193 protein-coding genes, 7 pseudogenes and 1 riboswitch (1 of these 201 running past the window's edge) are annotated in these 230686 nt (G+C 71.9%); of the genes and pseudogenes, 72 read left to right on the top strand and 128 right to left on the bottom strand.

From position 1 onward, the window contains the following. A protein-coding gene (locus ACZ56L_RS02920; protein WP_471060846.1) for a DNRLRE domain-containing protein crosses the window boundary here: on the top strand, positions 1-2652 show its 3' portion. Its footprint begins 5976 nt before the window's first position; 2652 of the gene's 8628 nt are visible here — the last part of the coding sequence; its start codon lies beyond the left edge, outside the window; it ends in the stop codon at positions 2650-2652. On the opposite strand, the gene ACZ56L_RS02915 is transcribed toward ACZ56L_RS02920, so the two are convergent. The 3 genes and pseudogenes from ACZ56L_RS02915 to ACZ56L_RS02905 all read right to left on the bottom strand — a co-directional run bounded on the left by ACZ56L_RS02915 (position 2642) and on the right by ACZ56L_RS02905 (position 5984). Next, a complete protein-coding gene (locus tag ACZ56L_RS02915) occupies positions 2642-2902 on the bottom strand; it encodes a hypothetical protein (protein WP_471060844.1) in 261 nt (86 codons plus the stop codon). The two genes, ACZ56L_RS02920 and ACZ56L_RS02915, sit on opposite strands and share 11 nt — an antisense overlap. Before the next feature lie 368 nt (positions 2903-3270). Beyond that, on the bottom strand, positions 3271-4956 hold the full coding sequence (locus ACZ56L_RS02910; RefSeq protein WP_471060842.1) for an ISAzo13 family transposase: 1686 nt from the start codon (positions 4954-4956) through the stop codon (positions 3271-3273). Positions 4957-5068: 112 nt separating this feature from the next. Then, positions 5069-5984 (bottom strand): annotated as a pseudogene (locus ACZ56L_RS02905) (transposase). A 463-nt stretch (positions 5985-6447) separates the two neighbouring features. Here ACZ56L_RS02905 and ACZ56L_RS02900 point away from each other — a divergent pair. After that, the gene (locus ACZ56L_RS02900; RefSeq protein WP_471060839.1) at positions 6448-7119 is read left to right on the top strand and encodes a hypothetical protein; all 672 of its coding nucleotides are present in this window, start codon (positions 6448-6450) and stop codon (positions 7117-7119) included. A 249-nt stretch (positions 7120-7368) separates the two neighbouring features. Here the strand turns inward: ACZ56L_RS02900 and ACZ56L_RS02895 are convergent. Further along, positions 7369-7783, bottom strand: a pseudogene (locus tag ACZ56L_RS02895) (transposase family protein); the annotation flags it as partial. A gap of 6 nt (positions 7784-7789) precedes the next feature. On the opposite strand from ACZ56L_RS02895, the pseudogene ACZ56L_RS02890 reads away from it, so the two are divergent. Next, positions 7790-8080 (top strand): annotated as a pseudogene (locus tag ACZ56L_RS02890) (lipoate--protein ligase family protein); the annotation flags it as partial. A 106-nt stretch (positions 8081-8186) separates the two neighbouring features. On the opposite strand, the gene ACZ56L_RS02885 reads toward ACZ56L_RS02890, so the two are convergent. Beyond that, on the bottom strand, positions 8187-8984 hold the full coding sequence (locus ACZ56L_RS02885; protein ID WP_471061671.1) for a nucleotidyltransferase domain-containing protein: 798 nt from the start codon (positions 8982-8984) through the stop codon (positions 8187-8189). Between the two features lie 102 nt (positions 8985-9086). Between ACZ56L_RS02885 and ACZ56L_RS02880 the strand changes: the two genes are divergently transcribed. Then, the gene (locus tag ACZ56L_RS02880) at positions 9087-10502 is read left to right on the top strand and encodes a phytoene desaturase family protein (RefSeq protein ID WP_471060836.1); all 1416 of its coding nucleotides are present in this window, start codon (positions 9087-9089) and stop codon (positions 10500-10502) included. Between the two features lie 97 nt (positions 10503-10599). Here the strand turns inward: ACZ56L_RS02880 and ACZ56L_RS02875 are convergent, their stop codons facing one another. The 7 genes and pseudogenes from ACZ56L_RS02875 to ACZ56L_RS02845 all read right to left on the bottom strand — a co-directional run. Further along, entirely contained in the window at positions 10600-12384 is a 1785-nt protein-coding gene (locus ACZ56L_RS02875) for an ABC transporter ATP-binding protein (RefSeq protein ID WP_471060833.1), read from the bottom strand. After that, positions 12381-14126, bottom strand: a complete 1746-nt coding sequence (locus tag ACZ56L_RS02870) for an ABC transporter ATP-binding protein (RefSeq protein WP_471060830.1) — start codon at positions 14124-14126, stop codon at positions 12381-12383. The genes ACZ56L_RS02875 and ACZ56L_RS02870 overlap by 4 nt, the downstream gene beginning before the upstream one ends. 34 nt (positions 14127-14160) lie before the next feature. After that, the gene (locus ACZ56L_RS02865) at positions 14161-15732 is read right to left on the bottom strand and encodes an NCS1 family nucleobase:cation symporter-1 (RefSeq protein WP_471060827.1); all 1572 of its coding nucleotides are present in this window, start codon (positions 15730-15732) and stop codon (positions 14161-14163) included. Between the two features lie 101 nt (positions 15733-15833). Then, positions 15834-16838 (bottom strand): TIGR03842 family LLM class F420-dependent oxidoreductase, encoded by a 1005-nt coding sequence (locus ACZ56L_RS02860; RefSeq protein ID WP_345219054.1) that lies wholly within the window; start codon positions 16836-16838, stop codon positions 15834-15836. A gap of 243 nt (positions 16839-17081) precedes the next feature. Then, on the bottom strand, positions 17082-19094 hold the full coding sequence (locus ACZ56L_RS02855) for a bifunctional metallophosphatase/5'-nucleotidase (RefSeq protein WP_471060825.1): 2013 nt from the start codon (positions 19092-19094) through the stop codon (positions 17082-17084). Positions 19095-19216: 122 nt separating this feature from the next. Next, positions 19217-20968, bottom strand: a complete 1752-nt coding sequence (locus ACZ56L_RS02850; RefSeq protein ID WP_471060823.1) for a choice-of-anchor A family protein — start codon at positions 20966-20968, stop codon at positions 19217-19219. A 289-nt stretch (positions 20969-21257) separates the two neighbouring features. Beyond that, positions 21258-21734: pseudogene (locus ACZ56L_RS02845) on the bottom strand (hypothetical protein); the annotation flags it as partial. Positions 21735-22212: 478 nt separating this feature from the next. On the opposite strand from ACZ56L_RS02845, the gene ACZ56L_RS02840 reads away from it, so the two are divergent. From ACZ56L_RS02840 to ACZ56L_RS02825, 4 genes and pseudogenes are all read left to right on the top strand, one after another. Next, positions 22213-22674: a hypothetical protein gene (locus tag ACZ56L_RS02840; protein ID WP_471060821.1), complete on the top strand. Its 462-nt coding sequence runs from the start codon at positions 22213-22215 to the stop codon at positions 22672-22674. A gap of 369 nt (positions 22675-23043) precedes the next feature. After that, positions 23044-23217, top strand: a pseudogene (locus ACZ56L_RS02835) (IS5/IS1182 family transposase); the annotation flags it as partial. Between the two features lie 148 nt (positions 23218-23365). Beyond that, entirely contained in the window at positions 23366-25837 is a 2472-nt protein-coding gene (locus ACZ56L_RS02830; RefSeq protein ID WP_471060818.1) for an AAA family ATPase, read from the top strand. Between the two features lie 134 nt (positions 25838-25971). Further along, positions 25972-27198 (top strand): McrC family protein, encoded by a 1227-nt coding sequence (locus tag ACZ56L_RS02825; protein ID WP_471060815.1) that lies wholly within the window; start codon positions 25972-25974, stop codon positions 27196-27198. A 705-nt stretch (positions 27199-27903) separates the two neighbouring features. Here ACZ56L_RS02825 and hydA read toward each other — a convergent pair. From hydA to ACZ56L_RS02800, 5 genes are all read right to left on the bottom strand, one after another. After that, complete coding sequence (gene hydA, locus ACZ56L_RS02820; RefSeq protein ID WP_471060812.1) at positions 27904-29295, bottom strand: dihydropyrimidinase; 1392 nt, start codon at positions 29293-29295, stop codon at positions 27904-27906. A gap of 166 nt (positions 29296-29461) precedes the next feature. Next, positions 29462-30745 (bottom strand): aspartate aminotransferase family protein, encoded by a 1284-nt coding sequence (locus tag ACZ56L_RS02815; protein ID WP_345218256.1) that lies wholly within the window; start codon positions 30743-30745, stop codon positions 29462-29464. Positions 30746-30785: 40 nt separating this feature from the next. After that, positions 30786-31628 carry a nitrilase-related carbon-nitrogen hydrolase gene (locus tag ACZ56L_RS02810; protein ID WP_401758971.1) on the bottom strand — a complete coding sequence of 281 codons (843 nt, stop codon included), beginning with the start codon at positions 31626-31628 and terminating at the stop codon, positions 30786-30788. 260 nt (positions 31629-31888) lie between these two features. Continuing rightward, complete coding sequence (locus ACZ56L_RS02805) at positions 31889-32278, bottom strand: PPOX class F420-dependent oxidoreductase (RefSeq protein WP_471060809.1); 390 nt, start codon at positions 32276-32278, stop codon at positions 31889-31891. A 48-nt stretch (positions 32279-32326) separates the two neighbouring features. Then, positions 32327-32596 carry a helix-turn-helix domain-containing protein gene (locus ACZ56L_RS02800; protein ID WP_345218251.1) on the bottom strand — a complete coding sequence of 90 codons (270 nt, stop codon included), beginning with the start codon at positions 32594-32596 and terminating at the stop codon, positions 32327-32329. 41 nt (positions 32597-32637) lie between these two features. Between ACZ56L_RS02800 and map the strand changes: the two genes are divergently transcribed. Further along, a complete protein-coding gene (gene map, locus ACZ56L_RS02795) occupies positions 32638-33408 on the top strand; it encodes a type I methionyl aminopeptidase (protein ID WP_468688676.1) in 771 nt (256 codons plus the stop codon). 593 nt (positions 33409-34001) lie between these two features. Here the strand turns inward: map and ggt are convergent. The 3 genes from ggt to ACZ56L_RS02780 form a co-directional block, all read right to left on the bottom strand. Beyond that, positions 34002-35831, bottom strand: a complete 1830-nt coding sequence (ggt, locus tag ACZ56L_RS02790) for a gamma-glutamyltransferase (RefSeq protein WP_471060804.1) — start codon at positions 35829-35831, stop codon at positions 34002-34004. A 174-nt stretch (positions 35832-36005) separates the two neighbouring features. Then, positions 36006-37268: a cytochrome P450 gene (locus ACZ56L_RS02785; protein ID WP_471060801.1), complete on the bottom strand. Its 1263-nt coding sequence runs from the start codon at positions 37266-37268 to the stop codon at positions 36006-36008. Continuing rightward, on the bottom strand, positions 37265-38059 hold the full coding sequence (locus ACZ56L_RS02780) for an alpha/beta fold hydrolase (protein WP_401758957.1): 795 nt from the start codon (positions 38057-38059) through the stop codon (positions 37265-37267). Before ACZ56L_RS02780 ends, ACZ56L_RS02785 begins: the two co-directional genes overlap by 4 nt. Before the next feature lie 973 nt (positions 38060-39032). Here ACZ56L_RS02780 and ACZ56L_RS02775 point away from each other — a divergent pair. Next, positions 39033-39872: an SAM-dependent methyltransferase gene (locus tag ACZ56L_RS02775; protein WP_471060798.1), complete on the top strand. Its 840-nt coding sequence runs from the start codon at positions 39033-39035 to the stop codon at positions 39870-39872. A 19-nt stretch (positions 39873-39891) separates the two neighbouring features. Here ACZ56L_RS02775 and ACZ56L_RS02770 read toward each other — a convergent pair whose 3' ends face one another. The 3 genes from ACZ56L_RS02770 to ACZ56L_RS02760 all read right to left on the bottom strand — a co-directional run bounded on the left by ACZ56L_RS02770 (position 39892) and on the right by ACZ56L_RS02760 (position 42083). Continuing rightward, the gene (locus tag ACZ56L_RS02770) at positions 39892-40872 is read right to left on the bottom strand and encodes a helix-turn-helix domain-containing protein (protein ID WP_471060795.1); all 981 of its coding nucleotides are present in this window, start codon (positions 40870-40872) and stop codon (positions 39892-39894) included. A gap of 137 nt (positions 40873-41009) precedes the next feature. After that, entirely contained in the window at positions 41010-41240 is a 231-nt protein-coding gene (locus tag ACZ56L_RS02765) for a DUF397 domain-containing protein (RefSeq protein WP_345218237.1), read from the bottom strand. Positions 41241-41450: 210 nt separating this feature from the next. Next, the gene (locus ACZ56L_RS02760; RefSeq protein ID WP_401758948.1) at positions 41451-42083 is read right to left on the bottom strand and encodes a PH domain-containing protein; all 633 of its coding nucleotides are present in this window, start codon (positions 42081-42083) and stop codon (positions 41451-41453) included. Between the two features lie 414 nt (positions 42084-42497). Here ACZ56L_RS02760 and ACZ56L_RS02755 point away from each other — a divergent pair, with 414 nt between their 5' ends. Beyond that, positions 42498-43697, top strand: coding sequence for a L,D-transpeptidase (locus ACZ56L_RS02755; protein WP_401758945.1), 1200 nt, complete (start codon positions 42498-42500; stop codon positions 43695-43697). Positions 43698-43856: 159 nt separating this feature from the next. On the opposite strand, the gene ACZ56L_RS02750 is transcribed toward ACZ56L_RS02755, so the two are convergent. From ACZ56L_RS02750 to pcaDC, 8 genes are all read right to left on the bottom strand, one after another. Further along, positions 43857-44729 (bottom strand): amino acid ABC transporter permease, encoded by an 873-nt coding sequence (locus tag ACZ56L_RS02750; RefSeq protein WP_345218231.1) that lies wholly within the window; start codon positions 44727-44729, stop codon positions 43857-43859. Then, positions 44726-45370 carry an amino acid ABC transporter permease gene (locus tag ACZ56L_RS02745; protein WP_345218230.1) on the bottom strand — a complete coding sequence of 215 codons (645 nt, stop codon included), beginning with the start codon at positions 45368-45370 and terminating at the stop codon, positions 44726-44728. Before ACZ56L_RS02745 ends, ACZ56L_RS02750 begins: the two co-directional genes overlap by 4 nt. Positions 45371-45384: 14 nt before the next feature. Next, positions 45385-46290 carry a glutamate ABC transporter substrate-binding protein gene (locus ACZ56L_RS02740; protein ID WP_468688661.1) on the bottom strand — a complete coding sequence of 302 codons (906 nt, stop codon included), beginning with the start codon at positions 46288-46290 and terminating at the stop codon, positions 45385-45387. A 14-nt stretch (positions 46291-46304) separates the two neighbouring features. Then, complete coding sequence (locus ACZ56L_RS02735; protein WP_345218226.1) at positions 46305-47048, bottom strand: amino acid ABC transporter ATP-binding protein; 744 nt, start codon at positions 47046-47048, stop codon at positions 46305-46307. 184 nt (positions 47049-47232) lie between these two features. Next, the gene (locus tag ACZ56L_RS02730; RefSeq protein WP_471060788.1) at positions 47233-47685 is read right to left on the bottom strand and encodes a DUF6278 family protein; all 453 of its coding nucleotides are present in this window, start codon (positions 47683-47685) and stop codon (positions 47233-47235) included. 112 nt (positions 47686-47797) lie between these two features. Next, positions 47798-48577: an exodeoxyribonuclease III gene (locus ACZ56L_RS02725; protein ID WP_345218221.1), complete on the bottom strand. Its 780-nt coding sequence runs from the start codon at positions 48575-48577 to the stop codon at positions 47798-47800. A gap of 58 nt (positions 48578-48635) precedes the next feature. Continuing rightward, positions 48636-49289 carry an MBL fold metallo-hydrolase gene (locus tag ACZ56L_RS02720; RefSeq protein ID WP_345218219.1) on the bottom strand — a complete coding sequence of 218 codons (654 nt, stop codon included), beginning with the start codon at positions 49287-49289 and terminating at the stop codon, positions 48636-48638. A gap of 13 nt (positions 49290-49302) precedes the next feature. Continuing rightward, positions 49303-50571: a bifunctional 3-oxoadipate enol-lactonase/4-carboxymuconolactone decarboxylase PcaDC gene (gene pcaDC, locus ACZ56L_RS02715; RefSeq protein ID WP_468688653.1), complete on the bottom strand. Its 1269-nt coding sequence runs from the start codon at positions 50569-50571 to the stop codon at positions 49303-49305. A gap of 539 nt (positions 50572-51110) precedes the next feature. Between pcaDC and ACZ56L_RS02710 the strand changes: the two genes are divergently transcribed. Then, the gene (locus ACZ56L_RS02710) at positions 51111-51203 is read left to right on the top strand and encodes a putative leader peptide (protein ID WP_368861140.1); all 93 of its coding nucleotides are present in this window, start codon (positions 51111-51113) and stop codon (positions 51201-51203) included. A gap of 83 nt (positions 51204-51286) precedes the next feature. Beyond that, positions 51287-52687 carry a sulfatase-like hydrolase/transferase gene (locus ACZ56L_RS02705; RefSeq protein WP_471060781.1) on the top strand — a complete coding sequence of 467 codons (1401 nt, stop codon included), beginning with the start codon at positions 51287-51289 and terminating at the stop codon, positions 52685-52687. Between the two features lie 172 nt (positions 52688-52859). Here the strand turns inward: ACZ56L_RS02705 and ACZ56L_RS02700 are convergent, their stop codons facing one another. From ACZ56L_RS02700 to ACZ56L_RS02680, 5 genes and pseudogenes are all read right to left on the bottom strand, one after another. Continuing rightward, positions 52860-53744, bottom strand: coding sequence for an META domain-containing protein (locus ACZ56L_RS02700; protein WP_471060778.1), 885 nt, complete (start codon positions 53742-53744; stop codon positions 52860-52862). Between the two features lie 61 nt (positions 53745-53805). Beyond that, complete coding sequence (locus ACZ56L_RS02695) at positions 53806-54042, bottom strand: sterol carrier family protein (RefSeq protein ID WP_468688789.1); 237 nt, start codon at positions 54040-54042, stop codon at positions 53806-53808. A gap of 40 nt (positions 54043-54082) precedes the next feature. Further along, a pseudogene (locus tag ACZ56L_RS02690) lies at positions 54083-54361 on the bottom strand (maleylpyruvate isomerase N-terminal domain-containing protein); the annotation flags it as partial. Between the two features lie 39 nt (positions 54362-54400). Beyond that, positions 54401-55795, bottom strand: coding sequence for a hypothetical protein (locus ACZ56L_RS02685; protein WP_471060775.1), 1395 nt, complete (start codon positions 55793-55795; stop codon positions 54401-54403). A 63-nt stretch (positions 55796-55858) separates the two neighbouring features. Beyond that, positions 55859-57568: a hypothetical protein gene (locus ACZ56L_RS02680; protein ID WP_471060772.1), complete on the bottom strand. Its 1710-nt coding sequence runs from the start codon at positions 57566-57568 to the stop codon at positions 55859-55861. A gap of 781 nt (positions 57569-58349) precedes the next feature. On the opposite strand from ACZ56L_RS02680, the gene ACZ56L_RS02675 reads away from it, so the two are divergent. From ACZ56L_RS02675 to ACZ56L_RS02615, 13 genes are all read left to right on the top strand, one after another. Next, positions 58350-59465: a SagB/ThcOx family dehydrogenase gene (locus tag ACZ56L_RS02675; protein ID WP_471060769.1), complete on the top strand. Its 1116-nt coding sequence runs from the start codon at positions 58350-58352 to the stop codon at positions 59463-59465. A 509-nt stretch (positions 59466-59974) separates the two neighbouring features. After that, a complete protein-coding gene (locus ACZ56L_RS02670) occupies positions 59975-60544 on the top strand; it encodes a sugar O-acetyltransferase (RefSeq protein ID WP_401766121.1) in 570 nt (189 codons plus the stop codon). 45 nt (positions 60545-60589) lie between these two features. Beyond that, complete coding sequence (locus ACZ56L_RS02665; RefSeq protein WP_471060766.1) at positions 60590-62275, top strand: glycoside hydrolase family 13 protein; 1686 nt, start codon at positions 60590-60592, stop codon at positions 62273-62275. Positions 62276-62301: 26 nt separating this feature from the next. Next, on the top strand, positions 62302-63555 hold the full coding sequence (locus ACZ56L_RS02660) for an ATP-grasp domain-containing protein (RefSeq protein WP_471060763.1): 1254 nt from the start codon (positions 62302-62304) through the stop codon (positions 63553-63555). Beyond that, positions 63552-64616: a phosphotransferase gene (locus ACZ56L_RS02655; protein ID WP_471060761.1), complete on the top strand. Its 1065-nt coding sequence runs from the start codon at positions 63552-63554 to the stop codon at positions 64614-64616. Before ACZ56L_RS02660 ends, ACZ56L_RS02655 begins: the two co-directional genes overlap by 4 nt. Positions 64617-64675: 59 nt before the next feature. Next, a complete protein-coding gene (locus ACZ56L_RS02650; RefSeq protein WP_471060758.1) occupies positions 64676-65992 on the top strand; it encodes an aminotransferase family protein in 1317 nt (438 codons plus the stop codon). After that, positions 65989-67758 carry a 1-deoxy-D-xylulose-5-phosphate synthase N-terminal domain-containing protein gene (locus ACZ56L_RS02645; protein ID WP_471060755.1) on the top strand — a complete coding sequence of 590 codons (1770 nt, stop codon included), beginning with the start codon at positions 65989-65991 and terminating at the stop codon, positions 67756-67758. The genes ACZ56L_RS02650 and ACZ56L_RS02645 overlap by 4 nt, the downstream gene beginning before the upstream one ends. Beyond that, a complete protein-coding gene (locus ACZ56L_RS02640; protein ID WP_471060752.1) occupies positions 67739-69154 on the top strand; it encodes a glycosyltransferase in 1416 nt (471 codons plus the stop codon). The genes ACZ56L_RS02645 and ACZ56L_RS02640 overlap by 20 nt, the downstream gene beginning before the upstream one ends. 112 nt (positions 69155-69266) lie before the next feature. After that, positions 69267-70100 (top strand): SDR family oxidoreductase, encoded by an 834-nt coding sequence (locus ACZ56L_RS02635; protein ID WP_345218195.1) that lies wholly within the window; start codon positions 69267-69269, stop codon positions 70098-70100. After that, positions 70097-70696, top strand: coding sequence for a DUF1349 domain-containing protein (locus ACZ56L_RS02630; RefSeq protein ID WP_471060747.1), 600 nt, complete (start codon positions 70097-70099; stop codon positions 70694-70696). The genes ACZ56L_RS02635 and ACZ56L_RS02630 overlap by 4 nt, the downstream gene beginning before the upstream one ends. 89 nt (positions 70697-70785) lie before the next feature. Then, on the top strand, positions 70786-71763 hold the full coding sequence (locus ACZ56L_RS02625) for a methyltransferase (RefSeq protein WP_471061665.1): 978 nt from the start codon (positions 70786-70788) through the stop codon (positions 71761-71763). Beyond that, on the top strand, positions 71760-72617 hold the full coding sequence (locus ACZ56L_RS02620) for an endonuclease/exonuclease/phosphatase family protein (protein ID WP_471060744.1): 858 nt from the start codon (positions 71760-71762) through the stop codon (positions 72615-72617). Before ACZ56L_RS02625 ends, ACZ56L_RS02620 begins: the two co-directional genes overlap by 4 nt. 23 nt (positions 72618-72640) lie before the next feature. Beyond that, entirely contained in the window at positions 72641-73339 is a 699-nt protein-coding gene (locus tag ACZ56L_RS02615) for an HAD family hydrolase (RefSeq protein ID WP_471060741.1), read from the top strand. A 150-nt stretch (positions 73340-73489) separates the two neighbouring features. On the opposite strand, the gene ACZ56L_RS02610 is transcribed toward ACZ56L_RS02615, so the two are convergent. Both ACZ56L_RS02610 and ACZ56L_RS02605 read right to left on the bottom strand, forming a co-directional pair. After that, positions 73490-73705, bottom strand: a complete 216-nt coding sequence (locus ACZ56L_RS02610; protein ID WP_345218186.1) for a response regulator transcription factor — start codon at positions 73703-73705, stop codon at positions 73490-73492. A 55-nt stretch (positions 73706-73760) separates the two neighbouring features. Beyond that, positions 73761-73946 (bottom strand): hypothetical protein, encoded by a 186-nt coding sequence (locus ACZ56L_RS02605; RefSeq protein ID WP_345218184.1) that lies wholly within the window; start codon positions 73944-73946, stop codon positions 73761-73763. Positions 73947-74130: 184 nt separating this feature from the next. Here ACZ56L_RS02605 and ACZ56L_RS02600 point away from each other — a divergent pair, with 184 nt between their 5' ends. Both ACZ56L_RS02600 and ACZ56L_RS02595 read left to right on the top strand, forming a co-directional pair. After that, positions 74131-75150: a LuxR C-terminal-related transcriptional regulator gene (locus ACZ56L_RS02600; protein WP_471060737.1), complete on the top strand. Its 1020-nt coding sequence runs from the start codon at positions 74131-74133 to the stop codon at positions 75148-75150. A gap of 182 nt (positions 75151-75332) precedes the next feature. After that, positions 75333-75734 carry a hypothetical protein gene (locus tag ACZ56L_RS02595; RefSeq protein WP_471060734.1) on the top strand — a complete coding sequence of 134 codons (402 nt, stop codon included), beginning with the start codon at positions 75333-75335 and terminating at the stop codon, positions 75732-75734. 650 nt (positions 75735-76384) lie between these two features. Here the strand turns inward: ACZ56L_RS02595 and ACZ56L_RS02590 are convergent. Then, complete coding sequence (locus tag ACZ56L_RS02590; RefSeq protein ID WP_345219050.1) at positions 76385-76984, bottom strand: flavodoxin family protein; 600 nt, start codon at positions 76982-76984, stop codon at positions 76385-76387. A 1002-nt stretch (positions 76985-77986) separates the two neighbouring features. Here ACZ56L_RS02590 and ACZ56L_RS02585 point away from each other — a divergent pair. Continuing rightward, positions 77987-80797 (top strand): helix-turn-helix transcriptional regulator, encoded by a 2811-nt coding sequence (locus ACZ56L_RS02585; RefSeq protein WP_471061662.1) that lies wholly within the window; start codon positions 77987-77989, stop codon positions 80795-80797. 85 nt (positions 80798-80882) lie between these two features. Here ACZ56L_RS02585 and ACZ56L_RS02580 read toward each other — a convergent pair whose 3' ends face one another. After that, positions 80883-81203, bottom strand: coding sequence for a hypothetical protein (locus ACZ56L_RS02580; protein WP_471060731.1), 321 nt, complete (start codon positions 81201-81203; stop codon positions 80883-80885). Positions 81204-82531: 1328 nt separating this feature from the next. On the opposite strand from ACZ56L_RS02580, the gene ACZ56L_RS02575 reads away from it, so the two are divergent. The 3 genes from ACZ56L_RS02575 to ACZ56L_RS02565 all read left to right on the top strand — a co-directional run bounded on the left by ACZ56L_RS02575 (position 82532) and on the right by ACZ56L_RS02565 (position 86717). Then, the gene (locus ACZ56L_RS02575) at positions 82532-83734 is read left to right on the top strand and encodes a S1 family peptidase (RefSeq protein WP_471060728.1); all 1203 of its coding nucleotides are present in this window, start codon (positions 82532-82534) and stop codon (positions 83732-83734) included. A gap of 138 nt (positions 83735-83872) precedes the next feature. Further along, entirely contained in the window at positions 83873-84784 is a 912-nt protein-coding gene (locus ACZ56L_RS02570; protein ID WP_471060725.1) for a hypothetical protein, read from the top strand. Between the two features lie 769 nt (positions 84785-85553). Next, on the top strand, positions 85554-86717 hold the full coding sequence (locus ACZ56L_RS02565) for an esterase-like activity of phytase family protein (RefSeq protein WP_471060723.1): 1164 nt from the start codon (positions 85554-85556) through the stop codon (positions 86715-86717). 742 nt (positions 86718-87459) lie between these two features. Here ACZ56L_RS02565 and ACZ56L_RS02560 read toward each other — a convergent pair. Beyond that, positions 87460-89340: an AfsR/SARP family transcriptional regulator gene (locus ACZ56L_RS02560; RefSeq protein WP_471060719.1), complete on the bottom strand. Its 1881-nt coding sequence runs from the start codon at positions 89338-89340 to the stop codon at positions 87460-87462. A gap of 208 nt (positions 89341-89548) precedes the next feature. Here ACZ56L_RS02560 and ACZ56L_RS02555 point away from each other — a divergent pair, with 208 nt between their 5' ends. The 3 genes from ACZ56L_RS02555 (at position 89549) to ACZ56L_RS02545 (ending at position 92493) form a co-directional block, all read left to right on the top strand. After that, positions 89549-90526: a UbiA family prenyltransferase gene (locus tag ACZ56L_RS02555; protein WP_471060716.1), complete on the top strand. Its 978-nt coding sequence runs from the start codon at positions 89549-89551 to the stop codon at positions 90524-90526. Positions 90527-90684: 158 nt separating this feature from the next. Continuing rightward, positions 90685-91851: a sensor histidine kinase gene (locus tag ACZ56L_RS02550; RefSeq protein WP_471060713.1), complete on the top strand. Its 1167-nt coding sequence runs from the start codon at positions 90685-90687 to the stop codon at positions 91849-91851. Positions 91852-91854: 3 nt separating this feature from the next. Then, a complete protein-coding gene (locus ACZ56L_RS02545) occupies positions 91855-92493 on the top strand; it encodes a response regulator transcription factor (RefSeq protein ID WP_345218165.1) in 639 nt (212 codons plus the stop codon). A gap of 4 nt (positions 92494-92497) precedes the next feature. Here the strand turns inward: ACZ56L_RS02545 and ACZ56L_RS02540 are convergent, their stop codons facing one another. From ACZ56L_RS02540 to ACZ56L_RS02455, 18 genes are all read right to left on the bottom strand, one after another. Next, the gene (locus ACZ56L_RS02540; protein WP_471060710.1) at positions 92498-93982 is read right to left on the bottom strand and encodes an MDR family MFS transporter; all 1485 of its coding nucleotides are present in this window, start codon (positions 93980-93982) and stop codon (positions 92498-92500) included. Positions 93983-94047: 65 nt separating this feature from the next. Continuing rightward, positions 94048-95256, bottom strand: coding sequence for a hypothetical protein (locus ACZ56L_RS02535; protein WP_345218161.1), 1209 nt, complete (start codon positions 95254-95256; stop codon positions 94048-94050). After that, complete coding sequence (locus ACZ56L_RS02530; RefSeq protein WP_345218159.1) at positions 95253-96017, bottom strand: 4'-phosphopantetheinyl transferase family protein; 765 nt, start codon at positions 96015-96017, stop codon at positions 95253-95255. Before ACZ56L_RS02530 ends, ACZ56L_RS02535 begins: the two co-directional genes overlap by 4 nt. Next, positions 96017-98371 carry a beta-ketoacyl synthase N-terminal-like domain-containing protein gene (locus tag ACZ56L_RS02525; protein ID WP_471060706.1) on the bottom strand — a complete coding sequence of 785 codons (2355 nt, stop codon included), beginning with the start codon at positions 98369-98371 and terminating at the stop codon, positions 96017-96019. Before ACZ56L_RS02525 ends, ACZ56L_RS02530 begins: the two co-directional genes overlap by 1 nt. A gap of 71 nt (positions 98372-98442) precedes the next feature. Continuing rightward, positions 98443-99486, bottom strand: coding sequence for an aminomethyl transferase family protein (locus ACZ56L_RS02520; protein ID WP_471060703.1), 1044 nt, complete (start codon positions 99484-99486; stop codon positions 98443-98445). A 122-nt stretch (positions 99487-99608) separates the two neighbouring features. Continuing rightward, positions 99609-101696 carry a GNAT family N-acetyltransferase gene (locus ACZ56L_RS02515; protein WP_471060700.1) on the bottom strand — a complete coding sequence of 696 codons (2088 nt, stop codon included), beginning with the start codon at positions 101694-101696 and terminating at the stop codon, positions 99609-99611. 41 nt (positions 101697-101737) lie between these two features. Next, positions 101738-102271 (bottom strand): 3-hydroxyacyl-ACP dehydratase FabZ, encoded by a 534-nt coding sequence (gene fabZ / locus ACZ56L_RS02510; protein WP_345218153.1) that lies wholly within the window; start codon positions 102269-102271, stop codon positions 101738-101740. Beyond that, positions 102268-102564 carry an acyl carrier protein gene (locus ACZ56L_RS02505; RefSeq protein ID WP_345218151.1) on the bottom strand — a complete coding sequence of 99 codons (297 nt, stop codon included), beginning with the start codon at positions 102562-102564 and terminating at the stop codon, positions 102268-102270. The genes fabZ and ACZ56L_RS02505 overlap by 4 nt, the downstream gene beginning before the upstream one ends. 66 nt (positions 102565-102630) lie before the next feature. Beyond that, positions 102631-103437 (bottom strand): 3-oxoacyl-ACP reductase FabG, encoded by an 807-nt coding sequence (gene fabG, locus ACZ56L_RS02500; protein WP_471060695.1) that lies wholly within the window; start codon positions 103435-103437, stop codon positions 102631-102633. Further along, on the bottom strand, positions 103434-104477 hold the full coding sequence (sbnB, locus tag ACZ56L_RS02495) for a 2,3-diaminopropionate biosynthesis protein SbnB (protein ID WP_471060692.1): 1044 nt from the start codon (positions 104475-104477) through the stop codon (positions 103434-103436). Before sbnB ends, fabG begins: the two co-directional genes overlap by 4 nt. Beyond that, positions 104474-105580: a 2,3-diaminopropionate biosynthesis protein SbnA gene (gene sbnA / locus ACZ56L_RS02490; protein WP_471060689.1), complete on the bottom strand. Its 1107-nt coding sequence runs from the start codon at positions 105578-105580 to the stop codon at positions 104474-104476. Before sbnA ends, sbnB begins: the two co-directional genes overlap by 4 nt. Continuing rightward, on the bottom strand, positions 105580-107886 hold the full coding sequence (locus ACZ56L_RS02485) for a lantibiotic dehydratase (protein ID WP_471060686.1): 2307 nt from the start codon (positions 107884-107886) through the stop codon (positions 105580-105582). The genes sbnA and ACZ56L_RS02485 overlap by 1 nt, the downstream gene beginning before the upstream one ends. Next, on the bottom strand, positions 107883-109061 hold the full coding sequence (locus tag ACZ56L_RS02480; protein WP_345218141.1) for an aminotransferase-like domain-containing protein: 1179 nt from the start codon (positions 109059-109061) through the stop codon (positions 107883-107885). The genes ACZ56L_RS02485 and ACZ56L_RS02480 overlap by 4 nt, the downstream gene beginning before the upstream one ends. Before the next feature lie 5 nt (positions 109062-109066). Then, the gene (locus ACZ56L_RS02475) at positions 109067-109321 is read right to left on the bottom strand and encodes an acyl carrier protein (protein ID WP_345218140.1); all 255 of its coding nucleotides are present in this window, start codon (positions 109319-109321) and stop codon (positions 109067-109069) included. Beyond that, the gene (locus tag ACZ56L_RS02470; protein ID WP_471060681.1) at positions 109302-110858 is read right to left on the bottom strand and encodes a class I adenylate-forming enzyme family protein; all 1557 of its coding nucleotides are present in this window, start codon (positions 110856-110858) and stop codon (positions 109302-109304) included. The genes ACZ56L_RS02475 and ACZ56L_RS02470 overlap by 20 nt, the downstream gene beginning before the upstream one ends. Continuing rightward, positions 110845-111831, bottom strand: coding sequence for an ACP S-malonyltransferase (locus tag ACZ56L_RS02465; protein WP_471060678.1), 987 nt, complete (start codon positions 111829-111831; stop codon positions 110845-110847). Before ACZ56L_RS02465 ends, ACZ56L_RS02470 begins: the two co-directional genes overlap by 14 nt. Before the next feature lie 130 nt (positions 111832-111961). Further along, the gene (locus ACZ56L_RS02460) at positions 111962-112783 is read right to left on the bottom strand and encodes an ABC transporter permease (RefSeq protein ID WP_471060675.1); all 822 of its coding nucleotides are present in this window, start codon (positions 112781-112783) and stop codon (positions 111962-111964) included. Next, positions 112780-113724, bottom strand: coding sequence for an ABC transporter ATP-binding protein (locus ACZ56L_RS02455; protein ID WP_471060672.1), 945 nt, complete (start codon positions 113722-113724; stop codon positions 112780-112782). The genes ACZ56L_RS02460 and ACZ56L_RS02455 overlap by 4 nt, the downstream gene beginning before the upstream one ends. Before the next feature lie 451 nt (positions 113725-114175). On the opposite strand from ACZ56L_RS02455, the gene ACZ56L_RS02450 reads away from it, so the two are divergent. Beyond that, positions 114176-115153 carry an ATP-grasp domain-containing protein gene (locus ACZ56L_RS02450; protein WP_471060669.1) on the top strand — a complete coding sequence of 326 codons (978 nt, stop codon included), beginning with the start codon at positions 114176-114178 and terminating at the stop codon, positions 115151-115153. Next, a complete protein-coding gene (locus ACZ56L_RS02445) occupies positions 115150-116391 on the top strand; it encodes an MFS transporter (RefSeq protein WP_471060666.1) in 1242 nt (413 codons plus the stop codon). Before ACZ56L_RS02450 ends, ACZ56L_RS02445 begins: the two co-directional genes overlap by 4 nt. 68 nt (positions 116392-116459) lie before the next feature. Here ACZ56L_RS02445 and ACZ56L_RS02440 read toward each other — a convergent pair whose 3' ends face one another. Then, positions 116460-117470, bottom strand: coding sequence for a LuxR C-terminal-related transcriptional regulator (locus ACZ56L_RS02440; RefSeq protein WP_345218127.1), 1011 nt, complete (start codon positions 117468-117470; stop codon positions 116460-116462). A gap of 180 nt (positions 117471-117650) precedes the next feature. Here ACZ56L_RS02440 and ACZ56L_RS02435 point away from each other — a divergent pair, with 180 nt between their 5' ends. The 9 genes from ACZ56L_RS02435 (at position 117651) to ACZ56L_RS02395 (ending at position 129127) form a co-directional block, all read left to right on the top strand. Continuing rightward, positions 117651-117833, top strand: coding sequence for a hypothetical protein (locus ACZ56L_RS02435; protein ID WP_471060663.1), 183 nt, complete (start codon positions 117651-117653; stop codon positions 117831-117833). Beyond that, positions 117830-118660, top strand: a complete 831-nt coding sequence (locus ACZ56L_RS02430; RefSeq protein ID WP_471060660.1) for an enoyl-CoA hydratase/isomerase family protein — start codon at positions 117830-117832, stop codon at positions 118658-118660. The genes ACZ56L_RS02435 and ACZ56L_RS02430 overlap by 4 nt, the downstream gene beginning before the upstream one ends. A gap of 104 nt (positions 118661-118764) precedes the next feature. Next, on the top strand, positions 118765-120039 hold the full coding sequence (locus ACZ56L_RS02425; protein WP_471060657.1) for a phenylacetate--CoA ligase family protein: 1275 nt from the start codon (positions 118765-118767) through the stop codon (positions 120037-120039). Positions 120040-120089: 50 nt separating this feature from the next. Further along, entirely contained in the window at positions 120090-121334 is a 1245-nt protein-coding gene (locus ACZ56L_RS02420; RefSeq protein WP_401766032.1) for an aminotransferase class I/II-fold pyridoxal phosphate-dependent enzyme, read from the top strand. A 44-nt stretch (positions 121335-121378) separates the two neighbouring features. Beyond that, positions 121379-122470: a 3,5-dihydroxyphenylacetyl-CoA synthase DpgA gene (gene dpgA, locus ACZ56L_RS02415; protein WP_471061659.1), complete on the top strand. Its 1092-nt coding sequence runs from the start codon at positions 121379-121381 to the stop codon at positions 122468-122470. Positions 122471-122499: 29 nt separating this feature from the next. Further along, positions 122500-123225: an enoyl-CoA-hydratase DpgB gene (gene dpgB, locus ACZ56L_RS02410; RefSeq protein ID WP_471060654.1), complete on the top strand. Its 726-nt coding sequence runs from the start codon at positions 122500-122502 to the stop codon at positions 123223-123225. Between the two features lie 16 nt (positions 123226-123241). Next, a complete protein-coding gene (gene dpgC, locus ACZ56L_RS02405; RefSeq protein WP_471060651.1) occupies positions 123242-124624 on the top strand; it encodes a (3,5-dihydroxyphenyl)acetyl-CoA 1,2-dioxygenase DpgC in 1383 nt (460 codons plus the stop codon). Then, complete coding sequence (locus tag ACZ56L_RS02400; RefSeq protein ID WP_471060647.1) at positions 124621-125934, top strand: aminotransferase-like domain-containing protein; 1314 nt, start codon at positions 124621-124623, stop codon at positions 125932-125934. Before dpgC ends, ACZ56L_RS02400 begins: the two co-directional genes overlap by 4 nt. A gap of 127 nt (positions 125935-126061) precedes the next feature. Then, on the top strand, positions 126062-129127 hold the full coding sequence (locus tag ACZ56L_RS02395; protein ID WP_471060644.1) for an amidohydrolase family protein: 3066 nt from the start codon (positions 126062-126064) through the stop codon (positions 129125-129127). Positions 129128-129329: 202 nt separating this feature from the next. Here ACZ56L_RS02395 and ACZ56L_RS02390 read toward each other — a convergent pair whose 3' ends face one another. The 21 genes from ACZ56L_RS02390 to ACZ56L_RS02290 all read right to left on the bottom strand — a co-directional run bounded on the left by ACZ56L_RS02390 (position 129330) and on the right by ACZ56L_RS02290 (position 153493). Beyond that, complete coding sequence (locus tag ACZ56L_RS02390) at positions 129330-130043, bottom strand: alpha/beta fold hydrolase (RefSeq protein ID WP_471060641.1); 714 nt, start codon at positions 130041-130043, stop codon at positions 129330-129332. Positions 130044-130221: 178 nt separating this feature from the next. Continuing rightward, positions 130222-131121, bottom strand: a complete 900-nt coding sequence (locus ACZ56L_RS02385; RefSeq protein WP_471060638.1) for a helix-turn-helix domain-containing protein — start codon at positions 131119-131121, stop codon at positions 130222-130224. 46 nt (positions 131122-131167) lie between these two features. Then, positions 131168-132019 (bottom strand): alpha/beta fold hydrolase, encoded by an 852-nt coding sequence (locus ACZ56L_RS02380; protein ID WP_468688588.1) that lies wholly within the window; start codon positions 132017-132019, stop codon positions 131168-131170. 168 nt (positions 132020-132187) lie between these two features. Further along, entirely contained in the window at positions 132188-133450 is a 1263-nt protein-coding gene (locus ACZ56L_RS02375; protein ID WP_468688586.1) for a PucR family transcriptional regulator, read from the bottom strand. Positions 133451-133586: 136 nt separating this feature from the next. Continuing rightward, on the bottom strand, positions 133587-136427 hold the full coding sequence (locus ACZ56L_RS02370; protein ID WP_471060635.1) for an AAA family ATPase: 2841 nt from the start codon (positions 136425-136427) through the stop codon (positions 133587-133589). Between the two features lie 60 nt (positions 136428-136487). Beyond that, a complete protein-coding gene (locus ACZ56L_RS02365; protein WP_468688582.1) occupies positions 136488-137102 on the bottom strand; it encodes an FMN reductase in 615 nt (204 codons plus the stop codon). Next, entirely contained in the window at positions 137099-138184 is a 1086-nt protein-coding gene (locus tag ACZ56L_RS02360) for an LLM class flavin-dependent oxidoreductase (RefSeq protein WP_345218092.1), read from the bottom strand. Before ACZ56L_RS02360 ends, ACZ56L_RS02365 begins: the two co-directional genes overlap by 4 nt. Positions 138185-138285: 101 nt before the next feature. Next, positions 138286-139122, bottom strand: coding sequence for an alpha/beta fold hydrolase (locus ACZ56L_RS02355; RefSeq protein WP_471060631.1), 837 nt, complete (start codon positions 139120-139122; stop codon positions 138286-138288). 130 nt (positions 139123-139252) lie between these two features. Then, positions 139253-142024 (bottom strand): helix-turn-helix transcriptional regulator, encoded by a 2772-nt coding sequence (locus ACZ56L_RS02350; protein WP_471060628.1) that lies wholly within the window; start codon positions 142022-142024, stop codon positions 139253-139255. Continuing rightward, positions 142021-142908 (bottom strand): carbohydrate ABC transporter permease, encoded by an 888-nt coding sequence (locus ACZ56L_RS02345; protein ID WP_471060625.1) that lies wholly within the window; start codon positions 142906-142908, stop codon positions 142021-142023. Before ACZ56L_RS02345 ends, ACZ56L_RS02350 begins: the two co-directional genes overlap by 4 nt. After that, positions 142905-143870: a carbohydrate ABC transporter permease gene (locus ACZ56L_RS02340; RefSeq protein ID WP_471060622.1), complete on the bottom strand. Its 966-nt coding sequence runs from the start codon at positions 143868-143870 to the stop codon at positions 142905-142907. Before ACZ56L_RS02340 ends, ACZ56L_RS02345 begins: the two co-directional genes overlap by 4 nt. Beyond that, positions 143870-145201, bottom strand: coding sequence for an ABC transporter substrate-binding protein (locus tag ACZ56L_RS02335; protein ID WP_471060619.1), 1332 nt, complete (start codon positions 145199-145201; stop codon positions 143870-143872). The genes ACZ56L_RS02340 and ACZ56L_RS02335 overlap by 1 nt, the downstream gene beginning before the upstream one ends. A gap of 104 nt (positions 145202-145305) precedes the next feature. Continuing rightward, positions 145306-146031, bottom strand: a complete 726-nt coding sequence (locus ACZ56L_RS02330) for an alpha/beta fold hydrolase (RefSeq protein ID WP_471060617.1) — start codon at positions 146029-146031, stop codon at positions 145306-145308. 67 nt (positions 146032-146098) lie between these two features. Beyond that, the gene (locus ACZ56L_RS02325; RefSeq protein WP_471060614.1) at positions 146099-146413 is read right to left on the bottom strand and encodes a GNAT family N-acetyltransferase; all 315 of its coding nucleotides are present in this window, start codon (positions 146411-146413) and stop codon (positions 146099-146101) included. Positions 146414-146455: 42 nt separating this feature from the next. After that, complete coding sequence (locus tag ACZ56L_RS02320) at positions 146456-147193, bottom strand: GPR1/FUN34/YaaH family transporter (protein ID WP_401766069.1); 738 nt, start codon at positions 147191-147193, stop codon at positions 146456-146458. A gap of 149 nt (positions 147194-147342) precedes the next feature. After that, a complete protein-coding gene (locus ACZ56L_RS02315; protein WP_471060611.1) occupies positions 147343-149229 on the bottom strand; it encodes an amidohydrolase in 1887 nt (628 codons plus the stop codon). Beyond that, positions 149226-150179: an alpha/beta hydrolase gene (locus ACZ56L_RS02310; RefSeq protein ID WP_471060607.1), complete on the bottom strand. Its 954-nt coding sequence runs from the start codon at positions 150177-150179 to the stop codon at positions 149226-149228. Before ACZ56L_RS02310 ends, ACZ56L_RS02315 begins: the two co-directional genes overlap by 4 nt. A 216-nt stretch (positions 150180-150395) precedes the next feature. Then, positions 150396-150974: a Dps family protein gene (locus ACZ56L_RS02305; RefSeq protein WP_471060604.1), complete on the bottom strand. Its 579-nt coding sequence runs from the start codon at positions 150972-150974 to the stop codon at positions 150396-150398. 92 nt (positions 150975-151066) lie between these two features. Next, positions 151067-151573, bottom strand: a complete 507-nt coding sequence (locus ACZ56L_RS02300) for a DoxX family membrane protein (protein ID WP_471060601.1) — start codon at positions 151571-151573, stop codon at positions 151067-151069. A gap of 5 nt (positions 151574-151578) precedes the next feature. Continuing rightward, positions 151579-152241 carry a hydrolase gene (locus tag ACZ56L_RS02295; RefSeq protein ID WP_471060598.1) on the bottom strand — a complete coding sequence of 221 codons (663 nt, stop codon included), beginning with the start codon at positions 152239-152241 and terminating at the stop codon, positions 151579-151581. Between the two features lie 466 nt (positions 152242-152707). After that, positions 152708-153493, bottom strand: coding sequence for a hypothetical protein (locus ACZ56L_RS02290; RefSeq protein ID WP_471060595.1), 786 nt, complete (start codon positions 153491-153493; stop codon positions 152708-152710). Positions 153494-154737: 1244 nt separating this feature from the next. Here ACZ56L_RS02290 and ACZ56L_RS02285 point away from each other — a divergent pair. Beyond that, complete coding sequence (locus ACZ56L_RS02285) at positions 154738-155367, top strand: class I SAM-dependent methyltransferase (RefSeq protein ID WP_471060592.1); 630 nt, start codon at positions 154738-154740, stop codon at positions 155365-155367. A 116-nt stretch (positions 155368-155483) separates the two neighbouring features. Here ACZ56L_RS02285 and ACZ56L_RS02280 read toward each other — a convergent pair whose 3' ends face one another. Continuing rightward, entirely contained in the window at positions 155484-156086 is a 603-nt protein-coding gene (locus ACZ56L_RS02280) for an integrase (protein ID WP_471060589.1), read from the bottom strand. Between ACZ56L_RS02280 and ACZ56L_RS02275 the strand changes: the two genes are divergently transcribed. Both ACZ56L_RS02275 and ACZ56L_RS02270 read left to right on the top strand, forming a co-directional pair. Beyond that, positions 156046-157776 carry a DNRLRE domain-containing protein gene (locus ACZ56L_RS02275; protein ID WP_471060586.1) on the top strand — a complete coding sequence of 577 codons (1731 nt, stop codon included), beginning with the start codon at positions 156046-156048 and terminating at the stop codon, positions 157774-157776. The two genes, ACZ56L_RS02280 and ACZ56L_RS02275, sit on opposite strands and share 41 nt — an antisense overlap. A 12-nt stretch (positions 157777-157788) precedes the next feature. After that, positions 157789-158133, top strand: coding sequence for a hypothetical protein (locus ACZ56L_RS02270; RefSeq protein WP_468688549.1), 345 nt, complete (start codon positions 157789-157791; stop codon positions 158131-158133). A 252-nt stretch (positions 158134-158385) separates the two neighbouring features. Here the strand turns inward: ACZ56L_RS02270 and ACZ56L_RS02265 are convergent, their stop codons facing one another. From ACZ56L_RS02265 to ACZ56L_RS02225, 9 genes are all read right to left on the bottom strand, one after another. Further along, entirely contained in the window at positions 158386-159243 is an 858-nt protein-coding gene (locus tag ACZ56L_RS02265; RefSeq protein WP_471060582.1) for an energy-coupling factor ABC transporter ATP-binding protein, read from the bottom strand. After that, complete coding sequence (gene cbiQ, locus ACZ56L_RS02260; protein ID WP_471060579.1) at positions 159240-159989, bottom strand: cobalt ECF transporter T component CbiQ; 750 nt, start codon at positions 159987-159989, stop codon at positions 159240-159242. Before cbiQ ends, ACZ56L_RS02265 begins: the two co-directional genes overlap by 4 nt. 6 nt (positions 159990-159995) lie before the next feature. After that, on the bottom strand, positions 159996-160370 hold the full coding sequence (locus tag ACZ56L_RS02255) for an energy-coupling factor ABC transporter substrate-binding protein (RefSeq protein WP_471060576.1): 375 nt from the start codon (positions 160368-160370) through the stop codon (positions 159996-159998). Then, entirely contained in the window at positions 160367-161068 is a 702-nt protein-coding gene (locus tag ACZ56L_RS02250; RefSeq protein WP_345218035.1) for an energy-coupling factor ABC transporter permease, read from the bottom strand. Before ACZ56L_RS02250 ends, ACZ56L_RS02255 begins: the two co-directional genes overlap by 4 nt. 29 nt (positions 161069-161097) lie before the next feature. Further along, a riboswitch (cobalamin riboswitch) is annotated at positions 161098-161282 on the bottom strand. 255 nt (positions 161283-161537) lie between these two features. Continuing rightward, entirely contained in the window at positions 161538-162416 is an 879-nt protein-coding gene (locus ACZ56L_RS02245; RefSeq protein ID WP_345218033.1) for an SDR family oxidoreductase, read from the bottom strand. 130 nt (positions 162417-162546) lie between these two features. Next, on the bottom strand, positions 162547-163383 hold the full coding sequence (locus tag ACZ56L_RS02240) for a glycosyltransferase family 2 protein (protein WP_471060571.1): 837 nt from the start codon (positions 163381-163383) through the stop codon (positions 162547-162549). Beyond that, complete coding sequence (locus ACZ56L_RS02235; protein ID WP_471060567.1) at positions 163368-164402, bottom strand: glycosyltransferase; 1035 nt, start codon at positions 164400-164402, stop codon at positions 163368-163370. Before ACZ56L_RS02235 ends, ACZ56L_RS02240 begins: the two co-directional genes overlap by 16 nt. Further along, positions 164399-165469 (bottom strand): glycosyltransferase, encoded by a 1071-nt coding sequence (locus ACZ56L_RS02230; protein ID WP_471060564.1) that lies wholly within the window; start codon positions 165467-165469, stop codon positions 164399-164401. Before ACZ56L_RS02230 ends, ACZ56L_RS02235 begins: the two co-directional genes overlap by 4 nt. Then, complete coding sequence (locus ACZ56L_RS02225; protein ID WP_471060562.1) at positions 165466-166575, bottom strand: glycosyltransferase family protein; 1110 nt, start codon at positions 166573-166575, stop codon at positions 165466-165468. The genes ACZ56L_RS02230 and ACZ56L_RS02225 overlap by 4 nt, the downstream gene beginning before the upstream one ends. 417 nt (positions 166576-166992) lie before the next feature. Here ACZ56L_RS02225 and ACZ56L_RS02220 point away from each other — a divergent pair, with 417 nt between their 5' ends. From ACZ56L_RS02220 to ACZ56L_RS02210, 3 genes are all read left to right on the top strand, one after another. Then, positions 166993-169260, top strand: coding sequence for a catalase (locus ACZ56L_RS02220; protein WP_471060559.1), 2268 nt, complete (start codon positions 166993-166995; stop codon positions 169258-169260). A gap of 154 nt (positions 169261-169414) precedes the next feature. Then, complete coding sequence (locus tag ACZ56L_RS02215) at positions 169415-170176, top strand: ZIP family metal transporter (protein ID WP_471060556.1); 762 nt, start codon at positions 169415-169417, stop codon at positions 170174-170176. Between the two features lie 153 nt (positions 170177-170329). After that, positions 170330-171208 (top strand): SigB/SigF/SigG family RNA polymerase sigma factor, encoded by an 879-nt coding sequence (locus tag ACZ56L_RS02210; protein WP_471060553.1) that lies wholly within the window; start codon positions 170330-170332, stop codon positions 171206-171208. Positions 171209-171330: 122 nt separating this feature from the next. Here the strand turns inward: ACZ56L_RS02210 and ACZ56L_RS02205 are convergent, their stop codons facing one another. Continuing rightward, the gene (locus ACZ56L_RS02205; RefSeq protein WP_401758805.1) at positions 171331-171705 is read right to left on the bottom strand and encodes a hypothetical protein; all 375 of its coding nucleotides are present in this window, start codon (positions 171703-171705) and stop codon (positions 171331-171333) included. 233 nt (positions 171706-171938) lie between these two features. Between ACZ56L_RS02205 and ACZ56L_RS02200 the strand changes: the two genes are divergently transcribed. Further along, positions 171939-172847, top strand: a complete 909-nt coding sequence (locus tag ACZ56L_RS02200) for an endonuclease/exonuclease/phosphatase family protein (RefSeq protein ID WP_345218016.1) — start codon at positions 171939-171941, stop codon at positions 172845-172847. Between the two features lie 65 nt (positions 172848-172912). Here ACZ56L_RS02200 and ACZ56L_RS02195 read toward each other — a convergent pair whose 3' ends face one another. From ACZ56L_RS02195 to ACZ56L_RS02160, 8 genes and pseudogenes are all read right to left on the bottom strand, one after another. Continuing rightward, complete coding sequence (locus ACZ56L_RS02195) at positions 172913-173170, bottom strand: DUF5133 domain-containing protein (protein ID WP_345218013.1); 258 nt, start codon at positions 173168-173170, stop codon at positions 172913-172915. A 184-nt stretch (positions 173171-173354) separates the two neighbouring features. Beyond that, positions 173355-173969, bottom strand: coding sequence for a sugar kinase (locus tag ACZ56L_RS02190; protein WP_345218011.1), 615 nt, complete (start codon positions 173967-173969; stop codon positions 173355-173357). Positions 173970-174085: 116 nt separating this feature from the next. Then, a pseudogene (locus ACZ56L_RS02185) lies at positions 174086-175246 on the bottom strand (ROK family glucokinase); the annotation flags it as partial. A gap of 245 nt (positions 175247-175491) precedes the next feature. After that, positions 175492-176352, bottom strand: a complete 861-nt coding sequence (locus ACZ56L_RS02180) for an ATP-binding cassette domain-containing protein (protein WP_471060548.1) — start codon at positions 176350-176352, stop codon at positions 175492-175494. Next, entirely contained in the window at positions 176349-177392 is a 1044-nt protein-coding gene (locus tag ACZ56L_RS02175; protein WP_468683002.1) for an ABC transporter permease, read from the bottom strand. The genes ACZ56L_RS02180 and ACZ56L_RS02175 overlap by 4 nt, the downstream gene beginning before the upstream one ends. After that, complete coding sequence (locus tag ACZ56L_RS02170; protein WP_468683004.1) at positions 177389-178402, bottom strand: sugar ABC transporter substrate-binding protein; 1014 nt, start codon at positions 178400-178402, stop codon at positions 177389-177391. The genes ACZ56L_RS02175 and ACZ56L_RS02170 overlap by 4 nt, the downstream gene beginning before the upstream one ends. A 110-nt stretch (positions 178403-178512) precedes the next feature. Then, complete coding sequence (locus ACZ56L_RS02165; protein WP_471060544.1) at positions 178513-179541, bottom strand: substrate-binding domain-containing protein; 1029 nt, start codon at positions 179539-179541, stop codon at positions 178513-178515. 108 nt (positions 179542-179649) lie between these two features. Then, the gene (locus ACZ56L_RS02160) at positions 179650-180369 is read right to left on the bottom strand and encodes a GntR family transcriptional regulator (RefSeq protein ID WP_345219046.1); all 720 of its coding nucleotides are present in this window, start codon (positions 180367-180369) and stop codon (positions 179650-179652) included. A gap of 217 nt (positions 180370-180586) precedes the next feature. Here ACZ56L_RS02160 and ACZ56L_RS02155 point away from each other — a divergent pair, with 217 nt between their 5' ends. After that, positions 180587-181585: a Gfo/Idh/MocA family protein gene (locus ACZ56L_RS02155; protein ID WP_471060541.1), complete on the top strand. Its 999-nt coding sequence runs from the start codon at positions 180587-180589 to the stop codon at positions 181583-181585. A 16-nt stretch (positions 181586-181601) separates the two neighbouring features. Here ACZ56L_RS02155 and ACZ56L_RS02150 read toward each other — a convergent pair whose 3' ends face one another. Next, a complete protein-coding gene (locus ACZ56L_RS02150; protein WP_468683010.1) occupies positions 181602-182261 on the bottom strand; it encodes an NAD(P)-dependent oxidoreductase in 660 nt (219 codons plus the stop codon). Between the two features lie 122 nt (positions 182262-182383). On the opposite strand from ACZ56L_RS02150, the gene ACZ56L_RS02145 reads away from it, so the two are divergent. Next, positions 182384-183409, top strand: coding sequence for a helix-turn-helix domain-containing protein (locus ACZ56L_RS02145; RefSeq protein WP_471060538.1), 1026 nt, complete (start codon positions 182384-182386; stop codon positions 183407-183409). On the opposite strand, the gene ACZ56L_RS02140 is transcribed toward ACZ56L_RS02145, so the two are convergent. The 4 genes from ACZ56L_RS02140 to ACZ56L_RS02125 form a co-directional block, all read right to left on the bottom strand. Continuing rightward, entirely contained in the window at positions 183393-183788 is a 396-nt protein-coding gene (locus tag ACZ56L_RS02140) for a PaaI family thioesterase (RefSeq protein WP_345217989.1), read from the bottom strand. The two genes, ACZ56L_RS02145 and ACZ56L_RS02140, sit on opposite strands and share 17 nt — an antisense overlap. Positions 183789-183815: 27 nt before the next feature. Beyond that, a complete protein-coding gene (locus ACZ56L_RS02135; protein ID WP_401758789.1) occupies positions 183816-185009 on the bottom strand; it encodes a cytochrome P450 family protein in 1194 nt (397 codons plus the stop codon). Between the two features lie 101 nt (positions 185010-185110). Then, positions 185111-185797 carry a response regulator gene (locus ACZ56L_RS02130; protein WP_471060535.1) on the bottom strand — a complete coding sequence of 229 codons (687 nt, stop codon included), beginning with the start codon at positions 185795-185797 and terminating at the stop codon, positions 185111-185113. A gap of 49 nt (positions 185798-185846) precedes the next feature. Then, a complete protein-coding gene (locus ACZ56L_RS02125) occupies positions 185847-187091 on the bottom strand; it encodes a sensor histidine kinase (protein ID WP_471060532.1) in 1245 nt (414 codons plus the stop codon). Between the two features lie 157 nt (positions 187092-187248). Here ACZ56L_RS02125 and ACZ56L_RS02120 point away from each other — a divergent pair, with 157 nt between their 5' ends. Continuing rightward, complete coding sequence (locus tag ACZ56L_RS02120) at positions 187249-187521, top strand: hypothetical protein (protein ID WP_471060529.1); 273 nt, start codon at positions 187249-187251, stop codon at positions 187519-187521. Positions 187522-187545: 24 nt separating this feature from the next. Here ACZ56L_RS02120 and ACZ56L_RS02115 read toward each other — a convergent pair whose 3' ends face one another. Then, positions 187546-188478, bottom strand: coding sequence for a DMT family transporter (locus tag ACZ56L_RS02115; RefSeq protein ID WP_471060526.1), 933 nt, complete (start codon positions 188476-188478; stop codon positions 187546-187548). A gap of 332 nt (positions 188479-188810) precedes the next feature. Here ACZ56L_RS02115 and ACZ56L_RS02110 point away from each other — a divergent pair, with 332 nt between their 5' ends. Further along, complete coding sequence (locus tag ACZ56L_RS02110) at positions 188811-189551, top strand: SDR family NAD(P)-dependent oxidoreductase (protein ID WP_468683022.1); 741 nt, start codon at positions 188811-188813, stop codon at positions 189549-189551. Positions 189552-189565: 14 nt separating this feature from the next. On the opposite strand, the gene ACZ56L_RS02105 is transcribed toward ACZ56L_RS02110, so the two are convergent. The 3 genes from ACZ56L_RS02105 to ACZ56L_RS02095 form a co-directional block, all read right to left on the bottom strand. Beyond that, positions 189566-189967, bottom strand: a complete 402-nt coding sequence (locus tag ACZ56L_RS02105) for an STAS domain-containing protein (protein WP_471060522.1) — start codon at positions 189965-189967, stop codon at positions 189566-189568. Between the two features lie 468 nt (positions 189968-190435). Then, on the bottom strand, positions 190436-192100 hold the full coding sequence (locus tag ACZ56L_RS02100) for a PP2C family protein-serine/threonine phosphatase (protein WP_471060519.1): 1665 nt from the start codon (positions 192098-192100) through the stop codon (positions 190436-190438). Between the two features lie 393 nt (positions 192101-192493). Then, a complete protein-coding gene (locus tag ACZ56L_RS02095) occupies positions 192494-192970 on the bottom strand; it encodes a MarR family winged helix-turn-helix transcriptional regulator (protein ID WP_380836637.1) in 477 nt (158 codons plus the stop codon). Between the two features lie 185 nt (positions 192971-193155). On the opposite strand from ACZ56L_RS02095, the gene ACZ56L_RS02090 reads away from it, so the two are divergent. Next, positions 193156-194361, top strand: a complete 1206-nt coding sequence (locus ACZ56L_RS02090) for a PP2C family protein-serine/threonine phosphatase (protein ID WP_471060517.1) — start codon at positions 193156-193158, stop codon at positions 194359-194361. A 69-nt stretch (positions 194362-194430) separates the two neighbouring features. Here the strand turns inward: ACZ56L_RS02090 and alc are convergent, their stop codons facing one another. Together alc and allB are read right to left on the bottom strand one after the other, a co-directional pair. Beyond that, positions 194431-195558, bottom strand: a complete 1128-nt coding sequence (gene alc, locus ACZ56L_RS02085) for an allantoicase (protein WP_471060513.1) — start codon at positions 195556-195558, stop codon at positions 194431-194433. A 3-nt stretch (positions 195559-195561) separates the two neighbouring features. Then, positions 195562-196938 (bottom strand): allantoinase AllB, encoded by a 1377-nt coding sequence (gene allB / locus ACZ56L_RS02080; protein WP_471060510.1) that lies wholly within the window; start codon positions 196936-196938, stop codon positions 195562-195564. Positions 196939-197174: 236 nt separating this feature from the next. Between allB and ACZ56L_RS02075 the strand changes: the two genes are divergently transcribed. Continuing rightward, the gene (locus tag ACZ56L_RS02075) at positions 197175-197981 is read left to right on the top strand and encodes an IclR family transcriptional regulator (RefSeq protein WP_345217963.1); all 807 of its coding nucleotides are present in this window, start codon (positions 197175-197177) and stop codon (positions 197979-197981) included. Positions 197982-198031: 50 nt separating this feature from the next. Here the strand turns inward: ACZ56L_RS02075 and ACZ56L_RS02070 are convergent, their stop codons facing one another. The 3 genes from ACZ56L_RS02070 to ACZ56L_RS02060 are packed head-to-tail and all read right to left on the bottom strand — an operon-like array spanning position 198032 to position 200297. Next, a complete protein-coding gene (locus ACZ56L_RS02070; RefSeq protein ID WP_471060506.1) occupies positions 198032-198382 on the bottom strand; it encodes a hypothetical protein in 351 nt (116 codons plus the stop codon). 20 nt (positions 198383-198402) lie between these two features. Further along, positions 198403-199044: a response regulator gene (locus ACZ56L_RS02065; RefSeq protein WP_471060503.1), complete on the bottom strand. Its 642-nt coding sequence runs from the start codon at positions 199042-199044 to the stop codon at positions 198403-198405. Continuing rightward, positions 199041-200297, bottom strand: a complete 1257-nt coding sequence (locus ACZ56L_RS02060; protein WP_471060500.1) for a sensor histidine kinase — start codon at positions 200295-200297, stop codon at positions 199041-199043. The genes ACZ56L_RS02065 and ACZ56L_RS02060 overlap by 4 nt, the downstream gene beginning before the upstream one ends. Positions 200298-200409: 112 nt before the next feature. Here ACZ56L_RS02060 and ACZ56L_RS02055 point away from each other — a divergent pair, with 112 nt between their 5' ends. Both ACZ56L_RS02055 and ACZ56L_RS02050 read left to right on the top strand, forming a co-directional pair. Next, entirely contained in the window at positions 200410-201486 is a 1077-nt protein-coding gene (locus ACZ56L_RS02055) for an ABC transporter permease (RefSeq protein WP_471060498.1), read from the top strand. Then, the gene (locus ACZ56L_RS02050) at positions 201483-202172 is read left to right on the top strand and encodes an ABC transporter ATP-binding protein (protein WP_471060495.1); all 690 of its coding nucleotides are present in this window, start codon (positions 201483-201485) and stop codon (positions 202170-202172) included. Before ACZ56L_RS02055 ends, ACZ56L_RS02050 begins: the two co-directional genes overlap by 4 nt. A 78-nt stretch (positions 202173-202250) precedes the next feature. Here ACZ56L_RS02050 and ACZ56L_RS02045 read toward each other — a convergent pair whose 3' ends face one another. Then, positions 202251-202598 carry a DUF5955 family protein gene (locus ACZ56L_RS02045; protein ID WP_345217950.1) on the bottom strand — a complete coding sequence of 116 codons (348 nt, stop codon included), beginning with the start codon at positions 202596-202598 and terminating at the stop codon, positions 202251-202253. A gap of 275 nt (positions 202599-202873) precedes the next feature. On the opposite strand from ACZ56L_RS02045, the gene ACZ56L_RS02040 reads away from it, so the two are divergent. The 5 genes from ACZ56L_RS02040 (at position 202874) to ACZ56L_RS02020 (ending at position 207553) form a co-directional block, all read left to right on the top strand. After that, the gene (locus ACZ56L_RS02040; protein ID WP_345217949.1) at positions 202874-203059 is read left to right on the top strand and encodes a hypothetical protein; all 186 of its coding nucleotides are present in this window, start codon (positions 202874-202876) and stop codon (positions 203057-203059) included. A 22-nt stretch (positions 203060-203081) separates the two neighbouring features. Further along, the gene (locus tag ACZ56L_RS02035; protein WP_471060492.1) at positions 203082-203693 is read left to right on the top strand and encodes a nucleotidyltransferase family protein; all 612 of its coding nucleotides are present in this window, start codon (positions 203082-203084) and stop codon (positions 203691-203693) included. A 241-nt stretch (positions 203694-203934) separates the two neighbouring features. Continuing rightward, on the top strand, positions 203935-205560 hold the full coding sequence (gene aceB, locus ACZ56L_RS02030; protein WP_471060489.1) for a malate synthase A: 1626 nt from the start codon (positions 203935-203937) through the stop codon (positions 205558-205560). 167 nt (positions 205561-205727) lie between these two features. Beyond that, positions 205728-206915: an FAD-dependent monooxygenase gene (locus ACZ56L_RS02025; RefSeq protein ID WP_471060486.1), complete on the top strand. Its 1188-nt coding sequence runs from the start codon at positions 205728-205730 to the stop codon at positions 206913-206915. A 77-nt stretch (positions 206916-206992) separates the two neighbouring features. Next, positions 206993-207553 carry a hypothetical protein gene (locus ACZ56L_RS02020; protein ID WP_345217936.1) on the top strand — a complete coding sequence of 187 codons (561 nt, stop codon included), beginning with the start codon at positions 206993-206995 and terminating at the stop codon, positions 207551-207553. Between the two features lie 213 nt (positions 207554-207766). Here the strand turns inward: ACZ56L_RS02020 and ACZ56L_RS02015 are convergent, their stop codons facing one another. From ACZ56L_RS02015 to ACZ56L_RS02005, 3 genes are all read right to left on the bottom strand, one after another. Further along, positions 207767-210964: a DEAD/DEAH box helicase gene (locus tag ACZ56L_RS02015; protein WP_471060482.1), complete on the bottom strand. Its 3198-nt coding sequence runs from the start codon at positions 210962-210964 to the stop codon at positions 207767-207769. A gap of 75 nt (positions 210965-211039) precedes the next feature. After that, a complete protein-coding gene (locus ACZ56L_RS02010) occupies positions 211040-211987 on the bottom strand; it encodes a fibronectin type III domain-containing protein (protein ID WP_471061654.1) in 948 nt (315 codons plus the stop codon). A gap of 116 nt (positions 211988-212103) precedes the next feature. Next, positions 212104-213636, bottom strand: coding sequence for a YfcC family protein (locus ACZ56L_RS02005; RefSeq protein WP_471060480.1), 1533 nt, complete (start codon positions 213634-213636; stop codon positions 212104-212106). Between the two features lie 274 nt (positions 213637-213910). Here ACZ56L_RS02005 and ACZ56L_RS02000 point away from each other — a divergent pair, with 274 nt between their 5' ends. Beyond that, positions 213911-214111 (top strand): DUF5708 family protein, encoded by a 201-nt coding sequence (locus tag ACZ56L_RS02000; RefSeq protein ID WP_345217933.1) that lies wholly within the window; start codon positions 213911-213913, stop codon positions 214109-214111. A gap of 76 nt (positions 214112-214187) precedes the next feature. Here the strand turns inward: ACZ56L_RS02000 and ACZ56L_RS01995 are convergent, their stop codons facing one another. After that, complete coding sequence (locus ACZ56L_RS01995) at positions 214188-214868, bottom strand: alpha/beta fold hydrolase (RefSeq protein ID WP_345217932.1); 681 nt, start codon at positions 214866-214868, stop codon at positions 214188-214190. Between the two features lie 91 nt (positions 214869-214959). On the opposite strand from ACZ56L_RS01995, the gene ACZ56L_RS01990 reads away from it, so the two are divergent. Together ACZ56L_RS01990 and ACZ56L_RS01985 are read left to right on the top strand one after the other, a co-directional pair. After that, the gene (locus tag ACZ56L_RS01990) at positions 214960-215808 is read left to right on the top strand and encodes a chitosanase (RefSeq protein WP_471061651.1); all 849 of its coding nucleotides are present in this window, start codon (positions 214960-214962) and stop codon (positions 215806-215808) included. An 85-nt stretch (positions 215809-215893) separates the two neighbouring features. Beyond that, a complete protein-coding gene (locus ACZ56L_RS01985) occupies positions 215894-216700 on the top strand; it encodes a chitosanase (RefSeq protein ID WP_401758744.1) in 807 nt (268 codons plus the stop codon). Positions 216701-216797: 97 nt separating this feature from the next. On the opposite strand, the gene ACZ56L_RS01980 is transcribed toward ACZ56L_RS01985, so the two are convergent. The 8 genes from ACZ56L_RS01980 to ACZ56L_RS01945 form a co-directional block, all read right to left on the bottom strand. Further along, the gene (locus tag ACZ56L_RS01980) at positions 216798-218159 is read right to left on the bottom strand and encodes a nucleobase:cation symporter-2 family protein (RefSeq protein WP_345219041.1); all 1362 of its coding nucleotides are present in this window, start codon (positions 218157-218159) and stop codon (positions 216798-216800) included. 387 nt (positions 218160-218546) lie between these two features. Next, complete coding sequence (locus tag ACZ56L_RS01975; RefSeq protein ID WP_345217928.1) at positions 218547-219962, bottom strand: 8-oxoguanine deaminase; 1416 nt, start codon at positions 219960-219962, stop codon at positions 218547-218549. 45 nt (positions 219963-220007) lie between these two features. Then, a complete protein-coding gene (locus tag ACZ56L_RS01970; protein WP_345217926.1) occupies positions 220008-221489 on the bottom strand; it encodes a nucleobase:cation symporter-2 family protein in 1482 nt (493 codons plus the stop codon). Between the two features lie 103 nt (positions 221490-221592). After that, the gene (gene pucL, locus ACZ56L_RS01965) at positions 221593-222516 is read right to left on the bottom strand and encodes a factor-independent urate hydroxylase (protein WP_345217924.1); all 924 of its coding nucleotides are present in this window, start codon (positions 222514-222516) and stop codon (positions 221593-221595) included. A 5-nt stretch (positions 222517-222521) separates the two neighbouring features. Then, positions 222522-222929, bottom strand: a complete 408-nt coding sequence (gene uraH / locus ACZ56L_RS01960) for a hydroxyisourate hydrolase (RefSeq protein WP_345217922.1) — start codon at positions 222927-222929, stop codon at positions 222522-222524. A 1-nt stretch (position 222930) separates the two neighbouring features. Further along, positions 222931-223458 carry a 2-oxo-4-hydroxy-4-carboxy-5-ureidoimidazoline decarboxylase gene (gene uraD / locus ACZ56L_RS01955; protein WP_345217919.1) on the bottom strand — a complete coding sequence of 176 codons (528 nt, stop codon included), beginning with the start codon at positions 223456-223458 and terminating at the stop codon, positions 222931-222933. A 209-nt stretch (positions 223459-223667) separates the two neighbouring features. Continuing rightward, positions 223668-223988 carry a helix-turn-helix domain-containing protein gene (locus ACZ56L_RS01950; RefSeq protein ID WP_345219040.1) on the bottom strand — a complete coding sequence of 107 codons (321 nt, stop codon included), beginning with the start codon at positions 223986-223988 and terminating at the stop codon, positions 223668-223670. A gap of 71 nt (positions 223989-224059) precedes the next feature. After that, positions 224060-224389, bottom strand: a complete 330-nt coding sequence (locus tag ACZ56L_RS01945) for a hypothetical protein (RefSeq protein WP_468683065.1) — start codon at positions 224387-224389, stop codon at positions 224060-224062. 125 nt (positions 224390-224514) lie between these two features. On the opposite strand from ACZ56L_RS01945, the gene ACZ56L_RS01940 reads away from it, so the two are divergent. The 3 genes from ACZ56L_RS01940 (at position 224515) to ACZ56L_RS01930 (ending at position 227999) form a co-directional block, all read left to right on the top strand. Then, positions 224515-225363: a TIM barrel protein gene (locus ACZ56L_RS01940; RefSeq protein WP_468683066.1), complete on the top strand. Its 849-nt coding sequence runs from the start codon at positions 224515-224517 to the stop codon at positions 225361-225363. A gap of 57 nt (positions 225364-225420) precedes the next feature. Then, positions 225421-226311 carry a 2-hydroxy-3-oxopropionate reductase gene (locus ACZ56L_RS01935; protein WP_345217915.1) on the top strand — a complete coding sequence of 297 codons (891 nt, stop codon included), beginning with the start codon at positions 225421-225423 and terminating at the stop codon, positions 226309-226311. Positions 226312-226538: 227 nt separating this feature from the next. Continuing rightward, the gene (locus ACZ56L_RS01930) at positions 226539-227999 is read left to right on the top strand and encodes a catalase (protein ID WP_345217912.1); all 1461 of its coding nucleotides are present in this window, start codon (positions 226539-226541) and stop codon (positions 227997-227999) included. Between the two features lie 813 nt (positions 228000-228812). Here the strand turns inward: ACZ56L_RS01930 and gcl are convergent. Then, positions 228813-230597, bottom strand: coding sequence for a glyoxylate carboligase (gene gcl, locus ACZ56L_RS01925; RefSeq protein ID WP_345217910.1), 1785 nt, complete (start codon positions 230595-230597; stop codon positions 228813-228815). Positions 230598-230686: the final 89 nt, after the last annotated feature.

Here is a 230686-nt window from a genome sequence, read left to right as displayed (position 1 = left end):
ATCCCGGTCGGCCAGTCGGTCGTCATGGTCAACAGCACCGACCAGCAGAACGTGGCCGCCACCGGCGGCGCCGACTGGAAGCGCACGCTCACCCGCGACTACGTCCACGCACCGGGCACCGGCACGGACGCGTTCCACTGGACGCTGGACATCCCCAAGGACGGCCGGTACGCGGCGTACGTCAAGTACCCGAAGGTCGCCGGTGCCTCCCCGGCCGCGACGTACTCGCTCTCCCACGCCAAGGGTGAGACGAACGTCAAGGTGGACCAGCGCACGAACACCGACGGCTGGGTCAAGATCGGCGACTACGACTTCAAGGAGGGCCAGCAGGCCAACCTGAAGCTCGCCGAATCCGGCGCGGGAACGGTCGCCGCGGACAGCGTCAAGCTCGTCCGCGACAACACGGCCGACGTCGACCAGGAACAGAAGAACTTCACCTACGCCTACGACCTCAACGGCAACCTGACCTCGGTCGACGACCTTTCCACCGGCCGCCGCGTCGACGCGTACACGGTCACCTACAACGGCCAGAACCAGGTCCAGACGGTCACCGAAGGCCTCGCCGGCCAGGAGGTCAAGAAGACCGCCTACACCTACGACGCGAACGGCCAGCCGGAGACCCAGACCCACCCCGACCAGTACTCCAAGTACACCTACGACCTGCGCGAGCTGGTCAAGACGGCGACAGTCGGCAAGTCCCCCACGGACCCGGCGGCGAAGGTCTCCACCTACGACTACACCGACCGGGGCCAGAAGAAGCAGGAGGTCAAGGGCAACAAGAACGTCGTCGACTACGGCTACTACCTCGACGGGGCGCTGAAGTCCCAGACCGAGAAGAAGCCCGACGGCACCCTCATCTCCAGCCACGCCTACGCCTACGACCCCAACGGCAACAAGGCGGAGGACGTCGCCCAGAAGCGCAACGCGGACGACGCGACGAAGCTCCTCTCCTCCACCACCAAGTACACCTACGACCCGGCCGACCGCCTCGCCAAGGCGGACAAGACCGGCAACGGCGCAGGCGTCGAGACGTACGTCCACGACGACAACGCCAACGTCATCTCCCAAACGGTCAAGGGCAAGACGACCACCTTCGGCTACGACCGCAACCGCCTGCTGAAGACCACCGTCGGCACGGCAGTCGCGGACCACATCTACGACCCCTTCGGCCGCCAGGACTCCGTCAAGGCCGGCACCAAGGTCATCGAGAAGAACACCTACGACGGCTTCGATCACGTCGTCAAACACGACAAGGCCGACGCCACCGGTGTTCTGAAGTCCACCACGTACGTCTTCGACCCCCTCGACCGCACCACCTCCAAGACCGAGGCCGGCAAGACGACTCAGTACAACTACCTGGGCATGTCCAGCGAGGTCCTCACCGAGGAAGTCGCCGCCAAGCTCACGGCGTCGTACCAGTACAGCCCGTGGGGCGAACGCCTGTCGCAGATCAAGCATGCGGCGGACGGCAAGACTGACGAGTCGTTCTACGGCTACAACAGCCACACCGACGTCGAAACGCTGACCGGTACGGACGGCAACGCAAAGGCAACGTACGGCTACACCGCGTACGGCTCCGACGACACCGCCGACTTCACCGGCATTGACAAGCCCTCGGCGACCAACCCGACCAAGGACGCGTACAACCCCTACCGCTTCAACTCCAAGCGGTGGGACGCCGCCTCGGGCACCTACGACATGGGCTTCCGGAACTACAGCCCCGGCCTGAATAGATTCACCAGCCGGGACATGTACAACGGTGCACTGGACGACATGGGAATCAGCCGCGACGGACTCACCGGAAACCGGTACGCATTCGCCGGTGGCAACCCCACGAGCTTTGCGGAACTCGATGGTCACAAGCCCATCACCTGTCTTGAGGCCGGCGTCAGGTGCCAGTTGACGGAGACTGGTTGGGACGAAAGGTCGACTCCCACCTCCGGGGGCGCGGACAGCACGCCCGTGAACCTCACCCCCGACTGCTCAAAGTATGCCTACCAAGTGAAGGACGCCTGCGGCGCCTCCGGTGTCATGGAGATGACGCAGGAGCACGTGAATCTGAACAAGACGGGCGGTGGATTCGACACTGCCGGACGTACGTCATGGTCGGACTGGGATGCTGCCCTCTACCTGGTCAAGCAGAAAGATGTATTCGCCTACAAGCGGGAATTCGTCGGCCAGTACAGCGACGTGATCAAGTCGGCAGCGAAAATGTACGATCTCCCTGCCTACCTGGTCGCTGGCACCGTGTATAACGAGGTCGGCGGAGACCCGCCCTCCATAGACGACGGAAAGAACATTCTGACCAATGACCCCAATACGTCCTTCGGTGAAGTGAGCATGCAGGTTGACACGGCAGGAGACCTGCTCGGTTACGGCTCGGGCAATCTGACGAGCTTCCAAAAGGGCAAGGTGATCGAATCGCTCAAGAACCCGGCAGAGAACATATTCCTCGCCGCCCGCTATCTTTCTGTGGCCCGCGACCAAATCGCAGGCACCAAGAGCGGAAACAAGCTGACAGCGCCCGACGTGAAGAACCTGGGCGCCTTCTATAACGGCGGGCCGGGCTACTACGCCACCGATCCTGGTGCTCGTAGTTACGGAAAGGTCATACTGGACAATCGAGGTATGCTGGAGGGGCTCATCCAATGAGCGAACGGCGCTCAACTTCCCTGATGAAGAACTGCGGGGCCGGGTTGCTGTACATTGCAGCAGCATTTCTGCTGTTGTTCAGTTTTGCGGCGACAGTGGAGCTAGATAATCCTTCAGTTTTTCCAGGTAGAAAGGATAACGACGGCGCATACGGCGCACTAATCTGTGTGGCCTTGGCCGGAGTATCCGCAGGAATCGCTTTTGGGGCACTCTCTCGAAGCATCATCTCGAAGGCGGTGTTTGTACTCATCAGCGCATTCTGCATCTACCGGGCCGTCAGCGCCTTGTTCCTCATGTAGGAACGTCCCGGAAGACATCATCGGTCGGGCTGGCCCGAGTCCCACTGTCAGGGACGGCCCAACGCTGAAGCAAGGCTGCAGTGGTTACCCGTCGGGGACTGGCGGATAACCACTGCAGCGGCATTTCGGTATTTCATGCCACCTGGCGGCGCGGCTAGGTTTTCGCGGACAGTGGCAGGTGCCAGATACCAGTCCCCCCACGCGGCAGTCGCCACCCTGCCAGCACACGCTGGAGCACCGAGGAAGGCCCACTGTGACGGCACGACGCAGCCCTGGGGTGGGTGGGGCAAGCCGGAGCCTCCTTAGGGCTCGCAGAGAATCAACATGTTGGTTTGATCTTCGTGGGGCTGCTGTTGGCGAGGAATGCGGTGACATCAGCCGGTGTGCGGAATCTGGCTGTCGAGGGTGGGATGGTGCAGCCGTGCTCGGCCAGAAGTGGCTGGACTTGGTGAACGGCCCTGGTGAGGGTGCTGGTGTTGACTCCGAAGAGCTGGGCGAGGAGGTCGCGGGTGCCGAGTTTGCGCAGGTAGAGCACGGTGGCCAGGGCTCTGTCGGCAGTGGTCAGCTTGTCCTTGGCTCCAGTGCCCCGAGCACGGATGCGTTCGCCTCTTCGCCGCCGGAGCCGTCCCTGCTCACGTAACTCGTGCATTTTTGGGGTCAGTTGGCCGATAAGTTCGTCCAGCGTCAGTTCGGGCATGCCGGTCAGCTCCGGGTTGCGCAGGCACCCGGGGCAGGGCTGCGGAGTGGGGCCGCCAGCCTGCTGTGGGGTCGTGGCTGCGCTGGTGGTGTCGCGAGGCTGGGGATGGAGGGTGTAGTTCCAGTCGCCGTGGAAACGGTGCCGGTGCATGGGCAGGGCGTCGATATCGCTGTCGGTGACCTTGATGCCGGTGTCATAGGTGCCCGGGTCGAGTTCTGCGTAGACCTTCAGGCCGGTGCGGGTGGTGGTCGCCGCGATGCTGTTCACGATGACGTCGTGGCTGGTCAGCGGGCGACCGCGCCAGTTCATGGAGATGTGGGAGAACAGCCGGTGCTCGACCTTGTTCCACTTCGAGGTGCCCGGCGGCATGTGGCAGACCGTGATGCCCAAGCCCGTCTCGGCGGCCAGGGCGGCGAGTTCGGTCTTCCAGGCGCGGGTGCGGTAGCCATTGGACCCGCCCGCGTCCGCGGTGATCAGCAGACGGGTGGCGGCCGGGTAGTCGTGCCGGCCCCGGGCCTGCCACCAGCGGCGGATGGAGGCGACGGCGAACGCGGCGGTGTCGTGATCAGTGCCGACACTGACCCAGCCGGTATTCGCGGCGATGTCATAGATTCCGTAAGGGATGGCCTTGCCCGGCCCCTGCCGGTCCAGGAAGTCGTGCGTCTTGACCAGGACCGGCTCACCGGCCGGCCGCCACTGGCGGCCGGCGTTCTTGTAGTCGCCGACCAGTTCCTTCTTCTTCGTGTCCACGCTGATCACCGGCTGGCCGGCACCCATGTGCCCCTTGGCCCGCTCGTTGATGTAGCGGAACTGGGCATCGCGGTCCGGGTGCTGCCTGCCCTCGAGGGTCTTGGCGCCGGCCTGCAGGCTGAAGCCCTCCCCCCGCAGCAGGTCACCGACCGTGTCCGCGCTCACCCGGTGCCCCTGACCGGTGAGCTCGGCCGCGAGGCTTCTGGTCGACTTCACCGTCCAGCGCAGCGGCGACATCGGATCGCCCCGTTCGTCAGGTTCTACCAGTGCCAGCAGCGCGGGCCGCAGGCCCGGATCAAGATCTGCGGACTTTTTCCGGCCACCGCCCGGCCTGCGTACCCGGCCCAGGGGTTCCTCGCCGGCCTCCAGCTCGTCCACGCCCCTGCGGACCGTTGTCTCGCTGACCTGGGCCGCCCGCGCGACCGCCCGGATACCACCGTGGCCCAGGATCCGGGCCTCGGCTCCCATCATCAGCCGCCGCTGCCGTTCGTCGAGGTGTGGGAACAACACCTGGAACTTCACAGTGAGTTGACTGCGAACCTCGCCGGAGACGCTCATACCACGACAACGAGCCGAACCGCAGGAAGCAACACCTTGATTCTCTGCGAGCCCTTACGAGTTGGTGCGTGATAGCGGGTGAGGCGTGCTGGCCCGTTGGCAGATTGCTGGTTCAGGCTTGAGCAGTGCGGTCGGAGACGAGACCGGCGATGGCGCGGTAGGTATCGGCCAGGCGGTCGCGGCGATGGGTCCAGCGCGTCAGTTGTTTCCAGCGTTGGTGACCGGCGAGGGCGTGTTCGACGGTGATGCGGTCAGAGGAGTGCCCGTGGCGGTCGCGTTCCCACTGTTCGACTCTGCCGGGCAGTGCTCCCGGGCGGGGTTTTCTAAGCGGTGTGATCGCTTGCTCCCGGTGGTCGCGGCTCAGGCCGAGGTAGCCGTCGTCGAGGAGGACCTCGACGTCGGGGAAGTGCTGGAAGCAGACAGCGATGCCTTCCTTGCGGGCGGCCGTGGCGTCGTGCATGCGTCCAGGCCGCAGAGCATCAGTCCGCCATGTGCGGCCCCGCCAGTCGGCGATCACGGTGACTTGCATCGTGTTCTGCTTCTTCTTGCCCGAGACGAACGCACGGCGTCCGTCACGGTTGGCCGGCGGCCTGCGGACCTGGATCCCGGTGGCGTCGAGCCGCAGTTCGACGCCTTCGGCCTGGGCGTAGGCACATACGTCCGTCAGTGTTCGAAGACGCAGACCAGGGCGGTCGGGGGCAGCGCACCCCCGCTCGGCAAGGAGCGCGCGAATCTCTGCGATCGCACGGGTGAGGGTGGAGCGGTCGACGCCGAACAGCAGGCTCAGCACCGAATGTGGCAGGTCGTGCCGCAGATGGATCAGCGTGGCCACCAGCGGGTCGACGAACACCAGCTGGTGGCGGGCGTCGGCACCCGCGGCCCGCTTCCGGGCCCCTCCTCGTGCAGCATGGCGTCGGCCCTTCGAGGCCGGTATGCCACGGCAGAGCCAACACCTCAACCAGGCACGCCAGATGCCGCCGAGAGATTCCCGTGACATGCCGATGCGACAGCACCGTCCGATCGACCACGATCGCCACACCCGGATCATGCCATCCGTCAGGCCCGACGCCTCACCCGCTATCACGCACCAATTCGTAAGCCCCCGCTCTCGGGTCCTCTGGCCAGCACCGAAGACCGGGTGTACGGCAAAGAGAAACCCATTGCCCGTGACCGGGAGGCCCAGGGGCAGATGCACCGGGTGAAGGTCGGCCCATGGATGAAGAACTGGGACAATGCCTACGATCTGCCGTCCCACTGGCTCGGAAACTCCGGCAAATCGCACAGAGTCGACCCAATGAGTATGTTCCGCGATTCAGGGAAGACGTAGCAAAGCAACTGGAAAGGGTCGAGATTGGTAGAAAAGCCGTTTTCGGCTCAGGTTGGCAAAAAACTCGGGCCGGCAAGAGGGACGGGAAATTGAGCCTGGATTGACATTACGCCCTGAACAACTTCCAGTACAGGGGAAGCGGAACCAATTTGCGGAAGCAGGGGATGACCTGCACCGTCCAGGTGCGCAAGCGGTACGACTGGGGCATCCCGAGTGAGAAGCGTAACGACCTGAAACAGAGCTTCTTCTGGGTCGACGTCAATGTACGGCTCGGCAACAATGAAGGGCGGCATGCAGTGACCACACAGTCAGGGCGCCGCGTCGGCCTTGCTGCAGGGCTGACTGCGGCGCTGATGATCTTGACGGCTGGGTGCGGGACCCAAAATGCTCCGGCGGGTGCCAGCTCAGGCGTGACGGGCGATGGCTCCACCGCCCGAGTGAAGACAACCACCATCTCTCCGGAACGTGTCGGAACCCCATCAGCTGCTCTCCTTCGGAAGTACGGCCTATCGCTGCCTGGGGGTGTACATGACTGTCACTACCGCGAGGTCCTTCCTCGAAGTGGTGGCACTCTCTACGTGCGCATGCGCGTTCCTGACTCTGCCGTCCGTCCGTGGCTGACCGCACTAGGCGGCTTCAGTGCGGACCTGACGAAGGGATGGAATCCGATCATTTCCCACGAGATGCGGGAATCAGGTTGGAAAATCCCAACCTCAGGCGCCTTGTTCGGTGCCACGATTCCCATTCCGAAGGATGGTCCAGAAACCAGTAAGAAGGTCGCGGCGGCGGAAAGCGCTGGCGACATCGCTCAGATCTTCTTGGTGGTGAATCTCTAGAGATCCCATGAAAGTGCTACTACACGCCCGGTTGGAACACGTCGGCTGGTAGTGCGGGAGGGCCAGTCACATCAGAGTCTGGTGTGGCGACGGATTATGCAAATGGTCGACTCGCAAGGACCGACAGTGAGACAGACTAGAAGCAAGGGACAACCCTCCTCGTAAATCAGTCGAATTTTCGTAAGGGGTGTTGCACACGACTGTGGGAGGGCGCAGGTAGAACCCATACCAACGGTCTTCTGGTCGTGATGCGAGCGCGAGGTTGTGCATGTGGGCAACGGCTTGGACGGCGTGGTGGAGGCTGTTGCCGTACTGTCGGCAGTCACGGAGGATCTTGTAGTTCTTCGTCCGACCGAACACATGATCCACCTGGGCCCGGACCTGGCGGTGGGCGGCGTTATCCCATCAGCAGGGGTCGACACGGGCGTTTGCGGTGGGGCACGGCCATGTCGCAGTTGAGGTAGGCGCTGTCGCCCAGCACGGTCACGCCCCGGCAGAACCCGACCAGCGCGGAGGCCCGCCATGCGTGCGCGTCCGCAGTGGTACCCGGCACCGGTCGGGTCGCGGCGATGACCAACCGCGTCTCGACATCTACGACGACCTGCACGTTTACCGAGAACCGGTAGTTCCACGAGGAGGCCGCGACACGCCGGTCACGAACCGGGGAGGGCACCACGTGACGATGGCGTACGACATCGACGCGGACAAGATGATGGAAGTGCTGCGGATCGGCAAGGAGAAGCTGTCCGACAAGGGCACCAGGAGCGCCAAGAAGCGGGTGGACCCGCTGCGGCGGCAGACCGGGCTGGCGCGGGAGGCGGTCATCGAGCGGATGATCGCCTCGTTCCGGGGGCGGTACGGGCTGGAGACGGGCGCGGTGTCGGCGCAGGAGATGGCGCGTGCGCAGGAGCTCGCGAAGTCGAAGTTCGGCACGCAGGAGTGGACGGCACGGGTGCCGTAGCAGGTCGCCTGGACCAGCGGCGGGTGAGGCCATGCCCGGGTTCACGGGGACGGGCAACGAACGCCGCGGAGCATGACGGCGTCCGTATGGAGCCCGCCCCCGGCCCTCACCCCTCCAACTTCGCCCGCACCTCCCGCACCAGCTCCGCCGCGTCCCGTACCCCGTCCTCGTCCGGCCGCCGCAGCGCCTCCGCCACCCGTGCCTCCATGTCCCGTGGCGCGCAGGGGAGCTGCGCCGCCGTGCGCAGCGCGCCCTTCTCGTTCACGCACCACACCCGCCCGTGCGCCAGCATCGCCTGCGCCAGCACTCCGAACGCCCTCGACAGGCACAGCGACACGTGCAGCGCGTCGCCGCCCCGTGCCGACTTCCGGGCGTTCGCCACCGAGAAGTCGGCCTCCCAGGCCGCCCCGATCAGCGCCGAGCGCAGCGCCCGCGGGTACTCCGCCGTCGCCGCCCGCAACGTCCCCAGCTCCCCCGAGGGGTCCGCCAGCACCCGGCACAGCGCGACCTCTCCCGCGTACGCCGGCGACCAGAAGCCCAGCGGGTGGCCCGCCTGCACGCCCACCTCGTAGCGGCCCCCGCGGCAGTCCTGCCAGACCCGCTCGACCCGGTCCAGGTCCCGCAGCACCCAGTCGACGGACACGCCGTCCACCTCCAGCCAGGCCCCGCCGTTCACCCACGGACCCCAGCCGCCGGGCCCGGCCACCTCCACGGGCCGGCCCGTGTGATCAGCGGCGAGTCCGGCCAGGCGGGGCACGTCCACCGAGCCCCGGTAGTACACGCCCAAGTCCCAGTCGGAGTCCGGGCGGTGGGCCCCCCGGGCACGGCTTCCACCGAGCGCGACGGCCACGACACCCGGGGTTCCCACGAGCCGTTCCGCCATCTCTGCGACGATCTTGTCCATCCTGTTCACGGGCCGGAACCCTACCCCCGCCGGAGTTGTCGGTGCGCGGGAATACCCTGGGGCCCTGAAGCACAGTGGCGTGAGGAGTCCGAGGTGTCGCCGATGCTTGACGCAGTCGTCGTGGGGGCGGGCCCCAACGGGCTGACCGCCGCAGTGGAGCTGGCCCGCCGCGGCTTCTCGGTGGAGGTGTTCGAGGCCAAGGACACCGTCGGCGGCGGCGCCCGCACCGAGGAGCTGACACTGCCGGGCTTCCGCCACGACCCGTGCTCGGCCGTGCATCCGCTGGGTGTGGGGTCGCCCGCCTTCCGGGCGCTGCCGCTGGAGCGGTACGGACTGGAGTGGCTGCACCCCGAGCTGCCCATGGTGCATCCCTGGGACGACGGGACGGCGGCCGTGCTGTCGCGCTCGGTCGCGGAGACGGCGGCCTCCTTGGGGGTGCGGGACGCCGGTGCGTACCGCCGCCTGGTCGCTCCGTACCTCGGGAAGTGGGACGGTCTCGCGCAGGACTTCATGTCGCTGCCGCTGACCGCGCTCCCCCGGCACCCGTTGCGGCTCGCGCACTTCGGGATCGACGGCCTGCCGCCGTCCACCTGGCTGATGCGCCGCTTCCGCGACGAGAAGGCCAAGGCGCTGATCGCCGGGCTCGTGGCGCATGTCATCGCCCCGCTCGACGGCCTGGCGACGAGTGCGATCGGCCTCCTGTTCGCGCTGGCCGCGCACGAGAACGGCTGGCCGGTCCCGCGCGGCGGCTCCCAGGCCATCCCGGACGCCCTGACCGCGTACCTCCGTGATCTCGGCGGGGCCGTCCACACCGGTTACGAGGTCAAGCGCCTGGACGACCTGCCGCCGGCCCGTGCGTACGTCTTCGACACCTCGCCGACCGCGCTCGCCCGGATCGCCCGTCTGGGCAACGCGTACGAGAACTACCGGTACGGCGCGAGCGTCTTCAAGATCGATTACGCGCTGGACGGGCCGGTCCCGTGGACCGCCGAGGAGGCCCGCCGGGCCGGGACGGTGCAGCTCGGCCCCACCCGGGGGGAGATCGGCAAGGCCCTGCGCCAGGTCGCGGGCGGCACGCCCCCCGAGACCCCCTTCCTGATCACGGCCCAGCCGAGCGTCGTCGACCCGACCCGCGCCCCCGAGGGCAAGCAGGTGTTCTGGGTGTACGGACACGCCCCGCACGCCTGGCAGGGCGACCTGACGGACGCGATCGAACGCCAACTCGAACGCTTCGCCCCCGGCTTCCGCGACCTCGTCCTGGCCCGCGCCACGGCCGGCCCCCCGGAGCTTGCCGCGCACAACGCGAACTACGTGGGAGGGGACATCGCCTGCGGCGCCTTCGCGGGCCTCCAGGCGCTGCTGCGCCCGAAGCCGTCCCTCTTCCCGTACGCCACGAAGCACCCGGCGGTCTTCCTGTGCTCCGCGGCGACTCCGCCGGGCCCCGGCGTGCACGGCATGTCGGGCCACAACGCGGCGAAGGCGGTCTGGCGGCACCTGCGGGCCGTCGACCGGGGCTGAGCGCTCCGGGCCCCTGGTCCCCGGCCCGGCAGGTCGCCCGCCGTCCGGCCCCGCCCACCATGGCCGTCATGGACCCGCTCGGCCCCGGACGGCGGGCCTACGACCGCCGCTCCCCGTGCCACGACCTCCACAGCGTCGCGTACGCCCCTCCGGAGGCCACGAGGGCGTCGTGGGAGCCGAGTTCGGTGATGCGGCCGCCGTCCATCACCGCGATCCGGTCGGCGTCGTGCGCCGTGTGCAGCCGGTGCGCGACGGCGATGACCGTACGTCCCGTGAGCACGACGGCGAGCGCGCGCTCGGTGTGGCGTGCCGTGCCGGGGTCCAGGAGCGCGGTGGCCTCGTCCAGGATCAGCGTGTGCGGGTCCGCCAGCACCACGCGTGCCAGCGCCAGTTGCTGGGCCTGTGAACCGTCGAGCCGGTGGCCGCCCGCGCCCAGGACGGTGTCCAGCCCGTCGGGCAGCTCGTCCGCCCACTCCGCGCCGACGGCGGCCAGCGCGGCGCGCAGGTCGGTGTCGGTGGCGGCCCGGCCCGCGATCAGCAGGTTGTCGCGGACCGTGCCGAGGAAGACGTGGTGCTCCTGCGTGATCAGGACCACCTGACGGCGCAACACCTCCGGACCGAGGTCGCGGACCGGGACGCCGCCGACCGTGACCGCGCCGGTGCGGGGCGCGTCGATGCCCGCGAGGAGTCTGCCCAGCGTCGACTTGCCCGCGCCGGACGGGCCGACGACCGCGAGCCGTTCGCCCGCGCGCACACTCAGGTCGATGCCGTGCAGCACATCGGGCCCGCCGTCGTACGCGTGGTGCACGCCCGTGACCTCGATGCGGTCGTCGGCGGGGGTGCGGGTGGTCCCGGCGGGTGCGGGGGGAAGCTGCCCGAGGCCCTCGACCCGGGCGAAGGAGGCGCTGGCGCTCTGGAGCTGTTCGAGGCGCTGGAGGATGGTGTCCAGCGGGGCGGACAGCTGGCGCAGGTACGCCGCGCAGGCGACCACCGCGCCCAGGCTCACCGTGTCGTGCGCGAGCAGTACGCCGCCGAGGGCCAGGACGCCGACGACGGGGACGGCGTACGAGACGTCCACGGACGGCAGGAGCACGGTCCGCAGGTACAGGGTGCGCAGGCGGGTGCGGCGGCACTCCTCGATCGCCGCCCCGCAGGCGTCGACGCGCCGCTGCTGGAGTCCGTACGCCTCGACCGTCCGCGCGGCCGAGGCGGTGGCCGAGAGGAGTTCGGCGAGAGCGGAGTTGGCGGCGCCCTCGGCGAGGTAGGCGCTGCGGGCCCGGCGCACGTACCAGCGGACGGGGAGGCAGATGCCGCTCAGGCCCACGACGGCGCACAGGCCGAGCAGCGGGTCGATGACGAAGACCGCGCCGAGGACGAGGAGCGCCTGCACGGCGGCGATCAGCACGTCGGGGCCGATGTCGCGCAGGGTGACGGCGACGGACGCGACGTCGTTGCTGCCCCGGTGGGTGACGTCGCCGGTTCCGGCGCGCTCGACGACGGAGGACGGGAGCGCGAGCACCCGGTCGACGAACCGTTCCCGCACCCGGGCCGAGGTCCGCTCGCCGAAGCGGTCGCCCGCCAGCCGGGCGTACCGCGTGAGCAGCAGTTGGGCGAGCGCGCATCCGGCCATGGCGAGGGCGGGCACGTCCACGGCCGACGCCCCGGCGCCCGCGCTGACGGCGTCGACGATCCTGCCGAGCAGCCAGGGCCCGGCGAGTCCGGCGACGACCGCCAGCGCGTTGAGGGCGATCAGCGCGGTGAAGGCGCCTCGGTCGAGGCGGATCAGCTCGCGTGCCGCGCGGCGCAGATGCGCGCCGTCGGCGACGGGCAGTTGCCCGTTCGTCGTGTCCGGGGACCCGGTGACCGGGGTGGGGGCGGTCATCGGGCCGCCTCCCGGGTCTGCCGGGGGTTGCCGTTTCCGGTGTCCGCCTCGCCCCGTGCGACCAGCCGCCGGTAGTCCGGGCTGCGGCGCAGGAGTTCGCGGTGGCTTCCGGTGGCGACGGCCCGCCCGTCGACCAGGAGGCACACGGTGTCCGCCCGGTCCAGCAGGACCGGTGACGTGGTGGTGACGACGGTGGTGCGTCCCTCGCGCGCGGTCCGCAGTCCGGCCGCGACGGCCGCCTCGGTGTGTGCGTCCAGTGCCGACGTCGGCTCCACCGCCAGCAGCACCTCGGGGTCGGCGAGCAGCGCCCGTACCAGCCGGACGCGTTGCCGCTGGCCGCCGGAGAGGCTGCGGCCCTGGGCGTCGACGGGTGTGTCGAGCCCGTCGCGCAGGCCGCGCACGACATCGTCCGCGACGGCCGCGTCGAACGCGCGGACGAGGTCCTCCTCGCTCCGGTCGCGGCGGCCGGCGACCACCGCGCGCAGTGGCCCGGCGAAGAGGTCGGCCTCGTTGTCGGCGACCAGGACGCGTGCGCGGACCTGCTCCGGGGCGATGGCGTCGAGCCGGGTCCCGCCCCAGGTCACCGCGGAGGCGGTGAACATGCCGAGGCGTTCGACCACCTCGGCGGTCTCCGACGGCCTGGCACCGACCAGCGCGGTCAGCTCACCGGGGTTCACCGACACGCCCGAGGCCGGATCGTGCAGCACCGACGGCCGTACGGGTGCGTCCACGCCGGCCGAGGGGTCCGCGGTGTCGGGCTCCAGGTCCAGGAAGCGCAGCAGCCGCCGTGCGGCGACCAGCCCGCGGCTGAGGTCGGAGCCGCCCTCGATGAAGAAGGACACCGGGATCGCCAGCACCGCCACGTATCCGTACACGGCGACCAGCTCCCCCACCGTCAGCGTCCCTTCCGCCGCCATCCGGGCCGCGAGCCAGGTGACCACGGCGAGGAACAGCATCGGCAGGCCGGCTCCGAGGGCGCCGATCCAACTGGTGACGGCGGCGACCCGGTAGCCCTGGTCCTGGAGCACCCGCGAGTCGCGCCGGTAGCGTTCGGCGTACACCTCTTTGCCGCCGAGCCCGGCCAGCACGCGCAGACCCCCGACGATGTCCCCGAACCGGGCCGCGAGAACGCCTTGTTGTTCCCGGTACGGCTCCTGCGCCCGCTGCACACGCCCCAGCAGCGGTCCGAGCGCAAGGGCGATCAGGGGCACGCCGACCAGCACGACCACCGCGAGCTGCCAGGAGACGGAGAACAGGAACCCGGCCACCACCACGCAGGCGACCGCCGCGCCGACCCCGGGCCCGGTGATGGTCAGCACGCTCGCCATCGCGGCCGCGTCGCCGAACCCGATGGTGACCACTTCCCCGGCCCCCGTCCGCCGGGGCAGCGCGGCCCCCAGCCGCACCGTGTGGGCGACCACGATCCGCGCCGTACGGAAGACGGCGTCCATCCTGATCCGGGTCATGGTGCGGTGCCGCAGGATGGCCAGGCAGGCGTTCAGCACCCCGACTCCGAGCAACACCGCGCACCACAGGGCCAGTTGGCGGCCGTTCCCCGGGGCCAGGCCGTCGTCCACCGCGCGGGAGAGCACATAGGGCGGCAGGGTCAGGCCGACCATCCAGGCACTGCCCCACGCCGCTCCCGCGGCGCACCGGCCTCGCTGGCGGAGGACCAGCCACCACAGGTACCGCCCCGGCCCGCGCCGGTCCGGACCCCCCCGGCCCGTGGGTGCATCGATCATCCACCGACCCTACGGGAGGGCCCGCGGGCGCCCGTCACCGGCTGCGGCCGCCCCGTACCGGAGCCATCAGCAGCACGTACAGCACCAGCGCCGCCGCGAACCCGACCGCCCAGCCGTAGTCGGCCAGCGGCCGCAGGAAGGGGATCAGGCCGTCCTCGGGGAAGGGCCCCTTGCCGGGAGCGGAGTGCGAGCCGCCGACGGCGAGAATCCCGCCGGCCAGGAAGACGGCCACGGCACGCAGGTTCCAGCCGCCGGTGTACCAGTAGCGCCCCTCGGGCCGGTACAGGTCGGCCAGTTCCAGGACGGTCCTGCGGATGATCCAGTAGTCGGCGATCAGGATTCCCGCGACCGTGCCGAGCAGTCCGCCGACCACGCCGAGCCAGGTGAAGATGTACAGCTCGGGAGTGGCCGTGAGCTTCCACGGCATGATGAGGACGCCGACGACTCCCGTGATGAGCGCGCCCGTTCGGAAGTCGATGAGCTTCGGCGCCAAGTTGGCGAGGTCGTACGCGGGCGAGACGACGTTCGCCGCCAGGTTGACCGAGACCGTCGCGACCAGCACCGTCACCAGCGCGAAGAGCAGCCCGAAGACGTTGTCGGTCTTCGCGGCGAGCGCGACCGGGTCCCAGACCGGAGCCCCGTACACCGCCTGCGAGCCGGAGGTGACGAAGACGGAGAGCAGCGCGAAGAGCGTCATGGTCGTCGGCAGTCCCAGCGACTGCCCCCATACCTGGGCGCGTTGGCCGGCGGCGAAGCGCGTGAAGTCGGGGATGTTGAGGCTGAGCGTGGACCAGAAGGCGATCATCCCCATCAGGGCGGGGAAGAACACCGGCCAGAAGTCGGCGCCCCAGCCCAGCGTGGAGGGCTGGTCCAGAAGCGGTCCCACTCCCCCGGCCTTGACGGTGATCCACACCAGCAGCACCAGCGCGCCGACGATGACGAAGGGCGCGGCCCAGTTCTCGAAGCGGCGCAGCGTCTCCATCCCCCGGTGGATGATGGCGAGTTCGAGCGCCCAGAAGAGCACGAAGCACAGCCAGAGCGTCCACGGCTGGCCGCCGATCCGTGACGCCTCCGCCCAGCCGCCGAAGACCTTACCCAGCAGGACGAAGACGCCCTGTCCGCCGATCCAGGTCTGGATGCCGAACCAGGCGCACGCCACCCCGGCCCGGATCAGGGCCGGCAGGTTCGCCCCGCGCAGCCCGAAGGAGGAGCGCGCCAGCACCGGGAAGGGGATGCCGTACTTGGGTCCTGCGTGCCCGGTGAGCAGCATCGGGGCGAGCACGATCACATTGGCCAGCGCGATGGTGACGACCGCCTGCACCCAGTCCATGCCGAGGGCGACGAGCCCCGACGCGAGCAGCCAGGAGGGGATGTTGTGCGCCATGCCGACCCAGAGGGCGGCGAAGTTGTACGTCGTCCAGCGCCGCCGGTCCACCGGCACGGGGAGCAAGTCGCCGTTGACGTAACGGGATGCGGGCGGGACCGCACCGGTGGGCAGCTCCACGCGGCCCCCTCGCGCGGGGTCGGGCACCGGGCTGCCGGGAGGGCTGCCGGGCGCGCCGGACGGCGGGCTTCCTGACGGGCTTCCTGGACCGGTGGCGGTCATGGGCCGACCCCTTCTTCGGAGAGTGCGGAGTGCCGGGCCTTTCGTCGGGGGCGCCTTGCCTGTCGTACGCGCGGACCGCCCGCACGTGGGTGGGAGGGGTTTCAGGAGGAGGCGAGCGCGGGGATGACGGACGCCCCGTACGCGTCGATGGTCCGCTCCCGGGCGTCGTGCATGTCGTAGAGGGCGAACTGGTCGACGCCCAGGCCGCGCAGGACGCGCAGCTTCTCGATGTGCGCCTCGACCGGCCCCAGCAGGCAGAACCGGTCGACGATGTCGTCGGGCACGAAGTCGGTGTCGGGGTTCCCGGCGCGCCCGTGGTGTGCGTAGTCGTACCCCCGCCGGGCCTCGATGTACGCGGTGAGCGCCGCCGGCACGAGGTCGGAGTCCGTGCCGTACTTGGCCACCAGGTCGGCGACGTGGTTGCCGACCATGCCGCCGAACCAGCGGCACTGGTCGCGGGCGTGCCCGAGGTCGTCGCCGACGTAGGCGGGGGCGGCGACGCAGATCGTGACCTCCGAGGGGTCGCGGCCGGCGTCGGACGCGGCGTCGCGCACGGCCCTGATCATCCACTCGGTGAGGACCGGGTCGGCGAGCTGGAGGATGAACCCGTCGGCCTTCGCCCCGGCGAGCGCGAGCGCCTTGGGCCCGTACGCGGCCATCCACACCGGCAGCCTCCCGTCCCGCACCCAGGGAATCCGTACCGACTGGCCGTCCACCTCGGCCTCGCGGCCCTCGGCGAGGTCGCGGATGACCTCCATGGCCTCGCCGAGCCGGGCCAGCGTGTTGGGTCTGCGTCCGGCGACGCGCATGGCGGAGTCGCCGCGGCCGATGCCGCAGACGGTGCGGTTGCCGTACATGTCGTTGAGGGTGGCGAAGGTGGAGGCGGTGACCTCCCAGGTGCGGGTGGAGGGGTTGGTGACCATGGGGCCGACGGTCAGCCGTTCGGTGTGCTCCAGGATCCGGCTGTAGATGACGAACGGCTCCTGCCACAGCACGGCGGAGTCGAAGGTCCAGCCGTGGGTGAAGCCGTTGCGTTCGGCTCGGCGCATCAGGCCGACGACCTCGGATGCGGGGGGATCGGTCTGCAGGACGAGTCCGAAGTCCATCGGCATGTGGGGCGTACCTCCCGGCTCAGGTACTGACGGCGCGTCGGCCGGTCAACTGCCGTGCGCACAGTGCGATTTCAGCCGCGGCGGCGCCACGCCGCCGGGGCCGTGAAGGGGTCAATCGTGGACCCCGCCGGGGACCTTGGCAAGAGGGACACCACGCGCGTCCACGTGCGGCGTCGCCGGGTTCGCCCGTACGGGGGAAGAACCGCCGCGGCTCCTCCCCCGCCTCGGCGGCGGCCGTCAGCAGGGTGGCCGGTGTCCGCCGTGCCGCAGGGCGCGCGGTCCGCCGGCGGTGAGGATCGCGGCGACCGAGGGCGGCAGCGGGCTGCCGTCCTCGCGCACCGGCACGGGCGGGTCGACGACCACGCCGACGCCGGGGCCGCGCAGGGCCGCGTCCTTCACCCGCACCCGGTCCAGCGGGGACGGGGTGAGCTCCTTCCGCTCGCGCACGAAGGCGATGAAGCTCTCGAAGTCCCGCTGGTGCCGGTAGGGCTCGCGGTAGGCGGTGAGCGCCGGGTAGCCGTCCATGCCGAGGAGGGTGTACGAGGAGGTGGCAAGCCGGTAGTCGCGGTCGACCCGCAGCGGGGCGCCGTCGATGCGGACGTCGGCGGGGTCGACCCGGTCGCCGACCGCGCCGGACGTGTCGAAGGCGTACCGGACGTTCCCGGAGACGGCCAGCGGCGCGAAGCGCAGCGTCCCGTCCGGTCCGGTGGACCACTGCTGCTCCAGGGCGTCGTGGATCTGCTGCCCGCTGACCCGCACGCACACCGTGGGACTGCCGTACCCGACCGCCCGCCAGGCCTGCCCGAAGGCGACCGCGCCGTCGGCCCCCGGCGTCAGGTCGCCCCGTACGAGCGACTGCCCGACGGTCGGCGCGAGCGGCACCAGGGCGAGCTGCGCGGGAACGAAACGATGGACATTCGAATCGTCGTACGACGGTACGGGCCTGCGCGCGGCCCACAGCGCCCAGTCGGCGGCGAGGTCGCCCATGGTCGACTGGCCCACGGTGTTGCGGGAGCGGGTGAAGGGGCCGCGCTGGACGGCGACGCGGCTGCGCTCACGGGTGGCGGCCTGCCCGGCCCAGTAGTCGGCAATGGCCTTGAGCCCGGGGTGCGGGGTGACGTCGCGGGTGTTGGGGTGGCTGGTGGAGACGGTGAGCTCGCGGACGACCCTGCCGGTGCGCGGGTCGAGGCGGAGGTTGATCTCGTTGACGACCTGTCCGTGGAACCCGGCCTCGACGAAGGGCCGCGGCACCCCGGCCGGGTCGGGGAGCATCATGTTGAACCGGGTGTGCCAGTGCCCGCAGACGATCGCGTCGATGTCGGGCGAGACCCTGAGCGCCAGCTCGTAGGCGGGCCCGGACGGATCGCTGCCGCTGTTGAAGTCGCCGCCGGCCACCGCGCCGTCGTGCATGCTGAGCACGATCGCGTGCACGCCGCGCCGCTTGAGTTCCCGGGCGCACCGGTCGGCGGTGGCGGCCTGGTCGAGGGTCCTGAGCCCCGGGTGGAAGGAGTTCGGGAACAACTCGCTGCCGAACACGGTGAGATGGATGAACCCGACCGGGATGCGCCGCCCGTCCGGGCCCCGTACGTACTCCACGTGATACGGCGGCAGGACGGTCCGGCCGGTGCGCGTCCGCACCACGTTGGCGCTGTAGTAACGGAAGTCGGCGCCGCGGAACCGTCTCCCGGTGGAGTCGCGGAAGCCGGTGTCACGGCCGACGACGGGGTGGGCGCGCCCGTCCTGCATGTGCTCCGTGAGGTGGGCGGGCGACTTGTCGAACTCGTGGTTCCCGGCGGTCGCGAAGTCGAGGCCCAGGGCATTGAGGGCCTCGATCGTCGGCTCGTCGGAGAAGGCGGCGGCGTCGAACTCCCAGCCGGAGAAGAGGTCGCCGGGCGCGAAGAAGAGCGAATTCGCCCGCCCGGCGCGCAGCCGCTCCAGGTGCGTCCCCAGGGCGGCCACTCCGCCCACGGTGTACGTCTTGCCGCCGTTGCCCCGCACGACGGCGTCGCTGCCGACGGGGCCCTGCAGGTACCCGTGCAGATCGCAGATGTTGAGGAGTTGCAGGTCGACGTACTCGTCGGCGGTGGCGGCGTCGCGGGCCGCGTCGGAGGCGTGGGCGGGAACGCCGAGGGCGGTGGTGGTGGCGAGGGCGCCGAACGCGGTGAGGAAGGAGCGGCGGCCCGTGTCGTATGACGAACGCTGTTGTCCCATGAGGAAGTTGACCGGTCCACTGGTGCGTGTCTGAGTCACCCGGCGATGGTGCGAATACGGAGGTGAAGCGGGCGGGTCGACGGGGCGTCAGCCGCGTGGCGGGGCCACGGCAGCCCCGTGAACCGCTCGGGTGCCGCCGTGCCTCCGTCCGTCCTGTGCTGCTACTTCTTGGGCTTGACCGGTCCCGCCTCGTTCGTCATCCGTACGACGACGCCCCGGTCGGCGTTGGCCCGGGTCAGGGCGTGCGGGCCCGAGACCGGGTTCCGCGGCAGGCGGTATCCTTCGGGGGCGACGGTCTCGCGGACGTAGTACGAGCCGAGCTTCAGATCCCCGAAGTCGCAGCGTCCCCGCGCGTCGGTGGCGCAGCCGCTGCCGATGCGGGTGTCGGTGCGGCCGGTGGTCTGGAGGCCGGGGACGCCGTTGGTCTCACGCCACAGCTCCACGACGGCGCGGGGCAGGCCGCGCCCGGTGCGCGAGTCGACCTTGTGGACGTGCAGGCTGCCCTTGACCTCGGGGACCACCGGTGTCCTCTTGTTGCGTACGGTCACGCTGACGCCCTCGCGGGCCTTGGCCTCGGTCAGGACCAGCGGGCCGACGACGCCGGGTTCCGGCAGGTCGTACCCGGCCGGGGCCTGGGTCTCCTGCCAGTAGTAGGAGTTGCCGGCCCGGACCGTGGCGCGGCAGACGCCCTGCGCGTCCGTGGTGCACGGCGCGCCGTGCCGGCGGTCGGGGTGCGCGCCGGAGGTCTGGAGACCGGAGACGCCGTTGGCCTCGTGCCAGAGCTGGAAGACCGCGCCGGGCAGCGGGGCCCCGGTGGCGTCGTCCACCTTGACGACCTTGACCTCGCCCTCCGACGGCAGCGGTGTGCCGCAGGTGGGCAGGTCGCCGTCGAAGGGGTAGGCGTGGAACTCCTGACCGCCACCGCCGGTGGGGAGGCTCCGGTGGGTGACGGAGCCGGTGGTGAAGAAGCGGCCGTTGACGCCGGGCAGGGTCACGTCGGTCTCGGATGCCTGGTTGCCGATCAGCACGCTGCCCTGGAACTGGCCGGTGCCCTTCAGCTCGACGGCGGAGGCGTCGGGGAAGTTCCACAGGAGGCGGTTGCGGAGCTTGTTGAAGGAGTCGCTGTCGTCGAAGGTGCCGCTGTAGGTGTTGACGGTGCGCCGGGCGCCGAGGACGTTGACCAGGACGGTCGCCCCGGCGGGGATGCCGCGGAACTCGATGCCCTGCTGGCCGCCGCCCCGTGCGACGAGGTCGAAGTCGGCGTTGAAGACCTGGAGCTTCGAGGAGCCGTCCCCGGTGAAGAGGGTCCGGCCGCCCTCGTTGACGGAGGTGCCGGTGGCCGGACGCGGCCCGGAGCCGGTGTCGGCGTAGCACTGGCTGGCGTCGGAGAGCTGCTGGCGCAGGCCCAGGTACGGGGTGGCGGCGCCCGCGTCGAGGGTGCTGGTGCCGACGATGGTGCCGGTGGCGGGGCCCGCGTGGCGCACCACGCCGTCCTCGGCGAGGAGCCGCTGGCCGGTGGCGATGGTGACGGCGCCGCCGGTGACGAGGTAGTCGGAGCCGACGGGCGGCGGGACCCGGGAGCCGACGCCCGCGACGCCGACGTTGTAGACCTGGCTGCCGTCCGGGGACTTGTTCATGTCGAACGAGCCGAGAACGACGACCCGCCCCTCGGCCTCGGCCGCCTTCCCGCGGACCCGGAAGTCACCGCCCGCGAAGACGTTGATGCCGTTGTCGTACCCGGCGATGCCCCCGTTGCCGACGGGCGGGAAGGGGTCGGGGCAGGAGCCGGGAACGCAGGGCCCGAGACCGCCGGGGAGGGGGTCGGCCGCTGCGGCTGTCTTCGCAGGCGCGGTGCTCGCCTGCGCCACCACGGGAAGCAGAACGGCCCCGGCCGCCAACCAGGCGACTGTCACCGCCCTCAACCCTCGGGATCCGCGTCCACCAGGTACTGTGCGCATTTCTCACTGCCCTCAGTCACGCCCCCTGACCCGTGCAGGGGTTCTCGGGATCACCCGCCCTGCGGGGCGGGCGCGCGGAGATCCTGCCAGCGTTCGCGCCCGGAAATTTGCTGACGCGCCGTCATGTGGAGTTGTTCATCTGGATGCCGATGAGGGCTCCGGCCGACACACCGGGCCCCGCCGCGCCTCTCGACACCGTCCGCACCGCCGACCGCCCCACCGGGCCCCGGCCCGACCAGGACGGCTACCCGAGGTACTGGGAGGTGGCACGCGCCAGATACAGGCCGTGGCCGGGCCGCCCGTGAAAACGGCCCCGCTCGATGACGACCTCCGCCCGGTTCATGTGGTGCGTGGCCGCCGACACCACCTGCTCAGCCACCGGGTCGTAGATCACCATGTCGGCGTACACACACGGTGCGACGGTTGCCTTCTGCCCGTACGGCCCGAACATCGGGGCCGGGGGCAGGTCTCGCCGAAGACCGGGAGGCCCTGGTGGGAGCCGCGATTTCGTTGCGGGCCTCCTGGCCGACACATGGAGCACGTACACCGGAGCACCGGCCGCCTGCGCCAGCTTGATCACCCGGTGGGTGGCCTCCGCCCCCAGGAGGGCCTTGCGTACTTCGCCGTGGTGGCGGGGATCGGTCTCACCGCGGACCGGGGCCTGCTCGGCGAGGACGTCGACGGCGAGGCCGTTCTCCGCATGCTTCATGGTGGCTGGACCCCGCAGTCCAGGCTCTTCACCCAGGACGCCGACGTCCGCAGTCTCACCGTCGTGGACACGCACACGTACTGTGCGCTGGCGCGGGCTACGCCGGTCCTGGTTCTCAACTGTGGTGGATCGCACCCCGGACGCTCCGAACTCTGCAGGTGCCAACCGGACAAACCTCGCAGCGAGGTTGCCCTGGATGCGGACTCGTTCGAATCGGCCAGAAACAAGGCCTTGGACACCGTGGGACTCATCGACACCGGTTCATAGCAGCGTCGGCAGGGGACGACGCGGTCTGCGGTCGACACCTTCGGCAGGGACACTGGATTCACCGCGGCCAGCGGTGGGGAATACAGGTCGTTCCGCCTGGATTCCGACGAGCGGATCGGCCCGCGCATCAATGTAATGACGGGTGAGGGTGCGTCGGTTCGAAAATGGGCGACAAGGCTTCTTGGGGAAGCAGGGGTGTTTCGACGTGGTTGAGGCGGAATGCATGACCAACGGTGGTTCTTATGGAAGTCATCCGGAATATCTTCCGGGCTTCCTGAACGACCCCCGTGACGATAACGGTCGGCAGGTGATGAAGCTGGATCTCGCCGAGAACCGCGTACTGGCGGCGGCGACGCTGAACAGATTCCCAGCTGCTACCGGTGACGTGATCGACTTCGAATCCACTCCCTTCGAAGACCGCCTCTGGTGGGACGACGAGGAGCACTGGACGAGGATGGCGGCGGAGCTGCTCTCCCCGTACGCACGGCGGAATGAGCGAATTGCCGTTGCCTGGGGCAACTATCTGATGCCGGCCGTGGCCATGCCTGCGGATGTCGCGGTGCGACATGCACGGGACATCCTGGACGCCGGACCGCACTTCTGGATCCACCCGTTAGGCAGCTCGGTGCTCATCGAATGCCTGATGGATGGACAGGTGACGGTCGTGACGATTCCGTCAAGCTAAGTACAGAACCAGCGAGAACGCCCCGCCGGAAATTCGGCGAGGCGTTCTCGCTGGCCTCGCATCATTGTTCGCAGCCAAGCACCCAGATTCGTTGTTGCCTGCGCAGTTGTCTCGCGTGGCAATGTTCGCGACCTTCTTGTAGCAGGTCAGGGCGGCTGCGCGGTCGAGGAGGGTGAGGGTGGTGTTCCCCCTTGCGTTCGTATCGGACGGTGGGACGGCGACAGCCGAAGAGCCGGGCGATGATGCGCTCAATGAGCTTTTTCAGAGTGGCCACTGATCGGGAGTCACCGGCGGGGCGCGCAACGCACGAGACTCCTGTGCCGTTGAGGAAGGTGTTCGAAGTCTCAACTCATCTGCTCAAAAGCCTCGTTGGTTCCGTACCCTGCCGCACTCGACCTGCCTCATGTGCTGGTCGGGTGGGTCACCATGTTCATCGTCACCCGTAAGGGCGACCGCCGCTGCAAGCTTCCTCCGCACCAGCGCGCGCCGGTCGGCCTGTACGGCTCCAGGATCTTCCCCGGGTCCCACGATTCGGCGTGCAGGCCGTACCTCCACGTGCTGGGATGAGACGCGATCGCGACTGCCCAGGGAGGGCTCAGTGCCGGACTTTCCGCTGAACAAATCCGTGGCCTCACCACTCACCGAGGAACTTCCGGCAGGGGCGGCCGCGGAATCGGAGGAGTCGCGGGTCGTGGTCCATCGGGGGCAGGTGTACCGCCTCATCCCCTCTCCGGGCACGGTCATCTGCTCGGTTTCCGGGGTTGCCCTGCATCACCGAGAGACCTGTCCGCATCTCACCGCCGCCGATCGCCCCCGTTGGGGTGTCTACCCCGACCCGGACGGCCTGACCTGGCAGCGACTCCTGGACGCCGGGGCGGACGGGGACGGAGCCGGCCGGTCCGCCTTCTCGCAGCGCCACGGACTGCTCAATGGCTCCGGTCAGCCGGTCACGCATCCCTGTACCAGCTGTGCGCTCGCGCCGCTCAACCTCGCCGACCCCCGTATCCGGGCCTCGCTGACGCTCAGTGAGGCGCTGACCGTGGTGGACCGGAGCCAGTGGATGTCCGATGTGGCCGCGGCGCACGAAGAGGCCAAGGACATCCTGACGGCGTTCCCTCTGGAGTCCTGGGCGGACCTCCCGTTGGAGCGCTACGCACTGGGCCACGAGCAGTACTACGGCTCCTTCTGCCACCTGGCCGAGTTCCAGACCCCGCACCTCGGCAGCATCTCGGGAGGCAGTGCGGGCAAGCACATCATCTACTTCGGCAGCGACGACGCCTGGCACTTCGATCCCCGCTACGAAGACGTCCAGGAGGCATGGACCGCTCTCCGTGCCGCGTTCCGGGCAGCCGTCGCCGCGGCGGGTGAGGGACGGGTCGTCGACATCGACGAGATCGAGCCGCTGCGCTCCGGCCCGGCCCTCGTCGCCAAGACCGTCTTCCTCTACCACCCGGACCGGACCCTGCCGATCTACAGCCGTGATCACGTCCGGCACTTCATCACCTGCCTGACCGGTGAGACGCCACCCCGCATGGAGGCGTTCGCGGCTCACGTCCGCCTCAAGGCGATCGTCGACCGTGAGCCGCGCTTCGCCGGCTGGGACCCGGTCGAGGTGATGCGCTTCCTGTACTGGTGGGCTCATCCGAATCCGTCCCGGTCCATCGTGAAGATCGCTCCGGGGGAAGGGGCGAAGTACTGGCAGGAATGCCTGGACGGCGGGTTCATCTGCGTCGGCTGGGACGCCATCGGCGACGCGGCCCGGTATCCCGACGAGAAGGAACTGATCGCCGCCTTCCACCTGGCGTATTCCGAGGAGTACCGCGGGCACAAGCCCACCCTCACCACCAAGGCTCGTGAGGTGTGGAGGATGAGCCGGCTGCAGCCCGGTGACCTCGTCGTCGCCAATCGCGGCACCAGTGAGGTCCTGGCCGTCGGCACGGTGACCGGCTCCGGTTACGTCTGGAGGCCCGACCGCGAGGAGCATCGGCACACCGTCACCGTCGACTGGGACGCCAGCTTTGCCCGGCACCTGCCCGATCCGGAGAAGCGCTGGGGGGTGGTGACCGTCGCCGACGTACCGCACCGGCTGTGGAGGGTGATCTCCGGCCGGGGCGGCTCCAGTACTCCGGCATCGGAGCCCGACTCCGTTCGGTCCGAGGCTGCGGCAACGACTCCGGCTCCCGCCGATCCCCTGCTGCTCCAGCTCTCCGACGCCCTGGAGCGCAAGGGTCAGGTGATCCTGTTCGGCCCGCCCGGTACCGGCAAGACCTACACCGCCCTGCGCTTCGCCCTGTGGTGGCTGGCCGGCCGTCTGCCGCACCTGCGTCTCGACCCGCAGGCCGACTACGGGTCCGCTGCCTTCCGCGAAGCCATCAACACTCTCTCCACCCCTTCCTCCGACGACGGCCCGGCCGCCCACCTCACCCAGCTCACCTTCCACCCCTCCTACGGATACGAAGACTTCATCGAAGGGTTCCGCCCCCGCCAAGGTGCCTCGGGCCTGGACCTGACCATGACCGCAGGAGCCTTCAAGAAGGTCTGCCAGGCTGCCGCGGACGATCCGGACCGCCCGTATCTCTTGCTCATCGACGAGATCAACCGCGGGGACCTGCCCAAGATCCTCGGCGAACTGATCACACTCCTCGAACGCGACAAGCGCGGGCTGACCGTCCGCCTTCCACAGAGCGGCGAGCCCTTCTCCGTCCCGCCCAACGTCGCCGTCCTGGGCACCATGAACACCGCGGACCGCAGCATCCGCCTCCTCGACTCCGCCCTGCGCCGGCGCTTCGCGTTCCTCGAACTCATGCCGGACGCAACCGTCCTGGAGGGATACCACGTGGGCGAGCTCCACCTCGCCGACCTCCTCAGGGGCCTCAACGAGCGCATCCGTACGGCAGTCGGCCGTGAACAGCAGATCGGTCACGCCTTCTTCCTCGACACGGGCACCCCTCTGGACACCGAGGCACACCTCGCCACGGTCGTCCGCAACGACCTGATGCCACTCCTCCAGGAGTACTCCTACGACGACTACGGAGTCCTGGCCGGCTTCCTCGGGACCACTGTCGTCGACGCCGAACGCCACACCCTTCACGACCTCGACGACGCCGAACTCGTCGCCGCCCTCTACGCGGAGCTGCAGATCGGCTTGGGCGACCAGCCGTGAACCCGCCGACTCCCCCACTCCGCCGACGCGTCGTCGAACTCCGCGAGTACGAAACCCGCGTCGTTCACAACGTCCCCCTCACCGCAGACGACCTCCGCGTCCTTGACGTCCCGGCCGTCGCTTCCTGCCTCCAAGTGCGTGCACTGGACCAGAGCCGCCTGGAAATCCGCGCCGACGCCCACATCGGTGTCCTCTCGCTCGACGCCCTCGACATCCACGTCGCCCCCAAGCTCATCGGCACGAACCTGGATGTCCTGCGTATGGCCGCCTACGCCGCCGACACCACGGCGTTCCACCACCTCGACGCTGCCCGCACCATGGCGACCGGCGGGCCCCACCTGCGCGACCTGATCTGCCGCCTCCTGACCCTCACCAGCGCTCGGCTCCTCCACGGCGGCTTGCGCCATGACTACCTCACCCGCACCCAAGCGCTCCCCGCCCTGCGCGGCCGGCTCCTCGCCGACCGCCAACTCCTCCTCCGCCACGGTCGCCTGGACCTCCTGGAGTGCCGCTACGACGAGCACTCCACCAACATCCCCGACAACCAGATCTGCGCCGCAGCCCTCGCTCTGGCGGCCCGCACCGCGTCCGACCCAGCGCTCCGGGCCACGGCCCGCCGCCTGGCCACCGACTTCGCCGCGCAGTGCGATCCCGCTGCCCTGTCCTCCGACGCCCTCACCACACCGCCCGCCTACGGCCGTCACAACTCCCACTACCGCCCCGCCCACCACTGGGCCCGGCTCCTCCTCACCGGCACCGCGATCCGTGACCTCTACTCACCAGGGACTGCAAGTTCCCGGTCCTTCTTCCTGGACATGAACGTCCTCTTCGAGGACTTCGTCAGCCGCCTCGTCGGCCAGGCGCTCGCCCCGCACGGCATCACCGTGCACTCCCAGCGCCGCCACCGGGGCATCCTCGTCCACGAGCACACCGCCGCCACCCATACCGAGGTCGTCCCCGATCTCCTGCTCACCACAGGCCACGGCCCGGCCGCCACCCGCCACCCCGTGGACGCCAAGTACAAGCTCTATGCCGACCGAAAACTCTCTTCCTCGGACCTCTACCAGGCATTCCTCTACGCCCACTCCCTGGCCGCCGAGCCAGATCCCCTGACCCCGCCCCAGTGCACGATCCTCTACCCGGGGCCCCCGAACACCCCGCCTCGCACCGTCGTCGTCCGGACCTCCGCCGGCCGCCCCGCCGCCCGCATCACCGCACTCGCCTTGGACGTCCCCGGCACCCTCGGTCACCTCGCCGACGGCCACGACCAAGCCGCCTTCGAGCCCCTCACCGAGTGGTTCACCGTGCCGGGACAGAGACACCCGCGCCTCTGGAGGAACAGTGTGGAAACCATCCGCTGACGGCCCGTCACAGGCAGGGCGGTCACCGTGAATTCCACCGCACCGTCATTTCTAGCGGTATCTCAGAAGCTGCTGTCTTTCCGGCCCTGAGGGCGTCGTTCTCCCTGGTGGGGAGCGTTACGCATACCTCCGACGCCCATCAGCCCGGCACTGCGTAGGTCTTCGAGGGCCGGGGGCACGACGCCGTGCCGGATCATCCTGCAGGCCAAGGGGACCAGGCAATTGACCGACGAGCCGTTCCTTGACGTGCTGCTCGATGAAGAGATGGTCCGCGCTGCCGGTCTCTTCCGACACCCTGTGGCACGACGTGCTGTTGCCGGAGCGGTCCGGGTGACGGGCGAAGTGGCAGAGCTTCGTCTCGTACCGCTTCGTCATCAACTTCTCACCGCAGCCGCCGAGTGCCGCACCAAAAGTTGTCCAGCCCGAATCGCCGGCGGAACTCATCCAGGTTGTGCGCCTCCTCGGGAAGGATCACGGGGCGGTGTCCGCCACGAGCGACCGCCCGATTGGCACTCGTACAGTCGAGTCGCCCGTACAGAAGCTGGGACCGATTGCCGCCGAGAGCGTCGGGAAGTCCGGAGAGGTATGACCCCGCCGGTCGACACCGAGGAGGGTGTAAGCCCGGGTGAAATCGTCATTGGTCATGCGCACATCGTGGAGCGGCCGACGAAGGCAGTGATCACCGGGGTCGGCAGAACAACCCTGTCAGTTGAGGTACTGAGTAGCAGCTCGGGCGAGGTACGTGCCGTGTCCGGCCCGCCCCTTGAACTCCCCTCGCTCCATGACCACTTCGCCGCGCGACAGCACGGTTTCCACCCGCCCGGAGACGCGCCGGCCCTCGTACGCCGAGTAGTCGACGTTCATGTGGTGCGTGGCCGCCGAGATGACCTGCTCGGCGGCCGGGTCGTAGACGACGATGTCCGCGTCCGCGCCCGGCGCGATCGTCCCCTTCCTCCCGTACAGGCCGAACATCCTGGCCGGTGTGGCGCACGCGATCTCGATCCAGCGGCGGCGGGTGAGGTGGCCGTCGACGACGGCCTGGTGGAGGAGGTCCATGCGGTTCTCGACGCCCGGGAGCCCGTTGGGGATCTTGGAGAAGTCGCCGCGGCCCCGTTCCTTCTGGCCGGTGAAGCAGAAGGGGCAGTGGTCGGTGGAGACGACCTGGAGGTCATTGGTGCGCAGGCCGCGCCAAAGGGCCGCCTGGTGTTCCCGGGGGCGCAGGGGGGTCGAGCAGACGTACTTCGCGCCCTCGAAGTCGGGCTCGGCGAGGTTGTCGGTGGAGAGGAAGAGGTACTGGGGGCAGGTCTCGCCGAAGACCGGGAGGCCCTTGTGGCGGGCCGTCGCGATTTCGTTGAGGGCTTCCTCGGCCGACACGTGGACCACGTAGACCGGAGCGCCGGCGACCTGCGCGAGCTTGATGACGCGGTGTGTGGCCTCCGCCTCCAACAAAGCCTTGCGGACCTCGCCGTGGTACCGGGGGTCGGTCTCGCCGCGGGCCAGGGCCTGTTCGACCAGGACGTCGATGGCGAGGCCGTTCTCCGCGTGCATCATGATCAGGCCGCCGTTGGACGCGGCCTTCTGCATCGCGCGCAGGATGTCGCCGTCGTCGCTGAAGAAGACCCCGGGGTAGGCGGTGAAGAGTTTGAACGAGGAGACTCCTTCGGCGACCAGGCCGTCCATCTCCTTGAGGGACGACTCGTTCACGTCCGACATGATCATGTGGAAGCCGTAGTCGATCGCGCACTTGCCGTCGGCCTTCGCGTGCCACGCGTCGAGGCCCGCGCGGAGGCTCTGGCCCGGGGACTGGATGGCGAAGTCGATGATCGTGGTGGTGCCGCCCCACGCCGCCGCCCGCGTGCCGGACTCGAAGGTGTCGGAAGCGAAGGTTCCGCCGAACGGCATCTCCATGTGGGTGTGCGCGTCCACGCCGCCCGGGATCACGTACTTGCCCGTGGCGTCGATCGTGCGGTCCGCCGTCCAGCTCTGGGTGCCGGGGGCGGCCAGAGCCACCACCCGGCCGCTCTCGATCAGGACGTCGGCGTGCGTCTCCTCGGCAGCGGTGATCACGAGACCGCCGGTGATCTGCGTGCGTGTCATGGCTGTGCTCTCCTTCGCTGCGGCCCGTCTGCCGGCTCGCTCCCACGGCGCGTCCGCCGCCGGGCTTCGCGTGCCGCGCGTCCGCCCTCGATCCGTGCGTCGGCGTGGTCTTCGTTGGGGGGCGGCCCACCGCGCGGAGGGCCGCCCCCGGGAGGGACGAGCTGGACTACACGCTCCGCAGGGCGCGTTCCAGGACGGCCGCGCCCTCCTCCGCCTCCGCCACCGTCAGCGAGAGCGGCGGGGCGATGCGCAGCACGCTGGTGTTGTGGCCGCCGCCCTTGCCCAGCAGGAGGCCGCCCTCGCGGGCCGCTTCCTGGACCTGGCCGGCCGCCTGCGGCCAGGCCTGGTCGGTGCCGGGGCGGACGATCTCGATGCCCGCCATCAGGCCCCGGCCGCGTACCTCCCGTACGCAGGGAGTCGCCGCGCCGATCGCGCGCAGGCGTTCCAGGAGGAGGCCGCCGACGCGGCGGGAGTTGCCCTGGAGGTCGTGCTCCAGGAGGTACGAGAGGTTGGCGAGGCCGGCGGCCATGGTGATCGGCGAGCCGCCGAAGGTGGAGATGGAACCGGAGTCGATGCAGTTCATGACCTCGGAGCGGGCGACGACACCGCCGATGGACATGCCGTTGCCGATGCCCTTGGCGAAGGTCATGATGTCCGGCGGGCCGTTCTCGGCGTGTGCCTGCCAGCCCCAGAAGTGGTCGCCGGTGCGGCCCCAGCCGGTCTGCACCTCGTCGGCGATCCACAGGATGCCCTCGCGGGTGAGCACCTCGCGGAAGGCCGCGTAGAGGCCGTCGGGCGGGGAGGTGAATCCGCCGACGCCCTGGATCGGCTCGGCGATGAGTGCGGCGACCTGGCCGCGGGTCTGGCCGAGCACGTCCTCCAGGTCGGCGACGCACGCCTCGATGAACTGGGCGTCCGAGAGGTGCGCGAAGGGGCCCCGGTAGCGGACGCCCCCGTGGACGTACAGCGTCTGGAGCGGGGAGAGGCTGGTCGGCGACCAGTTGCGGTTGCCGGTGAGGCCCACGGTGGAGAAGGAACGGCCGTGGTAGCTGTTGCGCATCGCCAGGAGCTGGTTGGAGCGGCGGTACGTCGTCGCCAGCATCAGCGCCGTGTCGTTGGCCTCGGTGCCCGAGGTGGTGAAGAAGACGCGGGCGTCGGGGATGCCGGAGAGGTGGGCGACCCGTTCCGCGAGGTCGATCATGGGTCGGTTGAGGTAGAGGGTGGAGGAGTGGATGAGGCGGGACGCCTGTTCCGTGACCGCCTTGGTGACCTCGGGGAGGGCGTGCGCGGTCATCGTGGTGAGGATGCCGCCGAAGAAGTCGAGGTACTTGCGGCCCTCGGCGTCCCAGACGTGGCGGCCCTCGCCGTGGGTGAGCTCGATCGGGTTCTGGTAGTAGAGGGCGAGCCACTCGGGCAGGACGGCCTGGTGGCGGGAGTGCAGGTCGGTCATGGCTGGGCCAGTCCTTCGTGGGGTGCGGACGCGTCGGAGTTCAGGGCTTGACCAGTCCTTCGTACGCGTCGGGGCGGCGGTCGCGGTAGAACGCCCACTGCTGGCGCACGTCCTCGATGAGGTCGAAGTCGAGGTCGCGGACCACCAGTTCCTCGCTCTTGTCGGACGCCGGCTCGCCGACGAACTGGCCGCGCGGGTCCACGAAGTAACTGGTGCCGTAGAAGTCGTTGTCGCCGTACTCCTCCTGGCCGACGCGGTTGATCGCGGCGACGAAGTACTCGTTGGCGACGGCGGCGGCCGGCTGCTCGAGCTGCCACAGGTGGGCGGAGAGCCCGCGCGAGGTGGCGGAGGGGTTGTAGACGAGCTGGGCGCCTTCGAGGCCCAGTTGCCGCCAGCCTTCCGGGAAGTGGCGGTCGTAGCAGATGTAGACGCCGACGCGGCCGACGGCGGTGTCGAAGACCGGCCAGCCCAGGTTGCCGGGCTTGAAGTAGTACTTCTCCCAGAAGCCCTTGACCTGGGGGATGTGGTGCTTGCGGTACTTGCCGAGGTAGCTGCCGTCGGCGTCGATGACGGCGGCGGTGTTGTAGTAGAAGCCGGAGGACTCGCGCTCGAAGACCGGGACCACGATCACCATGCCGGTCTCACGGGCCAGGTCCTGCATGCGGCGGGTGGTCGGCCCCTCGGGGACGGCCTCGGCCCAGCGGTAGTGCTCGGCCTCCTGGACCTGGCAGAAGTAGGGGGCGTTGAACACCTCCTGGAAGCCGATGACCTTCGCTCCCTGCCGGGCGGCCTCCCGGGCGTGCTCCTCGTGCTTGGCGATCATGGATTCGGTGTCGCCGGTCCAGGTGGCCTGGACCAGAGCGGCGCGTACGACGTGGGCCATGACTCGACTCCGTTCAACCCGTTCAACCCGTACGGCTCGCACGACCCGCACGGCCGGACGCCCCGGACGTCCGACGGGACGTCAGAGACCCTCTACGCCCGTAGAGTTGGGACGTGGATGCTTGAACGTAAGCCGCGGCGCGGGGCGGGGCAAGACCATCGCCGCGAACCGGCGGAGTCGATCATGTTTCACACCCGCAGGGGTGAAGCCCCCCGCTCCGCGCCTTGACCGCAGGGCCCCTCGGCGAGCCGCCCGAAGCCTCAGGGCGCGAGCTCGATCCGGATGCCCACGTGCGGCCGCCGGCCCCGGCGCACGAGCCGCGCGGGCAGGTCCGTCATCCAGTACTGCCAGGTGTACTTGCGCGCGATCATCCCGCGCACCTCGCGCAGCCCCTCCGCGTCGAGCACGGCCGCCCGGCCCTCGACGGTCGGGGCGCCGGGAGTGAGCCTGCCGCGCAGGTCGCAGGCGGTGACGGTGACCCGGCCGTCGCGCCGGATCCGCTTCACCTTCCAGGACTCCTCGTTGGTCCACACGTACAGCGCCTCGCCGTCGCCCGCGACCCAGACGGGAGTGGCGACCGGGGTGCCGTCCTTGCGGAAGGTGGTGAGGCTGATGTAGCGGGTGCGGGAGAAGGCGCTCAGGAGGTCCATGCGCCGACCCTACGCGCGGCCCCCCGCCGCGCGGAGTCCGCTTCCCGTTTACGCCGTGCCCACGACCGGCATCAGTTCGCACTGCACCAGCAGCCCGTCCAGGGACAGGCCGAGCGTGCCGGCGAGCGCGGCGACCGTGAAGAAGGCCGGAGTCGGGGCGCGGCCGGTCTCGATCTTCCGCAGCGTCTCCGCGGAGAGCCCCGCGGCGGCGGCGACCTCGACGATCGTGCGGCCGCTCGCGGTGCGGGCTTCGCGCAGCAGCCGGCCGAGGCGTTCGCCGCGCTCGTGCTCTTCGGGGGTGAGGGGTGTTCGAACCATGGCGTTATTCTAATACCTCTCCGACCGGTATAGTAATTGGCATGGTGGAGATCAAGACAGACGCGTCCGTGGACGCGATGCGTGAAGCGGGCCGCGTGGTGGCCCGGGCCCTGGCGGCGGTCGAGAAGACGGCGGCGGTGGGGGTGTCCCTGCGGGAACTGGACGAGGTGGCGCGGGAAGTGCTGCGGGAGGCGGGGGCGGGCTCGCCGTTCCTCGACTACCACCCGGACTGGGCGCCGGTCCCCTTCCCCGCGGTCATCTGCGCCTCCGTGAACGACGCGATCGTGCACGGCATCCCGACGGACTACCGGCTGCGGGACGGCGACCTGGTGAGCATCGACTGCGGGGCGAGCCTGGACGGCTGGGTCGGCGACTCGGCGATCAGCTTCACGGTGGGCCGGGCACGGGAGGCCGACGTGCGCCTGATCGAGACGGCCCGGGCGGCCCTGGAGGCGGGGATCGCGGCCGCGGTCGTCGGCAACCGCACGGGCGACATCGCCCATGCGGTCGGCACGGTGTGCCGGGCGGCGGGCTACGGCATCCCGCAGGGCTTCGGGGGCCACGGGGTGGGCCGCACCATGCACGAGGGCCCGGAGGTCCCGAACGAGGGGCGCCGGGGGCGGGGCATGAAGCTCCGGCACGGGATGGTGATCGCGATCGAGCCGATGCTGATCGGGGGCGGCGGGGACGGGTATGGCTCGGCGCCCGACGGCTGGACCCTGTGCACGACGGACGGCAGCCGCGCGGCGCACGTGGAGCACACGGTGGCGGTACGGGAAGGGGGGCGGGCCCGGGTCCTGACGGCGCTCTGAGAAGCACCCCGAACCGGCCGGGCGGCGTGCCCCTTCAGGGGCGCGGGGAACTGCGCGAGCAACCACGACGCGCCCGCACGTTTCCCACCCGGGGGTGGTGCCCCTTCAGGGGCGCGAGGAATTGCGCGACCAGCCACGACGGACCCGCACGGGAACCGTTCTCCTTGGCCGCGCGGCGAGCGCTTTAGGTGGAGGGGCGGGTCCGGGGCCTCTCTGCCCGAGCCGGGCAGGGCTGAGGCGTCCGGCACCGGGGCTGGTATCCCGGCCTCGGCGGAGGAGCGTGCCCCGCACAGGCGCTCACGCAGGGGGCGGCACCCGGGCGGGCCGGGAGCGGAAGGGGCCGCCCCCTTGCCCGCCCTCCCCCAAGCTCTCGGCTTCGCTCGAGCAGGGGGCACCCCCCTCGCCCCCTCGGGGCGGCCCCGTCACCTAAGGGGGCGGGGGCCGGTGGAAGGGGAGGGAACGGGAGCAAAGGGGGCCACTCAGCCGGGGCACGGACCCAGCACCGGCCCGTGCAGCTCCGCCCGGCTCGGGTAGGGAGGCCCGAGGAGCCGTCCCACGGCCAGGCAGGCCGTACCGGACGGCCCCGGCGAGCCCTACGGCCGGACCACCATCGCCGAACCACCCCCCCGCCGCACCCTCTCCGCCGCCGCCAGCCACCGGCCGTCGCCCAGCCGCTGCACCCCCGTCGCCGCCCCGATCTCCGGGTTCAGCTTGAAGACGTGCCCGAGCCGCTCCAGCTCGCCCCGCACCGCGCTGTCCCACAGCCCCGGCTCCAGCTCGGTCGCGGCGGCGTTCCGCTGGCTGGCCCGCGGCGCGGCGATCGCGTCGACCAGCGGCAGGCCCCGGTCCACGTGCCCGATCAGACTCTGCAGCACGGTCGTGATGATCGTCGCCCCGCCCGGCGAACCGAGCGCCAGCACGGGCCGGTCGTGCCTGTCGAGGACGATCGTCGGCGAGATCGACGACCTCGGCCGCTTGCCCGGACCGGGCAGGTTCGGGTCGTGCACCGCCGGACTGGCCGGGGCGAAGGAGAAGTCCGTCAGCTCGTTGTTGAGCAGGAAACCCCGCCCGGGCACGGTGATCCCGCTGCCGCCGGTCGACTCGATGGTCAGCGTGTACGCGACGACGTTCCCCCACTTGTCCGCCGCCGTGAGGTGCGTGGTGTTCTCGCCCTCGTACGTCGTCGGCGCGGCCTTGCCCGAACTTCCGCACGTCCGCGACGGGTTGCGCGGGTCGCCCGGCGGCAGCGGGCTCACCAGCGCCTTGTCGTCCTTGATCAGGCACTCCCGCGAGTCCGCGTACTTCTGCGACAGCAGCCCCCGCGTCGGCACGTTCTCGAAGGCCGGGTCGCCGACCCACCGCCCCCGGTCCGCGAACGCGATCCGGCTGGCCTCGATGAACCGGTGCAGGTACTTCGCCTGGGACGCCTTGCGCAGGTCGGTCCGCTCCAGGATGTTGAGCGCCTCGCCGACGCTCGTGCCGCCCGACGACGACGGCGCCATCCCGTACACGTCGAGCCCCCGGTAGGAGACCTTCGTCGGGGCCCGCCGCTCGGTCTCGTACGCGCGCAGGTCCCTCTCCCGCAGGTCGCCGGCGCGCACCGTGCGGGTGGCCTTCGGGTCGACGGGCGGCTTCTGGACCGTACGGACGATGTCGCGTGCGAGGTCGCCGCGGTACAGCGCCCCGACTCCGTCCCTGCCCAGTTTCTGGTACGTCCGCGCCAGATCGGGGTTCTTGAACGTCGAGCCGACGACCGGCAGCCGCCCTCCCGGCAGGAAGAGCTTCGCGGAGTCCGGGAAGTCCCGGAAGCGGGCCTCGTTGCCCTGCGTCTGCGAGCGGAACGTCGCGTCGACGGTGAAGCCGTCCCGCGCCAGCTTCTCGGCGGGCTTCAGCAGGGTGCGCAGCGGCTTGGAGCCCCACGCGTCCAACGCCCTGTCCCAGGTGGCCGGCGTGCCGGGGGTGCCGACGCTGCGCCCGCTGGTCATGGCCTCCTCGAACGGGATCGGCTTCCCGTTCTCGACGAAGAGGTTCTTGTCGGCGCTCTTCGGCGCGGTCTCGCGCCCGTCGATGGTGCGCACCGTGCGGGACTCGGCGTCGTAGTAGACGAAGTAGCCTCCGCCGCCGATGCCCGCCGAGTACGGCTCGGTGACGCCGAGCGCGGCGGCCGTGGCGACGGCGGCGTCCACGGCGTTGCCGCCGTTCCGCAGCACCTCGATGCCCGCCGCCGACGCGTCCGCGTCCACGCTGGCCACCGCCCCGCCGTATCCGACGGCGACCGGCACCTTGGCGGGCGCGGCGTCGGCCTGCGGCGGACTCGCGGCGCCCGGCGGGGCCGCCCCGCCGACCGTGACGACGACGGCTGTCGCCGCCAGCAGGGTCAGCGCCCGAAATGCGGGCCGGGTGGACCGGGTGGGTCGGCGCATGCGTACCTCCAGGCGTGAGACGTCCGCGCAGCGTAGCCCCGGCGCCAGGCCCCCGCCAGGTGCCACGTGGTACGTCTCGCCCCTCGGGCCGGAACGTCATCCGTACGCAACAAGCCCGCCGGACCCGGCTGCCGCCACGACGCCTCCCGCCCGCCTCGCACCGGGGGCCGCCGCCTAACCCACCTCCAGTTCCAGGGACTTGACCCCGTTGATGAAGTGGGAGACGAGTCGCCGCGGCGGCCCGGCCGTCCGGTAGCGCGGCAGCACCCGCAGCGCCTCCTCGTGCAGGACGCGCAGTTGGAGGCGGGCGAAGTGCGCTCCGAGGCAGACGTGCGGGCCGTCGCCGAAGGACACGTGCGGGTTGGGCGAACGGGTGAGGTCGAGGCGGTGCGGGTCGGCGAAGACCCGCTCGTCGTGGTTGGCGGAGGCGTGGAAGACCACGACCTTGTCGCCCGTACGGAGCTTCCTTCCGGCGAGTTCGGTGTCCTCGGCGACGGTCCGCCGGAAACTGAGCACGGGCGGATGCCACCGCAACAGCTCCTCCACGGCCCGCCCCGTCTCCACGTCCCGCATGGCCTCTTGAGCCACCGGGTTCTCGGCGAGTGCCAGGAAGCCACCGGGTGCGGCACTGCGGACGGTGTCGTTGCCCGCGACGGTGAGCAGGAAGAAGAACATCTCCAGCTCGGCGTCGCCCAGCCGGGCCCCCTCCCCCGCCGTCCGCGCCGTCGCCAGCGCCGTCATCAGGTCCTCGCCGGGCCGCTCGCGCTTGTACGCCGCCAGCTCGCGGGCGTACGCGAACATCTCGCCCAGCATCGCGGGCGAGCGCGGGTTCACCGGCCGCCCGTCGGGCCCGCGCACCAGCCGGTCGGCCTCTTCGGGGTCCTGGTAGGCGATGACGCGTTCGGTCCAGTCCAGGAGCAGGCCGCGGTCGGCCGCCGGGACGCCGAGCAGGTCGGTGAGGTTGAGCAGCGCGTACTCGTCGGTGACGGCGGCGACCAGGTCGAAGACGCCGTCCTCGGCGTCCCGTACCGCCGCTTCCAGCAGCGTACGGGCCCGTTCCCGCACCCGGGCCTCGAACCGGTCGACGCGTCCCGGCGTGAAGGCCCGGCTGACGATCCGCCGCAACCGCCCGTGCTGCGGCGGGTCCTGATTGAGCATCATGCGCCGCACGAAGGGCAGGTCGGCCGGATCGGGGTCGCGGATCTGGGTGGCCCCGAGACAGGACGAGAAGACCCGGGCGTCCTTGAGGACCCGTACGACGTCGGCGTGCCGGGTCACCGCCCAGAAGCCGGGCCCGGCGGGCCAGCCGAGCACCTCGTACTCGTCCTGCCAGGCGACCGGCGCCACGTCCCTCAGCCACCGGTAGTCCTCGTGCGGGACGCCCCGTGCGTACCGGCGCGGGTCGTACACGTCAGGAACGTCCCGCACGTCCTTCACTCCGCCCCGGCCCCGGCCTCGTCCCCGTCCGCGCGCAGGAAGTCCTCGACCGTCCGCACGAGTTCGAGGGGCGTCTCGTCCATGGCGTAGTGCCCGGCGCCGCCGATCTCGGCCAGTTCGGCCCGCGCGTACCAGCGCATCCAGGTCTCCCGCGTCAGGGCGGCCCCCAGTGCCGGGTCGAGCGCGCCGACGACCGCGAGCGCGGGCACGGGCGACCCCATGACGTCCTCGTGGAAGTCCTCCCCGGCCCACGAGTCCAGCCACGCCCGGAACGCCTTGGCGTCGCTGCGGCCCACCGACTGCTGGACCATCCGGTCGAGCCAGGCGGACGGCCGGTTGCCGCCGGTGGTGAGGTCGAGGATGACCCGCCGGTTCTCGGGCCGGTCGGCCGCTTCCGCGAAGAGTTCCCACTGCTCGGGGGGCATCGGCAGCCCGCTCGCCGGCACCGGCGACACCCCCACCAGCCGCCGCACCCGCTCCGGAGCCGCGGCCACGACCCGCTGGACGACGCTGCCGCCCATGGAGTGCCCGACCAGCGAGAACCGCTCCCAGCCGAGGTGATCGGCGACGGCGAGCACATCGGCGGCGCCCTCGCGGGTGGTGAAGGACCCGCCCGTGTTCAGCGACTCCCCGTACCCCCTCAGGTCGACGAGGGCGTACCGGAAGGTCTCCAGATCGAGGTCGGGCAGGATCGCGGCGTAGGCGCTGCGGTCGGCGAACCACCCGTGCACGGCGAGCACGTGGTGCGAGCCCTCGCCGACGAGGGTGTGGGGCAGGACGTGAGGGGCCATCGGGTCTCCGATCGGACACTGCCGAGCACCCGGCTCGGCGGGCCTCCACGGTGGCCCGGCGGGGCCGGGGGGACAAGACCGCGTCGCAGCGGAACGGTTCCTGGTCGGCAGCCGAATCGGAGTTGCAGCGTCCGTTTGCTTGCATGGGCAGTTGCACGCCAGAGATGTTCCATGATTTTTTTCTGGGCCCGCCGCCCGGCTCGGCAAACGCATCGCCGAAGTGCTTCTGGCATATTCGGCCCCATCGGCTCTCTCTGGACGGTTTCTGACCGAAATCCGTCCTCACGCGCCATGGAACGAGCTCGACGAGTTCCCTTTCTGAACGCTTCACCTTTCCGTCTGCCGCACGTCCGTGCGAATTCTCCGAGTGCATCGCGGACGCAAAGAATTCCCACCGTTTGCAGGAGAGGAAAAGCCCAGGGGAGAGGAAGCCAAGGGGGTTTCGGGCGGGCTAGGGTGACGGAAATAGGGCCTTGAGGCATGCACCGCCTCAAGGCCCACTCCGGAACTGCACCGACAACCAAGGAAGAGCCATGTCCAATTCCGACAGCACGGACCCGTTACCCGAAGACCCGGCCTCCGGTGAAAATACCACTCACCCTCCACCGGCAACCCCGCCCCGTCGACGGAATCCGAACCTTTTCGAACGGTTCGGAAGCCCCGCCCTCTCTCTCGCCTGCGCGGCGTGGTCGGCGTTTCACCACGCGGGACCCGACCTTGCCGACCTCGCGAGCCTGCTGCCCCCTCTGTTCCAGATCACGAGGGGGCTCTTGTCCCGCAGGCGCGACTCCGACGCCTAGGCGGCAACGGGCGGCCGGCCCGGCCGCCCGCCCCTCGTGGGTCTCGGTCTCGCACACGTCGTCAACCCCACTGCGACATCGCCCGATTGTGGTCTGTCCCACCGCTCGACCTGTCCCTAGCATGAGGCCACACCCGCGGCCGTGCCGGAACGGCCGCGGACCCTGGGAGACACATGAATCAACAGAAGACGGTCGGCCCGCACGCGATCGACGTCGACACACCGAGCGTGGCCCGCATGTACGACTGGCTGCTCGGCGGCATCGAGAACTACCAGTCCGACCGCGACGCCTGCGTGGAACTGCTCACCATCGCGCCCAGCACGAAGGAACTCGCCCTCAACAACCGCAACTTCCTTCGCCGGGTGGTGCGTGTCCTCGCCGAGGACTACGGAATCCGGCAGTTCGTCGACCACGGCTCCGGCCTGCCGACCCAGGACAACGTGCACCAGATCGCCCAGCGCGTCGATCCCGCGTCACACGTGGTCTACATCGACAACGACCCCATCGTCCTGGCCCACGGCCGCACGACGCTGGAGGAGAACGAACAGACCGCCATCATCAAGGCGGACATGCGCGACCAGGACTACATCACCGGGCACGCCGAGTACCGGCGGCTCATCGATCCCACCAAGCCCACGGCTGCCCTGTTCGTATCGGTCCTGCACTGTGTCCCCGACGAGGACGCGCGCACCCTCGTCGACACCGTGCGCGCCCACCTCAAGCCCGGCGACTTCATGGTGATCTGCCAACTGGCCAGCGAGCAGGCCGACGTTCGCGAGCGGGTGACCCGGCTGATGGACGTCAGCACGGGCGGCCACTGGGGCAGGGTGCGGAAGCCCGAGGAGGTGGAGGCCTACTTCGAAGGGCTCCGCATCCTCGACCCCGGATTCGGGAAGGGCGACGGCAAGGCGCCGCTCTGCGATGTCACCGACTGGCGGGCGGACTCCCAGGTGGTGCCCCGGCAGAAGAGCCAGGAGTGGATCGAGTGGGGCGGCGTCGGCGAGGTGCTGTAGCCGTCGGACGCGGTGGCCGTCAGGCACGTTCCTCGTCGGCCGCCGCGCGCTGCGCCGCCCCGAGGCGGGCCTGCTGCCGCGCGATCGCCTCATCGAGCATGTCCGCGCTGTCCCGTCGTGACGCCGCGACGTAGCTCAGCTCGTTGAGCACATGCCGGTACAGGTCCACCTGCGGCGGCTTGCTCAGGTAGAGCGCGCTGTCGATGAGCTCGACGTACACCAGCTCGGCCGGACCGCCGTCATGGAACTTCAGATGGGTGATCGGATAACTCGGCGCGATGCTCGCGCTGACGTCAGTGTCCTCGAAACGCACGATGCGGACGTGGATGCCGCCGCCGTTCGCCACTCTCTTCAGGTGCAGCAACTGCTCCAGCATGACCCGGGGGCCGCCCACCGGGCGCAGCAGGACACTTTCGTCCAGCAGCGCCACCATCATGGGCGACTGGGCCCCCCGCAGAATGCGCTGCCGGCGAAGGCGCAGCTCGACGCGTCTCTCGATCTCCAGCACTGTCGCGCCGGGCACGGCGGCGCCGACCACCGCCCGCGCGTAGTCCGGCGTCTGGAGGAGCCCCGGAACTATGTGGTTCTCGTACGTGTAGATGCGTTCCGCCGCACCCTCCAGCCCGATCAGCCGACGCAAGTACCCGGGAGTCACATCGGCGTACTGGCTCCACCAGTGGCTCTCCTGCGTGTGCCGCAGCAGGCTCTCGATCTCGAACGTCTCCATCGGGCTCAACCGGTAGTACTTCATCAGGTCCCGGACGTCCCGCTCCTTGGGAGGGCTCTCGCCCCGCTCCAGGCGGCTGACCTTCGAGACCGACCCCCTGATCACCGGGGCGACGTCCTTGAGCCCGAGCCGGCGCTCCTGGCGCAGTTGGCGCAGATGCTCGCCGAGCACCCGGGCGGCGGCCTCCGACTTCCCCCGGAACGCCCCGTCCCGTGCGGCTCCCCGGCCGATCCGCTCCTCCGGCACGTCGTCTCGGAAGCGATCGGCAGGCATGCACACTCCAGGGGAAGGCGACACGAAGGGCCAGCGTCCCAGACTGGGGCTGCCGCACCCGCCGGGACAACCTTTGCCCAAAGCTGTGCGGGGGCCGGTGTCCCGGCCCCCGCACAATCCCCTTCACCGGGACGGAGTCAGTTCCCGAATCCGTCGAACTCCCCGGCCTTCGCTCCGGCCACGAAGGCTTCGAGTTCCGCCCCGGTGTAGATCAGGGCCGGCCCCTCCGGGTCGCGGGAATTGCGCATCGCGACCGATCCCCCGGGAATCGCCGCCAGTTCGACGCAGTTGCCGCCCGCGCTGGCGCTGCTCTTGACCCACGTGACGCCCGGGATGCTGCTCGCGGCAACACCGTTGCACATCTGCATTCGGCCACCTCTCTCGAGTGCGAAGACCCTCGTGAAATCCCATATGCAATTGCACGGGCGAGGGATACGAGGAGCGTAGACCCGCGTGCCGCAGGCACGTAGTCCCCAAAAGAGTGTGGTTGAGCGGGAATTGACCCCGCGATGCGCTGCCTCGTTCGAGGAATCGTCACTGCCGGGCCGCATACGCACGGCGCCCCGCGCCGCCCGGCTTCAGCGCCGCAGGTCCTCCACGTACAGGGTGGGCGGCGCGTACGCGCGCAGCATGCGCAGCGCGTCGTCCAGGGCGAAGGCGAAGACGTACGTCTCGAAGCACAGGCCCTGCTTCACGCGCGGCGCGCTGCCCGTCATCAGGGAGAACCTGCGGTACGCGGCCCGCGGGCGCGAGACGTACGGCAGCGCGCCCGCCGAGGACGCGCGGGCCTCCACGATCAGGAACTGGCCGGCCCGCACACCCGCCACCCGCACCGCCAGGACGTCGTCCCAGGGGATCGTGCGCTCGGCGAGGAGGGGCAGCCGCACCGAGACCCCGTCCCGGTCCGCCCCCAGGGTCAGCGGGCGGACCAGGTAGCCGCAGTAGGTCACGGTGACGAACAGGAGCAGCAGGCCGAGGAAGGACATCAGCGCACCGGAGAGCGCGGCGTTGTTGCCGCCCCGGACGACCGCGAAGACGGTGTAGCCCCACATCACGGTGACGACCACCGCCGCGATGGGCATCGCCCTGACGACCCCGCGCAGCGGCAGCTCCATTCTGGTGTCCCCCGCCGGGACCGCGTCCTGCGGATCCTGGGGGCCCTGCGCCTCCGACGGGTACGGCGGGTCCTGCGGGTCCTGTGCATGCGTCATGGTCAGAGCTTCGGCGCTGTGCGGTCCCGGCACCAGTACCCGACGGTGATCGGCCCGGTCCGTCCACCGGACCGCCGCGGTCCCGGCCCGTGACCGCCTGCTGCGGCGTCCGGCCGGCGAACCTGCCCGGCAGTGGCCGACGACGGGGGTGATCATGATCCTCCCCGTGGTGATCCGCCGCTGGAAGTCCGGCACACACCACGGAACCCTCCACGAGGACACGGTTCCTTCGCCGTCGCAAGGGGCCGCAGGTCCCGCTGTCCAGGGACTTTCGTCCGCGGCCGCTGCGGGACTTGTCACAAACCCCCTCCCCCGTTTGGTGCAACCGGGGCCTTCCGGATTACCTCCTACAGAGAGGACGAACGACAGGCAGACGCACCCGCACGACCACGCACCGCCACGGAGGTTTTCCAGTTGACCCGCATACGCCGCCCGCACGCCCGGCTCCGTACCGTCACGCTCGCCGGTACCGCCGTGCTCGCCGCAGCCGCGCTCACCGCCTGCAACGGCGACGGTGGCAGTGCGGCCGCCGCGGCCGCCAAGGAGACGCCGCAGACCAAGGTGTCGGTGAGTGCCTCCGGCAAGCAGGCCAAGGCGGGCGAGCCGGTCAAGGTGACCCTCACCGGGGGCGGCAAGCTGGACTCGGTCACCGTCAAGGACACCAAGGGCGGCACGCTGACCGGCCAGATATCCGCCGACGGCACGTCCTGGACCTCCGCGCGCACCACCTCCCCCGGCACCAGCTACACCGTCGAGGCGAAGGCCGCCGGCGCCACCGCGACCAAGGCGGACTTCACCACGCAGGCCGCCGACAAGGTCAACAAGCTGACCATCGCCCCCGGCAAGAACACCACCATCGGCATCGCGCATCCGGTGTCGATCGTGTTCGACAACCCGGTCAAGAACAAGGCCGACGTCGAGAAGCACCTCAAGCTCACCACCTCGAACAACACCGAGGGCTCCTGGGGCTGGATGACCGACTACTCCGGCAAGGACCGCGTCGACTGGCGCCCCAAGGACTACTGGAAGTCCGGCACCAAGATCACCCTGAACGCCGACCTGAACGGCGTGGACTCGGGCAGGGGCGGCGGCTGGTTCGTCCGCGACTACACGACGAACTTCACGGTCGGCAAGAACCAGATCGTCAAGGTCGACCTCGACAACCACCGCCTGAAGCTGATCCGCGACGGCGAGACCGTCAAGGACGCCCCGATGTCGGCGGGCACCCCGGGCGGCGACAAGGCGTCCTGGCGCGGCAAGACGGTGCTGATGTCGAAGGAGGGCACCATCAACATGCGCTCCGAGACGGTGGGCCTGACCGGCAGCGACAGCTACGACAAGATGGTCGACTACTCGATGCGGCTGACCTGGTCGGGCATGTACGCGCACGCGGCCCCGTGGAACAGGGCCTACTTCGGCAACACCAACCACAGCTCGGGCTGCATCGGCATGAGCGACTCCGACGCCAAGGCCGTCTACGACGCCGTGCAGATCGGCGACCCCTTCGAGGTCACCGGCTCCGGCTCCAAGGGCACCCAGGCCCTCAACAACGGCTACGGCAACTGGAACGTCTCCTGGGCCGACTGGCAGGCCAAGAGCGCCCTGAAGAGCTGACGGCGGCACGGCCCTGATCCCCCGGCCCTCGGCGGGCACCACCCGTCCGGCACGCAGCTGACCTTCTCGTCCCCGCGGCCGACGCGCGTGACGCGTCGGTTCCGCTTCGGCACGAGTGATCCCCGGCTGCTGCCGGACAGGCGTGCTCCCGCCATCGGGCTACTGCCTGCTGGGCAGCAGCGTTCCCGCCTCGGCCGGTCCGATGTCCACGGCCTCCGTCTTGGGATTGCGTCGCTGACGCCTGGCCACCCAGTTGGCGAACCAGGAGAGCAGCATGCACATCCCGATGTAGATCGGCGAGATCACCAGAACTACGGGGATGAAAGGCAGATCGTAGTCGAGGTTGGACGCGATGAGCTTTCCGGCATGGAGGAACTCCTCATAAGTGATCAGGTATCCGAGGGAGGTGTCCTTCAGCGCGACCACCAACTGGCTGATGATGGTCGGCAGCATCGCCCGGACCGCCTGCGGCACCAGTACATGCGTCATGACCTGCGTCTTGCGCATGCCGAGCGCGTAGGCGGCCTCCCGCTGGCCGCGGTCCACGGAGGCGACCCCGGTACGGAACACCTCCGCGAGCACCGAGCCGTTGTAGAGCGTCAGCCCGGCCACCAGCGCGGGCAGCGGCTGGACCTGCAACGCCACGAAGATGAAGAAGATCATCACCAGTACGGGCATGGCGCGGAAGAACTCCACGCACAGCCCGGCGAGCCGGCGCAGCGGGCGGTGCTCGGACAGACGCCCCACCGCGAGCAGCGCGCCCAGTGCGAGCGAGAGCACCGCCGCGTACGCGAACGCCTTCAGCGTGTTGGCGAGTCCGTGGAGCAGCAGCTCCTGGATGCCCTTGTACTGGAACGGGGTCCATTTGGCCGCCGTGAACTGGTCGGTGTCGAACAGGAGATGCACGATCCAGGCAAGCAGCGCGAGTAGCAGGACCGTGGAGGCGATCCCGTACATCAGGTGCCGTCGCCGGGTCCTGGGGCCCGGGATGTCGTAGAGGGCGGTGGAACGGGTGGACAGGGCGCGGCTCATCGGGCGACTCCCCAGCGCTTCTCCAGCGCGTGGAAGAGCGCGCTGATGGTGAGGGTGACGATCAGGTATCCGAGCGCGATCCAGACGAAGGACCAGATGACGCTGTAACCCAGCTCGTTGAGGGTCTTGTACGTGCCGAGCAGCTCGGTGACGGAGAACGCGCCGGCGATCGCCGAGTTCTTGGCGAGCGCGATCAGCGTGGACCCGACGGGCGGGATCACCGACCGGAACGCCTGTGGCAGCACCACGGTCGACAGCGTCTGCCCGAAGGTCATGCCGAGGCTGCGGGCGGCCTCGCCCTGTCCGAGCGGCACGGTGTTGATGCCCGAGCGCAGCACCTCGCAGATGAACGCCGAGGTGTAGCAGCCCAGTGCGAGGACCGCGAACAGCTGGAAGGGCAGTACCAGTCCGAACCGCGGCAGCCCGAGCAGCACGGCGAAGAACAGCAGCGTGAGCGGGGTGTTGCGCAGCACCGTCACCCAGGCCGTGCCGAGCGCCCGGAAGGAGCCGACCGGGGAGACCCGGCAGGCGGCCATGGCGAAGCCGAGCACGAGGGCCAGCAGGGAGGCGTAGACGGTCAGCTCGACCGTGCCGAGGAATCCTCTGCCGTACAGGGCGAAATTGTCGGTGAGTACGTTCATCGCGGGTGCCTCCCTCAGTTCGCCGGGTAGCGGTCGATGGGGGGTGCCGGGGTGGCTTTTCGGCCCGAGAGACCGAGCGTGACGTCGTAGGCCCTCTGCCAGTCGCCGTTCTTCTGGCGCGCGGCGAGGGCGTCGTCGACGGCGAACCTGAGCGCGTTGTCGGGGCGGGGGACGCCGATGCCGTAGGGCTCCTCGGAGAACGGCTCGCCGACGACCTTCATCTCCTCGGGGACCTTGGCCGCGTACCCCATCAGGATCGTGTCGTCGGTGGTGACGGCGTCGACCTGGTAGGTGAGCAGGTTGTCGACGCAGACCGAGTAGGTGTCGTAGGCGACGAGGTCCGCCTCGGGGTGTTCCGCGTCGATGCGCTGGTACGGGGTGGAGCCCGCGGCGGAGCACACCCGCTTGCCCGCGAGGTCGTCGGGGCCGTTGATGTCCTTCTCGTCGGTGCGCACCAGGAGGGACTGGCCGGCCAGGTAGTAGGGGCCGGCGAAGCCGACGAGCTTCTTGCGCTTGTCGTTGATGGTGTAGGTGCCGACGTAGTAGTCGATCTGCCCGTTCTGCAGGGCGGTCTCGCGGTTCGCGGAGGCGATCGTGCGGAACTGGACGGACGCCGGGTCGAAGCCCAGGGACGCCGAGATCATCTTGGCGATCTCGATGTCGAATCCGGAGTAGCGGCCGCTCGCCGGGTCCTTCTCGCCCATGTACGGCTGGTCCTCCTTGGCTCCGACGACGAGGTGGCCGCGGCGTTTGGCCTTCTGCCAGGTGGCCGACTCGGGCAGGGAGAAGCCCGGGACGACCCGGTAGCGCGGGAGCTGGTCGGGACGCGGGCCCTTGACGGGCGGGCTGCCCTCCTTGCCGCAGGCGACGGCGAGGAGCGCGAGGCACAGGACGGCGAGGAGCTTTCGAGTGTGCGACATGTCTCCGGGCCCCCTCAGTGCTTGAGGATCTTGGAGAGGAAGTCCTTGGCGCGGTCGCTCTCCGGGGCGGTGAAGAAGGCCTCGGGGGTGCGGTCCTCGACGATGCGGCCGTCCGCCATGAACACCACGCGGTTGGCGGCGGAGCGGGCGAAGCCCATCTCGTGGGTGACCACGACCATGGTCATGCCCTCGCGGGCGAGCTGCCGCATGACCTCCAGGACCTCGTTGATCATCTCCGGGTCGAGGGCCGAGGTGGGCTCGTCGAACAGGAGGGCCTTGGGGTCCATGGCGAGCGCGCGGGCGATGGCCACGCGCTGCTGCTGGCCGCCGGACATCTGCGCGGGGAACTTGTCGGCGTGCGCGGCGAGCCCGACGCGCTCCAGGAGTTCCCGGGAGCGCCGGTCGGCCTCCTCCTTCTTCCGGCCGCGCACCTTGATCTGGGCGAGCGAGACGTTCGCCAGGACGGTCTTGTGCGCGAAGAGGTTGAAGGACTGGAAGACCATGCCGACCTCGGCGCGCAGCTTCGCGAGCGCCCTGCCCTCCTCGGGGAGGGGGCTGCCGTCGATGAGGATGCTGCCCGACTGCGTCGTCTCCAGCCGGTTCATCGTCCGGCAGAGCGTTGACTTGCCCGAGCCGGACGGGCCGATGACCACCACCACCTCCCCGCGGCCGACGGTGAGGTCGATGTCTTGAAGGACGTGCAACTGTCCGTAGAACTTGTTGACGCCACGCAGCTCGATCAACGGATCGACGGCCATACGCTGCCCTACCCACTCTCAGCTGTGTCGAGGTCAGCGCAAACTATCCAGCCCGGAAAGGGACTTCACGCCCGACACGCACAAGTGGGACCAATCACCGATAACCGTATTTACGCGGTTGACGCGGGGGTTGGCGGCGCCGCGCCCGGGAGGACCGCCGTCGCCGCCACAGGCGTCGCACGGGTCACAACTCGGAGGCCTCCGCGTATACCTGTGACAACTCGGGGGCTCCGGTGGCCACCCAGTCGTGACCCGCCTTGACGACATCGAGGTCGCGCCCGGAGGCCAGCACCACCATGGGCTGCCCGTTCGGCCACAGGTGCCAGTGGGCGCCGGGCACGGTGCGCACGACGACGGTGCCGAGATAGAGGCCGGCGTCGTTGCCCAGCCAGGGCAGTTCCTCCCTGCCCTCCAGGTCGTCCGGGTCGTCGCGCCAGCGCGGCGGGAGCTGGTCGAGGGCCTCCAACGAGGCCGGGCTGTCGTCCAGTTCGAGGCCGTACTGCTTGACGCGGGCACGCAGGAGCTCGCACTCGGAGAGCAGCTCCGCGATGCCCTCTTGGTCGGCGCCGTCGGCCGCGTACACCGCGAACCCGCGTGCCGTACCGTGGCGCTTGCGCCAGGTGTCCAGGAAATTCATACCGCTCAGGTTCGCACCCACATGGCTCTGCACACCACAGGCGCGCGGGGTTTGACGCGCGCCCGGGGGCCCTCCCGGGGCCCGGCCGGGGCTCCGGGAGGGTACTGCGGCCTCAGAGGTTCAGGTCGACCACCACGGGGGCGTGGTCGGACGCGCCCTTGCCCTTGCGCTCGTCCCGGTCGACATAGGAGTCGGTGACCGCCTCGGTGAACGGCTTGTTGCCGTATACGAGGTCGATGCGCATGCCCTTGTTCTTGGGGAAGCCGAGCTCGCGGTAGTCCCAGAAGGTGAAGGGGTGGTCGTACTTCAGCGGACGCGGCACCACGTCGGACAGGCCCGTCTCGCGCAGGGCCGCCAGGGCGGCGCGCTCGGCGGGCGTGACGTGCGTGCCTCCTTCGAACAGGGCCGGGTTCCAGACGTCCGCGTCGGTCGGGGCGACGTTGAAATCACCCAGAACGGCGAAGGGCCGTGCGCCCGCCGCGTCGTCGGCGACGGCGGCCTTCAGCGCCTCGAACCAGGCCAGTTTGTACGTGTAGTGGTCGTGCGTGACCTCGCGGCCGTTGGGCACGTAAACCGACCACAGGCGCAGCGGGCCGCAGGTCGCGGAGACGGCGCGGGACTCCTGCGCTCCCCCGTACTCCGGGCCGCCGGGCAGGCCCTGCACGACGTCCTCCAGGCCGACCCTGGAGACCAGGGCCACGCCGTTCCACCGGCCGTCGGCGACGACGGCGGACTCGTAGCCGAGTTCGCGCAACTGGGCGGCGGGGAACTGCTCGGCGGTCGACTTGGTCTCCTGGATGCACAGCACGTCCGTGCCGGTGTTCTCCAGCCAGGCCAGCAGCCGCGGCAGTCGGGCGGTGATCGAGTTGACGTTCCAGGTGGCGATGCGCATGGGTCCCAACCTACTCGTCGGGTCTGACAGTCGGCGTGCGTGTCGGTGTCCGAGCAGCTCAGAGCCTTGTGGAAGCGCCCGGTGCGAGGTGGTGGTGGTTCGTGGCGCCGAGGTTGCCGATGTGCTGGCCGTACAGGGGCAGGGCGAGGTCGGTCAGGAGCGCGTCGTGGATGTCGTACGCGTGGCGCGGTTTCACCTCCCGCACGTAGTCGATGACCTCGGAGACCTTGTTCCACGGCGCCATGACCGGCACGAGGAGGGTCTCGACGGGCTGGTCGGGGACGGTGAGCGCGTCGCCCGGGTGGAAGACCGCCCCGTCCAGCAGGAAGCCGACGTTCGTGATGCGGGGCAGGTCCGGATGGATGACGGCGTGCAGCTCGCCGTGCACCTGGACGTCGAATCCGGCGGCGCTGAAGGTGTCGCCGTGCCCGACGGTGTGCACCCGGCCGGGGAACGCGGCGGAGAGCTGCTCGGCGACGCTGCGCAGCGTCCAGATCTCGGCGGCCGGGTTCGCCTCCAGGGCGGCCCGCAGGTGCGGCTCGCTGAAGTGGTCGGGGTGCTCGTGCGTGACGAGGACCGCGTCCGCCCCGAGCGCCGCGTCGTCCTCGCTGAACGCGCCGGGGTCCAGCACCAGGGTGCGCCCGTCCTTCTCCAGACGGACGCAGGCGTGGGACTTCTTCGTCAGTTCGATGCTGCTGTGGGTGTCGCTCATGGCTTCCATCCTGCTACGGCTGCGGCGTGGTCTCCTGCCGGACCACCTCGCGGGCGGTCTCGAAGGCGGCCTGCGCCGCCGGGACACCGCAATAGACGGCGCTCTGGAGCAGCACCTCGCGGATCTCGGCGGGGGTGAGCCCGTTGCGCAGGGCGGCCCGTACGTGGGTGGCCAGCGAGGCCTGGTGCCCGCCCGCGACGAGCGCGGTGAGGGCGACGACACTGCGGGTGCGCCGGTCGAGTCCCTCCCGGGTCCAGACCTCGCCCCAGGCGTACCGGGTCAGCAGCTCCTGGAAGTCGCCGGTCATCTCGTCCGCGCCGGCCAGCACCCCGTCGACGTACGCCTCACCGAGCACCTCGCGGCGCACCTTCATTCCGGCGTCGTACGGGTCGGGCCGCCCGGCGGCCGCCGCCTCGGGCGGGCCCTCGGGGGCGGCGGGCGCGGCTTCGGGGGCTTCCTCGGGGGCGGGCGGCACCGGGGCGAGCAGGGTCGTGCTGCCGTCCTCCCAGTCCGAGGAGAAGTGCCGTACGAGCAGGTCGGTGACGGCGGCGGGCTGCTCGACGGGCGTCAGGTGGGCGGCTCCGGGCACCAGCGCGAGGCGGGCGTCGGGAATGCCCGCGACCAGGGTGCGGGCGTCCCCGGGCCCGGTGACCTGGTCCTGCTCGCCGACCACCACGAGAGTGGGCACGGCGATCCGCCCCAGCTCGGGCCGTACGTCGAAGGCGGCCAGCGCCTCGCAGGCGGCGATGTAGCACCCGGGGTCGGTGGTGCGCACCATCTGCACGGCCCACTCGACTATGGCGGGCTGCGCCGCGGCGAAGGCCGGCGTGAACCAGCGCGCGGGGGCGGCGGCGGCCATGGGCTCCATGCCGTTGGTCCGCACGATGACGCCGCGCTGGCGGAACTCGTCGGCGGTGCCGAACCGGGGCGACGCCGACACCAGCGCCAGGGACGCCACCCGGTGCGGGTGCCGCAGTGCCAGCTCGGCTCCGACCGCGCCGCCGATCGAGCAGCCCGCGTACCCGAACCGCTGCACGCCCAGCCCGTCCAGAACGGCGAGCAGCCGAGCGGTCAGCTCCCCCACGGACGCCACGGGCCCGGCGGGGGCGCCGCCGTGCCCGGGCAGGTCGTAGCGGAAGACCCGCCAGGTGCGGGTGAGCTCGGGTATCTGGCGGTCCCACATGTGCCAGGTGGTGCCGAGGGAGGGGCCCAGGACGAGGACCGGAGCGTGTTCTGGTCCGTCGAAGCGGTGCTGCAGGGTTTCTGCCGTCGTCTGAGTCACCCGTCCAGGCTGCCATCTCCCGCCTCCAGTCCTACCGGCAGGGGCAGAAGGCGTGGGGGGGGAGGGCCCGGACCCGGAGCGCGGAGGCCGCAGGCGGCCGGGGCACGGCGGACCGACACGGCGCAGCGGACGGCGGGGCCCGGGTGGTCACGGCGGAGCGCACGGTGGGCGGGTCGGGGGCGGCCCGTACAGGCGGGCTGCGCGCGGGCGGCGCAGCGACGCGGTGGTGGCAGCGGCCCGGCGACGCGGTGGTGGCGGACGGCGGGGGCGGTGGCCGGGGCGCGGCGGCTCAGCGGCGGGGCGGCCGGAGCGCGGCGGGAGTCGCACGGTCGAGAGCTCGAACCCGCCGGAGCCGCGGCCCCGGCGGCGAGCAGGCCAGGCCGCGGACCGAGGGGAGGCTCGGCTGCCGGGGCGCAGGTCAGGGAGTTCCGGGAGGAGGTCCTGACGTGGAGGTCCGGGGACCGGGGTGTCCAGGGTGGTGTCCACGGGGCGAGACGATTGTTGACACGGGGACGCGGGAGCCGCCAGAGTCACGGGCCATGCAGCCCTCCGGTGACCGCTCGGTCCCGCTCGTCGCGCGCCGACACGTAGACCTGGTCCGTGTCGCCAGCGCCATCTGTCGCTGCGCCTAGTCACTTCGCAAGCCCCCTTTCTCACAGGTCGCCGAACTCTGTCCGGGTTCGGGCGACTTGGCCTGACTTCTTCCGGAGAAGCCGTGACTTCGCGCACCCCCCTGTCCCGCCGCACCCTCGTCGGTGCCGCCGCAGCCGCCGGGCTGACCGCCGCCGCCACCTCGCCCGCCGGGGCGAGCACCCCCGAGGAACGGCCCTTCCGCGCCGCCGGTCGCCGCAGGTCCAGGCGGCCCAACATCCTGTTCATCCTGGGCGACGACCTCGGCTGGGCCGACCTGTCCTCGTACGGCTCGCCCCACATCCGTACGCCGAACCTCGACCGCCTCGCCGGGCAGGGGGTGCGGTTCACGGACGCCTACTCCGGGTCCGCGACCTGCTCCCCGACCCGCTTCAGCCTCTACACCGGCCGCTTCCCGGGCCGTACGAAGGGAGGGCTGGCCGAGCCGATAGCCGACAGGGGCGTCGGGCTGGAACCCACCCACCCGACCCTCGCCTCGCTGCTGAGGGGGGCCGGGTACGCCACCGCCCTCATCGGCAAGTGGCACTGCGGCTTCCTGCCCGACTACAGCCCCACCCGGTCCGGCTGGGACGAGTTCTTCGGGAACTTCGGCGGGGCGCTGGAGTACTACTCGAAGCTGAGCGGCGACGGCGAGTACGACCTCTACGAGGGCGACGCCACGTACAAGGACCTGCGGTACTACACGCGGATCCTCACCGAGCGGGCGAGCGACTTCGTACGGAGGGACCACGGCGACACGCCCTGGCTGCTCAACCTCAACTTCACCACCCCGCACTGGCCGTGGATCGCCGACGGCGACGAGGAGGCGAGCGCCGAAGTCGTACGGCGGATCAAGGCCGGGGACAGACGCGCGCTGTGGCACCAGGACGGCGGTTCGGTGGAGAAGTACGCGCAGATGGTCGAGGACCTCGACCGGTCGGTCGGCGAGGTGCTGAAGGCGCTGAAGAAGTCGGGGCAGGAGGAGGACACACTCGTCTTCTTCGCCAGCGACAACGGCGGTGAACGCTTCTCGTACAACTGGCCGTTGAGCGGTCACAAGGGTTCCCTTCAGGAGGGCGGCATCCGGGTGCCGACCGTCGTGCGCTGGCCCGCGCGGATCGACGGCCGGCAGGTCAGCCGCGTACCCGTGTTCACGCCGGACTGGACGGCGACGCTGCTGGAGATCGCGGGCGCGCGCCCCGACCGGGCGCACCCGCTTGACGGCACCTCGCTCGCCGGATACCTGCTGCGGGGCGAGCGCGTGCCGGAGCGGGACCTCTTCTGGCGGGTGCGGGGCGAGCGGGCGCTGCGGCGCGGGGAGTGGAAGTACTACCGGGGGAAGGCCGGGAAGGACCAGCTCTTCCGGCTGACCGCCGACGCACGGGAGCAGGCGGACCTGGCGGCGGCCGAACCCGCGCGGCTGGCCGCGCTGAAGGCCGCATGGGAGAAGACGGACGCGGGACTGCTGCCGTATCCGGGGGTGTGAGGCGGGGTGAGCCGGGTGAGCCGGGGTGGCGTCCGCGCCGTGAGGGCCGGGGCCGTCGCCCCCACGGCATCACCCCGGCTTCGGACCCGGTCCCCTGGTCCGGGCCCCGGCGGCGGCGTCGGCGGCGGTCGAGCTGCGCCGTCGTCGTGCCCGCCTTCCTCTCGTACGGGACCTACTGGGCGGCCGTCGCCTCAAGCCCCACCCCCGCCGGCCCCGTGAGGGACAGGCTGCGGCCGTCCACCGTGTACGTGACCTTGCCGGTCAGCACCTTCAGCATCTTCTTCTCGACCTCGCCCGCACCGCCCTGGCACATCATCCGCGTGGTCACGACGCGGCCGACGTCGAGGTTGCCGCGGCTCTCCTCGGCGGTGCCGTTGAGGGAGTTGCAGCCCGTGCGACCGCGCAGCGAACCGTCCTCGCCGAAGGTCAGGTACGCCTTCCCGGCGGTGTCCTTCGGCACGGTCGAGGCGGTGGCGTCGCCGCCCACGGTCTTGCGGTCGGTGAAGGAGGTCACCGTCCACTTGGTCCCGGTGAGCGGGGCGGCCGCCTCCTTCTTCGGGGCGGAGGTCAGGGCGAGGGTGTCGCCCTTCGCCGTGGTCAGGGTGAGCCGGTCGCCGTCCACCTCCGCCTTCAGCGGCTCCTTGAAGGTCTTGCGCATGGCCAGCTCGAAGTCCTGGACGTCGCAGACCATCTGGGTGGACATGAGCTTGTCGAGGTTCACGGCGTCGCCCTTGACCTTCGCCCTGCCGGTGAAGGTGTTGCAGCCGTAGTTGCCCTTGACCGCGCCCGTGTCGTCGATCTGCACGAAGGTGTCCTTGGGCGCGGCGGCCTTCTTCCCGCCCACCGTCGAGCTCTCGACCGTCCAGCGCACTCCGGTCAGCGCGAGGTCCGTCTGCACGGTGCCCTGCCCCGCTTCCTGCCCGGTGCCCTTTCTGCCGCCGTCCGTCTTGGCGCCCGGGGTCGTCTCCGTACCGCAGGCACTCAGTGCGAGGAGGGCCGCGGCGGTGACGGGCACTGCCAGCAATTTCAGCGGCGTGAGCTTCGGCGTCTTCTGCATGCCGGTGTGACGGAACGGGTGGCGACTCCGGTTCCACTTCCCTCGCGGCGGGCGTTCCCATTCATCCCGGAATCGGCAGCACCTCCACCAGATCAGCACGCTCGCCACTGGCTTTGACCTGCGCGTTCTCGACCGCGGCGGCCCATTGTGCACGTCCTGTGGCCAGGCGCACCCAGGTCAGCGGGTCGCTCTCCACCACGTTCGGCGGGGTGCCCCGGGTGTGCCTCGGGTCCTCGATGCACCGCACCACCGCGAACGGCGGAATCCGCACTTCCGTGGAGGCTCCGAGGGCCTCCACGGCGAGCGCGTCGGCGAGGAGGCGGGTGCGGGCGGCGAGGACCTGCCGGTCGAACGGCACCTCGGCCCTCGTCGCCCGCGCCGGACGACGGCTCCCCCAGGCTCCGTACGACCGAACCGACCGCCGTCGACACGTGCGCGGCCGGCTCGCGCACCGACCACTCCCCCAGCCCGCTCGGGCGCGCGGGCTGCTCGTCGGAGAGCCCCCCGACGACCTCCCGGACCAGCCCGAACCGGGTGAGCACGGCGGCACGGGTCTTCACCGGGTCGTGCGCGCGGGGCTTCTTGCGGCCGGTCGCGGAACGCGGGTTCTGTGCCATGTCCTTGAGGTTGGAGGAGGCCGCCGACAACGGCATGTGTCAGCGGAGGCCATCGGCGACGGCCGCCGCAGGGTTCGCCCCCTCCCGGCTGTCGCTCCCGCCCACCGTCATGGCGACGACCAGCGCGTTCTCACCGACGGCGGTGTCCGCCGTGTCGCCGGGGGGCAGCGGGTTCAGGAGGGACAGCAACGGCAGGCACGACTGGAGGACGGCGATCTCGGCGCCCTCGGCCAGGACGCCGTGGACGACCGCCTCCCCGCACCAGGCGGGGTGCTCGCCGTGGTCCTCCTCCTCGTTCTCCGCCCCCTCCTCCCCCTCCTCGTCGGGCCCCTCCTCGGGCTCCCCGAGCACCCACACCACCTCGCCGTACGCGAGCGCCGCGCAGTCGACCGCCGCGCCCGTCAGCTCCCTGTCGGTGACCGCGTGCAGCCGCTGCCACATGAAGTGCCCCGCCGCGAACACCCTCAGCACCGGCTGCTCGCCCCTGCGCAGTGCCCGCCGCGCCAGGTGCAGTTGGAGACCCTTGGCCAGCAGGAGAACGCCGGTGACCAGGAAGGGCAGCGCGCTCAGCTGCTGGCCGACGGCGTCGTACCGTTCGACGGCCAGGCGCGGCGGGCCCTCGTCGCTCAGCACGGTCACCCGCGAACCCACAGGGTGGTCCAGCGGATACAGCGAGGTCAGGGTCTGCTCCCCGCCGGCCGCCTTCCGTACGCGTACCGTTCCTCCGTCGCCCTCGTCCAGGTCGACCGCTTCGAGGACGGTCGCGACCGTACGGATGGCCTTCGCGTCCCGTGCGTCGGACGCCGACGTGACGATCGCACCCCAGGCCAGAAGTCCACCGGCCACTGCCAGCAGTACGGCTCCTGCGCACAGCCTGCGGACCGCCCTCCCGTCGCGGCCGAACCCCTGGGGCAGCGGCGCGGTACGCCCCTGCGTCGCCTTCAGGAACAGCGCACGCCGGCGGCGTCGCGCCCGCAGGCGCACGACCACCGCGACGAGGGCGAGCAGCGGGGCGGCCACCATCAGCCACGTGCCGACCAGGTCGGCGGGCGCGTCCGGCATGTCGGCGTCGAACACCCCCGTCAGCGCCAGCGCCGAGGCCACGGGAAGCGTCCAGACGGCGACTCCGGGCAGCCTGAGGCACCAGTACGGCAACGCCACGAAGAAGGCCACCACCGCATAACCGACCCACTCGGTCCCGCACGGGGCCGTCTCCGTGCACACGGGCCCGCTGTCCGCCGCGACAAGAGCGAGGATCAGACACACCAGCAGGACGAGCGTCATCCCCCACGCCACCACGCGCGGCCGCGCCCAGCGCGGCGCGCCCGCGGCACGCCAGGTCTCGGCGTCCTCACTGCTCCAGGGCGCGGCGTCGGGAGCCTGCGCCCCCGGGGGCAGGAAGGAACACGGAGGTATCGGGGCAGGGGTGGGCATGGACGAAGTATCGGCGTGTCGGCCCTCTCCTGTCGCCCGAGTTGATCACCCCGCAGTCACCCCTCAGAACAGCCAGTACACACACGCCCCCCACAGCAGCAGCCCCACCACCAGCACCGGCCCCAACGGCATCCCCTGCTCCGCCGTGGTGCTCTCCCGCGCGGGCCGCAGTTCCGGATCGGCGAGCATGGCGCGCACCGCCTCCGCCGCGTGCCCGGCCGTGTGCCCGGCGGCGGTGCGGTGGTCCAGCCGGGTCCATCCGGTGGGCCGCAGCGCGACGGCTTCGCCCTCACTCCCGCGCAGCACGAAGCTGTCGTTGGCGGTGTCGACCTTCTCGATCTCCTGCCAGCGCACCTGCTTCACCCGCCAGGCCCCGGCCGCCCAGACCCCCGAACGGTCGGCGGTGACGCGCCAGTTGAACGCCGTCGCGGACGCCGTCAGCCAGAACGGCAGCGAGGCCACCGCCATCCACCACGACCAGGTCATCTCCCCGGTCACCAGGTTGAACACCGCCCCCGCCGCCATGGCCAGGAAGAAAGCGCCCAACCCCCGCCCGACCGTCCCGGCGCCCCACTGCCGGGGCCCGGTGGCGACGGCCTCCGTCGGGTGCTCGATGTTCTCCACAGTGCTTCCGTCCCTCTCCGTGCTTCTCGTACGAGTCGTACGCTCCGGCCTCGCCGGAACCGCCGTCCCCCGCTCCACCGAGACCCGTCCCTCGGGCCCGTCGACCGCCCCGACACACACCAACTCCGCGCCGGGCGCGGGGACTCCGTACAGCACGGCCTCCCGCATCGGACGCGGCCCGAGGTCCTGGGAGCGCGAGACCGCCTCGCCCTCGTACCCGCCCCGGCCCCGGAACCCGAGGAGCGGCTCGGCCTCCGCCGCGTCGTCGGCGGCGTACACCAGGGTCCTGCCGTCCACATCCTCCCGGACCAGGACCCGCAGGACGGGCTGAGGGTGCCTGCGCAAACGGGCGGCACTGCGCCACTCGGCCACGGCGTGGACCAGCAGGGCGGTGCCGAGGGTGCCGGAGACCAGGAACACCCCCTTCGACTCCGCCCGCCAGTCGGCCAGGCAGACGTACGCCGCCGCCGCGAGCAGGACCGCGCCCGCGCCCGGCACCAGCAACGGCCGGCCGCGCACCGGCACGGCGGGCACCGGGTGGCGCCCCGGACCGGCGGCCTCGACCGCCGACGTCCGCTGCCGCGCCCGTGCTTGAACCCGGTGCAACAGGTGGAGCCCCACCAGCACGGCCGCCATCCCCGCCGTGATCCGCGCGGCCGGCGCCGTGTCCGCGATGCCCTCGTCGAGGAGCAGCGCGGCGGCGGTCAGCGGGGCGAGCACGGCCAGCGCGAGGGCGGGACGACGCCGGATCCAGTACGCCTCCAGGAGCACGAACCCCTGGAAGACCGTGGGCGGCAGCCATGCCCAGAGGGCCCCCACGGGCCAGGAACCTCCCCCGGAGAATTCCTCGGCGTAGTACGAGGTGTCCACCTGTGACTCCACCGTCAGGACGATGGCCCCGCGCGAGACCGCGCTGTCCGGCGCCGTCCCGAACACCGCGGTGATGTCCGGTTCCGACGCCGCTGTGGGCAGCAGCCACACCGCCGCCCCCGCCAGCCCCAGCACCACCAGCGCCCACACCGGACGCGCCCACCACCGCACGGGCACCGCCGTCGACCGGAGCCGCGCTTCGGTCGACCGCCACAGGGCCGCGCCTTCGGGTATGCGCCCACCTGGAAGCCGTACGGGGGACGGAATTCGATCGTTCACCCGCGCATTATGACCACGAGCCCACGCCAGCCGAGGAGTACGGTCCGGAGCCCGCCCGCGCTCACGCCCGGCTCCTGGCGCGCGCCTGCCGTTCGGGAAGGCGCCGGGACGCACACGACCTGAGCACCGCAGCCACCGCACACGGATGCGGCCCCGCCCCGGCCTCCCCGGGGTGTTCCCAAGAGGAGCTGACCAGTGGGGTGACGGGTTGGTGCTCCACAATCAGCGGTCGTACAGAGCCGCCGACCGTGGCAGCCGCCGGGTGGGTACAGAGGGACATTCACCAGTGTCCAGGGACGCGGATGGACGCTACGGAACTCGGCGGGGTGTTGTTGGTGCGGATCCGGGCGGACAGAGGCCGAGCACGATGTCGAGTCCCAGGGTGCCCACCTCGTTGAGCAGGCGAGCAGCCAGGACATTGCTTCCCGGGCCGTTTTCACTGCCGAAGCCGAGGTACAGCTCAAGCTCGCAGTCGGCGGACAGGGCCATAAGTTCCATACGCCGCCCGACCCGTCCAGTTCCTCACTGCATTTCGGTACCGGACTTCCGTGACTTGGCCCTTGGCTCACTGAAGGGCAGAGTAATCACCAGGCCGCAACGGTCGAACCCAAGGGCACTGAACAGTGTCCACCACCAGGAAAAGGAGTGCGCAATGAAGAAGATTGAGCTTGCCGCCAAGACGGTCGAGACCCGTTCGATCAAGATCCACTACCAGCGCTGATCGATCGCGAATACTGATCGGGGGCCGGTGTTCCCGGCCCCCGATCGCCAAGGAGAAGCCATGCTTTTGCGGCGCGCGCACAACCTTGTCTGTTATTGGCGTGACGGGTCCTTCGTCATCCAGAACTACCTGGCCGGTCCGGAAGTCTCCCTCGCGCCGGTGGCTGCCGAAATCCTCGCAGCGTTCAGCGAATGGGCATCCGTCGACGACGTCGCGGCGAGCTTCCCGGACAGTGACCCGGACTCCTTCCGGGCAGCCGCAGGGGAACTGCACAAGTACGGATTCCTGGTGTCCGCCGAGGACGGCGACCGGGACGCCGAGTTGGCCGAGACATGGCAGACGTGGTCGCCGGAGGCCACAGCCCTCCACTTTTCGAGCAAGGACGCCGACTACACCGAGTCCGCCGAGGTCAACGAGGACTTCAGGGCCGGACGTCGTACCGCCCTGTTCAAAAACTATCCCGATGCGGACCGCATACTCCTGCCCCGGTCACCGATCGACCTGGACGCATCCTTCGTCCGCACGCTCTACCAGAGGCGCACCCACCGCAGTTTCAAGCAGGTGGATCTTCCGCTGCCGACTCTGTCCGGGCTCCTCTCGATGGTGTTCGGCCCCAGCGAGTTCCTGGACGGGCAGGATTTCGGCGCCCTCATGAAACGCACCAGTGCGTCCGGTGGCGCGCGTCAAGAACTGGAGGCCTACGTCGGCGTCTTCGCCGTCGACGGCATTGCTCCGGGGCTTTACCACTACAACTGCCTCGAACACTCGCTGGAACTGCTGGACGCCGAGTTCACCCGCGAGCAGGCGGCGCACCTGTCCTTCGATCAGGCCGCGGTCGGCGAAGCAGCGATAACGGTTTTCGTGACTGCCGTTGTCGAACGCATGAGCAGCAAGTACCGCGCGCCGCGCGCTTACCGGGTGATGTTGATGAACGCGGGCCACCTTGGGCAGACCTTCGCCCTCACGGCCACCGCGTTGGGACTGGGGCCGTTCCAGACACTGGCCTTCCGGGACAGCGAACTGGAGGACGCCCTCGGCGTGGACGGAATCCGCGAGACAGCCCTTTACGTATTGGCCGCCGGCCTTCCCGACGGCCGTGGCGAGCCCCACTACACTGCGGGGCTCGCCGCGTTCCAAAAGGCGGAACTCTACCCGTCGAAGGAACAGCGCCGCTGATCGGGATTGCCTTGGTGACTTGACCTGCCCCCAGGCCAGTCTGCTCCTGCTGCCCCCTCTGCCCCTCTTCTGTCCTCCTTCTGCGAACCTTTTGATCTGCGGATTGGCCGAAAAAGCCCAGGCTTCGACCGGAAACCCCGGTCGAAGCCTGGGCTTTTTCGGTTCTGTCTTTCCTGTGCAATGAAGACGCGCTTTGCGGTGACGGGCACAACACTCTCCCTTTCCGTCCCGGAATCCCGTGACTTGGCCGGGGAATTCAAAAGAGGCAGAGTAATCACCAGGCCGCAACGGTCGAACCCAAGGGCACTGAACAGTGTCCGCCACCAGGAAAAGGAGTGCGCAATGAAGAAGATTGAGCTTGCCGCCAAGACGGTCGAGACCCGTTCGATCAAGATCCACTACCAGCGCTGACGCATCACGCATGCCGATCGGGGGCCGGGCGTGCCGGCCCCCGATCGCCGAAAGCCCCCGAACCGCTGCGGCGGAGATGGTGATTGAGTGCTGTGGGACTGGACGAGGTAAAGGCCCGCATGGCGGCCGGGCAGCCGTACCTGGCCAATGATCCGCTGCTGCGGCCCCACCGCAAGCGATGCGAGAACCTTCTGGACCGGTTCAACGCGACTGCCCTCGGCGACCAGCGGGAAAGATCCGTGATCCTTCAGGAGTTGCTGGGGTCCGTGGGGACAGGCGTACGTGTGATGCCTCGGTTCCTCTGCGAATTCGGGTTCTTCATCGAGATCGGCGAACGGTCCCGGATCAATTTCGATGCGGTGTTCCTCGACTGTGCGCCGATCACGATCGGCGCAGATGTCCGGATGGGGCCACGCTGCCAGCTGTACACCGCGAATCACCCCGACTCCGCGGCTCTGCGGCACGGGATGTGGGAGAACGCGAAGCCCGTCGTGGTGGAGGACGGTGCGTGGCTCGGCGGAGGGGTGATCGTCCTTCCGGGCGTCACGATCGGGGCCCGCACGATCGTCGGTGCGGGCAGCGTGGTCGCCAAGGACCTTCCGCCCGACACGGTCGCCGTGGGCAACCCCGCGCGCGTGGTCCGGACAGTGGCTCCTGACGTGCAGTAAGACCCTCACTTGGTCGGAAGCGGCCCCGGTGTGCAAAGGATGTTGATGGTGGGTGCGGAGCGGTCGCCCGAGTCCCCGCGCGGTTGGTGGCGGGACGCAGTCGTCTACCAGGTCTACTTGCGGAGCTTCGCCGACGGCAACGGCGACGGCCAGGGAGACATCGCCGGGCTGCGGGCCCGGCTGCCCTACCTGGCAGAGCTGGGTGTCGACGCGCTGTGGCTCACGCCGTGGTACCGCTCCCCCATGGCGGACGGCGGCTACGACATCGCCGACTACCGGGAGATCGACCCCGTGTTCGGCACGCTGGCGGAAGCGGAGCTGCTGGTGGCCGAAGCCCGGGAGTACGGGCTGCGCCTCATCGTCGACATCGTGCCGAACCACCTCTCCCACGAGCACCCGCTCTTTCGTGCGGCGCTCACCGCTCCCGCGGGGAGCCCGGAACGCGAGGTGTTCCATTTCCGCTCCGGTCGGGGCGAGTCCGGCGAGGAGCCGCCGAACAACTGGCGTTCGGAGTTCGGCGGGCCGGCCTGGACCAGGACCACGGACGCGGACGGAAAACCGGGCGAGTGGTATCTCCACCTCTTCTGCCCCGAGCAGCCGGACGTGAACTGGGCGAACCCCTTGGTGCGGAGCGAATTCGACTCGGTTCTGCGGTTCTGGTTCGACCGTGGTGTCGCCGGTGTCCGGGTCGATTCGGCGAGCCTCCTGGAGAAGGACGCGCACCTGCCCGACCTGGTCCGTTCCGGCGGGCCGCACCCTTACGTCGATCGTGAGGAATTGCACGACGTCTACCGCTCCTGGCGCCGGACGGCCGAGTCCTACTCCGAGGAACGTCTCCTCGTCGGCGAGATCTGGCTCGACGACAACGAGCGCCTGGCACGCTATCTGCGCCACGACGAACTGCACGCCGCCTTCAACTTCGCTTTCCTCAAATGCGCTTGGGAGCACGCGGAGCTCACCGCGGTCATCGAGACGTCCTTGGCCACCAGCAGGCGGACCGGCGCACCGGCGACCTGGGTGCTCTGCAACCACGACGTGACCCGGACCGTCACCCGGTACGGCAGACAGGACACGTCCTTCGACTTCGGCTCGGTCGCCGCCGGCGTGCCCAGCGACCTGTCCCTCGGGACCAGGCGTGCCCGTGCCGCGGCACTCCTCACTCTCGCGCTGCCGGGTTCCGTCTATCTGTACCAGGGCGAGGAGCTCGGCCTGCCGGAGGTGGAGGATCTGCCGCCCGGGTCGCGTCGCGATCCGGTGCACTTCCGCTCAGGCGGCAGCGATCCGGGGCGTGACGGCTGCCGCGTGCCGATGCCGTGGTCCGGTGAGGCCCCGCCGTACGGATTCAGCGGCGGCGGTGACGAGACGTGGCTCCCGCAACCGGACGGCTGGGCCGGGTACGCGGCATCGGCCCAGGACACCGACGCGGATTCCGTGCTCAACCTCTACCGCCGGGCCGTACGGCTGAGGAATTCGCTGCCCTGCCTGAGGAGTGACGCTTTCGACTGGGTCCCGGCCGGGGCCGAGGTCCTCGCTTTCCGGCGGGAGGACTTTCTCTGCATGGTGAACTTCTCCGGCCGCCCGGTGAGTCTGCCCCCGGGGCACGCGGTGTTGACAGCGAGCGACACGTCAACGGGGAACGTGCTCGCGCCGCATGGCGCCGTGTGGCTCCGCCGCGACCGAACGGCGAGCGGGCCGACCCGCATTCCCTCCGGGCACACGCCCGGCACGTGAACGACATCAGTAAAGGGTGACAACAGATGGTCCGTGGTCATGTCGCGCTCGTCGACGCAAGTCCCGCCTGCCTCTCCGGCGGTCTCGTCGCAGCGTTCAAGGAGGCCGGGTACGCGTGTGTCCATGTGCAGAGCACAGCCGTGCGGCCCAAGCTGTACCAGAAGGTCGTGCCCACCGGATTCGTGGCCGAGGTCGTCCACCGGGGCGACCTGGACGAGACGCTCCGGGAGCTGTCCCGGTACGACCTGCGCGCGGTCATACCGGACAGCGAGTACGGCGTCGGCTTCGCCGATCTGCTGAGCGAGCGCCTGGGCCTGCTGACGAACGGGACAGCGGGCTCCCTCGCGCGGCGCGACAAGTACGTGATGGTCGAGAAGATCAAGGCGGCCGGGCTGCGCGGCGCCCGCCAACTGCTGGTCAAGAACGCGGAAGAGCTGGAGCGCTGGCACCGCGAGCTGGCCGAGAAGATCGTGGTGAAGCCCGTCAGCAGTGCGGGCAGCGACGGCATCCACTACTGCGACACCCCCGAGGAGGCCGTCCGCGCCTACCGGTCCCTGGCCGGCACGCAGGACGTCTTCTCGCTGCGCAATGACACGGTCCTGGCCCAGGAGTACCTCGCCGGCCCGGAGTACGCGATCAACATGGTCAGCCGGGACGGGAAGCACCACGTCTGCGACGTCTGGAACGCGACCCACATCACCGCGAACGGAGTCCTCGACCTCTGTGACGGTCTGGTCCTCCAGCCCTACGAGGGCGAGAAGATCGAACAGGCCGTCCGCTACGCGGAGCAGGTACTGGACGCGCTGGACATCCTCCACGGCCCGTCCCACGTCCAGATCAGGATGACCCCCAGCGGACCGTGCGTGATCGAGGTCGCGGCACGGATGGGCGGCGGAAACACCGCGCACTACGCGCGGATGGGCACCGGCGAGTCCCAGCTGAACTGGACGGTGTACGCCTACGTCGATCCGGAGACCTTCCTCGCGCGCCACCAGGAGCGCTACCAGGTGAAGCACTTCGTCGCCGGCGCGCCGATGATCTCACCGGTCGAGGGAACCCTACGGGCCTACCGGGGCCTCGACCGGGTGAAGAGCCTGGAGAGCTACCACGGGCTTCGGGAGTTCGTCCGCGGCGGCGAGCCCATCGTTCCCACCGTCAACGACTTCACGTACGCCCTGCTGGTCGAGTTGCGTCACGAGGTGCAGGAGACCGTGCTGCGCGACCTCGCGACCGTCCGCTACCTCGACGGCGCCGACTTCTACGACGTGGGCCCCCGATGAGGGTCCTCGCCACAGGAACGGAGCAGTGGGTACGCCACGTCCTCGCCACCCACTGGGGTGCGCCGTGGAGCGACGCGAAGCTGCGCCCGCTGACCGTCGGGGGATCGGCTCCGCTCAGCCACACGGCGGGCCTGTGGCTGGTCACGGCAGCCGGCGGCGACCACGTGTTCAAGGCCCAGCTGAACGCCGAGGCGCTGCGCCCCGGGACCTTCCTCCCGCTCAAGGACCGTGTCCTCGCGCACTGCCGCGGGGAGGGGGTGCCCGTGCCGTCCGTCGTGCCGGCCGCCGACGGCCGGGCCACCGCCGTCCACGACGGCCTCCCGTGCGAACTGACCCGGTACTGCCCGGGAGTGGGGGCGAACGGCGGACCGGAACAGGCGCGAGCCGTCGTCGCCACCGGACTGGACCTGCGGGAGGCGCTGGACCGCCTGCCACCGGACGTGGCCGACGCCTTGGCCGCCGTCCGCCTGCCGCTGATGGTGGACGAGGAGCACTGGCCGGCCGCCCTCGCCGACGCCCAGCGGCGCCTGCTGCCTGCGGCCGAGCGCGGTACGGACCGCTGGCACCGCGCCGCCGCCCAGGTGCTGCGCGAACTGCGGTCCAGCGCACCGGTGCTGGCGCGCCGCCCCGCCGGCCTGGCCCGGCCGGCCGTGGTCCACGGCGATCTGCACGCCCACCACTTCCTGCTGTCCGAGAGCGGCCCGCCACGGGTGCTGGCCGTACTCGACTTCGACAACCTCCAGGTGGCCGACCGGCTGCTCGACCTCGCCTGGATCGCCGACACGGCCATGCTCGCGTGCCGCGGGGACGACGACGCCGCCCGGCAGGTCCTCGGCGGGTTCCTGCGCGACGCGCGCCACCGCGGGCTGCTGTCGCCGGGCGACGAGAGCCTGCTGATGCCCGTCCTGATGGCGCACTCGCTGCCGGTCATCGTCGACATCGCCAAGGACATCCTCGACCGGAACGTCCTGACCCCGCAGTGGCTCGCCTACTTCGAGCTGCTGTCCCCGGCGCGGCGCCTCGCCGCCCACCGTCTGCTCACCGCCCCCGCGGCCCGCTGACCTCCCCCGGCCCTCAGCATCCCTGCGCGCCGTGCCCCGTTCTCGCCAAGGAGCCCCGTATGACCACCGAGACCCCCGCACCTCTGTCGTCCTGGCCCGCCGACCTGTCGGCGTTCTGCTTCGAGGTCCCGCACGGGCCCGAGGCACTGCTCTTCGAGTCGGCCAAGGGCGTCCGGTTGTCCGACGCCGCGGGCAACAGTTACCTCGACGCCCTCTCCGGCGTCTTCGTGACCTGCTTCGGCTACGACTGCGAGCCCATCGTCAGCGCGGTGACCCGCCAGTTGCGGACCCTTCCCTTCAATCCGCCCCTGCACGGCACCAACCGATCCGCGCTGGAACTCGCCGACGCCCTGGTGGAGTTGGCGCCCGACGGCATCACAGCGGCCAAGCTGGTCAACGGCGGGTCCGAGGCCGTGGAGGCGGCGATGCGCCTGGCCCGCCTCTACCACCGCGCCGACGGCAACCCGGGGAAGGTGAAGATCCTCAGCTATTACCACGGCTACCACGGCGCCACCTTCGGCTCGCTGTCCCTGACCGGGCGTCCCGACACCACCCGCTTCGGCCCCGGGCTGCCGGGCGTGGTGCACGTGTGGCCGCCGGACTGCCTGGAGGACTTCTGGGGTGTCTCGCCGGACGAGTCGGGAGCCGTCGCCGCCTCCATGATCGAGCGGACCATCGAGGCCGAGGGACCCGACTCGGTGGCCGCGATCGTGCTGGAACCCGTCATCCACCTGCGCGGCATGGCCATTCCCCCCGCCGACTACCTCGCCCGGGTCAGGGAGGTCTGCGACCGCCACGGAGTCCTGCTGGTCCTCGACGAGATCGTCACCGGCTTCGGCCGCACGGGAGAGGCGTTCGCGGCCCAGACCTTCAGCGTCACCCCCGACATCCTGTGCGCGGGCAAGGGCCTCTCCGGCGGATACGCGCCCCTGGCCGCCGTGCTGATGGGCGAGCACATCGCATCGGTCCTCGGCGAGAGCGGCGGGCCGGTGTCGTTCGCCCCGTCCCACACCTACGCCGCCAATCCGCTCGCCGCCGCTGCCGGACTCGCCGCCGTCACGATGTTCCGCGAGGACGGCTACCTCGGCCGGATCCGCGAGCTGGCCGCGTACACCGAACCGCGGCTCCGCGCCGCCGTCGGCACGCGCGGCACCCTGCGCGCGCTGGGCCTGCTGTACGGCGTCAAACTCGCCGGCGGCGGCGAACGCCTCGGCGAGCGGGTGGCCTCCGCCTGCCTGCGGCGCGGACTGATCATCCGGGGTCAGGACGACTGGGTGGTTCTGGCGCCCGCGTTCGTCACCACCACGGCAGAGCTGGACGAGATCGTGACGATCCTGGGCGCAGCCATCGACGAGGTCTGCGGTGACGAGCGGTGAGGGGCCCCTACGAGCGCTTCGCCGCACCCGCCCGTGCGGCGATGCCCCACCTCACCGACGCGGAACGCGCCGTGGTCACGCGTGAGTTGCACGAGATGAAGCACCGCGGTGCTCCCGGTGAGCCACTGCTGGAGAGCCTGCGGCACGTCGCCGCCGAGGTGCCGGAGCGCCTTTACACCGACAGCGCCCACGTCCTGCTGCGGATGCACGAGATCGCCGGCTCCGGGAACCTCCAGAGCAACCTGTCCTCGCTGCCCCTGGTCCGCGCGTGCTTCGCCCACGAACTCGTCGACCACGGCGGCCGGGCCGAGCTGGTGGTCGGCCGGGGGCACATCGCGCCGGCCTTCTACGCCGAACGCTACGTACGCGGCTCCCTGCCCTTCGCGCCGCTGACCACCCTGCACCAGGGCGGACTGACCGGGGTCGTGCACCGCGAGCTCGGATTCCGCAACACGATGCGCTACAGCCTGGGCGTCGGCGTGGTCCAAGCGGTCAGTCTGGCATGGGAGTTGACGCGACGAGGAGAGAGCCGCAAGGTGGTCTGCCTCGCCGGGGACGGTGAACTCCACGAAGGCGCCGCCTTCGAGGCGCTGCGATTCGCGTACGACGCCGGGCTGACCAACCTGGTACTGGTCGTCGACGCCAACGGCAAAGGCATCGAGCCCCTGGCCAAGCCGCTCAACACGCGCTACCTCGCCTCCTACCTGGGCACCCTCACGGAAGTGGACGGGTGCGACGGCCCAGCCGTCGAAACGGCCCTCGGGGACGCGCTGGACGCGCCCGGCCCCTCCGTGCTCGTCTGCCGCACCCGCAAGGGCGAGCACAGCTTCAAACCGGCGGGCGCACAGCCCGCGCCCCCGGAGCGGCCCGTGTCGTTCGTGACGACCGCCGGCCGGATGCTGGCCGCCCACCAGGACCTGTCCGGCGCCGAACTCGCTGTTTTCACACCGGACATGGCCGCCAGGTTCGGTCTGCGCGGACACCTCCCCTACACCAACACCGGGCTGGCCGAGACCCTGACGGTCGGCATGCCTCTCTCACTGCCCGACCACATCACCAAAGTCGTGGCCACCGACGCCATGTACTACATGGACTCGCTGAGCATGCTCACGGAGGCGACCACCAGCGTCCGCAACCTGCTGGTCCTGGCCGGGCGCAGCTGGGGCGCGTGGGGCGGCGCGCACAACGCCACCAACATGCTCGGCCTGCTGCTGCACACCCGGGTCTACGAGCCCGTGACCGCCGCCGAGTTCCACGCCTGCCTGGACCGGCTCGACGGCGACCCGGTCACCACCCACGTCCTCAGCATGGTCGACGCCGTCTTCGAACCGCTGCCGCAGGACTGTTCGGCCGACATCGACGGCGGCGTGTGGCTCACCCCGCCCGGTGAATCGCCCGACGCCGCAGTGGTGACCTTCGGTTACGCGAGCGCGCTGGTGGCCGCCGCCAACCAGGGCCTCGCCGTCCCGCACCTGCACTGCGCCTCGCTCACCCCCCGGCTCGACCCCGGCGTCCTCGGCGTCCTCGCGCGCACCCGCCGCGTCCTGAGCGTCGAGTACAACGGCGCCGACGGAGGTTTCGGGGAGCGGCTGCGCTCGGAGTACCTGCTGCCCGTCGACGTGCACGCGGTGCGCCGGGACATCGCCACCCGCGCCCACCACCACCAGTTGCCGCTGCACGGCATGAGCACCGCCCAGCTGCGCGACCGGCTCGTCCGACTGCTGGAGCGCCGGGAGGAGGCCGTGCATGCGCCTGCATACGCATGACTACCAGTCACCGGACACGTCGGGCATCGTCGACGGTGCCGTCCTCATGCACCGCGAGATGTCCCACCTCCTCGCCCGGCGCGGCTCCGTCGTCCTGCACGACGTCACCGAGGGTCCCGGCTGCGTCGCCGGACTGGACCCGGACGACGTCGTGTACGCGGGCTCCGGCCCGTACGCCTTCCTCTACCACCACTGGCGAGAACGGACCGCCGGCCGCTTCCGCATCGTCCGTGAGGTGCACACCGCCTTGTGGTCGGGCTACTGGGCCCAGGAAGAACTGTGTGCGCCGCTGGTGCGCCCCGGTGACCTCGCACTCTTTCCGACCGAGTACACGCGTCGGCTGTTCCAGCGCAACTTCGCCTCCGCCGCCCGGTCCGCCGTGGCCTACCCCATGCTGGACCGCCTGCCCCGGCGGGCCCCTCGCGCCCTCCCTCCCGTCGGGGGACCGCTGCGCATCGGCTACCTCGGGGCCCTCTCACTGGCCAAGAACTTCGACCAGGTCCTGGCCGTGTTCGCCCGGTGCCACCAGGCGGACGGCGGCGTGAGCCTGGTCTGCGCGGGCAAGCCGAACGACCCCCGCTGGGAGGCCGCCCGCGTGCACGACGCGCTGCGCCGGGCAGGGGTGCCCCCGAGCGCGGTGCGGATGGCGGGCGTCCGTCCCCAGGAGGAACTCTCCGCGTTCTTCGACGCGATCGACGTCCTGCTCTTCCCCAGCACGGCCTCGCGCGAGACGCTGGGGCGCGTGGTCCTGGAGGCGCTGGCCCACGGAGTGCCGGTGGTCGCCGCAGACGTCGGCCCGGCCGTCGAGCTGCTGCCCGCCCGGAACCTGGTGCCCACCGTCCTCGACACGCGGACTTCCTTCGACATGGGCCGCGTCGGTCCGCTGGGCAGAGTCGACGAGGACGTCCTGACGGCGAAGCTGCTCACCCGCGACTTCGCCCCGGCCTCCCTGCCGGCCACCACGGCGTACACCGACGACGCCTTCCTGGACACCCTCGCCGGCCGCCCCGCACCCGTCCCCGCCGGCCACGACCGGGTGCTGCCGGACGCCGTCCGGGTCCAGCCGCGCCGCGGGCCCGCCCCGGACGCGGCAGCCGCCGCGGCCCTGTTCCGTGACTTCTTCGGACGACGTGACGGAGTCCTCTCCGACGCCCTCGACGCGCGCGCCGCACGGACCGGGCACGACGACGCCGCCCTGCGCCGCATCGTCGCGGCACCGCACCGCAATCTCGCGGACTACCGGGCCTTCCCCAGACTGCTGGACGCCCTGGTGCTGCCCCCGCTGGCCTATGCCCTCGCGCCCGTCGGGGCGGAAGCCGCCCCGGCCGGGAGGGTCTCCGCGCGAGGTCCGCACCACGTGAGCCCACCCGTGGCCGGAGCGGTCCCGGGGCACTGAGCGGCCCCGCGTCCCGAACCGTCGGCAGCACCCCCGTGACCTCCGCACCCGACGTCTTCACGTCGTCGAACGCGACGACGTCCCCATCCGCCCACACGAAGGACAGCACCCCATGACCAAGGAACACGACACGAATGCGACCGGACAGGTGGCCCTCGTCATCGGCGGCGGGCGCGGCATCGGCGCCGCCGTCGTCGAGGCGTTCGCCCGGTGCGGCGCCCAGGTCGTGGCAGCCGACACCGACCGGCTGCCCTCCACCTTCAACCACTACCGCTCGACGGCCGTCACCGGCTTCACGGAGGCACGCGAACTGGCCGCCAAGCTCACCGCGGACGGGCTGGACGTGAGCGCCGCCGAGGTGGACGCGACCAACGAGGACGCCGTGCGCCGTCTCTACCAGGAGATCGCCGACGGCCCCGGGAGGCTCGACACCGTCGTCAACGCCTTCGGGGTCACCCACGTGAGCCCGGTCGAGCGGATGGAGCTGGCCGAGTTCCGGCACGTGGTGTCCGGCAACCTCGACGGTGTCTTCCTCTCCTCGCGCGAGGCCCTGCCCCTGCTGCGCGCCTCCGGCGGCGGATCCATCGTCAACTTCTCTTCTGTTTCCGGGCGTTCGGGATTCGCCAAGGTCTCCCACTACTGCGCGGCCAAGTTCGGCGTCGTCGGCTTCACCGCCGCCCTCGCACAAGAGGTCGCGAAGGAGAACATCCGTGTCAACGCCGTCTGTCCGGGCATCGTCCGCTCCAACATGTGGCGCTACCTCCTCTCGGAGTTCGTCCGGCCGGGCGAGACCGAGGACGAGTGCTGGGAGCGCATGCGCACGATGGTCCCGCAGCGGGAGTTCCAGACCCCCGACGACATCGCCGGCCTCGTCCTCTACCTGGCGTCGGCGCGCCGGGTGACCGGGCAGGCGATCAGCGTCGACGGCGGGATGTCGGCGCCGTGACCGGGACGCCAGTGGCACAGGCAGACCCCTTCGACGGTCCGGACTGGTCCTTCACGGGCCCCGGGGACGCGTGCACCCGGGACGCGGCCTCCCTCACGATCCGCGCCGCGCGCGGCGCCGACCTGTTCGCCATGCCCGGCCACTACGAGGCGTCGGACGTCCCACGGCTGGGGCGGACGGTCACCGGCGACCACACCCTCTGGACCGGGGTCACCGTCGACGGCCGCGGCTTCGGCGACGCGGGCGGCATCCTCGTGCGCTGGGCGGACGGCTGGTTCAAAGCCTGTGTGGAGCGGACCAGGGCGGGCGGCTGGGCGGTGGTCACGGTCGTCTCCCGGCCGGTGTCCGACGAGGCGGCGGGCCCGGAACTGGCAGGACCAAGAGCCGAGTTGATGGTGACGAGGGAGGGGCGGCGCCACGCCGTGCTCTGCCGTGAGGACCCGGACGACGAGTGGCGTTTCGTCCGTACCTTCTTCGGCGCCCCGGCGGCGGACGTACGGCTCGAACTGTTCGCGCAGGCGCCGTTCTCCGACGCCTGCACGGCCGCCTTCGCGGTACCGCACCGCACGTCGGCCGCGCTGGCCGACCGACGCTGACCGCTGCCCGACCCGAAGGACAGCGCCAAGCACCACTCACCGGCCCCGCCCCACCGAACCGGAGGCTTCCCATGATTTCCCCGTTGCCCGTGACCGACCTGCTCTGGGCGCACTGGAAGACCAGGACCCTGCTCGCCGCGGTCGACCTGGGTGTCTTCACCGCACTCGCCGAGGAGCCGCTGCCCGCGCCCGCCCTGTGCCGACGCGTCGGCCTGCACCCCCGGCCCGCCGCCGATTTCCTCGACGCCCTGGTCGCCCTCGGCCTGCTGCGACGCAGCGGAGACGTGTACGCCAACACCCCCGAGGCAGCCGAGTACCTGGACGCCGGCAAACCGGTCAGCTACCTGGGTGACAGCTTTCTCGCCCGCTGCGCCGGGATGGCCGACGACCTGGTGGGCGTCCTGCGTACGGGGGAGGCGAAGGGCGACGCGCGGGACGGCCGGGACTTCTACGCGGGGCAGTACGCGTCCTCGGACTCCGTGCGCGCCTTCCAGCGGGACATGACCGCGCTGAGCATCGGATCGGCCCACGCCCTTGCCGAACGGTTCCCCTGGGACCGCTACCGCACCCTCGTCGACGTCGGCTGTGCGCAGGGGGCACTGCCCGGCTGGCTGCTGCGCCATCACCCCCATCTGACCGCCGTGGGGTTCGATCTGCCGCCCGCTCGCGAGGGCTTCGAGGAGTACGTCGAGGCACTCGGCGTGGCAGACCGGCTGGAGTTCCGGCCCGGCGACTTCTTCAGCGACCCACTGCCCTCGGCGGATGTGATCGTGTTCGGTCACATCCTGCACAACTGGGGGGAGGAGGAGAAGCTGCGGCTGCTGGAGAAGGCATACGCCGCGCTCCCGCCCGGCGGGGCGGTCCTGGTGTACGAAACGCTCATCGACGACGACCGCCGCAGCAACGCCGTCGGCCTGATCCTCAGCCTGATCATGCACGCGGAGGTCCCCGGCGGCTTCGACTACACCGGTGCGCAGTGCCGCGAGTGGTTGCGGCGCACCGGATTCCGCGACATCTACGTCGAGCACCTGGACGGGCCCGAGTCGATGGTGGTCGGCGTCAAGTGAGCACCGCACACCCCCCGACGCCCGGCACCGACCTGGTGATGTTCTGGAATCTGCACGAGGCCGGGATCGAGCGGCTGCACGGCCGCGACGAACAGTGGCTGGCCCAGTGCGCACTCGTCGGAGCGCTCCGCCCGCGCGTCCTGCTCACCACCGAGGGCTGGGGCTGGCACCGGGACGGCGGCGCGCGCTTCGAGGACGCCAAGGCGGCGTTCGGCATGGACGGCGCGCTGTTCCTCGCGAAGACCGGCTGCCACCAGGCCGTCTTCTGGCAGCGCGACATCGAACCGGTGGACACCGAACACCCCGGGCACGCACTGACGCACTGGCACGGCCACGGCCTGGCCACCCTGCGCCTGCCCGGCTGGACCACGCCCTTGCGCTTCCTGGTGGCGCACCTCGACCCCTTCAGTCCCACCGGCCGGCGCATCGAGGCGGATCATCTGCGCCGGTACGCGGACCCGGCCCTGCCGCCACTGGTGATGGGCATGGACGCCAACAGCCTCCCGCCCGGCGATCCCGAGCCGGACTGGGGCCGGGTGCCGAAGCACCGCAGGGCCGACCACCTGCTCGACGGGCCGGGCGGCTCCGACCGCGCCCCGGTGCGGCTGCTCCTGGGGGACCCGTCGGACCCCCTCCTCGTGGACGCGGGCGCCCACCTGGGCGACCGGTCACCGACCTTCGGGACGGTGCCGCCCACAGAGGCGGAGCGCCGTATCGACCTGTTCCTGATCTCCCCCTCACTCGCCCCCGACCTGGTCGCCTACGCGTCCGCCGACCCCCACCCCGAACCGCGTGGCGACCGGCCGCCCGCCTCCGATCACCGACCCGTCACGATCCGGCTCCGCCGCCGGTGACCCCAGGAAGGGTGTGGCCCCACGTGCTTCCGGCCCGCCACCACGACGCCGTGGTCTTCGACCTCGACGGCACGCTCATCGATTCCGTCCGCCCCGACTTCCTGGCGTGCACCGCGCTGTTCGCGGAGTACGGCCTGCACCTGCCGCACGGGGTGTGGGCGGCCGAGGTCTGCGGCCGCCCCGAGGGCTATCCGCACCTGTTCGCCGTGCTGCGGCGCTGCCAGGACGGTGGTGCGCTGCCGGGCGACGACCTGCTGCGACAACGGCTCGCGGCGCTCTGGGAGGTCTTCATGACACCCGAACACGTCCGCCTGCTGCCCGGTGTGCGCCGCGTCCTGGAGGGTGCTCGCGCAGCCGGACTGCGCCTGGGGGTCGCCTCCTCCTCCGACCGCCGCTGGGTGTGGCGGTGGCTGCGGCACTACGGCCTCGGCCACTACTTCGACACGGTGGTCACCGGCGACGACGTGACCCGCCGCAAGCCGGCCCCCGAGGTGTACCTCGCGGCAGCGGCAGCCCTTGCGGTCGAACCGGCCCGCTGCCTGGCAGTCGAGGACTCGGTCACTGGCGTCACCGCCGCGCGGTCCGCCGGCATGACGGTCGTGGCGGTGCCGACGGCCCTGACCCGGAGCCTGGACTACGGGGCGGCCGACGAGATCGCCCGCGACCTCTCGTCGGTCGACCTCACCGCGCTGGAGCCCGGGAAGCCGACGCGTACGACATGACGTGCTCCGGCCCCGCAGCGGTCGGGCTGCGGGGCCGGAGCGGGCACCACGGACGTGGGCGGGGCGGGACCTCGGGCCGGGGCCGGGGGGCTCGGCGGGGTCCGGCCGAGCGACTTCCGACGGCAGCGGACCCGGGCGCCGACCGCGCCGTCAGAGCGTTCCCACGTATCCGTTCTGCACGGCGAAGACGGTGAGCTGGGTGCGGTTGACCGTTCCGGTCTTGGTGCGGAGCCGGCGTATGTAGGTGTCGACGGTGTGCGGGCTCAGAGACAACTGGCGGGCGATGGAGGAAACGGTGTCTCCTGTGCTGAGCAGTCGGAGGACCTGGGTCTCGCGACCGGTCAGATTGGGTGTGGCGTCCCTCATGCTGCCTCCTGGTGTCTGGGCCTTCAGGTGGTGTGCGGGCACGGTCACGGAGTTCCTAGCCCCAGGACGTGTCGTCGTTGGGGTCGGCGCACCGCCCGCCGCACGAGGACGGGCGCGGCAGGTCCCGAGCCTCGGAGGGACCCGCCGACGTGCTGCGGTCGTGACCCTGCCAGACCGGATGCGAGACGGCGGGCAGGGCGATCAGCGCAGCGGTCGCCACGGTCAGCAGAAAGCGCTTCACAGGAACTCCCGAAGATGTGAAAGATGCATTTTGTGCAGTTCATCGAGTATTCGGCCATGGGCGGATCCTGCCGGACTTCCGGCGTAATCCGGCTATGGGTGGAGCCTGCCGGACTCCATGAGGCCCCCACAATGGATCATGTACCTCACCAAGTTGCATGGCAGTTTGAGGCCGGGGGGACGAGATGGACCTAAAGGGGCGGAACGGCGGTGAATTCTGCCGCGACGGCGACCCCAGCGAGACGGAACTGGCCCTCTACGACTGGGTGCTGGAGCACCAGGAGGTCGACACGGAGCGCGCAGCCGCGCACCTGGGGCTGGATCCGGACGCGGTTCGGGACGCCCTGGACCGGCTGCGCAGGAGCGGCCTGGTCCAACGCATGGCCGGCGATCCGGCGCGGGAACTGGCGGTCGGTCCGGAGGTCGCCACCGGTGCACACATCGCGTTACTGGAACAGGACATCCGGGAGAAGCAGCGTCAGATCGCAGGCATCCAGGCGGCCGCGGCCCGCTTCGCCCCCGCCTACCAGCGTCACGCCGCGTGCGGCGCACGGGGGGTGGAGGTGATCTCCACCCTCGACGAAGTCCGCGCCCTGCTCAACCGGCTCTCCTTGCAGTGCCGGGACGAAGTGCTGTCGTGCCAGCCCGGCGGCGGAGCCCGGGATCACGAACCCATGGAAGACGCCCTGGCCAGGGACCGTCCGCTGCTGGAACGCGGCGTACGGCTCAGGACCCTGTACCACCACACGGCGCGCTTCCACGGCCCGAGCCAGGTCTACGTGGCCGCTGCCTCCGCCCTGGGGGGCCAGTACCGGACCAGCCACGAACTGTTCGGCAGGATCATCATCTTCGACCGGGAGACGGCCTTCCTCCCGACCACCGACGGCGCCTGGGGCGCGGTCGTGATCCGCGAACCCAACACCGTGGCCTTCCTGTGCGGCCTCTTCGAACAGAAGTGGGAGACGGCCACGCCGTACGCCAACGCCGGCGACGAGGGCTTCGCCAAGGTGGCGGGCGAACTCGACCGCACCATCCTGCACCTGCTGTCAGCAGGGCTCAAGGACGAGTCGGTGGCCCGTCGGCTGGGTATGGCGCTGCGTACCACCCGGCGGCACATCGCGGACATCATGGACCAACTGGGGGCCGAGAGCCGTTTCCAGGCCGGGGTCGCCGCTGCACGGAGCGGGCTGCTGGACGACTCATGACACATGGACCTCGCCACCCGCAACACGGGACCGCGGGCCCGCCCGACGGCGGCAGGTCGCACAAAGCAGTGACTTTTCACCGGAACCCGTCTGGGACACGCTGGGTCGGATCATTCGCGCTCCAGACGAACCGCGTGCGCCAGAGGGGGATACCGATGCCGAATCCGTACGGATCGGGTGGCTTGGACGGCCATCAGCTTCAGGAACTCGCTGTCTTCGTACGGGCGCACAGCGGCAAGGGCGCCGGAATCCTGTGGCCCGAGCACGCCGCTCCCCAGGACTGGCGAGGCCGTCCGGACGGACTCGCCGCAGGGCTCGCCCTGCTCCTCGACCGCCCGGTCGCCGCCGCGTCGTGTGCCGCGGTGCCCTTCCCGAACCCGGACGACGTGCTGGTCTTCCAGCTGAGGGGAAGCAGCGGGTGGCAGCTCACCCCGCCGGGCACGCGCGCGGAGGCGTCACCCCGGAAGCTGCGACTGCGGACGGGAGAAGCCCTGTTCGTACCGCGTGGCTACTTCGCGCAGAGCGAGCAGACCGACTCGTCCCGCAGGCTCTGCCTCGTCGTCGGAGCGGCCCGCACTGCCTGAGCTCGACTCCGCGGCTTGCACAGATCGTCAAGCCGCGGAGAGAGGGGCGCGGGTGACGTCGACGGATGCCCCGCCGGTGGGCATGCCGAGGAGTTCATGCAGCTCACGGGCACAGAACGGCTGGTCGGGCTGTTGGTTGAAGGCGGACACGACGGCTTGGCAGGCGGTGTCCGTCCCGGGCGGCCCGCTTTCGCTTCCTCCGACCGGTGCGAGTTCGGCAGTGGCCTTCCGAGTGGTGTCCAGGTCCGCGAGCCGCGCTTCGGTCTCGGCCAGGACGGCGGTCGAGTGCGCCGGCTGGGCGCGTAGTGGGCCGGTCCGTGTCGTGGGACGCGTGAGGGGGAGGTGCCGGGCCGGTGGTCGTCCTCGCGGGCCGGCCGGCGGTGCAGCACCGACGTGCCGTCGGCCTGCTCCACGATCCGCCGTTTCGGCTGTGGGACGAAGCCCGGCACGTGCGACGCACGACCTGGACGACGACGGTCTCCGGAGCAGGATCACGCCGCCGTCGGTGCCACGGAGCAGCCCTCCCCCGGGCCCGGTCACCGCGAACGGCGCCTCGGGGCACGACGGGAACGTGCCGGGTTCCTGGTACGGGCGACCCCGCGTGCCAACGGCGCGACGGCACCTGCGTGCGCACCCGCTCCCCGCAGTGGTCAGGAAGCGGGGTAGGGGCGTTCGTTCAGCAGCCGCGCGAGGTGGACGGTGTTCACGGCAAGGGTGTGCGTGGTGGAGGCGACGGCTTCCGGTGTGGTGTCCAGGTCCTGGTAGTCGGTGCCCTGCATGGCCTCGCCCACCCAGTAGGTGACCGCCCCGGGGGCGAGGGTGAATCCGACGTCGTTGAGGCCCTGGAAGAGGTCGGCGCTGACCTTGTGGGCACCGTCCTCGTTGCCCACCACGACGACCGCCGCGACCTTCCCGTACGTCAGCAGCCGGCCCTGCGCGTCCTGCTCCGAGAGCTCGGCGTCCAAGCGCTCCAGTACTCGCTGGCACACGCTGGAGGGATGGCCGAGCCAGATCGGCGTGGCCAGCAGCAGGATGTCGGCGGCGAGCATCTTCTCCCTCAGCGCGGGCCATGCGTCTCCCTCGCCCATGTCCAGGCCCACGCCGGGGTGCACGTCGTGGTCGACGACGCGCACGGTCTCGACCTGCGCGCCGAGCTTGCGGAACTCCTCCCCCGCCTGGTGGGCGAGGTGCATGCTGCTGGACGGCTTCGGCGACGGGCTCAACGTGCAGACAAGTGAGAGAACACGCATCGGGAACTCCTCGTGGTTCAGGGGGTCATCCACCCATGCCCTCTCCCATCCGGTTCTACCGTCCAGCCCTCCGCAGTCACCCCCTGGCGCAATCGGACAGACCCGCGGAGGCGAACGTGCCGGACGCCGGGTGCCGAGGGGCGGGCGGTGGACGGCCCGCCGGGGTGTGTCCGCCCCGCCCGCGGCTCCCGTCCTGAGCGGCTCGCTCGTGCCAGGCCGTGCGGGAAGCACGTCCGCGGTTCGCGGAGTCGTCTGCTCCCTCGCCAGGACGGGGGTGGAATCGGCCGAGGGGGTCGTCATCGCCGTGCCGGGCGAGCCTCCGAGCACTGCCCAGCAGACGACTCGTACGCCACCGCATCCCTTCTGACCTGCGAAATCGCAGGCCGCTGCGGGGTACGGCGGTGCCTCTGGGACTTCGGGGCGCCTCCTGGCCCCCGTACACCCAGGGCGGGGCCGTCCGAAGACGGCGTCGACGGCCGTGCCGCCTCGGGACCCAGCGCGGGGGAGGAAATGACACCTGCCTCCGTGATGGCACGGCTTCCGGACGGAGGGGTCGAAGCAGTTCCTGTCGACCGCCTTGCATTCACGGCCGGTGACGATCGGGTCATACGTGCGAGGGCGGCGGCGTTCGGCCTCCACGGGCGTCTGCGACGGCCTGGAGTCGCCCCGTGCCATCGGGACCGGCACGGGTGCGCACGCCTCTGCGACGTCTCATGCGGGCATGACAGGTGACGACGATTCCTGGCAGGACCCTGTTCGCCGAAGTCGATCACCTTGCAACGTGACGGTTGTCGGCTCACGCGGGCCGGCGACCGGGCGCAGACGTAGGGTGTGTCTCAAGAGGGCATCCCGCAGAAGCGGCGCAGGCTCCCGCATGCCGGTGGTGGAGGGTCCTGACGGGGGGCCGAGGGTGCGGCGTGTTCGGGACCGACCGGAACAAGCGGCGTGTTCGGCCCCCGGGAGGTGTTCGGCCCACGGGAGAAGGAGAGCGAGGGTGACAGCGTGATCGCGGCGCCCGAGTCCGTCTTGCGGACCCTGACCCGCGCCCTGGCCCCTGAGCGCGCCGGGGCGACGCTGTTGTTCGTCGAGGGGGTCGCCGGCGGGGGAAAGAGTCACCTGCTCCGGCAACTGGCCGACCTTCCGGGAGCGGCGGGCGCGGTCCCCCTGTGGTGGCGGTGCGGCGTCGGCGACCCGCCGCCGGAGGCGGGCGGGAACCGGCGGGAACCGACCCTGTGGCTGGTGGACGACGTCCACCGGGCGGACGAGGACGAGCTGCGAGAGCTGCGCCGGGTGCTGGCACGGCTGGAACCGGGTTCAGCGGCCGCGGTGGCCTACCGCCCCGAGGAACTCGGCGTTCCCGGTCTGCCGCTGGGCGGCTCGCCGGTGACGTATCCGCACCGTCTGACGGTGCTCCGGCACCGGCTGACGCCCTGGGACGAAGAACGCGTCCGCCGCGCCGCCGTGGCGGCGCTGGGCGGAGACTGGTCGGGCGAGTCGCTGAGTCGGCTGCACGAGCGCACCGGCGGAGTGCCGCGGGTGGTCGTCGACCTGCTTGCCGTGCTGCGGGAACAGCAGCCGGCGTTCGCGGGCACGGCCGCGGAGATCGACGCGGCCGGTGTGCCCACCCGGCTGGCGGAACTGGTGCTGAGTCGCACGCACGCCTTGGCCCCGGCGCACCGGCCGCTGGTCTGGGCGGCTGCCGTCCTCGACCGGCCCGTCGGCCGTGCGGAACTGATCGCGGTGTCGGGGCTCGGCACCGAGACGGGGAACAGCGCCCTGTTGCGGGCATTGGCGGGCGCGGCCCTGACGGAGCGGGGAGAGGGCCGCTACGGCTTCGCCGTCCCGTTGGAAGCTGCGGCCGTACGCGACTGCGTACCCGGGCCCGTCCGCCAGGACCTGCACAGGAGGGCGGCGCAGGTCTGGAGCCGCCAACAGCCCGTGGCATGGGACGCGGTGGCCGAACACCACCGGGCGGCCGGCGACAGCCGCGGGTGGCTGAGGGCGGTGGAGAAGGCGGCCGGGACGGCGGCCGCGTCCGGCCGGCACCAGCAGGCCGTCGCACTGCTGGAGCGGACGCTGGCCGCCCCGGGGCTCCCTCCGCGGGCCCGCGCCCGGCTGGCACCGCTGCTGGCCCGCAGCGCGGTCACCGGACTGCGTTCGGACCAGACCGTGGAGGTGCTCGCGCAGATCGTGCAGGACGCGTCCCTCCCCCCGGCCGTACGTGGGGAGTTGCGTCTCGACCTGGGGCTGATGCTCTGCAACCAGATGGGCCGGTTCCCCGAGGGGTGGCGGGTGTTGGAGGTCGCGGCGGCCGAACTGCGCGAGGTGCGCCCGGGCCTGGCCGCACGCGCCATGGCGGCCCTGTCCAGCCCCTACTGGCCGGGCAACTCGCTCGACGTCCACCGGAGGTGGCTGGTCCAGGCCACCGCCGCCGCGGACATCAGTGGGGACGAGGCCATGCGCACGGCGGTTCTGGCCAGCCGGACGGGCCTCGCCATGAGCTGCGCCGACCCGCACGCCTGGGACCTGGTGAAGGAGTTGCCCGCGGAGAGCACGGACCCCCTCCGCGCCCGGCAGGCGGCCCGCGGTCTGTGCAACGCCGCCGACTTCGCGGTCTGGCTCGGCTTCTACGAGCGGGCGGAGGACCTGTTGGCGGCGGGAGCCGACCTGTCCGCGCGGAGCGGCGCACCGTACACCGAGTACAACGCGCTGGGGACGCGGCTGCTCCAGGAGTGGTGGACCGGCCGGTGGACCGGCCTTTCCGAGCGGTGCGAGGACTTCGTCGCCGCGACCTCCGACATGCCGTTCATCGCCTCCGACGCCTACGTCGTGCGAGGCCTGCTGGCCGTCGCCCAGGGCGACTGGGCAGAGGCGATGTCCTGGCTGTCCCAGCGAGGGACGTTCGGGACGGAGAAGCTGCCCGTGCCCCTGGTGGCGACCGCGGTCGGCGCGGTGATCCGCCTCGCCCTGGCCCGCCAGGACGTGACGGTCGCGGCGGAGCACGCGCATGCCGCCTGGGCGGTGGTGGCGGAGAAGGGCGTGTGGCCCTGGGCCGCGGAGCTCGCGCCGTGGGCGGTGGAAGCGGTGGCGCGCGCGGGCGACGGGACCGCCGCTCACGCCATGGTCCGGGACTTCGCCCAGGGCCTCGGCGGGCGCGACGCGCCCGCCGCGCGAGCCGCGTTGGTGTGGAGCAGGGCCGTACTCGCCGAAACGGAAGCGCCGGCCCGGCAGCGGCAGGACGAGCTGCTGCGGGCCGCGGAACTGTACCGGGAGGCCGCGTCGGCCTACGGGGCACTGCCTCGGCCCTACTCCCAGGCACTGGCTGCCGAGGGCGCCGCACGCTGCGTGCTGGCGGCGGACGCCGAACCGGATGCCCAAGCGGATGCCGACCCGGACGTGGACGCCGACGCGGACTCCGGCCCGGCCGCGGCGGCCGGGGGACCCGCCGGTCGTCCGGACCGGCTGCCCGGCCGTCCCGCCGCCCTCGCGGCGATCGGCGAACTGGAGTCCTGCATCCAGCGCTTCACCGAGCTGGGGGCCGTCTGGGACGCGGCGCGGACCAGAGCCCTGTTGCGCACGCGGCGGCCGGTCAGGAAGGGCCGCCCTCCCGGGCGCCCCTCGCACGCCGACGAGTTGTCCCCCCGAGAGACGGAGGTGGCCGAGCTCGCGGCCTCCGGCCTGACCAACCGGGAGATCGCCGTGACCCTGCACCTGTCCCCCCGGACGGTGGAACAGCACATCGCCCGCGCCATGCGCAAGACCGGCGCGCTGTCCCGCCGCGACCTCGCCCACCGCCTGGGCCGCACCCTCTGAAACGACGGGACGAGCATGCCGGGCAGGAAGTGAACGCCGAAGCAGCACGGAGCACGGACCGCGTCAGCAGTGCCCCTCTCGGCTGTCAGGGACGCCCGTACTGGCGGGACAGGGAAGACCGGTTCGCCCTGAGCATCGTGTCGGACTCCCACGCGTCCACGGTCGCGGCCGACCAGTCGAACACCCAGCCAGGGCGCAGCCCGCGCGCTCCCCAGCCGCCCGAGCGCCGACGCGGGAGAGCGTCACCCGCTCTCTGGGCGGCGATCGCCGAGTCGCAGGCCTCGCGGGCGATGCGGAGGGCTTCCGTCCAGGTGTCGGCCGGCCCGGTGAAGACGTGCAGTCCGCACTGGTCGGGCTGTGCGGAGTTTCTTATGGGGACATTGACCTGGAAATAGACCTTGGTCATGGCGCTGTCTCCTTGGGTTCGCGCTTTCCCGCTCTGCCGGTACGGACTGCAGTGGAGGTGCGGGGGGGGCCGCGCCGCTGCCGCACGTCCGCTCGACCGCTGATCAGATCGCATCACGTTACGAACCGGTCCGGGCTCTGAATATCCGGAATCGGCCAAACACCTATACGTACCCCGGCCGTCATGGGGGCGCGGGCCCCACCACCGCACGAGAACCCGGCCTGGAGGGGGCCGTGGGTGCCAGGATCCGGCCACCGAAGCTCCGGCCGCACGGCCCCGCGACCGGGAGGTCGCCCACCGGGGCGGCGGTGGGCAGCGCGCCAGGCCGGCTGGAGGCCGGTGACCGGCGGAAACGGCATCGGCCGACGAACCGGCTCACCACCCGCCGGGTTCCGGCGAACAGGAACGAACCGTCCTGACGGTCGGCGCCCGCAGAACCCCGGCACGCGTCGGGTTTTCTGCGTATCCGTGAAAGAGGCCGCCTGATACCACCGCTCACGCGGCGCCCCTATGGTTCCGGGCAGGCGGAACTCCTTGGCATGACCGGCTCAGAGTTCCGGCCGAACCCCCCACCGCACTGGAGTCGACGCATGGGCCGGACAGCCCCGTACAGAGCTTTCGGCGGCACAGCGGCCGCCGGTGGCCCGCCGGTGACACCGCACGTGCGCGCCGTCGCACCGGGCGCGTGGTCGCCTCCGGCGACGAGGACGCCACGGGCGCCGACTCCAGCGTTACGACCGGCCCGCTGACGAGACCGCACGAATGCTTCCGCCTCCCCCTGTCCGCTTCCGCGGCAGTTGACGGATGCGGTCGCAGAGCGGAAATCGAGGCACGATTTTCCGTTGCGTGCGGGGTCACCGGGAAATGACGGCAGAGTGCCGTTCGCTCCGGTCCTGGCGAATTCTTCGGAGTGGATCGGCGCACCCGAATGCGGGGTTCGTCGCGCCCCCACGCCCGTACAACTCCTTTCCACGGCGGGTCACGCCGGCCCGTGCCCGGGTGCGCGCACGGGCAAAGGCCGGCGCACCCCGCCCGACCCGCTCTTCGCCCACCCTGACGACCGGCCCGACACCTCCTGAAGTGCTGTTCAAACCAAGCTTCTTGACGTTCCGCAGGGCGCGTTCCCCTTCAACAGGGACGTCGCTGTTTCTGTTAAAAACTGCCTCCCGCACGCGTCTTGAAGTTCATTCAATCGCTACGCAATAGTTCGGGGCGCGGCGAGTTCCGAACTCTCCGCCAGGCAGGAACCCCCTTTCGCCGCGGCCTTGTCGGTGTATTCCGGCGAAACCCCCCATCGAGTTCCTGACTGTCATCCGAAAGGAATATGCGTGCGTAACTCTCGTACCTACCGCCGCCTTGTCGCAGTGGGCATCGCTCTCTCCGCCTCCGCCCTCCTGGGGACCCAGACCATGGCGCAGGCCCAGGACACAGAATCCGCCCCCCGCTACCAGCCCGACATGGTCCGGGCGCTGGCCGCTTCGCTCGGTGTGACCGAGGAAGCCGCGACCGACCGTCTGGACCGGCAGGATGCCCAGCAGGCCAAGCTCGCAGGTCTCCGGGCGAGAGGGATATCCGGCGACGGAGCCTTCTTCGACACCGCCGGCAAGCTGACCGTCAACGCCGACGACACCGCCGAAGCGGCCGAGATCGAGAAGGCCGGACTCGACGCCCGGGTGCCCGGAAGAGGCCAGGCCGCACTCGACAAGATCAAGGCCGAGCTGGACGCCGTCGCCGCCAAGGAGGTTCCCTCCGGTGTGGTCGCCTGGTCCGTGGACCTGGCATCCGACAAGGTGACGGTCAAGGTCAACAACGAGCGCGGAGCCGCCGCCAAGGCGTTCCTCGCCAAGGCCGCCAAGTACGGCGCCGCCGTCCAGATCCTGCGGGGCCAGGAGAAGGTCGAGGCGAAGGCCGCGATCTACCCCGGCAGCAAGATGACGTTCAACAACACCAGCCAGTGGTGTTCCGTCGGGTACGGAGCTCGCGACGGGGCGGGCAACCAGTACCTGGTGACCGCGGGCCACTGCGTCACCAACACCCTGCGCTACGACGGGATCGCCTTCGCGAAGGGCTACAAGACCCGCTACGCACTCGGCACCCGCAGCGTCGACATGGGCATCGACACCATCAACCCCGGCCACTCCATCGTCACCAGCGTCGGCACCTGGGGCAACAGCAACCCGGTCGCCGTCAGGGGCAGCAGCCGCGCCTCGTCCGGCGCCGCACTGTGCAAGTCCGGTGCCACCACAGGCTGGACCTGCGGAGCCATCGGCTCGTACAACAACACCGTCACCTACACCGACCCGAACGGAGGCCCCGAGACGGTCGTCAGTGGCCTGGCCACCTCCAGCGTCTGCGTCGAGGGCGGCGACAGCGGCGGCGCGTACATCTCCGGCAACCAGGCCCAGGGCATGACGTCCGGCGGCCCGACCAACCAGCGGTGCACCGGCGGCGTCAACTCCCGCGGCTCCTCCTACTTCCAGCCGCTCGACGACACGCTCCGGTACTACGGGCTGACGCTCAACACCAACTGAACACACCCGCAGCAGAACCGTCGGGGGCCGCTCGCGAGACAGGCGAGCGGCCCCCGGCCCACCCCCCGGTACCTCCCGTCACCTCCCGACGGAGTCCGGCCCTCGCACCGACCACAGATCCGCCTGTTGGAAGACGCCATGCCGAACGCCCCCCACACCGACGACCCGGACGTGATGTTCGCGGCCGTGTTCAAAGAGGCCCTGCGGCGGCGGGGTCTGCCGCTGGACCGCGTACGCGATCACCTCCAGTCGCAGGGAATCAGCCTCAGTCTCGCCACCCTCAGCTACTGGCAGAGCGGTCGCAGCCAGCCGGAGAAGTCCCAGTCCCTGCGCGCCGTCGACATCCTGGAACCCTTTCTCGGCCTTCCGAACGGCACCCTGCGATCGCTGCTGAGGCGCAGGCCCCGCGGCTGGGTCCCGGCGCACGACCTGGCCGCCGTCCGCGGGGTGTACGGCGAGAACTCCGACGTCGAACAGGTCCTCGGCGACGCCTTCCCGTACTTCAACGCCGACCTGCGACGGCTGGTCGTCCACGAGGCGGTGAGCGTGAACGAGCACCGCCTCGTCGACGAGATGCGCGTCACCGTCGTGGTCAAAGCCGTCCGCGGCGGCGTACGACACCTGACCGTCCTGCACACCCTGGACTCGCCGAGGACCGGCACCGCCGACATCACCGTCCCCTGCGGCCCGCCCCCGGTCCTGCGGTTCGCGCCGGAACGCAACTGCGTGATCGCCGACATCCCCTTCGGCCGCCGCCTGGCACAGAACGAGACCGCAGCAGTCGAGTACACGCTCCGCTCCGTCTCCACCGCGGGCATCTCCCACCAGCACGAGCGCCGCATCACCACCCCCCTGCAGACCTACCTGCTCCACGTACGCTTCCACCCCTCGGCGGTGCCGTCGAAGTGCTGGCACTACTACTGCAAGCAGCTCGGCGCCCCGCCGCACAGCCGACACCTCGTGCCCCCCGACAGCTTTCACTCGACGCACCTGCTGCCCACGAAGTGCACGCCCGGCGTGTACGGCGTCGAGTGGGAATGGCCGGACTGAGGCGCGAGGGAGACCTTGCGCAGGACGGAACGTGCGCCTGCGGGTCGTGTTCCTCACCTCCGTGGTGGGCGCCCCGGCCCTTGTCGCGACCCACTCGCTGCCGGGAATCCTGGTCTTCGCCGGCCTGCTCACCGGGGGCGGCGCGCTGGTCCGGCTCGCGCCGGAACGCGAGGGCAACGCGTCCCGGCGCGGACGCCGGCTGCTGGCGGGCCCGAACGCCCAGGGGTCGCGGCCGGCGATCGTACCGGGACCGGTCCTTCACGACGCACAGCACCGGGCGTTCACCCTGATGGTGCCGCACCGCACACCGGCCGCGGGCGCGTTCCGGTCCGGTGATGGTTTCGCCGACACCTCCACGGCCGAGGACCCGACGGTCAACGAGGGTCCCGGCTGGGAGGGCTGTGAGGAACGGGATTCCGGTGCGTCGGCACCGCGGGCCGCGCTGCCGCGTCAGGCACGCGGTACTCGGCGAGCGCCTGCTCGAACTCGTGCTCCGCGTTCGCCCAGTCGTCTCCGAGGCCGAGGGACCGGGCCGCAGGCAGAGCCACCACCCGTCGCGGACAGGCCGCCACGGGTACGGGCTGCCGCCCCCGAACCCCGAAAGGCCCCCACCTGTGTGCCGGGTGGGCGCTACGTGCGTACTTCGGCGTACGCCGCCCCTCTCCTTGCGGACCCCGCCGTCCCACAGCACCGTCCCGGTGCAAGCATCCGGCAGCCTTACCCGATTGGGTGACTGCGCCCCGGGCTTCCCACGGGCCAAGATCACCGGGTGAGTTCCTCTCTGACGCGCCGCGCGTGCGCCCTGACTCTGCTCCTGACCGCCGTCCTGTCCCCCGCGGTGTCCGCCGCCCAACCGGGCGACCCCGGTGAGGGGTCGGGACGCGCCGTACAGGCCCGCCTCCTCGGCGAAAGGACCGTTCCGCACAAGCTCGCCTTCCAGAACACCACGGTCGGCGGCCTCTCCGGCATCGACCGCAACCCGTGCACCGGCGAGTACGTCTTCATCAGCGACGACCGTTCCTACCTCCAGCCCGCCCGCTTCTACACGGCCAGGCTGGACGTGGACGCCGACGGAGTGCACGCCGTCGACTTCACCGGCACCCACCCCTTCTTCCAGCCCGACGGCTCCGTCTACCCGGCGCCGACGGCCGGGGACGGCAAGGCCGTCGACCCGGAGGAGATCCGGGTCGACCCGCGCAGCTGTGACTACTGGTGGGGGCAGGAGGGCGACCGGCCCAAGTCGGCCGGCCCGCCGGTGATCCAGCCGTCCATCCAGTACGCGTCCCCCACCGGCGACCACCTCGGGCAGCTGAAGCTGCCCGCGAACTACGAGATCACGACGGAGGAGCGCGGCCCGCGCCGGAACCAGGCGATCGAGGCACTCACCTTCGGCTCCAAGGGCAAGGTGGTGACCAGCGCCGTCGAGGGCCCGCTCCTCCAGGACGGCCCGGAGCCCGACACGAAGAACGGCGCCCTGGTCCGCGTCACGCAGCAGAACCGCGCCGGGAAGGTCCTCGGGCAGTTCGCCTACCCGCTGGAGAAGATCTTCGCCGAGAACGACCCCGACAGCCCCTGGGGCCCGGACACCGGCGTCCCGTCCCTCCTCGCCTTCCCCGACCAGCCCCACCGCTACCTGGTGCTGGAGCGCACCTGGGTCGCGGGCGCGGGCTACAAGATCCGCCTCTTCGACGCCACCACCCGCGGGGCGACCGACGTGCAGGCGATGGAGTCTCTGGCCGAACGGACCGTCACGCCGATGCGCAAGAGGCTCGTGGCGGACTTCGACACCCTGGGCCTCTCGGCCGTCGACAACACCGAGGGCATGACGTGGGGCCCGGGCCTCCCCTCCGGTGAGCGGCTGCTGATCCTCGTCAGTGACGACAACTTCGCCCAGGAGGCGATCACCCAGATCATCGCCCTCGGCATCCGCTGACCGGGGTTCCATTCGCCATCCGTGAAGGGGCGCCTGCCGGGCGAGGTTCAAGGCAGGCGCCCCTCCTGCTCGGTCCTGCGACCGCCCTGCCCGCCGGTGCGGAATCCAGGCCCCCGGCGTGGACCACGAGCTCGGCCCGGCCGGCCTCCGGCCCACCGGGCTGCGCCGCACGAGCGACGCCCCGGTGCGTTCCGTCCGAGGAGGGAGCAGCCTCATGAGCGTTCCCGGTCGCGGTATCCGCCTTCTCCGGTTGCGGAGTCACCGTGGCCGGGCCGCCTGGCGGGGCTCCCTTGCCGTCGTAGAGGGGGCCGGCGGCCGGGTGGTTGGCCGAGTGGTCGCGGGTGACCCGGCGCTCGACCTCGGCGGTCGCGGTCGGTTCGACGCCGACGACGCCGGCGAAGGGCGGTCGACGTCGCGGATGATGCGCGGCGCCGTCGTCAGGGGTGCGGTGACCACGACGAGGGTGACCAGCCGGCCGCGGTTGTCGCGGCGGGGCAGGCGGATGCCGAGGGCCGTCACCGTGATGACCAGGGTGGCCAGGAGGAACCAGCGGATGGTGCTGGGAGTGCTGGCGGTGGCCTGGGTGAGTCGTTCCCCGTGGCCCTCGTGATCAGTTGGCCGTGCCGGCCGATCACCGCCGCCGCCGCTGGCTCTCCGGACGGCCCGCTGCGACCCTGGCAGCAACGCGATTCCGTGCACCGGTCCCTGAGCCACCGTCCGCCGCTGCCTCCGCGCGCCCCGTTCAGCCCGCGGCGGGCAGCGGCAGGGTGAGGGCGCAGTCGCGGAGCAGGCGGTGCAGGGCGTAACGGGCCGGGGCCACCTCCTGGACGAGGTTGTCCTCCACCAGGGTTTCGAAGCAGCGCTCCACCTCCTCGTCCGGCAGCCCCGTGAGGGCTGCGGCCTGCGCCACGTCGCAGGTGGGGGCCGGGCGCAGGCCGAGTTGGCGGCCGAGCCGCCGCTGGGCCGCGGGCAGGCGCTCGTACGACACCCGCAGGACGGCCATCAGGTCGCGGTCGGCGGTCCGCAGGAAGCGGATGCGCCCGTCCGTGCCGGAGAGCCTGCCGATCAGGTCGGCGAGCGTCCAGGCGGGGCGGTCGCGCAGCCGGGTCGCGGCGATCCGTACCGCGAGCGGCAGCCGTCCGCAGAGTTCGACCGCCTGGGCGGTCCTGGCGGGTTCCGGGGCGGTGCGCCGTTCCCCGGCGATCCTGCGGAACAGCGTCTCGGCGTCGGCCCGCGGCAGTACGTCCAGGTGCAGCGGCAACGCTCCGTCCAGCGCGGTGAGCCTGCGTCGGCCGGTGACCAGGACGAGCGTGTCCCCGACGCCCGGCAGCAGCGGTGCGACGTGCTCGCTGTTTGCCGCGTCGTCCAGTACGACCAGACAGCGCCGCCCTGCCAGCCGGGCCCGCCACAAGGCGCTGCGTTCGGCCAGGCCCTCGGGGATCCGGACGGGTTCGAGCCCGGAGGCGCGCAGCAGCACGCCGAGCGCCTCGCGGGCGGGAAGCGGCTCCTGGGTGGGGTGGTAGCCGCGCAGGTCCACGTAGAACTGGCCGTCGGGGTAACGCGCGGCCACCCGGTGCGCGAACCGTACGGCCAGCGTGGTCTTGCCCACTCCGCCCATGCCGTCGATCGCCACCATCACCGGGGTGCCCCCAGCGCTCCGTCCGGCGGCGGTCATGCCGTCGAGGCGCGCGAGTTCGCCCGCGCGGCCGGTGAAGTCGGCGATGCTGTGCGGGAGGCAGTTGCCGCCCCCCGAAGGGGCGGCGGCGGATGCGGTGTGCTCTGCCGGTCCGCTCGGGGTGTCCGGCCCGGCCCGACCGGTCGGTCCGGCCTCCGCGGCCGACTCCCCCACGGCGCAGGGCCCGTCCGGTCCGCTCGCCGCGTCGCCGCGGCAGGACTCGTCCGCCAGCACCTCGGCGTGCAGGCGGCGCAGGCGCGGGCCCGGTACCAGCCCGAGTTCCTCGGTGAGGAAGCGGCGGGCCTCCTCGTACACGCGCAGGGCGTCCGCCTGGCGTCCGCTGCGGTGCAGCGCGGTCATCAGGCTGCCGCGCACGTTCTCGCGCAGCGGGTGTTCGGCCACCAGCTCGTAGAGGTCGCCGACCAGAGTGGCGCTCTCGCCCAGGCGCAGGCGCAGTTCCATGAGCGTTTCCACGGCGGCCAGCCGCTGCTCGCCGAGGCGGATCGCGGCGGCGACGACGGACGGACAGTCGATGCCCGCCCAGGCTTCGCCGCGCCACAGGCCGACGGCGTCCTGGAGCAGCCGTACCGCTTCGCCGGTGCGCCCCTCCCGGTCGGCCGCGTCGGCCGCCCGCACCCGGTCCGTGAAGCGGTGGGCGTCCACGGCGTCGGCGGGGACCTGGAGCCGGTAGCCGGCGTCGACGGTGACCAGGGCGACGTCACTGGCCCCGGCGAGCGCCCGGCGCAGGTCGCGGACCGCGTTGTGGACCTGCTGGCGGGCGGAGTGCGGCGGGTCCTCCCACAGTTCCTCCACCAGCACCCGCAGCGGGACGACCCGGTTGGCGTGCAGCAGGAGCAGTGCCAGCAGTCGTTGCCTGCGCATGCCGCGCAGCGGGACGGGCACCCCGTCCTCGCATGCCTCCAGCGTCCCCAGGACCTGGAATTCCATGGCCTTCTCCCTCTCCCCCATCGCCGCCGTCCGGACTCCTCCCGGACTCGTCCCGGAGCGCGGGCCGCGACGTGGGCCGGGTTCCCAGGACATCGGTGACGCTAGGCGGTCACGGCGCTCCCCTTGCACGGGCCTGCCTCGCAGGACACATGCGCGTACCTCCAAAGAGGCACGTCGGAACCACCGGTTCCACACATACGTTCACATCATGTCCCACATAACGCTTCCTCAGGCATCGCTGGCGCAGCCGCCCTTGCCCCTTCCGGCCGCTCGTCCGACGGCGCGACCGGCTGCCCGTGCGGGGGCGTTCCCTCCCGCCCACCTGAGGCACTGCCTGGCGGAGGCCCGCCCGCTGGTGCAGGTGATGTTCGTGCTGCGGTTCACCACCGGCGCGCTGCTGGCCGCCTCGGAGGCCCATCGGCTGCCGGACGTGCGGCACCTGCTGCCGGGACTGCTCTGCTGGTGGGCGGCGACCACGTGTGTCTACCTCTTCAACGGGGTGACCGACCTCCCCGAGGACCGGGCCAACGGCTCCGCCAGGCCGCTGGCCAGGGGCGTGCTGCCGGAGCGCACGGCTCGCCGGGTGGTGGGCGCGCTGGCCGCGACGGCACTGCTCGCGGCGTGTGCCGCGGGTCTGGTGGTGGCCGAGTCGGCGCTGGTCTTCCTCGCGCTGGGGTTCGCCTATTCCGCGCCCTCGGTGGCCGCCAAGCGCCGCACCTGGTCGGCCTCGCTGGTCACCAGTGCCGCTGCCGCGACGACGTACCTGGCCGGGGCGTCCGCGGCGGACGGCGCACTGACCGCGGAGGTCCTCGTGTTCGCCATCGTGCTCTCGCTGGGAGTGGGGCTCATCGCCGCCGTGGCGAAGGACCTGGGCAGCGCGGAGGGTGACGCGCTGGGCGGCAGGCGGACCCTGGTGGTGGTGCGCGGGGAGCGGGCGGCGCGGGTGTTCTGCGCGGTACTCGGCGGGCTGCTGGCGCTGGGGCTCACGGTGGCGGCCGTCTTCGTGCACCGGCTGCCGCTGGACCTCTCGGCCGCGGTGCTGGTGGTGGGAGCGGGGTGGCTCGCGGTCCGGTGCCTGCACGTGTCCGACCCGGAGGTCAACGCCCGAGCCCCGTACCGCACCTGGATGGTCACGCAGTACGCGGTGCACCTGGTCGCGCTGGCGGCGTTGCTGCTGCCGGAGTGAGCCGGGTGGGCCGCCCGCCCCCGCTGCCGGGGCGCACCGGGCCCGCCGCCTGCCGCCGTCGCCGCCCGACCGCTCCCACCTGCGGAAAGCCGCGAACCGTCGGTTCGTACACCGTTGCTACGATCACCCCAGATGTCTGACCGAGGGAGACGGGGACCGTGGGAGCATCCACCGAGCAAGGGACGCGTGCGGGCGAGCAGCCGCCCGCACTGGAACAGCTCGTCGACACCGCACTCGGCGTCTACGCCGAGGCGCTCCGCGAGGCCGGCAGCCCGCTGGTGCTGCGCTCCGAGCTGTGGCCCTCCTGCGAGCGGCAGGGCCGGGAGATCCTCACCGAGTGCCTGGGCGCGCTGTACGGGGCGGACGAAGACGTGTCCCGGGACGCCGAGTTCGTCTCGATGGCGCTGGGCGTGCGGCGCTCGCACGACGAGGTGTCCCCCGTCGACTCGGTGCACGCCGCCCGGGTCCTGTTCGACGCCGCGGTGACGACCATGCAGGAGGCCACCGCCGCCCTGCCCGCCGAACTCGCCCTGCCCCGCCTCATGATCGCGGTGCGCACCCTGCACCGCGCCGTCTCCACCCGGGTGGGCGCCGCCGCCATCGGCTACGACTCGGCCACCCTGCGCGGAGTCGGCGAGGTCAGCAACCAGCGCCGCCACCAGCTCGCCCGCGATCTCCACGACCACGTCGGCAGCAGCATCGGCCTCGCCCTGCGCTGCCTCGACCTGTACGCGATGGAGCAGGAGACCGGGGTGCACGGCAGCCGGGACCGGCTCGCGGACGCCCGCCAGGCCCTGCGGGACGTGTTCCGCCTCACCCGGTCGCTGGTCAGCGGTCTGCGCGCCAACGAACTGCAGGACAACCTGAAGCAGGAGATCGACTCCTACAGCGCCGCCGCCTCCACCGGGCCGGTCGACGTGCGGACCCGGATCCACGGTGATGAGACCTGGCTGCCCGAGCGCTTCCGCCAGGAGGTGTTCCTGGTGGTACGGGAAGCCTTGCGCAATGCCTTCGCGCACGCGGCGGCGGAGCACATCGACATCTCGGTCAGCGTCTTCCCCGACGCGGTGCACGGGGTGGTCGCGGACGACGGGGTGGGTCTGCCGGACGGCCTGGCGTCGGCGGACGGGACAGGTCACCGGGCACGCTCCGCATCCGACGGGTCAGGTCTGATCGCCATGCGCCAGCGGGTGACGGGGCTGGGCGGCACCCTGGAACTGGCCGGCGCCCGGGGGCAGGGCACCGAGGTCCGGTTCCGGATACCGCTCGCGGCGAAGGGCGCGCCCGCCGGGGCCGCTGGTTCCGCCGCCGAGCGGACGGTCTGACCCATGGGCACCTCCGCGGGTTCCGAGACCATCCGCATCCTCGCGGTGGACGACCACCGGCTGATGCGCCAGGCGCTCAGCGAACTCCTCGACCTGTACCACGGGCTGACCGTGGTCGCCCAGGCCAACGACGGCGAAACCGCCGTCGAACTGGCCGCCCTGCACCGCCCCGACGTCGTCCTGCTCGACGTGGAGATGCCGGGGCCCGGCCCGATGGCCAACCTGCGCAACATCCGGCGGGCCGCCCCGGGCACCCGGGTGGTGTTCCTGACCATGCATGACGACCCCCGGCTGATCGAGGCGCTGCTCGCGGCGGGCGCCGCCAGCTATCTGCACAAGGAGGTGGACCGGGAGATCCTGGTCTCCGCCATCCGCAGTGCCATGGCGGGCGGCACCACCACGTTCCTGCCCCGGCCGACGGCGCCCGGCCCCGGACACCAGCCCGCCCCGCCGCCGCTGACCCCGCGCGAACGGGAACTGATGGAACTGGTCGCGCAGGGACTGAGCAACCGTCAGATCGGCAGTCGTCTCGGCATCACGGAGGGCACCGTCAAGCGCCATCTGCGCAATGTGTTCGAGAAGCTGGGCGCCAGCTCCCGGCTCGACGCCGTCAACCGGGTCCGTTCCACCCGTACCTACTGACCGCTTACTGACCGCGCGGCCCGCCGGCGGTGGAACGCTGCTGTGCGCGGTCCGCCGCATACAGCGCCAGAGCGGGCAGCAGCGTCGCCCCGTACACCCACAGGAGCCAGCCGAAGGAGCGGGCGAAGGCCTCCGCCACCAGGCCGTGCGTCTCGTGGGCGGCGCTGCCGAGCACCACGGTCACGACCGCGATGGCCAGGGCGCCGCCGATCCGCTGGAGCAGGTTGAGCTGGGCGGAGGCGTCCGGGATGGACTCCGGGCGGATCGACTCGAAGGCCCGGGTCATGGCGGGCACGATCGTCAGCCCGGTGCCCAGGCCCCGCACCACCAGGGCCCCGCACATCAGCGGGTAGGAGGTGTCCGCGGTCAGCGAGGTGAGCGGCCAGGTGGCGAGCATGGTGAGCAGGATCCCGAGGACGACGGTACGACCGCCGCCCAGGCGCTTCATGACCGGTCGGCAACCGACTCCGGCGATCACCACGCCGATCCCGCCGACGGACATCAGCAGCCCGGTGGCCACCGGACTCTCGCCGCGCGCCGACTCGAAGTACAGCGGGATGAGCATCATCGGCGAGTACAGGACGAAGCCCAGGCAGAAGATGGTGACCGCGGCCGTGCGGTAGACGCCGTGCCGGAAGAGCCGCAGGTCGAGCAGGGGGTGCGGAGTGCGCAGTTCGCGTACGACGAAGACCGTGCCGCTCAGCACGGCCAGGGCGAGCGGGGTGATCAGGGCGGGGTCCGCGCGCGTGCCGGTCTCGGAGAACGCGTGCACGGCGAGGACCGTGCACACCGTGCAGGCAGCCGCGCTCAGCAGCCCCAGCACATCCAGCGGCTTGCTCCGGCCGGCGGCCGGAGCGTCGGGGCGCACCCAGCGCGCGGTCGCCGCCAGAAGCAGCACGCACAGGGGGACGTTGACGGCGTACACGGAGGACCAGCCCCAGAAGTTCACCAGGAGCCCGCCGATCGTCGGCCCGAGCAGCGGGCCGATCAGCATGACGCTGCCGTTCAACGCCTGTACCCGGCCCAGGTGTTCGCGGGGCATCCCGCTGGTGAGCAGGATCGTCGACACGGGGATGAGGAGACCGGCGGCGGCTCCCGACAGACCGCGGGCGGCGATCAGTGAGGGAAGGTCCGGGCTGAGCGCACAGGCCGCGGAGCCGATCGCGAACACCGCCACGGAGGTGGCGAAGGCCCTGCGCACACCGAACCGGTTGGCCAGCCAGCCGCTGGCGGGCATCGACGCGGCCAGTGCGACCAGATAGGCGGTGACCACCCACTGCACCTGGCTGAGCGCCCCGAACCGGGCGGTGGTCTCCTCCAGGGACACGTTCACGATGGTGGTGTCGAGCAGCGCGAGGAACCCGCCCGCGACGGCGACCGCGATCGTCGGGAATGGTGAGGGGCCGCCCCGGGGTGCGGCGACGGGCGTGGCCCCCGGCTCCTCCGGCGGGGCGGGTGCGGTGGGTTCCGTGTCGTGGGTCAGGGACATGGCAGGCGATCGTCCTTCGAGGTTTCGAGGTGGGGCGGGGCAAGGGGGGCGGGGCCGGTGGCGCGTCAGGCGTCGGCGGTGAGGGCGCGCTCGACCGCGTCGAGGACTCGCTCGGCCGCCGCACGGGCACCGGCCCGGTCACGGCAGGAGAGGGTCACCTCGGTCTCGTCGCCGATCCGGCAGGTACTGAGGAACATCTCGGCGTACGGAACGAGCATGGGCAGGGTGTGGAAGGCGGTGGGGCGGAAGCGTCCGGTGGAGAGTCCGTCCAGGTCGATCCGGCCGTGGTCGGTGACGATGGCGGTGCACGGGAAGCGGGTGCCGTCCAGCCCCCGTGCTTCCGCGAGAGTGTTGGCGAAGGGGTTGCGGCGCAGGAAGTCGCGTTCGAGGGAGGCGACGTCGGCCTTGCGCAGCAGGGCCCGCACGAGGCGGCCGTGCAGGACGCTCCAGGTGTCGTCGCGGGCGAAGTCCAGCACCAGCTGGGAGGTCAGGTTGGCGCTGGAGCGCACCGCCGGGTCGTGGCGCCGCAGGTCCACGGGGACGATCAGGCGGCCCTCGTCGCAGGGCAGCACGCCCGCGAGGGCGGCCGCGACGCGGGCGGTGACGGCGGGCGGGCAGGCCGCCACCCGTCGCCGGACCCAGAGCGGCACGCCGTCCGCCGGGCCGTGACCGAGGGCCGCGGGCAGCCCGGCCCGCCTGGCGGGCGGCTCCAGCGGCGCAACGCGTCCGGCGGCGGTACGAAAGTGGGTGTCGTCGACGAGGGAGTCCGCGCCGACGGGCTCCTCGCCGCGCAGCACCCGGAAGACGTCGGCGATCCACTGCCTCAGCCCGCGCCCGTCGGTGACGACGTGGCTGGCCCGCACCACGAGCCGGACGGGGGCGGGGGCCGTGGCGTCGGCGGGCTCCGGCGCCTGTCCCGTCATCAGGGCGACCTCGCAGACCGGCCCGGTGACGACGTCCAGGTCGCCCCGAAGGAACGGCAGGTCGTACCCCGCGTCGTACGGCAGCTCGGTCACGGACGGCGGCGGGCCGTCCGCCCGCCAGGTCGCCCCGCGCCGCCGCACGGCGAGCCCGGGACCGGCGAGGGTCGCGGCGCGTACCGCCTTCCGCAGTTCCCCGGCGTCGATCCGGCCCTCCCCCTCGACCACCATCTGGATCAGCTGGGGCACACCGGTCGCGGCGGCGTTCAGGTATCCGCGCTCGATCTGCGAGATGCGCCGGACGTAGGTGTCCGGGGTTGTCGCCCGCCCGGTCGGGTGCACGGCGGCGGTCATACCGGCTCCGGGGTCGGGGCGCCGAGGCGCAGTACGGGTTCGTCGGGGCCCGGCTGCCACCACCGGCGCACATCGGCGGCGGCGTCGGCGGCGAGGGCGAGGTGCAGGGCGGACGCGGGGGTGCCGCCGGACGCAGCGCGGAATGCGGCGGGTACCGGCAGTGCGCCCAGGTGTGTCGAACTCACCTGGTAGGCGCGGACGTTGGTCGGGCGCCAGCCGGGCCGCCAGCCGGGCAGGCGGGTACCGGCGAAGGTCTCCTTGGTCAGGTGCGAGGCCTTGATGAGCGCTTCGCACTCGGCGAAGTCCCGCAGTGCGGCCGGCTGTTCGCGGCCGAGCAGGGTGCCGAGCCAGCGCATGGCGTGCGGCCGGTCCCGCTCGTCCTGGAGGTCCACTCCGACGTGCGGCCCGGCGGCGAAGGCCACGGCGCTGTACGCGTCGCAGTGCGCCACCGAGACCGCCAGCCCGTACCCGGGCAGCGACCATCGCTTGTGCGCGTCCCGCACGAGGCCTGCGCCCGTGACCGGAACCCGGTAAAGCGTGTCCAGGGCGGCGACGATCAGGGCGCGGCCCGAACCGTGGAGGCGGCGTCCCGTGCGGTCGCGGGGCAGCCGGGGGTGGTGGGTGATCAGGAGATCGATGCCGGGGCGCCCGAGGAGGGCGGGGGCGGGGCCGGCCGTGCCCGCTCCGGCACCGGCCGCGTGCCGCGCTCCGGCGCCGCCCCGGATCACCGGATCGGCCACCAGGCTCATCAGGGTGCCCATCACACTCTCCCGTCGAACACGGCCGCCGCGTAGCTGCCGCCGTGGGCGAAGGAGGAGAGGAGTACGGGACCGGGGACGGCGGGAGCGGTGAGCGCGGCGATCAGGCCGAGCGCGCCCGCGCTGCCGTACGTCTCACCGAGCACCGCCTTCGGGGCCAGCACCGGGCGGCCTTCCAGACCGGCGGCCCGCAGGGCGCGGGTCTGGTTAAGGTCCACCAGAGGGTGGCCCGACGCGGCGGAGACGACGGTGCCGATCTCCTCGGGGGCAGCCCCGGCCTCGGTCAGCGCGGAGCGGACCGCGCGGGCCCACGCCAAACCGTCGCGGCCGAGCCTTCCGACACCGACCGATTCGCCGGAGGCTCCGAAGCCCCGGACGGTGGCCAGCCGCTCCGCACCCCGCGCCCGCGCCGCCGTGCCGCTCTCCAGGAGGATCGCGGCGGCGCCCTCGCTGAGGACGGTTCCGGTACGGCCACCGGGCACGACCGGCAGGGAGCGCGCGTATCCGGGCAGGGCCGCCTGGGTGGCGAGTGCCTGGGCGGGGAACTCGTCGGCGACCACGACCATGATCCGCGTCGCCGCGCCGCGGGCGATGACCCGCGCCGCGAGCTGGAGCGCGAGGACCGAGCTGGTGCCGCCGCCCGCGATGGTGGCGGTGTAGCCCCGGTAGCGGTGCAGCATCGCTACGTGTCCGGCCGCCGCGTTGACGACGGTGTTCGCGAAGAGGGAGGGGTTCGCGCCGGTGATGCCCCGGCGCAGTACGCCCTCGTGGAACTGGAGCACCGAGGTCACCGGGCCGTACCCGGTGGCGAAGACGATGCCGGTGCTCTCCGCCTCCGTACGGGACGGCTTGCCGTGGCGGGCGTAGAGGTCGCCGACGGCGGAGGCGGCCAGCAGGCTCAGCGGGTCCATCCGGCGGGCCCGGCTGGGGTTGGTGCCGCGCGCGGCGGCCTTGAGGTCGGCCCGGCCGACCGGGACGTCGCCGATGCCCGCCACGTGCTCGGTCGCACCGAAGCAAGGGCGGCCCTCACGCAGCGCTTCGAGGAGGGACGCGGTGTCGCCCGCGGAACCCGCGAGACCGGCGACGCCGGTGACGACCACCTGGTGCTCGACCGTGGGGCGGCGGGCCGGACGCGCGGCCCTGCCGGGCTTGTTGAGGACGACGGAGGCGTTGTTGCCGCCGAACGCGAAGGAGTTGGAGAGCACCACCTCCGGCCGGCCCTCCCGGCCCGCTTCCGGTACGACGTCCAGGCCGAACGGCGAGGCCACGCCGCGGGTGTTGACGGTCGGCGGCAGTACGTCCCGGTCCAATGCCAGGGTGCTGACGACGGCCTCCACCGCGCCCGCCGCGCCCAGCGTGTGTCCGATGATCGACTTCGTGGAGCTGGCGGGCGGGATGTCGGGACCGAACAGCAGCTTCAGGGCCTTGGGTTCGGAGGCGTCGTTGGCGGGGGTGCCGGTGCCGTGCAGGTTGAGGTAGTCGACGTCCTCCGGGGTGAGTCCCGCGGTGTCCAGGGCCTGCGCCATGGCGGAGCAGGCGCCCTTGCCGCTGGGGTCGGGGGCGGTCTGGTGGTAGCCGTCGCAGGAGAGCCCGTACCCGCCGAGTTCGGCGAGCACCCGCGCGCCGCGCCCCGCTGCCCGCCGCACCGATTCCAGCACCATGAACCCGGCACCCTCGCCGAGCGTGAGCCCGGTGGAGGCGGCCAGCGGCGAACAGGGCTCCTCGTCCAGTGCGCCCAGTGCGCTGAAGCCGTACGCGGAGAGTTCGGCGAGGGGGTCCACGCCGCCGCAGACGACGTGGTCCACCTCGCCCTTCCACAGCAGTTCGGCCGCGTACCCGAGCGCGACGGCACTGGCGGCGCAGGCGTTGGAGAGGACCACGCGGGGGCCGCGCAGGTCGAACTCGGCGGCGATGTGGTCGCCGACGCAGGGGAGCTGGGCGGCTGCCGCCCGTGCGGCGTCGAGCCGCCCCTCGTGCACCAGCTCCCGGTGCACGCTCTCCAGGGTGGGCATCGCGCCGAGGCTGGAACCGACGACGACGGCCACCCGGTCCCGGTCGACGGTGTCCAGGTCGAGTCCGCTGTGGTGCAGGGCCTCCCGGATGGCGGCGGAGGCGAGGGCGTAGCAGCGGTCGAGCCCGGGGGGCTGTCCGCCGGTGACCATGCCCGCCCAGCCGGTCAGCAGCTCGGAGGTGTCGAAGAGGGTGTTGGTACGGATGCCGGAGGTGCCGGAGGCGATGGACGCCCAGCTCTTCTCGACGTCGTCCCCGGCGCCGGTGATCAGACCGAGGCCGGTGAGGGCGATGGTCCGGTCGGCCTGGGCGCCGGTGGCCGGGCCGGTGCTCGCGCCCGTGCTCATGGCGGTTCTCGCTTCCTCGCCCGTCGGAGCGTACGTGTTCTCGCGTCTCGGGGCGTACGTGCCGTCGCCCATCAGGCGATCTTCATGGTGAGCGAGCGGGCGACGACGCGGGGCAGTGTGACGGTGCGCACCGGGCGGTCGGCGTCCTGGTCGTCCCGCACGGCCAGGTCGAGGCCGGGGACGCCGAACGGGCTGTCGAGGACGGCCAGCAGGAGTTCCTCCTCCGGATTGGCGGAGGGGGCCTGCCACAGCACGGTGCCCACGGTGCGGCCCGCGACGGTGACCGGGGTCCCGGCGGTGAAACCGGCACCCGCCGGAGCGGCGACGGCGGCCAGCTTGGTCTCGCTCGCGCCCGGGGCGACCAGGTCGTCCGAGCCGTGGAACTCACCGATCCGGTTCCAGTCGACCAGCCAGGAGAGGTCGGCCCGGTTCACCGTGAGGCCGCCGAAGCCCGACCCGAAGACGCCCATGCCCGCCTCCGCCTGCACCCTGGCCAGCGCCTCGGGGCCGACCGGCGCACCGCCCTGCGCCGCCACGGCGGCGAGTACGGCCTCGTGGGCGGTGTCGGGGGCGTTGGTGAGGAGCAGATAGCCGTACTCGCCGGTGGTGCCGACCCGCGCGAGGTGGGCGAGGGCGGCGGGCTCCCCGGGCAGTTCGGACGCGGCGATGCCGTGCAGCGGCAGGCCGGAGATGTCGTAGTCGAGGAATCCGGTCGCCGCGGACCAGGCGGTCGGCCCTTCGAAGGCGCTCGCGCCCCAGCCCTCAGGCTCGACCTCGACGTGCGCACCGACCGGAACGCCGACCGTCTCGAAGTGGGCGCGCAGCGCGTCGGCGGTGACGTGGGTGCGCGGCAGCAGCCAGGACTCGTCGGCGAGTTCGAAGTGCAGCAGGAGCGCGAACGGGCTGCCGTCGGCGTTCAGCGCCAGCACCTCGCGGACGGTCTCCGGCTCGACGAAGTCAGCGGATTTGGCCAGCAGCCGGTCGAGCAGCGTGAGCCGCTCGTCCCCGGTCAGCCGGACCAGCGGAGCCTGGACGCGGTAGGCCCCGACGGCGGTGCGCAGGGTGGCGTAGTCCTCGGTGAGGGTGCGGGCGGCGGTGGTGGTGAGCGTGGTCATGATGAGTGGTTTCCTTCGGGAGGTGAAGTACGGAACGGCGGTTGTCGAAATCGCCGGACACGACGGTGAGTCGAGACGGCAGTGAGTTGGGACGAAGGCGAGCCGAGGGAGCGCGCGGCGCTTCAGGTGAGTGGCGCGTCGTGCACGGACAGGTGCCAGTCGGCGTCCGTGCCGGTCGGCGTCGCACAGCCGACGAGGAGTCCCGCCGAGGTGGTGCGGAGGACGAGTTCGGCTGCCCGGGGCGCCCCGGGGGCCGGGCGGCAGTGCAGCCAGCCGCCGTCGGTGAGCCGCAGCGAGAGCGCGTCGGCCCACACCTGGCGGAACTGTGAGGAGTCCCGCTCCCAGCGGGTCCCGGCGGACTCGAAGACCACGGAGGTCCGCTGCGGGGTGTGCGGGGTCAGCCACAGGACGGTGTCCCGCGCCTCGTCCGCACCGGCCCCGCGGCGGTCGCCCGGTTCTCCGCCGGACAGGCCCTGCGGGCGGCCGCGGACGGCGACCCGTACCGGCTCGACCGGGTCCTCGGGTGCGTGGACCTCCCAGCCGGTCCCGTCGGCCGGGGCGTACAGGGCGCGGGGGCCCTTCTCCTCCCAGCCGCCGGACGGTCGCACGCCCCATCCCAGGCCGCCGGCCCGGTCGGCACGTCCGCGTTCGCCGGTCACCCACATCCCGGCCGTCCAGCGCGGGTTGCAGCCGAACACCCGGCTGCGGGGATACGGGCTGCGCAGAACGCGTACCGCCCCTTCCTTCCAGGCAGTGACGCCTCCGGCGGTGACGCGCAGTTCCAGCGTGCGGGGGCCACTCGGGGCACAGGCGGCTCCGGCAGCGGCGGCTGTTCCCGCGGGTCCGGTTTCCGTCGAGGCGGCAGCGTTACGGAACACCGTCCGCAGCCGGGACACCCCGACCGCGCCCGGCACCGCACGCCGCTCCAGCAGCGTGCCGTGGACCAGCCGCAGCGGCGCTTCGGCCGTCAGGCCGACCGTCCAGTGCGCACCGCCCCAGGTGAGCCCGGTGCCCGCAGGGACCTCGTGCCCGGCGGCCACCACCTCCGAGGCGTCCCGCACCCCGAGGTCGGTGCCCAGGGGGTGGCGCTCCCCGGCGGCGTATTCCAGGTACCCCTGCCGCAGGCCCACGTTCTGGAAGATCCGGCCGGGCGTACGGGTGTGGGTGAACGCCTGCTCCAGGACGCCGCCCACGAGGGTGATTTCACCGGTGACCCGGTCCTCGCCGCACCGCTCGACGACCCGCAGACCGGCTTCGCGCGGGGTGATCTCCAGGTCGCGGGGTTCACCCTCGCGCCACCCCGCCTCGCTCCCGGCCCGGCAGGCGGGCCAGGTGGAGACGAACACCGGCCCGTGGTGGCCGTCCGCCCACACCCGGAGCGTGCCGTCCGCGGCGTCGAGTTCGGCGCTGAGCGCGCCTTCCCCGAAGCGGTACGGAGCCGCCGGGACGGCGGTGCGGGCGTACTGCGGGGGCGGGGTGAGCCGCAGCTCCCGAACGCTCCCGCCGGGCCCCGTGAGGGTGGCCGCGCGGACCGCGCCCCGGTCGACGTCCACGCACGCGGCGAGCCGGAAGTCCCCCAGGGAAAGGGTGTGGGCGACGGTGCGCGCCCCGTCCAGCACCGTGATGTCGGTGCGCAGTTCGTCGTCCCGGCCGCCCGCCACGGTGGCGAAGCTGCTCAGGCCGCCCAGGGCCGCCTTCGCCTCGTCACCGAGGTCGGCGAAGACGCTGCGCAGGATCAGCGGGATGTAGTTGTGGAGTTCGACGTTGCCGTCCTCGCCGGGCACGGTGCGGCCCACCGAGACGCAGCCGACCCGGCGGTAGAGCCGGAAGGCGACGGAGTTCGCCGGGTTGACGGTCAGCCGCAGCACCAGGCAGCCGGAGCCCACCATCCATTCGACCGCCTCGGTGAACAGCCGTCCGGTGAGGACGCCGTTGCGGTGGGCCGGGGCGACGAAGAACATGTCGGCGATGAGCTCGCCGGTGCGGGCGGTGCGGCGGCCGGTCGTGTGGAACAGGCCGAAGGTGCCGACCAGTTGGCCGTCCTCGACGGCGACGAGGAACAGCGCGGTGTTGCGTTCGGCGAGCTCCCGCCCGAGTTGGGGGCCGGTGATGCCGCCGGCCACCGGGTTGGGGTTGTCCCGGTGCCGGTTGTAGAGCGCCGCGATGTCGGGCGCGTCGGTGTCCTGGTAGGGACGGATCGTCAGTGACATGACGTATCTCCTTCTCGGTCTCCTCCTTCTTCCGTTCCGTGTCAGCCGGTGCGGCCGGTGCTCACGATCAGCGAGCCGGACGCGGCCCTCTCGCCGTCGACACTCGCCTTCACCTGCACCTGTCGCAGTCCACCGAGCCGTTGGCCGAGCCGGGCCTCCAGGGTGAGCCGGTCGCCGGGGACGACCAGCCGGGAGAACTTCATCGAGCTGATCGACCCGAGGTAGCCGACGCTGTCGGCCGGGTCGCCCTGGACGGGCTCGGTGGACTCCAGGAGCTCGGCGACGTACACGACGGCCACCAGCTGGGCCATCGCCTCGACGATCATCACGCCGGGCATGATCGAGTGGTCGGGGTAGTGGCCCGCGAAGAACGGCTCGTTCACCGAGACGTTCTTGATGCCGCGTCCCGAGACGCCCGGTACGACGTCGTAGGCCCGGTCGATCATCAGCATCGGCCAGCGGTGCGGCAGCATCCGCTTGATGTCGTCCGAGGAGTAGTCGAACTTCCGCACCGCAGGCTTCTGTACCGCGGGCTTCCGCGCCGCGGCGGCCGTGGGGCTGAGGGCGGTCGTCACGCCGCGCTCTCCCGGTCCTCGACGAAGTCGACGAGGGCGTTGATGGAGCCGAACGCCTCGAAGTCGTCGTCGCTGATCAGTACGTCGAACTCGTTGTTGACCATGACGACGATCTCCAGGGTGTCCAGCGAGTCCATCTCCAGGCCCCGGCCGAACAGGGGCTGGTTGTCGGAGACGACGTCCGGCGCGACGTCCAGGCCGAGCCGGTCGATGATCATCGACTTGATCTTGGTGTTCCGCTCCAGGCGCGCCTCGGCGCGGGTACGGACGTCCTCGAAGGTGGCGACAGACACGGGGATACCTCTCTCATTTCATTGGCTTGCTTGACTGACACATCGTCAGGCACTTTGCAGAACAGGTCAGTTGACGGGGATCATGCCGCCGTCGACGGTGAGGACCTTGCCGGTGATGTACGAGGCGGCGGGTCCCGCCAGGAAGGCGGTGGCCTGCGCCACCTCCTGCGCCGTACCCATCCGGCCGAGCGGAATGGCCCGCACGGCCTCCTTCAGGTGCGCCGGGGGAACCTTTCTGGCCATGTCCGTGTCGATGAACCCGGGCGCCACGACATTGACCCGGATGCCGCGCGGGGCGGCCTCCTGCGCCAGGGACTTCGCCAGGGAGATCACGCCGCCCTTGCTGGCCGCGTAGTTGGCCTGCCCGGCGCGGCCCGCGATACCGCTGGTGGAGGCGATCAGGACGATCGACCCGCCGGTCGCGTACATCTGCTTGGTGGCCTCGCGGGCGGTGAGGAAGGCGCCGGTGAGGTTGGTGGAGATCACTTCCTGCCACTTGGCGCTGCTCATCGCGGCGAAGTGGCCGTCGGAGGTCACCCCGGAGTTCAGCACGGCCACGTCCAGCCGCCCCCACTCCGCCCTGATCCGCTTGTACATCGCGGTCACGGCGGCCTCGTCGGACACGTCCGCCCGCACCAGCAGGGCGTGCCGCCCGAGCGCCCGGATCCGCCCCGCGACCTCCTCCGCCTCCTCGGTGCGGGAGCGGTAGTTGAGGGCGACGTCGCAGCCCTGGGCGGCCAGGGCGAGCGCGACGGCCGCGCCGATTCCGCGCGAGGCGCCGGTGACCAGGGCCTTGCTGCCCTCGGGGAAGCGACCGGGCACTCCTGAAGTGGCGGGCGCCGCGCCCGTACCGGCTGCCAGTGCCTCACTCATGCCGTCACCCCCGCGCCCCGGCCCCCGGCCCCCGAGGTGGCCCGATGGTCCCCCGGGTCGAAGCCGTCGGCCTCCGTGCCCAGGCCCGCCCGGTCGGCGGCCCGCAGCACGGCCCGTGCGACCGCGAGGTCCAGCACGCCGAGCCCGAACGGGGAGAAGACGACCGTCTGGCCCGCGGAGGCGGCCGGCGCCTCGCCCCCGAGCACGGCGGCGATCTCCTGGTGAACGAACTCCCGGTGTCCCACCGCCTGTTCGGCGCGGTGCAGCGAGGTCTGCTCGCGGATGGCATGGTCGGCGTCGTCGACCACGTTGTACGCGCCGAGCACGGAGTCGACGCTCAGGTCACGCAGCGACAGGTGCAGGATCACCTGGCCCGCCGGGCGGTCCCGGTGGTCGGCCAGATCGAGCCAGTAACCGGAGTCGGTGGTGGCGACGGACACGACGGGGGCGGCGAGCGCCTCGTCGAGACCACCGGCCCGGAAGGTCAGCCGCGGGTGCTCCGCGGCCAGTTCGGCGGCCAGGTACTGCGCCCGGCCGGGTACGGCGTCCTGGAGGACGACCGTCTCCAGCTCGGGGTGGGTGAGCGCCAGGAAGTCGAGGACGCGCAGGTTGATGGTGCCGCAGCCGACCAGGGACGCGGTGCGCCCCGGCCGGTCGCCGCGCAGCGCCCGGGAGGCGAGCGCGGCGCTCGCCGCGGTCCGCGAGGCGGAGATCCGGCTGCCTTCGAGCAGGGCGACGGGGTAGCCGGTGGCGAGGTCGTTGAGAATCTGCACCGAGGAGGCCCGCTGGAGGCCCTGGGCGACGTTCGCCGGGAACGACGAGATCCACTTGAGCCCCATGACGGGCTCGTCCCCGCCGAGATAGGCGGGCAGCGAGATGATCCGGGACCCGGCGGGCCGGGGAGGCCGCAGGAAGCTGGAGAACGGCAGGTTCGAATCGCCCCTCCCGTGCAGGAGGTAGGCGTCCCGCACGGCGTCGAGTACGAGTGGATCGAGCCCGTCGAGCGCGGCCCGGACGTCGTCGCGGCCGAGGATCCTCATGACTGGTGGCTCCTTTCCGGAGAGGTGGCGTGGGCGGGGGGCGGAGCGGGCGTGTGGAACGACGCGTCGGGAGCGGTGCCGAAGCGGGATGCCACCCAGGCGTCGGAGTAGACGGTGTCGAGGTACCGGTCACCGCCGTCCGGCAGAATCGCCACACACGTCGACCCCGGTTCGATCCAGGAGGCGGCGCCCAGCAGTGCGGCCACCACCGCCCCGGAGGACCCCCCGGCCAGGACGGATTCCTGGGCCAGCAGTCGGCGGCAGCCGCGTACGCAGTCCAGGTCGGTCACCTTCACCACCCGGTCGGCGAGCCCGGGGCGTGCCAGCGGCGGCACCACGGCCGCCCCGTGGCCGGGGATGCTCCGCCGGTGGCCGTGTTCCCACGGCGCGGGCGGGCCGAAGATGACGCTGCCGACCGCGTCCACCGCCACGACCTTCGTCGTCAGGCCGTGCCGCTGGATGTACTCGACGCAGCCGCGCAGCGTTCCAGTGGTTCCGGCCGCCAGGAAGAGGTGGTCGGGGCCGCCGGGCAGCACCTCGCAGATCTCGCGCATCGTGTCGTGGTGCGCGAGCGCGTTGCGCTCGTTGGCGTACTGGTTGGGCCAGTACGCGTCGGGGACGTGTGCCAGCAGGGTGCGGACACGTTCGATGCGGGCCGGGAGGTACTCGCCGGTGGCCGGGTCCCGGTCGACGACCTCCACCCGTGCCCCGTACGCCCGCATCAGCGCGAGGTTCTGGGCGGTGGTGCGGGGATCGACGACGCAGATCAGGGCGAGCCGGTAGAAGTTGCAGAGCTGGGCGAGCGCGATGCCGAGATTTCCCGAGGACGACTCGACGACGGTGGAGACGCCGGGCACCAACTCCCCGGTGGACAGGGCGTGTTCGATCATCGAGCGGGCGGCGCGGTCCTTGATGCTGCCGCCCGGGTTGAACCGTTCGCACTTGCCGTACACCTGGAAGCGGGCGGGCGGGAAGAGCCGGTCGAGGGCGACGAGCGGGGTGCGGCCGATGGTCGCGACGATGTCGGGGGCGGGCGCCCGGGAGCGCGCGGGCCGGTCCGCGCGGACGGCGGCGCCCGTGCCGTCAGGGGCGAGCAGGGTCATCACGGTGTCTTTCTGCTGATCTGGAGCCGCAGCTCGCTGACGTAGCGCCCGCCGTCCGCGTCGGGCAGCCAGGCCCCCTCGGGAGCGGGCAGCGGCTCGCTGACGCCGATGTGGGCACGGGGGTCGAGGCGGCACGTCCGGCGCACGAGGTTGGCGAAGGAGAGCACGACGGTCGGGCTGGTGAAGTCGACCAGCGAGGGTTTGGTCTCCTGCGGAAACTTCACGAACGCCCGCTCGGGCAGCGCGTGTTCGGCCACCCAGCGGCGTACCGCCAGGTAGTCGTCCTCCCGGTCCGGCTTCGCGGGCAGCGGCACGGACCCGGCCGGCAGCCGCCAGGACTCCCGGAAGAGGACCGTCCCGTCGAGCGTGACCCGGGGCGCGTGCGCCCGGTCGAGGCCGATCTTGAACGCGTCGGCCGCGATGATCGAGACCGGCACGGCCAGCAGTTCCGGCAGGCTCCACGCACGCCCGTCGGGGGCGCTCGCGGTGACCTTCCCTCCGGCCTCCGCCAGAGTGAAGGAGACCACGGGGTCGATCCGGGAGCGGTCGTCGTACGGGGCCCTGGTGAAGCCGATCAGGCGGTCGCCCGCGCCGATCGGGGCGGGCACCATGCGCCCGCTGTTGCGCTTCCACTCGACGGGCAGCAGCGGCACCAGGCGGGGCGCGCCGACGGCCGCGTTGACCTTGTCGCGCAGCGACTGCCCGTCGTCCGTCGTCCAGTCCAGGAAGGGCAGGTCGCAGGTGGCCAGGCAGGCGTGCAGCTCGCCGAGGACCACCGTGTACTCCCCGGCGTCGAAGGCCTCCACGGAGTCCGCGACGACCTGGAGGTCGGGACTGTGCACGGCCAGGTGCGCAGAGCCGACGGGCCCGGTGGCGAAGACCTCACGGGCCCGCCCGGCGAGCCGGGCGGTCGTCAGGTCCAGCCGCCGGGGCAACGGGGCCACCGGATCGACGTCCAGCAACTCCCGCCACTTGGCGGCCAGTTCCCGGGTCGCCTGCTGTACGGGGGTGGCGTTCTCGCCCCAGAACAGGCCCAGCACCCTGGTCCAGACGTCGGCGAGGGTCACCGCGCGTCCACCCGGTGTGCGGATCTCGCGCACGAAGGCCGCGACCTCCGCCTCCACCAGTGCGGCCAGCCGGTTGCCGAACCAGTCCGCCGCGTCCGCCACCAGCGACAGCGGGCGGGCGATCCGGTCGAGGAAGTCGCCGCCCAGCGCGATGCGGCAGTCCCGCAGCGCGTCCTGGTAGACGAGGGTGCGTCCGGCGTAGGCCTTGCCCTCCTCCCGGGAGGCGTCGAGTCCGGTCGCCCGGACGAAGTACGCGTCCAGGGCGTCCAGCGCGGCGACGAGCCGCCCGGAGTCGGGGGCGGTGTGCACGGCGTCCCGCAGGGCGTCCAGTTCGGCGAGCGTGGTCTCGAAGCGGGACCGCAGTTCCGCGTCGCCCACCGCCGCGATCCGGCGCCGCAGCACCGCTTCCGCCCGTACGTCGACGGGGATGTTGGCGTCCCAGGACAGCACCCGCTGCTTGACCAGCCTGGCCAGGGTCCTCTCGACCCGCGCCCGCGCGCCCGCCGCCTCCCACCCGTCCCGTTCGACGAGTGCGTCGGTGACGGCCTGGGCGCTGCGGTCGCCGTCGGCGTACGCCAGCACCCGAACGTCGTCCGGACGCAGGGTGAGGGTGCGTCCGCCGGGCAGCACCAGCCGGTCGCCGTCGAGGTGCACGTCGGGGCGCAGCACCGGCGGGAACCACCAGCGTGCGCCGGGCAGCGCCGCCATGGTGTCGGCCAGCGCGGCCACCGCCCATCGTTCGAAGGAGGTGCGGCTGCGGTGGGTGAGGCCGGGTCCTGGCTGGAAGTCCAGGGCGCGCCTCTCGCTGCCGACCTCGATCCAGGCGGCGGGGCCGAAGAAGCCGATCGTCTCGGCCTTGGCGCAGTAGCGCAGCCAGTACATGGCCAGGGTGCGTTCGCGCTGCTTGCGCTTGGAGTCCTTGCCGGTGCCCGCCGCGAGTGCGTCGAGGACGCGGTGGACGGTGCGGTTCTGCCAGGCGATGGCGGTGCGCAGCCGCTCGTCGCGGGCGAGTGCCGCAAGCTTGGCGGACTCCGCGGCGGCGTCGGCCCGGTAGGCCTCGCCGAACGCGGCCCGCGCGTCGGGGCTGTCGGGGAGGGGCTCGGCGGCACGGGCGGCGTTCGGCCCGCCGAGCAGTTCCAGGCCGGCGACCGGGAATCCGGCGCTGCGCAGCAGCCCGCGCCCCCATACCTGCCAGTCCCCGCCGTCCAGCGGGTACGCGGGCCCGAACGGGGCGGTCATCCGCTCGTCCCGTCCCGGAAGGCCGCCGCCAGGCGTGCCACGCCTTCGGCGATCCGTTCCTTGGGCGCGTTGCTGAAGCACAGCCGCAGCGCGTCCGCGTGTTCCCCGTCGATGCCGAAGTGGCTGCCGGGGACGAAGGAGACGCCGTGGGCGGCGGCCGGTGCGGCGAAGCGCGCGGTGTCAGCGCCGTCGCGGTGGCGCAGCCACAGGTAGAAGCCGCCGCAGGGCCGCTCCCAATGCCAGTCGCCGCCCCGGCCGAGCGCGCTCTCCAACGCGTCGGACATCAGGTCGCGGCGCTCCCGGTAGGCGGCCCGGTAGCCGTCGATCAGGCCCGTCCAGCCGGTCCTGGCGTGGAACGTGGCCAGTGCGGCCTGGGCCAGCGGGGACGGTGAGAGGGTCATGACCTCGGTGGTGCGGCGCAAAGCGTCCGCGAGGTGTTCGGGGGCAGCGATCCAGCCGCAGCGCAGCCCGGGGGCGAACACCTTGGAGAAGGTGCCCAGGTAGACGACCCGTTCGGGGTCGAGGCCCTGGAGGGTGGGGGTGGTCCGGCCGTCGAAGCCGAGCAGCCCGTAGGGGTTGTCCTCGATGATCAGCAGCCCGAGTTCCTGGGCGACTTCCATGAGCCGGACCCGGCGCTCGGCGGAGAGGGTGGCGCCGGTCGGGTTCTGGAAGGTGGGGTTGCAGTACAGCAGCCGGGTGGTGCGGCCCTCGGCCGTCAGGCGCAGCACGGTGTCGCGCAGCCCCTCGGGGTCGAGTCCGTGGGCGTCCTCGGGGACGGCGCGCAGGGTCAGGCCCGCGGTGCGGAAGGCGGCCGCGGCGCCCGGGTAGGCGGGGGTCTGGCACAGGACGGTCTCGCCGGGCTCCGCCAGGGAGAGGCCGACGGCGAGCAGCCCCATCTGGGAGCCGCCGGTGGGCACCAGGTTCCGTGCGGTGGTCCGGCCGCCCTCGCGGGCCATCAGGTCGGTGATCGCGGGGACGAGGGAGGTGGCGACGTGCGGGGTGCTGTACTGGAGGGCCACCCGGCCGCCGACGCGGACCAGCCGGGAGAGCTGGGCGGAGATCTCCTCCAGCGGCAGCAGGTCCAGGTCGGGCAGGCCGCCCGCGAAGGAGATCACGTCGTCGGCCCGCTCGAAGAGCTGGGGCATCTCGGCCGTCGGCCGGGGGTCGGTCCACATGGCGGTCAGTTCCCCGTCCCGACGCGTGGAGTGGCGGCCGCTCGGTCCTCGGCGGCCTCGCGCAGCGCGGCGGACGAGGCGAGGGCGAGCCGGGTGAGGGTGTCGGGGTCGAACTCGATGCCGTATGCCTCCTCCACGGCCATCACCAGGGCGATGGTGTGGAGCGAGTCCACGCCGAGGTCGACGAGCGGGGCCGTCGGGTCGGTGACCGTGACCGAGCAGGTCCGCTCGACGAGCCGGTCAAACTCTTGCTGCTGCATGGAGGGTCCTCGTCGTGTGGGTGGCCGGACGGCCCGTCGGCGGTGCGGCGGGCTGCGGGTGGGCAGCGGCCGAGGCCTGTTCGAGCGCGTCGGCATGCCGTTCCGTGGCGGCCCGGTCGGGCTTGCCGTTGGCGGTCAGGGGCAGGGAGGGGAGCGGGACGATGCGGTCGGGCAGCCGGGCCGCATCGAGGTTGCGGGCCAGCAGTTCGCGCACCTCGTGCGGGGCGAGCGCGGTGCACACGGCCAGCCGCAGCGGGGCGCCCTCGTGGGCGGGGCGCAGGGCGACCGCGGCACTCACGCCGGGTATGCGCTCGGCGGCGTCCTCGATCTCGGTGAGCCCGATCCGGGTGCCGAGGCGCTTGATCATGTCGTCGTCGCGGCCCGCGAAGTAGAGCAGCCCTTCGGCGTCCAGGTGGCCCTGGTCACCGGTGTGCAGTTCGAGGGAGCCATCGGGGCGGCGCACGAACCGCCGCTGGTCCTCCAGGGGCACACCCCAGTAGCCGGCCATCACGGTGGCGCCGTGCACGACGATCTCACCGCGCTGCCCGGCGGGCAGGGTGCGCCCCTGCGCGTCGACGACGCGCACCGTGTCGCCGGGGACGGCCGGGCCGACGGAGTCGGGGCGCTCCTCGTACCGTGCGGGGTCGAGGATCGAGATGCGTTTGCACTCGGTCATGCCGTACATCGAGGCGAACGACGATCCGGGGAAGGCCGCGAGGAGTTCGGCGGTGACCGAACGCCCGGGACGGGCACCGGTGTTGGTGAACAGCCGCACCTTGGCGGGATACCGCTTCCGGCGCTGGAGGAGGGTGAGCAGCTGGGCGAGCGAGGGGACGAGCGGGACGACGGTGACACCGTGGTCCGCGATCACCTTCAACAGGCCGTGGTCCTCGGCCCGTTCGGCCAGGACGAGGGTGCTGCCGGTGCGGGCGCACAGCAGGGCCTGGTAGAGGCCGTAGTCGAAGGAGAGCGGGAGCCGGCAGAGCACCACGTCGTCGGGGCGGTAGCCGAGACGGGCGTTGACCGCCTCGACGGCCGCGGCCGTCTGCCGGTGCGGGCACACCACGCCCTTGGGGCGACCGGTGGTGCCGGAGGTGTAGATGAGGGTGGCGATGTCGTCCTCATCGAGGTGCGCGGTGAAGTCGTCGGGGTCGGTGTCCCGGATCTCCCGGCGGGCCCGGTCGACGTCCACGGTGCGTCCCGCGCCGTCGCCCGCGCCGGGCGGGCAGACGGCCAGGGCCGCGGTGCAGTCGGCGACGATGTGGGCGATCTGCGGCACGGTCAGGCCCGGGTGGACGGGGACCAGTACGGCGCCGGTGCGGAAGGCCGCGTGCAGCAGGGTGACGAAGGTACGGTCGTTGCCGCCCGCGTACACCACCCGCTGTCCTGCGGTGACGCCCTGCGCGCGGAGCCAGCCGACGGCACGGTCGGCGGCGGTCCCGAGTCCGGCGTAGCTGAGGCTGCCGTCGGAGTCGATCACCGCCGGGTGGGCGGGGCGCTCGGCGCGGGCGCGGTCGAGGAGTTCATGCAGAGGCATGGGCCGGCTCCTGCGTGCGTACGGGGACGGGCTGAGCGGGAAGGGGCCGTACGGGAGCGGGCGGTACGGAATCGAGCCGGGTCCGGAGCTCGGCCAGGTCCCTGGGGGCCTGGACCGGGAGGACGGCGAGGCCCGGGAGCTGGCGGCGCAGGATGGCGGTCAGCGTGCGGGCGGGCGGCAGCGAGACCACCAGCGCGGGGGCGAGAGCGCCCAGGGTTTCCAGGCACAGGTCCCAGCGGACCGGGCGGGTCACCTGGCCGACCAGCCGGTCACGGATCTCGTCGGCGCGGGTCACCAGGGCGCCGTCGGCGTTGGAGATCAGCGCGCCGCGCGGGGTGCGGAAGGCGGTGGCGGCGAACGCGTCGGCAACGGTGCGCCGCGCGGACTCCATGTGGGCGGTGTGGAAGGCCCCGGCGACCGGCAGCGGCTTGACGGCGGCACCGGGCGGCGGTGCGGTGACGAGCCGCCGCAGGTCGCACACCGGGCCACCGGCCACGATCTGGCCGGGCCCGTTGAACGTCGCGGCGCTCAGGCCGAGTTCGGCGAGCCGGTCCAGCACCTGGTCCTTCTCGCCACCGACCACGGCCGCCAGCCCGGTGGGGGCTTCGGCGCAGGCCGCGGCCATGGCCCGGCCCCGTACCGCTGCCAGCCGGATCGCGTCGGCCGGGTCCAGGGCTCCGGCGACGGCGGCGGCCGCCAGCTCGCCGACGGAGTGACCGGCCGCCACCGGGCGCCCGGCCCTCGCCCCGGCCAGCGCGGTGTGGGCGAGCAGGGCGTGGGCCACCAGCAGGGGCTGGGTGTTCTCTGTGCGGGCGATCTCGGCCGCGGAGGCCCGGGTGCCCAGGTGGGCGAGGTCGACGTCGGCCGCCTGCGACCAGTCCCGTACGCGTGCGGCGTGCTCGGGGTCGCGCAGCCAGGCGGCCAGCATGCCGGGGGTTTGGGAGCCTTGCCCCGGCGCAATGAATGCGAACATGTGTTCTACCTCCTTCGGGTGAGGTGCCCACCGTCCGGCCGGGGGCCGACGGGAGTTGCGGATACGGGGGTACGGGATGCGGGGTTGCGCGGGCGGGACCGCGGGCCCCCCGGCGGGGCCGGAGTGCGGCCTACAGACGTCCGGTGCTCTTGCGGAAGCGGCGTACCGCCATGAAGGAGAAGGCGGCGAACCACGCGGCGACGTTGACGACCGCGCCGGTCAGCGAGGAGTGCGTGCCTTCGAAGGAGTAGCCCTCGGTGAGCGCGTAACGGGCCAGTGTGGCGACTCCGTACATCGGGGAGTACCGGGAGACCTCCAGCATGATCCCTTCGAGCGGGATGAACAGGTTGCCGAGGAAGGCCAGCGCGGTCATCGTCAGACCCGGCATGTGCATCACGACCTCGGGCTTCATGGCCAGGCCCAGCGCGATGCCGAGAGCCGCGAAGACGGCGGCCCCGAGCCAGGCGACCAGCAGCGAGGACACCCACACGCCGGTGTCGGCCCGGGCCCCGGTCAACGCTCCGAGCCCGCCGACGACGACCACGGGCACGGCCGCCATCACCACCGAGCTCACCACCTTGACCAGCAGATAACCGGGCGGAGTGAGCGGGCTGAGCGCGATGGTGCGCATCCACCCCGCCGACTTCTCCACGGAGATGGTGGCCGCCGAGCTGATGGCGGCCATCGCGGCGCCGTAGACGGCGATGCCGGTCATCATCCAGGCCGCGAAGTTGCCGTGCGGCAGGGTCGCACCGGTCGGGGCGGTGCGGAAGAGGGCCAGATAGAGCACTGCCGGGAGCAGCAGCGTGAAGACCGTGGTCTGCCGGTTGAAGCGGCGGGCCAGCTCGTGGCGGAGGAAGACCGGGTTCACCCCGGCGAACGGCGAGGTGCGGGTACGGCCCGCCCCGGCGGCCCGGCCGGCCCGTTCGGAGCGGTCGGTGGTGGCGGTCATCGCGACCCCTCCTGGGTGGTGAGGGCCATGAAGGCCTCTTCGAGGCTGCGCGGAGCGACTTCGATCTCGGTGGCCGAGGTGCGCTCCAGGAGCACCCTGAGCAGAGCGTCGGAGTCGGCGCAGTCGAAGTAGTGGCGGTCCCCGCGCGGTGCGCAGGAGCGGACCTGGGGGTGGGCGGCGACGGCGGCGGCCTCCTGCGGGGCGATCCGCGCGGAGACGGTACGTCCGCTGAGGGAGGCCCGCAGCGCGGACGCCGACCCGTCGGCGACGACGTTCCCCCGGTCGACCAGGACCACCCGGTCGGCGAACTGGTCCGCCTCCTCCATGTAGTGGGTGGCGAACATGACGGTCATGCCGCGTGCGGCGTCCTCGCGGACGGCGGCCCAGAAGTTCCGCCGCGCGACGACGTCCATGCCCGCCGTGGGCTCGTCCAGGACCAGGAAGTCGGGGTCGCTGAGCAGCGCGAGGGCGAACCGCAGCCGCTGCTGCTCGCCGCCCGAGCACTCGGCGACCCGGCGGTCGCGCAGTGCGGTGACGCCCGCCCTGGCCATCACCTGCTCGATGTCGGCGCCGGGGTGCAGGGAACCCAGCATCCGGACCGTGGCCGCGACGGTCAGGTCGGGCAGCAGTCCCCCGGTTTGCAGGACGGCGGCCACCCTTCCCGCCCGTACCGCCTGCTGGGGCGGGAGGCCGAAGAGCTCCACCGTGCCGGAGTCGGGGCGGGACAGCCCCAGCAGCATGTCGATCGTGGTGGTCTTGCCCGCGCCGTTGGGGCCGAGGAACGCCACCACTTCGCCGCGCCCGACCCGTAGGTCCAGCCCGTTCACGGCGGTGAATTCCTCGCCCTTGGCGCTGGTGTACCGCTTGACCACCTTGCTGAGCACGGCGGCATCCGGAGACGTCACCTCCTTCTCCACCGGACTCTGGGGGGTGTGCAGCATCGAAATTCCTTATCAGGAGTGAGGGGCCCGGTCCGGACAGGTCCGGACCGGCGAGAACCACTCTCCCGCCCGCCGCCATCCGCGCCCTATCGCGTCACTACCCTCACTCCACTGCACCAGGACGCCCGCCACCAGCAGGGCGAAGCCCGCGCGACCCCGAAGAACGCGCGGGCCGCGCCCAGGCGGTCCCAGCGGCACTCGAAGGCGACCGCGCCGCGATGCCCGATCTGCGGCCCCGGTACCGCCCACCGGTCCCCCCGGTCCGGGGCTGCGAGCACTCGGCCTCCCGCCGGGCCCCCTGTCGTATCGGCGCCAGGCAGGAACCCGAGGCTGCCGGATCGAGGCGAACCGATCGTGCTCCTGCAAGAGTTGCGGTGTTCGAGGCCGCGCCCGCACCGGGCGCCATGTTGATGACCGGCCTGACAAAGGCTTTTCATGGGGGAATGAGATCGTGGCGACTAAACACGTGGTGACCTGGATCTGCCATCCGGACGACTTCCTTCCGGAGTACGTGGAGAAGATCACGGCACGGATGGAGGAGCGCTGGGCCGAGCCGTGCGCGAAGCACGGTTTCTCCTTCCGCTTCATCTCCGCCAACGAGCTGGTGCCCACCTGCGGCGACCGGCCCCGGCTGTGGCACAACGGCGTGGACCTGCTGGAGACGCGCCAGGCGTACATCGTCGACGACGTCAGCGGCGACCCGCAGGCCACGCACTTCCTGCGGGGCGTCTACCGCGCCATCGACGCGAGCGATTCGGTGTTGCTCAACCGCTCCCTCGTCGGCTCCGAGAGCCTGGAGCGCGACAAGCTCGCCATCCTGGCGCGGGCGTCCGTACTGGGCATCAGGACGCCGAAAACGGTGGCCCTGCCCTTCGGCCGCTACGCGAGGAGGGGTCTGGACGTCGTCCGCGAGGAGATAGGCGAGGGTCCGTACATCCTCAAGGCGCGCGAGATGGGCACCGGCGTCGGAGTGCTGAAGCTGGACGGCTTCGCGCAACTCCGTGCGGCCGTCGACATCGTCTCGCAGACCGGCCAGAACTACATCGTGCAGGAGTACCTGCCCAACCGGGGCGACCTGCGGGTCGCGATGGTGGAGGGCAAGTTCGTCGCGAGCATGCTGCGCACTCCGGCCGAGGGTTCCTACCTCGCCAACGTCGCCCAGGGTGCCACCGCCACTGCCAACCCGGATGTGACCGCGGTCATCAGCGACGTCGAGCGGATCGTCGCGGACCTTCAGGCCGACTATCTCTGCGTGGACTGGCTGCTCACCGAGAACGGCCCGGTACTCGGGGAATGGGGAACGGCCATGGCCGAGTTCTCCACCCTCCCCGAGCCCGCCCGGTCCCAGCTCGCCGACGCCTTCTTCGCCTGGGTCGACCGGCTGCTCTCCGAAGGCGGGGCCGTCACCGCCGCCGATGAGGCCCGGTGAGCGTGGAGCCCACCGGGGTGACGGAGAGCGCCAGGCCGGCGACGGGGCACCCGCCCGCGGTCGCCGCGGGGCTGGGGTTCACCCTGCTGTCCAACGCCGGCCTGGCCATGGTGCTCACCCTGCTGCCCGTGGCGGTGCTGCACGGCGGCCGGATCGACCCGACCGTCTTTTCGTTCGCGCTGTCGGTCCATGTCGGTTCCGCGCTGGTGGGTGCGGTGTGCACCCCGCTGGTGTTCGGCCGGCTCCACCCCGCCTGGACGCTGACGATCGCGTCCGCGTTGAAGGCGGCCGGCTTTGCCGCCGTCGTGGTCACTACGGCGGATCCCGCTCTCTTCCTCTTCGCCGTGCTGGCCGGTCTCGGGGTGGGCGTGTCCCGCCCCGCGGTGCGGTCGCTCCTGACGGGCGCGGCGGGTGAGCGCCGGCGCAGCCAGGTGTTCCAGGTGTTCTTCATCTTCCTGAACGTGGCCTACGTGCTGGCACCCGTCGCGGCCGGACCGGTGGGCCGGGTCGGGGTCCCCGCCCTGGTGGTCCTCGTGGCGGTCGAACTCGCTGTCGGCGTGACGGTGGGTCTGCTGGGCCGCGGCCTCCTCTTCGAGGCGCCCGCCCGCGGCACGCGCGGCTTCGGGGCGAGTCTCACCATGCTGAAGAACCGCGCCGTGGCCGTCGTGCTGGCCTATACCTTCGCGATCTACTTCGCGATGGGGTTCCTGTACGCGATGGTCCTGCTCTACGAGGTGGTCAATCCGGCGCAGGCCGAGCACCGCACCCTGTTCCTCAGCTATCAGCCGCTGGCCATCATCGCCATCCAGCTGGCCCTGCTCCCCTTCTTCGCGCGACTGCCACGGGGCGCGCTCTACATGACCGTGGCCGTCGCGGGCGGCGTCGGGCTGGTGCTGTCGTTCACCAGCGGGCTGGTCGTGATCCTCGCCGGACTCACCCTCTTCGCGGTCGCGGAGTGCCTGGCCTTCCCCAAGATCCAGGTGGAGGCCGCGGACACCGTTCCCCCGGGCCAGCTGACCCAAGTCTTCGCCCTCGTGAGCGTGGTGACCGCGGTGGGCGAGATCATCGGCAACATGACGGCAGGTCTCCTCGTCGGCGGCGCCGCCTCCGGGCTGCCCGCGCCCGCCCACTCCGGGATGGCCGTCGGCCTGCTCGTGGGCCTCGTGCTCCTGGCCGCCGGCATCGGCGTCACCCGCTGTGTGGCCCCGGACCGCCCGCCCGGCATCCCGCAACACTGAACTCGGAACCGGTACGCGGCAACTGACGGCTCGGCAGACGGTTCCGCCGGGACCCGGTCGACGAGGGCTCACCGCGGGTCATCGATGACCTTGCTGAGCAGGTAGCCCGCGTGCAGCCGGTTGCGCGCTCCGAGCCGCGCCATGACGTCGGAGATGTGACGCTGGCAGGTCCGCAGGGACATGCCCAGCCGGCGGGCGATCACCTTGTCCTCCACTCCCTCGACCAGCAACTGGGAGATGGCGAGTTTGATCTCCTCGGAGGTGCTCATCACCTGGTTCTGGTCGTAGGAGACCGGGAAGGGGCTGGCCGCGGGCCAGACCCGCTCGAAGGCCTGGACGACGAAGTCCACGATGCTCCGGTCGCTGACGATCACCGCGCCCTGCGGATTGCCGTGCAGTGGCAGCACCGCGGTTTCCCGGTCGAAGACGATCAGCCGCATGAAGGCGTCACTGAGCGTCCGGACCTGGGCTCCGAGAGCGACGACGTGCTTGACGTAGGCCCTGGTGGCCGGGTTGTACTGCGCGGTGTGCTGGTAGACGGTCCGCATGGTGACGCCGCGCCCGAGCACCAACTCGGTGCGCTGGAGAGCCTCTTCGAGTACCTCGGCGGGGCGCGGGCCCCCGGGCTGGGAGGTCAGGATCTCCTGGCCGGCGTCCGCCGACAGGCCGTTCAGCGCGCTGCGCACGGAATCGATTTCCGGCAGGACCTCGATCTCGGGACGACGGAACCGTTTCGCGGGGCTCTGTTCGTAGAGCTCGGCGAGGGAGTCCAGCTGCTCCATCATGTCCATGATGTGCTGCTGCCTCTCCGTCAACTCCCGTACGGCCGGGGCGATGAGCTGGGCGCCGAAGATGCGTGGGGAGCTGGCGGTGTAGCCGCCACCGGCGGTGGGCCACAGGAGATGGCGGTCGCACAGTGATCGCATCAGCGCCTCCGCTTCCGCCAGGTCCGAACCGATGCCGGCCGCGACCTCTGCCGAGGTGACCTTTTCCCTTTCACACGCGTACTCGTACGCCCGCAGGGCGCTGCCGTTCAGGAGGAGTGGTGAAACGCTACCAGGGGTGCCCGGTATGTCCATTTGAAATCCTTTTGGGAAATAAAGCGCGAGCGGTCAGCCCGTTCGGCTGGCCATCATATCCGCGCCTGGCGGTGATGCGACGTGCTGAAGCCCTGGTTGTGGGGGGCAACACAATGGCAAGGTGAGGCCCGCCGATAAATCACGACTTACGGAAATGGAAATACAGTGTCGAGTTCCGCCATGAGACTCTCCGCCGCAGCCGGACTCGCTTTTGCTGCGGCCCTTTTCACTCTCGCCGCACCCGCCGCACCCGCCGCCTCCGCCGCGCCGGTCACCGCCCCGGCCGGCGGCGAGCCGGACGTCACCCGCTCCGTGTCGGTCGTGCCCGAGGCGCGTCCGGACGATCTGGGGTGGGGCCGGTGATCGAAGGCAGGTTCGGTGAGTCGATCGTCGTCCGCAGGCCGGGACAGGGACGGATCGCGGAGCTGGTGCTGGACCGGCCGCACGCGATGAACGCGGTCTCCATGGAGTTCGGCGCGTCACTGGCCGCCGCCACCACCGCCCTCGCGGGCGACCGGTCCGTCGGCGTCACGGTGATCACCTCCACGGCCGAGCGGGCTTTCTGTGTGGGCGCCGACCTCAAGGAACGCCGGAGTTACACCGAGTCGGACCGGGCCCGGGCCCGCCCCGTCAGCAGGGCTGCGTACGCCGGCGTGCTGGCGCTGCCGATGCCCGTGATCGCCGCGGTGCACGGTTACGCACTGGGCGGCGGCTACGAGCTGGCGCTCTCCTGCGACGTGATCGTCGCCGATCCCGGCGCGGTCATCGGTCTCCCCGAGACCGCCGTCGGCGTCATTCCGGGCGGCGGGGGGACCCAGCTGCTGCCGCGGCGAGTGGGTGCGGCACGCGCCGCCGACCTGATCTTCAGCGGACGCCGGGTCCCCGCGGTGGAGGCGCTCGAACTGGGTCTCGTGGACACCCTCTCCCCCGCGGGCGAAGTACGTGCCTCGGCCCTGGAAATCGCCCGCACCTACGCGGCGAACTCTCCGGTGGCGCTGCGGGCGGCCAAGCGCGCCCTGCGGCTCGGACACGGCGGGGACCTCGCGACCGGCCTGGAGATCGAGGACGCGGGCTGGTATGCCGTGGCCTTCTCCGCCGATTGGGTCGAAGGGGTCGAAGCGTTCAACGAGAAGCGGCAGCCGAAATGGCCCGGTTACCGCGAGACGGAATCCGTAACGGAACACCGATGAAAGCTGGAAGAAAATTGCTGCGGGAATCCGAATCATTCGCAGAGCTGCGGAGGAAGACACTCGGTGAAGCCTCCCGGATTCACCTGGCAGCCGATCTCCAGGCGTTGAGCAGAAGGCAACTGGAAGAAATCCAGCAGAACAATCTGGCGCGAACCGTAGAGGCCCTCGGAAAGAATCCCGCCGCAGCCGCCGGATGGCCGGGGGCGCTCGACATCCGGGTGCCCCGCGATCTGGCCAGGATGCCGCTCTTCTCACCGGTGGACCTGCAGAGCACCTGCCCGCCCAGCACGGAGGACCTGGTCCTGGGCGACGGCGGTTCCGGGCTGGCTCTACGCTCCAGCGGTACCTCCGGGCGGCGCAAGGTCCTCTACCACTCCTGGGAGTTCACCGAGAGGGTCGCCTTCCTCGGGGCCCGCGGCGTGGTCAGCGCCCTGGGGACGATCCCCCGCCGCGTGGCCAACTTCCTCTACCCGGCAGAGCTCAACGGCGCGTTCAGCTTCGCCCAGGACGTGACGCGGCTGCTCGACGCCATGTCCTTCCCCATGGGCAGCAGCGCCCTGGCCTCCCGGGAGACCCCCGAAGTGCTGCGCGACCACGCGGTGGACACCGTCATCTGTTCGCCCTCCGCCGGCCTCAAGCTGCTCACCGAGGACACCGCCGGTGCGCTGGCCGCCGTACGCAACTTCCTCTACATCGGGGAGATCCTCGGGGAGAGCCGGGAGCGGCAACTGGCCGAGGCCCGCCCGGAGCTGCGGGTGCGGTCGCTCTCGTACTCGACCAGTGAGACCGGTCCCATCGGCTACCAATGCGCCTACCAGACCGGCTCGACCCACCATCTGCACGAGGACGCCCTGGTCGTCGAGGTCATCGACACGGCCGCCGAGCGCATCCAGCCCGACGGCCGGGTCGGCGAGGTCGTCGTCACCACGCTGACCGACTCCGGGATGCCGCTGTTGCGCTACCAGGTGGGCGACGAGGGGTACATCGAAACCGGCCCCTGCCTGTGCGGCAGCGCCGCCCGCCGCCTGACCCTCGTCGGCCGGGTCCGCCAGTCCGTCAATGTGGACAGCACCACCATTTCCCAGGAACTGGTGATGGACCGGCTCTCCGTACTGGGCATCACCGACCCGGCGGACTGCCAGTTCCAGGTGCGGACGCACGAGACGGGCTTCTCGATCCGGCTGCTCGTCTCCGACCGGACCCCCTCCGGACTGACGGCCGATGACGCCGTCGCCGCGCTGCGCGGCGCCTACCACATGCAACGGGTCTTCACGGCTCCCTCCTACCGGGGGTTGACGGTGGAGCGGGTCGACAGCTCGCGATTCCACCACACGGACCGCGGAAAGGTGCCGTTCTTCCATGAGGAGCACGCCGGCTGACGGAGTTTCCGTTTCCAACCTCCACACATCCTCATTCAGGAGACGCTTCGATGCCTCAAACCACAGAACCCCCCAACTGGGTCGCTGCCCGTGTCAGCAAGACGTCGGACGCGTTGTCCCGGGCCATCGCGCATGACCTGACGGGCCATGTCTTCACCGCGAGGGAAGGCAAGGAGGTGACGCTGAGCAACGGCAGCCGCGCCATCGAGTTCATCTCCTGCTCCTACCTCGGACTGGACACCCACCCCGCCCTGGTGGAGGCCGCGGCCCGCACCGTGCGTCAGGTCGGCGTCCAGTTCTCCTCCTCCCGGACCCGTATGCGGTTCGAGGACCTGGAGGTCCTGGAGCACTTGCTCGGCACCGTCTACGGGGGCCGCCACGTCACCTGCTTCACCTCAGTCGGCAGCGTCCACCTCGGGGTGCTGCCCCTGCTGGGCACCGGCGTACTGCCCGGCTACCCCGTCTCCCCGGGCGGCGTCGCCTTCTTCGTGGAGCGCACCGCCCACGCGTCGATCCAGGTCCTGCGCGGCGTGCTCGAACAGATAGGCACCGTGGCCCGGTTCGACTTCGAGGACCCGGACGGCCTCGCCGACGCCATGGCCGGGGCACACGCCGCCGGACGCACGCCGATCGTGCTGGTGGACGGTGTCGGCTCCATGGGCGGTCTGATCAACGTCCGCCAGCTGTCCGAGCTGTGCGCGGCCGTCGACGGATACCTCTACGTGGACGACGCCCACGGCGTGTCGATCACCGGCCCGCGCGGCGCCGGCTTCGCGTACGAGGAGTTCGGCGGTGCCGACGGCGACCTGCCGGAGTCCGTCATCGTGGTCGGATCCCTCGCGAAGGCCTTCGGCTGCAGCAATGGCGGCTTCGTCGTGCTGAACACCGAGCAGGACACGGTCAAGCTGCGCAAGTTCGGCAACCCGCTGATCTTCGGCGGTCCGATCGCCCTGCCCGTGATCAGCGCCTGCCGGGCGTCCGCCGAGCTGCACCTCGACGGCACCGTGGCGCGGCTCCAGGAAGACCTGTGGCGCAACACGGAACTCTTCGACTCCCTCACCGGCAACGCCCTCTTCAACGCCGGCACCCGGTCGCCGATCCGCGGTGCGCTCTTCTCCACGGAAGAGGACGCGCTCAGCACCGCCGCGCGTCTCCGCAAGGCCGGAGTCATCGTCACACCGGCGTTCTTCCCGACCGTGGCGAAGGGGAGCGGCCTGATCCGGATGGCCGTCTCCGCCTCCCACACCACCGAGCAGATCCAGCTCGCCACCAGCGAAATGAGGGACGTGGCATGACGATGTCCGCCATGGGGGGCCTGCCCGTCACCGGACAGGAGCGGATGACAACGGCGAACTCCGGTCCGAGGCCGACGATCGTCGGATTCGGCACCGCCACACCCGTCAACTCGTACAGCCAGCGCGAGATGCTGGACCTCTTCGCCATCGAGGACCCCAAGGTCCGATCGGTCTTCCTCAACAGCGCCATCGAACGCCGCTACCTCGTCCTGCCGCCCGAACTCCCGGACGGAACGCGCGCGACGGAAACGCAGGGTGGACTCCTCGCCAAACACAAGGCGCACGGGATACGTATCGGCGCGCAGGCCCTGGAGACCGCGCTCAAACGGTCCGGCTTCGCCCTGTCCGACATCGGCTACCTCGGCTGCGTCTCCACCACCGGCCTGCTGACGCCCGGCTTCTCCGCCCTGCTGATCAAGGAACTGGGGCTGCCCACCTCCACCAGCCGGCTCGACGTCGTGGGCATGGGCTGCAACGCCGGTCTCAACGCGCTGAACGCCGTGGCGAGCTGGTCCATGGCCAACCCCGGCCGCCTCGCCGTCATGGTGTGCGCCGAGGTCTGCTCGGCCGCCTACGTCTTCGACGGCACCATGCGCACCGCCGTGGTGAACAGCCTCTTCGGCGACGGCGCCGCCGCCGTCGCGATGGTCACCGGCCCGTCGCAGGAGGAATCCGCCGAGGACAGCCCCCGGCCGGCCGGCACCGTGCTGAAGTTCGCGAGCCGCATCATTCCCGACGCGGTGGATGCCATGCGGTACGACTGGGACGACGAGCAGGGAAAGTTCAGCTTCTACCTCGACCGCGACGTCCCGTACGTCGTCGGCGCGCACGCCGAGGGCGTCGTCGACCGCCTCCTCGACGGCACCGGCCTCCGCCGCGGCGACATAGACCACTGGCTCGTGCACTCGGGCGGCAAGAAGGTCATCGACTCGGTGAAGGTCAACCTCGGCCTGTCGCCGCACGCGGTGCGCCACACCACCGGTGTGCTGCGCGACTACGGAAACCTCTCCAGCGGCTCCTTCCTCTTCTCCTACGAGCGGCTGATGGAGGAAGGCCGAGTGCGCCGGGGCGACTACGGCGTGCTGATGACGATGGGGCCCGGCTCCACGATCGAGACGGCGCTCGTCCAGTGGTGACAACCAACCCGACCGAAGGAAGTACGACTGTGCCCACCACTCCCCTCGCCCACAGCCTCACCGACGAGGCCGCCGCCGTCCTGACGGTCGGCGGGAACGAGCGACTCACACCCGAACTCGTGTCCCGTGTCGCGTCCGCGGTCACACGGGCCGAGAGCGCCGACGGCGGAGTCGTCCTGCTGCTCCTGGGCGGCGACAGTGCCCCGACCGCGCAGGACCCGGCCGACTTCGCGCCCTCCGGCACCGGTATCCACCTCGTCAACACCTGGGAACGCGTCCTGCGACGGCTGGAGAACGCCGGCCGTCCCACACTCGCCGTCGTCGAGGGCGCCTGCACGGGCCCCGCGCTCGAAGTGCTCCTCATCGCCGACTACCGGCTCGCCGCCCCCGACGCGCGGCTGAGGCTCGCGGGCTCCGAGGACGGGGCCTGGCCGGGCACGGCGGTGCACCGGCTGGCCAACCAGATCGGTACGGCCCGGGCCCGCCGCCTGCTCCTGCTGCGGCCCTGGCTGAGCGCCGCCGAGGCCGCGGCCTACGACCTGGTGGACGAGACCGTCGGAAGCGCGCGGGAGGCCCGTGAGCGCGCCGCCGCCCTCGTGGCAGAACTGTCCGCGCTGCCCGGCCAGGAGTGGTCGATCCGGCGCCGCCTGCTGTTCGACTCCGGCCTCAGCTACGAGGAGGCACTCGGTGCCCACCTCGCCGCATGCGACCGAAGCCTGCGACGGCAGCAGCCGCTGCCCGCCACCCGTCCGTGACCTCCGGGGGAATCCTGTGCTGACCAACGAATCCCGTCCCACCCCCGCCGCCGGTCCACTGCCGGAAGGAGCCTTCGCCGAGGCCGCCGCGGCACTCGCCGCCGACATCCGTGAACGCGAGGCCCCGCTGGCCGGGCTGCCGCCCCGGACCGGCCGCTCGGCCGAACAGCAGCAGCAGGCAGCCCGGATCCACGAGGCGTGCCGGTCCCTGCGGGCGGGCTTCCTGCGCGCCCACGCGGAGGACGTCTACGACCACCTGACCGCCGGACGGACCCTGCGGCTCGGCCTCGCGGAGCTCGCGGCGGCAGCGGCACAGGCCTTTCCCGGCCTCGTCCCCACCACCGGGCAGCTCGCGCAGGAACTGAGCCACGTCCAGGAGGACAAGGAAGGCCGGGAGATCGACCAGGGCATCCTCTTCCGGGAGATCCTGCGGCTGCCCGGAGCCGGGGGGCACCTGGTGGACGTCCTGCGCGACCCCACCGCCGAGGCACTGGCGCTGCTGGACGGCTTCCGCGCGACGGGACGCGTGGACCTCGGCAAGGTCACGCTGGAGCGCCGCGGCGCGGGCGGACACGTCACGTTCCACAACGAGTCCTGTCTCAACGCCGAGGACAACGAACTGATCGCCCAGCTGGAGGTCGCCGTCGACCTCGTCCTGCTGGACGACGGAATCAAGGTCGGTGTCCTGCGCGGCGCGCCGATGACGCACCCCCGCTACCGGGGACGCCGGGTCTTCAGCGCCGGCATCAACCTCGCCGATCTGCACCACGGCCGGATCTCCTTCGTCGGATTCCTGCTCCAACGCGAACTGGGCTACATCAGCAAGATGCTCCGCGGCCTGTCCACCCGCGGGCGGGGGGACGCCTACCCGGCGCACGGCATCGAGAAGCCGTGGGCCGCCGCGGTGGACGGCTTCGCCATCGGCGGCGGGACCCAGCTCCTGCTCGTCATGGACAAGGTCATCGCCGCCGCGGACTCCTACCTCAGCCTTCCGGCCGCCCAGGAAGGCATCGTCCCCGGCGCCGCGAACTTCCGCCTCGGCCGCCTGGCCGGCGCCCGGGTCGCCCGCCAGATCGTCCTGGGCGGGCGCAAGATCTGGGCCGGCGACCCGCAGGCGGGACTGCTGATCGACGAGGTCGTGGACCCGAAGGCGATGGATCGCGCCGTGGAGGACGCGGTGGAGGAACTCGCCGCGCCCGCGGTACTGGCCAACCGGCGGATGCTGCACTTGTCCGAGGAGCCGGAGGACGCGTTCCGCGCCTATATGGCCGAGTTCTCGCTGGCCCAGGCGCTGCGGTTGTACGGGGACGACGTACTGGACAAGGTCGGCAAGTTCTCGGCCAGGTCCGGCGCCGCGGCGAACGGGGCCGCGCCCGCACCCGCACAGGCGCAGGCATGAGGCCGGTGACCGGGAGAGTGCTGGAACGCGAGTCTCTGCACGCCTGCCTCGACTCGCCCGTCATGGGGTCGATCACCTTCCTCAACGAGGTGATGGGCCGCTTCCCGGACGCCGTCTCGTTCGCGCCCGGCGCCCCGCACACCGCCTTCTTCGACGAGATCGACATCCCGCGCCACCTCGCCCGGTACCGCCGCTACCTCGAAGAGGAGCGCGGCCTGGCCTCCGCGCAGGTGGACCGGCTGCTCTACCAGTACGGCCCCAGCCGCGGACTGATCAACGAGCTGGTGGCGCAGGCCCTGAAGGCCGACCAGGGCATCGACGTCCCCGAGGAGTCGATCGTCGTCACGGTGGGCTGCCAGGAGGCGATCCTGCTGGTCCTGCGCGCGCTCTTCACCTCTCCCCGGGACGTGCTGGCCGTGGTCAACCCCTGCTTCGTCGGCCTCTCCGGGGCGGCGAACCTGCTGGGCATCGACACGGTCGCGGTGGACGACACCGAAGAGGGCCTGGACTTCGCCCAGTTGGACGAGGTGTGCCGCCGGGCACGCGAAAGCGGCTCCCGGATCCGGGCCATGTATGTGGCGCCGGACTTCTCCAACCCGTCGGGCAGCTGCCTCAGCCTGGAGGCACGCCACCGGCTGCTCGCGGTGGCCGAGCGGGAGGACCTGCTGCTGCTGGAGGACAACGCGTACGCCTTCACCACCACGGACGCGGCAGCCCTGCCACCGCTGAAGGCGCTGCCCGGCGGCGAGCGGGTCGTGCACCTGGGCACCTTCGCCAAAACGTGCATGCCCGGTGCCCGGGTCGGCTACGTGGTCGCCGACCAGCCGGTCCGGCAGGTCTCCGGCGGCACCGGCATGCTCGCCGACGAACTCGCCACCGTCAAAAGCATGGTGACGGTCAACACCTCGCCGATCTCCCAGGCCGTCATCGGCGGCATCCTGCTGGAGCACCAGGGGTCGGTGGCCAAGGCGGCCCGCGCCAAGGGCGAGCTCTACCAGCGGAACCTGCGGATTCTGCTGGACGCCCTCGACCGCCACCTCGGGGCGGGTACCGGCGCCCCGGCCGGAGTGTCCTGGAACCGGCCCGACGGAGGGTTCTTCGTACGCCTGCACCTCACCGTGCCGGCCGACGAACCGTTGCTCCAGCGCTCGGCCCAGGAGTTCGGTGTGCTCTGGACCCCCATGTCCCCCTTCTACATCGGGTCCGGCGGCGACCACCAGCTCAGGCTCGCCTGCAGCTATCTCGACCCGGAGCAGATCGAGGAGGGAGTCCGCCGCCTGGCTCGTTTTCTGCGCGCTGTCTGCCCCTGAGCAGCCCCGTTCACCGAACAGACCGATGGGAATGACGATGGATCACACCGATGGAAAGAGCGTACGAATCCAGGGGGCGCGGGGCCCGGCGAGACCCAGCCGGCGCCGGATCCTGATAGGGAGCGGCGTGCTGGCCGCCGGAGCACTGGCCGGTGCGGGACAGGCGGTGGCGGACGACGGGACGCCGGAGGGTGGCGAGGACGCCTCGGCCGGCCGCAAGCTCACGGTCTCGGAGGGGACCAATGTCGCGGCAGCCCTCTCCCCGGACCGGACCGCGCTCGCCGTCGACGTGCTGAGCGCGATCTGGGTGCTCCCCGCGGCCGGGGGAAACGCCCGGCGCCTCACCGACGAGCTCCAGGACGCGACACAGCCGCACTGGTCGCCGGACGGCAGCGCCCTCGTCTTCCAGTCCTTCCGCGACGGTGCGTACCAGCTGTGGACGGTCGGCCGCGACGGTCAGGGCCTCAAGCAGCTGACGAAGGGCGACTACGACAACCGTGAGCCGCAGTTCGCCCCCGACGGCAAGCGGATCGCCTTCACCTCCGACCAGTCGGGCAGCAACGACCTGTGGCTGCTGGACGTGGCCACCGGAGTGCAGACCCGCGTCACGTCGGGCGACTCCGAGGAGGGCACGCCCGCCTGGTCCTCCGACGGCAAGCGCATCGTGTGCACCGTCGACGATTCCGCCATCGACGTCGTGGACGTCGCCACCGGCGAACGCACCCGGCTGGTCGCCCCCTCCCCGGGCGCCAAGCTCTTCGGCCCCGCGCTGAGCCCGGACGGCACCCGCGTCAGCTACGTCCGCTTCCTCGGCACGCGCGCCGACGTCATGGTGGACGACGAGGTCGTCGCCTCGGGCGAGGACGTGCACGCCGTGCGCACCTCCTGGGTGTCGGCCGCTGAACTGCTGTACACCGCGGCCGGCGGGATACGGCGCCTGCGCCTGAACGAGACCCCGCGGCAGGTGCCGTTCACCGCCACGGTCTCCATCGCGCGCCCGGCCTGGCGTCACACGGTCAGGGACTTCACCGCGCCGGGGGCACAGCCCGTCAAGGGCATCGCGGGACCCGTGGTCTCCCCCGACGGCCGGCAGGTCGCGTTCCGCGCCCTCAACGCCCTGTGGGTGATGCGGATCGGCCAGGCTCCCACTCGGCTCGCCGGCGACGGGTACTTCAACTCCGACCCGGACTGGTCGCCGGACAGTGCCTCGCTCGTCTACGCGAGCGACCGCTCCGGAACCGCCGCCCTGTGGCGTCAGGACGTGAAGGGCGGCGCACCCGTCCGGCTGACCAACCGGAGCGGCGCGCAGCTGACCCCCCGCTGGTCGCCCGACGGCACGAGGATCGCCTACCAGGACGAGAACGGCGGAACGTGGGTCCTGGAGCTCGGCTCCGGAGCCGTCCGCCAGGTGCTGCCGGCCGTCTTCCAGCCCGGACGCCCCTCGTGGGCACCGGACGGCCGGCGGATCGTGCTCGCCGCCAACAAGCCGTACTCCAAGCGGAACCGCGCCGGGCTCAGTGAGGTCCTGTCGGTCGACCTGGAGACGGGCGCCACCCGCTCGGAGCCGGTGGCCGCCCACCGGTCGGTGGCCACCCGCGGGGACGACGGCCCGGTGTGGACACCGGACGGCAGGTACTTCGTCTGCGTCATGGAGAGCACGGCGTGGCGGGTTCCGGTGGACGCCACCGGACGGATCACCGGCGGACCCGAGCAGATCACCACCGAAGTCACCGACTCCGTGTCCGTGGACGGCTCCGGCACCCTCTTCTACCTCTCGAACGGCAGGTTGCGGAAGGTGCCGGTCACCGGCGGGACTCCGCGGACCGTGCCCGTCGACCTCTCCTTCCGCCGGCCCGTCGCCGCCGGCACCACGGTCTTCCGGGCGGGCGCCCTGTGGGACGGCCGGAGCACCGGCCTGCGCCGCCACGTGGACGTCGTGGTCAAGGAAGGCCGCGTGACGGAGGTGGTCCCCGCGGGACAGGGCCGCGGGGACAAGGTGGTGGACGCCTCGGGCCTGACCCTCATGCCCGGACTGATCGACGCACATCTGCACTGGCACATACGCGGCAGGCAGTGGGGAGACCGCACGGGACGCCTCCTCCTGTCGTACGGCATCACGACCGTCGTCTCCCCGGGCGATCCCGCCTACCAGATGGTGGAGACCCGGGAGGCCCTGGAGTCCGGCGCGAAAGCCGGGCCACGATTCTTCGGGACGGGTGACGCCCTGGACGGGGCCCGGGTCTTCTGGAACTTCGCCCGCCCGGTGGTCAGCGCCCCCCAGCTCCGGCTGGAGATGGGGCGGGCCCAGGCCCTCTCGTACGACCTCGTCAAGACCTACATCCGGCTGCCCGCCCCGCTGGAGGCCGCCGCGACGACGCAGGCACACCTCAGGGGCATGCCGGTGACCTCGCACTACGCCTACCCCCAGGCGACGTACGGCATGGACTTCATGGAGCACACCGGCGGCGGCAACCGCGTCGGCTATTCGCAGACACAGACCCGGCTCGGGCGGGCGTACCAGGACGCCGTCGGCGTCCTGACGACCGCCGGGATGCCCGTCACCTCGACCCTCATGAACTCCTCCGTGCTCCTCGCCGATGACCGGTCACTCGTCGACGACGAGCGCACCAAGTGCTTCTACCCGGCCTGGGACTACGGCGCGCTGGTGGCCAAGGCAGAAGCGGCGGGCGGCCCGACCGCGGAGCTGAACCGGGTTCTCCTGGCGGGCGGTGTCGACATGCTGCTGCGCGTCCAGCGGGGCGGCGGAAGCGTGGTCGCCGGTTCGGACGCCCCCCTCGACGACCCGGCGATCTCCCTGCACCAGAACCTCCGGGCGATGGTCAGGGGCGGCTTCACCCCGTACGAGGCCCTGCGCACCGCGACGGTGAACCCCGCCCAGCGGCTGGGACTGGGCACGCAGCTGGGCACGGTGTCGGTCGGAGCGCTTGCCGACTTCGTGTGCGTCGAGGGCGATCCGCTCAGCGACATCGACGCGGCAGCCAGGGTGCGCAGCGTGGTGGTGGGCGGTGTCGCCCGCACCGTCGCCGCCCTGATGGAGCCCTTCACGTCCACACCGGCCGGCGCCGCGGCCGCCCCCGTCAACCGCGTCGCCCGGTCCCTGGTCTCCGCGGAGGCCCAGCGTGCCCACGGCTGGCACGATCCGCGGCCGAACTCGACGGGCTGCCTCTGCTGAGGCGAGCGGCACGGCCCCAGAAGCGAGCGGCACGGCCCCGGAGCCTCACCGCAGCCGTGCGCCACCCGTCCGCCCGCCCCCCCTCGGCACGTTCGGAGCCCGTGCGGCTCTCAGGTGGCGAGGTAGCGGGCGGGGCGTCGGCGGGGGGCGGGGCGCCCCGGCTGCCCGGCCCCCGCCCCTGTTCGCGGCGGGGGCCGGTCGGTCAGCTCGTCGCCCGTACCGCGTCCCTGATCAGGTCGGCGACCCGGGTGGGCTCGGACAGGGCGACGGCGTGGGAGGCGTCCGGGAGTTCGACCACGACGGCTCCGGCCCGTACGGCGCCGAAGTGCTGGACCTCGGGGCTGATCGTGCGGTCCGCCCCGGCCACCAGGGCCCAGGACGGTTTCGTCCGCCATGCCGCCGCGGACGCGGTCTCGGTGAAGGCGGCCGTGGCGAGCGGGCGTTGGGCCGCCGCCAGGACACCGGCGACGTTCTCGGGCACGTCCGCCGCGAAGACAGCGGGAAAAGCCGTCTCTTCGATGGTGACCTCGACCGCCGAGCCGCCGTCGAGGAGCGGGTACGTCCACTCCTTCAGGTGGCCCGTCAGCGGGGACCCGGGGAAGCCCCCTTCGAGCCGGCCGAGGCTCTCGCCCTCACGGGGCACGTAGGCGGCCACGTAGACGAGCGCGACGACGTTCTCCGCGGTGCCGGCCACGGTGATCAGCGCACCGCCGTAGGAGTGTCCGACGAGTACGGCCGGGCCGTCTACCTGTGCGAGGACGGAGGCGAGGTAGGCGGCGTCCGACGTCAGGCCCCGGAGCGGGTTCGACGGGGCGATCACCGGGATGCCGCTGCTCCGCAGTTCCGAGATCACGCCTATCCAGCCCGTCGCGTCGGCGAAGGCGCCGTGCACGAGGACGACGGTGGGGTTGGTCATGCAAGTTCTCTTCTCGGTGTCGGGCCACGTGGGGGCGTCGTCACGACGGTCGGGTCGCGGACCGGAATCCGGAAGGAGGCCCGAGCGAGGGCTGCTCACGGTAGAGCCGTGGAAGCGGCCCCTCTGGTACGTGTGCGCAGCCGCGCTGTCACGCCGGCGCACACACGTCCCGGCGCCTTCACTCGTCCTGGGCGCCGGCGGTCGTCGTCGCGGAGGCCGAGGTCGCCAGTGCCTGCCATGCGCTGGGGCTCATTCCGTACGCCCCGCGGAACGTGCGGCTGAAGTGCGAGGGGCTGCTGAAGCCCCAGCGGTGCGCCACCGCGGCCATGGTGACCCTCCGGTTGGAGCGGCCCAGTTCGAGGCGGCAGAACTCCAGCCTGCGCTGCCGCACCCAGTGGCTCACCGTGCTGCCGTCGTTCTGGAAGAGCTTCTGCAGGTACCGGACGGAGATGTGGTGGGCGCGTGCGATCGACTCCGGTGAGAGGTCCGGGTCCATGAGGTGTTCTTCGATGTAGCCGTGGATACGGGACAGCAGTGCGTTGACGGCCCCGGACGCGTCGTCCGCCTCGTTTGACGTATCCGCGTCGAGGAGCTCCATGACCAGGACGGAGAGGAGGTGTACGGCCGTCCGGGCCCGCCGGTCCCCGATCGTGGACCGGCGGAACTCCGCCCTGGCGGCGAGCGCGGTCAGGAAGTCTGACGCCAGCGCCCCGATCCCCTCCCCGCCGCGTACGGGCACGCCGAGCACCTTGTCGAGTTCCGGCTCCGTGACGCCCAGATAGCAGCGGGGCACCCGGAAGAAGATCATCCGGCAGTCCTCGCCGAACCGCAGCAGGTGGTGGCGGGCCGGGTCGCAGAAGACGAGGTCGTTCGGCTCCAGCGGGGCCCTGGCACGCCCGTGGACGACGGTGACGGGCCCACGGACGTGGACGCCGAGGTAGACGTGGTTCGGGTCGTTCGTCTCCGGCATCTCGGAGAGCATCTGGACCAGCCACTCCGAGGAGGAGGCGGACGGGGCCGGTGCGGGCGCCTGCCGGGGCGCCCGTTCGGGCACGCGGGACATCAGCGTGAGGGTCATGGGGTGTCGTGTCCTAGCCGTAGGTGTGTGGGGGCGGGGAGCGGATTCAGGCCCGGTTCGCCGGCTCCTCGGCCAGGAACTTCTCCACCACGGCGTTGAAGGCCGGCGGGTTCTCGAGGAAGGGGAAGTGCGAGCTCGCCACGTCGGAGGCGAAGACGTGCAGGCGTGCGCCGGGAATCCGCTCGGCGACGAAGCGCTGTGAATCGGGGTGCACATGGCTTCCCTCGCAGCCGATCACCAGGGTCGGCACGTCGATCCGGGGAAGCACGTCGCGCCAGTCCTGCGCGCAGTGGTCGAACAGAAGCGGTACGCCCGCGTGCGCGGGTGTCGACCTGATCTCCTCGGCGACGAAGGCCAGCACCCCGGGGTCGGGCTCACCGGAGAACATGCCGCGCACGAAGTCGGCGCGGACCGTCCCGCCCTCCGGGCCCGCGAGAGCCGCGCCCAGGTACAGCAGCCCCGACACATCGAAGATGGCACCGGAGTCCCGCTGTTCCCGCTCGGTCATCCAGGGCACGGCGGCGACCGCCGCGGGCTGGTCGACGGCGACGAAGCGCCGTATCCGTCCGGTTCCGTACAGGTCGATGAAGCTCCACCACACCGAGACCCCCATGGACCAGCCCAGTGCGTCGAAGCGGTCGAGGCCGAGGTGGTCGACGAGTTCGAGCACATCGCGGGAGAGCCGGGCGATGCGGTAGCCGTGACGGGGCTTGCCGGACTTCCCGTGGCCGCGGAGGTCGACGGTGACGACGCGACGGCCGGGCGCCAGCCCCTCGGTCTGGTGGCGGAACATCGCCTGGGTCTGCCCCCAGCCGTGCAGCATCACCAGCGGGACGCCCGCGCCGCCGGTGTCCTGGTAAGCGAGCCGTGCGCCGTCCGTCGTGATCAGTTCCTTCATGACCTCTCCCCTGGTCAGAGACGGTACACAGCCCCCGCCCGTCCCGGACATCATCGAATGCGGCCCGCCGCCCGCACCACCGCGAGCTGTAGGAATCGGGCCGTGAATCCTCCTCGCTTTGTCGAAGCGCGCCCCTGGCCGGAGAGGCATCGGTCAGCGGGGCGGCGATCAGCGCGGCAGCGGTCGGGCGGCCCCGTCGCCGCCCGCGGCGAGGAGTTCCTCGACCCTGAGGCCGAGGTGCAGCGTGAGCCGGTGGGCGCCGTCGTCGAGGTCGAGTCCGGTGATCTCCTGGATCTGGCGCAGCCGGTAGTAGAGCGAGGTGCGGTGGATTCCCAGCGTGTCCGCGCTCCGGGGGACCGATCCCGCGTGTTCGAGGAAGCAGCGCAGGGTGTCCCGCAGGCGTCCGCCGCCGTGCGTGTCGCTCAGGGCACGGAGCGGCTCGGGGACCAACGACGCGTTCAGGGCGTGCTCGGGGAGCTGGAGCAGCACCGCGAACTCCCCGAGCAGCTCCCAGTCACCGGTGCTCTTCAGGCTGGGCAGTCGGCGTGCCGCGCGTGCCGCCACGAGCGCCTGCTCGTACGACGTCCGTGCGCCGTCCAGGCTGCGGTGCCGGCCGCCGACGCCGACCACGGGGTCCGCCGACGGAGCCAGGAACGTGCGGAGTTCGTCCAGGATGCGAGCGGACTGCGCGGTGATCTCGTCCTGGCCGGGTGGGCGGTCGCGCAGCTGGAGCAACGTCGCGCGCTCCTTGCCGACCGCGATGAGGCCCTGGGCCGAACGCGTCTGCCGGTACCCCTCCAGCGCCCCCCACAGGGCCGCCTCGGACTGCCGCACGAGTTCGGTCGCACAGCTCAGTTGGACGACCGTGACCAGGACGTGTCCGGCCGCTCCGAGCAGTCCGAGTTCCTCGGCCCGCCGCCGTGCGGCGGTACGGGCGGCGGCGTCGGTGCCGACGAGTTCGAGGACGAGGTCGCGCTCGTCGGCCTCCCGGGTGTCGGTGGCGATGTGCTCCGCGTGCAGTTGGGCGGCCATGGCGTCCGCGGCTCGGTCGACGGCGCGTGTCTCGTGCTCCGTGAGCGTCTTCTCGGGCACGACCACCAGGAGCAGTCCGAGGAGGCGCCCGCGCTCGCGCAGGGGCACGACGTAACGGGGCCGCAGTCCGAGGTCGTCGCGGCCGTCGATGAATCCGGCCCGGGACCACTGGGTCACGCCCTGGGCGAGGACGTAGCGGATGGCCGCGGTGTCGGCGCGGCCCTGCAACAGGGTGCCGATGCGGACCGGGTCCTCGTCGCCGAAGTGGCGGCTCGTGCAGACCATGCGGACCAGCGGGTCGTCGACGGCGACGGACCGTCCGAGCCGCTCCGCGAGCTCGTCGACGAGCGCCTGGAGCTCGGGGCTGCCGGGGCGGGCTCGCTGGAGCCTTGCGGTCATGCGCTGTTCCTCTCTCGACCAGGGGTTCCCCGCGGACTTCTCCTTCCGCGGCCCTTGATCATTCTGAGGAGGCGACGACGTCGGCACATCGCACGAACCGTCCATTGCGACGACACCGGCGGGGGATACGAAGCGACTACGCTCCGCTGTCGCGGTCCCTCGCCAGCCGGGTCAGCTCCACGCGCGAGGTGAGGTCCAGCTTGGTGAAGGCGCGGCGCAGGTGCGAGCCCACGGTGTGCGGCGAGAGGGAGAGGTGCTCGGCCGCCTGCCGGTTGGTCAGCCCCCGGGCCACGAGCCGTACCACCCGTGTCTCCGCCGCCGTCAGCTCGGGCCACGCCCCGGAGAGGCCGGGCGCCGAGGGCCGGCGGCGGACACCGGCGGCCCGCAGGCGCCGGCGGACGCGCGCGGCGTCCCGCTCGGCGCCCGCTCGCGCGTAGAGCGCGAGGGCCGTGTCGAAGTACGGCACCGCTTCGGGCCTGCGGGTGGCCGCGAGCTTGCGTCCGGCGTCCTCCAGTGCCGACGCCCGGGCCAGCGGCCGGGGGCAGTCCTCGTACAGCCGGACGGCGCGCACGAGAGGGGCGAGGTCGTTGTCGAGGAGCCCGCGGGCGTGCGCGGCGGTGGCGGCCAGGAACGTGAGGCCGGGGTTGAGCACGGCCAGTCGCTCGGCCAGGGCCACTGCCTGCGCGGCCCGTTCGAGTGCGCCGGCACGCAGCGCCAGGCGGACGAGGACCGGGGCGTCGGCGGGGTCGACCAGGCCCGCGTAGGCCGGCCGGTTCGCGGCGGGCGATGCCATCACCCCGTCGAGTTCGGCCATGGCGAGGTCGGGCCGGCCCTCGAAGTCGGCCATCAGCGCCAGCATCCAGGAGCCGAAGTGGCGGACGACGGGTGCGCCGTCGTTCCGCATGCGCCTCGCCTCCGCCGCGTACGCCCGTGCGGTCCGCCGGTCGCCGGTGTGGAGGGCGACGCGCATCAGCACGTACCGGAGCGTGACGTCGGAGAGGTTGCCCGGGGGGAGGCCGTCCGACGTCGCGGACGCGGCTTCGGCGTCGGCCCGGGCGTCGGTCAGCCGTCCGGCCTCCAGGAGGACGCGGGAACGGGTCATGAGCCACATGCCGGTGGCCGCCGTCCGGCCCTGCTCCCGGGTGATCCGGATGCCTTCGTCCGCAGCGGCGAGCGCCTCGGCGGAGCGTCCGGTGGTGTTCGCCAGGAGAGCGTGCCACAGGGCCTCCGGAACCCACAGCGAGGTGCTGACGCCCAGGGCGTCGGCCAGCGCGGCGGCCCGTTCGGCCTGCCGGAACGCCTCGGTCAGGTCCATGCGGTGGAAACTCGCGGCCGAGCGGACCGTCGTCAGCGTGGCCTCGGCGGAGCGGTCCCCCGCTGCCGCCGCGGTCTCCCACGCCTCCGCGGCGACCTGCTCGGCCGCCGCGTGCTCGCCCGAGATCGACAGGCCGACGGCGAGCACGGCCAGCAGTCTCCCCCTGACGTCCAGGGGAATCCCGGGCAGTGCCGCCCCGGCGCGGGCCTGGCGGACCGCCTCGGAGAAGTCGAACGGTGTGGCGAGGCGTGCCAGGGCGAGGCGGAGGTGCGCCTCGTCCCCGGGTCCGAGAGCGCCGGCCGCCAGGGCGGCGGCTCCCAGCTCACGCGCCTGGGCGGCCCGGCCCGTCTGCCAGAGCAGCGGGATCGTCTCGGCGACGACCCGCGGCTGCTCCGGAGCGGCCGCGGGGGTGAGTTCCAGGGCCTTGAGGCTGCGTTCCGCGGCGGCGCCGGGAGCGGTGGCCGCCAGTTCCGCCGCGGCGGTGCGCAGCCGGTCGGCCTCCGTCGCGCCTGCCAGTGCTCCGACGGCCGGCGGCCCCGGACGCCCCACGGGGGAGGCCGCGCTCCCGGGCGGCGGCTCGGCGGCCTGACCGCGCAGGGTCTGACGCGGGGACACGGGGAGGCCGGCTTCCACCACCTCGCGGATCAGGTCGTGGCGGAAGACGAGGTGATCGCCGCTTTCGACGAGCAGATCGGCGTCGATGGATTCCCGTACCGCTGCGATGAGCGCCGCCGAGGACCTGCCGAGCGGTTCGGCCGGCAGCGCGACGGTGACCGAGCCGCCCGCGGCGGCCGCCCGCTGCACCAGCGCCCGTGCCCCGTCGGACAGCCGGCCGAGGCGGCGCACGACAGAGGGGATCTCCGGTGGGGCGGGGGGTCCGGCCGTCAGTCCGGCCGTGCCGTTCTCGATCGTCACCGCCTCCCGCAGCGAGCCCAGCAGTGCGACCAGCAGTTGCGGGACCCCGTCGGCGCGACGGACGACGCGCCGGACGTCCGGGCCGGGAGCGGCTCCGAGGACGTCCTCGGCGATCCGTGCGGTGGCCCGGTCGTCCAGCGCTCCCAGCGCCAGCTCGTGCGCGCCTGCCTGCCGGATCCGGTCCAGGGTCGTGCGCACTCCCGACGGCACGCTGCCGCCGCGCACGGCGACCAGCCACAGGATGGCGTGCGACGAGAGTCCGGCCGCGAGGGTGTTGAAGGTGAGGAGGGTCAGGTCGTCGCACCACTGGAGGTCGTCGAGGACGACGAGCAGCGTTCCGTTGCGAGCCGTCTCCCGCAGGCGGTCCCCCAGTTCCTGGAGCAGCCAGAAGCGCCGGCCGGGTGTCGTGGCGAGGTCCCTGAGGCGGCCGGCGTCCGACAGCGGTTCCTCTCCGGAGAGCAGACCGCCGAGGAGCGGGCCGAGCGGGACGAACTGTTCGTCGGGGTCCGCCGCTCCCTCGAACACCCGCGTTCCGCGCCGCCTCGCGGCCGCCGCGGCCTCCGCGAGGATCCTGGACCTGCCGATGCCGGCGGGGCCTTCCACCCGGATGATCCCGCCCTCACCCCGGCCGAGCGCGTCGAGCCGCGCCTCGATGAACGCCAGTTCGGCGTCCCTGCCGCGCAGGGGCGTCCGTACGCCCCCGGGTTCCTCGGGCACGGTCCTCGTCGTCGCTCGGTTCACGCTCATCCGGCGGAACAGTATGAACCACATGAGCGTTCCCGCCGCCGCCCGGCCCGGGGGCCCGTCTCAGTCGAAGCGCAGGTCGGCGAGTTGCCGTTCGAGGGCGGTCACGTCGTCCTCGGGCTCTTCGCCGGCCGGGCGGGCCGCCATGAGCGCGGCCAGCTCGGCCCCGGCCCGGCGGACGCGGCCGGGCAGGCCGTCGGTGTACTCGTCCCCTGCCGAGCCCCAGTCCTCGGAGGCCGCGTACACGGCGGTGGGGACGACGACGGCGCGGAGGTAGGAGAAGAGCGGGCGCACGGCGTGCTCCAGGGCCAGGGAGTGGCGGGCCGTACCGCCCGTCGCCGCGATCAGGACCGGGTGCCCGGTCAGGGCAGCCGGATCGAGCACGTCGAAGAAGGACTTGAAGAGACCGCTGTAGGAAGCCGTGAACACGGGGGTCACCACGATCAGGCCGTCAGCGGCCGTGACCGCGTCGATCGCGGCGCTCAGCCGCGGCGGCGGAAAGCCGGTCACGAGGTGGTCGGCGATGCCGCCGGCCAGTTCCCGCAGCTCCACGACCTCGGTCGACGGCGCCCGCCCCCGGGCGGTGAGTTCGTCGCGGACCGCCGCGGCCAGCCGGTCGGCGAGCAGGCGGGTGGAGGAGGGGGTGCTCAGCCCCGCGGAGACGACGGCCAGTCTCATGCGGCGGACACCTCCCGGACGGCTCGCAGGGACGCGTGCGTGGGGGCCTGCGGCACGTCGGCCGGTCGTCCCTTCGCGAACTCCCCGCGCAGGACGGGCACGACCTCTTCGCCGAGGATGTCCAGCTGCTCCAGGACGGTCTTCAGGGGCAGGCCCGCGTGGTCCATCAGGAACAACTGGCGCTGGTAGTCGCCGACGCTGTCCCGGAACGACAGGGTCCGTTCGATGACCTGCTGGGGAGAGCCCACCGTCAGCGGCGTCCGCTCGGTGAAGTCCTCCAGCGACGGGCCGTGGCCGTACACCGGCGCGTTGTCGAAGTAGGGCCGGAACTCCCGTACGGCGTCCTGGGAGTTCTTCCGCATGAAGACCTGTCCGCCCAGGCCGACGACGGCGTCCTGGGGGCGGCCGTGGCCGTGGTGGGCGTACCGGCGCCGGTAGAGCTGGACCATGCGCCGGGTGTGGTCGGCCGGCCAGAAGATGTTGTTGTGGAAGAAGCCGTCACCGTGGAAGGCGGCCTGCTCCGCGATTTCGGGGGACCTGATGGATCCGTGCCAGACGAAGGGCGGGACGCCGTCCAGGGGCCGGGGCGTCGAGGTGAAGGCCTGGAGCGGGGTACGGAACGTCCCCTCCCAGTCCACCACGTCCTCGCGCCACAGCCGGCGCAGCAGCGCGTAGTTCTCCTCGGCGAGGTCGATGCCCTGGCGGATGTCCTTGCCGAACCACGGGTAGACCGGGCCGGTGTTGCCGCGCCCCAGCATGAGGTCGACCCGGCCGTCGGCCAGGTGCTGGAGCGTCGCGTAGTCCTCGGCGATCTTCACCGGGTCGTTGGTGGTGATCAGCGTCGTGGACGTGGACAGGATCAGCTTCTCGGTGCGGGCGGCGATGTGGCCGAGCAGGGTCGTCGGCGAGGACGGGACGAACGGCGGGTTGTGGTGCTCGCCGGTCGCGAAGACGTCCAGGCCGACCTCCTCGGCCTTGAGGGCGATGGCGACCATCGCCTTGATGCGCTCGTGTTCCGAGGGAGTACGGCCGTTGACGGGGTCGGGGGTCACGTCCCCGACGGTGAAGATGCCGAACTGCATGGGTGTCTGCTCTCCTGGGCTCGTCCGGTTCCCGCGCGCGGGAACCGGGGGCCCGGGGACGCCGGGGCTCCGGCGTCCCCGGGTGGGTCGACGGGTCGGCGTCACTTCGCCAGGAAGGCGAGCAGGGCGGTGTTGACCTCCTCGGCGTGGGTCCACAGCAGACCGTGCGGGGCGCCCTCGATCTCGACGTAGTCGGCGGACGGCAGCGCCTTGTGGAAGGGGCGCGCGGTGCCCTCGGCGGGCAGGATGCGGTCGGCGGTGCCGTGCAGGATCAGGGCGGGCACGTCGACGGCGGGGATGTCGGCGCGGAAGTCGGTGTACCAGGTCGCGGGCGCGGCGGACGCGGCGAAGGAGCCGCCGCGGGCCGCGGTGTTCCAGCTGTGGCGGACGGCCTCCTCGCTGATGCGGGTGCCGAGGTTCTCGTCGAGGTTGTAGAAGTCGTGGAAGAAGGCCGTGTAGTAGGCGTAGCGGTCGGCCTTGACGGCGGCGACGACGTCGTCGAAGAACGCCTTCGGGGCGACGCCGTCGGGGTTGTCGTCGCTCTTGAGCAGGCAGGGTTCGAGCGAGGCCAGGAAGGCGACCTTGGCGACGCGGCCGGAGCCGTACGTGGACACGTAGCGGGCGACCTCGCCGGTGCCCATGGAGAAGCCGACCAGAACGGCGTCCTTCAGGTCGAGGGTCTCCAGCACGGTGTTCAGGTCGGCGGTGAAGGTGTCGTAGTCGTAGCCGGTGGTCGGCTGCGAGGACTGCCCGAATCCGCGGCGGTCGTAGGTGATCACCCGGTAGCCGGCGTCGAGCAGGGCTGCGCTCTGGCGCTCCCAGGAGTGCCCGTCGAGCGGGAAGCCGTGGATGAGGACGACGGGCTGCCCGCCGCCCTGGTCCTCGAAGTACAGCTCGACGGGGTTGGTGTTCTCCTGGCCCACGGTGATGTACGGCATGGGGGTGCTTCCTCGATCCGGGTCGGCTGGTCCGCGCGTCGGAGCGGCGCGGCATGCCCGTCACGCTAGGACCGCTCCCGCACCCGCTGTTGCCGTGGGGCGCACCGCACCTGGCACGGGGGCGCAGGGGTCATTCGGCCGCGGGTGGCTTTCCGGTGTCGCCCTCCGCGAGCACGATGCGGGCCAGGTGGACCCGGGAGCGCACCGAGAGCTTGCGGAAGATCGACGCCAGATGGGTGTTGACCGTGTGCGGGGAGACGACGAGGGCCTCCGCGGCCGACCGGTTGGTGTGACCGGCGGCGATCAGCCGGGCCACCTTGCGTTCCGAGGCCGTGAGCGCGTCCCAGCCCTGGCCGTGGCGCGGCCGGAGCCCTCCGGTGCGTCGGCCGGAGCGGCCGGCGGCCCGTTCCGGATCGGCCCGGACCCGGTCGGCCTCGGCGTCGGCCCCCGCCCGGGCGTAGATGTCGTGGGCCCTGGCCAGGGCGGGCGCCGCGGCGGGGTCGCCCGCGGTGAGGAGCGCGCGCCCGAGGTCGGCGGACGCGGCGGCCAGGGGCAGCGGCCGGGGGCCGGTGAGGAGGACGCGGACCGACCGCTCCAGGAGTCCGGGGTCGGCGTCCACCAGACCGGCCGCGTGGGCGGCCGCACCCCGGGCGGTCGGCACGGAGGGGTTGCGGGCGGCGTGTTCCCCGGCCTGGGCCGCCAGGTCTTCGGCCAGGTTCCGGTCGCCGCCCCGCAGGGCGATCCCCACGGCCTGGACGACGTGGGGGCGCAGCAGCCGCCACCGGAGGAGGGGGTGGTCGCGCTGCGCGGACCGGACCAGTTCGGCCGCCGCCGCGTGGTCGCCCCCGGCGTCGGCGACCACGGCCTCGAAGTACTGGTGCGCGGCCTGGTTGCCCGTGTTCGGCCGCGCGGCCACGGCCGCCCGCACGACGTCCAGGTGTTCCCGCGCGGCGTCGCGGTCGCCGCGCAGCATCGCGAGGAGGCCCCGGTTGACGCGGATGTTGACCAGGTTGCCGGGGACGTGGAGGTCCGCTTCGAGGCGCTCGGCGGTGACGAAGTCGGCGTCCGCGTCGTCGAGCCGGCCGAGCCCCATGTTCAGGGTTCCCTGGGCCCAGATCAGCATGGCGGGACGCAGCGGAGCGTCGCCCGCCGTCCCGAGCAGCCGCCGTACGGTGTCGAAGTCGTCCGTGTGGATCCGGGCGACGGCCTCCTCGGGGAGGAAGGCCGTGTCGAACACGCTCAGCGCCGTGTGGTGTTCGACGGCGGCGGCGCAGTCGCCGGCGTTGAGGGCGATCTCGCCGAGGGCCCACAGCGCGAGGACGCGCGCCTCCCGGTCGCCGGCCCGCTCCGCCTCGGCGAGGGCCCGCTCACCGGTCTCGCGCGCGGCCCCGAGGTCGCGCCCGCGGGACCGAGCCATGGCCAGCCGGGCGGTCAGCCGGGCGCGGACCACCGGGTCCGTGACGGCTGCCAGGGCCGCCGTCGAGCGGCGGGTCAGCTCGTGGACCTCGTCGAGGTGCCACAGCGTGTCGCCGAGCACGCACTGCAGACGCGCGAAGACCTCCAGGGGCGGCCGGCGGGCGAGCAGTGCGTCGCCGGTGTCCCGTGCCCGGGTGTACCGGCCCGCGCGGGTGAGCGCGACGACGGCCCGTTCTCCCACGTCGAACATCATGGGCGCATGCCGCGGTACGAGTTCCAGGGCGCGCGTGGCCAGGTCGGCAGCGCGCTCGGGCATCACGGCGATCATGTCCGTGGCGGCCGCGCCGAGCAGTCCGACCGCCTCCAGGTCGCCGGGTTCGGCGCTCTTCAGCAGGTGCGGGACCGCGTCGACGGAGCTCCGGCCCGCCGCGACGAGCCGGCTCGCGGCCTCCCGGTGCAGCGCCCGGCGCACGGAGGGGGTGAGGTCGGCGTACACCGCCTGGCGGAGCAGGTCGTGGCGGAACAGGAGGCGTTCGCCCTCGTCGTGGAGGAGCCCGGTGGAGATCGCCTCGTCCAGTTCGGCGCCGAGTCCGGAAGCGGGCCTGCCGCACAGGGCCGCGGCGTCGGCGAGCGTGAACGCGCGGCCGAGGACGGAGCCGATGCGCAGGAAGTGGAGGGTGTCCGGCCGGAGGCCGGCCAGCCGGTCGCGTACGCCGAGGACCAGCCGTTCCGGCGGTTGCGGCCCGTCCCCGCCCGACGCCGCGATGCCCGTGAGCATCTCGGATGCGAGGAAGGGGTTGCCTGCCGCCCCGTCGAGGAGCCGGGCGACCCGCTCCGGGACGTCCTCGCCGAGGACGTCCCGTGCCAGCGCGGCCAGGGCCGTGCCGGAGAGCGGCCGGAGGGGGAGGGTCGTCGTCCGCGGCCCCTGCCCGTACGGCTCCGGGGCGTTCCGGCTCGCGAGCAGCCAGAGGACCGGGGAGCTGAGCAGCCGTGCCGGCAGGACGCCCAGGGCGAACCGGCTCAGCGGATCGGCCCATTGGACGTCGTCGATCGCGATCAGTACGGGCGTGGCCGCCGCGCGTTCCTCGATCAGCTGGGCCAGCCGTTCGACGAGCCAGACGCGCTGGTCGTGGTGGCCCGCGAGGTCCGCGAAGTCCGTGCTGGACAGCAGCGGCGGGTCGCCGTGCAGGAGGCCTGAGGCCAGTGAGGCGAGCGGTGCCAGCTCGTGCAGTTCCTCGGCGCGTCCATGGCTGACGGCGAATCCGCGGGCCCGTGCGATCGAGACGGTCTCCTCCAGCAGCACGGTCTTCCCGATCCCGGGCTCGCCCCGGAGCGACGCGACCGCTCCGCCCTCGCCGTCGCGCACTGCCTCGACCAGGGCGCGCAGCCGCTCCAGCTCGGCTTCGCGGCCCCGCAGCCCGGGGCGGCTCAGCCCCGCGCTCCCGGGTGTCGCGACGCCTTCTCCGTCGGGCCGGCCGGGGGTCATCCCTTGACCGATCCGGCGGCCAGTCCCCGTGCGACGTGCCGCCGGAGGAGGAAGAGGACGAGCAGCGGCACGAACGCCGCCACGAAGGCTCCTGCGGTGAGCCGCTGCCACTCGTTGCCGTACGTCCCGGCCAGGTTCGCCAGCCCGACCGTCATCGGCGCGGTCTCGGCCGTGCCGCCCGACAGCGTCAGTGCCACGAGGAGGTCGTTCCACACCCAGAGGAACTGGATGACGGCGAGGGAGGCCAGGGCCGGGCGGGCCAGGGGCAGCACGATCCGCAGCAGCAGCGTGCCGTGCGAGGCGCCGTCGACGCGGGCGGCCTCGATCAGCTCCCGGGGCAGCCCCGCCAGGAAGTTGTGCAGGAGGAACACCGCGAACGGCAGCGCGAAGACCGTGTGGGCGAACCAGACCTGGCCGAAACGCGCGGGGCCGGCAAGGTTCCACGCGGGCAGGAACAGCCACCCCTGGGAGAACAGCTTCAGGAGGGGGACGAGCGCCATCTGGAGCGGCACGACCTGGAGCGCGAAGACGCCGACGAGGAGCGCGTCCCGGCCCCTGAAGTCGATCCACACCAGGGCGTACGCCGCGAAGAACGCCAGCACGAGCGGGAACAGCACCGAGGGAAGGGTGATGACGACGGAGTTGACGAAGTACTCCGCGAGCCGCCCCGGCCCGTTCCCGCCTCCGGCCAGCACCTCGCCGTAGTTGTCGAGCGTGAGCCGCGGCGTGCCGAACACGGTCCACCAGCCCGTCGTCTTGACCGCCTCCTCGGGGCGGAACGAGGAGAGCAGGAGGCCGAGGGTCGGCGTCGTCCAGAGGAGGGCGATCACCACGGCGGTCGACGTGAGGGCGCGGGAGGCCAGACGCTCCCGGACGCCGCTCATCCCGTCCTCCGGCGCGCCCGCGCCTGGACGGCCACGACGGGGACGACGAGGACGAAGAGGAGCACGGCGAGCGCCGCGCCGCGGCCCGTCTCGCCGTAGCGGAACGCCTGGTCGTACATCTCGTGGGCGATGACGCCCGTGTCGAACTGTCCGCCGGTCATGGTCTTGACGACGTCGAAGGCCTTGAAGGTGCCGATCGCCTGGGTGAGGACCACGACGAGCAGCGTGGGCCCGATCGACGGCAGGGTGATCCACCGGAAGATCTGCCGGGGGGACGCGCCGTCGAGCCGGGCCGCCTCGGTCAGCTCCCGGGGAACGGCTCTGATCGCGCCGGTCAGCAGGACGGCCGCGAGGCCCGCCTGCGTCCACACCATCACCACGACGAGGAAGAGGACGTTCCAGGGGGAGTCCACGAGCCATTGCCTCGGTTCGCCGCCGAACGCGACGACGAGCTGGTTCAGCAGCCCGATCTGCCCGGTCTCCGCGGGACGGTAGGCGTAGACGAACTTCCAGACGACCCCCGCGCCGACGAAGGAGACCGCCATCGGCATCAGGAGGAGGGACAGCGCGAACGTTCTGAACCGCGACCGTGCGACGGCCGCCGCGTAGAGCAGGCCGACCGAGGTCGCCGCGAACGGCACGAGCACCACCCACGCCAGGGTGTTGCGCAGCGCGACCAGTGCCCGGGGGTCGGTGAGCATCCACGCGTAGTTGTCGAAGCCGGCCCACGCCTCTCCCCCGCTGCCGGTGAACGACAGCGCCACGGTGCGCAGAGCGGGAAGGAGAAGACCGGCCGTGAGCAGCAGCAGCGCGGGGGCCAGCAGGATCAGGGCCGCGCCCCGCCTCCGTGCCGGCCCGCGGTGCAGCGCCCACAGGATCGCGCAGACCACCGCCGCGAAGGCGGCGACGCCCTGGAACAGGTACAGCAGCTTGGGCTGCTGGGCGACGACGTCGAACGGCATCAGCGACTCGGCCAGGACCGTTCGACGGAGCCGGCCGCCTGCCGGGTCTCCTCACCGCCGATCCAGTCGACGGCTGCCTTCCAGAACGTCCCGGCGCCGACCGACGCGGGCATCAGGTCCGAACCGTCGAACCTGAACCGTGTCCTGGGATCCTGGAGCAGCCGGATCGCGAGTCCGTCGACCGGAGTCGCGGCGTTCGCCGGGTCCACTCCCCTGTTCGCCGAGACGAACGGGCCCTTCCTCATGCGCGCGTTCGCGAAGTCCGCGGAGGCCAGGTACTCCTGGAAGGCCCGCACTTCGGGACGGTCGGTGAACGCCGCGGTGAACACTCCCCCGCCCAGTACGGGGCGGCTGGCCGGTTCGGTCCCCGGCAGGAGGAAGGCGTAGACGTCCTTGTCCGGTCCGATCCGGGTGCCCTTCGGCCACAGGCCGGCATAGAACGAGGCCTGGCGGTGCATCGCGCAGTCGCCGGAGAGAATCGGTGTGCCGGCCTCCTGGTAGGAGATCGACGCCATCGAACGGGCCGGGCCGAACCCGCCGTTGGCGTACCGGTCCTCCTTGAGGACGGACCCCACGGTGTCCATGGCCCTGATCACCCGGGGGTCGTCGAACGGGATCGTGTGGGCGACCCACTGGTCGTAGACGGCCGTGCCCTGCTGGCGCAGCAGGACGTCCTCGATCCAGTCCGTCACGGGCCAGCCGGTCGCCTCGGCGGACTCGATGCCCGCGCACCACGGCTTGACGCCCGACGCCGCGACCTTCTCCGTCACGGCCATCAGCTCGGACCACGTACGGGGAACGCTCAGCCCCCTGTCGCGGAAGAACCTCGGCGAGTACCAGACGAACGACTTCACATTCGCGACCAGCGGCGTGCCGTAGAGGGTGCCGTCCACGGTCGCGTAGCTGTTCCAGTCCGCCGACCAGCCCTTCTTCGCGAGCGCCACGACCCCGGCGCTCGCGGGCTTGAGCCTGCCCGCCCGCGCGAAGCGTTCCAGGAGCCCTGGCTGGGGGAAGAAGGCCACGTCCGGCGCACTTCCACCGTCGACCCGGAGCTGGATCCGGGCCTCGAACTCCCCGTCCCCCTCGTAGCGGACGTCGATCCCCGTGCAGTCCGCGAAGTCCGCCCAGGTCTCTTCGAACAGGTCGGCCTCCCGGTCCCGGTTCTCCGCGTAGACGGTCACCGCGGTGCCGGGGTGCCTGCCGTATCCGGCGTACGGCCCGCAGTCCGCGGCGGTGTGCGACTGCGCACCGCCGTCCCGCGGAACACCGCAGGCGAGGGCAAGGGCGGCGAGGACGATGACGGCGAGCGCGGGCCTCGCGCCGAACCTCATGGGTGTAGCTCCTCCGATCGCCCGCCGAAGGATTCTCGGGGGGCGATCAGAAGCTACCAGCGCTCGAACATTATCGACTAATCGTTCGATGTTGAACGATCGGATCAGTGGGCGGTGGCCCGCACGGCTTCCTGGATCAGCTCCGCCACGGCCTCGGGCTGAGCGAGCATGACCAGGTGGGAGGAGTCGACCTCGACGGTGTTCATGCCGGCGCGCTCATAGCCGTAGCGCTCCACATCGGGGTTGATCGTGCGGTCGCGAGAGGCGACCAGGCCCCACGACGGCTTGGTCCTCCACGCCGCGACAGGCGCCGCCTCCGAGAAGGCACGTGCGGCCAGCGGACGCTGGGAGACGGCGAGCACCGCGGCGAGGCCGGGGTCCACGTCCGCCGCGAAGAGGGCGGGGAACTTCTCGGCCTCCACCGAGACGTCGGTGCCGGTCCCGGTGGAGCCGGCCACCGGGACCGGGGTGTGGACGAGCGCGTCGGCGAGACCGGAGTCGGGGAAGCGGCCCTGCAGCTCGCCCAGGCTCTCCCCCTCCTCCAGCGCGTATCCCGCGAGGTACACCAGTGCGCGGACGTTGTCCTCCGTGCCGGCGAGGGTGATGACGGCACCGCCGTACGAGTGCCCGACCAGGATCACGGGGCCCTCGACGGCACGGATCACCGAGGCGACGTACGCGGCGTCGTCGACGAGGCCGCGGTTGGGCACCGCCGGGGCCACCACGTCCAGGCCGGCGGCGGTCAGTTCGGGGATGACGCGGGCGAAGCTGGAGGCGTCGGCGAAGGCGCCGTGGACCAGGACGACGGTGGGGCGGGCGGGTCGGGACATACGAGAACTCCTCGGGGCGTGACGGGAGGGGTGGGTCTGGTGGTACGGGAGAGGGGTACGCGGTGCTTCACAGCCCGAAGCGGGCGCGCTTCGCCTCGGGAACCAGGTCGGCGTACTCGGGGTGCTTGCCGATCCAGCTCCGGATGAAGGGGCAGTACGGCAGGACGTGCAGCCCGCGGGCCCCGGCGTCGTCGAGCGCTCCCCGGGCGAGGAGACCGCCCAGGCCCCGGCCGGCGAACCGGCCGTCGATCTCGGTGTGGAGGAAGGCGATCTCGCCCTCCGAGAGGTGGTACTCGGCGAAGCCCGCGGTCTCCGTGCCCTCGTCGCCGGTGACGATCTCGTACCGGGACTTCTGGGGCCGGTCCGTCGTCTGCGGTTCCATGGGGTGCTCCTGTGCGGTCGTGGTGGGGTGGGCAGGGCGCGGTCAGAGCGTGCGGCGTACGCCCGCCTGGCGTTCCAGGTTGCGGAGCTGGACGGTCAGGTCGCCTTCCACGGCGTGGTGGGCGGGGCCGCTGCGGCCGATGGGCAGGACCTGCTCGTTGCGCATGTCTTCGAGCATCAGGGCGAACGCCGTGTACATCGCGACCAGCGCCACCACCAGGCCGAGCGCACCGGACGTGCGCGTCAGCCATTCGGCGCCGGTGACGCCCCCGAGACCGGTGGCCGCCCAGCGGGGCAGGGAGACCGCGAGGACGAGCCACAGCGCGCGCTTGGGCCGGGTCACGGCGGTCATCAGGGCCCCGAAGCACAGAAGCGCCAGGTTGAGCACGCCGAGGACCCGGAGGCCGTCGGCCGCGCCGCTGAGCATGATGAGCGAGTAGGGCAGCCAACTGCCGGCGAAGACCGCCATCAGCGTCGCCGCGATCACGTCACGGGCGCCGAACGCCAGGAAGCTCACCAGGAGTTGCAGGACGAAGGCCGGCAGCACGGTGCAGGCGACGGCGGCGCGGGCCGTCTCGTCGAAGATCCCGAGCTGGAGGCAGCCCGTCATCACCGAGGCGATGGCTATCGTGAAGAAGCCGAGCGGCATGGGTGAGGCGATGGGGTGCAGGTTGATCCGGGTCATCGACCGCAGGTCCGGTTCGAAACGGCGTCCCGGGGGCGCTTCCGGCGAGGTCGCCGGGGTGTCGCCGCTGTCGGTGTCGGGGGAGGCTGCGGACATCGGGGGCATCTCTCTTTCGGTGCTACGGACTTTCAGCGCTCGAACTTCCAGCGCCCGAACGCGCAGTGCTCGTACGTTCAGCGCTCGCACGTCAGTGCTCGTACGTCAGCGCTCGTACGTTCAGTGCTCGTACGTCAGCGCTCGTGCGTTCAGTGCTCGAAGCAGGGGTCGACGAAGGACGGCGTCGTGTCGGGGACGGAGCCGCGAGCGACGCGCCACCGGCGGTGCTGCTCGGACTCGGCGACGGCCTCGGCCACCAGCGACGCCTGACGCGCACCGCTCTGGTAGCCGCCGAAGTGGGCCACGGGGCTCCAGGCCGGGCTCACCGGCGGGACGGCCTCGTCAAGACCCGCGTACTCGGCGGAGGCGTGGACGATGCGGCCGCCGACGACGGTGAGGACGGACTCGATGTCGGGGATGACGTCCTCGGGCACGGCGAGATAGTCGTCGGACAGGATCGCGAGGTCGCCGTAGAAGCCCTCGCGGAGGATTCCCTTGACGTCCTGCTCGCCGGTGAGCTCCGCCCCGCCCCGGGTGTAGAGGCCGAGGGCGGTCTCCCGGTCGATCAGGTTCCCGGCCGGACGAAGGGCCGTGCCGCCGACGGTGCGCCCGGTCACCAGCCAGTGCAGCGCGACCCACGGGTTGTACGAGGAGACGCGGGTGGCGTCGGTCCCGGCGGCGACGGTCAGGCCCCGGTCGAGCATGGCCCGGACCGGCGGGGTACGGGCGGCGGCCTCGGCGCCGTAGCGGTCGCGGAAGGCGCTGCCCTGGAAGGACATGCGGTTCTGGACCGAGAGGGCGCCGCCGAGGGCCGCGATCCGGTCGAGGCTGTCGGCCGAGACCGTCTCCGCGTGGTCGAAGAGCCAGCGGTTGCCGCCGGGGAACAGCCCTTCGGCCGCGAGCTTCTCGAAGACCGCCAGGTCGCGGCGGATCGTCTCGTCGTAGGTCGCGTGCAGCCGAAAGCCCCAGCCGTTCTCCACGAGAAGACGGACGGCGCTCTCGAATTCGGCCTCGTAGCCCGCGACGAGCTCCGGCCGGGGCTCGGAGAAGTTCTCGAAGTCGGCGGCGGCCCAGGTCAGGTTCTCTCCCGCGCCGTTGAGCCGGAGCCACTCGTCCCCGCTCCCCGGCTCGACCGTCTCGGTCCACCGCTTCAGGTCGGCCAGCTCCTGACCGGCCGTCTGCGGGAAGAGGTGGTAGGCGATCCGCAGGGTCAGCTCCCCCGCCCCGGCGAGGTCGGCGACCGTGGCGTAGTCGTCGGGGAAGTTCTGGAACCCGCCGGCGGCGTCGACCGCGGACGTCAGTCCGAAGCGGTTCAGCTCGCGCAGGAAGTGGCGCGTCGACGTCCGTTTGTCGGCCTCGTCCAGGGTGGGCGCCTTGGCCAGGGTCGAGTACAGGATGAGGGCGCTCGGGGCGGCGAGGAGGACACCGTTCGGTTCGCCGTCCCTGCCGCGGACGATCTGCCCGCCGCGCGGATCGCGGGTCTCCCGGGTGAATCCGGCGGCCTTGACGGCGGCCCGGTTCATCAGCGCCGACTGGTACAGATGGAGGACGAACACCGGGGTGTCGGGGGCGGCGGCGTTCAGCTCGGCGACGGTCGGCATCCTGCGTTCGGCGAACTGCTCGGCGGTCCAGCCGCCCACGACGCGGATCCACTGCCCCTTGGGAGTGCGGCCGGCCTGCTCGCGCAGCATGGCCAGGGCGTGGCGCAGACTGCGCACCCCGTCCCAGCGCAGCTCCAGGACGTAGTTCAGGCCGCCCCGGATGACGTGCAGGTGCGAGTCGTTCAGGCCGGGGACCACCCGGCGGCCGAGGGCGTCCACCACCTTGGTCCCCGGCCCGACGAGGGGGGCGAGGCCGTGGTCGTCGCCGAGGGCCGCGACCCGGCCGTCGCGTATCGCGACCGCGCTGGCCTCGGGCCGGCCGGGGTCGCCGGTGAAGACCTTGGCGTTGCGGACGAGGAGGTCCGCGTGCCCGTGTTCCCGGCGCGGGGCGGGAACGAGGCCCGCCACCGGCATGCCGGCCGACGGCCCGGTCATGCGAGGGCCTTGCGCAGGATGTCGACGGCGAGACCGATGGCGAGTTCCGCGCCCTGCGTCTCGCGCAGCGCGTTCAGCATGACGAAGTCGTGGATGACGCCCTGGACGCGCAGGGCGGTGACGGGGACGCCCGCGGCGCGGAGCTTCGCCGCGTACGCCTCGCCCTCGTCGCGCAGGACGTCGGCCTCGGCGGTGACGACCAGGGCCGGCGGCAGGCCGGTGAGCTGCTCGGTGGTGGCGCGCAGCGGCGAGGCGGTGATCCGGGCCCGCTCGGCCTCGACGGTCGTGTACTGGTCCCAGAACCACTTCATGGCGTCGCGGCGCAGGAAGTAGCCCTCGCCGAACTGGTGGTACGAGTCGGTGTCGAAGCCCGCGTCCGTGACCGGGTAGAAGAGGACCTGGTGGACGAACACGACGTCGCCGCGCTGCTTGGCCATGAGGGTGAGGGCGGCGCTCATGTTGCCGCCGACCGAGTCGCCCGCGACGGCGATCCGCGTGCCGTCGAGGTCCTTGTGGTACCCCTCGCGGGCGATCCACTGGGCGACGCTGTAGTTCTGCTCGACGGCGACCGGGTAGCGCGCCTCGGGCGAGAGGTCGTAGTCGGGGAACACCACGGCCGCCCGGGCGCCGACGGCGAGTTCGCGGACGAGCCGGTCGTGGGTGTGGGCGTTGCCGAAGACCCAGCCCGCTCCGTGGAGGTAGAGGATGACGGGAAGCGGTCCTGTAGCGCCGCGGGGGCGGACGATCCGGGTGCGGACGTCGCCGGTCGGGCCGCCGTGGACGGTGATCCACTCCTCGTCGACCTCGGGCAGGGGGACGCCCTCACCGCTCTGGACGCCGTCCACGGCCTTGCGGCCCTCGGCGACGGGGATCTGGTAGAGGTACGGCGGCTGGGCGGTGGCGTCGGCGAAGGCCTGGGCGGCGGGTTCAAGGATCGGACGGTTCGTCATGAGGGGTTCTCCTTGTGGATGTACGAGAGTGCGCGGGTCGGGGCCCCAGCGGGACGCCCGCACGGCGTCGAGGATCACGTCGGCCCGTGCCGGTCGGCGCCGACGGCGGCCGAACCGCCCGCGGGTACGGCGGGTGCGGCGCCCGGGGCGCGCCGCTCGGGTCGAAGGGATGCGGCGGTCGGGGTGGACCCCCGTCTCGGGGGCCGTACGTGTCCGTCAGCCGTGCACCAGAGGGGTGTCCACGAGGTGCTCGGCCAGGAACCACACCTGGGCCTCGCCCTTGCGGATGACGTCGGAGACGAGCAGGTCGGTGCTGCCCTCGTCGCCCTCCGCCGAGATCCGGGCGGCGGCGTCCCTCGCGTCGATCAGGATCCGCTCGTGCGCGTCGAGGAGTCGCGACAGCATGACGGGGACCGGTTCGACGCCGTCCGGCGGACGGGGGATCGACGTCAGTTCCGCGACGTGGCGCGGGTCCCCGACGGCGACGCCGCCGAGGCTCTGGATCCGCTCGGCCAGCGCGTCCACGACGGCCAACTGGGCCTCCGCGTGCTTGTCCAGCATCAGGTGGAGCGAGTAGAACGTCGCCCCGCGCATCAGCCAGTGGTGCTTCTTGTAGAGGGAGTACAGGATCTGGGTGTCGGCGAGTACGCGGTTCAGCCGCTGGCACGCGTACATGCGGGTGTCGTGGCCGAGGCCGATCGGCAGTTGCTTGAGCGTGCCGAACGCCTGGGTCTCGGCGCCCTTCTGGTGCAGCAGCGGCTGTCCGCCGCCGTGTGGGGTCGTGAGGGTGTCCATCGGGTGCTCCGTTCGGGAGATCGGGAAAGAGGGCGGCCCGGCCGGCCGGCCGGGGGTACGCGGGCGGCCGGGCCGGTCTGCGCGGCTCGCGCTCAGCGCTCGGCGACGGCCGGGGCGGCGGGCCGGTGGAGGACGAGCCGGACGAGGAGCCCGCTGCCGAGACCGGCGACGAGCGCGAGGGCCGCCCACCACAGTGGGTACGGCGTGAGGCCGAGGGCCGCGTCGAGGGACCAGGCGCCGGGGCCGGTGGCGGCGAGGGCGGCGGCGGTGCCGATGAGGACGAGCGGGTACTCGTATCCGTCGTTCTGCACCCAGAGCCCGTGGCTCCGTTTCACGGTGAGCGCGACCGTCATGACCCCGATGGCGCCGGTCGCGGCGAGCGGGGTCAGGAGGCCGGTGGCGAGCAGCAGGCCCGAGCCGATCTGGCCACCGCCCGCCGCCAGGGCGGTGAGGGCTCCGCCGCGGAAACCGTCGGCGCGGAACTCCTCGGTGCCGCCCCGGAGCCCCTTGCCGCCCAGATGCGAGCTGATCTTCTGCACACCGTGGCCGGCGACGAGCAGTCCCACCAGCAGACGCAGGACGAGAATGCCGGTGTCCACGGGGGTCAGCCGGCGGCGTGCGCGCCGATGACGCTCTGCGCGTACACGACGCCCAGGCCATAAGCGCCCGCGTGCGCCTTGACGATCTCCATGACCGCGCCGTACGTCTCCTCACGCGCCCAGTCGCGCTGCAGCTCCAGGAGGACCTGGACCCAGGTCACCGGGACGGCGCCGGCCGCGATCATCCGCTGGAGCGCGTGCTCGTGGGCGGCCGGGCTGACGCCGCCGGAGGCGTCGGAGACGACGTACACCTCGTATCCCTGCTCCAGCGCGGACAGCGCGGGCAGCACCAGGCAGACCTCGGTCCACAGACCGGACAGGACGATCTTCTTGCGCCCGGTCGCCTTGACCGCCGCCACGAGCGCCTCGTCCTCCCAGGCGTTCATGCTCGTACGGTCGATGACCTCGTTCTTGGGGAACACCTCGGCAAGCTGGGGCAGCAGGGGCCCGGAGAACGACTCGGCGGCGACCGTGGTCAGAACGGCCGGCATGCCGAACGCCTGAGCCGCCTTGGCGAGGCCCACGGTGCTGTTGACGATCGCGGCGCGATCACCGCTTCCGGTGCCGAAGAACATCTGCGGCTGGTGATCCACGAAGAGCATGACCGAGTTGTCGGGCGTGAGCAGATCCTTGCTCGGAGCGGCCTGCACCTTGCTGATGTCGAACATGAGGGGTCCTCTCGAAGCGATCGGTGACGTGCCCGCCACCTCCGCGGCTCGGCACTTCCCCAAGCTACGAACGACCCGACCGACCGCGTTGACCTCCTGCGCCCAGGGGTTGGCACGACAGCGCACAACCGGTCGAGGACGAGACCCGCACGGTGTCACGGGCCCGAGGCGGGGGGTGCCCGCTCCCCCGCCTCTTCCTGGGCGCCGGGGGCGGGGGTGTGGAACGAGTCGCCGGGATGGTGGACGGTGTCCTCGATCAGGCAGCCGAGGTCGGCGCCGTCCGGGAGGTCGCCGGAGGAACGGTGGGACGTCGCTGTCCTCCGCCGCCGGCCCGCCGGGGAACACCCGGCACAGATCTCGACAGCCGCTCCGGGTGGCCTTCCTTCTCCTGCTCAACTGTGACTGAGCACGGTAGATGGCGCGGATGGACAACTCCGATGCACAGCTCCGCCCCCCCCCCGGCCGGTCAGGTAGCCCATGGAAGCCGTACGGCTTCGAGGTCCCCGTCGTTGAGGAGGGCTTCGATCAGCGCGGTCGGGCCGGCCACCTTGGTGGCCCAGAGGTCGTAGTCCGTGCACAGTACCCAGGACTGACCCCGCGGCCAGAGGTTGGACGGGCTCCAGCCGTCCTCCTCAGGGTGGTCGTACAGCACGTGGGCGCCCGCGAGCGTGCCGGTGCGGATGTGCAGGTTGTCGAAGTCGTCGGCTCCATGCAGCAGCGGGCTGTAGTAGGCCAGGCAGGGGGTGTCGGGGCCCTGCGGGCTGTGCTCGGTGAGGATCGTGATCAGGCGGTTCCAGGCGGCCCGGTCCATGCTGCCTTCGGACGGGACCTGGATCCCGACCGGCCAGGGGCGCGGCGCGATCGAGGGGAAAGAGCTGTGGCACGGCAGGCGTCCCTCAGGCACGGTCGGGTCACCGATCCGGCGCGCGAGCTCCGTCCGTCGCAGTCGGCGCCAATGAGGTCCGGGGGGCTCACCGGGGACCGCGTCCATCACGTCTGCCGGGTCCAGACCTGGGACGATCTCGGGCCCGCCGCCCAGGAGCACGCGCCGCTCGTACTCGACGTAGGACATGCCCGTCGGTCCGAGCTCGTGCTCGTACATGGAGTGAAGCACCCAGACCGCGTCGGGCAGCGCTGGCGGCATGAACCCCGTCAGTCCGTCATCGGAGGTCAGGTCCCGCAACCAGTCGGCTTCCCGGCCCGCGGTGAGGGGCCACCGAGCGGTCGCCAGAGCTGCAGTTGTCTCGTGCATCCGCCCAGAGTCGCACCCGACGTGAAGGGCCTCCCCAGCCGGGCCAGACCGCCCGGCACACCCCACTCAGGGTGCTCCCGCGCCAACCATCGCGCTCAAGGCCAACCAGGGTGCTCAAAGGCCAACTATCGCGCTCCGTCACAGCCCGGTGAACCGCCCACTTTCCGGCATGCCGCCCACCGCGCGGTGCCAGGACACCGCGGCACGGGTCGAGGGCCGGGCTGTGGGCCCCGTACCAGAGGCCGCCGACCTTCACTCCTCGCCGGGCGTCGACCTTCACGAAGTGCACCGGCAGCAGCTCGTAGTACAGCTCGGGCGACGGGATCTCCAAGGCGGTGCCGTCGCGGGCTGCTGCGGCGGCGACACAGCAGCCGCTGCAGATGGTCCCGCGCCACCACTGGCCACGCCGTCGCCGCGACGAACTCCCCGAAGCGCCCGGGGCCGACCGCCGCCGTAAGCAATTCCTCCTCCAGGCCCAGCGGATCCGTACGCGGACGGCGCCCACGCGCGAGGGCCTCCACGGTGTCGGCGACGTGGTCCCGCCACCCGGTCACCACGAGGTAGCGCCGGCCTGCGGAAACCGCCACCCGGTCGGTCGCCGCGAACACGGCCAGGTCCGACTCCTTGACGAGGTGTGCCGGGCGGACGTCGATCAGCAGTGTCGCTCCCGCAGTGGCCACCAGGAAGTCCGGGACGTGTTGCCGGCCAACCCCGTCGTCGAAGAAGCGGAGGCGAAACGGCTGCGAGAGCACATCGCGGACCTGACCGCAGAGGTCCAGAACGGTCAGCGCGCGGCGCGCGGCGCTCGGCCAGGCTCTCGAACCCGTGCCCGCGTCCCGTCTCGCCCCCATGAACGCCAGCCCGGGCCGGTGCCGCTGTCCCGGACGCCAGGAGAACGCGCGAACAGGCCGGGCCCGACTCCAAGGGAAGGCGGCCATATCACGTACGGGAATGACGACATCGCTTCCGTCGACCCGCCAGGTGGCCGTCCGACGCCCCACCCGGTCCGCCCGCGCATCGAGAGTCTCTCCTCGCGCAACCGTGTAGGGCAGGACGAGTTCGTCCAACCCACAACAGTGGGACCACACGCATCCCAGGCCAACACCCGTCATGTCACCGAGGCACCTTCTCCGAACTACCGGGGCGTCCCGTGGTCAGGTGACAGGACGATCAGTCCTGTGGGGAAGGGGCCGGTATGGGGCCGGAGAACTGCTGTGAACGGCGCGGGTGTTAGCTTCACTCCCGTGTTAAAACACCAGGACGAGACCAGGGCGGCCTACGACGGGGTCGTCGAACTGTATGCGTCGATGTTCGCTAATCGGTTGGAGACGCAGCCGTTCGCGCGGAACATGATCGGCACCTTCGCCGAGCTCGTGCGTGACACGGGGAACCTGCGGGCAGCCGACGTCGGGTGCGGGCCCGGCCATTTGACCGCCATGCTGCACGACTTGGGGTTGGACGCCTTCGGGCTCGACCTCTCCCCGGCTATGGTCGCCCACGCCCGGCGGGCCCATCCGGTGCTGCGGTTCGATGAAGCACGAATGGAGGCCCTGCCGGTCGAGGACGGCACGCTCGGCGGAGTGCTGGCCCACTACTCGATGATCCATACCCCACCTGAAGAATTGCCCGCGCTTCTCGCTGAGCAGGTGCGTGTCTTGGCACCAGGGGGCCTGCTTCTGGCGTCATTCTTCGGAACCGAAGGGCCGGAGCCTGTCCGCTTCGACCACAAGGTGGCGCCTGCCTATAGCTGGCCGGCGGAGCAGTTTGCCGGGTTGCTGGCCGGGGCCGGGCTCGTCACGGTGGCTCGGTTGCTCCACGACCCAGCGTCCGAGCGGGGCTTCCTCGACACCCACTTGCTGGCCCGCCGCCCGTAGAACGTGGCCCGTGGCCGGGGTCGGGGTGGTGTAGATCATCCGCGTGGACGAAGCTCGTCCACGCGCCGCGTTCTGTGGCGGTGTCTGCTGAGCCCGCCGGATTGACAGCCGATCAGTCACGCAGGCCCCGGCAGGGTGGCCGCCGCAGTGGTGCGAGCAACGACCTCCCGGTAGGCAGGGGTTCCCAGGTCGACAGACTCCTGCTTCCGGGAGATCTGGGCGTCGAGTTGGGCTAGCTTCTCCTCGGCATGGGTCAGGCTGCTCTGCAGCCCTTCGATCTCGCCGAGCCAGCCTTCCCTTTCGGCTTCCAAGATGCGCGTGGGGAGGTTGTCGCGGATTTCGACAAGCCGGGGACGTTCTGTCGCGTGGACGATCGGGGCGGGGCATCGGACGCAAGCGTGTTCGTGAGCACAGTCAGTTCCGTATGCGCGGCCGCAGTCGCCCAGGGCGAGCTTGCGGCGCTCAAAGTGTCCGAGGAACTCTCCCCATTCCTCAGGGGTGACGGTGCGGTGTTCGTCGGCAGGCCGCAGAGCCCGGCGCCGGGCGATGAACGCTCGATGTGCCTCGATGGCATCAGTGGGGTAGATCGCGGCGTGTCCCATCGTCGTTCCGATGTGGTCGTGACCAGCGATGACCTGGGCGATGTGAGGTGGCAGGCCGTTGAGGACGGAGTCCGTGATGAAGATCCGCCGGAAGGTGACGATCGACCCGGCAGCCAATGTGCTGGACGTCCTCTTCGACACATTCGTCCAGGCCGGTGACACCACCGATCAGTCCGCCAGCACCGACCTCAAGATCGGTTGGCCCGGCGACTACTCGGGCTCCACCAAGCGCACCGCCCGCTCCTTCCTGACGTTCAACACCGCCGGCTTCGCCGACTCCCTCGTCTCCAAGGCGAACCTCAAGCTGTGGAACTACCACTCCTGGTCGGGCGAGGCACGCGGCTGGGAGGTGTGGGCCGCCGACCCGGCGGACAAGAACACCCGCTGGACCAAGCAGCCGGCGCTCAAGGCGAAGGCCGCCACTTCGACCGGGACCAAGCCCGGCACCGCCCCGGGCTGGGTGAACGCCGACATCACGCAGCTCGCCCAGACCTGGTCGTCCGCGAAGGCCACGAGCGGATCCGTCGGACTCAAGGCCGCAGACGAATCCGACACCTACGGCTGGAAGCGCTTCTACTCCGCCGAGGCCGCCGACCAGGACCAGGTCCCGACCCTCGAAGTCACCCACAACTACCGCCCGGGGGACGGAGCCAACCTCCAGGCCGGCACCCCGTTCATCTCCTCCGGCGGCATCTTCAAGGTCAACTCCACCACCCCGACCCTGCGGGCGTCGATGGCCGACTCCGACCCCGAGGACACCGTCCAGGGCACCTTCGAGATCACCGACGACGCCACCGGCAAGGTCGTCGCCACGGTCAACTCCGAGAAGGTTCCGGGCAACACCACGGCTTCGGTCAAGGTCCCGGCAGGCAAACTGACCTCGGGCAAGACCTACAGCTTCCGCACGACCGCCTTCGACGGCACCCACTACTCCGCCGGCTGGTCCTCACCGGTGAAGTTCTACGTCGATACGGCCTGGAAGCTCACCGCTGCGGAGGAAGCCCTCGGACTGGCCAACGCCTACTCCGAGGCCGCCGACACCACTGCCGCGACCTCCTCCGACGAGAAGTACGCCGCCATCGCCGCCACCGACGAGAACACCGTCGGCGTGCCCTGGAACGGCAAGGACGGCACGATCGACGTCCAGAACGCGAAGATGCCGACCAAACTGGGCCTCCCGGCAGTCGACACCAAGGGCGCCGCGATCGGAGGCAACGTCGTCTACACGTCCAGCGGCCCGGTCGACACCGTCGTGCAGCCCACGGTGGACGGTGGCAGCCGTACTCTGCAGATCATCAAGAACAGCAGCGCACCGCACGACTACGAGACCAGCTTCACCCTCCCGGCCGGGATGAAGGCGGTCCCCCACGACGACGGATCCGTCTCCGTCCTTCCCCAGGACGACAGCAAGGGGGAGGCGGGCTTCTTCGAGGCTCCCTGGGCCAAGGACGCGCAGGGCAAGGACGTGCCGACCAGCTACAAGGTCGTCGGGAACAAGCTGGTGCAGCACGTCGACTTCGATGCGAACTCCAAGTTCCCCCTCGTGATCGACCCGTCCTTCTGGTCCACCGCCTGGAAGATCACGAAGTGTGCCGCGTCCGTCGCCGGCTTCATCTACGGGTTCACCCCGGCCGGTTCCAGCAAGAAGGTCATCGTCGCCGTGCGCTTGATCAAGAAGATCGGCTTCAAGAAGACCGCCAAGCTCATCCAGACCTGGAAGAAGCGGCGCAAGCTCACCGTGGAGGGACGCAAGATCGTTGCCGCCATCCTCGGATACGCCAGCATCCAGAACAACTGCAAGTTCTGACCGGGATCCAAGATGCTGATCGCACTCGCTTTCGTCGTCACCGAGGTGGCGATCCTGATCACCTATCTGCTGCGCCGCGGCAAGGGCACTGAACTTCCGGCGCTGGACACGGTGAACGTCAGGGACCTGCTCCTCGCAGCCATGGCCACCAGTTCCGGGTACGCGCTCACTCACCACTACGGCCTCGGCGGTTCCGATCTGGTACCACTGCTGCTCCTGGGGTGCGTACTCCCGACGCTGGCAGGTACCGCGATGGGCCACACCTCCAAGTCCTGGACCGGGCTCACCTGGCTGCCTGCCGTTCTGGGCGGCCTGGCCGTCGGATCAGTCAACCCCGACGCGCCCTGGCCCTGGTAGGGGAGGGCCTCACCACCACACACGCGGGCATCGATGTCCTCGTGGCTCAAGCCCCCGGCCGGCACGGGGTGTCGAACCTCTGCCGGGACGAGGGGACGCGGCGCCGCCCGCGGTTCCGGTTCGCACCTGCCGAAGAACACGGCACGGAGCGGACGGTGGAGGAGTCATCGGGCGGTCGTCGACGGCCTCTTCTTCCGGCGGGCGGTCGAGCGTCGGACACACGGTCACGGGCCGCGCCCCGGGCGCGGGTGCTCACTCCGCAGCCTGCGCACCCCGCACCAGGGCCGTGTACGTGTCGAGTTCCGACGCGGTACGCGGCCCCGGCGCCTCCCGGTCCAGCAGATTCTGCGCGCGCAGCAGCCGCGACGCCGCGATCCCCCAGGCGGGTCGCAGTCCCGCCTGCTCCAGGAGGTCGCCCCGGGCCAGGGTGTCGGGTGCCGCGCCCAGCCGCACCCCGGACGGGGTGAGCAGGGCGACGTCGTCGGCCCACCGCAGTGCCAGGTCCACGTCGTGGGTGGCCATCATGACGGTGGTGCCGCCCGCCCGGAGCCCGGCGAGGGTGTCGAGCAGTTGTTCCTGCCCTTCCGGGTCCAGGCCGGCCGTGGGCTCGTCGAGGACGAGCAGGCGGGGGCGCAGGGCGACGGCTCCGGCGATGGCCGCCCTCTTGCGCTGACCGTAGGAGAGCAGGTGGGTGGGGCGTTCGGCGAGATCGGTGATGCCGAGGGCGGCGAGCGCCCGGGCGACCCGGTCGGCCACTTCGGCGGGCGGCAGACCGAGGTTGAGCGGCCCGAAGGACACGTCCTGGGCGACCGAAGCGGCGAACAACTGGTCGTCGGGGTCCTGGAGCACGAGCTGGACGCTGGTGCGCAGCCGGGTCAGGCCCGCCCGGTCGTAGGTCACCGGCTTCCCCTCCAGGGCCAGGTGGCCCGTGCGGGGGCGCAGCCCTCCGCTGAGCAGCCGCATGAGGGTGGTCTTCCCGCTGCCGTTCCTGCCGAGGAGCGCGAGGGCGCGCCCCGCGCAGATCGCGAAGTCGAAGTCGCTGAGCACGGCGGGACCGTCCTCGTAGGCGAACGACACCCCGTGCAGGCTCACCACGGCGTCGTCGTTCATGGCAGCAGCCTTTCGAGTACGAGGGTGAGGATCACCAGGGCGGTGAGCAGGGCCAGGGAGAGGAGCACGAAGCGGCGGGAGACGTGCAGGTCGGGCGTCATGACGCGCAGGGTGCCGTCGTAGCCGCGCCCCGCGAGCCCGCGCTGCATGCGGCCCGCCTGGTCGAACGCCTTGACGAAGGCGACGGCGCCGAGCCCCGCCAGGGAGCGGAAGGCGGCGGTGCGCGTGGTGTGGCCGAGCCGCGCGGCCTGCGCCTCGCGGATGCGGCGGACGGACTCGAGCAGGAGGAAGATCATCCGGTACATCACCAGGGCCACGTCCACCACCGGCGCCGGAACGCCCAGCCGCAGCAGCCACGTCAGCAGATCCGTGACGGGTGTGGTGAAGGCGAGCAGCAGCACGCCCAGGGACGCGGCCGACGAGCGCAGCAGCACCTGCGTCGCGTGCTCCCAGCCGTGCGGAGCGAGAGCGATGAACGCGCCGGGCGCACCGACCTGGACGGTCAGGGTGGCCGCACCCGTGACGCAGAAGCCGAGCGGCACCCGCCAGGCGCGCCACACCTTGCGGAGGGTGACGCCGGCCGGCCCCAGGAGGAGCACCAGTGCCGTGACGAGTACGAGTACGGCTCCCGGCCACGGCGGCAGGGTGACGGCGAGTGCGGTGAGGCCCAGGGCGAGGACGGCTTTGTCGAGAGGGTGGCGGCGGCGCCAGCGGCTGCTGTGCGCCGCCACGTCGATGGGCAGCACGTGGGCTCAGGTCCGGTCCCCGGCAGGTGGGTCCACGGCCGCTTCGGCGGTGCCGGTGCCGCTTCCGGCGCGGTGCGCGGCGCGCAGTTCCCCCTGCCTGCGTCCGCGGCGCAGCCCGAAGTAGTACGCCAGGACGCCGGCGCCGAGGGCCGCTTGGAGGGCGAAGAGGGCGGACTCGACCTCCCCCGAGGGCGGCTCGTAGAGCGGGGAGAACCACGGTTCGTAGTCCGGGTCGATCTGGGTGATGGCCGTCTCCGCCTCGGCGTCGGCCCCGGCGAAGGGCTCCTCCTTGTGGTCGCCGAGACCCAGCGCGAGCGGCAGGACCGCGAGCGCGGCCACCACGAGCAGGAGCAGCAGGTTGATCTTCGTGTTCCGCTTCACCGGGCCACCGCCTCGGAGACGGAGTCGCGCCGTCCACCGGTGACGAGCACGCCCAGGCGGGTCAGTTCGCCTTTGCTGGACTGGACGAGGAGCCGCATGACGAGCACCGTGAGCAGGCCCTCGCTGACGGCCAGCGGGATCTGCGTGAGGGCGAAGATGGAGCCGAACTTGCCCAGTGCGCCGAGGAATCCGCCGCTCGGGTCGGGGAAGGCGAGCGCGAGCTGCACGCTGGTGACGCAGTAGGTGGTCAGGTCCGCCACGAACGCCCCGAAGAAGACGGTGACCATGAGCGGGACGTCGTAGCGGCGCAGCAGCCGGTAGACGCCGTATCCGGTCCAGGGGCCGACGACCGCCATGGAGAAGGCGTTGGCTCCCAGGGTGGTCAGTCCGCCGTGCGCCAGGAGCAGCGCCTGGAACAGCAGAGTGATCGTTCCGAGCACCGTCATGATGGGCGGCCGGAACAGGATGGCGCCCAGGCCCGTGCCGGTGGGATGGGAGCAGCTACCGGTCACCGAGGGCAGCTTGAGTGCGGAGAGAACGAAGGTGAACGCCCCGGAGGCGCCCAGGAGCAGCGTGCTCTCCGGGTGTTCCTTGACCTCCCGGGTCAGGGAACGCACTCCGTGGACGACGAACGGGGCAGCCGCGACGCCCCAGGCGATCGCGTGTACTGGGGGCAGGAACCCCTCGGCTATGTGCATGGCTCAGCAGACCTCTCCAGCACCTCGTGGACGGTTGAAGTGCCCTGGCCGGTCTCCTGGCTGACGGGTGACACCGCCCGGATCTCCGCCTTCCCAGGTCCGAGGACCCAGTGGCTGCCCGCGAGGGGCTGGAGCAGGACTTCCCGATCACAGTGGCGAGGGCCGCACCGGTACTTCACCGGATTTCCCGTACACCAAGGCAGGTGGACACTACTGCCCAGGTCCTGCGCATGACAACCACGGACCGGCGTGGCCGCCGGCGTCGTGGTGCCAATGGGGCGCGTCAGGTGCGGGAGTTCGAACTGGGCGCGGACGCCGAGGTGGTGCGTCGGTTCGTCCAGAACCGGTGCCGGAACCAGTGCCAGGGCCCGTGCCGGCCGGAGGCCGCCGGAGGGAGGGAGCCGGAGCTCGTCCGTTGCGCCCGCCCCCGCGCCAGTGGCGGCAGCGCGGGGGGGCGTCCGGCGGTGGGCTACAGGGGTGTGCCGCCCGTCGCGTTCATGATCTCCGCGGTGATGAAGCTCGCCTGTTCCGACGCGAGGAAGACGTACGCGGGGGCCATCTCCGCGGGCTGTGCCGCCCGGCCCATCGGGGACTGCGCGCCGAACTCCTCGGTGTCCGGCAGCGTGGCCGGGATGAGCGGGGTCCACACCGGGCCCGGGGCGACCGCGTTGACGCGGATGCCCCGGTCGACCAGCATCTGCGCGAGGCCCTTCGTGAACGTGACGATCGCGCCCTTCGTCATGGCGTAGTCGAGGAGCTGCGGGCTGGGCTGGTAGGCCTGCACCGAGGTGGTGTTGATGATCGAGCCGCCCGCGGGGATGTGCGGCACGGCCGCCTTGCACAGCCAGAACATGCCGTACAGGTTGGTGCGCACCACCCGGTCGAACTGCTCGGTGCTGATGTCCTGGATGCCTTCGGGCTGGGCCATCTGGTACGCCGCGTTGTTGACCAGTACGTCGATCCGCCCGAACTCCGCGACGGCCCGCTCGACGAGCGCCCGGCACTGCTCCTCCTCCCGGATGTCGCAGGGCACGGCCACCGCCCGGCGGCCGGCCTTCTCGACCAGGCGCACGGTCTCCTGGGCGTCCTGCGCCTCCTCGGGGAGGTGGGTGAAGAGGACGTCCGCCCCCTCACGGGCGTAGGCGAGCGCGACGGCCCGGCCGATGCCCGAGTCGCCGCCGGTCACCACGGCGGCCCTGTCGGGCAGGAGACCGCTGCCCCGGTAGGACTCCTCGCCGTGATCGGGGACCGGGTCCATGGCCGCGGTCGTGCCCGGCGGCTCCTGGTCCTGCTGGGGGAACGGGGGCTGCGGGTGCTTCGTCCTGGGGTGCTGCGGCGTCTCGCCCATCGGTTGTTCCTCCTGTGGTGCGCTTTGCTCTGGTTCGTGGGGATAGGTCCTTGCCCCGGAAGGTCGTGTGTCCCGTGGGCCGGGGTTTCACGCATCGGCCGCCGGGCGGGTTCCCCGGCTCCGCCGGCCGTCACCCCGCGGCCTCCCGCGCGGTCACCCGCCATCCGTCGCCCGTGGTCGCGCGGGCGACCAGGCCCAGGTCGGCGAACTCCCGCAGCCAGCCCTCCATCGCCCAGGTTCCCCACCGGCGGTGGAAGAGGGACGCGTTGCGGACGATGTCGTCGACGTGCTCGACGGGCGGGCGGGAGACCGGGTGGTGCTGGTGGTGGGCGGGCGCGCCTCCCACCCACCGCAGCTCGACGCCGCGGGCGGCGGCCAGCCGGGCGAAGTCCGTGTCCTCGCCGCCGTAGCCGCTGTACTCCTCGCAGAAGCCGCCGACGGTGCGCCAGGTACGGGCGGTGAGGGCGAAGGACAGCGACCAGAAGAGGTCGTGGTTCCCCCCGCCCAGTACCTCGTCGTCGGCGGGCACGGGACGGCCCGGGTGCGGCGGCGCGAGCGTGTGCAGGGCGGCCAGGTCGTATCCGCCGGGCTGCGGTGGCGGCAGGTAGGCGACGGTGCCGCACAGCAGGGCGCCGTCCGTGGCCGTCTCGGCGTACCGCGCGAGCAGCCGGGTTCCCGGTACGCAGTCCACGTCGAGGAAGACCAGCAGGTCGGCCCCGGCGGCCAGGGCCTTCGCCGCCCCGGCGTTGCGGGCGGCGGCCAGCGGGAGCCGCCCGTCGGACGGCACGGGCACGGCGAGGGTCTCGGCCACCGGCCGCCGGCCGCCCAGGAGCGCGGGCACGGCCGGGTCGCCCATGGTGACGGCCAGATAGTGGTCGGGTTGCCGTTCGCCCGCCGCCAGACCGTCCTGTTGCAGCAGGAGGTGGCGGTGGCGTCCGGCGACGAGGGTGATCACCGCTGTGCGCACGGCTGCCTCCCGAGGGCCGGTCCGGCCGTGGCCAGGCGGTCGAGGAGCTGCGCGGCCCGGTCGGCTCCGTCGCCCGGCGCCCACCGGGCCCAGCGGTCGGCCGGGGTGCGGGCGGTGCGCTCCAGCAGCCCCGGCCACTCCTCCGGGGCCGGCCAGCCGGACCGCACGGTCGCGAGTCCCGCCCCGTGCAGCGCCCTCGCCGTCGCCCGCTGTTCGTCGTGCGGACGGTCCTGGGCGATGACGAGCGCCGGGGTGCGGGCGGCCGCGCACTCGGCGATCGCGTTCTGGCCCGCGTGGGTCACCACCGCGTCCGCCCGGCACAGCAGCGGCCACGGGTCGTCGGTCCACTGCCCTCCGGTTCCGCCGAGGACGGTCCATTCCCAGTCGGGGGTCTTCTCGCGGGCGCGCCGGACGTCGTCCTCGGTGATGCCGTCACCTCCCGCGCCGAGCAGCACGACGACCGAGCGGCGGGACGGGGCGGGGGTCCCCTCCCGCGTGGGGCGCGGCCGGCCGTCGTAGCGGGAGAAGGCCCCGGTGTGGGTGGTCTTCGCCCGCCAGTGGTCCGGCCAGTCGGGCTCGGGCCAGGCCGCGGGCCAGGGGGCCAGCAGGGCGTCGGCCAGGTCGTACGCCGTGCGGTGGGCGGTGTCGAAGCGGTCGCCGCGCATCGCGGCCACCACCACGGGCACCCCCATCAGCCGGGCCAGCAGGGCGACTTCGACGGAGACGTCGCTGACGAACAGGTCCGGTCCCGCCTCGGCGATCCACCCGGCGATCGCGCCCATGCGTCCGCGCAGCCCCGCGTGGCCCAGCGGCGCCCAGTGGAGCGTGCCGCCCGCGGTGGGGGCCGCGCCGTCCGCCCCGGCGCCGGTGTCCTTCGGCAGCTCGGTCCACTCCCCCGGCCAGCCGGCAGGGCGGGGAAGCGACGAGAAGCCCGCCACCGGGGTGCGCAGACGGTGCGCGACGCACACGGCGCGGTGCAGGTGGCCGCGGCCGTGGTGGTGGACGTAGTAGCCGATCATGCGGCGAGCTCGTGGTAGAAGTCGGTGTAGTTGTCGGTCATCGCCTCCAACGAGCAGAAGTCCTCCGCCCGCTGCCGCGCCGATCCGCGGTCCAGCCGTACGGCGTGGCCGATCAGGTCGGCGAGCGCGTCCACGTCGCCCGGCGGGGCGAGGGTCCCGCACTCCGGGGTGAGGATCTCGCCGAGGGCGCCGCGGTCGAACGCGCACACCGGCGTCCCGCAGGACAGCGCCTCCGCGACGACCAGTCCGTACGGCTCGTCCCAGCACGGGGTGACCAGGGCGGCGGCCGAACGGCCCACCAGTTCGGCCAGGTCGCGGCCGGTGAGGTGGCCCGCGTAGGTGATGTCCTCGTCCAGCAGCGGGCGCAGGTTCGTATCGAAGTACCCGCGGTCGCCCACGGGCCCCACCAGGCGCAGGCGGCGGCCCGCCTTCCGGGCGGCCAGCGCCGCCAGGTGCGGCCCCTTCTCGGGCACGATCCGGCCGAACCAGACCAACTGGTCGCCGCCGGGGCCCGGCCGCCAGCGGCGGGTGTCGACGCCGTTGCGGATGACGCGGGCGTCGGCGACCAGCGGGTGCCAGGAGGACGCGGTGTGCAGGCTGACCGCGCTGTAGACCGCCCGGTGGGGGCCGTGGGCCTGCATCGCGGACTCCAGCCAGGGCGTCGGGGGCGTGTGGAGGGTGGTGAACATCGGGCCGCGCACCGCGGGCGACATGGCGACCGGCAGGTAGTGGAGGCTGTTGTTGTGGATGACGTCGTAGCGGCGGCCGTCGTCCGCGGCGAGGTCGAGCATCAGCCGCAGGTACGCATGGTGCTCCTCCAGCCACCTGGGGTCGGGCATGCTGACGTCCGCCCGGGCCTCCTTGCTCAGCACGGGCAGGTGGACCGGCAGTTCCCGCACTCCCAGTCCGGGGTCGGAGCCGGGGGCGGCGAACAGGTCCACCCGGTGGCCGCGCTCCCGCAGGGCCCTGGCCAGGGTCCAGGTGTGCGCCTCCAGCCCGCCGGCGAAGGGTTCCTTGACGGGAAAGCGCACGGAGGCGATCAGAGCGACGCGCAGCGGGTCGCTCACGCCAGCAGTTCCTGGTAGACGGCGCGGTGCGCTTCGGCCACCCTGGCCCGCTCGGCCGTCCGGTCCGCCGCGCCGGCGCGCCACTGCGGGCGGGTGCGGTACGCCTCGCGCACGGCCGCCCGCAGCGAGCCCGCGTGCAGCCCGTCCGCGAGGCTGAGCCCGTACCGCAGGCAGGCCCGCTGCTCGGCGTAGTACCCGCAGGTCGGGACGGCGACCGCGGTGCCGAGGTCGTGGCAGGCCTCCAGCCATCCGGAGTGGGTGCCGAAGGCGTACGGCAGCACCGAGAGGTCCAGGGAGGAGAGGTAGTCCCACAGCTGGTCGTCGTCGAAGTAGTCGTGCTCGCGCAGCACGATGCGCCCGGCGGCGGCCAGGGCGCGCAGCTCCGCCACGACCTCAGGGGCGTGGGCGTGCGCGCCCGGGTCGGCCGCCTCGCGGTGGAGGTTCACCTGGAGCACGGCGTCGGGCAGTTCCCCGACGGCGGCGGTGAGCACTTCCAGGACCGGCAGCAGCGCCATGTTGGGGCGCAGGCTCTTCGCGTGCAGGCCCACCCGGAAGCCCTCGTGCTCCGGGCGCGGGGCGGACAGCCGGGGTTCCTCGACCACGTGGGGATGGGGGACGACGGTGGCGTGGCGGTTCCAGCGCCGGGCGATCTCGCCGGCCGCCCCCGGGGTCAGCGTGAAGAGGTGGTCGGCCGCCGGTATCAGGACGTCCAGTGCCGCGTCGTGCGGGGCGGGGTCGGCCTGGTGCGGGTTGCGCAGGTCGTGCACGGTGTAGACGAGGGGTTTGCGGAACTCCTTGAGCGTGCGGACCAGTTCGGCCAGTTGGGCGGGGGTCTGCGCGTCGAAGCCGAAGTGCAGGTGGAACAGGTCGAACTCGGTGTGGTGGGCGCGCACCCACGCGGGATCGAGCATGACCGGCGGCCACCACTGCTGGGAATTACTGGGCGCGCCGTTGGGTCTCGGGTCCGCGAGCCGCACCACGCCGTCGGGTTGCCGCCCGTCCGCGCAGTGCCTCACGTAGACATGACCCGAGGGCACGGAGGCGACGCGGATCACGCCCGGGCCGGCCGGGGCGTGCGGGGACGCTAGCGAACTGGGGCGGATCATGGCTGATGGGCTCCTGCCTTGGGCGCGACGGCACGGGACCCGCTGCGGAAGCGGTCCTGTCGTATGGCGAAGGGATCGCCGTTCTGCCCGGTGCGCCGAGCCTCCGGGAGCCACGACGTGTGTCACACGGAGAGCCCGGTGGGAACCGGGGTCGACACGGTCGCAACGGGTGCGGCGAGGCACATGACCGGACCTCCGTCGCACAGAGTTACGTTGCGGCTACGCCCACTCTGCCGCACCCCCGCCGGGCCTGCCAGCCGGGACGCCGGTGGCGGACTCCGGGTGCGGCGGGACGGGAGGTGCCCGATCCTTGGAAAGGTTGCTTTCCGCCCTGTTCTCCCCGTTTGGGCTGTGCGACGGGGGTACCCAGCAGACGTACGACTCCGGAACCGATCTTGGTACGTGGAAGGAATCCCCGTGGACCGCTCCAGCGCCAGCAGCGCCGCAGACCACCCCGACAAGCAGGCCGGCGAGAAGGGGGCAGCTGCGCCGAACGCAGATGTTCCGGGTCGTCCGGCGCCGGTGCCGGTGCCGGTGGAGGAGCCGACGCAGGTGCGTGGGCCGTTGCCGCCGAAGCCGGACCAGCGGGGTCCCGCGACGGTCAGCCCGACGGGTGAGGCGACCGGTGTCGATCAGGAGGTGGTGGCGCAGCGTGAGGCGTATCTGACGACCGCGCAGGGCGCCCGCCTGTACGACACCGATCATTCCCTGAAGGCGGGTGAGCGGGGTCCGGTGCTGTTGCAGGACCACCACTTGCGGGAGAAGATCACCCACTTCGATCACGAGCGCATTCCTGAGCGTGTGGTGCATGCGCGTGGTGCGGCCGCGCACGGCACGTTCACCTCGTACGGGACGGCTGCCGGGGTGACGAAGGCGGCGTTCCTGGGTGAGGGGGTGGAGACGGAGGTGTTCGTGCGGTTCTCCACCGTGCTGGGCTCGCGGGGTTCGGCGGACACGGTGCGCGACACCCGGGGCTTCGCGACGAAGTTCTACACCGGGGAGGGGACCTTCGACCTGGTGGGCAACAACATTCCGGTGTTCTTCATCCAGGACGCGGTCAAGTTCCCCGATGTCATCCACGCGGGGAAGCCGCATCCGGACCGGGAGATCCCGCAGGCGCAGAGTGCCCATGACACGTTCTGGGACTTCGTGACCCTGCACACCGAGGCCACGCACCACACGATGTGGAACATGTCGGACCGGGGCATTCCGCGTTCGTACCGGATGATGGAGGGCTTCGGCGTCCACACCTTCCGCCTGGTCAACGCGCAGGGCAAGACGTCGCTGGCGAAGTTCCACTGGAAGCCGAAGCTGGGGGTGCACTCCCAGGTGTGGGAGGAGGCGCAGCTCACCGCGGGGATGGATCCCGACTTCCACCGCCGTGATCTCGCCGATGCGATCGAGGCGGGGGCGTTCCCGCAGTGGGAGCTGGGTGTCCAGGTCTTCCCCGACAACCCCGAGCAGGTCTTCGAGGGCATCGACCTGCTGGACCCCACGAAGATCGTCCCCGAGGAGCTGGCGCCTGTGCAGCCCCTGGGGCTGCTGACCTTGAACGCGAACCCGACGAACTACTTCGCGGAGACCGAGCAGGTCGCCTTCCACCCCGGCCACCTCGTGCCGGGCATCGACATCACCGACGACCCGCTGCTGGCGGGGCGGCTGTTCTCCTACCTGGACACCCAGATCAGCCGGCTGGGCGGCCCCAACTTCGGGCAGCTTCCCATCAACCGCCCGCACGCCCCCGTCAACGACATGCTCCGCGACGGCATGCACCAGACGGCCGTCCACTCCGGGGTCGCCCCGTACAAGCCCAACTCCCTGGACGGGGGGTGTCCCTTCCTGGCGGGTGAGGACATGTCCGCCTACGTTGAGGTCGCCCAGCCGGTGGCCGGGCGCAAGGTGCGCCAGTCGCCGGCCTCCTTCAGCGACCACTTCAGCCAGCCGCGCCAGTTCTGGCTGAGCATGACGCCCGTGGAGCGCGAGCACATCGTGGCCGCGTACACCTTCGAGCTGAACAAGTGCTTCGAGCAGGGCATCAAGGAACGGGCGCTGAAGGTCCTCGCCAACATCGATGCCGACCTGTGCGCCCAGGTCGCCACCGGGCTGGGCCTGCCCGCGCCCGAGGCGACCGTCCCGCACGCGTCGGTCGACCCGAGCCCGGCGCTCTCGCAGGTCGGGGGTGAGTGGCCGGCCGACGGGCGGATCATCGGGATCGTCGCGGGCCAGGACCTCACCGGTCTGCGTGAGGTGCGGCAGGCGGTGCTGGACGCGGGCATGGTGCCGCTGGTCGTCGCGGCCACCGGCGGCACCCTCGACGACGGCACGGGCGAGCCGGTCACCGTCCAGCGCACCTTCACCACCGCCCGCTCCATCGAGTTCGACGCGATCCTGCTGGCCGGAACCCCCGCGGCGGGCGCGGACGCCTACGCCGCCCGCGACGCCAAGGCCGACGAATCCCGCGCCCACGTCACCGACCCCCGCGTCCTGCTCCTGGTCTCCGAGGCCTACCGCCACGGCAAGGCCATCGGCGGCTGGGCGGACGCCGCACCCGTACTGGAAGCGGCCGGAGTGCCCCAGAGCGCACCCGGCGTGGTCCTGGGCCAGGCCGGCCCCGAAGTACTGGGCGAGCTCACCGGACTGCTGGCCAGGCACCGCGTCTGGGAGCGGTTTCCGGCGCAGCTCTGAGCAGGCGCGCTCCGCGCCGCCGTCGCACTGAGCCCGCCACCTGACGCGGCCGGGCGTTCCGCAGACCTGCGGGGCGCCCGGCCGCGTGTCGCGCGGCGGGTGCCGATCACGTGCGGCGGGGTAGGCGGCCGGGGTCCGGACACAGAGGCATGGAGTGAGCGAGGTCGTGGTGGCAGGTGCGTGGGAGGCAGGCGGCTGGGGGCTGTTCGCGGGGGCGGCCCTGGTGCTGGGGGCCGCGGTCGGGACCCTGGTGCGGGTACCGCCACGGTGGGTGGCCCTGATCATGGCGTTCGGCAGCGGAGTCCTCATCTCGGCCGTCGCCTTCGATCTGGTGGCCGAGGCGAAGGAGCAGGGCGGCCTGCTCCCCACGGTCGCGGGCGCGGTGGCGGGCGCGGCGGTGTACTCCGGGGCGAACGTCCTGCTGGCCCGGCGTGGGGCGCGGCACCGCAAGCGCTCCGGGGACCGGCAGCCGTCGGAGGAGCAGCAGCCGGGTTCCGGCGGCGCGCTGGCGCTGGGGGCACTGCTCGACGGGGTGCCGGAGTCGGTGGTCATCGGGACGAGCCTGCTGGGCGGCGGGCAGGTGGGGGTGGCGACGGTGGCGGCCGTCTTCATCAGCAACGTGCCGGAGGGGCTGGCCAGTGCGGCCGGGATGAAACGGGCCGGGCGCAGCCGCCGCTACGTCTTCCTCCTCTGGTCGGCCATCGCCGTCGTGAGCGGACTGTCCGCGCTCGCGGGGTACACCCTGCTGGGCGGGGCCCCCGACGCGGTGCTGGCCGCGATCACCGCGGTCGCGGCCGGGGCGATCCTCGCGATGATCGCCGACACCATGATTCCGGAGGCGTTCGAGGAGGCGCACCTCCTGACGGGGCTCACCACGGTGCTGGGGTTCCTCACCGCGTTCACGCTGTCCCACTGAGGCTCCGGGCAGCCCACCAGGTCGCTTTGGTCCGATTCTTCGAGTTCACGCACAGAGTGGGCATTTGCACATTTTTCGTAGGAAAAGTGTGATGTACCCATCTCGGGGGCACCTTCCGCTCCGTTGGCAGGGATCACGAGCGAAGGAAGCGTGATGAACGCAGATGTGCGGCGGGCGGGGAAAGCGACGGTGCGGGGAGCGGGGTCCCGGCAGGCGGACCTGCCGCGCCGCGACGAACAGGGGCGCAATCCCCCGGCAGACGCCCGCGAAGTGTCGCGGCTCCTCTTTCTGCGCCTGCACGAGCTGGAGGAGGGGACGCCCGGCCACAGTTACGCACGCAACACCCTCATCGAAATGCACCTGTCGCTGGTGCACTACACCGCGCGCCGGTTCCGCCGCCGGGACAGCGAGGACATGGAGGACGTCGTCCAGGTCGGCATCATCGGGCTGATCAAGGCGATAGACCGCTTCGACCTGTCCCGCGAGACGGAACTGACCTCGTTCGCGATTCCCTACATATCCGGCGAGATCAAGAGGTTCTTCCGGGACACCACGTGGGCCGTGCACGTGCCCCGTCGGCTGCAGGAGCTGCGTACCGAACTGGCCAAGGCGAAGGAGACGCTGGCCGTGCGTCTCGACCGTGACGCCACCATCGCCGAACTCGCCGACTTCCTGCACCTCACCGAGGCCCAAGTGACCGAAGGCGTCCTGGCGGCGAGCGCCTACACCGCGCACTCCCTCGATCTGCCCGTGGACGGCAGCGGGGGCGACGGAAGCGAATCGGCGGGCACCCACGCGGATTTCGTCGGCGTGCCCGACCGCGACATCGAGCTCTTCGAGAACCTGCACAGCCTGGCGCCCCTCCTCGCCGAGTTGAGCGACCGCGACCGTCGCCTGCTGACGCTGCGCTTCGGCCACGACCTCAGCCAGGCGGAGATCGGCAGAGCGCTGGGCATCTCCCAGATGCAGGTCTCCCGGCTGCTGGCCCGCGTCCTCGGCCGGCTGCGCGCCGGAATGCACGCCCACGACTGACACACGACTGACAGGGGGCCGGCCCCACGGGCGGGACGGCCGCAGTGGTACGGGAGGCTCCACGGTCGGTGGCGGGCCGCATGGTGCGCCACCGGCCGCGGAGCCCGCGCGCGCGTCGGCTGCTACGGGGTGAGGGACAGAGACCCGCTGCAGGCCGCCGTGGTGAGTTCCGGCGAGTCGATGCGTACCCGGTACGTTCCTTCGGGCATCGCGGGCACGGCCACCGCGACCTGGCAGGCCCTCGGGTCGACCAGGGTCGCCAGCGTCACCACGGGCTGCCAGCCGCCCGGCGTCGGCTTCTCCAGGAGCACCTTGCACGGGTAGTCCAGCGCCCCCGTCACCTGCCAGCGCACCACGCACCGTTCGACACACCGCCAGTGGGCGCCCGACGCGGGGGTTTCGATCCGGATGGCTTCCTCGACGGCCTTCCGCTCCCCCGGGTCCGGATGTCCGGCCAGGGTCCGCATCCGGTTCCTCAGTGCTGCGACCCAGTTCATACTCCTCCGTCAGACCATCGTTGGGGCAGGGGCACTCAGTGGGGTTCCCGGCATCCGGGAGCACATCCGGGTCCAAAGTCCCGACCGGTGAGGCGCCCGTGCATCCGGGTGCGCGGAGGGGCGACTGAGTCATTCGTGTGGCGTGCGGCGGCGGGCCGATACCGGGGCGCGGCCGGGGGACATACCCCCAGGGAGCACCCCTCTCCTTCTTCCTTCCGTGCACCGGAGGTCCCATGCGTCGCCCCGTCACACTCCTCAGCCTGCTCTTCGCCGGGCCGGCCCTGCTCGGTTTCGCCCCCGCCCCACATGCCGTCACCGCGCCCCCCGCAGCCACGGAGGTGCGCGTTCTGACGTACAACATCTGCGGGGCCTCGTGTCCGGACAGCCAGGGGTACGACAACCGGCGCCGCCTCGACGTCGTGGTCGACGAGGCTGTCGGTGCGCGCTGGAAGGCCGATCAGGTGCACCTCCAGGAGCTGTGCCGGGGCCAGTACGACGAGCTCGTGAACCGGCTCGGACCTCATGGCTTCACCGGGCACTTCACCACGACGGAGGGCAACCGCGCCTCCTGCGAGAACAAGGACTACGGCGTCGGCGTTCTGGTGCGGGGCACGGTCAGGGACACCCGGGTGCTCGACCTCACCCAGGGCGGGGAGAAGGAGAAGATCAAAGTTCCCTGCGTACGCAGCGTCCTGCGGGGCCACGACAACTGGGCCTGCTCCGTGCACCTGTACTGGAACGAGAAGGAGATCCGCGAGGGCGAGGCCCGCCGACTCGGCCGGCAGGCGCGGGCGTGGCAGCACCAGGGCACCCCGGTCGTCCTGGCCGGCGACTTCAACGCCAGCCCCCTGGCCCGCGAGATGGGCGAGTTCTACACGCCGGAGGCGGGCGGGGGGCACGGCCGGTTCGTCGAGGGCGACGAGCGCGACAAGCGGTACTTCGACCGCAGGGCCTGCGACCCGGCGCAGCACACGCGGTGCCGGTCCGGCGAGCCCACGTTCCAGCGCAAGAAGATCGACTACGTCTTCTTCAGCGACGGCGACTTCCGGAACGTGAAGGCCGACGTGCGGAAGCAGGACCGCGAGGTCTCCGACCACCGGCTGCTGTCGGCGACCGCGACCTGGACCAAGCCGGGGTCCTGAGGCCCTCCGGACCCGCGCCCCGGGACCGCCCCGCGCCCGGCCTCGGGGTCAGGCCGCCATCGGGTTCAGGCCGCCATCGGCAGGCTCTCACCGGACCGCTCGGACGCGGCCGGGGTGGCCGGGAGTTCGGCCGGCGCCAGCATGTGGTCCGCCGCCGCGAGCGCGTCCCGGACGTCCCTGGTTCCCGTCATCACACACAGCGTGTAGGCGAGGTCACGGAGCTCCTCCTCGGTGCCGGGCCGCGCGTGCTGGGCGTGCGCGACACGGGCGTCGGCGAACCGGGCGAGGAGGGTACGGAGGGTCTTGAGATCGGGCACCAGCACGTTCGTTTCCTTGCCGTGAGAGGGAAGCGGAGTCCTTCGACGCTCATTGAGTGCCCTGCAATCGCGACCGCATTCCTCGCGAAACGTACTTTTGTCATAGCGCGGTGGCCCCCACTGCCCGGAAGGACGGCGCGTTCTCCTGCTCCCCGCCGGCGCCGGGGCGCCGCCCCGTCAGGGGGAGGAGTCAGGGCGTGGCGGTGGAGACCGCGTACACCCAGGGGCGTTGGGGGATGGTGCGGTCGACGGTGATGTCCACGGTGGGCAGCGGCTTCTGCTGCGCGTAGACCAGGCCGGACCACTTGCGGCGCGGGGTGAAGACCCAGCCGACGGTGGCGCGGTCGTGCGGCTTGATGGTGACCTCGCCCTCCTTGAGGGCGGCGGTGGAGGTGCCCATGTCCTTGAGGAAGGTGTCCAGGTCGGCGGGGGTGGTGGCCCACCGCGCGTACAGCCGGTTGGTCTTCCAGTTGTTGGTCTCGTAGTAGGCGAGGTTCTGCGCCATCAGCGGGATCGGCAGGTGGTAGATGCGGCGCTGCACCTGGGAGGGCCAGCCGACGGTGAGCCCCGCGTTGGCGGCCTCGCGCTCCTTGTTCACGCCGCCCTCGCGGCTCTGCTCGGCGGAGACCAGCAGGTACCCGGCGGGGATGCCGATGAGCAGCACGATGATGGCCAGGGTGAGGGTGCGGCGCACGATGACGTGACGGCGGGTCTCCGGCGGCTTGGCCTTCTTGCCCCTGCCGTCGCGCCCGGGGCCGTGGGGGGCGTCCTGGGAGGGGGTCTGGCGCGGAATCGCTGATGTCATTCGGTGGTTCCCTGGGCGTTCTCGGCGCGGTCGGAGGGGGGTGCGGTGCCGGGCGCCGTCCGGTGCGCGGGGGCCGGAGCGGTCGCTTCCCCTTCCACGGTACGTTCCGGGCCGCCCGGCGCGGCGGCGGCAGCCGGGGTCGTGGCCGTCCGCAGGACCTGGGCGTAGCGCTCGTACCGTTCGTGACGCTCCACCCGCCGCCGGTTGGCGCGCCGGAAGCGGCGGGCGACCAGGCGGGCGAGGTCGGCGGCGCCCACCATGCCGGCCTCGGGGCCGAGCTGCGCCTTGGCGATCCGGGCCTCGGGGCGGTAGCCGCGGCCGGTGAGGTGGCGGCGGAAGGCGTCCCTGGCGGGGCCGATGAGGAGGTCGTCGGCGGCGCTGACGCCGCCGCCGATGACGAAGCAGGACGGGTCGAGGGCGGCGGCGAGGTTGGCGATGCCGACGCCGAGCCACTGGCCGATGTCCTGGAGCAGCTCGACGCACATGGCGTCGCCGCCCCGGGCCAGCTCGGTGATGAGGGGGCCGGTGATCTCGTGGATGTTGCCGCCGACGCGCTCGATGAGGTGGTACGCGACCGGGGAGTCGGCGGCGGCCAGCTCGCGGGCCTCGCGGACGAGGGCGTTGCCGGAGCTGTACTGCTCCCAGCAGCCTCGGTTCCCGCACGGGCAGCGGTGGCCGCCGGGCACGACCTGCATGTGCCCGAACTCGCCGGCGACGCCGTACTCGCCCCGCTTGACCTGGCCGTCCTCGAGGATGGCCCCGCCGATGCCGGTACCGAGGGTGATCATGACGAGGTGGTCCTCGCCGCGTCCGGCGCCGAAGCGCCACTCCGCCCAGGCGGCGGTGTTGGCGTCGTTGTCGACGAGGACGGGGACCGCGAGGCGGGCGGAGACCGCGTCGCGCAGGGGTTCGTTGCGCCAGGCCAGGTGCGGGGCGAAGAGAACCTTGTTGCGGTCGGCGTCGACCCAGCCGGCCGCGCCGATGCCGACCGCGTGGACGTCGTGCCGGTCGGAGAGGTCCAGGACCAGTTCGACGATGGTGTCCTCGACGACCTTGGGGCTCTTGGACTTGTCCGGCGTCTCGGTGCGCAGGGTCTCCAGGATGTTTCCGTCGGCGTCCACGACGCCCGCCATCACCTTCGTGCCGCCGATGTCGATGCCGACGGTGGGCACGCGGGGCGCGGTGAGGTGGGAGCGGCGCTCGCGGGGTCCCACGGTGCGCAGGACGGTGGCGCGGGCGGCGCCGCGGTTCGCGAAGTCGCGGTAGCTGCTGCTCATGTCCGGGAGCCTTCCGCGTGGGGCGTCCGGGAGGGGCGGGGGGAACGCACGAGGGGGATCGTCCCTGCGGGGTGTCGGGGGGCCGGCGGCTCGGGGCTGGGCCGATGTGCCGGCGGCGGACGGCGCCCGCCGTCGCCGATTCTGCCATCCGTGGGCATGAGGAACCTGTCCGGGCGGGCGTCCGGGGGGCCGCCACGGGGTGCTCCGCGTGCGTTCCGGCGGGCCCCCGGACGGTGCCGCGAGGGCTACGGCCCGGACTTGCCGGCCGCGGGGTCGACCGGGTGGCCGCCGACCCGGGCGGGGGCCGGGGCCCGTTCCAGTTCGTGGCTGAGCTCGTCGAGTTCGCTGCCGCCGGCCATCTGCCGGGTGAGTTCGTCGAGGGTGGTGTCCTGCTTCGTGCTGCTGCCGGACATGGCGCCCCGCTTGAGGAGGACGAAGCGGTCGCCGACGAGGTGGGCGTGGTGCGGGTTGTGTGTGATGAGCACGACACCCAGGCCGGCGTCACGGGCGGCGGCGACGTACTTCAGGACCACCCCGGACTGCTTGACGCCGAGCGCGGCCGTCGGCTCGTCCAGGACGAGGACCTTCGCGCCGAAGTGCACCGCGCGGGCGATGGCGACGCACTGCCGCTCGCCGCCGGAGAGGGTGCCGATGGGCTGGTCGACGTCGCGCAGGTCGATGCCCATGCGCAGCAGCTCGGCGCGGGTGGTCTCGCGCATGTACGCGACGTCCAGCCGGCGGAGGGGACCGCGGCCCCTGGTGGGCTCGGAGCCGAGGAAGAAGTTGCGCCAGACCGGCATCAGCGGGACGACCGCGAGGTCCTGGAAGACGGTGGCGATGCCCCGGTCCAGGGCGTCGCGCGGATTGACGAGGGTGGTCTCCTCGCCCTCGATGCGGAAGGTGCCCGCGTCGTGCTGGTGCAGCCCGGCGATGATCTTGATGAGGGTGGACTTGCCCGCGCCGTTGTCGCCGAGGACGCAGGTGATCTCACCCGCGTGGACCTCCAGGGAGACGCCTTCCAGGGCCTTGATGTTGCCGTAGAACTTCGAGACGCCGTCGAGCTGGACGAGCGGGGTTCCGGGTGTCTGCTCCGCGACCGTGCTCATGACCGTGCCTCCGCGCGCTTGCGTACCCATGCGTTGAGCAGGGTGGCCAGAAGGAGCATCGCTCCGAGGAAGAACTTGAACCAGTCGGGGTTCCACTCCGCGTAGACGATGCCCTTGCTCGTCATGCCGAAGATGAACGCGCCGACCGCCGAGCCGATCGCGGAGCCGTAGCCGCCGGTGATCAGGCAGCCGCCGATGACGGCCGCGATGATGTACGTCAGCTCGTTGCCGACGCCTTCGCCGGACTGCACCACGTCGTAACTGAACAGCAGGTGCTGGCCCGAGACCCAGGCGGCGAAGGCGACGCCCATGTAGAGGCCGATGCGGGTCTTGTCGACGGGGACGCCGGTGGCGCGGGCCGCGTTCTTCTCGCCGCCGACCGCGAAGATCCAGTTCCCGGCGCGGGTGCGCAGCAGGATCCAGGTGGCCAGGGCGATCAGCACGAACCACCACAGGATGGTGACCTTGAGGTTCACCGGGCCGACGGTGAGCTGCGAGGCGAAGACGGCCCGGGCCGACTCGAAGCCCTCCATGTCGCCGATGGCCTTGGTGGAGACGGTGCCGCTGATGAGCTTGGTGAGGCCGAGGTTCAGGCCGGTCAGCATCAGGAACGTACCGAGCGTGATGATGAAGCTGGGCAGCCTGGTGCGGGTCAGCATGAAGCCGTTGAAGACGCCGATCAGCAGCGTGACCAGCAGCGACACCAGGACGCCTACCCAGACGTTGGCGGTCATCTGGTAGCTGAACATCGAGGAGACCAGCGCGGAGCTGGTCACCATGACGCCCGCCGACAGGTCGAACTCGCCGCCGATCATCAGCAGCGCGACGGGCACGGCCATGATGCCGATGGTCGACGCCGCGTACAGGACGGTGCCGAGGCTGGAGGCGCGCAGGAAGCTGTCGGCGGCGATCGCGAAGAACAGGAACACCGCGATCGCGCCGACGACCGAGCCCAGCTCGGGGCGGCCCATCAGCTTGCGCAGGGGCGAGGAGTGGACGAGGCGCTCGTCGGCCTCCGCATCCGGTGCCGGTGTGGTCATCGGGTCCCCCGCTTCGTGTACGCCTTCAGCTCGGCCGCGTCGTCCTTGGTGATGATCTGCGGGCCGGTCAGGACGGGCTTGCCGCCGCCGAGCATGTCCGCGTTGTAGCGGTAGAGCCAGAGCAGGTCCACGGCCTCGTAGCCCTGGAGGTACGGCTGCTGGTCGACGGCGAAGCCCAGGGTGCCCGCGGCGAGGGAGTCGGCGACCTTGGCGTTGAGGTCGAAGGTGTCGACCTCGGCCGCGCTGCCGGCCTGCTGCTTGGCCTGCACGGCGGCGTCCGCGAAGGGGGCGCCGAGGGTGACGACGGAGTCGATGTCCTTGGTGGTCTGGAGCTTGGCCTCGATGGACGCCTGGACGTCGGGCATGTTGGTGCCGTCGACGTAGAGGTTCTCGACCGTCCCCCGGAAGGACTTCTTGACGCCCTCGCAGCGCTGCTCGTGGCCCACGTTGCCGCGCTCGTGCAGCACGCACAGGGCCTTCTTCTTCGAGCGCCCGGTCAGCTCCTCGCCGACGGCCTCACCGGCGATCCGCTCGTCCTGACCGATGTGGGTCAGCGCCCCGAAGGCCTTGGACTCCTCGGTGCCGGAGTTGATCGTCACGACCGGGATCCCGGCCTTCCTCGCCTTTGCCAGGACGTCCTTCATGGCGTCCGGCTTGGCGAGCGTGACGATCAGCCCGTCGACCTTCTTGTCGATGTACGTGTCGACGAGCTGGGCCTGCTGCTGGGCCTCCGCGTTGTTCGCGTAGAGGAAGTCGATGTTGTCCTTGACGGCGGCCTGCTTGGCCCCGTTCTGCACGATGTCCCAGAACGTGTCGCCCGCACCCGAGTGGGTGACCATGGCGAAGGTCCACCTGGGGGTGTTCACCGCGGCCCTGCCCTGGGCGGCGGCCGCGGCCGCGCGCTCCTCGGCCCGCTTGCCACCTGTGCTGCTGCAACCGGTGAGGGAGACCCCGAGCACCGCCGCCAGCACGGCGCCCAGCGCGCGTACCCCTGTCCGAACCCTTGCCACGACGTCGTGCCCTTCTCGCTGTACTCCTGGGTGCGGCCGGGGGGTGTTGAGCCAGACCCCGGCCGCCCAAGTATCCGGCATGGGGGTCCGTCGTGTGGTCGGCGGGTACGTCATCGGGTGCCGCGGGCGGTGTATTTCTCCAGCGCCGGTACGTCTTTTCCGGTGACGACGGCGGGTCCGGTGAGGACGGGCCGGCCGCCGCCGAGGACGTTGCCGTTGGTGCGGTTGAGCCAGATCCCGTCGACGGCGAGGTAGCCCTGGAGGTAGGGCTGCTGGTCGACGGCGAAGCCGACCGCCTTCGACTTCAGGCTCTTCACGACGGCCGCGTTCAGGTCGAAGGTGTTGACCTCGGCCGTGCTGCCTGCGCCTTCCTTGGCCTTCACCGTTGCGTCCGCGAAGGGCGCGCCGAGGGTGACCACGACGTCGATGTCCTTGGTCGCCTGGAGCTTGGCCTCGATGGAGGAGGTGGTGGCGGGCATGTTCGTGCCCTCCACGGTGAGGTTCTCGACCGTGCCCCTGAAGGTCTTCCGGACGCCCGCGCAGCGTTCCTCGAGGGAGACGTTGCCCTGCTCGTGGATCACGCAGAGGGCCTTCTTCCGGCCGCGCGTGTTGAGCTCCTCGCCGACGCCCTCACCGGCGACGGCCTCGTCCTGGCCGATGTGGCCGAGGGCGCCGAGGGCCCGGGAGTGGCGGCCGCCGGAGTTGATGGTGACGACGGGGATGCCGGCCGCGACGGCCTTCTTCACGGCCGCGCCGACCGCCTCGGGCTTGGCGAGGGTGACGACGATGCCCTGGACCCTCTGGTCGACCGCCGCCTCGATGAGGGAGGCCTGCTCCTTGCCCTCCTTGTCGGCGGAGTAGAGGAACTCGACGTTGTCCTTGGCGGCGGCGGCCTTCGCGCCGCTCTGCACGATGTCCCAGAAGGTGTCGCCCGCGCCGGCATGGGTGATCATCGCGATCTTCATGCGGGGGGTGTCGGCGGCCCTGCCGTCCGCGCCCCGCCCCGGGGGCGGCTTCTCCTCGGAGCCCTTGCCGCCGGAGCCGCTGCATCCGGTGAGTCCGGTGAGGACGAGCGCCGCCGCGGCCAGGACCACCGCCCCGCGGGGTGCTCTGCCGGTCGTCTGACGAGTGGTACGCATCGTGGGCCCGCCTCGTGTCCCCCGCCGCCCGGTTGCGGCTGGGGGAGTTCTAACGGGGGGCGTGCGACGGCGTCAATGGTTCGTCCGGACATTCGCCGGGTGCGCACGTCACGTCCGCACGAGGAGCTGGAAGTCGAAGGCGTACCGGGACGCCCGGTAGAGGTGCGAGCCGAACTCGACCGCGCGCCCCGCCCCGTCGAAGGTCCGCCGCTCCATGGTGAGCAGCGGCGCGCCCGTGTCCTCCCCGAGGAGCTTGCCCTCCGCCGCCCCGGCCGCCCGCGCGCCGACGGACTGGCGCGCGCTGTGCAGGGTGATGCCGGCGGCGCGCATCAGCCGGTACAGGCCGGTGGACTCCAGCTCTGCGCTGTCGAGGGGCAGCAGACCGGGCGGGAGGTGGTTGCGGAGGTACGCCATGGGCTCACCGTGCGCCGAGCGGAGCCGGTCGACGCGGTGCACCTCGGCCCCCTCGGCGAGTCCGAGCGCGGCGGCGACGGGGGCGGCCGCGGGCTCGACGGCGTTGTGCAGGACCAGGGTGGTCGGGCGCTGGCCGGCCGCCTCCAGGTCGTCGTACAGGCTGCTCAGCGCGAGGGGGCGTCTGACCTGGCTGTGCACGACCTGGGTGCCCACGCCGCGGCGGCGCACCAGGAGCCCCTTGTCGACGAGGGACTGGATGGCCTGGCGGACGGTGGGGCGGGACAGGCCGAGGCGGGCGGCGAGCTCGACCTCGTTGCCCAGGCGGCTGCCGGGCGACAGCCGCCCCTTCTCGATGGCGGCTTCGAGCTGCTGGGAGAGCTGGTAGTAGAGCGGGACCGGGCTGCTGCGGTCCACGCCGAGTCGCAGGGCGGCGGTGGGGTCGGTCGCGGGTTCCGGCACGGGTTTCGGCACGGGGCGAGCGTAGTGCCGGAGACGGGTGCGTCATCAAGTCCCATTGTCCGTATGTCCTGTTGACGGCACGTCCTGCTGTCCGTACGGCGCGTTGTCCGCACGTCCTGTTGTCCGGACAATGTTCTTGACAGGGCCCGGGGGCTGTTATCGGCTGGGCCGCATGCGTATCGGACTCATGGGCACGGGCCGCATCGGTTCCTTCCACGCCGGGGTGCTGTCCCGGCACCCCGCGGTGGGCTCGCTGGTGCTGGCGGACGCGGACGCCGGGCGGGCGGCGGAGGTGGCCGCGCGGGTGGACGCCGAGTTCACCCCCGCGGAGGACCTGTTGACCGGTCTTGACGCGCTGGTGATCGCGTCGGCGACGGCCGCGCACGCGGAGCTGATCGGGCGGGCGGCGCGGGCCGGGCTGCCGGTGTTCTGCGAGAAGCCGATCGCCGTCGACCTGCCGGGCACGCTGGAGGCGCTGCGCGAGGTGACGGCGGCGGGCACGGTGCTCCAGCTCGGTTTCATGCGCCGCTTCGACGCCGGGTACGCCGGCGCGCGGGCTCGGGTGCGCGCCGGGGAACTGGGGCGGCTGCACACGGTCCGTACCGTCTCCTCCGACGCGGCGCCGCCGCCCGCCGCGTACCTGCCGCTCTCCGGGGGCCTCTACCGGGACTGCCTGGTGCACGACTTCGACATCCTGCGCTGGGTGACCGGGCGTGAGGTGACGCAGGTGTACGCGGTCGGGTCGGCGGCCGGGCCGGAGATGTTCGCGGCGGCGGACGACGTGGCGACGGCCGCCGCACTGCTGACGCTGGACGACGGAACGCTCGCCACGGCGACCGCGACCCGCTGCAACGGCGCCGGGTACGACGTCCGCATGGAACTGGCGGGCGACGTGGCCCAGGTGGCGGTCGGCCTGGACGACCGCACCCCGCTCACCTCCGTCGAGCCCTCGGGCCCGCCCGCCCCGGCGAAACCGTGGTCCGGGTTCCTGGAGCGGTTCGCGCCCGCGTACGAGGCGGAACTGGACGCGTTTCTCGCTGTCGTACGGGGGCTGCGGCCGAACCCGTGCGACGGGCGCGAGGCGCTGGAGGCGCTGCGGGTGGCGGAGGCGTGCGAGGTGTCGCGCCGGGAGGGGCGGGCGGTGCGGCTGGCGGAGATCCCGGACCGGTGAGCGACCGACGCGGGGTTCAGTAGCCGACGGTGAACCGCTCCCCCACGTGCTGCGGGCGCTCGATCTCGTCGAGCAGCGCGACCGCGTAGTCCTCGGCGCTGATGCGGCTGGCGCCCTCGGCGTCCAGTACCAGGTTGTCGGTGTCGGTGCGGTAGACGCCGGTGCGCTCGCCCGGTTCGATGAGGGCGGCGGGGCTGAGGCTGGTCCAGCGGACGTCGGTCACGGTGCGCAGGAAGTCGAGGGCGTCGCCGTGCGCGTGCATGATCTGCAGGACGGGCTCCGGGAGGCCCTCGGCGTCCCAGACCTGCTTGCCGTCGGGGGTGCGCAGCGAGCCCGCGCCGCCGACCATGATCAGGCGGGGTGCTTCGGCGCCGAGCGTGCGCACGCCTCCCACCAGGGCCTTCGCCGAGGGCTGGACGGTCGCGAGGTGGCCGGGGCCGTCCCCCTGGCCGCCACCGACCGCGCTGACCAGCACGTCCTGGCCGGTGGCCGCCTCGGTGACGGAGGTCGGGTCCAGGACGTCGCCGACCACGACGGCGAGGTTCTGGTGCTGCTGGTCCGCGAGCTTCGCGGGATCGCGGACGACGGCGGTGACATGGTGGCCGCGGTCGAGGGCCTCGCGCAGGATGCGCTTGCCGATGGTGCCGGTGGCTCCGAAGAGGGCGATCTTGGCCATGGGGGGTCCTTCCGAGAGGGCTGTCCGGGATGGTGAATTTCCGGGCTCAGCGCCCGGTGATCTCTTGTCGCCCCTCCAACATAGGAGGTGACGGGCGCGAATGCCGGGTACGCTCGGGACACATGGTGGTGAAAAAACGACAGTCGGACCCGTCGGGCACTCCCGGCATCCCCGAGGTCCGGTTCCACGCGCCCGGCGGGGCGCCGGCCGGGGTCGAGGTGCTGACCCTGGCCGCGCTGCGCGCGAATGCCTGTGCCGACTCGATCGCGGCGACCCACCGCCCCGACTTCCACCACCTCCTCCGCCTGGAGCGCGGCGACCTCCCCCTGATGGTCGACTTCGCGTCGTACCGGGTCCGGCCGGGCGAGTGGCTGTGGGTGCGGCCGGGGCAGGTCCACCGCTGGGACGGCCTGTACGGGGCGGAGGGCACGCTCGTCCTGTTCGAGGCGGGCTTCCCCGATCCGGCGACCAGCGCGGCCGCCCGCCTCGACGACCCCTTCGGGCCGACGGTGCGCCGGCCCGGCGCGGCGGCCGCCGAGGCCGCCGGGCGCGCGCTGGAGCACCTGCACGCGGAGTACCGCGCGCTGCGGGACGCGGGGACGGGCCCCGGCCTCCCGCCGGACCCGGGCACGGCCCCCGGGCTCCCGCCGGACCTGGGAGCCGATCCCCGACTCCCGCCGGACGCGGAGGCGGAGTCCGGCCTCCCGCTGGACGCCCACCTCTCCGTGCTCCGCCACCTCCTGGCCGTCCTGCTGTTGCGCCTCGCGCCCGTCGGGGAGTCCGCGGCGGGCTGCGCCGAACCGGACGCGTTCCTGCGCTTCCGGGCCGCCGTGGAACGGGACTTCGCGCGCACGCGGCGGGTCGACGACTACGCCAGGGAACTGGGGTACGCGCCGCGCACCCTGTCGCGGGCGACGCTGTCGGCGGCCGGGGTCGGCGCGAAGGAGTTCATCGACCGGCGTGTGGTGCTGGAGGCCAAGCGGCTGCTCGCGCACAGCGACCACAGCGCGTCCCGGGTGGCGGCGCTGCTGGGCTTCCGGGACGCGGCGAACTTCGGGAAGTACTTCCAACAGCGCACTGGGGAGAGCCCGTTGGGGTTCCGGACCACGGCCAGGGGCGGAGGCCCCGGGCCTACGTCCGCACGGTGAGGACGGTGCCCTGGGCCACCGCGCACAGGGTCTCGGCGCCGCCCGCGTCCGCCACGTACAGCTCGCAACGGCACACCGCCTGACGTCGCCCGCCGTGCAGGGTGGAGGCGCGGGCGATCAGGGTGGGGCCGGTGGCCGGACGGATGTACTGGATGGAGAATCCGCCGGTGAGGACGGCGGGACCGAGGGCGGAACCCGCGGCGAAGGTGAGGGCGTTGTCGGCGGCGTAGGCGAGGACCCCGCCGTGCAGGAAGCCGTTCTGCTGGCGCAGGTCGTCCCGGGCGTCCAGCTCCAGCACGGCTTCACCGCCGCCGAACGCCGTGACGCGGGCGCCGAGCAGGACGCTGAACGGCTGTGCCGCCAGAGTCTTCTGAGCCATCGTCAGATCGAAGGTCCCGGTCACGCGTCACCACCGGACCGGCAGTTCGCGGACGCCCCGGATGAGGAGTCCGGGCAGCCAGTCGAGCGTGCCGGCGCCGGGGTCGAGCGCCAGGTCCGGGCAGCGTTCCAGCAGCGTGCGGATGGCGATGCGGCCCTCCAGGCGGGCCAGCGGGGCGCCCACGCAGAAGTGGATGCCGTGCCCGAAGGCGAGGTGGCCCTGCGGGGCGCGGCGGATGTCGAAGCGGTCGGGGTCCGGATAGCGGGCGGGGTCGCGGTCGCCGGCGGCCAACGAGACCAGCACGGGCTTGCCCGCCGGAACGGGGACCCCGGCGAGCTCCAGGGGCTCGCGGGTGAAGCGGAAGGTGGCGTTCTCCACCGGGCCCTCGTAGCGCAGCATCTCCTCCACCGCGCCGTCCAGCAGGCCGTCGAAGTCGGCGCGCAGCGCGGCGAGTTGGTCGGGGTGGGAGAGCAGGGCGCGGACGCCGTTGGAGATCAGGTTGACGGTGGTCTCGTGTCCGGCGACGAGCAGCAGGAAGGCCATGCCGACGAGTTCGTCGGGCGACAGCCGGTCGCCGTCCTCGTCGCGGGCCCGGATGAGGTCGCTCATCAGATCGCCCGCGGGCGAACGGCGCTTGTCCTCGATCAGCTCGACGAGGTAGGCCCCCATCTCGCCCACGGCGGCGACGCTCGCCTCGGTGCCGGTCGGCGCGACGACCTCGTTGGACCAGGCGCGGAAGCGGTCGCGGTCCAGGTCGGGGACGCCGAGGAGCTCGCAGATGACGGTCATCGGCAGCGGGAAGGCGAGCGCGTCGATCAGATCGGCCGGCCCGTGCGAACTCCCCTTCGCCAGCAGGGAGTCGACGAGGTCGTCGGTGATCTGCTGCACGCGCGGCCGCAGCGCCTCGACGCGCCGCACGGTGAACTCGCGGGCGACCAGCTTGCGCAGCCGGGCGTGCTGCGGCGGGTCCGTCTCCAGCATGTTGCTGCTCATGGGGGACGCCTGCTCCGGGTCCCAGAGTTCGGAGTTGCGCCAGTTCTTGGAGAGCCGGGGGTCGGCGAGGGCCCTGCGGCCCTCCTCGTACCCGACGACGAGCCACATCTCGTCCACGTCGGCGGTGCGGACGTGGTGCACGGGTCCGGCTTCGCGGAGCTTCTCGTAGTACGGGTACGGGTTCGCCGTGAAGGCCTCGGTCTCGTCCCGCAGATCCACGATCGCCATGGTTCGCCTCTCCGTCGAGCCGGGTCCCGCCCCTCGGTCCGGCTTGCGGATCAGCCTACGTCGCCGCCCTGTCGGACCGGCGTCAGCCCTCGGGCCGTGCCTCAGAGCTCCTGCGCGGAGTCCAGGAGCCCGGCGTCGTGGGCGAGCAGGGCGATCTGGACCCGGTTGTTCAGGCCGAGTTTGGCGAGGATGCGGGAGACATGGGTCTTCACGGTGGGAACGCTCATGTACAGCCCGGCGGCGATCTCGGCGTTGGAGCTGCCGCGGCCGACGGCGACGGCGACCTCGCGCTCGCGTTCGGCGAGCAGGCCCAGCCTCGCCCGGGCACGCCCCTTGCGGTCCTCGGCGCCGCCGGCCGCGGCGACATGGGTGATGAGCTGCTGGGTGACGGCCGGGGACAGCACCGGGTCGCCCGCGGCCACGCGCCGTACCGCTGCGACGATCTCGGCGGGCGGGGTGTCCTTGAGGACGAACCCGGCGGCGCCGGCGCGCAGGGCACGCAGCACCTGTTCGTCGGCGTGGAAGGTGGTGAGGACGACGACCTCGGGGGCGCCGGGCCGGGCGCGCAGCTCCTCGGTGGCGGTGAGGCCGTCGACGACCGGCATCCGGATGTCCATCAGGACGACGTCGGGCGCCGACTCGGCCACCGCCTGCGGGACTTGGGAGCCGTCACTGGCCTCGCCGACGATCTCGATGCCGTCGGCGCCGCCCAGCATGAAGGTCAGTCCGGCGCGCACCAGCGGGTCGTCGTCGACGAGGAGCAGCCGGATCGGGGTGGTGCTGGTCATGGCGCTCCCGGCGGTCGGAGTGCTCCCGGCGGTCGGAGCGGGTCGGTCGTCATGGTGCCCACGGTAGCCAGGCGGTGATCCGGAACCCGCCGTCGGGTTCGAGACCGTGGTCGAGCCGGCCGCCGGCGAGCTGGGCGCGCTCGGTGAGGCCGATGAGTCCCTGTCCCGAGCCGGGGACCCGGGGCACGTCGCCGTCGGGGGCGGGGTTGTGGACGGTGACCGTGACGCCGTCGCCGGCGCGGCCGGTGACGGTGACGGCGACCTCGGCCCCGGGGGCGTGCTTGCGGGCGTTGGTGAGGGCTTCCTGCGCGATGCGGTAGACGGTGCGGCCCACGGCAGCGGGAACGGCGTCCGGGTCGGCGATGCGGTTGTCGAGGGTGGCCTTCGCACCCGCCTCGCGGGACTCGGCGACCAGGGCGTCGAGGGTGGCGAGGGTGGGCTGCGGGCGGTCGTCGTCCGCGGCGCCCGGGCTGCGCAGGACGCCGATGATCTCGCGGAGGTCCTGGAGGGCCTCGTGGGCGCTGTCGCGGATGACCCCGGCGGCGCGGGCGACCTCGGCGGGCGGGGCGTCGGGCCGGAACTCCAGGGCCCCGGCGTGCACGCTCAGCAGGGTCAGCCGGTGCGCGAGGACGTCGTGCATCTCGCGGGCGATGGCCTCGCGGGCGAGCCGCTGGGCCTGTTCGGCCCGGAGCGCGGCCTCGGTCTCGGCGCGTACGGTGCGCTCGCGCAACGAGAGGACGAGCTGGCGGCGGGCGCGGACGAACATGCCCCAGCCGAAGATCAGCAGCGTGAAGACCAGGGTGACGACGACGGCCACGCGGAAGGAGACGGCGGGGTCGGGGCGCACCAGCGCCTGGAGGACGCCGACGGCGATCCCCGCCGCCGACAGCGGGCCCGCCACCTTGAACGGGCGGTGCACGGTCACCCCGAACAGGGCGATGCCCATGGCCCCGGAGGCGGCCGGCACGGCGACGGACAGCACGGTCAGCGCCAGGGCGACCGCGGTGGGCCAGCGCCGCCGCAGCCACAGGGCGCAGCAGGCCAGCGCTCCGAGGACCTGGTCGAAGACCAGCACGAGCCGGCTGTCGCCGAGCCCGGAGGCGTCCTCGACCGCCGCGAGTCCGATGGCGGCCGCGATCAGGAACATCAGGAGGTCGACGACCCAGTCCCGCAGGGTCCGGCGCGGGCGGACGGCGCCCTGGCCGGCCGGGGCGGGGGTGCGGTCCGGCCGGGCGTGCGGCTCCGGGCCGCCCATCGCCGACGGCAGCAGCCACCGGTACTCCTGTTCGCTCATACGAACAAAACTACGCAGGCGGGAGCGGTGCCGGCCGCCGTGCGGCGTGGGCAGCGACCAAAGTCGGGCAACCGGCGACTTCGGACGGGGAGGCGGCTCCGGTGGACCGCCCTGAGGACGATGGCGGGGACCGTCCCCGCCACCCAGACTCGGGGCCATGAAGCGAATCTTCGAGGCCGCCGGTTTCCTGCTGACGCTGTGCGGCGTGGCCGGACTCGTCCATGAGTGGTTCGACTGGTTCAAGCTGCTGCAGGTCGTGGACCGGCTGGGCTGGTTCGAGGGGTACGAGGTCTACGCGAACATCGTGATCGCGGTGGTCGGCATCGTGCTGATGGTCGCGTCGGAACGCGTCGGGCGGGCCGGCGGGAGCGGCGGCCGCAGCCCGAGCGTCGTGACCCGCAGGGCCCCGGGGGGCGACGGGACTCCCTGACCCCGCCACCGAACCGCCGAGTCCTCAGTCCGTACGGTCCCGGCCCGACGCGCGCCTCCCCCAGGCGGTGCCCGCCAGCACCAGGACGCCGCCCAGCAGCCCGAGCGCGCCCAGCCGCTCCCCGCCGAGGGCGATGCCGACGGCCGCCGCCCACACGGGTTCCGTACCGAGCAGCAGGCTCACCCGGGACGGCGAGGTCCTGCGTACCGCCCACATCTGCACGGCGAACGCGAACAGCGTGCAGAACACGGCCAGGAACAGCAGCCCCGCCCACTCCCCCGCCCCGAACCCCGCCGCCACGCTCCAGGGCGCGGGCCCGGTTCCGGGCGCTGCGGCCAGCACCGCGAACACCGCCGTCGCCGCCCCCAGTTGGACGGTGGTCAGGGACAGCGCGTCGGCGCCCCGGACCGCCGGGACGCGGGCCATGAGCAGCACGTGCGCGGTACGGGCCAGGGCGGCCAGCAGCATCAGCAGGTCACCGAGGGACGGGGCGGTGAAGCCGCCGCCCTGGGTGAGCAGCACCACGCCCAGCACGGAGAGCCCCGCCGCGGCCAGGAACCCCCGGGACGGCGCGGTCCTGGTGACGGCGGCCTCGGCGAGCGGGGTGAAGATCATGGTGAGGCTGATGATGAGGCCCGCGTTGGTCGCCGAGGTGTGCACGACGCCGTAGGTCTCCAGCAGGAAGATCCCGCTGAGGACCAGTCCGAGGAGCCCGGCGCCCCGCCACTGCGCCGCGCTGAGCGCCCGCAGCCTCCGGCGTCCCACGACGGCGAGCACGGGCAGCACGATCGCGAACCGGAGCACCAGCACCGCGACGACGGTCTGCGCGGTGGTGATCCCCTTGGCGGCGAGGTAGCTGGAGCCCCACACCGCGGCCGCCGCCAGCACGGGCAGATCGGCGTACCGGGCCGATCGGGCGGGCGCGGGGGTGCGGACGGCGGTCGGTGCGGCGGCCACGGCGAGGTCTCCAACGGGCGGGACGGTGTGGAGACTTCGGCGGCTCGCACGCGGAGCGCTCACCGTACTCGGTGGCCGATCGCCCCGGGAAGGGAGGTTCCAGCAGGCGGACGGGGCCGCCAGGACCCCTCCCCGGCCGTCCTTCCGGGCCCTTTCGTCGTACGGGGCGTCCTCGTGGGCGGTGGGAAGCCCGCCGCCGGGACCGGCGCCGAGGAGGTGGAGTCGATGTCCGAATGGCGCCAGCACGGAAGGCGGCCCGGACGTTTCCTTGAACACGCAAGCACCGCTTCGGGCATGCGACTCATGCGACACATCAGGAAGAGGACGACGCGATGTCGACGACCATCAGCAGGACCGCCCTGGTCACGGGCGGCAGCCGGGGCATCGGGGCGGCCGTCGCCCTGCGGCTGGCCCAGGACGGGGCCGATGTGGCGATCACCTACGTGGCGGGGGAACGGGCGGCGCAGGACGTGGTGCGGAAGATCGAGGCCGTGGGCCGACGGGCGCTCGCGGTACGGATGGACGCGGCGGACCCGGAGTCGGTCACCTCCGCCGTGGCGACGGCCGCCGACGCCTTCGGGCGGCTGGACGTGCTGGTCAACAACGCGGGCATCGGCGTGCTGGGCCCGGTCGAAGCGCTCACGCTCGCGGAGGTGGACCGGGTTCTGGCGGTCAACGTACGGGCGGTCTTCCTGGCCTCCCAGGCGGCGGCGGCCGTGCTGGAGGACGGGGGCCGGATCATCTCCACCGGCTCCGCGCTCACCCGCTACACGGGCGGGCCGGGCTGCAGCCTCTACGCGATGAGCAAGTCCGCGCTGACCGGGCTGACCAAGGCCCTCGCCAGGGAGGTCGGCGACCGGGGCATCACGGTCAACCTCATCCACCCGGGCGCGGTCGACACGGACATGAACCCGGCGGACGGCCCGAACGCCGAGCCGCAGCGGGCGAACACGGCGATCGGCAGGTTCGGCCGGCCGGAGGAGGTGGCGGCCCTGGTCTCCTTCCTGGCGGGCGACGAGGGCGCCTACATGACGGGAGCGGAACTGGTGATGGACGGAGGCCACGCGGCGTAGCGGGCCGGTCGTCACTAGTCGGCGGAGGCGGCCGAGGAGCGGGACTCGCGTTCCGGCCCGGCCGCGGCCGCGGCGCGGGTGGCGGCGAAGTGGGCGGCGACGCCGGTCAGTTCGAGGATGTGGCGGAGGTGGTCACCGGCGCCCTGGAGGACCAGCGCCACACCGGCCCGGGTGGTGTGGCGGTGGGCCATGATGAGCGCGGACAGGCCGGAGGAGTCGAACACGCCGATCCCGCTCAGGTCGAGGATCAGTTCGGAGCCCCGGGGGAGGTCCGGCAGGACGTCCAGGACGGCCGCGCGCAGCAGTTCGGCGGTGACGAAGTCGCAGTCGCCACGGAGCTCCAGGACCGTCTCCCGCTCGCCGGTGAGCCGGTTCTCGTTCTGCCGGGCGGTGATGTCGAGGGGGGAGCCGCTCATCATGTTCGGAAGGCGCTTTCCGTGTTCGGCCGCAGCGCGGGCCGGGGGTGGTGGGCAGGGACGGGGTTCGGGGCGCGGGGCGCGGGTTCACCGCTGCTGCGGTCGCCCGCCGACGGGCGGGGCCTGCTCGGGCACGCCGCTCGGCCGACGTGGCGGCCGGGGCACGGGGCCCGGCCCGTAGCGCGCGGACGGTCTGCGGCGGGTGCGACGTACGTGACGTGTGCGGCGAGCACGACCCGTACGCCGTACGAGACGTGTGCCGCGAGCGCGACCCGCGCGTCGTATGGGACCCGTGCACCGTACGAGACCTGTGCGGCGAGCGCGAGTACGGCGGGCCCGCACCGCGCCCGCGAGCCCGCACCGCGCCCTCCGCGCACGCCGGGTCCGCGAGACGTGCCGGACGCGTGAGGCATGCCGGACCCGTGGGGCGTGCTCCGTCCACGTGCCGGGCGCACTGCGACATCCCGGTCAGCCGGTGAAGCGGCCGCGGCCGGTGCCGTTGACCATGCTCAGGTGGGTGCCGCGCGGGGCGGCGATGCCGAGGAGGGCGATGTCGTCGTGCTCCCGGGTGCCGAGCCACTGGGTGGTGAGGCTCTCGACCCGTTCGATCACCGCCTCCACCGGCATGCGCGCGCACTCCGAGAGGGCGGCGCGCAGCCGGTCGTCGCCGAGCATCTCCCTGCCGTCCGGCCCGCCCCTCGCCTCCGTGACGCCGTCGGAGTAGAGCAGGCAGACGTCGCCCGCGCGCAGGACCGTGCGGCATGTGCGGGTGGTGATCGTCGGGAGCGCGCCGATGAGGGTGCCGCCGGTGGGGATCTCCTCGATCGTTCCGTCGGCGCGCACGACGAGCGGCCGCGGGTGTCCCGCGGCGGTCAGCCGCAGCGCGACCTCGCCGTGGGCCAGCGGGGTGGCCCCGGCCAGCACCATGGTGGCGAACCGGCTGTCGGTGTCCTCCAGGAGCGTGGAGTTGAGGAGCCCCAGCAGGCGGCCGTGGTCGCTCTCCAGGTGCCGCAGGGCCGAGAGGGTGTTGCGGATCTTGCCGGTGAGGACGGCGGCCTTGGCGCCCTTGCCGCAGACGTCGCCCAGGACGAGGAAGGTCTCGTCGCCCGGGTCGGTCCCCGGGTGGACGTCGTAGAAGTCGCCCCCGATCAGGTCGGTGGCCCTGGACGCCCGGTAAGTGGCGGCCAGGTCGAGGCCGCTGGAGCGACGCAGGACCGGAGGCAGCAGCGAGCGCTGGAGGACCGCCGTGGTCTCGGCCTTCTCCGCGTACAGGGCGGCCGCGGAGACGGCCGCCCCGGCCCGTGCCGCGAAGACGCGGGCGAACACCTCCTCGTCCTCGTTGAAGACCGGGGTACGGGTGCGCCGCAGCAGGACCAGCGCTCCGGCGGGCACCCCGTTGCCCGGCATCGGCGTGACGAGGACCGAGCCCAGCGGCCCGAAGCCGTCCGGGACCAGCCAGCCGGGGGCGAGTTCGGGGTCCAGCCAGCGCGCCGGCAGGGGCGGGAAGCCGGCCAGGGCGTCGGCGAGCCCCGGGACCTCGGCGACGTCCTCGCCGAGGACGCGCTCCTCCGTGACCCGGCCGTCGACGGCCGAGGTGAACCACATGCGGCGTGCTCCCGTCCCGGCGACCACGACCGCCGCGTCGGCCATCCGCTCGCTGGCCAGTTCGGCCGCCGCCTGCACCGACTTGCGCCAGTTCAGCGAGGTCAGCAGCCGGGCGGAGGCCCTGGCGAGGAACTCGGCGCGTTCCCGTTCCTCCTGCCAGCGGCGCTGCCAGACGAACTCGCGGGTGACGTCGTCCAGCAGCCAGGCCCCGTACCCGTCGGGCAGCGCCAGCCGCCGGGCCGTCATCTGCCGCGCTCCGACGATTCCTCGGGCCTCGGGCAGCAGTCCGTCCTGGGCGTCGGCCAGCCAGCCAGGGACCCGCGGCCGGTTCAGCGGCTCCGCCTCACGCAGCAGGGGGAAGAGGATGCGCGCCGCTTCGTTGAGCAGACGGACCAGCCCGGCTCCGTCCAGCATCACGACGGCGCCGAGCCCGCTCTCCACCAGGGCGTGCGCCTGCGCCGCACCGGGTGCGGTGACGGGAGGCGCGCCTTCGGCGGGGCGGTCGGTGGAGCGTGGGAAGGAAGTCACAACGGAAGACGAAGCCCACGACGGCCTCGGCCGTGCGGCCCCTGTCACCCTCTCCGAGCTATCGGGATATCGTGGCGCGACGACAATTGTTGTCGCGCGGCAACCGTCTCGCGTTCGGTAGCCGCCTGGCAAGCGGAGCCCACAGGACCTTCACAATGAATACCGAACTGTCCGGTCATATCGGGACGTTCCGCACCATCGTATGCACGGGTTCCACACACCGGATACGATGCGCGCGCGGACCGGCTAGCCGGCTTGTCACCGGGCGGAAGCTCGCAGCAGTCGGGAGAGGCAGGAACCGTGATGCAGAAGACCGGTGTCTCCGCGGGTGGTTCCACCACCTTCCGCGGCGACCGCCCGGGCACCCCGCGGCGCCCCCGCCAACGCACTCCGCTACGCGGTCCGTGCGGTCCCGCCCGGGTGGGCGCCCGTCGCCGGGCCGACGTCCCCGGCCAGCGGCCAGGTGCGTCCCACGATGCCCGTCTCCACGGCCGCCCGGAACTCGCCGAGCCCGTGGATGAGCGCCTCCCGCGCCGACGGCGGCATCGCCGCGACCGCCGCGACCAGCGCCTCTTCACGCCGGGCACGCAGATCGCGCAGGTAGCTGCGCCCGGGGGCGGTGAGCCGCAGCTCCACTTCGCGGCGGCTGACCAGGCTGGCCGAGCGCTTCACGAAGCCCAGCGCCTCCAGCCGGTCGCAGAGTCTGCTGACCGACGGCGGCGCGGCGCCCAGCACCGTGCCGAGGGTGCGCAGGTTGATGCCCTCGGCCCGCTCCAGGATGTGCATCACGCGCAGTTGCGAAGACGAGACCGGCGCCGGGGAGACCGCGTCGCGGCCCCGCTCCCACAGCACTTCCAGCAGTGCGATCACCTCGCAGGCCGCGCCCGCGACGGCCTCGGCGGCAGCCGGGGCCCGGTCGGCTGCCGCGTCCGGCGCACCCGCGGCAGCGGCCACCGGAGCCGGGGCGCCCGGGGCGCTCTCGCCGCGGCGGTGTGAGCCCTGGAGGTCCACGCTTGCCCTCCCCGTACATCCTTCGAGAAAGTGAATCTCCGACGTTGGACAGACTCGCGTCCGTGGAACGCACTTTGCGTGCCGCCGACCCCCATGCACTGCTCAACGCGGTGCGCGAGGTCCTCGCGGACCTCTACGGTGCTCCCGAGGTCGACCTGCTCATGGCCGACTACGCCATGACGATACTGCAACCGGTCGGAGCGCTCCCCCATACCTTCCAGCCCGTATCGGCGCACACAGGCGCGCCGGGGCGGGCCTTCGGGGCACAGGAGCCCTACCCGTGCGAGGGCCCCTTCCCCGATTCCGTGACGGCACACCTGCCGGTGACGGTCCGCGGGGACCGGCTCGGGGTGCTGTCCGTCACCGTGCCGAAGGACCGCTACGACGCGGACGTCCTGGCGGAACTGGCGGACGTCGCCGAGGCCCTGGGCCACCAGATCGTGGTCGCCGAGCGCGACACCGACCTCTACCTCCAGGCGCGCCGGGCGGAGCGGCTGACACTGGCGGCCGAGATCCAGTGGGAGCTGCTGCCCGGGCGTTCCTGCGCCCGCGAGGAGTACGAGCTCGGGGCGCAGCTCGAGCCGGCGTACGCCATCCACGGCGACAACTTCGACTGGTCGACCTCCGCCGACCACCTCACCCTCGCCCTCACCAACGGCATGGGCGAGGGCATCGACGCGGCCCTGCTCACCAGCCTCGCCATCAACGCCCTGCGCAATGCGCGCCGGGCCGGCCTGGGCCTGGCCGACCAGGCGTGCCTGGCCGATCAGGCCATCTACGGCCAGCACCGGGGCGCGCTGCACGTGTCCGTGCTGCTGCTGCGCTTCCACCTGCCGTCGGGGAACGTGGAGGTCGTCGACGCGGGTTCGCCGCGGGTGTGGCGGCTGCGGGACGGGGTGGTGGAGGCGGTCGAGATGGACGGGCAGCTACCGCTCGGCATGTTCGAGGACTCCGTCTACACCACGCAGAACTGGGAGGTGCTGCCGGGCGACCGGCTGCTGTTCGTCAGCGACGGGGTGTACGACGTGGCCTCCCCGGCGGGTGAGCGCTACAGCGAGAAGGCGCTCGCCCGCGCCATCCAGGCCACCCGTCTGCTGCCCCCGCCGCAGGTCCCGCGCGCGGTGCTGCACGAGCTGGCGGGCCACCGGGGCGAGGTCATGGCGGAGGACGACGCGATGATCGTGTGCCTGGACTGGCTGGGCCGCCCGGACGGGCAGGAGTCCATCGGCCGCACCGAGGCGGAGGGCTGAGCGGTACGGCGACGGGGCCCCCGGTGCCGAGCACCGGGGGCCCCGTCGCCGTGGCGTCAACGCCGTCGCTCAGCCGCCGAGTTCCTGGTGGCGGGCGGCCAGCGACGCCGCGCCGGACTCGGTGAGCGAGCCGAAGAGGCGCAGCCGGGAGATGCCGCCGTCGGGGAAGATGTGGATCCGCGCCCGGGTGGCCGCCGGGGCGGAGGCGAGCACGAAGCGGTGGTTGGTGTCGGGCTGGAGGCGGGTGCGGGGCAGGATCTCGGTCCACTCCCCCGTGTCGCCGTCGCGCACCGAGAGGGCGGCCCAGCCCGCCGAGTTGCCCTTCAGGTAGGCGGTGTCGATCTCGACGGCGCGGATCTCGGCCTGCGCGACCAGGTGGTAGCTGATCCAGTCGTTGCCCTTGTCGCGGCGGCGCCTGGTCTCCCAGCCGTCGTCCATCTTGTGGGAGCGGCCCGGCTGGATGGTGTTGGTGGCGGGCGAGTAGAAGCGGTCGGACGCGTCCTCGACGCGGCCGCCGTTCTCCAGGGCGACCAGGTCGAAGGTGCCCAGCGTGGCCAGCCACGCCGGGTCGGGGACGACCTCGCCGTGAACCCGCAGGCGGGCGATGCCGCCGTCCGGGTGCTGGTTGACGCGCAGGTGCGTGAAGCGCTGCTCGGCGGTGACCTCGAAGCCGTTGGCCGCGTGGCCGCCGACGGCCGTGCGCGGGACGAGGGTCGTCCACTTCACGTCGTCGGAGAGCAGGTCCTCGGGCGAGGGCGAGCCCGGAACGGAGGTGCCCTGCACGGACACGGCCTGCGGGTAGTTGCCGCGGAAGTGCGCCGTGTCGATCACGATGCCGCGCACGACGCCGGGCGCGCCGAGGCGTACGAGCGCCCAGTCGTGGTCGTCCTCGGCGGGGTGCGGCTGCTCGGCCGAGACGCCGCGGCGACGGCGGGTCTCCCAGCCGTCCATGATCTTGCCCTTGTGCCCGAAGCGCTCGGGGTCGAAGTGGGCGGGTCCGGGGAGGAGCATGTTCTCGCGCTCGGCGAAGAACTCGTCGTTCGCGGCGATCACGCCCGCGCCCAGGCGGCGGTCGGCCAGGTCGGCGTGGTGGGTGAAGGGGAAGACGGCCGTGCGGTAGTCGGCGTACGGGTCGCCGCCGCCGTACGGGCTGGCGTCTCCGGTGAAGGACGGTGTCCCCTGGGCGTTCTCCGGCATGGCTCACGCGTTCCTTTCGAGCAGGCGGCCGGCGGGCTCGGTGAGGGCGCCTTCGTCGTTGATGCGGGTGCCGCGCAGCCAGGTCTGCTTGACCACGCCGTGCAGGGTCTTGCCCGCGTACGCCGTGACCTGGTTGCGGTGGAAGAGGTGGGCGGGGTCGACCGTGAAGGTCTCCTCGGGGGCGAGGACCGCGAAGTCGGCGTCGCGGCCGGCCTCGATGGCGCCCTTCTGGGTGAGCCCGGCGAGCTTCGCGGGGGCGGCCGACATCCAGCGGACCACGTCGTCGAGGGAGTGGCCGCGCTTGCGGGCCTCGGTCCAGATGGCGGGCAGGCCGAGCTGGAGGGAGGAGATGCCGCCCCAGGCGGACGCGAAGTCCGGGGTCTTGAGGTCGGTGGTGCAGGGCGAGTGGTCGGAGACGACGCAGTCGATCGTCCCGTCGGCCAGGCCCTGCCAGAGGATGTCCTGGTTCTCGGCCTCGCGGATCGGCGGGCAGCACTTGAACTCGGTCGCGCCGTCGGGGACCTCCTCGGCGGTGAGGGTGAGGAAGTGCGGGCAGGACTCGACGGTGACCCGGACGCCCTCGGCCTTGCCCCGGGCGATCAGCGGGAGCGCGTCGGAGGAGGAGAGGTGCAGGACGTGCACCCGGGCGTCGAGGCGCTTGGCGAGCGCGATGAGGCCCTCGATGGCGGTGTTCTCGGCGTCGCGCGGCCGGGAGGCGAGGAAGTCGGCGTACTTGGCGCCGGGCTTCTGCGGAGCGGCGGCCAGGTGGTGCGGGTCCTCGGCGTGCACGATCAGCAGGCCGCCGAGCCCGGCGATCTCGGCCATGGAGCGGGCGAGCTGGTCCTGGTCGAGCTCGGGGAACTCCTCGACGCCGGACGGCGAGAGGAAGCACTTGAAGCCGAAGACGCCCGCTTCGTGGAGCGGCTTGAGGTCGGCGACGTTGGAGGGGATGGCGCCACCCCAGAAGCCGGTGTCGACGTGCGCCTTGGGGCGGGCCACGTCCTTCTTGACCTCGAAGTTCTCGACCGTGGTGGTCGGCGGCAGCGAGTTCAGCGGCATGTCCAGGAGGGTGGTGATGCCGCCGGCCGCGGCGGCGCGGGTGGCGGTCCAGAAGCCCTCCCAGGCGGTGCGGCCCGGGTCGTTCACATGGACGTGGGTGTCGACGAGGCCGGGCAGCAGCGCGTGCTCGCCGAGGTCCTCGAAGCGGACGCCGTCGGGGAGCCGCTCGCCGCCGGGCCCGTGGGCGTCGTACGGGAGCACCTCGACGATCTTCCCGTCGGCGACGGCGACCGAGGCGGGGCGGGTGCCCTCGGGGGTGACGACGCGCGAGGAGCGCAGCACCAGGTCCACGGTGGTGTTGGGCACGGCCGACTCAGTCACTCACGTCTCCTTACTTCAACGTTCTGTTGAAGCGGAGTCTTTCTGTGCGCCGGGGACTCGTCAAGGGGTCGACGGGCCGGGCGGGAGGTGGTGTGATCACCGACACCCGCCTTGGATGTTTCCACAGAATGGAATTAGACTTCCGCTTCATAGAATGTAGCTCCTGCCCAGAGGGGCTTCCGGGACCACCACAGGTAGGCTGCTGCCTTGCCTGCCAGCCCCGAAAGGACCGCTCCGTGCCGACGTCCAGCGCCAGCACCACCGACGCTTCCAAGCCTGCCGCCGCGACTGGCGGCGTGCAGTCACTGGAGCGCGCCTTCGACCTCCTCGAGCGTATGGCCGACGCGGGCGGTGAGGTCGGCCTGAGCGAGCTGTCCGCGAGCAGCGGTCTGCCGCTCCCGACCATCCACCGTCTGATGCGCACGCTCGTCGCCTGCGGTTACGTACGCCAGCAGCCCAACCGGCGCTACTCGCTGGGCCCCCGGCTGATCCGCCTCGGCGAGAGTGCGTCGCGGCTGCTGGGCACCTGGGCCCGTCCGTACCTGGCGCGCCTGGTCGAGGAGACCGGCGAGACGGCGAACATGGCGCTCCTCGACGGCGACGAGATCGTGTACGTGGCGCAGGTGCCGTCGAAGCACTCGATGCGGATGTTCACCGAGGTCGGGCGGCGGGTGCTGCCGCACTCGACGGGCGTGGGCAAGGCGCTCCTCGCGCACACGCCCGCCGACGAGGTGCGGGCGCTGCTCGCCCGTACCGGCATGCCGGCCGCCACCGAGAAGACCATCACCACCCCGGACGGCTTCCTGGAGGCGCTGGAGCAGGTGCGGCGGGTGGGGTACGCGGTGGACGACAACGAGCAGGAGATCGGGGTCCGCTGCCTGGCGGTGTCCGTCCCCGACTCCCCCACCGCGGCGGCCGTCTCGATCTCCGGTCCGGCCGGCCGGGTCACCGAGGCGGCGACGGAGCGGATCGTGCCCATCCTCCAGGAGGTCGCCCAGGACCTCGCGGTGGCCCTGGCCAACACGGGCCCGAGCCAGGCCTGAAGCCCCGCGGCGGGGGCGCGTTCCACCGGCTCCCCCGCCGGGCGCGGGCCTCAGCCCGCGAAGGTCGCCGCCACCGCGGCCGTCTCGCCCTTGGCCAGCAGCTCGAACAGCCGGACCACCTCGTCCCGTGCCACGCCGTCCCGCGTGTCCGGGGCGCGCTCGGCGTTCTCGGCATCTTCGGCGTTCTTGGCGTCTTCGGCGTCCTCGGCGTCTTCGATGTTCTCCCAGAGCAGCAGCCCGCCCGCGTACGCGGTCAGCGACCAGCCGCTCTCGTGCGTCAGCGAAACCTCCGGATTGACCGCTTCCGGGTCGGCCAGACAGTCCACCACCAGCGCGCGCAGCGTCTCGGCGTCGGGCTCGTCCACCGCGGTGCCGTGGACGTCGTACATGAAATAGGTCATGGCCCCACTATCCCACCGGGTCAGCGCCTGATCAGGCGGCGTGCGGTGGCCGCCGCGACCGCCGAGGTGCGCGAGTCGACGCCGAGCTTGGCGTAGATGTGCACCAGGTGGGACTTCACGGTCGCCTGGCTGAGGAAGAGGGCCTTGCTGATCTGCTGGTTGGAGAGCCCGTCGCCGACGAGCTGAAGGACTTCCAGCTCCCGCTTCGTGAGCGCCTCCGCGGGCATCCGCATCCGGTCCATCAGCCGGTGCGCGACCGCGGGCGCGAGCGCCGACCGACCGGCCGCCGCCGTGCGCACCGCCGCCGCCAGCTCCTCCGGCGGCGCGTCCTTGAGCAGGTATCCGGCCGCTCCCGCCTCGACCGCCGCGAGGATGTCCGCGTCCGTGTCGTACGTCGTGAGCACGAGCACCCGGGGGGCGCCGGGCCGCCCGGCGATGGCCGCCGTCGCCTCCGACCCGTGCATGCGGCCGGGCCCGAACTGGAGGTCCATCAGTACGACGTCGATGCCGCCGGCACCGGCCAGCTCCACCGCGCGCTCCGCCGTCGAGACCTCCTGGACGACCACGAAGTCGGTCTCCGTGTCCAGCACCGCGCGCAGCCCGGCCCGTACGACCGGGTGGTCGTCGGCCAGCAGCAGCCGGATGGGCGGGGGCGTGCTCACGGGGCGGCTCCGACGGGCGCGGGGGACACGGGCAGGGGCAGGGTGATCGCGACGGCCGTGCCCTGCCCCGGCGCGGACTCCACGCTGAGGGTGCCGCCGAGCGAACGGGCCCGCGCGCGCATCGCGGGCAGGCCGAAGCCGCCGTCGGAGCCGTCGGCGGCGGGTGTGCGGCGCACCGCGCCGGGGTCGGCCGCACCCGGGTCGAAGCCGATGCCGTCGTCGACGATGTCGAGCGCGACCGAGGTCTCCATGAAGCTCAGGGTGATCTCCGCGCGGTCCGCCCGCGCGTGCCGGACGGTGTTGGCGAGGGCCGACTGCGCGATGCGCAGCAGAGCCACCTCGTACGGTGTGGGCAGCTCGACCGGGGTCCCGCTGACGCCGAACTGCACGGCGGGACCGCCGGGCGCGGGCACGCAGAGGCGTTCCAGGGCGGCCGCGAGGGAGCCGTGCTCCAGGTCCGGCGGGCTCAGGGCCCGTACGAAACGGCGTGCTTCGGCGAGGTTGTCCTGGGCGGCTTCGCGGGCCCGCCGGATGTGCGCGAGGGCCGGGTCGCCGGGCGGCAGGGCGCGTTCGGCGGCGCGCAGGAGGAGCTGGATGCTGGACAGGCCCTGGGCGAGGGTGTCGTGGATCTCGCGGGCGAGGCGCTCGCGCTCGGCGAGCGTTCCGGCGGCGCGTTCGGCCTCGGCCAGCTCGGCGCGGGTCGACAGCAGCTCGTCGATCAGCTCGCGCCGCCGTTCGCTCTCCCGGTACAGCGCCTGATAGCCGAGTACGGTCGCCACCGCGACGGCGCCGCCGAGCAGCGGCCCGATGAACGTGCCCGGCGTGACCCGCTGCCCGTGCAGCACGAAGCCGGCGATCGCGGCGGCCGCGGTGCCGGCCACGGCCGAGAGCCCCCAGCGCGTCGGCAGCAGGTGGAGCTGGAGGAAGTACAGCGGAAACGCCGCCCACAGCCCGTCGGGCGACAGCGCGAGCAGCACCAGCCAGGACCCGCCGAGGACCGCCAGCCACCAGGCGGCGGCACGTGGCGCGCGCGCCACGGCGGGGCTGAGCGTTCCGGCGACGTACACCCCGGCCATCACCGCGGCGGCCGCGACGACCGCGTACGCGTGCGGCCCGCCGGCGGCGACGGCCTTGACGGCGGCGAGCGCGAGCAGCCCGGCGAGCAGTGCGTGCAGGCACAGGCGCAGCACACGCAGGACGGGGGTGAGGGGCGTGAGGGAGAGGGGAGCCGGGGGCACGGGGAGCGGAGCCATGGTTCGTACCAGCCTAGAGGGGACGTCCGCGCGGCGTATCAACCAAAGGATGGATACGGAAGCGAACTCGCGCCCGATGTCTCCGGCCCGCTCCGCGGCCAGCCTGGTGAGCATGTTCGTCGCATGGAGAGACCTCCGGTTCGCCAGGGGGCGCTTTGCCCTCATGGGCACGGTCGTGGTCCTGATCACCCTGCTCGTCGGCCTGCTGTCCGGGCTGACCGCGGGGCTGGCCAGGGACAACACCGTGGCCCTCACCTCGCTGCCCGCCGACCGGCTGGCCTTCGCCCCGCCGCCCGACGGCCAGGAGGTGTCGTTCACGAACTCCTCCGTCGGGGAGAGCTCCTGGCGCGCCTGGGCGGAGCAGCCCGGCGTGCGGAGCGCCGCGCCGATCGGCATCCGCACGGTCAACGGCTGGGCCGGTGACCGCACGGTCGCCGTCGCCGCCTTCGGGGTGGAGCCGTCCGCGCGGATCGCCCCGGCGTCGGCGGAGCTGGGTCCGGGCAAGGTGGTCCTGTCCGCGCAGGCCGCCGAGGACCTGGACGTCGGCGTGGGCGACACGGTGCGCCTGGGCCAGACCGAGGAGAGGGTGGCCGCCGTCGAGGGCGGGGCGATGTACAGCCACCAGCCGGTGGTGTGGACGTCGCTGGACGACTGGCAGCGGCTCGGTCACAGCGGAGCGTCGGCACAGGAGCAGGCGACCGTCGTCGCACTGACGGGCTCGGCGGACTGGGCGGCGGGGGACGCGGCGACCGGAACGCGGTCGGTGCCCCTGGCCGACTCCCTGGCCGCACTCGCCTCCTACCAGGCGGAGAACGGCTCCCTCCAGCTCATGCGCGGTTTCCTCTTCGCCATCTCGGCGCTCGTCGTCGGGGCCTTCTTCACCGTCTGGACGATCCAGCGCAGCGGCGACATCGCGGTGCTCAAGGCGCTCGGCGCGTCGACCCCCCACCTCCTGAAGGACGCGCTCGGCCAGGCCGTCGTCATGCTGAGCCTGGGCACGCTGCTCGGCACGGCGCTGGCGACGGGGCTGGGCGCGCTGATCGGCGGCGCCGTCCCGTTCGTGCTGGAAGCGGCGACGCTGCTCGTTCCGGCCCTCGTGATGATCGCGCTCGGCATCGTCGGCGCCGCCCTGTCCATCCGGCGCATCACCGCCGTCGACCCCCTCACCGCGCTCGGGAGTGCCCGATGACCCTCGTCCTGCAGGACGTCACCCTCACCTACCCGGACGGCGACGCGTCCCGGCTGACCGCATTGGACGCGGTGACGCTGGAGGTCGGCGCGGGTGAACTCGCGGCGGTGGTCGGCCCGTCGGGCTCCGGCAAGTCGAGCCTGCTCGCGGTGGCGGCGACGCTGGTGACGCCGGACTCGGGCGGCGTCGTCGTCGACGGCACGCCGACGGGGCCGCTGAGCCGGGCGGACAAGGCGCGGCTGCGGCGGGGCCGGATCGGGATCGTCTTCCAGCAGCCGAACCTGCTCGCCTCGCTGACGGCGGCGGAGCAGCTCCAGGTGATGGCGCACCTGTCGGGCCGTCCCCCGCGCTCGGTGCGCTCGCGGGCGCTGGAGCTGCTGGACGCGGTGGGCCTGGCGGACAAGGCGGACCGCCGGCCGCACCAGCTGTCCGGGGGCCAGCGGCAGCGGGTCAACATCGCGCGGGCGCTGATGAACGAGCCGGCGGTGATGCTGGTGGACGAGCCGACGAGCGCCCTGGACCACGAGCGGGGCGCGGCGGTGCTCGACCTGCTGGCCGAGCTGACGCGGGGGCGGGGGGTGGCGACGGTGCTGGTCACGCACGACGTGGCGCATCTGGGGGTGGCGGACCGGGTGCTGCGGATGGAGGACGGACGCCTCGGGGCGCCGAGCACGTCGGGGGTGTAGGGGTCCTGGCGCCCGGGGCGCCCTTCGGTGAGACGTCACCGGGCCCCGGGCTTCGGGGGCGCGCACTTCGGCCGGCCGTCACCGGGTGCCGGGCGTCTGCTCCTGCCCGGTGAGCTCCGTCCACCCGTTCCCGAAGCTCTCGACCGCTTCGCGGACCAGTCCGACACCCGGCGCCAGCGCGCTCACCGAGCCGATCGCACCGACGATCAGTAACAGCGAACGCCGCAGCCGCAGGACGTCCGGGGAGCCGCTCAGCAGCATCGCGGCGAGTGCCGCCAGCTCGTCCTCGGCTATCGCCCGGTCCGACAACTCGGCGGGGTGCGCGGCGAGTTCACGCCGGAGCCGGGCCACGACCACATGCAGCGCCGCCACCCTCGGGTCGCCGTCCAGGCCGCTCACGCCTCGCTCCTCAGCGCTTCGCAACAAAGCTCTCCTCCTCGCACGCCGTCGTGCTGCTCGTCGGGGTCGCTCCTGGGCGAACGACCCCGGGCGACGGGCACGTTAACGCTCTCACCGCGTGTGCGCCACCGTACGGACCGTAATCCGGCCGGTGGGGTTGAGCGGACCGCCGTCACGTTCGTGCTGCGGCCCCGCCCCGGTCCTGGCACAGCAGGACCAGCCCCGGCGCCCGGCGGCCCCGGCGGTCCTAACGTGAAGGCAGAGCGCGCGCAGCCGGTGCGCGCCGTGGGGAAGGAGTGGTCATGGCGGACGGTTGCCGCGACTGCCGTACGTGCACGAAGAGCCTGCTGGGCCGTACCGCGCGGGGCGTGCTGTACGCGGTCACCCTCTCCTGGCTCGTGAAGCCGGTCTTTCTTCGGAACTGCCCGCAGTGCGGGCATGTGATGCGCCGCCACGAGCGCCGCGGGGACGGTTCCTTCCAGGACTGACGGGGCCTGGTAAGCAGGGCCCATGACCCACCACAGCGCTCCGCCCCCCGCCACCGCCGGACTCCTCCTCGCCGCAGGCGGGGGCCGCCGGCTGGGCGGCAGGCCCAAGGCGCTGCTCGGCTTCCGGGGCCGCCCGCTGGTCGAGCACGCGGTCCGGGTGCTGCGGGAGGGCGGCTGCCGTCAGGTGTACGTCGTCCTGGGCGCGGCCGCCGCCGAGGTGCGCGAGCGCGCCGAGCTGACCGGGTGCGTGCTGGTCGAGAATCCCGACTGGGAGCACGGCATGGGCTCCTCGCTCCGCGCGGGCCTGCGCCGGCTCTCCGCGCACGGGGGCTGCGAAGCGGCCCTGACCTCGCTGGTCGACCAACCCGGCATCGGGCCCGCAGCGGTCGCCCGGGTCCTCACGGCGGGCGGCGCCACCGGGCTGGCGGCCGCCTCGTACGGCGGGGAACGCGGGCACCCGGTGCTCTTCGGCGCGGACCGCTGGGACGACGTCGCGGGGACTGCGACCGGCGACCGCGGGGCACGCGCCTATCTGAGGGAGCACGCGGCGGAGCTCGCCCTCGTCGAGTGCGGCGATGTGGCCCAGCCGTACGACATCGACCTGCCGGAGGATCTGGCCCGGCTGGAACCGTGACATCCACGTGCGGTGAGCGGGGCGGCACGCAGGGCCACGTTCTGTCGACTCGAAGAATCTCGACATCAACAAACCATTGAACTTCCACCATGAGGAAACTAATATCCACTGATCAGAAGCGCCTGATCGCCCGAAACACATCGAACGGCGCCCGTGTCCGTATCTCGGCACCCCCGGCACCCCGTGCCGGGGCGACTGCCCGGCGGCCGCGAAGGCACCGCCCGCGAAGGAGTGACAGCTCATGTCCGCACCAGCGCCGTCCCCGCTGGCCATCGTCGACGCCGAGCCCCTGCCGAGGCAGGACGAGGTGCTGACCGACGCCGCCCTCGCGTTCGTGGCGGAGCTCCACCGGCGGTTCACCCCGCGCCGCGACGAGCTGCTGGCCCGCCGTGCCGAGCGCCGCGCCGAGATCGCCCGCACCTCCTCGCTGGACTTCCTCCCCGAGACCGCCGCGATCCGCGAGGACGACTCCTGGCAGGTCGCACCGGCCCCGGCCGCGCTGAACGACCGCCGGGTGGAGATCACCGGTCCGACCGACCGGAAGATGACCATCAACGCCCTGAACTCGGGTGCGAAGGTCTGGCTCGCCGACTTCGAGGACGCATCGGCCCCCACCTGGGAGAACGTCGTCCTCGGCCAGTGCAACCTGATCGACGCCTACACCCGCGAGATCGACTTCACCGACCCGAAGTCGGGCAAGTCGTACGCCCTGAAGGACAATTCCGAGCTGGCGACCGTCGTGATGCGGCCGCGCGGCTGGCACCTGGAGGAGCGTCACCTGCGCGACGCCGACGGCAACGCCGTCCCCGGCGCGCTGGTCGACTTCGGCCTGTACTTCTTCCACAACGCCCAGCGCCTCATCGACCTCGGCAAGGGCCCCTACTTCTACCTGCCGAAGACCGAGTCGCACCTCGAAGCACGGCTGTGGAACGAGATCTTCGTCTTCGCCCAGGACCACGTCGGCATCCCGCAGGGCACCGTCCGCGCGACCGTCCTGATCGAGACGATCACGGCCGCGTACGAGATGGAGGAGATCCTCTACGAGCTGCGCGACCACGCGGCCGGCCTGAACGCGGGCCGCTGGGACTACCTGTTCTCGATCGTGAAGAACTTCCGTGACGGCGGCGCCAAGTTCGTCCTGCCGGACCGCAACGCGGTGACGATGACCGCTCCCTTCATGCGGGCGTACACCGAGCTGCTGGTGCGCACCTGCCACAAGCGCGGCGCGCACGCGATCGGCGGCATGGCGGCGTTCATCCCCTCGCGGCGCGACGCCGAGGTCAACAAGGTCGCCTTCGAGAAGGTCAAGGCGGACAAGGACCGCGAGGCCGCCGACGGCTTCGACGGCTCGTGGGTCGCGCACCCGGACCTGGTGCCGATCGCGATGGCCTCCTTCGACGCGGTGCTCGGCGAGAAGCCGAACCAGAAGGAGCGGCTGCGGGAGGACGTGTCCGTCGCCGCCGGTGACCTGATCGCGATCGACTCGCTGGACGCCAGGCCCACCTACGCGGGCCTGGTGTCGGCGGTCCAGGTCGGCACCCGCTACATCGAGGCGTGGCTGCGGGGGCTGGGCGCCGTCGCCATCTTCAACCTGATGGAGGACGCGGCCACCGCCGAGATCTCGCGCTCGCAGATCTGGCAGTGGATCAACGCGGGCGTCGTCTTCGAGAACGGCGAGAAGGCGACGGCCGAGCTGACGCGGAAGATCGCGGCGGAGGAGCTCGGCAAGATCCGTGCGGAGATCGGCGAGGAGGCGTTCGCCGCGGGGAAGTGGCAGCAGGCGCACGACCTGCTGCTGACGGTCTCGCTGGACGCGGACTACGCGGACTTCCTCACGCTGCCGGCGTACGAGCAGTTGGTGGGCTGAGGCCCCCGCGCCGTGACGGCCGGTGGCCGCGGCTCGCACACGACGTGCGGGACGCGGCCACCGGCCGTTCGCCGTGCGGGCGGACGGCTCTGCCCGGGCCGCGAACTCCGGCCCGGACCAACGGGTTTCGCGCCGGACCCGTTCTCCTCCGCTGGGACAATGGGCAGATGATCACCGCCACACGTCTCGCTGTCATCGGGTCCAGCATCGCCGGATGCGCCGCCGCCCTCGCCGCCCAGCGGGCCGGGGCCGCTTCCGTGACCGTGTTCGAGCGGAGCGGCGGACGGCTCGCCGCGCGGGGCGCCGGGCTCGCGGTGCACGGGGAGCGGTACGCGGAGCTGGAGGCCGCGGGGTTCCTGGACGCCCGGATGCCGTACGTGCCGCTGGCCCGGCGGACGTGGTACGTCAAGGACGCCGCCGCGCCCTCCCCGCTCGGGCGGACGCTCGGCGTCATGCCCTTCGGGTTCCGGACGTACAGCTGGGGGTCGCTCTGGCGGGAGTTGCGCGAGCGGGTGCCCGGCTCGGTGGAGTTCCGGCCGGGGTCCGCCGTGAAGGAGGTGCGGCTCACCAGCCGGGGCGTGGAGCTGGACGGGGAGCCGTTCGACGCCGTCGTGGGAGCGGACGGACACCGGTCGGTGGTGCGCACCGCCGCCTGCCCCGGGACCGTGCCCGCGTACTCGGGATACCTCGCGTGGCGCGGAGCGTACGCCGGGGCGGACCTGCCCGACGCGCACCTGTGGCCGGCGGACGACTGCGCCTACGTCGTCTTCGACGGCGGCCACGTCGTCATCTACCGCATCCCCGACGACTGCGGCGGCCACCGGGTCAACTGGGTCCTCTACACCGCCCCGCCCGCCGGGCACGTCCTGCCCCCGGACGGGCGGCGCACGCTCACCGACGACCTGGCGGAACGGCTCGCCGAGGTCACCAGGAAGCAACTCCCGCCGTTCTTCGCCGCGTTGATCGAGGCGACCCCGGCCGACGACCGCTTCATGCAGCCGCTGTACGACTTCACAGCCCCGCGCTACGCCACCGACCGCCTCGCCCTCGTCGGCGACGCCGCCACGGTCGCCCGCCCGCACACCGGCGCGGGCGCGGTGAAGGCGCTGCAGGACGCCACCGCCCTCCAGGAGGCGCTGCGGGCCGCCGCCACCCCGGCGGAGGCCTTCGCCGCGTACGACGCGCGGCGCTCCCCCGTCGGCCGCACCATGGTCGACCTGGGCCGCACGCTGGGGAAGGCGCTGGTGCACGGGACGCCGGACTGGGCGGGGATGCGCGACGGCGACCTGGAGGCGTTCTGGAGACGGGCGGACGGGAGCGGGGCCTTCGGCGGACGGGAGCTGAAGCGCGCCTGACCCGGGGTCCGGACGCCGGGACCCCCACCGCGCACCCACCATTGACCACCCAGGGTGGACGGAGCTAGGGTGTCATCATGGCATTCAGTGAAGGACTTGAAGTCGTCCGGTTCCAGGGCCCGTGGATGATCACCGCGTGGTGGCCCGAGGGGGCCGTCTCCGGGGGGCCGCAGAAGCTCGTCGTCGAGGCCTGCCCCGAGGCCCCGGCGGGCGAGGTGGCGCGCGGCATCTCGACGACGGTGCTGCGCAGGCTGGACCTGGTGGACGTGGTGCGGCGGGCCCAGGAGGTCGCGCCGACGACCCCGCCGTGGCGGGCGGAGGAGAGTCGTCTGTCCGAACTCGCCGCGCTGGCGGGCGAGTTGCTCGGGGCGGAGGGGGTGTCGGAGCGGTACCTGGCGGTGCTGTGCCTCACCTACCGGGACCTGGTGGACAAGGGGGTTCAGGCACCGGTGCCGTGGCTGGCGGAACGGGTGGGCCGCAAGGCCGACTCGGTCAAGGACCACCTCAAGAAGGCGCGGCGGGAGGGGCTGCTGGGCTCCCGGGCGGGCAGGGCCGGCGGAGAGCTGAGCGAGAGGGCGCGGTCGGTGCTCGGGGAGGTGCCGGGACTGCCGGGCGAGGTGGGGGCCGGGAGCGGCTGAGCATGGCCGCCGGGCCGTGGCGGGGAGGGCGGGTCGTCGGCATCGGGGGCGCTCCTCGTACGGAACCCCGCCCGGCCGGGAACGGTTCCGTGCGGGCGCGGGGGCGGAACGCCCCTCGTACGGACCCACGCCCGGCCGGGAAGAGTTCCTGCGGGTGCGCTGCGACGGGACGCGCAGTTCTCCGCGCCCCTGGAAGCCCGTCCCCGCCCTGGCTCAGCGGAGTCCGTTGTACGGGGTCAGCCAGCCGCCGCCCCAGTGGTCGCCCCGGGTGAAGACCGCCGCGCCGCGCCGCCCCGCCGACGCGTCGGTCGCGGCCGGGGAGGGGTGGGGGACCTCCGCGGGCAGCCCCTCCGCCGCCCGCTCCGCCACCGCCGCGCCGTCCCACACCCGCACGACCGCCCCCGGCGGAGCCTCGGCCCGTACCCCCGACGGCGTCGCGTCCAGGCAGGACCCCGTCGCCCGTTCCCCGAGCAGCGCCGCGTACCGGTCCGGCGTCAGCGCGCACCCCGTGGGCGGACGCGTCCCCGGCCAGTCCGGCGCGCCGACGTCCCGCGCGCGGGCCGCACTCCACATCTGCGGCACCAGCCGCTGCGCGTGCGGCGCGGTCGCCATCTGCTCGCACATCCACAGCAGCCGCCCGGCCCCCCGCTCAGGCCCGAGCGCCCGCCACCGCACCCGCTGCGCCAGGTCGGACGCCACGACCGCCGCCCACGGGTGCACGGTGCCCAGGTCGCCCTGCGCACCGAGCCAGGCGAGGTAGCGCTGGGCCTCCTCCAGGATCTGCGCCATGCTGCCCTGCGGCACGCCGAGCACGTACCCGCTCCGGGTGCGGAAGAGCTGCGGGCTGTTCGCGACGAGCAGCAGCACGGCCCGCGCCAAGTCCCCCGCCACCGGCTTGGGTTCGCCCTCCGAAGGGGCCCCTTCCTCCTCCTCCCGCATCCCCCGGTTCCGCAGCACCCCCAGGAGCGCCTTCTTCGCCCGCTCCGTGAACGGCGCCTGTTCCAGCACGGGCAGCGTCGTGCCGAGCACCCCGATCAGCGTCTCCTCCGCCTCGTCGGCCGACTCCGGCACCCGGGCCGCCGCGAGCGCCGAGCGCACACTGTCCGCCAGGTCGGCCGCCACCATGAACCGGCTGGTCAGCATGCCGGTCGGCGTCGGCTCCAGCAGGTCGTCCCCGTCCGGTCCCGCCGTACGGCGCAGGAAGCCGCCCGTGACGAGGAAGCCCACCGCGTCGTACAGCGGGTCGAAGCTCTCGTGCCCCTGATGGAAGGCGAGCGTGCGGGTCCACCAACTCTCCGCCTCCCGAAGTGAGTTGATGCTTCCCTGCACCGCCTCCGCCAGCACGTGGTCGGGCAGTGCGTCCCTGATCCGGGAGGTGACCGTGTACCCGGCGGCCAGCCGTGCCTGCCAGTGCGCCCGCTCGGGTCCCTCCGCGAGGAGGAACGCCCACCCCTCCCGCTCCCCCGCCCCGACCCGCCCCGCTCGCCCGAACATCTGCTGGACCATGGAGACTTCGACCCGGTCCAGGCCGATCTGGGTGTCCCGTACCACGACGGCCCGGGCGGGCAGGTTGACCCCGGCGGCCACCGTGGAGGTCGCGACCAGGACGTCCGCCGCGCGCGTCCGGAAGGCCTGTTCGGCGTCCCGCTTGTAGGGCCAGTCGCGGTAGTGCAGCCGTACGCCCGCCTTGGTGGTGAGCCGTTCGACCTCGTCCTCGTCGTCCACGTCCGCGCCCTTGACGGGCACGCCCCGGTCCCCGGCGAGCGCGAGCGCCGTCATCCGCACGCCCCGCTTGCTGCCGCAGAAGACCAGGGTGCTGCCGTCCTCCTCGGTGACGGCGCGGGTGAGCCGCACCGCCTGTGCGGTGCGCGCCGCGCTCCGGGCCGCCCAACTGTCCTCGGTGGGCGGGAGGACCGGAAGCTGCCAGGTCAGCCGGGTGGGCCGCCAGGCGACCCGGACCTGGCGCGCCCCGAGCCACTCGGCGACCTCGTCCGCGTTGGCGACGGTCGCGGAGAGGCCGACGATGCGGACCTGCCCGGCGTCCTCCCGTACGCGTGCCAGCAGCGCCTCCAGGACCGGCCCGCGGGTGGGGTCGCCCAGCAGGTGGATCTCGTCGACGACGAGGCAGCCGACCTCGGCGAGCGCGGTGCGCAGCGAGCCGGTGCGGCAGATCGCCTCGAACTTCTCGGTGGTCGCCACCCAGACGTCGGCCGCCCGGATCGCCTCCGCGTCGACCGCGAACTCCCCCGTCAGGCGCACCACGTGCAGACCGGCGCGCCGCCAGGACTCCAGGTCCCGGTCGAGTTCGTCGGTGAGCGAGCGCTGCGGGACGAGCCAGGCGGCCTTGCGGCCCTGCGCGTGGGCGTGCAGGGCGGCGACCATGCCGATGGGGGTCTTGCCCGCGCCGGTCGGGGCGACCACGACGGTGTGCGCGCGCTCGCCGAGGATCACCGGCACGGCGGCGGCCTGGGCCGGGTTGAAGGCGGGGTGCGGCAGCAGCCGGGCCCACTCCTCGGGCACGAGCTCGGCCACCGGGACGTACGCGGTCTCCTCCTCGGCCGGCTCCAGCGCGTCCCACTGGAGCGCGAAGGCGTCCCGGGCGGCGAGTGCGGCGGGCCCGGCGGCCGGGGCCGCCCCGGCGGCGGCGTACGCGACGAGGCCGGTGCTCTCGCCCAGGTCGTTGACGGTGGCGACCTGCTCGGACTCCTGCCAGTGGCGGACGCTGCGGTGCGGCACGGCCAGCGCGTCCAGCTCCGCGCGCAGCGCGTCGTACGGCGTCCCCTCCGGCATGATCACGCGCACGTCGTCGGCGGCGGCCAGCGCGGCGGGCTCCGGCCGCCAGCCGGGGTCGGCGACCTTGCACCACAGCAGCCGCCGGGTCTCGGCCTCGGCGGGCGGCACGAGGTCGGCGGGCCACTCCGGGCGCGGGGGCCTGCGCTCGAATCCCCCGCCGCCCCCACCGCCCCCGCCGCCCCGGGCGGCCGTGTGCGCCGTCTCCGGTGCCGCGGGCGCCTCGGGTGCCTCGGCCCCGGTCGGGGGCGCCTCGCCCCTCCGTTTGCGCGTCCTGCCGGTTGCGGCCGCCCGCGCCTTCTTCGTGAGCTGGTCGTACGTCTTCGCCCCGAGGTCTTCGAGGGTGTACGCGGCGGGGCACACCGGGCAGACGACGGCCACGTACCGGTACTGGCGGCCCCCGGACTCGTACGGGCGGCGCAGCGAGTGCAGCGGTGCGGCGCAGGCGGGGCAGGCCCTGCCGACCTCCTCCTGGTAGCTCCAACCGGGCTGCTCGAAGCGGGAGTTGAGCTCACCCTCCAGGACGACGCCCCACACCCGGTCGACCCGTTCGGCCACGGTGAGCAGTTCCTCGGGCTCCCCGTCGGTCCCGTCCCCCACCACGTCCACGCTCGCGTCCATCGGACCACCATGCCATCACCGCGCACCCGCGGACGCTCCGGGCCGGGTGGACCCGCGCGGGCCCGGCCCGGCTCCTCAGCCCGCCCCCACCACCGTCCGCTGCGCCGAGAAGTCGCCCCACTTCCCGTCCGGCAGTTTGGCCCGCAGCTTCACGCTGTACCGGGTGCCCGGAGGTTCCGAGACGGTGAAGGTGTACGTCACCGGGCCGGGCGGCGGGGGTGCGCCCCAGACGACGGTGGTGGCGAACCTGCCGTTCACGTGGAGCTGGTACTCCTTGACCTCGCCCCCGGTGCGGGGCTGGGTCCAGCGGAGCCGGATCGTGCGCTCGACCCCGTCGGCGTGGGCGGTGGCGGTCAGGCCGGTGGGTGCGGTGGAGGCCCGCCCGCCCGGGGCGCGGGCGGTGGTCAGGTCGAGGGCGTTGCTGTCCTTCGAGGAGTTCTCGGCGGCGTCCCGCGCGCGCACGGTGAAGGTGTAGACGGTGCCCGGCCGCAGGCCCGTGACGCGCGTGCCGGTCGCGGTGCCCGGCACGCTGTGGATGCGGGAGTCCTCCTGGTAGACGTCGTACGCGGTGACGGCGCCGCCGGGGTCGGCGGCGCCCGTCCAGGCGAGCCGGACCGACGTGCCGTCGACCACTTCGCCGGTGAGTGCCGTCGGCGTCGTCGGCGGGGTGCGGTCGTCGGGTGCGGGGGCGCGGGTCCGGGCGGTGACGGCGGTGCTCGGCGCGGACCGGTTCCCGGCCGCGTCCCGGGCTCGTACGGTGAAGGAGTAGGGGGTCGCGGGGGTCAGCCGGTCGACGTCGACCATGGTGGTCCGGGCGGGGAGGGAGACGACCTTCCGCCCCTTCTCGAAGACGTCGTAGCCCGCGACGCCCCGGTCGTCGGCGGCCGCGCTCCACATGACGTGCACGGAGTGCGCGCTGCCCGCCTGGGCGGTGACTCCCGTGGGGGCGGTCGGCGGGGTGGTGTCACGGGCGGGCTGGGCCTTGGCTCCGGCGCACGCGGTGGTGCCCGCGAGCAGGAGCATCGTACAGGTCAACACGGTGCGAACGGTGGGGCGTTGCACAGCCGGACCTCCTCCGGGGGAATATTGGTCCAGACCTGTATGCCATGCCCGGCCGCCCCGGGACAAGGGGCCCGGCATCACGTCATGACCGCGCCCAGTGCCACGAAGCCGCAGATCAGGACGAACAGGATGGCCAGCAGCGGCCAGACGAAGCGGAGGTAGGAGTGGTAGCCGACCTCGGCGAGCGCGACCCCGCCGATGGTGACGGCGGTGGTGGGCACCCACAGGTTCATCAGCCCGCTCGCGGACTGCCAGGCGGTGACCACCACGGCGCGCGGCACGCCCGCGAAGTCGGCGAGCGGCGCGAGGATCGGCATGGCGAGCGTGGCGTGCCCGGAGGTGGAGGGGATCAGGAAGGCCAGCGGGAGGTTGACGACGAAGACGATCACCGCGAAGAAGGCGGAGGAGGTGCCGGTGACGACGTCCTCGACGGCGTTCAGCACGGTGTCCGTGATCCGCGCGTTGTTCATGATGACGGTGACTCCGCGCGCGAGGACGATCACCAGCGCCGGCGCGATGAAGTCCGCCGCGCCCTGCGCGACCGTGGAGCTCAGCCGCTGCTCGCCGAAGCGGGCCACCAGGCCGACCACGACCGCCGCCACCAGGAAGAGCGCCGCCAACTGCGGGAAGGACCAGCCGAGTTCGAAGCCGTACGGAGTGGCGACGGCGTCGCCGGTCAGGGCGCTCGACCACGGCACCACCGAGAAGATCATGAACGCGAAGGTGACCGCCACCAAAACCAGCAGCACCTGGTGCAGCCGGGTCAGCGGCGGCGGCTCCTCGGTCTCGGCCGCCGACCGCTCGCGGTCGCCGGGCCGGAATCCGGAGAGCGAGCGGGCCGGGTCGCGCCGCACCCGGCGGGCGTAGCGGATCACGTAGGCGATCGTGGCGCCCGCCAGCACCACCCACATCAGCGCGCGCAGCACGATGCCGTCGCCGAGCGAGATCCCGGCGGCGGAGGAGGCGACGCTGGTGGCGAAGGGGTTCACCGTGGAGCACAGCACGCCGACGCCCGCGCCCAGGATGATCGTGCCGGTCGCCACCATCCGGTCGTACCCGAGCGCCAGCATCAGCGGGACGATCAGTCCGTAGAAGCCGAGGGTCTCCTCCGCGAACCCCTCCACCGTTCCCAGCAGGGCGAAGACCAGCATCACGCCCGCGATGAGCAGCGCCCCGCGCTCGCGCAGCCGGTGCGCGAGCCGGCCGATGCCCCGGTCCAGGGCGCCGGTGGCGAAGACGACGGTGATGAACGCCCCGATGGCCAGGACGAAGAGGAAGACGCCCGCACTGCCGTACACCGAGCCGGCCAGGTCGGGCCCGACCCGGCCCGTCCGCTCGTCCTGCACGCCGTACAGGCCGTTGACCGGGGACAGGAAGAGGTCGCCCAGCCGGTCGGCGAAGGACTGCCCGGAGTCGACGCGGTGGTAGGTGCCCTGGACCGGCGCACCGTTCTCGTCGCGGTCGTACGCACCGGAGGGGACGAGGAAGGCGAGCAGCCAGACGCCGAGGGTGACCAGCACCAGGACGGTCAGCGCGCTGGGGAAGCGGAACGTCCGCCCGCCGTCCTGCTCCGTGTCCGGTTCGCGCTCCGGTGACGCTGCGGTACTCATCGTCCAGCCCCTGCGTGTCGTCCCTGAACCTGTGGGGCCAATGGACCACAGGGACTCCGCGCCCGCATCCGCACGCGCCGTGCGGCGGAACTCCCCCGGCGGCACGGTCATCCCCCGGTCCCGTCGCACCCGCTCCCGGCCGGTGGGCGCCGCGCGCGGTCCGCCGAACGATGCAGCGCGGCTTCGTTCCGGCGGACGACGCCCCGCCCCCGCCCGCGTCCCTACGGTGGGGACATCCCCCCGACCGGCGACTCAGCCGCACAAGGAGCCCGCCATGAACCGTGCCGTCAAGACCCTCCTCGAAGGAGCCGTGACCTTCCTGGCCGGTCTCGCCCTGAAGCTGTTCGGCACCGACGAGCAGATCGTGTGGGTGACGCCGACCAAGGCCGGGGTGGTCCTCATGGTCGTCGGCGGCTGCCTGCTCGTCGCCGCGCTCCTCCAGAGCCTGCGCGGCGCCGGGGCCTCCCGGACGTGAGCCGCCGGGCCGCGTCCCGCCCCGCTCCCGCCCGGGGCCCGGCCGGCGCCGTTCGCAGGGGCTCCGGGGGGCCTGCCTAGCTGCTGAAGAAGTCGCTCACCCGGTCCGCGAACTGCTGCGCGTTCCGCTCGTGGATCCAGTGCCCGCCCGGCAGGGTCACCTGCGCGCAGTCCGGGATGCGGTCGGCCATCTCGGGGACGTCGGTGACGTCCATGGCGCTCTCCGGGCCGCTGGTGACGATGAGCGTCGGGGCGACGATCTCGCCCAGGCGCTCCAGCCACTCCTCCGGCGGCGAGGCGAGCTGGGCCTGGATCTCCGGGACGGCGTTCTCGTCGTAGTCGACCGGTCCCGAGCCCGGCAGGACGTCCGCCGCGCCGTCGAAGGGGGCCGGGGTCTCCTCCAGGACCAGGCGCTCCACCCGGTCCGGGTGGTCCTGGGCCAGGAGGTAGGCGACGACGCCGCCCATGCCGTGGCCGACCACGCCTGCGCGGTCGATCTTCGCCTCCTCGATGAAGCCGAGGACGTCCTCCTTCATGAGGTCCAGGTCGTACTCGTCGGGCCAGTCGCTCTCGCCGTGGCCGCGCAGATCGAGTGCGTACACCCGCCATTCCTCGCCGAGCGCCTGCCCGGTCTTCTCCCAGCTCGCGGCGGAACTTCCGATTCCGTGGAGCAGGATGACGGGCGCGCCGTGCTGGTCGCCCCAAGAGCGGTACGCCATGCGTACGTCGCCCACGTCGACGACGGAGTGATCTTCCATGACTCCGACCGTACAGGGGCTCCGGGGGTGGCACGGTCGTCGGGTGACGTCCGTTGTGCGTGGGGCGGGACCGGCGGCGCTGGTCCTGACGATGGTTCTGGTGGGGTGTGCGAGTGTCACGGAGGGGGGCGCCTTCGAAGGGGGCGGGGAGAGCGGACCGAGGGCGGGTCCGGCGCCCGTGCGGACGGAGGCGGGTCCGCCGCCCGCACCGCGCGGGGCGGCCGCGGGTCTCGCCGATCCGGCGAAGAAGGACCTGGCGATGCGGCTTGTGTCGAGCGCGGAGAACTCCTCCCTGGACTGGCGCCGGCAGTACCGGTACATCCAGGACATCGGGGACGGGCGCGGGTACACCGGCGGCCTGGTCGGCTTCTGCTCCGGGACCGGCGACATGGCGAAGGTGGTCGCGCGTTACGCCGCCGCCCGGCCCGGCAGCGCACTGGAGAGGTACCTGCCCGCGCTGCGCGGGGTGCGGGGCAGCGCCTCGCACGCGGGGCTCGGGCCGCCGTTCGTCCGGGCCTGGCAGCAGGCCGCCGACACCGATCCGGCCTTCCGCGCGGCGCAGGACGCCGAGCGGGACAAGGACTACTTCGACCCGGCGGTCCGCCAGGGCAAGGCGGACGGGCTGGGCGCGCTGGGCCAGTTCGTCTACTTCGACGCGTACGTCATGCACGGGTACGGGGACAGCATGGGCGGCGACGGCTTTCGCACGATGCGCCGGACCGCCCGGCAGCGGGCGGCGCTGCCGGCCGACGGCGGGGACGAGAAGGTGTACCTGAACGCCTTCCTGGACGCCCGCGCGGCCTCGATGAGGAAGGAGCCCGCGCACCGCGACACCAGCAGGATCGACACGGCGCAGCGGGTGTTCCTGCGCGAGGGGAACCTCACGCTCCGCACACCGCTGGTGTGGAAGGTTTACGGCGACACCTTCCGGGTGAGATGAAGGAACTCCCGCGGCCGGGCCCCGTCGAAAGCGGGCCCGGCCGCGCTTTTCCCCACCCGCACCCCCGCCCGTACCGGAGCACCTCTTGCCGTTCGCCCGCCGCCTCCAGAACACCGTCCGCGCCCTGCTGGACCTGAGCCCCGCCGCAGCCGGGGCACGGGAGGGCGGTCCCCGTACGGGTGCCGCGCCCGGTCTGCGCGATCCCGCGAAGAAGGAGATCGCGATGCGGCTCGTGTCCAGCGCGGAGAACTCCTCGCTCCAGTGGCGGGAGCAGTACCGGTACATCGAGGACATCGGGGACGGGCGCGGATACACCGCCGGGATCATCGGGTTCTGCTCGGGAACCGGGGACATGCTGGAACTGGTCGAGCACTACGGCGCGGCTCGCCCCGGCAACGCACTGGAGCGGTACCTGCCCGCGCTGCGGCAGGTGAACGGGTCGGACTCGCACCGCGGGCTCGGCTCCGGCTTCGTACGCGACTGGCAGCGGGCGGCGCAGGACCGGGTTTTCTGCGAGGCGCAGGACCACGAGCGGGACCGGGTGTACTTCGACCCGGCGGTGCGGCAGGCGGAGCAGGACGGGCTCGGGGCGCTGGGGCAGTTCGTCTACTACGACGCGATGGTCATGCACGGGGCGGGCGGCCCCGACGGCTTCGACGCGATCCGGCGGGCGGCGCTGGAGCGGGCCGCCTCCCCCGCCCGGGGCGGTGACCAGGGGACGTACCTGGACGCCTTCCTCGACGTGCGCAGGAAGACGATGAAGCGCGAGGCGGCGCACGAGGACACCAGCCGGATCGACACGGCGCAGCGCGTCTTCGTGCGCGAGGGGAATTTCGACCTGCGGACGCCGCTGGCGTGGCAGGTGTACGGGGACAGCTACCGGATCGACTGACGGTGTGTCGGCATTGCGTGAAAATGACTGACGGGCAGTCAGCACGCGGTGGCCGTACGGGAGTTCCGTACGGCCACCGCGTGTTGGTGACGGGGTGTCAGTGGGCCGCCACCGCGGGCTTCTCGCTGCGGTGGGAGATCTCCTCGCCCGGCTCCATGGGGGCCGTGACCTCGTCGTCGTCGGCGCGCTTGCCGATGTGGTTGAAGACGAGGTTGAGGACGACGGCCGCCAGGCAGCCGGTGGAGATGCCGGAGTCCAGGATGATCTTCGCGGTCTCCGGGAAGTGGTGGTAGAAGGTCGGCGCGGCGATCGGGATGATGCCGACCGCGAGGGAGACGGCGACGATCAGGACGTTGTTGTCCTTCTCCAGGCCCGCCTTGACGAGGGTCTGGATGCCGCTGGCCGCGACCGAGCCGAAGAGCACGATGCCCGCTCCGCCGAGGACCGGGCGCGGGACGACCGCGATCAGCGAGGCGGCGATCGGGCACAGGCCCATCAGGATCAGGAAGCCGCCGCCCGCCGCGACCACGAACCGGCTGCGGATCTTGGTCATGGCGACCAGGCCGATGTTCTGGGCGAAGGCGCTGCACATGAAGCCGTTGAACAGGGGGCTGATCGCCGAGCCGAGGGCGTCGGCGCGCAGGCCCGCGGCGATGGTCTTCTCGTCGGCGGGCCGCTCGACGATCTCACCGAGGGCCAGCATGTCGGCCGTCGACTCGGTCATCGAGACCAGCATGACCACGCACATCGAGATGATCGCGGCGGCCACGAACTGCGGGGCCCCGAAGTGGAACGGCGTCGGGAACCCGACGACGGCCGCCTCGGTGATCGGCGTGAAGTCGGTGGCGCCGAAGGGGATCGCGATGAGCGTGCCGATGACCAGGCCGAGGAGCACGGCGATCTGCTTCACGAAGCCGCGGGTGAAGCGGCGCAGCAGCAGGACGATCACCAGGGTGATGCCCGCGAGGCCCAGGAAGGTCGTCGAACCGTAGTCATCCGCCTTGGGGTTGGGGCCCTGCGCCCAGCCGAACGCGACCGGGAGGAGGGACACACCGATCAGGGTGATGACCGTGCCCGTGACGACGGGCGGGAAGAAGCGGACCAGCTTGGAGAAGAACGGCGCGGCGACGAAGCCGATCGCTCCGGCGACGATGATCGCGCCGAAGATGACCGGGAGCGCGTCCTCCTTGGACTGGCCGCCGGCTATCGCGAGCATCGGTGCGACACCGGCGAAGGTGACGCCGTTGACGAAGGGCAGCCGGGCGCCGATGTTCCAGACGCCGAGCGTCTGCAGGAGGGTGGCGAGGCCGGCCATGAAGAGGCTGGCGCCGGTGAGGAAGGTGAGTTCCTTGCCGGACAGACCCACGGCCGCGCCCACGATGAGCGGGGGTGCGACGACGCCGGCGTACATGGCGGCGACGTGCTGAAGGCCGGTCGTGGCGAGCTTCAGGGGCGGCATGCCCTGGTCGACCGGGTGCTTCTCGGTAGGGGTGGTCGTGCTCTCCTCGGCGGTGTCGTCCGTCGAAGAGCCTTGCGCGGTGAACCTGGGCGACTTGGCCACAGCGTCCTCCTGTCGTTTTCCAGTGCCGGGATTGGCACGTGCTTCGGGGAGGTGGTGCGCGATGCAAGGTGCTGGTGGTGCTCAAGCAGGTGGTGCTCAGGGGGGTGCGGAGGGTGGTGCTGTTGCTGCCGTTCGCCCGGATACGCCGGACCGCCCCGGGGACGTGAAGTGTTGGGCCACGCCCCCGGGAACGGCTTCCGAGCAGCCCGCTCGGCTGCTCGGTTCCGGCCGGGAGCCGTCCCTCCCGGCCGGAATTCTTGTGCGGTGGTGACGAGGTGGCCTGCGTCAGCGCGGCTGCGCGGCCACGCGCGCCAGGCGCTGCGCCTCGTCCCGCGCTGCGCGGGCGATGGCGTCCTCGTCCACCGTGATCAGGTGGTTGTCCTCGACGACGGGTTCGCCGTTGACCAGGGACAGGGTGACCGGTGCCGCCGCGCCGAAGACGACGGCGGTGACCGGGTCGGCGATGGTGGAGTGGCCGAGGCCGTCGATCCTCCACATCACCAGGTCCGCGAGCTTGCCGGCTTCGAGTGAGCCGATCTGGTCCGCGCGGCCCAGGACTTGGGCGCCTCCGTAGGTGCCGAGGCGGAGGGCCTGGCGGGCGTTGAGGGCCCGCTCGCGGTGCTCGGTGTGGAGGCGGTTGATGAGCAGCGCGTTGCGCAGCTCGGTGTGCAGCTCGCCGGACTCGTTGGAGGCGGTGCCGTCGACGCCGAGGCCCACCGGTACGCCCGACCTCAGCATGTCGGGGACGCGGGCGATGCCTGCGGCGAGGCGGGCGTTGGAGGAGGGGCAGTGCGCGACGCCGGTGCCCGTGCGGGCGAAGGCGGCGATGTCGGAGTCGTTCATGTGGACGCAGTGCGCCATCCACACGTCCTCGCCGAGCCAGCCCGTGGACGCGAAGTAGTCGGTGGGGCCCATGCCGAACAGCTCGTGGCAGAACTTCTCCTCCTCCACCGTCTCGCTGCCGTGGGTGTGCAGCCGTACCCCCTTGCGGCGGGCCAGCTCCGCGCCCTGGCGCATGAGTTCCGTCGAGACGGAGAACGGCGAGCAGGGGGCGACGGCGACCTGGGTCATGGCGTCGAAGGACGCGTCGTGGTGCTGGTCGACGGTCGCCTCGGTGGCGGCGAGCGCGCCCTCCAGGGTCTCGACCGCGAAGTCCGGCGGAAGGCCGCCGGCGGACTCGCCGCGGTCCATGGAGCCCCGGGCGAGGGTGAACCGTACGCCCATGTCGCGGGCGGCCCCGATGATCGCCGAGGAGAGGTCGCCGGAGCCGCGGGGGAAGACGTAGTGGTGGTCCATGGCGGTGGTGACACCGCCGCGGGCCATCATGGCCAGCGAGCCGCGGGCGGCCGCCGTCACCATCTGCTCGTCGATCCGCGCCCAGGTGGGGTAGAGCGCGGTCAGCCAGTCGAACAGGTTGTGGTCGGTGGCCAGGCCGCGGGTGATCCACTGGTAGAAGTGGTGGTGCGTGTTGATCAGGCCGGGAGTGACGAGGTGGCCGGTGCCGTCGATGCGGCGGACCACGTTGTCCAGACCTGCGGGCGCCGTGCCCGCGCCGATGGACTCGATCCGGTTGCCCGCGACGACGAGGTGGCCCGACGCGTATTCCGTGTCGTCGGCGTCGACGGTCGCGATCGCGCAGTTCTCGATGACGATGCGGGAGACGTCGTCCTTGCGCGAAGCTGTTGCTGCCGGTGCTGCCATAAGGCTGCTTCCTTTACCTCTGTGCTGATCGGGCACGGCAGGACCCTAGGAGGATTTGAGTGCCACGGACGCCGCCGGAGTGCGGCGTGCGCGGGTGCCGAGGTGGTGGAAGAACAGGTTGAGCAGGACGGCGACCAGTGCGCCGGCGCTGATGCCGGAGCCGAGGACGGTCTGCGCCCAGGCGGGGAAGTCCGCGTAGAAGGTGGGTGCCGCGAGCGGGATGATGCCCGCGCCGAGTGCCACCGCCACGAGGATGATGTTCGAGCTGTCGTCGAGCCCGGCCTCGGAGAGGGTACGGATGCCGCTGACCGCGATCGAGCCGAAGAGGACGATTCCGGCGCCGCCGAGGACGGGCATCGGCACCATGGAGACGACCGCGCCGAGCACCGGGAAGGCGCCGAGGAAGAGCAGCGCACCGCCGGCGACGGCGACGACGTACCGGCTGCGCACCCGGGTGAGCGTGACGACGCCGACGTTCTGGGCGAAGGCGCTGGTCGGGAAGCCGCCGAAGACGGGGCCCACCAGGGTGGCGATGCCGTCGGTGCGCAGGCCGCGGGTGATGGTCCTGCCGTCGCAGTCGCGTTCGCAGATCTTGCCGAGGGCGAGCATCCCGGCCGAGGACTCGGTCATCAGCACCAGCATCACGATGCACAGCGAGAGGATCGCGGCGGGCTGGAACTCGGGGGCGCCGAAGGCGAAGGGCGTGGGCAGCGCGGCGATCGGGGCTTCCTTGAGGCCGCTGAAGTCGGCGAGCCCGAAGGGGATGGCCGCGAGCGTGCCGAGCAGCATGCCGAAAAGCAGCGCGACCTGCTTGACGAAGCCGGTGCCGAAGCGCTGGATCATCAGAATGACGACGAGGGTGAAGGCGGCGAGCGCCAGGTACTTCATGTCGCCGAAGTCGGCGGCTTCCTTGTCGCCGCCCTGCGCCCAGGCGACGGGCACCGGCATCAGCGTGACGCCGATGAGGGTGATCACGACGCCGGTGACGAGCGGCGGGAAGAAGCGGAGCAGCCTGCCGAAGAACGGGCCGACGGCGAGACAGAAGACTCCGGCGACCATCACCGCGCCGTAGATGGCCGGGAGCTGGTGGCCGGGGGCACTGGTCTCGGCGATCGCGAGCATGGGCGCGATGCCGGCGGAGGAGGCGGCGTTGACGAAGGGGAGCCGGTTTCCGGCGAACTTCGCGACGCCGATCGTCTGGAGGATCGTGGCGAGTCCCGCGATCAGCAGGCTGGCGGCGATCAGCCGGGTCATCCCGGCGGCGTCCAGGCCGCAGGCCTGGCCGATGATGAGCGGAGGGGTGACGACGCCGGCGTACATGGCGGCGATGTGCTGGAGCGCGGCGGGGACGAGCCGCTTGGCGGGGAGCTTCTCATCCACCGGGTGCACGGGATCGAGGAGATCGACCGGCTTTCCGAGGGACGGCGAGTCGCCGCTGATGACGGTGGACTCGTCCTGCCGGGCGGGCTCGTCCGTCTGGGAAAAACACGGGCCTTCTGCTGCCGGCCCCTTTGCTGGCTGTGCCATGGATGTTCGTTCCCTCCGGTCCGCGGCGCCGCCCCCCGCCCGGCGGGGCTGGGGACGGCGCGGCCGTGACCGCGTCAGAGGTGGTCGAGGAGGACCGACCGCGTCAGAGGTTGGTCATGTCGACCGGGATCTGCGGCTCGACTCCGTCCCGCAGGATGGTGGCCTCGATCAGGCCGTACGGGCGGTCGGCGGCGAAGTAGACCTCGTTGTCGTTCTTGAGGCCGAACGGTTCGAGGTCGACCAGGAAGTGGTGGTTGTTGGGCAGCGAGAAGCGGATTTCGTCGATCTCGCTCCGGCTGTTGATGACCCGCGAACCCATCTGGTACAGCGTCTGCTGGAGCGAGAGCGAGTACGTCTCGGCGAAGGCCTGCAGGATGTGCTTCTTAGCCTGCTCGTACGACTTCTCCCAGTTGGGCATCCGCTGGTCGTCGCTGGTCCAGTTGTAACGCCAGGCGGCCGACACGTCGGTGCACAGGATGCGGTCGTACGCCTCCTTGAGCGTCGTGTACTTGTCCTTGACGTAACCCCAGAACTCCGAGTTGGTGGAGTTCATGACCGTGAGGTCCTTCAGCCCCGAGATGATCTCCCAGTTCTCGCCGTCGAAGGTGATCTGGGTGATGCGCAGCTCCTGGCCCTTGCGGGCGAAGGAGTGGTTGACCTCGTCGGACCCGATGAACTTGGAGTTGTTGTCCGAGGTCGCGATGCGCTCCCAGGCGTACTCCTCGATCCGGATGCGCGCCCGCTTGATCGGCTCCTGCGAGGTCACGAAGTGACGCGCGAGGTGGATGCCGAACTGCTCGGCGGACTCGATGCCGTACTCCTTGGCGAAGGCGTACACCGTGTTCTTGGTGGTGTCCGTCGGCAGGACGTTGGCGTTCGAGCCGGAGTAGTGGACGTCCTCCATGTCGCCGGAGAGGGCGACCGAGACGTTCAGGTCCTTGATGTGGTGGGTGTCGCCGTCCCGCGTGATCTTGACGACGCGGTTCTCTGCTTTGCCGTACTGGTTCTGGCCGAGAATGGTGGGCATCGGTGCTAGCTCCCTCGGTATACGGAGTAGCCGAACGGGTTGAGCAGCAGCGGTACGTGGAAGTGTTCGCCCGGTACGACGGCGAAGGTGATCGCCACTTCCGGGAAGAACGCGCCGCTGTCCCTTACGCGGGGGGCGTCCTGCTGAGCCTCGGCTTCGGTCTCGCTCGTGCGGTGCTTGTTCGCGAAGTAGGTCTCGGTCTCGAAGTCGAGCCGGACGTGGGTCGTGCCCTCCGGCAGGGCCGGGAGGTCCTTGCAGCGCCCGTCCGCGTCGGTCTTCGAACCGCCGAGCGCCAGCCACTGCGCGTCCGCGCCGCTGCGGGCGGTGAGCGTGATGGCGACTCCCTCGGCGGGGCGGCCGATGCTGGTGTCCAGGATGTGCGTGGACACCGAGGCGGTGGTTGCGGTACTCATCTCAGTTCTCTTCTCCTGAATCCGCGGGGGATTCCACGAGGCGGGTCAGCCGGATGCGGTTGATCTTGCCCAGTTCGGCGCGGACGATCTCCCGCTCCTGTTCGGGCGAGTTGCCGCTCCGCTCACGCACCGCGTCGCGCATCTGCTCTCCGGTGGCGCCGGTCGCACAGATCAGGAAGACGTGTCCGAACTTTTCCTGGTACGCCAGGTTCAGTTCGAGCATCTCGGCCTTGAGTTCCTCGGAGGCGCCGGCCATTCCGCGCTGCTCGCGGGAGGAGGTCGGGTCCCCGGGCTTGGGGCGGCCGATCGGCGGGTGTCCCGCCATCGCCTCGGACAGGTCCTCGGCGGTGAGCTCCGCGAGTGCGGCGTCACTGGCGAGAAGGAGTTCCTCGGCGGAGGCGTACGGGCGCTGAGCGATGAGCTTGCTCCCCCACGCCGAGCTGGCACACACCTCGTGGAGTTCGGCCTGGGCCGCGCTCTCGGGGAGGTGGTTGAACCGGGAAAGGCCCGGTGTCTGGACCGAAGTCACGGGAGCCTCCGTGGCCTTGTGCTGGACGGGCTGGGCATAGCTAACGCCCTCGACAACTGGACGTCAACAGTTTGTTGAAAGTTCGCGAAGACAAAAGCCGCCGTCCCCAAGCGGGGGCGGCGGCGTCTCAAAATGATCGATCAAACGGCCTGTGGATCAAGGAACTTGGCGTCCGCCCGAGAGGTTCCGAGACGTGACGGGTCGGGAGTCTAGTCCGCTTTGGCGGCGTTCTCCCTGTTCAGGTAGTTGTAGACGGTGAAGCGGGAGACGCCCAGCGCGCCGGCCACCGTCTCCACCCCGTGCCGCACGGAGAAGGCGCCCCGCGCCTCCAGGGTCCGTACGACCGACTGCTTGGCCTTGCGGTCCAGCTCCGCCAGCGGCATCCCGTGCCGGCGCTCCAGCGCGAGGAGGATGTGGTCGAGGGAGTCGGAGAGCTGCGGGAGGCGGACCGCGACGACGTCCACGCCCTCCCAGGCGAGGACCACGTCGTCCCGCCCGGCCCCCGCGGGCTCCAGCATCTCCGCACCCATCGCGTCGACCAGCGGTTTGACCGCCGTGACCAGGGGGTGATCCCCGGGCCCGCCGGGCCCGCTGTCTGCCGTCACTTGTCGGCCTCCCCGTTCTGGGCCTGCTCGCTCTGGGCCTGGTCGCTCTGGACCTGCTCGTTCTCGGCCTGCTCGTTCCGGGCCTGCTCGTCGATCACGTTGACCTGCAACGAGACGCGGGTGGCCCCGGCGGCGAGGGACGTGCGCAGCAGCGCGTCCACGGCGGTGAGCACGGCGTCGGCGCCGCCCTCCGCCGTATTGCCGAAGGGGCCCACGTCGACGGCGTCCAGCTCGGCCACCTGGATCACCTCACGGGCCGCCACCGCGTGCGGCGGCGCCTCGTCGAGATCGAAGGGCTCGGTCGTGAACTCCACTCTCAATCGCACGCGCACAACCTACTGCGACGAGCACGAAATCCGGCAGCCCCTCTTGACAAGTCCTCGGGACCGGCTGCAACCTTCCATCAAGCAGAAACTAACTTCCGCAATACGGAAGGAGCGCCGAACACCCCATGGGCTACTCGGACCACCGCTTCGATGTGAACCTCTCGATCCTCTTCACGGAACTCCCGCTCCTGGAGCGCCCGGCGGCAGCCGCCGCGGCCGGCTTCACGGCGGTCGAGCTGTGGTGGCCCTGGATCGAGACCCCGACCCCCGACCAGTCGGAGCTCGACGCCCTGAAGAAGGCGCTGGACGACGCCGGCACCCAGCTGGTGGGGCTGAACTTCTACGCCGGACAGCTTCCCGGCCCGGACCGCGGCGCGCTCTCCCTCCCCGGTGAGGAGTCCGACCGCTTCCGCGCCAACATCGAGGTGGCGGCCGACTTCGCCGCCTCGGTCGGCTGCCGGGCGCTCAACGCGCTCTACGGCAACCGGGTGGAGGGCGTGGACGCCCAGATCCAGGACACCCTGGCGCTGGAGAACCTCGTCCTGGCCGCCCGCGCCGCCGACCGCGTCGGCGCGGTCCTCCTGATCGAGGCCCTCAACAAGCCGGAGTCGCCGCTCTACCCGCTGGTGAGCGCGTCCTCCGCGATCGAGGTCGTCGACAAGGTCAACAAGGCGACGGGACTCGGCAACGCCAAGTTCCTGCTCGACCTCTACCACCTGTCGATGAACGGACTGAACGCCGAGGACCTGGCCCAGGTCATCGACGCCCACGCCGACAAGACCGGCCACGTGCAGATCGCCGACAACCCGGGCCGCGGCGCGCCGGGCACCGGCGACCTCGGCCTCGAAGCCCTGCTCGACCGCCTGAAGAAGGCCGGTTACGAGGGCTGGGTGGGCCTGGAGTACAAGCCGGGCGACCGGCCCAGCGCCGAGGCCTTCGAGTGGCTCGACCGGTCGGCCCGCGCCGCCACGTGACGCCCGCGGGCGCCAACGGAACTTCTTGACACGCGTTTTGAGAGAGGCAGTACCCTCATGAGCACCCTTCCCACGATCGGTTTCATCGGCCTCGGCATCATGGGCTCCCCCATGTCCGAGAACCTGCTGAAGGCCGGTTACGAGGTCACCGGATACACCCTGGAGCAGGACAAGATCGACCGCCTGGTCAAGGCCGGCGGCAAGGGGGCCGGCTCGATCGCCGAGGCGGTCAGGGACGCCGACGTCATCGTGACGATGGTGCCCGCCTCTCCCCAGGTCGAGGCCATCGCCTACGGCGAGGACGGCATCCTGGAGAACGCGAAGTCCGGCGCGCTGCTGATCGACATGTCCTCGATCACCCCGCAGACCTCGATCGACCTGGCGAAGGCCGCCAAGGACAAGGGCATCCGCGTCCTGGACGCGCCGGTGTCCGGCGGCGAGGCCGGTGCGATCGAGGCCGTGCTGTCCATCATGGTCGGCGGCGAGCAGGCGGACTTCGACTCCGCCAAGCCGGTCCTGGAGGCCCTCGGCAAGACCATCGTGCTGTGCGGTCCGCACGGTTCGGGCCAGACGGTGAAGGCCGCCAACCAGCTCATCGTCGCCGTCAACATCCAGGCGTGCGCCGAGGCCGTGGTCTTCCTGGAGAAGTCCGGCGTGGACCTGAAGGCCGCGCTCGACGTCCTCAACGGCGGTCTGGCCGGCTCCACCGTGCTGACCCGCAAGAAGGACAACTTCCTCAACCGCGACTTCGCGCCCGGTTTCCGGATCGACCTGCACCACAAGGACATGGGCATCGTGACCGACGCCGCCCGCAACGTCGGCGCGGCCCTTCCGGTCGGCGCGGTCGTCGCCCAGCTGGTCGCCTCGCTGCGCGCCCAGGGCGACGGCGGCCTGGACCACTCGGCCCTGCTGCGCGCCGTCGAGCGCCTCTCCGGCCAGCAGGTCTGAAATCCCTCAGGCCCCACGGCCTGACCTGCGGCTTCCGCTGTGAAGCCGCCCTCGAACTCCGGGCTGCGGCAGCGCTGACACCTGTCCTGTCGCGCCCAGGCGCTGCCGCGGCCCGGGTCCCAGACGTGCTCCACCCTTAAATTCAACAAACTGTTGACGCCGCGTTCTCCGCGTACTTACGCTCCTCACGCCGCCAGCAGATCCCGCAGGAAGGTCCCAAGGTCACCATGTCGAAGCGTGTGCTCACGACCGAGTCAGGCGCCCCGGTCGCCGACAACCAGAATTCCGCCTCCGCCGGTGTCGGTGGCCCGCTCCTCCTCCAGGACCAGCACCTGCTGGAGAAGCTCGCCCGCTTCAACCGTGAGCGCATCCCGGAGCGTGTCGTGCACGCCCGCGGCTCCGGTGCGTACGGCTACTTCGAGGTCACCGACGACGTCACCGGCTTCACCCGCGCCGACTTCCTCTCCGAGGTCGGCAAGCGCACCGAGACGTTCATCCGCTTCTCCACCGTCGCGGACAACCTCGGCGGCGCGGACGCGGTCCGCGACCCGCGCGGCTTCGCGCTGAAGTTCTACACCGAAGAGGGCAACTACGACCTCGTCGGCAACAACACCCCGGTGTTCTTCATCAAGGACCCGATCAAGTTCCCCGACTTCATCCACTCGCAGAAGCGCGACCCCTTCACGGGCAAGCAGGAACCGGACAACGTCTGGGACTTCTGGGCGCACTCCCCCGAGTCCACGCACCAGATCACCTGGCTGATGGGCGACCGCGGCATCCCCGCCTCGTACCGCCACATGGACGGCTTCGGCTCGCACACGTACCAGTGGACGAACGCCGAGGGCGAGGCCTTCTTCGTCAAGTACCACTTCAAGACGAACCAGGGCATCCGCTGCCTGTCCTCGGACCAGGCCGCGGAGATCGCGGGCAAGGACGCCAACTCGCACCAGACGGACCTGCTCCAGGCCATCGAGCGCGGCGTCAACCCGTCCTGGACCCTGTACGTCCAGGTCATGCCGGCCGCCGAGGCCGCGGACTACCGCTTCAACCCCTTCGACGTCACGAAGGTGTGGCCGCACGCGGACTACCCGCTGCAGCGCGTGGGCCGGCTGGTCCTGGACCGCAACCCGGACAACGTCTTCGCCGAGGTCGAGCAGGCCGCGTTCTCGCCGAACAACTTCGTTCCCGGCATCACGGCCTCCCCGGACAAGATGCTCCAGGGCCGCCTGTTCGCCTACGCGGACGCGCACCGCTACCGCCTGGGCGTCAACCACACCCAGCTCCCGGTGAACGCGCCGAAGAACGCGCCGGCCGACAACTACGGCCGGGACGGCTTCTACGCCACCCGCTACGGCTCGCGCCACGACAAGAACTACGAGCCCAACTCGTACGACGGTCCCGCGCAGACGGACGCCCCGCTGGGCGCCCCGGCCGAGGTCTCCGGCTGGACGGGCACCTACGCCTACGCCCAGCACGTCAAGGACGACCACTTCTTCCAGGCCGGTGAGCTCTACCGCCTGATGTCGTCCGACGAGAAGGACCGCCTGATCGCCAACATCGCCGGCGGCCTCTCCCAGGTCTCCCGCGACGACGTGATCGAGAAGAACCTCGCGCACTTCCACGCGGCCGACCCGGAGTACGGCAAGCGCGTCGAAGAGGCTGTTCGCAGCCTGCGTGAGGACCAGTAGTTCCCTGACTGCGGAAGGGGTCTGACGGGAGGTCAGGCCCCGACCGCTGTCCTTGCCGCCGGCCCGAAATGAGGGGTGGCCGGCGGCAAGGACCGATACGGGGCCCGCGGTGGCGGGTGAGCCAGTGCGGTGGTGAAGGCCGGCGCGTCTCTCCTTCTTGACCTGAGAGAAGGAGCGCGCGGCGGCTCATCGCCCCCACCGCGGCCTCTTTCGCACGAGGTTGCACGTGTGCCGAACCAGGGCGCGGAGTACGGACGGTCCCGTACTCCGCGCCCTTCGCCGTGCCCCCACCTTCCGAGCCCGCCGCTCAGCTTCCGGCCCCGGCCCCCTTGGCCAAGGACAACCACCGCCCGGCGGCCTCACCGCCCAGCCCCCTCAGACGTCGCAGCCACCCCGCCGCCCCCCTCCCCTCGGACGTCTCAGCCGCCCTGCCACCCCCGCCCCCTCGGGCTTTCGCAGCCGCCCGTCGCCCCCGCCTCCTTGGGCGACGGGGCCGCCCCGAGGGGGCGAAGGGGGTACCCCCTGCTCGAGCGAAGCCGAGAGCTCGGGGGAGGGCGGGCAAGGGGGCGGCCCCTCCCGCTCCCGGCCCACCCCCGTCCCGCCCCCTCCCCACCGGCTTCCACCCCCTCACCGCCGCGCCCCTCCCCCCCGGCCACAGGTCCCGCCATGGCCGCCGGTCACGGCCCCCGGCCCCGCCGGTCCCCCGGCCGGCGCACCCCGCCCCGCCCCACCTCACCCCCCGGCAACGCAACGCGAAGGGGGCCGGCACGCCACCATGGCGTACCGGCCCCCTTCAAGGGCGCGTGCTGTGCGCTACTGCCCCACGAACGGCCGCACCGCGGTCGGCGCATGCCCCGGCTCCGTCACGACGTCCTCCCACTCGTTGACGGCGTCGATGCCCGCACCGCTCATCGAGATGTTGGTGACGCGCTCCAGGATGGCCTCGACCACGACCGGCACCCGGAACTCCTGGGCCAGCTTCTTCGCCTCCTCGAAGGCGGGCAGCAGCTGGTCCGGCTCGGTGACGCGGATGGCCTTGCAGCCGAGGCCCTCGACCACCTTGACGTGGTCGACGCCGTAGACGCCCAGCTCCGGCGAGTTGATGTTCTCGAACTCCAGGTTGACCTGGAAGTTGATGTCCAGGTTCCGCTGGGCCTGGCGGATGAGGCCCAGGTAGGAGTTGTTCACCAGGACGTGGACGTACGGGATCCGGTGCTGCGCGCCGACGGCCAGCTCCTCCAGCATGAACTGGAAGTCGTAGTCGCCGGAGAGCGCGACGACCTGGCCCTCCGGGTCGGCGGTGGCGACGCCGAGCGCGGCCGGGATGGTCCAGCCGAGCGGGCCCGCCTGGCCGCAGTTGATCCAGTGGCGCGGCTTGTAGACGTGCAGCATCTGCGCGCCGGCGATCTGCGAGAGGCCGATGGTGGTGACGTACCGGGTCTCGGGGCCGAAGGCGCGGTTCATCTCCTCGTACACGCGCTGCGGCTTGAGCGGCACGTTGTCGAAGTGCGTACGGCGCTGGAGCTTGGCCTTGCGGTCCTGGGTGGAGGCGGCCCACGCGCTGCGGTCGGGCAGCCTGCCCGCGGCCTTCAGCTCCTTGGCGACCTCGACGAAGAGCTCCAGGGCGGCCTTGGCGTCGGAGGCGATCCCGTAGTCCGGCGCGAAGATCTTGCCGAGCTGGGTGGGCTCGATGTCGACGTGGACGAACTTGCGGCCCTCGGTGTAGACGGCCAGGTCGCCGGTGTGGCGGTTGGCCCAGCGGTTGCCGATGCCGAGGACGAAGTCGGACTCCAGGAAGTTCGCGTTGCCGTAGCGGTGCGAGGTCTGCAGGCCCACCATGCCGGCGTTGAGCTCGTGGTCGTCGGGGACGATGCCCCAGCCCATGAGGGTCGGGATGACGGGCGTGCCGGTCAGCTCGGCGAACTCCAGCAGCAGGTCGGAGGCGTCGGCGTTGATGACGCCGCCGCCGGCGACGATCAGCGGGCGCTCGGACTCCAGCAGGAAGGAGAGGGCCTTCTCGACCTGGGGGCGGGTCGCGACCGGCTTGTAGACCGGCAGCGGCTGGTACGTCTCGGGGTCGAACTCGATCTCGGTGAGCTGCACGTCGATCGGCAGGTCGATGAGGACCGGTCCCGGCCGGCCGGAGCGCATCAGGTGGAAGGCCTCCTGGAACACGCCCGGGACCTGCGCGGCCTCCAGGACGGTGGTGGCCTTCTTGGTGACCGGCTTGGCGATGGAGGCGATGTCGACGGCCTGGAAGTCCTCCTTGTGGAGCTTCGCGACCGGGGCCTGGCCGGTGATGCACAGGATCGGGATCGAGTCCGCGATGGCCGAGTAGAGGCCGGTGATCATGTCGGTGCCGGCGGGGCCCGACGTACCGATGCAGACGCCGATGTTGCCGGCGTTGCTGCGGGTGTAGCCCTCCGCCATGTGGGAGGCGCCCTCGACGTGGCGGGCGAGCGTGTGCTTGATCCCGCCGCCCGTCTGGAGGGCCTTGTAGAAGGGGTTGATCGCCGCGCCGGGCACGCCGAACGCGTGGCTGACGCCTTCGCGCTTGAGGATCTCAACAGCCGCGAGGGCGGCGGTCATACGGGGCATCGGGTCACTCCTGTGCTTCAGGCCGGGTTTCCGTAATGCGGAATAACTGTTCTGCTATGTGGAAGCAACATAGGATGCGGAGGTGCCGC

This window comes from Streptomyces sp. NPDC039736 (assembly GCF_055596485.1).
The sequence above is the reverse complement of the archived record's forward strand: the minus strand, read 5'-3'. Positions and strand labels throughout refer to the sequence as shown.

Excerpts from the sequence above, each read along its gene's own strand:
- ACZ56L_RS02420 (WP_401766032.1), top strand. The coding sequence starts at position 120,090 with ATGCCTCAAACCACAGAACCCCCCAACTGGGTCGCTGCCCGTGTCAGC.
- ACZ56L_RS02655 (WP_471060761.1), top strand. The coding sequence starts at position 63,552 with ATGAGGGTCCTCGCCACAGGAACGGAGCAGTGGGTACGCCACGTCCTC.
- ACZ56L_RS02275 (WP_471060586.1), top strand. The coding sequence starts at position 156,046 with ATGAAGATCCGCCGGAAGGTGACGATCGACCCGGCAGCCAATGTGCTG.
- ACZ56L_RS02010 (WP_471061654.1), bottom strand. The coding sequence starts at position 211,987 with ATGCTCCTGCTCGCGGGCACCACCGCGTGCGCCGGAGCCAAGGCCCAG.
- ACZ56L_RS02650 (WP_471060758.1), top strand. The coding sequence starts at position 64,676 with ATGACCACCGAGACCCCCGCACCTCTGTCGTCCTGGCCCGCCGACCTG.
- ACZ56L_RS02610 (WP_345218186.1), bottom strand. The coding sequence starts at position 73,705 with ATGAGGGACGCCACACCCAATCTGACCGGTCGCGAGACCCAGGTCCTC.
- ACZ56L_RS02880 (WP_471060836.1), top strand. The coding sequence starts at position 9,087 with ATGCTTGACGCAGTCGTCGTGGGGGCGGGCCCCAACGGGCTGACCGCC.
- ACZ56L_RS02145 (WP_471060538.1), top strand. The coding sequence starts at position 182,384 with ATGGTGGTGAAAAAACGACAGTCGGACCCGTCGGGCACTCCCGGCATC.
- ACZ56L_RS02530 (WP_345218159.1), bottom strand. The coding sequence starts at position 96,017 with ATGGGCACCCTGATGAGCCTGGTGGCCGATCCGGTGATCCGGGGCGGC.
- ACZ56L_RS02770 (WP_471060795.1), bottom strand. The coding sequence starts at position 40,872 with ATGCCTGCCGATCGCTTCCGAGACGACGTGCCGGAGGAGCGGATCGGC.
- ACZ56L_RS02435 (WP_471060663.1), top strand. The coding sequence starts at position 117,651 with ATGAGACTCTCCGCCGCAGCCGGACTCGCTTTTGCTGCGGCCCTTTTC.
- ACZ56L_RS02460 (WP_471060675.1), bottom strand. The coding sequence starts at position 112,783 with ATGACCGCCACCACCGACCGCTCCGAACGGGCCGGCCGGGCCGCCGGG.
- ACZ56L_RS02910 (WP_471060842.1), bottom strand. The coding sequence starts at position 4,956 with ATGAGCGTCTCCGGCGAGGTTCGCAGTCAACTCACTGTGAAGTTCCAG.
- ACZ56L_RS02900 (WP_471060839.1), top strand. The coding sequence starts at position 6,448 with ATGACCTGCACCGTCCAGGTGCGCAAGCGGTACGACTGGGGCATCCCG.
- ACZ56L_RS02590 (WP_345219050.1), bottom strand. The coding sequence starts at position 76,984 with ATGCGTGTTCTCTCACTTGTCTGCACGTTGAGCCCGTCGCCGAAGCCG.
- ACZ56L_RS02760 (WP_401758948.1), bottom strand. The coding sequence starts at position 42,083 with ATGACGCATGCACAGGACCCGCAGGACCCGCCGTACCCGTCGGAGGCG.
- ACZ56L_RS02175 (WP_468683002.1), bottom strand. The coding sequence starts at position 177,392 with ATGACCACACCGGCACCGGATGCGGAGGCCGACGAGCGCCTCGTCCAC.
- ACZ56L_RS02675 (WP_471060769.1), top strand. The coding sequence starts at position 58,350 with ATGCTTTTGCGGCGCGCGCACAACCTTGTCTGTTATTGGCGTGACGGG.
- ACZ56L_RS02130 (WP_471060535.1), bottom strand. The coding sequence starts at position 185,797 with ATGACCAGCACCACCCCGATCCGGCTGCTCCTCGTCGACGACGACCCG.
- ACZ56L_RS02805 (WP_471060809.1), bottom strand. The coding sequence starts at position 32,278 with ATGGACCTCCTGAGCGCCTTCTCCCGCACCCGCTACATCAGCCTCACC.
- gcl (WP_345217910.1), bottom strand. The coding sequence starts at position 230,597 with ATGCCCCGTATGACCGCCGCCCTCGCGGCTGTTGAGATCCTCAAGCGC.
- ACZ56L_RS02875 (WP_471060833.1), bottom strand. The coding sequence starts at position 12,384 with ATGACCGCCCCCACCCCGGTCACCGGGTCCCCGGACACGACGAACGGG.
- ACZ56L_RS02540 (WP_471060710.1), bottom strand. The coding sequence starts at position 93,982 with ATGTCCCTGACCCACGACACGGAACCCACCGCACCCGCCCCGCCGGAG.
- ACZ56L_RS02020 (WP_345217936.1), top strand. The coding sequence starts at position 206,993 with ATGGCATTCAGTGAAGGACTTGAAGTCGTCCGGTTCCAGGGCCCGTGG.
- ACZ56L_RS02000 (WP_345217933.1), top strand. The coding sequence starts at position 213,911 with ATGAACCGTGCCGTCAAGACCCTCCTCGAAGGAGCCGTGACCTTCCTG.
- ACZ56L_RS01990 (WP_471061651.1), top strand. The coding sequence starts at position 214,960 with ATGGTTCTGGTGGGGTGTGCGAGTGTCACGGAGGGGGGCGCCTTCGAA.
- ACZ56L_RS02180 (WP_471060548.1), bottom strand. The coding sequence starts at position 176,352 with ATGAGCACGGTCGCGGAGCAGACACCCGGAACCCCGCTCGTCCAGCTC.
- ACZ56L_RS02135 (WP_401758789.1), bottom strand. The coding sequence starts at position 185,009 with ATGGCGATCGTGGATCTGCGGGACGAGACCGAGGCCTTCACGGCGAAC.
- ACZ56L_RS02155 (WP_471060541.1), top strand. The coding sequence starts at position 180,587 with ATGCGTATCGGACTCATGGGCACGGGCCGCATCGGTTCCTTCCACGCC.
- hydA (WP_471060812.1), bottom strand. The coding sequence starts at position 29,295 with ATGACACGCACGCAGATCACCGGCGGTCTCGTGATCACCGCTGCCGAG.
- ACZ56L_RS02335 (WP_471060619.1), bottom strand. The coding sequence starts at position 145,201 with ATGAGGTTCGGCGCGAGGCCCGCGCTCGCCGTCATCGTCCTCGCCGCC.
- ACZ56L_RS02270 (WP_468688549.1), top strand. The coding sequence starts at position 157,789 with ATGCTGATCGCACTCGCTTTCGTCGTCACCGAGGTGGCGATCCTGATC.
- ACZ56L_RS02400 (WP_471060647.1), top strand. The coding sequence starts at position 124,621 with ATGAGGCCGGTGACCGGGAGAGTGCTGGAACGCGAGTCTCTGCACGCC.
- ACZ56L_RS01970 (WP_345217926.1), bottom strand. The coding sequence starts at position 221,489 with ATGGCACAGCCAGCAAAGGGGCCGGCAGCAGAAGGCCCGTGTTTTTCC.
- ACZ56L_RS02325 (WP_471060614.1), bottom strand. The coding sequence starts at position 146,413 with ATGGAACCGCAGACGACGGACCGGCCCCAGAAGTCCCGGTACGAGATC.
- ACZ56L_RS02480 (WP_345218141.1), bottom strand. The coding sequence starts at position 109,061 with ATGTGGACCGACCCCCGGCCGACGGCCGAGATGCCCCAGCTCTTCGAG.
- ACZ56L_RS02685 (WP_471060775.1), bottom strand. The coding sequence starts at position 55,795 with ATGCCCACCCCTGCCCCGATACCTCCGTGTTCCTTCCTGCCCCCGGGG.
- ACZ56L_RS02265 (WP_471060582.1), bottom strand. The coding sequence starts at position 159,243 with ATGAACGACGACGCCGTGGTGAGCCTGCACGGGGTGTCGTTCGCCTAC.
- ACZ56L_RS02380 (WP_468688588.1), bottom strand. The coding sequence starts at position 132,019 with ATGAAGGAACTGATCACGACGGACGGCGCACGGCTCGCTTACCAGGAC.
- ACZ56L_RS01940 (WP_468683066.1), top strand. The coding sequence starts at position 224,515 with ATGGGCTACTCGGACCACCGCTTCGATGTGAACCTCTCGATCCTCTTC.
- ACZ56L_RS02720 (WP_345218219.1), bottom strand. The coding sequence starts at position 49,289 with ATGAGCGACACCCACAGCAGCATCGAACTGACGAAGAAGTCCCACGCC.
- pucL (WP_345217924.1), bottom strand. The coding sequence starts at position 222,516 with ATGCCCACCATTCTCGGCCAGAACCAGTACGGCAAAGCAGAGAACCGC.
- ACZ56L_RS02775 (WP_471060798.1), top strand. The coding sequence starts at position 39,033 with ATGAATCAACAGAAGACGGTCGGCCCGCACGCGATCGACGTCGACACA.
- alc (WP_471060513.1), bottom strand. The coding sequence starts at position 195,558 with ATGCCGGAGAACGCCCAGGGGACACCGTCCTTCACCGGAGACGCCAGC.
- ACZ56L_RS02870 (WP_471060830.1), bottom strand. The coding sequence starts at position 14,126 with ATGATCGATGCACCCACGGGCCGGGGGGGTCCGGACCGGCGCGGGCCG.
- ACZ56L_RS02235 (WP_471060567.1), bottom strand. The coding sequence starts at position 164,402 with ATGATCGGCTACTACGTCCACCACCACGGCCGCGGCCACCTGCACCGC.
- ACZ56L_RS02735 (WP_345218226.1), bottom strand. The coding sequence starts at position 47,048 with ATGGCCGTCGATCCGTTGATCGAGCTGCGTGGCGTCAACAAGTTCTAC.
- ACZ56L_RS02780 (WP_401758957.1), bottom strand. The coding sequence starts at position 38,059 with ATGGCCCCTCACGTCCTGCCCCACACCCTCGTCGGCGAGGGCTCGCAC.
- ACZ56L_RS01995 (WP_345217932.1), bottom strand. The coding sequence starts at position 214,868 with ATGGAAGATCACTCCGTCGTCGACGTGGGCGACGTACGCATGGCGTAC.
- ACZ56L_RS01975 (WP_345217928.1), bottom strand. The coding sequence starts at position 219,962 with ATGGCAGCACCGGCAGCAACAGCTTCGCGCAAGGACGACGTCTCCCGC.
- ACZ56L_RS02345 (WP_471060625.1), bottom strand. The coding sequence starts at position 142,908 with ATGAGCGGCGTCCGGGAGCGTCTGGCCTCCCGCGCCCTCACGTCGACC.
- map (WP_468688676.1), top strand. The coding sequence starts at position 32,638 with ATGGTGGAGATCAAGACAGACGCGTCCGTGGACGCGATGCGTGAAGCG.
- ACZ56L_RS02070 (WP_471060506.1), bottom strand. The coding sequence starts at position 198,382 with ATGACCTATTTCATGTACGACGTCCACGGCACCGCGGTGGACGAGCCC.
- ACZ56L_RS02305 (WP_471060604.1), bottom strand. The coding sequence starts at position 150,974 with ATGGACACCCTCACGACCCCACACGGCGGCGGACAGCCGCTGCTGCAC.
- ACZ56L_RS02340 (WP_471060622.1), bottom strand. The coding sequence starts at position 143,870 with ATGCCGTTCGACGTCGTCGCCCAGCAGCCCAAGCTGCTGTACCTGTTC.
- ACZ56L_RS02225 (WP_471060562.1), bottom strand. The coding sequence starts at position 166,575 with ATGATCCGCCCCAGTTCGCTAGCGTCCCCGCACGCCCCGGCCGGCCCG.
- ACZ56L_RS02520 (WP_471060703.1), bottom strand. The coding sequence starts at position 99,486 with ATGACCACGCTCACCACCACCGCCGCCCGCACCCTCACCGAGGACTAC.
- ACZ56L_RS02360 (WP_345218092.1), bottom strand. The coding sequence starts at position 138,184 with ATGCAGTTCGGCATCTTCACCGTCGGGGACGTGACCCCCGACCCCGTC.
- ACZ56L_RS02535 (WP_345218161.1), bottom strand. The coding sequence starts at position 95,256 with ATGACCGCCGCCGTGCACCCGACCGGGCGGGCGACAACCCCGGACACC.
- ACZ56L_RS02915 (WP_471060844.1), bottom strand. The coding sequence starts at position 2,902 with ATGAGTACAAACACCGCCTTCGAGATGATGCTTCGAGAGAGTGCCCCA.
- ACZ56L_RS02815 (WP_345218256.1), bottom strand. The coding sequence starts at position 30,745 with ATGACCGACCTGCACTCCCGCCACCAGGCCGTCCTGCCCGAGTGGCTC.
- ACZ56L_RS02350 (WP_471060628.1), bottom strand. The coding sequence starts at position 142,024 with ATGACCCCCGGCCGGCCCGACGGAGAAGGCGTCGCGACACCCGGGAGC.
- ACZ56L_RS02060 (WP_471060500.1), bottom strand. The coding sequence starts at position 200,297 with ATGGCTCCGCTCCCCGTGCCCCCGGCTCCCCTCTCCCTCACGCCCCTC.
- ACZ56L_RS02105 (WP_471060522.1), bottom strand. The coding sequence starts at position 189,967 with ATGAGCGGCTCCCCCCTCGACATCACCGCCCGGCAGAACGAGAACCGG.
- ACZ56L_RS02600 (WP_471060737.1), top strand. The coding sequence starts at position 74,131 with ATGGACCTAAAGGGGCGGAACGGCGGTGAATTCTGCCGCGACGGCGAC.
- ACZ56L_RS02125 (WP_471060532.1), bottom strand. The coding sequence starts at position 187,091 with ATGAGCGAACAGGAGTACCGGTGGCTGCTGCCGTCGGCGATGGGCGGC.
- ACZ56L_RS02660 (WP_471060763.1), top strand. The coding sequence starts at position 62,302 with ATGGTCCGTGGTCATGTCGCGCTCGTCGACGCAAGTCCCGCCTGCCTC.
- ACZ56L_RS01935 (WP_345217915.1), top strand. The coding sequence starts at position 225,421 with ATGAGCACCCTTCCCACGATCGGTTTCATCGGCCTCGGCATCATGGGC.
- ACZ56L_RS02250 (WP_345218035.1), bottom strand. The coding sequence starts at position 161,068 with ATGCACATAGCCGAGGGGTTCCTGCCCCCAGTACACGCGATCGCCTGG.
- ACZ56L_RS02200 (WP_345218016.1), top strand. The coding sequence starts at position 171,939 with ATGCGTCGCCCCGTCACACTCCTCAGCCTGCTCTTCGCCGGGCCGGCC.
- ACZ56L_RS02365 (WP_468688582.1), bottom strand. The coding sequence starts at position 137,102 with ATGAGACTGGCCGTCGTCTCCGCGGGGCTGAGCACCCCCTCCTCCACC.
- ACZ56L_RS02025 (WP_471060486.1), top strand. The coding sequence starts at position 205,728 with ATGATCACCGCCACACGTCTCGCTGTCATCGGGTCCAGCATCGCCGGA.
- ACZ56L_RS02035 (WP_471060492.1), top strand. The coding sequence starts at position 203,082 with ATGACCCACCACAGCGCTCCGCCCCCCGCCACCGCCGGACTCCTCCTC.
- uraH (WP_345217922.1), bottom strand. The coding sequence starts at position 222,929 with ATGAGTACCGCAACCACCGCCTCGGTGTCCACGCACATCCTGGACACC.
- ACZ56L_RS02730 (WP_471060788.1), bottom strand. The coding sequence starts at position 47,685 with ATGAATTTCCTGGACACCTGGCGCAAGCGCCACGGTACGGCACGCGGG.
- ACZ56L_RS02455 (WP_471060672.1), bottom strand. The coding sequence starts at position 113,724 with ATGCTGCACACCCCCCAGAGTCCGGTGGAGAAGGAGGTGACGTCTCCG.
- dpgA (WP_471061659.1), top strand. The coding sequence starts at position 121,379 with ATGACAACGGCGAACTCCGGTCCGAGGCCGACGATCGTCGGATTCGGC.
- ACZ56L_RS02525 (WP_471060706.1), bottom strand. The coding sequence starts at position 98,371 with ATGAGCACGGGCGCGAGCACCGGCCCGGCCACCGGCGCCCAGGCCGAC.
- ACZ56L_RS02465 (WP_471060678.1), bottom strand. The coding sequence starts at position 111,831 with ATGTTCGCATTCATTGCGCCGGGGCAAGGCTCCCAAACCCCCGGCATG.
- ACZ56L_RS01930 (WP_345217912.1), top strand. The coding sequence starts at position 226,539 with ATGTCGAAGCGTGTGCTCACGACCGAGTCAGGCGCCCCGGTCGCCGAC.
- ACZ56L_RS02245 (WP_345218033.1), bottom strand. The coding sequence starts at position 162,416 with ATGGGCGAGACGCCGCAGCACCCCAGGACGAAGCACCCGCAGCCCCCG.
- ACZ56L_RS02330 (WP_471060617.1), bottom strand. The coding sequence starts at position 146,031 with ATGTCCCGACCCGCCCGCCCCACCGTCGTCCTGGTCCACGGCGCCTTC.
- ACZ56L_RS01980 (WP_345219041.1), bottom strand. The coding sequence starts at position 218,159 with ATGCCGCCCCTGAAGCTCGCCACGACCGGCCTTCAGCACGTCGCCGCC.
- sbnA (WP_471060689.1), bottom strand. The coding sequence starts at position 105,580 with ATGACCCTGCTCGCCCCTGACGGCACGGGCGCCGCCGTCCGCGCGGAC.
- ACZ56L_RS02800 (WP_345218251.1), bottom strand. The coding sequence starts at position 32,596 with ATGGTTCGAACACCCCTCACCCCCGAAGAGCACGAGCGCGGCGAACGC.
- ggt (WP_471060804.1), bottom strand. The coding sequence starts at position 35,831 with ATGCGCCGACCCACCCGGTCCACCCGGCCCGCATTTCGGGCGCTGACC.
- ACZ56L_RS02320 (WP_401766069.1), bottom strand. The coding sequence starts at position 147,193 with ATGTCCGCAGCCTCCCCCGACACCGACAGCGGCGACACCCCGGCGACC.
- ACZ56L_RS02040 (WP_345217949.1), top strand. The coding sequence starts at position 202,874 with ATGGCGGACGGTTGCCGCGACTGCCGTACGTGCACGAAGAGCCTGCTG.
- ACZ56L_RS02385 (WP_471060638.1), bottom strand. The coding sequence starts at position 131,121 with ATGACCCTCACGCTGATGTCCCGCGTGCCCGAACGGGCGCCCCGGCAG.
- ACZ56L_RS02555 (WP_471060716.1), top strand. The coding sequence starts at position 89,549 with ATGTCCCACATAACGCTTCCTCAGGCATCGCTGGCGCAGCCGCCCTTG.
- ACZ56L_RS02570 (WP_471060725.1), top strand. The coding sequence starts at position 83,873 with ATGCCGAACGCCCCCCACACCGACGACCCGGACGTGATGTTCGCGGCC.
- ACZ56L_RS02885 (WP_471061671.1), bottom strand. The coding sequence starts at position 8,984 with ATGGACAAGATCGTCGCAGAGATGGCGGAACGGCTCGTGGGAACCCCG.
- ACZ56L_RS01950 (WP_345219040.1), bottom strand. The coding sequence starts at position 223,988 with ATGGGTGCGGAGATGCTGGAGCCCGCGGGGGCCGGGCGGGACGACGTG.
- ACZ56L_RS02700 (WP_471060778.1), bottom strand. The coding sequence starts at position 53,744 with ATGCAGAAGACGCCGAAGCTCACGCCGCTGAAATTGCTGGCAGTGCCC.
- ACZ56L_RS02810 (WP_401758971.1), bottom strand. The coding sequence starts at position 31,628 with ATGGCCCACGTCGTACGCGCCGCTCTGGTCCAGGCCACCTGGACCGGC.
- ACZ56L_RS02710 (WP_368861140.1), top strand. The coding sequence starts at position 51,111 with ATGCAGCCCTCCGGTGACCGCTCGGTCCCGCTCGTCGCGCGCCGACAC.
- ACZ56L_RS02765 (WP_345218237.1), bottom strand. The coding sequence starts at position 41,240 with ATGCAGATGTGCAACGGTGTTGCCGCGAGCAGCATCCCGGGCGTCACG.
- ACZ56L_RS02210 (WP_471060553.1), top strand. The coding sequence starts at position 170,330 with ATGAACGCAGATGTGCGGCGGGCGGGGAAAGCGACGGTGCGGGGAGCG.
- ACZ56L_RS02545 (WP_345218165.1), top strand. The coding sequence starts at position 91,855 with ATGGGCACCTCCGCGGGTTCCGAGACCATCCGCATCCTCGCGGTGGAC.
- ACZ56L_RS02725 (WP_345218221.1), bottom strand. The coding sequence starts at position 48,577 with ATGCGCATCGCCACCTGGAACGTCAACTCGATCACCGCCCGACTGCCG.
- ACZ56L_RS02190 (WP_345218011.1), bottom strand. The coding sequence starts at position 173,969 with ATGACATCAGCGATTCCGCGCCAGACCCCCTCCCAGGACGCCCCCCAC.
- ACZ56L_RS02015 (WP_471060482.1), bottom strand. The coding sequence starts at position 210,964 with ATGGACGCGAGCGTGGACGTGGTGGGGGACGGGACCGACGGGGAGCCC.
- ACZ56L_RS02375 (WP_468688586.1), bottom strand. The coding sequence starts at position 133,450 with ATGACCGCAAGGCTCCAGCGAGCCCGCCCCGGCAGCCCCGAGCTCCAG.
- ACZ56L_RS02840 (WP_471060821.1), top strand. The coding sequence starts at position 22,213 with ATGACCAACGGTGGTTCTTATGGAAGTCATCCGGAATATCTTCCGGGC.
- ACZ56L_RS02865 (WP_471060827.1), bottom strand. The coding sequence starts at position 15,732 with ATGACCGCCACCGGTCCAGGAAGCCCGTCAGGAAGCCCGCCGTCCGGC.
- ACZ56L_RS02050 (WP_471060495.1), top strand. The coding sequence starts at position 201,483 with ATGACCCTCGTCCTGCAGGACGTCACCCTCACCTACCCGGACGGCGAC.
- ACZ56L_RS02485 (WP_471060686.1), bottom strand. The coding sequence starts at position 107,886 with ATGACCGCCCCGTTCGGGCCCGCGTACCCGCTGGACGGCGGGGACTGG.
- ACZ56L_RS02860 (WP_345219054.1), bottom strand. The coding sequence starts at position 16,838 with ATGGACTTCGGACTCGTCCTGCAGACCGATCCCCCCGCATCCGAGGTC.
- ACZ56L_RS02370 (WP_471060635.1), bottom strand. The coding sequence starts at position 136,427 with ATGAGCGTGAACCGAGCGACGACGAGGACCGTGCCCGAGGAACCCGGG.
- ACZ56L_RS02470 (WP_471060681.1), bottom strand. The coding sequence starts at position 110,858 with ATGCCTCTGCATGAACTCCTCGACCGCGCCCGCGCCGAGCGCCCCGCC.
- sbnB (WP_471060692.1), bottom strand. The coding sequence starts at position 104,477 with ATGAGGATCCTCGGCCGCGACGACGTCCGGGCCGCGCTCGACGGGCTC.
- ACZ56L_RS02475 (WP_345218140.1), bottom strand. The coding sequence starts at position 109,321 with ATGCAGCAGCAAGAGTTTGACCGGCTCGTCGAGCGGACCTGCTCGGTC.
- ACZ56L_RS02310 (WP_471060607.1), bottom strand. The coding sequence starts at position 150,179 with ATGACGAACCGTCCGATCCTTGAACCCGCCGCCCAGGCCTTCGCCGAC.
- ACZ56L_RS02740 (WP_468688661.1), bottom strand. The coding sequence starts at position 46,290 with ATGTCGCACACTCGAAAGCTCCTCGCCGTCCTGTGCCTCGCGCTCCTC.
- ACZ56L_RS02315 (WP_471060611.1), bottom strand. The coding sequence starts at position 149,229 with ATGACCGGGCCGTCGGCCGGCATGCCGGTGGCGGGCCTCGTTCCCGCC.
- ACZ56L_RS02390 (WP_471060641.1), bottom strand. The coding sequence starts at position 130,043 with ATGACCAACCCCACCGTCGTCCTCGTGCACGGCGCCTTCGCCGACGCG.
- ACZ56L_RS02640 (WP_471060752.1), top strand. The coding sequence starts at position 67,739 with ATGCGCCTGCATACGCATGACTACCAGTCACCGGACACGTCGGGCATC.
- ACZ56L_RS02205 (WP_401758805.1), bottom strand. The coding sequence starts at position 171,705 with ATGAACTGGGTCGCAGCACTGAGGAACCGGATGCGGACCCTGGCCGGA.
- ACZ56L_RS02580 (WP_471060731.1), bottom strand. The coding sequence starts at position 81,203 with ATGACCAAGGTCTATTTCCAGGTCAATGTCCCCATAAGAAACTCCGCA.
- ACZ56L_RS02295 (WP_471060598.1), bottom strand. The coding sequence starts at position 152,241 with ATGTTCGACATCAGCAAGGTGCAGGCCGCTCCGAGCAAGGATCTGCTC.
- ACZ56L_RS02745 (WP_345218230.1), bottom strand. The coding sequence starts at position 45,370 with ATGAACGTACTCACCGACAATTTCGCCCTGTACGGCAGAGGATTCCTC.
- ACZ56L_RS02750 (WP_345218231.1), bottom strand. The coding sequence starts at position 44,729 with ATGAGCCGCGCCCTGTCCACCCGTTCCACCGCCCTCTACGACATCCCG.
- ACZ56L_RS02140 (WP_345217989.1), bottom strand. The coding sequence starts at position 183,788 with ATGGCTCAGAAGACTCTGGCGGCACAGCCGTTCAGCGTCCTGCTCGGC.
- ACZ56L_RS02355 (WP_471060631.1), bottom strand. The coding sequence starts at position 139,122 with ATGCCGTACATCACCGTGGGCCAGGAGAACACCAACCCCGTCGAGCTG.
- ACZ56L_RS02560 (WP_471060719.1), bottom strand. The coding sequence starts at position 89,340 with ATGGAATTCCAGGTCCTGGGGACGCTGGAGGCATGCGAGGACGGGGTG.
- ACZ56L_RS02110 (WP_468683022.1), top strand. The coding sequence starts at position 188,811 with ATGTCGACGACCATCAGCAGGACCGCCCTGGTCACGGGCGGCAGCCGG.
- ACZ56L_RS02150 (WP_468683010.1), bottom strand. The coding sequence starts at position 182,261 with ATGGCCAAGATCGCCCTCTTCGGAGCCACCGGCACCATCGGCAAGCGC.
- ACZ56L_RS02005 (WP_471060480.1), bottom strand. The coding sequence starts at position 213,636 with ATGAGTACCGCAGCGTCACCGGAGCGCGAACCGGACACGGAGCAGGAC.
- ACZ56L_RS02515 (WP_471060700.1), bottom strand. The coding sequence starts at position 101,696 with ATGTCACTGACGATCCGTCCCTACCAGGACACCGACGCGCCCGACATC.
- ACZ56L_RS02290 (WP_471060595.1), bottom strand. The coding sequence starts at position 153,493 with ATGCACGAGACAACTGCAGCTCTGGCGACCGCTCGGTGGCCCCTCACC.
- aceB (WP_471060489.1), top strand. The coding sequence starts at position 203,935 with ATGTCCGCACCAGCGCCGTCCCCGCTGGCCATCGTCGACGCCGAGCCC.
- ACZ56L_RS02055 (WP_471060498.1), top strand. The coding sequence starts at position 200,410 with ATGTTCGTCGCATGGAGAGACCTCCGGTTCGCCAGGGGGCGCTTTGCC.
- ACZ56L_RS02120 (WP_471060529.1), top strand. The coding sequence starts at position 187,249 with ATGAAGCGAATCTTCGAGGCCGCCGGTTTCCTGCTGACGCTGTGCGGC.
- ACZ56L_RS02635 (WP_345218195.1), top strand. The coding sequence starts at position 69,267 with ATGACCAAGGAACACGACACGAATGCGACCGGACAGGTGGCCCTCGTC.
- ACZ56L_RS02665 (WP_471060766.1), top strand. The coding sequence starts at position 60,590 with ATGGTGGGTGCGGAGCGGTCGCCCGAGTCCCCGCGCGGTTGGTGGCGG.
- fabG (WP_471060695.1), bottom strand. The coding sequence starts at position 103,437 with ATGAGTGAGGCACTGGCAGCCGGTACGGGCGCGGCGCCCGCCACTTCA.
- ACZ56L_RS02440 (WP_345218127.1), bottom strand. The coding sequence starts at position 117,470 with ATGGACATACCGGGCACCCCTGGTAGCGTTTCACCACTCCTCCTGAAC.
- ACZ56L_RS02165 (WP_471060544.1), bottom strand. The coding sequence starts at position 179,541 with ATGCGTACCACTCGTCAGACGACCGGCAGAGCACCCCGCGGGGCGGTG.